The 229,249-nt window shown below is 71.3% G+C and carries 201 protein-coding genes, 2 tRNA genes and 2 pseudogenes; 110 read left to right on the top strand and 95 right to left on the bottom strand.

All coding sequences use genetic code 11. The features are described from left to right. The first annotated feature begins 57 nt into the window (after positions 1–57). From ACWEQG_RS16385 to rsmA, 4 genes are read left to right on the top strand one after another with little or no spacing between them, the layout of a single operon-like run. Positions 58–1,296, top strand: coding sequence for a glycosyltransferase family 2 protein (locus tag ACWEQG_RS16385; protein WP_363470033.1), 1,239 nt, complete (start codon positions 58–60; stop codon positions 1,294–1,296). 54 nt (positions 1,297–1,350) lie between these two features. Beyond that, the gene (gene metG, locus ACWEQG_RS16380) at positions 1,351–2,937 is read left to right on the top strand and encodes a methionine--tRNA ligase (protein WP_452285440.1); all 1,587 of its coding nucleotides are present in this window, start codon (positions 1,351–1,353) and stop codon (positions 2,935–2,937) included. A gap of 2 nt (positions 2,938–2,939) precedes the next feature. Beyond that, positions 2,940–3,797, top strand: coding sequence for a TatD family hydrolase (locus ACWEQG_RS16375; RefSeq protein WP_452285438.1), 858 nt, complete (start codon positions 2,940–2,942; stop codon positions 3,795–3,797). Positions 3,798–3,823: 26 nt separating this feature from the next. Further along, positions 3,824–4,678, top strand: a complete 855-nt coding sequence (gene rsmA, locus ACWEQG_RS16370) for a 16S rRNA (adenine(1518)-N(6)/adenine(1519)-N(6))-dimethyltransferase RsmA (protein ID WP_363470024.1) — start codon at positions 3,824–3,826, stop codon at positions 4,676–4,678. Positions 4,679–4,759: 81 nt separating this feature from the next. On the opposite strand, the gene ACWEQG_RS16365 is transcribed toward rsmA, so the two are convergent. Together ACWEQG_RS16365 and ACWEQG_RS16360 are read right to left on the bottom strand one after the other, a co-directional pair. Next, the gene (locus tag ACWEQG_RS16365; protein ID WP_452285436.1) at positions 4,760–5,452 is read right to left on the bottom strand and encodes a response regulator; all 693 of its coding nucleotides are present in this window, start codon (positions 5,450–5,452) and stop codon (positions 4,760–4,762) included. A 2-nt stretch (positions 5,453–5,454) separates the two neighbouring features. Then, positions 5,455–7,449: an ATP-binding protein gene (locus tag ACWEQG_RS16360; RefSeq protein ID WP_452285434.1), complete on the bottom strand. Its 1,995-nt coding sequence runs from the start codon at positions 7,447–7,449 to the stop codon at positions 5,455–5,457. A gap of 187 nt (positions 7,450–7,636) precedes the next feature. On the opposite strand from ACWEQG_RS16360, the gene ACWEQG_RS16355 reads away from it, so the two are divergent. Next, positions 7,637–8,341 carry a hypothetical protein gene (locus ACWEQG_RS16355; protein WP_452285432.1) on the top strand — a complete coding sequence of 235 codons (705 nt, stop codon included), beginning with the start codon at positions 7,637–7,639 and terminating at the stop codon, positions 8,339–8,341. Between the two features lie 61 nt (positions 8,342–8,402). Here the strand turns inward: ACWEQG_RS16355 and ACWEQG_RS16350 are convergent, their stop codons facing one another. Beyond that, on the bottom strand, positions 8,403–9,002 hold the full coding sequence (locus ACWEQG_RS16350; protein WP_452285429.1) for a TIGR03086 family metal-binding protein: 600 nt from the start codon (positions 9,000–9,002) through the stop codon (positions 8,403–8,405). A 98-nt stretch (positions 9,003–9,100) separates the two neighbouring features. Here ACWEQG_RS16350 and ACWEQG_RS16345 point away from each other — a divergent pair, with 98 nt between their 5' ends. From ACWEQG_RS16345 to ACWEQG_RS16330, 4 genes are all read left to right on the top strand, one after another. Beyond that, positions 9,101–9,748, top strand: a complete 648-nt coding sequence (locus ACWEQG_RS16345) for a TetR/AcrR family transcriptional regulator (protein ID WP_452285427.1) — start codon at positions 9,101–9,103, stop codon at positions 9,746–9,748. Between the two features lie 322 nt (positions 9,749–10,070). Then, positions 10,071–11,582 (top strand): trypsin-like serine peptidase, encoded by a 1,512-nt coding sequence (locus ACWEQG_RS16340; RefSeq protein WP_452285425.1) that lies wholly within the window; start codon positions 10,071–10,073, stop codon positions 11,580–11,582. Positions 11,583–11,832: 250 nt separating this feature from the next. After that, positions 11,833–12,771, top strand: a complete 939-nt coding sequence (locus tag ACWEQG_RS16335; protein ID WP_452285423.1) for a 4-(cytidine 5'-diphospho)-2-C-methyl-D-erythritol kinase — start codon at positions 11,833–11,835, stop codon at positions 12,769–12,771. A 12-nt stretch (positions 12,772–12,783) separates the two neighbouring features. Beyond that, the gene (locus tag ACWEQG_RS16330; RefSeq protein WP_452285421.1) at positions 12,784–14,592 is read left to right on the top strand and encodes an ABC-F family ATP-binding cassette domain-containing protein; all 1,809 of its coding nucleotides are present in this window, start codon (positions 12,784–12,786) and stop codon (positions 14,590–14,592) included. 76 nt (positions 14,593–14,668) lie between these two features. Here ACWEQG_RS16330 and ACWEQG_RS16325 read toward each other — a convergent pair whose 3' ends face one another. The 7 genes from ACWEQG_RS16325 to ACWEQG_RS16295 form a co-directional block, all read right to left on the bottom strand. Further along, on the bottom strand, positions 14,669–16,249 hold the full coding sequence (locus ACWEQG_RS16325; protein ID WP_452285419.1) for a trypsin-like serine peptidase: 1,581 nt from the start codon (positions 16,247–16,249) through the stop codon (positions 14,669–14,671). A 201-nt stretch (positions 16,250–16,450) separates the two neighbouring features. Further along, a complete protein-coding gene (locus ACWEQG_RS16320) occupies positions 16,451–18,022 on the bottom strand; it encodes a trypsin-like serine peptidase (RefSeq protein ID WP_452285417.1) in 1,572 nt (523 codons plus the stop codon). 598 nt (positions 18,023–18,620) lie between these two features. Further along, positions 18,621–20,168 carry a trypsin-like serine peptidase gene (locus tag ACWEQG_RS16315; protein ID WP_452285415.1) on the bottom strand — a complete coding sequence of 516 codons (1,548 nt, stop codon included), beginning with the start codon at positions 20,166–20,168 and terminating at the stop codon, positions 18,621–18,623. Between the two features lie 499 nt (positions 20,169–20,667). After that, a complete protein-coding gene (locus tag ACWEQG_RS16310) occupies positions 20,668–22,167 on the bottom strand; it encodes a trypsin-like serine peptidase (RefSeq protein WP_452285413.1) in 1,500 nt (499 codons plus the stop codon). A 390-nt stretch (positions 22,168–22,557) separates the two neighbouring features. Further along, complete coding sequence (locus ACWEQG_RS16305) at positions 22,558–24,060, bottom strand: trypsin-like serine peptidase (protein WP_452285411.1); 1,503 nt, start codon at positions 24,058–24,060, stop codon at positions 22,558–22,560. A gap of 968 nt (positions 24,061–25,028) precedes the next feature. Beyond that, positions 25,029–26,813, bottom strand: coding sequence for a trypsin-like serine peptidase (locus ACWEQG_RS16300; protein ID WP_452285409.1), 1,785 nt, complete (start codon positions 26,811–26,813; stop codon positions 25,029–25,031). A 427-nt stretch (positions 26,814–27,240) separates the two neighbouring features. Then, entirely contained in the window at positions 27,241–27,765 is a 525-nt protein-coding gene (locus tag ACWEQG_RS16295; protein ID WP_169983503.1) for a MarR family winged helix-turn-helix transcriptional regulator, read from the bottom strand. Between the two features lie 82 nt (positions 27,766–27,847). Here ACWEQG_RS16295 and ACWEQG_RS16290 point away from each other — a divergent pair, with 82 nt between their 5' ends. Next, positions 27,848–28,594 carry a trans-aconitate 2-methyltransferase gene (locus ACWEQG_RS16290; RefSeq protein WP_363472259.1) on the top strand — a complete coding sequence of 249 codons (747 nt, stop codon included), beginning with the start codon at positions 27,848–27,850 and terminating at the stop codon, positions 28,592–28,594. Positions 28,595–28,653: 59 nt separating this feature from the next. Further along, positions 28,654–30,111 carry a CYTH and CHAD domain-containing protein gene (locus tag ACWEQG_RS16285; protein ID WP_452285407.1) on the top strand — a complete coding sequence of 486 codons (1,458 nt, stop codon included), beginning with the start codon at positions 28,654–28,656 and terminating at the stop codon, positions 30,109–30,111. An 8-nt stretch (positions 30,112–30,119) separates the two neighbouring features. Here the strand turns inward: ACWEQG_RS16285 and ACWEQG_RS16280 are convergent, their stop codons facing one another. The 4 genes from ACWEQG_RS16280 to ACWEQG_RS16265 all read right to left on the bottom strand — a co-directional run bounded on the left by ACWEQG_RS16280 (position 30,120) and on the right by ACWEQG_RS16265 (position 35,802). After that, entirely contained in the window at positions 30,120–31,016 is an 897-nt protein-coding gene (locus tag ACWEQG_RS16280) for an NUDIX hydrolase (RefSeq protein ID WP_452285404.1), read from the bottom strand. Positions 31,017–31,027: 11 nt separating this feature from the next. After that, positions 31,028–33,124 (bottom strand): RNA degradosome polyphosphate kinase, encoded by a 2,097-nt coding sequence (locus ACWEQG_RS16275; RefSeq protein WP_452285402.1) that lies wholly within the window; start codon positions 33,122–33,124, stop codon positions 31,028–31,030. A gap of 430 nt (positions 33,125–33,554) precedes the next feature. Next, positions 33,555–34,532 (bottom strand): TetR family transcriptional regulator, encoded by a 978-nt coding sequence (locus ACWEQG_RS16270; protein WP_452285400.1) that lies wholly within the window; start codon positions 34,530–34,532, stop codon positions 33,555–33,557. Between the two features lie 331 nt (positions 34,533–34,863). Beyond that, entirely contained in the window at positions 34,864–35,802 is a 939-nt protein-coding gene (locus ACWEQG_RS16265; RefSeq protein WP_452285398.1) for an acyl-CoA desaturase, read from the bottom strand. 169 nt (positions 35,803–35,971) lie between these two features. Between ACWEQG_RS16265 and ACWEQG_RS16260 the strand changes: the two genes are divergently transcribed. From ACWEQG_RS16260 to ACWEQG_RS16240, 5 genes are all read left to right on the top strand, one after another. Beyond that, positions 35,972–36,376, top strand: coding sequence for an epoxide hydrolase N-terminal domain-containing protein (locus ACWEQG_RS16260; RefSeq protein WP_452285396.1), 405 nt, complete (start codon positions 35,972–35,974; stop codon positions 36,374–36,376). A 261-nt stretch (positions 36,377–36,637) separates the two neighbouring features. Continuing rightward, on the top strand, positions 36,638–36,925 hold the full coding sequence (locus ACWEQG_RS16255; protein ID WP_452285394.1) for a hypothetical protein: 288 nt from the start codon (positions 36,638–36,640) through the stop codon (positions 36,923–36,925). Between the two features lie 124 nt (positions 36,926–37,049). Beyond that, a tRNA-Gln gene (locus ACWEQG_RS16250) sits at positions 37,050–37,120 on the top strand. Between the two features lie 164 nt (positions 37,121–37,284). Further along, a complete protein-coding gene (gene glmU, locus ACWEQG_RS16245; RefSeq protein ID WP_452285392.1) occupies positions 37,285–38,754 on the top strand; it encodes a bifunctional UDP-N-acetylglucosamine diphosphorylase/glucosamine-1-phosphate N-acetyltransferase GlmU in 1,470 nt (489 codons plus the stop codon). Between the two features lie 259 nt (positions 38,755–39,013). Continuing rightward, positions 39,014–39,991: a ribose-phosphate diphosphokinase gene (locus ACWEQG_RS16240; RefSeq protein WP_363468621.1), complete on the top strand. Its 978-nt coding sequence runs from the start codon at positions 39,014–39,016 to the stop codon at positions 39,989–39,991. Between the two features lie 52 nt (positions 39,992–40,043). Here ACWEQG_RS16240 and trpS read toward each other — a convergent pair whose 3' ends face one another. After that, positions 40,044–41,135, bottom strand: a complete 1,092-nt coding sequence (gene trpS / locus ACWEQG_RS16235; protein WP_452285390.1) for a tryptophan--tRNA ligase — start codon at positions 41,133–41,135, stop codon at positions 40,044–40,046. 462 nt (positions 41,136–41,597) lie between these two features. On the opposite strand from trpS, the gene ACWEQG_RS16230 reads away from it, so the two are divergent. Then, entirely contained in the window at positions 41,598–42,194 is a 597-nt protein-coding gene (locus ACWEQG_RS16230) for a 50S ribosomal protein L25/general stress protein Ctc (protein ID WP_346226861.1), read from the top strand. A gap of 79 nt (positions 42,195–42,273) precedes the next feature. Beyond that, positions 42,274–42,885, top strand: a complete 612-nt coding sequence (gene pth / locus ACWEQG_RS16225; protein ID WP_363468615.1) for an aminoacyl-tRNA hydrolase — start codon at positions 42,274–42,276, stop codon at positions 42,883–42,885. On the opposite strand, the gene ACWEQG_RS16220 is transcribed toward pth, so the two are convergent. Continuing rightward, complete coding sequence (locus ACWEQG_RS16220) at positions 42,860–43,528, bottom strand: 3'-5' exonuclease (RefSeq protein WP_452285388.1); 669 nt, start codon at positions 43,526–43,528, stop codon at positions 42,860–42,862. The two genes, pth and ACWEQG_RS16220, sit on opposite strands and share 26 nt — an antisense overlap. A 141-nt stretch (positions 43,529–43,669) precedes the next feature. On the opposite strand from ACWEQG_RS16220, the gene ACWEQG_RS16215 reads away from it, so the two are divergent. From ACWEQG_RS16215 to cysN, 4 genes are read left to right on the top strand one after another with little or no spacing between them, the layout of a single operon-like run. After that, positions 43,670–45,067, top strand: coding sequence for a sugar transferase (locus ACWEQG_RS16215; RefSeq protein ID WP_452285779.1), 1,398 nt, complete (start codon positions 43,670–43,672; stop codon positions 45,065–45,067). Between the two features lie 3 nt (positions 45,068–45,070). Continuing rightward, the gene (locus ACWEQG_RS16210) at positions 45,071–45,844 is read left to right on the top strand and encodes a 3'(2'),5'-bisphosphate nucleotidase CysQ (protein WP_452285386.1); all 774 of its coding nucleotides are present in this window, start codon (positions 45,071–45,073) and stop codon (positions 45,842–45,844) included. Positions 45,845–45,855: 11 nt separating this feature from the next. Beyond that, positions 45,856–46,770: a sulfate adenylyltransferase subunit CysD gene (gene cysD, locus ACWEQG_RS16205; protein ID WP_363468609.1), complete on the top strand. Its 915-nt coding sequence runs from the start codon at positions 45,856–45,858 to the stop codon at positions 46,768–46,770. Then, positions 46,770–48,032, top strand: coding sequence for a sulfate adenylyltransferase subunit CysN (gene cysN, locus ACWEQG_RS16200; protein ID WP_363468607.1), 1,263 nt, complete (start codon positions 46,770–46,772; stop codon positions 48,030–48,032). The genes cysD and cysN overlap by 1 nt, the downstream gene beginning before the upstream one ends. Before the next feature lie 105 nt (positions 48,033–48,137). Here the strand turns inward: cysN and ACWEQG_RS16195 are convergent, their stop codons facing one another. Genes ACWEQG_RS16195 through ACWEQG_RS16180 form a run of 4 tightly spaced genes read right to left on the bottom strand, consistent with a single transcriptional unit; the run spans position 48,138 to position 50,972 of the window. Next, a complete protein-coding gene (locus ACWEQG_RS16195; RefSeq protein ID WP_452285384.1) occupies positions 48,138–49,355 on the bottom strand; it encodes an NAD(P)/FAD-dependent oxidoreductase in 1,218 nt (405 codons plus the stop codon). 17 nt (positions 49,356–49,372) lie between these two features. Beyond that, the gene (gene folE / locus ACWEQG_RS16190; protein ID WP_363468603.1) at positions 49,373–49,972 is read right to left on the bottom strand and encodes a GTP cyclohydrolase I FolE; all 600 of its coding nucleotides are present in this window, start codon (positions 49,970–49,972) and stop codon (positions 49,373–49,375) included. A gap of 1 nt (position 49,973) precedes the next feature. Then, positions 49,974–50,402, bottom strand: a complete 429-nt coding sequence (locus ACWEQG_RS16185) for a hypothetical protein (RefSeq protein WP_452285382.1) — start codon at positions 50,400–50,402, stop codon at positions 49,974–49,976. A gap of 33 nt (positions 50,403–50,435) precedes the next feature. Beyond that, positions 50,436–50,972 carry a DUF2231 domain-containing protein gene (locus ACWEQG_RS16180; protein WP_363468599.1) on the bottom strand — a complete coding sequence of 179 codons (537 nt, stop codon included), beginning with the start codon at positions 50,970–50,972 and terminating at the stop codon, positions 50,436–50,438. 127 nt (positions 50,973–51,099) lie between these two features. On the opposite strand from ACWEQG_RS16180, the gene ACWEQG_RS16175 reads away from it, so the two are divergent. The 4 genes from ACWEQG_RS16175 (at position 51,100) to ACWEQG_RS16160 (ending at position 54,679) form a co-directional block, all read left to right on the top strand. Continuing rightward, the gene (locus ACWEQG_RS16175; protein WP_363468598.1) at positions 51,100–51,789 is read left to right on the top strand and encodes a helix-turn-helix transcriptional regulator; all 690 of its coding nucleotides are present in this window, start codon (positions 51,100–51,102) and stop codon (positions 51,787–51,789) included. A 165-nt stretch (positions 51,790–51,954) separates the two neighbouring features. Further along, complete coding sequence (locus tag ACWEQG_RS16170) at positions 51,955–52,878, top strand: sulfotransferase family protein (RefSeq protein WP_452285380.1); 924 nt, start codon at positions 51,955–51,957, stop codon at positions 52,876–52,878. Continuing rightward, on the top strand, positions 52,875–53,831 hold the full coding sequence (locus ACWEQG_RS16165; RefSeq protein ID WP_452285378.1) for a glycosyltransferase family 2 protein: 957 nt from the start codon (positions 52,875–52,877) through the stop codon (positions 53,829–53,831). Before ACWEQG_RS16170 ends, ACWEQG_RS16165 begins: the two co-directional genes overlap by 4 nt. An 8-nt stretch (positions 53,832–53,839) precedes the next feature. Further along, positions 53,840–54,679 (top strand): WecB/TagA/CpsF family glycosyltransferase, encoded by an 840-nt coding sequence (locus ACWEQG_RS16160; RefSeq protein WP_452285376.1) that lies wholly within the window; start codon positions 53,840–53,842, stop codon positions 54,677–54,679. On the opposite strand, the pseudogene ACWEQG_RS16155 reads toward ACWEQG_RS16160, so the two are convergent. Then, a pseudogene (locus ACWEQG_RS16155) lies at positions 54,667–54,807 on the bottom strand (DoxX family protein); the annotation flags it as partial. The gene ACWEQG_RS16160 and the pseudogene ACWEQG_RS16155 overlap by 13 nt on opposite strands. Before the next feature lie 164 nt (positions 54,808–54,971). Between ACWEQG_RS16155 and ACWEQG_RS16150 the strand changes: the two are divergent. Genes ACWEQG_RS16150 through ACWEQG_RS16140 form a run of 3 tightly spaced genes read left to right on the top strand, consistent with a single transcriptional unit; the run spans position 54,972 to position 57,207 of the window. Then, positions 54,972–55,595: a dihydrofolate reductase family protein gene (locus ACWEQG_RS16150; RefSeq protein WP_452285374.1), complete on the top strand. Its 624-nt coding sequence runs from the start codon at positions 54,972–54,974 to the stop codon at positions 55,593–55,595. 50 nt (positions 55,596–55,645) lie between these two features. Continuing rightward, positions 55,646–55,969: a YciI family protein gene (locus ACWEQG_RS16145; RefSeq protein WP_363468586.1), complete on the top strand. Its 324-nt coding sequence runs from the start codon at positions 55,646–55,648 to the stop codon at positions 55,967–55,969. Further along, positions 55,966–57,207 carry an RNA polymerase sigma factor gene (locus tag ACWEQG_RS16140; RefSeq protein WP_452285372.1) on the top strand — a complete coding sequence of 414 codons (1,242 nt, stop codon included), beginning with the start codon at positions 55,966–55,968 and terminating at the stop codon, positions 57,205–57,207. Before ACWEQG_RS16145 ends, ACWEQG_RS16140 begins: the two co-directional genes overlap by 4 nt. 86 nt (positions 57,208–57,293) lie before the next feature. Here ACWEQG_RS16140 and ACWEQG_RS16135 read toward each other — a convergent pair whose 3' ends face one another. Beyond that, on the bottom strand, positions 57,294–58,538 hold the full coding sequence (locus ACWEQG_RS16135; protein WP_452285371.1) for an RNA polymerase sigma factor: 1,245 nt from the start codon (positions 58,536–58,538) through the stop codon (positions 57,294–57,296). Next, a complete protein-coding gene (locus tag ACWEQG_RS16130; RefSeq protein WP_452285369.1) occupies positions 58,535–58,849 on the bottom strand; it encodes a YciI family protein in 315 nt (104 codons plus the stop codon). The genes ACWEQG_RS16135 and ACWEQG_RS16130 overlap by 4 nt, the downstream gene beginning before the upstream one ends. Before the next feature lie 253 nt (positions 58,850–59,102). On the opposite strand from ACWEQG_RS16130, the gene ACWEQG_RS16125 reads away from it, so the two are divergent. Continuing rightward, on the top strand, positions 59,103–60,356 hold the full coding sequence (locus ACWEQG_RS16125) for an MFS transporter (RefSeq protein WP_452285367.1): 1,254 nt from the start codon (positions 59,103–59,105) through the stop codon (positions 60,354–60,356). A gap of 47 nt (positions 60,357–60,403) precedes the next feature. Here ACWEQG_RS16125 and ACWEQG_RS16120 read toward each other — a convergent pair whose 3' ends face one another. The 3 genes from ACWEQG_RS16120 to ACWEQG_RS16110 form a co-directional block, all read right to left on the bottom strand. Further along, positions 60,404–61,249, bottom strand: coding sequence for a bifunctional 5,10-methylenetetrahydrofolate dehydrogenase/5,10-methenyltetrahydrofolate cyclohydrolase (locus ACWEQG_RS16120; protein WP_452285364.1), 846 nt, complete (start codon positions 61,247–61,249; stop codon positions 60,404–60,406). Beyond that, positions 61,246–61,866, bottom strand: coding sequence for a cyclodeaminase/cyclohydrolase family protein (locus ACWEQG_RS16115; protein WP_363462330.1), 621 nt, complete (start codon positions 61,864–61,866; stop codon positions 61,246–61,248). Before ACWEQG_RS16115 ends, ACWEQG_RS16120 begins: the two co-directional genes overlap by 4 nt. A gap of 106 nt (positions 61,867–61,972) precedes the next feature. Continuing rightward, a complete protein-coding gene (locus tag ACWEQG_RS16110) occupies positions 61,973–62,917 on the bottom strand; it encodes an EamA family transporter (RefSeq protein ID WP_452285362.1) in 945 nt (314 codons plus the stop codon). Positions 62,918–63,014: 97 nt separating this feature from the next. Here ACWEQG_RS16110 and ACWEQG_RS16105 point away from each other — a divergent pair, with 97 nt between their 5' ends. Then, positions 63,015–63,515, top strand: coding sequence for a MarR family winged helix-turn-helix transcriptional regulator (locus tag ACWEQG_RS16105; RefSeq protein WP_452285361.1), 501 nt, complete (start codon positions 63,015–63,017; stop codon positions 63,513–63,515). A 331-nt stretch (positions 63,516–63,846) separates the two neighbouring features. Here the strand turns inward: ACWEQG_RS16105 and ACWEQG_RS16100 are convergent, their stop codons facing one another. Together ACWEQG_RS16100 and ACWEQG_RS16095 are read right to left on the bottom strand one after the other, a co-directional pair. Further along, on the bottom strand, positions 63,847–64,566 hold the full coding sequence (locus ACWEQG_RS16100; RefSeq protein ID WP_452285359.1) for a GntR family transcriptional regulator: 720 nt from the start codon (positions 64,564–64,566) through the stop codon (positions 63,847–63,849). Positions 64,567–64,584: 18 nt separating this feature from the next. Then, on the bottom strand, positions 64,585–65,124 hold the full coding sequence (locus ACWEQG_RS16095; protein WP_452285357.1) for a GntR family transcriptional regulator: 540 nt from the start codon (positions 65,122–65,124) through the stop codon (positions 64,585–64,587). 180 nt (positions 65,125–65,304) lie between these two features. On the opposite strand from ACWEQG_RS16095, the gene ACWEQG_RS16090 reads away from it, so the two are divergent. Both ACWEQG_RS16090 and ACWEQG_RS16085 read left to right on the top strand, forming a co-directional pair. Then, positions 65,305–65,715, top strand: a complete 411-nt coding sequence (locus tag ACWEQG_RS16090; protein WP_452285355.1) for a hypothetical protein — start codon at positions 65,305–65,307, stop codon at positions 65,713–65,715. Beyond that, on the top strand, positions 65,712–66,194 hold the full coding sequence (locus tag ACWEQG_RS16085; RefSeq protein ID WP_452285353.1) for a hypothetical protein: 483 nt from the start codon (positions 65,712–65,714) through the stop codon (positions 66,192–66,194). Before ACWEQG_RS16090 ends, ACWEQG_RS16085 begins: the two co-directional genes overlap by 4 nt. Here the strand turns inward: ACWEQG_RS16085 and ACWEQG_RS16080 are convergent. From ACWEQG_RS16080 to ACWEQG_RS16055, 6 genes are read right to left on the bottom strand one after another with little or no spacing between them, the layout of a single operon-like run. Next, the gene (locus ACWEQG_RS16080) at positions 66,172–67,152 is read right to left on the bottom strand and encodes a sulfotransferase (protein WP_452285351.1); all 981 of its coding nucleotides are present in this window, start codon (positions 67,150–67,152) and stop codon (positions 66,172–66,174) included. The two genes, ACWEQG_RS16085 and ACWEQG_RS16080, sit on opposite strands and share 23 nt — an antisense overlap. Next, positions 67,149–68,582 (bottom strand): lipopolysaccharide biosynthesis protein, encoded by a 1,434-nt coding sequence (locus ACWEQG_RS16075; protein WP_452285349.1) that lies wholly within the window; start codon positions 68,580–68,582, stop codon positions 67,149–67,151. The genes ACWEQG_RS16080 and ACWEQG_RS16075 overlap by 4 nt, the downstream gene beginning before the upstream one ends. Continuing rightward, positions 68,570–69,424: a sulfotransferase domain-containing protein gene (locus ACWEQG_RS16070; protein ID WP_452285347.1), complete on the bottom strand. Its 855-nt coding sequence runs from the start codon at positions 69,422–69,424 to the stop codon at positions 68,570–68,572. The genes ACWEQG_RS16075 and ACWEQG_RS16070 overlap by 13 nt, the downstream gene beginning before the upstream one ends. Continuing rightward, positions 69,421–70,386, bottom strand: coding sequence for a hypothetical protein (locus ACWEQG_RS16065; RefSeq protein ID WP_452285345.1), 966 nt, complete (start codon positions 70,384–70,386; stop codon positions 69,421–69,423). Before ACWEQG_RS16065 ends, ACWEQG_RS16070 begins: the two co-directional genes overlap by 4 nt. Next, a complete protein-coding gene (locus ACWEQG_RS16060) occupies positions 70,383–71,825 on the bottom strand; it encodes a hypothetical protein (protein ID WP_452285343.1) in 1,443 nt (480 codons plus the stop codon). The genes ACWEQG_RS16065 and ACWEQG_RS16060 overlap by 4 nt, the downstream gene beginning before the upstream one ends. After that, a complete protein-coding gene (locus ACWEQG_RS16055; protein WP_452285341.1) occupies positions 71,822–73,090 on the bottom strand; it encodes a YveK family protein in 1,269 nt (422 codons plus the stop codon). Before ACWEQG_RS16055 ends, ACWEQG_RS16060 begins: the two co-directional genes overlap by 4 nt. Positions 73,091–73,413: 323 nt before the next feature. Here ACWEQG_RS16055 and ACWEQG_RS16050 point away from each other — a divergent pair, with 323 nt between their 5' ends. Continuing rightward, positions 73,414–74,442 carry a glycoside hydrolase family 26 protein gene (locus ACWEQG_RS16050; RefSeq protein ID WP_452285339.1) on the top strand — a complete coding sequence of 343 codons (1,029 nt, stop codon included), beginning with the start codon at positions 73,414–73,416 and terminating at the stop codon, positions 74,440–74,442. A 15-nt stretch (positions 74,443–74,457) separates the two neighbouring features. On the opposite strand, the gene cysC is transcribed toward ACWEQG_RS16050, so the two are convergent. Further along, positions 74,458–75,747: an adenylyl-sulfate kinase gene (gene cysC, locus ACWEQG_RS16045; protein ID WP_452285337.1), complete on the bottom strand. Its 1,290-nt coding sequence runs from the start codon at positions 75,745–75,747 to the stop codon at positions 74,458–74,460. Between the two features lie 54 nt (positions 75,748–75,801). On the opposite strand from cysC, the gene ACWEQG_RS16040 reads away from it, so the two are divergent. Next, entirely contained in the window at positions 75,802–76,317 is a 516-nt protein-coding gene (locus ACWEQG_RS16040) for a SigE family RNA polymerase sigma factor (RefSeq protein ID WP_452285335.1), read from the top strand. Continuing rightward, a complete protein-coding gene (locus tag ACWEQG_RS16035) occupies positions 76,317–77,573 on the top strand; it encodes a hypothetical protein (protein WP_452285333.1) in 1,257 nt (418 codons plus the stop codon). Before ACWEQG_RS16040 ends, ACWEQG_RS16035 begins: the two co-directional genes overlap by 1 nt. A 4-nt stretch (positions 77,574–77,577) precedes the next feature. Here ACWEQG_RS16035 and ACWEQG_RS16030 read toward each other — a convergent pair whose 3' ends face one another. Continuing rightward, entirely contained in the window at positions 77,578–78,309 is a 732-nt protein-coding gene (locus ACWEQG_RS16030) for a methyltransferase domain-containing protein (RefSeq protein WP_452285331.1), read from the bottom strand. Positions 78,310–78,559: 250 nt separating this feature from the next. On the opposite strand from ACWEQG_RS16030, the gene mfd reads away from it, so the two are divergent. The 10 genes from mfd (at position 78,560) to ACWEQG_RS15980 (ending at position 90,771) form a co-directional block, all read left to right on the top strand. Continuing rightward, positions 78,560–82,057 carry a transcription-repair coupling factor gene (gene mfd / locus ACWEQG_RS16025; protein ID WP_363462313.1) on the top strand — a complete coding sequence of 1,166 codons (3,498 nt, stop codon included), beginning with the start codon at positions 78,560–78,562 and terminating at the stop codon, positions 82,055–82,057. 52 nt (positions 82,058–82,109) lie between these two features. Further along, positions 82,110–82,790: a SurA N-terminal domain-containing protein gene (locus tag ACWEQG_RS16020; protein ID WP_452285329.1), complete on the top strand. Its 681-nt coding sequence runs from the start codon at positions 82,110–82,112 to the stop codon at positions 82,788–82,790. A gap of 50 nt (positions 82,791–82,840) precedes the next feature. Further along, positions 82,841–83,830: a MazG family protein gene (locus ACWEQG_RS16015; protein WP_452285327.1), complete on the top strand. Its 990-nt coding sequence runs from the start codon at positions 82,841–82,843 to the stop codon at positions 83,828–83,830. 82 nt (positions 83,831–83,912) lie between these two features. Next, on the top strand, positions 83,913–85,193 hold the full coding sequence (gene eno, locus ACWEQG_RS16010; protein ID WP_346226900.1) for a phosphopyruvate hydratase: 1,281 nt from the start codon (positions 83,913–83,915) through the stop codon (positions 85,191–85,193). Positions 85,194–85,343: 150 nt separating this feature from the next. Next, entirely contained in the window at positions 85,344–85,796 is a 453-nt protein-coding gene (locus tag ACWEQG_RS16005) for an FtsB family cell division protein (RefSeq protein WP_452285325.1), read from the top strand. Between the two features lie 10 nt (positions 85,797–85,806). After that, positions 85,807–86,403, top strand: a complete 597-nt coding sequence (locus ACWEQG_RS16000) for a DUF501 domain-containing protein (protein ID WP_452285323.1) — start codon at positions 85,807–85,809, stop codon at positions 86,401–86,403. Next, entirely contained in the window at positions 86,400–87,341 is a 942-nt protein-coding gene (locus ACWEQG_RS15995) for a Ppx/GppA phosphatase family protein (RefSeq protein WP_452285321.1), read from the top strand. The genes ACWEQG_RS16000 and ACWEQG_RS15995 overlap by 4 nt, the downstream gene beginning before the upstream one ends. A gap of 336 nt (positions 87,342–87,677) precedes the next feature. Next, positions 87,678–89,093, top strand: a complete 1,416-nt coding sequence (locus ACWEQG_RS15990) for a xylulokinase (protein ID WP_452285319.1) — start codon at positions 87,678–87,680, stop codon at positions 89,091–89,093. 350 nt (positions 89,094–89,443) lie between these two features. After that, positions 89,444–89,773 carry a PadR family transcriptional regulator gene (locus ACWEQG_RS15985; RefSeq protein ID WP_452285317.1) on the top strand — a complete coding sequence of 110 codons (330 nt, stop codon included), beginning with the start codon at positions 89,444–89,446 and terminating at the stop codon, positions 89,771–89,773. Then, entirely contained in the window at positions 89,770–90,771 is a 1,002-nt protein-coding gene (locus tag ACWEQG_RS15980) for a DUF1700 domain-containing protein (RefSeq protein WP_452285315.1), read from the top strand. Before ACWEQG_RS15985 ends, ACWEQG_RS15980 begins: the two co-directional genes overlap by 4 nt. 61 nt (positions 90,772–90,832) lie before the next feature. Here ACWEQG_RS15980 and ACWEQG_RS15975 read toward each other — a convergent pair whose 3' ends face one another. Then, positions 90,833–92,038 carry a cytochrome P450 family protein gene (locus ACWEQG_RS15975; RefSeq protein WP_452285313.1) on the bottom strand — a complete coding sequence of 402 codons (1,206 nt, stop codon included), beginning with the start codon at positions 92,036–92,038 and terminating at the stop codon, positions 90,833–90,835. Between the two features lie 164 nt (positions 92,039–92,202). Here ACWEQG_RS15975 and ACWEQG_RS15970 point away from each other — a divergent pair, with 164 nt between their 5' ends. The 6 genes from ACWEQG_RS15970 to ACWEQG_RS15945 all read left to right on the top strand — a co-directional run bounded on the left by ACWEQG_RS15970 (position 92,203) and on the right by ACWEQG_RS15945 (position 97,628). After that, the gene (locus ACWEQG_RS15970; RefSeq protein ID WP_452285311.1) at positions 92,203–93,000 is read left to right on the top strand and encodes a uracil-DNA glycosylase; all 798 of its coding nucleotides are present in this window, start codon (positions 92,203–92,205) and stop codon (positions 92,998–93,000) included. 151 nt (positions 93,001–93,151) lie between these two features. After that, entirely contained in the window at positions 93,152–94,510 is a 1,359-nt protein-coding gene (locus ACWEQG_RS15965) for an NAD(P)/FAD-dependent oxidoreductase (RefSeq protein WP_363462291.1), read from the top strand. A gap of 241 nt (positions 94,511–94,751) precedes the next feature. Next, positions 94,752–94,827, top strand: a tRNA-Leu gene (locus ACWEQG_RS15960). A gap of 279 nt (positions 94,828–95,106) precedes the next feature. Continuing rightward, a complete protein-coding gene (locus ACWEQG_RS15955) occupies positions 95,107–95,775 on the top strand; it encodes a trypsin-like serine protease (RefSeq protein WP_452285309.1) in 669 nt (222 codons plus the stop codon). 54 nt (positions 95,776–95,829) lie between these two features. Next, complete coding sequence (locus tag ACWEQG_RS15950; RefSeq protein ID WP_452285307.1) at positions 95,830–96,660, top strand: Clp protease N-terminal domain-containing protein; 831 nt, start codon at positions 95,830–95,832, stop codon at positions 96,658–96,660. Continuing rightward, positions 96,657–97,628 (top strand): asparaginase, encoded by a 972-nt coding sequence (locus ACWEQG_RS15945; RefSeq protein WP_452285304.1) that lies wholly within the window; start codon positions 96,657–96,659, stop codon positions 97,626–97,628. Before ACWEQG_RS15950 ends, ACWEQG_RS15945 begins: the two co-directional genes overlap by 4 nt. Positions 97,629–97,634: 6 nt before the next feature. On the opposite strand, the gene ACWEQG_RS15940 is transcribed toward ACWEQG_RS15945, so the two are convergent. After that, a complete protein-coding gene (locus tag ACWEQG_RS15940) occupies positions 97,635–99,140 on the bottom strand; it encodes a sensor histidine kinase (protein ID WP_452285302.1) in 1,506 nt (501 codons plus the stop codon). Between the two features lie 407 nt (positions 99,141–99,547). On the opposite strand from ACWEQG_RS15940, the gene ACWEQG_RS15935 reads away from it, so the two are divergent. From ACWEQG_RS15935 to ACWEQG_RS15925, 3 genes are all read left to right on the top strand, one after another. Beyond that, positions 99,548–100,333: a Bax inhibitor-1/YccA family protein gene (locus ACWEQG_RS15935; protein ID WP_452285300.1), complete on the top strand. Its 786-nt coding sequence runs from the start codon at positions 99,548–99,550 to the stop codon at positions 100,331–100,333. A gap of 185 nt (positions 100,334–100,518) precedes the next feature. Next, complete coding sequence (locus ACWEQG_RS15930) at positions 100,519–100,737, top strand: DUF4287 domain-containing protein (RefSeq protein ID WP_169983440.1); 219 nt, start codon at positions 100,519–100,521, stop codon at positions 100,735–100,737. 158 nt (positions 100,738–100,895) lie between these two features. Beyond that, positions 100,896–101,306, top strand: coding sequence for a PPOX class F420-dependent oxidoreductase (locus ACWEQG_RS15925; RefSeq protein WP_452285297.1), 411 nt, complete (start codon positions 100,896–100,898; stop codon positions 101,304–101,306). Positions 101,307–101,354: 48 nt separating this feature from the next. Here ACWEQG_RS15925 and ACWEQG_RS15920 read toward each other — a convergent pair whose 3' ends face one another. The 3 genes from ACWEQG_RS15920 to ACWEQG_RS15910 all read right to left on the bottom strand — a co-directional run bounded on the left by ACWEQG_RS15920 (position 101,355) and on the right by ACWEQG_RS15910 (position 105,399). Beyond that, a complete protein-coding gene (locus ACWEQG_RS15920) occupies positions 101,355–102,572 on the bottom strand; it encodes an acetyl-CoA C-acetyltransferase (RefSeq protein ID WP_452285295.1) in 1,218 nt (405 codons plus the stop codon). A 440-nt stretch (positions 102,573–103,012) separates the two neighbouring features. Continuing rightward, entirely contained in the window at positions 103,013–104,377 is a 1,365-nt protein-coding gene (locus tag ACWEQG_RS15915; RefSeq protein WP_452285293.1) for an outer membrane protein assembly factor BamB family protein, read from the bottom strand. Between the two features lie 47 nt (positions 104,378–104,424). Then, positions 104,425–105,399: an SGNH/GDSL hydrolase family protein gene (locus tag ACWEQG_RS15910; protein ID WP_363462244.1), complete on the bottom strand. Its 975-nt coding sequence runs from the start codon at positions 105,397–105,399 to the stop codon at positions 104,425–104,427. A 120-nt stretch (positions 105,400–105,519) separates the two neighbouring features. Here ACWEQG_RS15910 and ACWEQG_RS15905 point away from each other — a divergent pair, with 120 nt between their 5' ends. Together ACWEQG_RS15905 and ACWEQG_RS15900 are read left to right on the top strand one after the other, a co-directional pair. Further along, positions 105,520–106,890, top strand: a complete 1,371-nt coding sequence (locus ACWEQG_RS15905; protein WP_363462242.1) for a cystathionine beta-synthase — start codon at positions 105,520–105,522, stop codon at positions 106,888–106,890. Between the two features lie 117 nt (positions 106,891–107,007). Continuing rightward, positions 107,008–108,147: a cystathionine gamma-synthase gene (locus ACWEQG_RS15900; RefSeq protein WP_452285291.1), complete on the top strand. Its 1,140-nt coding sequence runs from the start codon at positions 107,008–107,010 to the stop codon at positions 108,145–108,147. 73 nt (positions 108,148–108,220) lie between these two features. On the opposite strand, the gene ACWEQG_RS15895 is transcribed toward ACWEQG_RS15900, so the two are convergent. The 5 genes from ACWEQG_RS15895 to ACWEQG_RS15875 form a co-directional block, all read right to left on the bottom strand. Next, entirely contained in the window at positions 108,221–109,438 is a 1,218-nt protein-coding gene (locus tag ACWEQG_RS15895; RefSeq protein ID WP_363462238.1) for an MFS transporter, read from the bottom strand. 71 nt (positions 109,439–109,509) lie between these two features. Continuing rightward, positions 109,510–109,941 carry a hypothetical protein gene (locus ACWEQG_RS15890; RefSeq protein WP_363462236.1) on the bottom strand — a complete coding sequence of 144 codons (432 nt, stop codon included), beginning with the start codon at positions 109,939–109,941 and terminating at the stop codon, positions 109,510–109,512. 422 nt (positions 109,942–110,363) lie between these two features. Next, a complete protein-coding gene (locus tag ACWEQG_RS15885) occupies positions 110,364–110,768 on the bottom strand; it encodes an SdpI family protein (RefSeq protein WP_452285289.1) in 405 nt (134 codons plus the stop codon). 60 nt (positions 110,769–110,828) lie between these two features. Beyond that, complete coding sequence (locus ACWEQG_RS15880; RefSeq protein WP_363462232.1) at positions 110,829–112,772, bottom strand: vWA domain-containing protein; 1,944 nt, start codon at positions 112,770–112,772, stop codon at positions 110,829–110,831. Beyond that, on the bottom strand, positions 112,769–114,178 hold the full coding sequence (locus ACWEQG_RS15875; RefSeq protein WP_363462230.1) for a sigma 54-interacting transcriptional regulator: 1,410 nt from the start codon (positions 114,176–114,178) through the stop codon (positions 112,769–112,771). The genes ACWEQG_RS15880 and ACWEQG_RS15875 overlap by 4 nt, the downstream gene beginning before the upstream one ends. Before the next feature lie 197 nt (positions 114,179–114,375). On the opposite strand from ACWEQG_RS15875, the gene ACWEQG_RS15870 reads away from it, so the two are divergent. From ACWEQG_RS15870 to ilvA, 3 genes are read left to right on the top strand one after another with little or no spacing between them, the layout of a single operon-like run. Beyond that, positions 114,376–115,665: an FIST signal transduction protein gene (locus ACWEQG_RS15870; protein ID WP_452285287.1), complete on the top strand. Its 1,290-nt coding sequence runs from the start codon at positions 114,376–114,378 to the stop codon at positions 115,663–115,665. Next, complete coding sequence (locus ACWEQG_RS15865; RefSeq protein ID WP_452285285.1) at positions 115,662–116,630, top strand: ROK family protein; 969 nt, start codon at positions 115,662–115,664, stop codon at positions 116,628–116,630. The genes ACWEQG_RS15870 and ACWEQG_RS15865 overlap by 4 nt, the downstream gene beginning before the upstream one ends. 28 nt (positions 116,631–116,658) lie before the next feature. After that, positions 116,659–117,873, top strand: coding sequence for a threonine ammonia-lyase (ilvA, locus tag ACWEQG_RS15860; RefSeq protein ID WP_452285283.1), 1,215 nt, complete (start codon positions 116,659–116,661; stop codon positions 117,871–117,873). 18 nt (positions 117,874–117,891) lie between these two features. On the opposite strand, the gene ACWEQG_RS15855 is transcribed toward ilvA, so the two are convergent. The 3 genes from ACWEQG_RS15855 to hppD all read right to left on the bottom strand — a co-directional run bounded on the left by ACWEQG_RS15855 (position 117,892) and on the right by hppD (position 121,174). Beyond that, complete coding sequence (locus ACWEQG_RS15855) at positions 117,892–119,373, bottom strand: M1 family metallopeptidase (RefSeq protein ID WP_452285281.1); 1,482 nt, start codon at positions 119,371–119,373, stop codon at positions 117,892–117,894. A 123-nt stretch (positions 119,374–119,496) separates the two neighbouring features. After that, positions 119,497–120,003, bottom strand: coding sequence for an RDD family protein (locus ACWEQG_RS15850; RefSeq protein WP_452285279.1), 507 nt, complete (start codon positions 120,001–120,003; stop codon positions 119,497–119,499). 67 nt (positions 120,004–120,070) lie between these two features. Further along, positions 120,071–121,174, bottom strand: a complete 1,104-nt coding sequence (hppD, locus tag ACWEQG_RS15845; RefSeq protein ID WP_452285277.1) for a 4-hydroxyphenylpyruvate dioxygenase — start codon at positions 121,172–121,174, stop codon at positions 120,071–120,073. A 96-nt stretch (positions 121,175–121,270) separates the two neighbouring features. Between hppD and ACWEQG_RS15840 the strand changes: the two genes are divergently transcribed. Then, positions 121,271–121,738, top strand: coding sequence for an Lrp/AsnC family transcriptional regulator (locus ACWEQG_RS15840; RefSeq protein WP_363462216.1), 468 nt, complete (start codon positions 121,271–121,273; stop codon positions 121,736–121,738). Between the two features lie 163 nt (positions 121,739–121,901). Next, positions 121,902–124,352, top strand: a complete 2,451-nt coding sequence (locus ACWEQG_RS15835; RefSeq protein ID WP_452285275.1) for a transglycosylase domain-containing protein — start codon at positions 121,902–121,904, stop codon at positions 124,350–124,352. 17 nt (positions 124,353–124,369) lie between these two features. On the opposite strand, the gene ACWEQG_RS15830 is transcribed toward ACWEQG_RS15835, so the two are convergent. Beyond that, complete coding sequence (locus ACWEQG_RS15830) at positions 124,370–125,698, bottom strand: FAD-binding oxidoreductase (RefSeq protein ID WP_452285273.1); 1,329 nt, start codon at positions 125,696–125,698, stop codon at positions 124,370–124,372. A gap of 182 nt (positions 125,699–125,880) precedes the next feature. On the opposite strand from ACWEQG_RS15830, the gene ACWEQG_RS15825 reads away from it, so the two are divergent. Continuing rightward, a complete protein-coding gene (locus tag ACWEQG_RS15825; protein WP_452285271.1) occupies positions 125,881–126,807 on the top strand; it encodes a LysR family transcriptional regulator in 927 nt (308 codons plus the stop codon). A gap of 15 nt (positions 126,808–126,822) precedes the next feature. Here the strand turns inward: ACWEQG_RS15825 and ACWEQG_RS15820 are convergent, their stop codons facing one another. From ACWEQG_RS15820 to ACWEQG_RS15810, 3 genes and pseudogenes are all read right to left on the bottom strand, one after another. After that, a complete protein-coding gene (locus ACWEQG_RS15820; RefSeq protein ID WP_452285269.1) occupies positions 126,823–128,820 on the bottom strand; it encodes a thioredoxin domain-containing protein in 1,998 nt (665 codons plus the stop codon). A 22-nt stretch (positions 128,821–128,842) separates the two neighbouring features. Further along, positions 128,843–129,016 (bottom strand): hypothetical protein, encoded by a 174-nt coding sequence (locus tag ACWEQG_RS15815; protein WP_452285267.1) that lies wholly within the window; start codon positions 129,014–129,016, stop codon positions 128,843–128,845. A 283-nt stretch (positions 129,017–129,299) separates the two neighbouring features. After that, a pseudogene (locus tag ACWEQG_RS15810) lies at positions 129,300–129,407 on the bottom strand (DUF255 domain-containing protein); the annotation flags it as partial. A 176-nt stretch (positions 129,408–129,583) separates the two neighbouring features. Between ACWEQG_RS15810 and ACWEQG_RS15805 the strand changes: the two are divergent. Beyond that, positions 129,584–130,747 (top strand): hypothetical protein, encoded by a 1,164-nt coding sequence (locus ACWEQG_RS15805; protein WP_452285265.1) that lies wholly within the window; start codon positions 129,584–129,586, stop codon positions 130,745–130,747. 102 nt (positions 130,748–130,849) lie between these two features. Here ACWEQG_RS15805 and ACWEQG_RS15800 read toward each other — a convergent pair whose 3' ends face one another. Genes ACWEQG_RS15800 through mca form a run of 3 tightly spaced genes read right to left on the bottom strand, consistent with a single transcriptional unit; the run spans position 130,850 to position 132,222 of the window. Then, positions 130,850–131,167: a GNAT family N-acetyltransferase gene (locus tag ACWEQG_RS15800; protein WP_452285263.1), complete on the bottom strand. Its 318-nt coding sequence runs from the start codon at positions 131,165–131,167 to the stop codon at positions 130,850–130,852. Then, a complete protein-coding gene (locus ACWEQG_RS15795; protein ID WP_452285261.1) occupies positions 131,164–131,331 on the bottom strand; it encodes a hypothetical protein in 168 nt (55 codons plus the stop codon). The genes ACWEQG_RS15800 and ACWEQG_RS15795 overlap by 4 nt, the downstream gene beginning before the upstream one ends. A 9-nt stretch (positions 131,332–131,340) precedes the next feature. Then, positions 131,341–132,222, bottom strand: coding sequence for a mycothiol conjugate amidase Mca (gene mca / locus ACWEQG_RS15790; RefSeq protein WP_346226939.1), 882 nt, complete (start codon positions 132,220–132,222; stop codon positions 131,341–131,343). 148 nt (positions 132,223–132,370) lie between these two features. On the opposite strand from mca, the gene ACWEQG_RS15785 reads away from it, so the two are divergent. From ACWEQG_RS15785 to ACWEQG_RS15775, 3 genes are all read left to right on the top strand, one after another. Continuing rightward, a complete protein-coding gene (locus tag ACWEQG_RS15785) occupies positions 132,371–132,796 on the top strand; it encodes a DUF4307 domain-containing protein (protein WP_363467042.1) in 426 nt (141 codons plus the stop codon). 75 nt (positions 132,797–132,871) lie between these two features. Further along, positions 132,872–133,372, top strand: coding sequence for a transcription elongation factor GreA (gene greA / locus ACWEQG_RS15780; protein WP_139577342.1), 501 nt, complete (start codon positions 132,872–132,874; stop codon positions 133,370–133,372). A gap of 104 nt (positions 133,373–133,476) precedes the next feature. Beyond that, positions 133,477–134,790 carry a C40 family peptidase gene (locus tag ACWEQG_RS15775; protein WP_452285259.1) on the top strand — a complete coding sequence of 438 codons (1,314 nt, stop codon included), beginning with the start codon at positions 133,477–133,479 and terminating at the stop codon, positions 134,788–134,790. 20 nt (positions 134,791–134,810) lie between these two features. Here ACWEQG_RS15775 and ACWEQG_RS15770 read toward each other — a convergent pair whose 3' ends face one another. Together ACWEQG_RS15770 and ACWEQG_RS15765 are read right to left on the bottom strand one after the other, a co-directional pair. Next, positions 134,811–135,443: an acyl-CoA-like ligand-binding transcription factor gene (locus ACWEQG_RS15770; protein ID WP_452285257.1), complete on the bottom strand. Its 633-nt coding sequence runs from the start codon at positions 135,441–135,443 to the stop codon at positions 134,811–134,813. Then, on the bottom strand, positions 135,421–136,944 hold the full coding sequence (locus tag ACWEQG_RS15765) for an MFS transporter (RefSeq protein ID WP_452285255.1): 1,524 nt from the start codon (positions 136,942–136,944) through the stop codon (positions 135,421–135,423). Before ACWEQG_RS15765 ends, ACWEQG_RS15770 begins: the two co-directional genes overlap by 23 nt. Positions 136,945–137,020: 76 nt before the next feature. Here ACWEQG_RS15765 and ACWEQG_RS15760 point away from each other — a divergent pair, with 76 nt between their 5' ends. From ACWEQG_RS15760 to ACWEQG_RS15730, 7 genes are all read left to right on the top strand, one after another. Then, entirely contained in the window at positions 137,021–137,539 is a 519-nt protein-coding gene (locus ACWEQG_RS15760) for a hypothetical protein (protein ID WP_452285253.1), read from the top strand. Positions 137,540–137,820: 281 nt separating this feature from the next. Next, positions 137,821–139,689 (top strand): phosphoenolpyruvate carboxykinase (GTP), encoded by a 1,869-nt coding sequence (locus tag ACWEQG_RS15755; RefSeq protein ID WP_452285251.1) that lies wholly within the window; start codon positions 137,821–137,823, stop codon positions 139,687–139,689. 590 nt (positions 139,690–140,279) lie between these two features. Beyond that, the gene (locus ACWEQG_RS15750; protein ID WP_452285249.1) at positions 140,280–140,804 is read left to right on the top strand and encodes a hypothetical protein; all 525 of its coding nucleotides are present in this window, start codon (positions 140,280–140,282) and stop codon (positions 140,802–140,804) included. Further along, positions 140,797–141,717: a DUF692 domain-containing protein gene (locus ACWEQG_RS15745; RefSeq protein WP_452285247.1), complete on the top strand. Its 921-nt coding sequence runs from the start codon at positions 140,797–140,799 to the stop codon at positions 141,715–141,717. Before ACWEQG_RS15750 ends, ACWEQG_RS15745 begins: the two co-directional genes overlap by 8 nt. Continuing rightward, entirely contained in the window at positions 141,710–142,027 is a 318-nt protein-coding gene (locus tag ACWEQG_RS15740) for a hypothetical protein (RefSeq protein WP_452285245.1), read from the top strand. The genes ACWEQG_RS15745 and ACWEQG_RS15740 overlap by 8 nt, the downstream gene beginning before the upstream one ends. A gap of 120 nt (positions 142,028–142,147) precedes the next feature. Beyond that, a complete protein-coding gene (locus ACWEQG_RS15735; protein WP_346226948.1) occupies positions 142,148–142,909 on the top strand; it encodes an isoprenyl transferase in 762 nt (253 codons plus the stop codon). A 246-nt stretch (positions 142,910–143,155) separates the two neighbouring features. Further along, positions 143,156–144,466, top strand: a complete 1,311-nt coding sequence (locus ACWEQG_RS15730) for a PhoH family protein (RefSeq protein ID WP_363467021.1) — start codon at positions 143,156–143,158, stop codon at positions 144,464–144,466. A gap of 6 nt (positions 144,467–144,472) precedes the next feature. Here ACWEQG_RS15730 and ACWEQG_RS15725 read toward each other — a convergent pair whose 3' ends face one another. From ACWEQG_RS15725 to ACWEQG_RS15715, 3 genes are read right to left on the bottom strand one after another with little or no spacing between them, the layout of a single operon-like run. Beyond that, entirely contained in the window at positions 144,473–145,015 is a 543-nt protein-coding gene (locus ACWEQG_RS15725) for a hypothetical protein (protein ID WP_452285243.1), read from the bottom strand. After that, positions 145,012–146,457 (bottom strand): sensor histidine kinase, encoded by a 1,446-nt coding sequence (locus tag ACWEQG_RS15720; protein ID WP_452285241.1) that lies wholly within the window; start codon positions 146,455–146,457, stop codon positions 145,012–145,014. The genes ACWEQG_RS15725 and ACWEQG_RS15720 overlap by 4 nt, the downstream gene beginning before the upstream one ends. A 7-nt stretch (positions 146,458–146,464) precedes the next feature. Next, complete coding sequence (locus ACWEQG_RS15715; protein ID WP_363467013.1) at positions 146,465–147,139, bottom strand: response regulator transcription factor; 675 nt, start codon at positions 147,137–147,139, stop codon at positions 146,465–146,467. 269 nt (positions 147,140–147,408) lie between these two features. Between ACWEQG_RS15715 and ACWEQG_RS15710 the strand changes: the two genes are divergently transcribed. Both ACWEQG_RS15710 and ACWEQG_RS15705 read left to right on the top strand, forming a co-directional pair. After that, complete coding sequence (locus ACWEQG_RS15710) at positions 147,409–148,101, top strand: aggregation-promoting factor C-terminal-like domain-containing protein (protein ID WP_452285239.1); 693 nt, start codon at positions 147,409–147,411, stop codon at positions 148,099–148,101. Positions 148,102–148,193: 92 nt separating this feature from the next. Beyond that, positions 148,194–150,143, top strand: coding sequence for a glycosyltransferase family 2 protein (locus ACWEQG_RS15705; RefSeq protein WP_452285237.1), 1,950 nt, complete (start codon positions 148,194–148,196; stop codon positions 150,141–150,143). A 10-nt stretch (positions 150,144–150,153) separates the two neighbouring features. Here the strand turns inward: ACWEQG_RS15705 and ACWEQG_RS15700 are convergent, their stop codons facing one another. The 11 genes from ACWEQG_RS15700 to ACWEQG_RS15650 form a co-directional block, all read right to left on the bottom strand. Then, positions 150,154–151,173 carry an alpha/beta fold hydrolase gene (locus ACWEQG_RS15700; protein WP_452285235.1) on the bottom strand — a complete coding sequence of 340 codons (1,020 nt, stop codon included), beginning with the start codon at positions 151,171–151,173 and terminating at the stop codon, positions 150,154–150,156. After that, a complete protein-coding gene (locus tag ACWEQG_RS15695; protein ID WP_452285233.1) occupies positions 151,170–152,504 on the bottom strand; it encodes a 3-hydroxybutyrate oligomer hydrolase family protein in 1,335 nt (444 codons plus the stop codon). The genes ACWEQG_RS15700 and ACWEQG_RS15695 overlap by 4 nt, the downstream gene beginning before the upstream one ends. Further along, entirely contained in the window at positions 152,504–153,841 is a 1,338-nt protein-coding gene (locus ACWEQG_RS15690) for an MFS transporter (RefSeq protein ID WP_452285231.1), read from the bottom strand. The genes ACWEQG_RS15695 and ACWEQG_RS15690 overlap by 1 nt, the downstream gene beginning before the upstream one ends. A gap of 77 nt (positions 153,842–153,918) precedes the next feature. Then, positions 153,919–155,823, bottom strand: coding sequence for a helix-turn-helix domain-containing protein (locus ACWEQG_RS15685; RefSeq protein ID WP_363467000.1), 1,905 nt, complete (start codon positions 155,821–155,823; stop codon positions 153,919–153,921). Continuing rightward, complete coding sequence (locus ACWEQG_RS15680) at positions 155,808–156,581, bottom strand: 3-hydroxybutyrate dehydrogenase (RefSeq protein WP_363466997.1); 774 nt, start codon at positions 156,579–156,581, stop codon at positions 155,808–155,810. The genes ACWEQG_RS15685 and ACWEQG_RS15680 overlap by 16 nt, the downstream gene beginning before the upstream one ends. Before the next feature lie 67 nt (positions 156,582–156,648). Continuing rightward, positions 156,649–158,040 (bottom strand): class II fumarate hydratase, encoded by a 1,392-nt coding sequence (locus ACWEQG_RS15675; protein WP_452285229.1) that lies wholly within the window; start codon positions 158,038–158,040, stop codon positions 156,649–156,651. Between the two features lie 3 nt (positions 158,041–158,043). Further along, positions 158,044–160,968 (bottom strand): NACHT domain-containing protein, encoded by a 2,925-nt coding sequence (locus ACWEQG_RS15670; protein ID WP_452285227.1) that lies wholly within the window; start codon positions 160,966–160,968, stop codon positions 158,044–158,046. Between the two features lie 69 nt (positions 160,969–161,037). Further along, complete coding sequence (locus tag ACWEQG_RS15665) at positions 161,038–162,486, bottom strand: serine/threonine-protein kinase (protein ID WP_452285225.1); 1,449 nt, start codon at positions 162,484–162,486, stop codon at positions 161,038–161,040. A gap of 42 nt (positions 162,487–162,528) precedes the next feature. Then, positions 162,529–164,004 (bottom strand): serine/threonine-protein kinase, encoded by a 1,476-nt coding sequence (locus ACWEQG_RS15660; protein WP_452285223.1) that lies wholly within the window; start codon positions 164,002–164,004, stop codon positions 162,529–162,531. A gap of 99 nt (positions 164,005–164,103) precedes the next feature. Further along, positions 164,104–165,756: a fumarate hydratase gene (locus ACWEQG_RS15655; RefSeq protein WP_452285221.1), complete on the bottom strand. Its 1,653-nt coding sequence runs from the start codon at positions 165,754–165,756 to the stop codon at positions 164,104–164,106. A gap of 368 nt (positions 165,757–166,124) precedes the next feature. Then, a complete protein-coding gene (locus ACWEQG_RS15650; protein WP_452285219.1) occupies positions 166,125–167,018 on the bottom strand; it encodes a DMT family transporter in 894 nt (297 codons plus the stop codon). Between the two features lie 67 nt (positions 167,019–167,085). Here ACWEQG_RS15650 and pdxR point away from each other — a divergent pair, with 67 nt between their 5' ends. Further along, the gene (pdxR, locus tag ACWEQG_RS15645; RefSeq protein WP_452285217.1) at positions 167,086–168,447 is read left to right on the top strand and encodes a MocR-like pyridoxine biosynthesis transcription factor PdxR; all 1,362 of its coding nucleotides are present in this window, start codon (positions 167,086–167,088) and stop codon (positions 168,445–168,447) included. Here pdxR and ACWEQG_RS15640 read toward each other — a convergent pair. Beyond that, positions 168,437–169,672 carry an MFS transporter gene (locus ACWEQG_RS15640; RefSeq protein ID WP_452285215.1) on the bottom strand — a complete coding sequence of 412 codons (1,236 nt, stop codon included), beginning with the start codon at positions 169,670–169,672 and terminating at the stop codon, positions 168,437–168,439. The genes pdxR and ACWEQG_RS15640 overlap by 11 nt on opposite strands. An 82-nt stretch (positions 169,673–169,754) precedes the next feature. Beyond that, a complete protein-coding gene (locus ACWEQG_RS15635; protein WP_452285213.1) occupies positions 169,755–172,136 on the bottom strand; it encodes an ATP-binding protein in 2,382 nt (793 codons plus the stop codon). Between the two features lie 109 nt (positions 172,137–172,245). Between ACWEQG_RS15635 and ACWEQG_RS15630 the strand changes: the two genes are divergently transcribed. Next, a complete protein-coding gene (locus ACWEQG_RS15630; protein WP_363471580.1) occupies positions 172,246–172,893 on the top strand; it encodes a DUF1707 SHOCT-like domain-containing protein in 648 nt (215 codons plus the stop codon). Here ACWEQG_RS15630 and glpX read toward each other — a convergent pair. Continuing rightward, a complete protein-coding gene (gene glpX / locus ACWEQG_RS15625) occupies positions 172,890–173,918 on the bottom strand; it encodes a class II fructose-bisphosphatase (RefSeq protein ID WP_363471578.1) in 1,029 nt (342 codons plus the stop codon). The two genes, ACWEQG_RS15630 and glpX, sit on opposite strands and share 4 nt — an antisense overlap. A gap of 147 nt (positions 173,919–174,065) precedes the next feature. Between glpX and ACWEQG_RS15620 the strand changes: the two genes are divergently transcribed. Both ACWEQG_RS15620 and ACWEQG_RS15615 read left to right on the top strand, forming a co-directional pair. Next, positions 174,066–174,659 carry a TetR/AcrR family transcriptional regulator gene (locus ACWEQG_RS15620; protein WP_452285211.1) on the top strand — a complete coding sequence of 198 codons (594 nt, stop codon included), beginning with the start codon at positions 174,066–174,068 and terminating at the stop codon, positions 174,657–174,659. A 46-nt stretch (positions 174,660–174,705) separates the two neighbouring features. Beyond that, positions 174,706–175,254 (top strand): DUF4245 domain-containing protein, encoded by a 549-nt coding sequence (locus ACWEQG_RS15615; protein WP_452285209.1) that lies wholly within the window; start codon positions 174,706–174,708, stop codon positions 175,252–175,254. Here the strand turns inward: ACWEQG_RS15615 and ACWEQG_RS15610 are convergent. Beyond that, positions 175,243–176,148: a LysR family transcriptional regulator gene (locus ACWEQG_RS15610; protein WP_452285207.1), complete on the bottom strand. Its 906-nt coding sequence runs from the start codon at positions 176,146–176,148 to the stop codon at positions 175,243–175,245. The two genes, ACWEQG_RS15615 and ACWEQG_RS15610, sit on opposite strands and share 12 nt — an antisense overlap. A 74-nt stretch (positions 176,149–176,222) precedes the next feature. On the opposite strand from ACWEQG_RS15610, the gene ACWEQG_RS15605 reads away from it, so the two are divergent. Continuing rightward, the gene (locus ACWEQG_RS15605) at positions 176,223–176,612 is read left to right on the top strand and encodes a RidA family protein (RefSeq protein ID WP_363463467.1); all 390 of its coding nucleotides are present in this window, start codon (positions 176,223–176,225) and stop codon (positions 176,610–176,612) included. Between the two features lie 25 nt (positions 176,613–176,637). Here the strand turns inward: ACWEQG_RS15605 and ACWEQG_RS15600 are convergent, their stop codons facing one another. After that, on the bottom strand, positions 176,638–177,204 hold the full coding sequence (locus ACWEQG_RS15600; protein ID WP_452285205.1) for a TetR/AcrR family transcriptional regulator: 567 nt from the start codon (positions 177,202–177,204) through the stop codon (positions 176,638–176,640). A 59-nt stretch (positions 177,205–177,263) separates the two neighbouring features. Between ACWEQG_RS15600 and ACWEQG_RS15595 the strand changes: the two genes are divergently transcribed. Further along, the gene (locus ACWEQG_RS15595; protein ID WP_452285203.1) at positions 177,264–178,445 is read left to right on the top strand and encodes an FAD-dependent oxidoreductase; all 1,182 of its coding nucleotides are present in this window, start codon (positions 177,264–177,266) and stop codon (positions 178,443–178,445) included. 34 nt (positions 178,446–178,479) lie between these two features. Here ACWEQG_RS15595 and ACWEQG_RS15590 read toward each other — a convergent pair whose 3' ends face one another. Both ACWEQG_RS15590 and ACWEQG_RS15585 read right to left on the bottom strand, forming a co-directional pair. Then, entirely contained in the window at positions 178,480–178,980 is a 501-nt protein-coding gene (locus ACWEQG_RS15590; protein ID WP_452285201.1) for a GNAT family N-acetyltransferase, read from the bottom strand. A gap of 243 nt (positions 178,981–179,223) precedes the next feature. Further along, entirely contained in the window at positions 179,224–179,499 is a 276-nt protein-coding gene (locus ACWEQG_RS15585) for an exodeoxyribonuclease VII small subunit (protein WP_363463474.1), read from the bottom strand. Between the two features lie 135 nt (positions 179,500–179,634). On the opposite strand from ACWEQG_RS15585, the gene asnB reads away from it, so the two are divergent. After that, the gene (asnB, locus tag ACWEQG_RS15580) at positions 179,635–181,476 is read left to right on the top strand and encodes an asparagine synthase (glutamine-hydrolyzing) (protein WP_452285199.1); all 1,842 of its coding nucleotides are present in this window, start codon (positions 179,635–179,637) and stop codon (positions 181,474–181,476) included. Between the two features lie 24 nt (positions 181,477–181,500). Here asnB and xseA read toward each other — a convergent pair whose 3' ends face one another. Both xseA and ACWEQG_RS15570 read right to left on the bottom strand, forming a co-directional pair. Continuing rightward, on the bottom strand, positions 181,501–182,706 hold the full coding sequence (xseA, locus tag ACWEQG_RS15575; protein WP_452285197.1) for an exodeoxyribonuclease VII large subunit: 1,206 nt from the start codon (positions 182,704–182,706) through the stop codon (positions 181,501–181,503). 125 nt (positions 182,707–182,831) lie between these two features. After that, positions 182,832–183,920: a hypothetical protein gene (locus ACWEQG_RS15570; RefSeq protein ID WP_452285195.1), complete on the bottom strand. Its 1,089-nt coding sequence runs from the start codon at positions 183,918–183,920 to the stop codon at positions 182,832–182,834. 89 nt (positions 183,921–184,009) lie between these two features. Here ACWEQG_RS15570 and ACWEQG_RS15565 point away from each other — a divergent pair, with 89 nt between their 5' ends. Next, complete coding sequence (locus ACWEQG_RS15565) at positions 184,010–184,975, top strand: 4-hydroxy-3-methylbut-2-enyl diphosphate reductase (protein WP_452285193.1); 966 nt, start codon at positions 184,010–184,012, stop codon at positions 184,973–184,975. Between the two features lie 10 nt (positions 184,976–184,985). Here ACWEQG_RS15565 and ACWEQG_RS15560 read toward each other — a convergent pair whose 3' ends face one another. After that, positions 184,986–185,474, bottom strand: coding sequence for a DUF6542 domain-containing protein (locus tag ACWEQG_RS15560; RefSeq protein WP_452285191.1), 489 nt, complete (start codon positions 185,472–185,474; stop codon positions 184,986–184,988). 10 nt (positions 185,475–185,484) lie between these two features. After that, positions 185,485–186,807: a DNA recombination protein RmuC gene (locus tag ACWEQG_RS15555; protein WP_452285189.1), complete on the bottom strand. Its 1,323-nt coding sequence runs from the start codon at positions 186,805–186,807 to the stop codon at positions 185,485–185,487. Between the two features lie 100 nt (positions 186,808–186,907). Here ACWEQG_RS15555 and ychF point away from each other — a divergent pair, with 100 nt between their 5' ends. Next, positions 186,908–187,996: a redox-regulated ATPase YchF gene (gene ychF, locus ACWEQG_RS15550; RefSeq protein ID WP_363463486.1), complete on the top strand. Its 1,089-nt coding sequence runs from the start codon at positions 186,908–186,910 to the stop codon at positions 187,994–187,996. Between the two features lie 168 nt (positions 187,997–188,164). On the opposite strand, the gene ACWEQG_RS15545 is transcribed toward ychF, so the two are convergent. After that, the gene (locus ACWEQG_RS15545; protein WP_452285187.1) at positions 188,165–189,403 is read right to left on the bottom strand and encodes a hypothetical protein; all 1,239 of its coding nucleotides are present in this window, start codon (positions 189,401–189,403) and stop codon (positions 188,165–188,167) included. A gap of 198 nt (positions 189,404–189,601) precedes the next feature. Here ACWEQG_RS15545 and ACWEQG_RS15540 point away from each other — a divergent pair, with 198 nt between their 5' ends. From ACWEQG_RS15540 to ACWEQG_RS15480, 13 genes are all read left to right on the top strand, one after another. Further along, complete coding sequence (locus tag ACWEQG_RS15540) at positions 189,602–189,985, top strand: VOC family protein (protein WP_452285185.1); 384 nt, start codon at positions 189,602–189,604, stop codon at positions 189,983–189,985. A 94-nt stretch (positions 189,986–190,079) separates the two neighbouring features. Next, positions 190,080–190,577, top strand: a complete 498-nt coding sequence (locus ACWEQG_RS15535) for an RNA polymerase sigma factor (RefSeq protein ID WP_452285777.1) — start codon at positions 190,080–190,082, stop codon at positions 190,575–190,577. Beyond that, positions 190,570–191,493: a hypothetical protein gene (locus ACWEQG_RS15530; protein WP_452285182.1), complete on the top strand. Its 924-nt coding sequence runs from the start codon at positions 190,570–190,572 to the stop codon at positions 191,491–191,493. The genes ACWEQG_RS15535 and ACWEQG_RS15530 overlap by 8 nt, the downstream gene beginning before the upstream one ends. A 443-nt stretch (positions 191,494–191,936) precedes the next feature. Next, positions 191,937–192,767, top strand: coding sequence for a hypothetical protein (locus ACWEQG_RS15525; protein ID WP_452285180.1), 831 nt, complete (start codon positions 191,937–191,939; stop codon positions 192,765–192,767). 362 nt (positions 192,768–193,129) lie between these two features. After that, the gene (locus tag ACWEQG_RS15520; protein WP_452285178.1) at positions 193,130–194,140 is read left to right on the top strand and encodes a conjugal transfer protein; all 1,011 of its coding nucleotides are present in this window, start codon (positions 193,130–193,132) and stop codon (positions 194,138–194,140) included. A gap of 50 nt (positions 194,141–194,190) precedes the next feature. Next, positions 194,191–194,478 carry a hypothetical protein gene (locus ACWEQG_RS15515; RefSeq protein ID WP_346226989.1) on the top strand — a complete coding sequence of 96 codons (288 nt, stop codon included), beginning with the start codon at positions 194,191–194,193 and terminating at the stop codon, positions 194,476–194,478. Positions 194,479–194,500: 22 nt separating this feature from the next. Then, positions 194,501–197,062 carry a TcpE family conjugal transfer membrane protein gene (locus ACWEQG_RS15510; protein WP_452285175.1) on the top strand — a complete coding sequence of 854 codons (2,562 nt, stop codon included), beginning with the start codon at positions 194,501–194,503 and terminating at the stop codon, positions 197,060–197,062. Between the two features lie 30 nt (positions 197,063–197,092). Further along, complete coding sequence (locus tag ACWEQG_RS15505; protein WP_363463500.1) at positions 197,093–199,570, top strand: ATP-binding protein; 2,478 nt, start codon at positions 197,093–197,095, stop codon at positions 199,568–199,570. Next, positions 199,567–201,999: a type IV secretion system protein gene (locus ACWEQG_RS15500; protein ID WP_452285173.1), complete on the top strand. Its 2,433-nt coding sequence runs from the start codon at positions 199,567–199,569 to the stop codon at positions 201,997–201,999. Before ACWEQG_RS15505 ends, ACWEQG_RS15500 begins: the two co-directional genes overlap by 4 nt. Next, positions 201,999–202,649: a hypothetical protein gene (locus tag ACWEQG_RS15495; RefSeq protein ID WP_363463504.1), complete on the top strand. Its 651-nt coding sequence runs from the start codon at positions 201,999–202,001 to the stop codon at positions 202,647–202,649. The genes ACWEQG_RS15500 and ACWEQG_RS15495 overlap by 1 nt, the downstream gene beginning before the upstream one ends. After that, complete coding sequence (locus ACWEQG_RS15490; protein ID WP_452285171.1) at positions 202,646–203,767, top strand: C40 family peptidase; 1,122 nt, start codon at positions 202,646–202,648, stop codon at positions 203,765–203,767. The genes ACWEQG_RS15495 and ACWEQG_RS15490 overlap by 4 nt, the downstream gene beginning before the upstream one ends. Next, the gene (locus tag ACWEQG_RS15485) at positions 203,764–204,162 is read left to right on the top strand and encodes a (deoxy)nucleoside triphosphate pyrophosphohydrolase (RefSeq protein WP_452285169.1); all 399 of its coding nucleotides are present in this window, start codon (positions 203,764–203,766) and stop codon (positions 204,160–204,162) included. Before ACWEQG_RS15490 ends, ACWEQG_RS15485 begins: the two co-directional genes overlap by 4 nt. Before the next feature lie 94 nt (positions 204,163–204,256). After that, positions 204,257–205,249, top strand: a complete 993-nt coding sequence (locus tag ACWEQG_RS15480) for a hypothetical protein (RefSeq protein WP_452285167.1) — start codon at positions 204,257–204,259, stop codon at positions 205,247–205,249. Between the two features lie 49 nt (positions 205,250–205,298). On the opposite strand, the gene ACWEQG_RS15475 is transcribed toward ACWEQG_RS15480, so the two are convergent. The 7 genes from ACWEQG_RS15475 to ACWEQG_RS15445 form a co-directional block, all read right to left on the bottom strand. Continuing rightward, positions 205,299–206,051, bottom strand: a complete 753-nt coding sequence (locus ACWEQG_RS15475; RefSeq protein WP_346226997.1) for a succinate dehydrogenase/fumarate reductase iron-sulfur subunit — start codon at positions 206,049–206,051, stop codon at positions 205,299–205,301. Beyond that, on the bottom strand, positions 206,051–207,937 hold the full coding sequence (locus ACWEQG_RS15470; protein ID WP_452285164.1) for a fumarate reductase/succinate dehydrogenase flavoprotein subunit: 1,887 nt from the start codon (positions 207,935–207,937) through the stop codon (positions 206,051–206,053). The genes ACWEQG_RS15475 and ACWEQG_RS15470 overlap by 1 nt, the downstream gene beginning before the upstream one ends. A 9-nt stretch (positions 207,938–207,946) precedes the next feature. Further along, entirely contained in the window at positions 207,947–208,501 is a 555-nt protein-coding gene (locus ACWEQG_RS15465; protein ID WP_363463513.1) for a hypothetical protein, read from the bottom strand. A 378-nt stretch (positions 208,502–208,879) separates the two neighbouring features. Continuing rightward, positions 208,880–209,317 carry a response regulator gene (locus tag ACWEQG_RS15460; protein WP_452285162.1) on the bottom strand — a complete coding sequence of 146 codons (438 nt, stop codon included), beginning with the start codon at positions 209,315–209,317 and terminating at the stop codon, positions 208,880–208,882. Further along, positions 209,310–210,914, bottom strand: a complete 1,605-nt coding sequence (locus ACWEQG_RS15455) for a sensor histidine kinase (RefSeq protein ID WP_452285160.1) — start codon at positions 210,912–210,914, stop codon at positions 209,310–209,312. The genes ACWEQG_RS15460 and ACWEQG_RS15455 overlap by 8 nt, the downstream gene beginning before the upstream one ends. Further along, the gene (locus tag ACWEQG_RS15450; protein WP_452285157.1) at positions 210,911–212,086 is read right to left on the bottom strand and encodes a PP2C family protein-serine/threonine phosphatase; all 1,176 of its coding nucleotides are present in this window, start codon (positions 212,084–212,086) and stop codon (positions 210,911–210,913) included. The genes ACWEQG_RS15455 and ACWEQG_RS15450 overlap by 4 nt, the downstream gene beginning before the upstream one ends. A gap of 69 nt (positions 212,087–212,155) precedes the next feature. Further along, the gene (locus tag ACWEQG_RS15445) at positions 212,156–213,082 is read right to left on the bottom strand and encodes a LysR family transcriptional regulator (RefSeq protein WP_452285156.1); all 927 of its coding nucleotides are present in this window, start codon (positions 213,080–213,082) and stop codon (positions 212,156–212,158) included. Positions 213,083–213,279: 197 nt separating this feature from the next. On the opposite strand from ACWEQG_RS15445, the gene ACWEQG_RS15440 reads away from it, so the two are divergent. The 5 genes from ACWEQG_RS15440 (at position 213,280) to ACWEQG_RS15420 (ending at position 217,865) form a co-directional block, all read left to right on the top strand. Then, positions 213,280–214,083 (top strand): succinate dehydrogenase cytochrome b subunit, encoded by an 804-nt coding sequence (locus ACWEQG_RS15440; protein ID WP_452285154.1) that lies wholly within the window; start codon positions 213,280–213,282, stop codon positions 214,081–214,083. A gap of 53 nt (positions 214,084–214,136) precedes the next feature. Next, positions 214,137–216,059, top strand: a complete 1,923-nt coding sequence (locus ACWEQG_RS15435; RefSeq protein WP_452285775.1) for a fumarate reductase/succinate dehydrogenase flavoprotein subunit — start codon at positions 214,137–214,139, stop codon at positions 216,057–216,059. After that, positions 216,056–216,796: a succinate dehydrogenase/fumarate reductase iron-sulfur subunit gene (locus tag ACWEQG_RS15430; RefSeq protein WP_363463520.1), complete on the top strand. Its 741-nt coding sequence runs from the start codon at positions 216,056–216,058 to the stop codon at positions 216,794–216,796. The genes ACWEQG_RS15435 and ACWEQG_RS15430 overlap by 4 nt, the downstream gene beginning before the upstream one ends. A 135-nt stretch (positions 216,797–216,931) precedes the next feature. Continuing rightward, positions 216,932–217,378 carry an STAS domain-containing protein gene (locus tag ACWEQG_RS15425; protein WP_452285151.1) on the top strand — a complete coding sequence of 149 codons (447 nt, stop codon included), beginning with the start codon at positions 216,932–216,934 and terminating at the stop codon, positions 217,376–217,378. Positions 217,379–217,514: 136 nt separating this feature from the next. Then, entirely contained in the window at positions 217,515–217,865 is a 351-nt protein-coding gene (locus ACWEQG_RS15420; protein WP_452285149.1) for an STAS domain-containing protein, read from the top strand. Positions 217,866–217,871: 6 nt separating this feature from the next. Here the strand turns inward: ACWEQG_RS15420 and ACWEQG_RS15415 are convergent, their stop codons facing one another. After that, positions 217,872–218,429, bottom strand: a complete 558-nt coding sequence (locus ACWEQG_RS15415; protein ID WP_452285147.1) for a Clp protease N-terminal domain-containing protein — start codon at positions 218,427–218,429, stop codon at positions 217,872–217,874. Further along, entirely contained in the window at positions 218,430–218,663 is a 234-nt protein-coding gene (locus ACWEQG_RS15410; protein ID WP_079316659.1) for an RNA polymerase subunit sigma-70, read from the bottom strand. It abuts the gene before it with no gap. 110 nt (positions 218,664–218,773) lie between these two features. Here ACWEQG_RS15410 and ACWEQG_RS15405 point away from each other — a divergent pair, with 110 nt between their 5' ends. Next, positions 218,774–220,468, top strand: a complete 1,695-nt coding sequence (locus ACWEQG_RS15405) for an ABC transporter transmembrane domain-containing protein (RefSeq protein ID WP_452285145.1) — start codon at positions 218,774–218,776, stop codon at positions 220,466–220,468. Positions 220,469–220,470: 2 nt separating this feature from the next. Further along, positions 220,471–222,219, top strand: coding sequence for an ABC transporter ATP-binding protein (locus ACWEQG_RS15400; RefSeq protein ID WP_452285143.1), 1,749 nt, complete (start codon positions 220,471–220,473; stop codon positions 222,217–222,219). A 1-nt stretch (position 222,220) separates the two neighbouring features. Here the strand turns inward: ACWEQG_RS15400 and ACWEQG_RS15395 are convergent, their stop codons facing one another. After that, positions 222,221–224,269 carry a DPP IV N-terminal domain-containing protein gene (locus tag ACWEQG_RS15395; RefSeq protein ID WP_452285141.1) on the bottom strand — a complete coding sequence of 683 codons (2,049 nt, stop codon included), beginning with the start codon at positions 224,267–224,269 and terminating at the stop codon, positions 222,221–222,223. Positions 224,270–224,311: 42 nt separating this feature from the next. Here ACWEQG_RS15395 and mshB point away from each other — a divergent pair, with 42 nt between their 5' ends. The 5 genes from mshB (at position 224,312) to rraA (ending at position 227,841) form a co-directional block, all read left to right on the top strand. Then, positions 224,312–225,217, top strand: a complete 906-nt coding sequence (gene mshB / locus ACWEQG_RS15390) for an N-acetyl-1-D-myo-inositol-2-amino-2-deoxy-alpha-D-glucopyranoside deacetylase (RefSeq protein WP_452285139.1) — start codon at positions 224,312–224,314, stop codon at positions 225,215–225,217. Between the two features lie 46 nt (positions 225,218–225,263). Then, entirely contained in the window at positions 225,264–225,698 is a 435-nt protein-coding gene (locus ACWEQG_RS15385) for a DUF6113 family protein (RefSeq protein WP_452285137.1), read from the top strand. 37 nt (positions 225,699–225,735) lie between these two features. Next, on the top strand, positions 225,736–226,161 hold the full coding sequence (locus ACWEQG_RS15380) for a hypothetical protein (RefSeq protein ID WP_452285135.1): 426 nt from the start codon (positions 225,736–225,738) through the stop codon (positions 226,159–226,161). 200 nt (positions 226,162–226,361) lie between these two features. Continuing rightward, on the top strand, positions 226,362–227,297 hold the full coding sequence (locus tag ACWEQG_RS15375) for an MBL fold metallo-hydrolase (RefSeq protein ID WP_452285133.1): 936 nt from the start codon (positions 226,362–226,364) through the stop codon (positions 227,295–227,297). A 61-nt stretch (positions 227,298–227,358) separates the two neighbouring features. Next, positions 227,359–227,841 (top strand): ribonuclease E activity regulator RraA, encoded by a 483-nt coding sequence (gene rraA, locus ACWEQG_RS15370; protein WP_452285131.1) that lies wholly within the window; start codon positions 227,359–227,361, stop codon positions 227,839–227,841. A gap of 266 nt (positions 227,842–228,107) precedes the next feature. Here the strand turns inward: rraA and ACWEQG_RS15365 are convergent, their stop codons facing one another. After that, positions 228,108–228,539: a DUF222 domain-containing protein gene (locus tag ACWEQG_RS15365; RefSeq protein WP_452285129.1), complete on the bottom strand. Its 432-nt coding sequence runs from the start codon at positions 228,537–228,539 to the stop codon at positions 228,108–228,110. Between the last annotated feature and the right edge of the window lie 710 nt (positions 228,540–229,249).

Here is a 229,249-nt window from a genome sequence, read left to right as displayed (position 1 = left end):
CGCTACTGGGAAGCGGGCATCATTGGTGTCCTGCCGTCATATGCAAGGAGTTGCGACGTGGAACTTACCGTTGTCATGCCATGCCTCAATGAGGCCGAGACCGTGGAGATCTGTGTTCGCAAGGCCCTCACCTGCATGCGCGAGAACGGGATCGACGGCGAGGTGGTCATCGCCGACAACGGCAGCACCGACGGCTCGCAACAACTGGCCCGCGACGCGGGCGCCCGGGTTGTCCACATTGACGAGAAGGGCTACGGCAACGCCCTGATCGGCGGAATCCGCGCCGCGCGCGGCAAGTACGTCATCATGGGCGACGCGGACGACTCCTATGACTTCACGAGCCTGATGCCCTTCGTCGAGCAGCTCCGGGACGGCGCCGAGCTGGTCATGGGCAACCGGTTCCGCGGCGGCATCGCTCCGGGGGCCATGCCCCCGCTGCACCGCTACCTGGGCAACCCGGTCCTGTCGTTCATCGGCCGGCTGTTCTTCCCCAGCGAGATCGGCGACTTCCACTGCGGCCTGCGGGGCTTCCGCCGCGACTCGATCCTGCGGCTGGGGCTGCAGACCGGCGGCATGGAGTTCGCCTCCGAGATGGTCGTGAAGGCGACCCTGCAGGGGCTCGACGTCCGCGAGGTGCCGACCACCCTGTCGCCCGACGGCCGCTCCCGCCCGCCGCACCTGCGCTCCTGGCGGGACGGCTGGCGTCACCTGCGCTTCCTCATGCTGTACAGCCCGCGCTGGCTGTTCTTCATCCCGGGCCTGGTGCTCATGAGCCTCGGCCTCGTCGTCGGGGCCGCGCTGACGTTCGGCCCGGTCTACATCGGCAAGCTCGCCTTCGACGTCGACACGCTGGTCGGCGCGTCCGCGATGGTGATCAGCGGATTCCAGGCCGTGCTGTTCGCGCTGTTCACCAAGGTGTACGCGGCCGAGGAGGGCTTCCTCCCCGAGGACCGGCGCATCCGCAGGCTGGTGGACGTCGTCACGCTGGAGAAGGGCCTGCTCGCGGGTGGCGCCCTGGCCGTGGCCGGTCTGGTCGGCCTGGTGGCCTCGCTCGCCCACTGGGGCGGCCGCGGCTTCGGCGAGCTGATCCCGGCCGAGTCGCTGCGCCTCGTCGTGCCCTCGGCGACCGCGTTCGTCATGAGCTTCCAGACGATCTTCGCGTCGCTGTTCATCAGCATCCTCGGCATCCGCCGTACGCGGGAGAACCCGGTCGACATCGCGGCGTCCGCCGCCGAGGAGGCCGCCGAGGCCGTCAGCCGCGAGTCCGAGACCGCCGGCCGCGAGTCCGTCGCCTGACACACCGCGGTTTATCCCGGGGAGTCACCTCCCCGGGGCCGATAGGATTCGCACATGGCGGCTACAGGAACGACTGCATCCGGGGAGTCGGCGTTCTACGTGACGACGCCGATCTACTACGTCAACGACGCCCCGCACCTGGGCCACGCCTACACGACCGTCGCGGGCGACGTGCTCACCCGCTGGCACCGCCAGCGCGGCGAGAAGGTGTGGTACCTCACCGGCACGGACGAGCACGGTCAGAAGATCATGCGTACGGCCGAGGCGAACGGCGTGACGCCCCAGGAGTGGTGCGACAAGCTCGTCGAGGACTCCTGGAAGCCGCTCTGGGAGCACCTCCGCATCGCCAACGACGACTTCATCCGCACCACCGAGCCGCGCCACACCGACCGCGTCCAGGAGTTCGTGCAGGACCTGTACGACAAGGGCGAGATCTACAAGGGCGGGTACGAGGGCCCCTACTGCGTCGGGTGCGAGGAGTACAAGTCGCCCGGCGATCTGCTGGAGGGCGACCTGTGCCCGATCCACAAGCGCCCGGTCGAGTGGCTGAAGGAGGAGAACTACTTCTTCAGGCTCTCGGCGTACGGCGAGCGGCTGCTGGAGTTCTACGAGCGGAACCCGGGCTTCGTCCAGCCCGCCTCGGCCCGCAACGAGGTCGTCCAGTTCGTGAAGCAGGGCCTGCAGGACCTGTCGATCTCCCGCTCGACCTTCGACTGGGGCGTCCCGATCCCCTGGGACCCCAAGCACGTGATCTACGTGTGGATCGACGCGCTGCTCAACTACGCCACGGCCGTCGGGTACGGCTCCGACCAGGCGAAGTTCGATTCCACCTGGCCGGCGAACGTCCACCTGGTCGGCAAGGACATCCTCCGGTTCCACGCGGTGATCTGGCCGGCCATGCTCATGGCGAACGGCCTGCCGCTGCCGCGCAAGGTCTTCGCCAACGGCTGGCTCATGGTCGGCGGCGAGAAGATGAGCAAGTCCAACCTCACCGGCATCTCGCCGCGTGACCTGACGAGCCACTTCGGCGTGGACGCCTACCGCTACTACTTCCTGCGGGCGATCCCGTTCGGCCAGGACGGCTCGTTCTCCTGGGAGGACTTCTCCGCCCGCTACACCTCCGAGCTCGCCAACGACTTCGGCAACCTGGCGTCCCGGGTCGCCGCGATGATCGGCAAGTACTTCGACGGGACGTTGCCCGAGGCCAAGGACGCGGGTCCGGCCGAGCAGGCGGTCGCGGACGGCCTCGCCGCCGCGGCGGCCCAGGCGGACACCCTGATCGGCGACAACCTCGACTTCGCCGGCGGCATCGGCGCAATCTTCGACTTCGTGAAGCAGGTCAACGGCTACCTGAGCGACCAGGCGCCGTGGAAGGTGGCCAAGGACGACTCGCCGGAGGGGCAGGCGCGCCTCGCGACGATCCTCTACACCGCGGCCGAGTCGCTGCGCGCGATCGCGGTGCTGCTGCACCCGGTCATGCCCGCCACCAGCGAGAAGCTCTGGGCGTCCCTCGGTGCGGAGCCGCACCTCGGCGCGCTCGCGGACCAGCGGATCGCCGACGTCGCCACCTGGGGCAGGCTGCCCGCCGGCGCCCAGGTCGTCAAGGGCGAGATCCTCTTCCCGAGGCTGGAGACCGCCTGACCATGTCGCGCGAGCGTCCCGTGAAGCCCGAGGCGTTGCCGGGTGAGGTGTTCGACAGCCACTGCCACCTGGACATCATGGTCGGCAACCGGCAGGCGTCCTCGGGGGATCCGGTCGCGCTGGCGGCCCAGGCCGCCGGGGCGAGCGTCGAGTCGATCCTCGCCGAGGCGAAGTCGGTCGGCGTGACGCGACTGGTGACGGTCGGCTACGACCTGCCGTCCTCGCGGTGGAACGCCGCGGTGGCCGGTGAGCACCGGGACGTCTACGCGGCGGTGGCCATCCATCCGAACGAGGCGCACGCCGCCACGCCCGAGGTCCTCGCCGAGATCGAGGGCCTCGCGCGGCTGCCGCACGTGCGGGCGGTGGGGGAGACCGGTCTCGACTACTTCCGCGACTGGGCGTCGAAGGACGACCAGCACGCGAGCTTCCGCGCGCACATCGAGATCGCCAAGCGGACCGGCAGGGCGCTGGTGATCCACGACCGGGACGCGCACGACGACGTGCTCGCCGTGCTCGCCGACCAGGGCGCCCCCGACGTGGTGGTCTTCCACAGCTTCTCCGGCGACGCCGAGATGGCCAAGCGGTGCGTGGACGCCGGTTACTTCATGTCGTTCTCCGGCCCTGTCACCTACAAGAACGCCGGATACCTGCGCGAGGCGGCGGCGGTGGCCGCGCCCGAGCTGATCCTGGTGGAGACCGACGCGCCCTACCTGCCGCCGACGCCGCACCGGGGCAAGCCCAACGCGCCCTACCTGATCCCGCTCACGCTCCGCTGCCTCGCGGAGGTCAAGGGCATGGACGTCGCCGACCTCGCCGCCCGGATCTCGGCCAACGGCGAGACCGTCTTCGGCGCCTGGTAGTCGCGCCGATGCCCCACACTGGAGGCATGAGTCTGCTCGGGCCGGTCGAAGTGCGTGTGCTGGCGGAGAAGCTGAACCTCCGGCCGACGAAGAAGCTGGGGCAGAACTTCGTGATCGACGGCGGCACTGTCCGCCGGATCGTCCGGCTCGCCGAGGTCACCCCGGACGACGTGGCGATCGAGGTCGGGCCGGGGCTCGGCTCGCTCACTCTCGCCCTGCTCCCTGAGGTCGCCGAGGTCGTCGCCGTGGAGATCGACCCGGTGCTGGCGGAGCAGCTGCCGCTGACCGTCGAGCAGCGGGCCCCCGAGGAGGCCGGCCGGCTGAAGGTGGTGCACGCCGACGCGCTCAAGGTCGGGCCCGCCGACCTCGGGGCCGAGCCGACCGTGCTCGTGGCCAACCTGCCGTACAACGTGTCCGTGCCGGTCGTGCTGCACCTGCTCGAGGTGCTGCCGTCGCTGCGGCGCGGGCTGGTGATGGTGCAGTCGGAGGTCGCCGACCGGCTCGCCGCGTCGCCGGGGTCGCGCATCTACGGGGTTCCGTCGGTGAAGGCGGCCTGGTACGCCGACGTGCGCAGGGCCGGGCCGGTCGGGCGCAACGTCTTCTGGCCCGCGCCGAACGTCGACTCCGGACTCGTCTCGCTCGTACGGCGGGAGCCGCCGGCGACGACGGTGACCCGTCAGGAGGTCTTCGCCGCCGTCGACGCGGCCTTCGCGCAGCGCCGTAAGACGCTGCGCGCCGCGCTCGCCTCCTGGGCCGGCACACCGGCCGCAGCCGAGAAGGCACTGGTCGGAGCGGGGATCGACCCCTCGGCGCGCGGGGAGCAACTGCGGATCGAGGACTTCGCCCGCATCGCCGAGCAGCGGGCCGCCGCGATCGCCTAGGCAGTACGGATCTCCGAACGAGGCCGCCCGAGGCCGCCCGAGGCTCCCAAGCGTGCGGATCTTCCCAGGACGTGCGGGTCCTCAGAGCGCGCGGTGAGGGTCGTGAGCGGCCGTCCCCCGCGCGGCCTGTCCGAGACCGTGGGCCCGCGCGCGGGCGACGGCCTCTCCCCGGTCGGCGGCGTGCAGCTTGCCGAGGATGGTCGAAACGCTGTTGCGCACGGTCTTCGGGCTGATGGAGAGCCTGCGGGCGATGGCCTGGTTGCCGAGTCCGGTCGCCACGAGGTCGAGGATCTCCAGCTCACGCGAGGTCAGTTCGGGGAACGGCCGCGGGGAGGCGCCGCGCGGGCCCGCCGCGAACGACCGCAGCACCCGCTGGGCGATCTCCGGGCCGAAGACCGCCTCGCCCGCCGCGACCGCCAGTACGGCACGCACCACGTCGGCCCGGTCGGAGCCCTTGAGCAGATATCCGGAGGCGCCGGCCCGGATGGCGGCGTAGACGGAGTCGTCGTCGGCGTGCATGGTCAGCACGAGCACGGCCGGCCCGTCGTCCCGCGCCGTGATCCGGCGGGTGGCCTCGACGCCGCTCATGCCGGGCATCGTCAGGTCCATCAGCACCACGTCGGGCCGCGACCGCGCGACCGCCGTGAGCGCCGCGAGCCCGTCACCGGCACAGTCCACGACCTCGATCTCGGGCAGTCCGGTGAGTGCCGTCCGCAGGCCGTCGAGGAAGATCGGATGGTCGTCGACGAGCAGGACCCGTACCGGCGTGGTCATGGTCAGATCCTCCCAGAGCCATGCAAAGGGAGCAGAGCGGTCACGCGTGTTCCGCCGCCGGGGCCGGGCCCGATCGTGAGCGTGCCCCCGAGCTCGTCGGCGCGTTCGCGCATGGAGGCCAGGCCGACGCCGTCCCGGAGCGGCGACGTGACCCCGACCCCGTCGTCCGCCACCTCGACCCGCAGCCACGGGTCCTCCGGCACGAGAGTGACGGTGCAGCTCGCGGCCCCGGCGTGCCGTACGACGTTGGTCATGGCCTCCGTCACGATCCGGTAGGCCGCGACCTCCACGGCGGCGCTGGGCACGGCGAGGTCGTCGGGACAGTGCACCCGTACGCGCAGGCCCGCCGCACGCAGCGCCGCGGCGTGTTCCCGCACGACGCCCGCGAGACCCAGATCGTCGAGAGCGGGCGGGCGCAGCCCGTGCACGACCTGCCGTACGTCGGTCACGGACCGGCTGATCAACGCCTTGATCTTCGCGACCAGATGGGCCGTGTCGGCGTCCCCCACCCGGTCGGCGAGCACGTCGATCTGCAGGCTGGCCGCGGCCAGCAGCGGTCCCAGGCCGTCGTGCAGATCCCGGCGGACGCGCAGCCGCTCCTCCTCGCGTGCCCGGACGATCCTTTCCCGCGACTCGCGCAGGTCCTCCGACAGGCGCGCCGCACGGATCGCGACGGCGATCTGCCCGGCGAGGTCGGCGAGCAGCTCCTGCTCCCGGGCGTCGAACCTGCTCTGCCCGGAGCGGTGGCCGACCAGCAGCGTTCCCTCCTGACGGCCGTGGGCGACCAGGGGAAACGCGAGCATGCCGGGCGGGGCGGGGACGTCACGGCCTGTCACGACCCGCGCCTGCGGCAGGCGCAGCATGGTGGTGAGCGTCTCGGTGACCGTGCGCAGCAGCTCCTCCAGCACGTCGATCCGGGACAGCCGTTCCGCCAGCCCGGTGAGCACCTCGTACGGATGACCGCGGTCGCCGAACAGCAGCCGGTCGACCCCGCGCAGCAGCCGGTCCTTCACCGGACTCAGCGAGACCGCGACGACGGCCGTCGCCAGGAGCGCGGAGCCGCGGCTCGGATCGGGGGCGAGGATCGTGGACGTCACGGCGAGGCAGGCCAGGTAGGTCACGACCACGATCGCGGTGAGCGCCGCGTAGACGATGGCGCGGTCGAGCACGGCCGCGATGTCGAACAGATCGGTGCGCAGGATCGCGACCCCGGTCGCGACGGGCATCGCGGCCACCGTGAGGCTCTCCAGGATCGCGCCGAACCAGTCCGGCGTCCACGCGTCCGCGAGCGGCTGCGCCACGATGCCGGCGATGACCACGACGGCGGCCAGCGCCAGCCACGCCAGGCGTTCGCGGCCCGCGCCGTCGGCCCGGCTCCAGCGCACGATGATCGACGCCGTCGCGGTCAGGGTCAGCCCGAGAAGGACGACGAGCATGCCGGTCGTGACCGCGGGCGCGACCGGCCCCAGCAGCGGTACGCCGAGGGGGTTCACGGCGGGGTCGTCCTCGCTGATCCGTCCCGGGGTGACGGCGATCGAGGCGACGAGGACCACCAGCGCGGCCGTCGTGGCGTGCAACGCCCATCGCCACCGGGGCGTCGGCGGACGCCCGTCGGGATAGAGCAGCAGGGGATAGGTCGTGGCGGTCACCCAGGCCACGGCGAACAGCGCGTTCTGCACCAGCACCAGCAGCGGGCCCAGCACGGAGGCCGGGTCCGTCGCGACGGCGTGCTGGGCCAGCCCGTCCCCGACGGCCGCGCCGAACTGCAGCACTCCCACGGCCAGGAAGAACCAGCCGACGGGGTTGCCCGGACGGTGCCAGGCGATGAGCGCGCCGACCAGCGGGAAGGCGAGGAACCCGGCGAACCACACGATGTCGGAGGCGGCCGGAGCGGTCACCCCGGTGACGAAAGCCGCGCCCCACGCCGTCGCGGCGAACAGGACGACCGACGTGCCGAGCAGGCTTCCGGCGGTCAGGCGCGACAGACGGGTTACCACGTTCTTCTCCCAGCGTTCGCGACCGGGAAACCATAACGCCGCGCGTGTCCTGCCGTCCCGGGACGTCCGTCCCGTCCCCGTACGGGCGTGACCACGGGATCGGGGAGGACGTCCGCCGGTGGCCGCCGGGGCGGCGGGCGGCCGAGGGTCGGTGCGTCAGTGGGAGTCCACGTGATCTGGAGGAGAGATGTCCACCGTCAACGCAGGAACGGCCGAGACCGCGCCCACCGTCGTACGGCCCGCGCTCGGCACCGCGGCGGTCGCCGCGCTCGCCCTCTTCGTGGTGATGTTCGGCACCTGGGCGCCCGAGTCCCCGCAGGCCGGCAAGGCGGACGCGGCGGCCGTCCGCGCGTGGGCGGCCGAGTCGATGACGACCCTGCGGGTCAACGCCTTCGCGGGGGTGCTGGCCGTCGTCGCGCTGGTCGTGCTGACGGCCGCGCTGGCCCGGCTGGCCCGCGCGTCCGCCCCCGGCTCGCCGCTGGCCGGAGTGGTCCTGCTGAGCGGCGGCCTGCTCGCCGCCCTCAACGCCGTCGTTACGGGGGTCACGCTGCTCTGGGTGCTGCCGGACCTGCCCGCGACCGGTGACGCCACGCTGCTGACGTGGCACTCCTTGTCCTGGTTCGGCCAGATGCTCGGAGAGGTCGCCGTGGTCGTCCAGTCGCTGCTGATGGGGGCGTTCTCGGTCGCGGCACTGCGGGGCGGGATCGTCACGCGCTGGCTGTGCTGGCTCGGCGTCGTGCTCGCCGTGACGGGCCTGGTCAGTGTCGTCGGTGTGGTCGTGCCGTCGGCGGTGTTCGACACGGCGTGGCTCGCCGGTCTCTACGGGTGGATGCTCTGGCCACTGCTCGCCGCGATCGTCTTCGGCCTGCGCTGGGCTCGCCTGCGGCGATGAGGTCCACGCCCGGGCCCGCTGTCAGGGCCCGGGCATGCGCCGCCGAATCAGGACGCGCGGATCAGGACGCGCGGACCGGCCGGCGGCCGAGATAGGCGAGAAGCGCGACCACGTCATCGGCGTCGCCGCCCGCGTCGAGGGCCGCGGCGTACGCGCCGTAGGCGCGCAGCGGCTCGACGATCCGGGTGGCGACCTCCATCAGCGGCCGGGCCATCGCGGGCGTGAGGGGCGAGGGCTGCCCGGTGGCCGTCGCGATGTCCCAGGCGTGCACGGCGGCGTCGAGCGCGCATGCGCCGGCCGCGAGCCAGGCGGGCATGGGGCCCTGCGGGAGCGGCACCGGCACCTGCTCGGCCTGGTCGTCGACGGTCGCCCAGGCGCCGGCCGAGGCGTCCAGCGCCGCGGCGAGATACGTCGCGGGGTCACCGTCGACTTGGCCGGAGGGGGAGAACGGGTCCTCGGACGGCCACGGCCCACCCGTGATCGCCGCGGCGAACGCGATCTGGTCGCCGGCCGCGTGCTGCAGCACCTGGGTGACCGACCACTTCTCGCAGGGCGTCGCGGCGTCCCAGCTGCCGGGGGCGACGCCGGCGACCGCCCCGCGCAGCGCGTCGTGGGACTCGGCCAGCAGGGTCCGCCAGCTCGCCGTCATGGTCTCGCTCATCAGGGTGCCCTCTCGTCGAACAGGGAGCGGAATGTTCCGTTCCGTTACTGACAACTCTACCAGAACGGAATGTTCTGTTCCACTGCTACCGTGTGGGCATGCCACAGCGGACAGACGACAACGGCGCCGCCGGCCTCGCCGGGCGGCGGGGGCAGGCGGCACGCAACGACGCGGCCATCCTCGACGCCGCCAGGGAGGTCTTCCTCGCCGATCCCAAGGCCCCGGTCGCCGCCGTCGCCGAGCGGGCCGGGGTCGGAATGAGCGCGCTCTACCGGAGATATCCCGGCAAGGAGGACCTGCTGCGGCGGCTGTGCCACGACGGGCTGCGCCGCTGGATCGAGGAGGCGGAGGCCGCCGAGACCGAGCCGGACGCCTGGACGGCCCTCACCGTCTTCCTCGGCCGGATCGTCGACGCCGACGTGCACTCCCTCACCGTCCACCTCGCCGGAACCTTCACGCCGACCGAGGAGATGCGGCGTGACGCGCAGCGGGCCGGCGCGCTGATGGACCGGCTGGTGGAGCGGGCCCACGCGACCGGACGGCTGCGCCGCGACGTGGTCGCCGAGGACATGGGCCTGGTGCTCGAGAGCTGCGCCGCCGTGCGCGTGCCCGACCCCGGACGGACCGGCGAACTGCGGCGGCGCTGCCTGGCGATGCTGCTCGCCGGTCTGGCCGGAGACGACGTGGATCCACTGCCCGGGCCGCCGCCCGCGCCGGGCGAGCTGGAGTGGCGGTGGCGCGGGTGAGCCGCTCTGACGGAGCGAGTTTGACGTGATCAACTAGCCATCTCGTTCCATCAGATTAATGTGATTTGGGTCACATTGGTGCCTTGCGTGGATCAGTGACGCTCCGTAATGGCGTCGCGACGGCGGCCTCTGTGATCAGCGGAAACGTGACGGCGCGCTGAGCGATTCGAGCGGCGGCGACGGGCTCGATCTTGACCGGCTGATCAGACTGAAACCACTAGACGGGGTCACAACTGGCAAAACCTCGGATAGCTTCTTACCCGTCCTTTACTGACGGATGGGGCGCAAGCGGCGCCCGACGATCAGACCAGGGAGTAGTAAGTTGAAGCGCACCCTCACCCTCGGCGGCATCGCGGTCGGCATGCTGGCCGCCGCTGCTGTCGCCACCCCGGCTCAGGCCGACTCGGACGTCGCCCCGCCGGTCAACCTGGCCAACACGAACTTCGCCGCCAAGCAGGTCGCCGCGTTCTGGTACGGCCAGGCCAAGGCCAACCTCGTCAACGCGACGCCGTACAACGTCGAGACGACCGTGCCGTCCAAGCACGTGTCGACCGGCGGTGCCTCCGCTGACAGCAAGGCCGGCGTCGTCGGCTCCAGCGGTGACAAGAAGGCGTCCACCGGCACGTCGAAGAACGTCAACCTGCCGAAGACCACCGGCAAGGTGTTCTTCATCGGCGCCGACAAGAAGCCGCACTGGTGCTCCGCGACCGCGGTGCAGAGCCAGTACAAGAACCTGGTCGCGACCGCGGGCCACTGCGTCTACGACACGGTGAGCAACAAGGCCACCCTCGACAAGTGGGTGTTCATCCCGGGTTACTACCAGGGCAAGACCCCGTGGGGCATCTACGTGGGTAAGACCGCGTACACCCACTACGACTTCGACAACTACGAGGACGGCGACCGCAACTACGCGTTCGTCACCGTCTACAACGGTGTCCAGGTCACCGACGTCAAGACCGACAAGGTCAAGAACTGGGTCGACAACCGCAACTTCGAGACCAAGGCCGAGGCCGAGAAGGCGCGCAAGGAGCTGGAGCTCAAGAGCACCGGCTTCGCGGGCAAGATCGTCAGCCGGATCGACTGGGCCCACAAGGTGCCGCTGCGCACTCCTGACTCGAAGAAGGTCGAGGCCAGCGTCGCTCAGATCGCGGTCGACCCGAAGACCGTCGACTCGGCCAAGAAGACCCTGGCGGAGCAGGCCGAGAAGTACGGCACCTCCACCTACTCGGACAAGACGTGGGGCGTCGTCGTCAACCGGGTCTCCAAGCGGGAGTTCGGCAACGGCGGCTGGTCGTCCGACGGCAAGGCCTACTACTTCGCCAAGGACAACGCCTGGTACAAGGCCACCTTCTGGGGCAACTTCGACGTCGACTACAAGCTCCGCGGCAAGCTGGTCGACATCGCCCTGAAGGACGTCGGCACCCTCGGCGCCAACGTCGGTGGTCAGGGCCTGGCCTACAACCAGAAGATCGGCACGAACGTCTTCGTGTTCGGTTACCCGAGCGGGTCGCACCCGGACGGCAGCTACGCCTTCACCGGCAAGACCCTCAAGTGGAGCTACGGCAAGACCTTCAAGGCCGCTGCTCCGGCCATGAAGGCCGAGGAGCTCGTCGGCATCAAGTCCTCCTTCACCGGCCAGGGCTCGATCGGTTCCTCGTGGCTGTACCGCTACAGCAGCACCAAGCGTCTCGGTTACCTCAACGGTGTGACCATCGCGGTCTCCGACACCGACGGCAACAAGCGCATCGACACCAGCGTCTCCCCGTACTTCGACGGTGAGACCCTGGCGGTCTACAAGTACGCCGCGAAGTTCGCTTCCGGCAAGATCGTCTGAGGTTCTCCCGCGGCCATCGGGTGAACTGAGGGAAGGGCTCGGCGTCCAGCCGGGCCCTTTCCGCATGTACGGGCCCGGATGACCAATGGTTGACCAGCGGAAATCCGCGAGATGTCCCCGTGGGCGGGTGCCGCTAAGCTCGGGTCCCATGGTCAGGCACAGACGACGTGGCCTCGCCCGTCGCCCACTACCAGGACGACACGAACCGGGACGACACACGTGGGAACGACGCGAGCGGGGGGAACGGGCGATGAGCGCGATCACGGTGCGCGTGCCGGCGAAGGTCAACCTCCAGCTCGCGGTCGGCCCGCTGCGCGAGGACGGCTACCACGACCTGGTGAACGTCTTCCACGCGGTCTCGCTGTTCGACGAGGTCACCGCCGCCGAGCCGGCGGACGGGGACGCCACCGCGGCTCCGCTCAGGGTCAGGGTCGAGGGGGACCACACCGGTGGGGTTCCGGTGAGCGACGACAACCTCGCCGTCCGGGCCGCCATGGCGCTGGCCGGCCGGGCGGGCCGTACGTACCGGGCCGATCTGCTGATCCGCAAGTCGATCCCCGTGGCGGGCGGAATGGCCGGGGGGAGCGCCGACGCCGCCGCGGCCCTGGTCGCCTGCAACGAGCTGTGGGGCCTCGGGCTGCCGGTCGAGGACCTGATGGAGATCGGTGCCGACATCGGCAGCGACGTGCCGTTCGCGCTGCTCGGCGGCACGGCCGTGGGCACCGGACGCGGCGAGCGGCTCGCGCCGCTGGAGACCGCGGGGGTCTTCCACTGGGTGTTCGCGCTCGCCGACGGCGGCCTGTCGACCCCGAGGGTGTACGGCGAGTGCGACCGGCTGCGCGAGGAGGCGGGGGTGGCCGCACCGCGTCCCGCGGTGAGCGAGACGCTGCTCGACGCCCTGCGCCGGGGCGACGCGAAGGCGCTGGGGCAGGCGCTGACCAACGATCTCCAGCCCGCGGCGCTGGCGCTGCGTCCCTCGCTCGCGGACACGCTCGCCGCCGGGCGTGAGCACGGCGCGCTCGGCGCGCTCGTCTCCGGGTCCGGCCCCACCTGCGCGTTCCTGGCCGAGTCGGCCGAGCACGCGCACGAACTGGCCGGCCTGATCACGGACGTCGACGGCTGCCGGGCCGTCGTCACCGCGCACGGTCCCGTCCCCGGCGCGACCGTTGCCGGTGCGGGGGCCGGATAAGCTTTACAGGCCATGAATCTGGTCAATCTGGAGTCCGTCTCCCACGCCTTCGGGCCCAAGCCGCTGCTCGCCGACGTCTCGCTCGGGCTCGAGCAGGGCGACCGGATCGGCGTCGTCGGCCGCAACGGCGGTGGCAAGACCACGCTCATCTCGATCATCGCGGGGACGCTGAAGCCCGACAGCGGCCGCGTCACGCACACCCGCAATCTGCGCGTCGGCACGCTCTCGCAGCGTGACCAGTTCGACCCGGACACCGCCGTGAAGGACATCGTGCTGGCCGGACGGGCCGAGCACGAGTGGGCCGGCGACCCCGCGATCAGGGAGATCCTCGCCAACCTGCTCGGCGACATCGACCTCGCGGCTCCCGCGGGCGCGCTGTCCGGCGGTGAGCGCCGCCGTACGGCACTGGCGCGGCTGCTGGTCGAAGAGCACGACCTGCTGATCCTCGACGAGCCCACCAACCACCTCGACATCGAGGCCATCGCCTGGCTCGCCGGGCATCTCGTCCAGCGCAAGTCCGCGCTGCTGGTGGTAACGCACGACCGGTGGTTCCTCGACGCGGTCTCCACCCGCACGTGGGAGGTCGTCGACGGCTCGGTGGAGCGCTACGAGGGCGGCTACGCGGCGTACGTGCTGGCCAAGGCCGAGCGGGCGCGGATCGCGCAGGCCGCGGAGGACCGCCGGCAGAACCTCATGCGCAAGGAGATCGCGTGGCTGCGGCGCGGACCGCCGGCCCGGACCTCCAAGCCCAAGTTCCGGATCAACGCCGCCGAGGCGCTCATCGCCAACGAGCCGCCGGCGCGGGAGACGGTCGAGCTGCTCAACTTCGCCTCGGCGCGGCTCGGCAAGACCGTCGTGGACCTGGAGGACGTGACGCTCCACGCCGGCGGCCCGGGGTCGGGTCCGCTGGTGCTCGAACGGTGCACCTACCAGTTCGGGCCGGGGGACCGGATCGGCCTGATCGGGGTCAACGGCTCGGGCAAGTCGTCGGTGCTGCGCCTGCTGTCGGGCACGGTCGAGCACGACTCCGGCCGCGTCGTCCGCGGCAAGACCGTACGGCTCGCGCACCTGTCGCAGGAGCTCGCCGAGCTGGACCCCACGCGGCGGGTGCTGGAGACGGTCGAGGAGATCCGCAAGTACGTCCAGGTGGGCAAGAAGGAGTGGTCGGCCTCCCAGCTGCTGGAACGTCTCGGCTTCCGGGGCGAGGCGCAGTGGAAGGTCGTCGGCGACCTGTCCGGCGGCGAGCGCCGGCGGCTGCAGCTCCTGCGGCTGATCATGGACGAGCCGAACGTGCTGCTGCTCGACGAGCCGACCAACGACCTCGACATCGAGACGCTCACCGAGCTGGAGGACCTGCTCGACGCGTGGCCGGGCACGCTCGTGGTGGTCAGTCACGACCGGTACTTCCTGGAGCGGGTGGCCGACCGCTGCGTCGCGCTCCTCGGGGACGGCACGATGTCGATGCTGCCGGGCGGGGTGGACGAATACCTGGAACGCCGTGCGGCGGGCCAGGCCCTGTCGGCCCGCGCGGCCTCCGGTGCCGCCGGTTCTTCCGTGCAGGTGCGGCCGGACAGCCAGCCGGCGCAGGCCGTGGGGCCGTCCGCCAAGGAGTTGCGCGAGCTGCAGAAGGAGCTCAACCGGCTGGAGCGGCAGATCGACAAGTTCGGCGAGCGCGAGGCGAAGCTGCACGCCCAGATGGCGGAGGCGGCGAGCGACTTCGAGCGCCTGGGCAAGCTCGACGCCGAGCTGCGCGACATCGCCGCGCAGAAGGAGGCGGCCGAGCTGGAGTGGATGACGCTCGCCGAGCGGCTCGACCAGTAGGCGGGCAACTCGTCCTGAAGGCGGATAAAAGGAAAGGGCCCGGCAGGCTGCCGGGCCCTTCGCGCGCGATCGGCGACTAGACGATCTTGCCGGACGCGGTGGCCGCGGCGACCTTGTAGACGCCCAGGGTCTCGCCGTCGAAGTACGGCGAGATGCTGGTGTCGTACCGGTCGTTGCCGTCGGTGTCCGAGACGCCGATGGTGACGCCGTTCAGGTAGCCGAACCGCTTGCTGTTGTTGTACTTGAACAGCCAGCCGGAGCCGAGCGCGCCCTCACCGGTGAAGGACGACTTTATGCCCTGGAGCGCCTCGCCCTTGATGGACGGCGCCACGGCCGGGAAGGTCTTGCCGTAGCTGTACTTGAGGGTCTTGCCGGTGAAGGCGTAGTTGCCGTCCGGGTGCGACCCGCTCGGGTAGCCGAACACGAAGGTCGGCTGGCCGACCTTCTGGTTGTAGGCGAGACCCTGGCCGGGGACGTTGTCGCCGAGGCGGCCGACGTCCTTCAGCGTGATGTCCACGATCTTGCCGGTCAGCTTGTAGTCCAGGTCGTACTTGGCCCAGAAGTTGACCTTGTAGTAGCCGTGGTCGTAGATGAAGTAGACGCTCTTGCCGTCCTCCGAGACCCGGAACACGACGTCGTTGATCTTCACCTCGTCCTTGGCCGAGTTGTACTCGGTCAGCGAGACGCGGGTGACCTTGATCCCGGTGCCGGGCGCGGTCTTGAAGTCCGTCGTCTGACCGCGGCCCTTGTTCAGGATCTCCACGGCGTCCTTGGTCGCGGGGGCCTTGTTGTCGGCGGTGAGAGCCGGCGCCTGGAGGTTCTGCCAGTGGGCCCAGCTGCAGACGTCGATCCACGTCTGCTGATATTCCTTGTTCTTCTTGTCCCTGACGACCGTCTCGGGCTTCGACACGAACGGCACGATCTTGCCGGCCCAGCCGGTCTGCTTGATCTCGACGTCCTTCTGCGCCTTCTCGGCGTCGGCCAGGGTCTTGAAGACGCGCTTGTCGACCCAGTTCTTGACGCTGTCGGTCTTCACGTCGGTGACCTGGACACCGTTGTAGACGGCGACGAAGGCGTAGTCGAAGTCGCCGTCGCCGTAGACCTCGTAGTCGAAGTGGGTGAAGGCCGTCTTGCCGACGTAGATGCCCCACGGGGTCTTGCCCTGGTAGTAGCCGGGGATGAAGACCCACTTGTTCATCGTGGCCTTCTCTTTCGCCGTGCTGAAGACGCAGTGCCCGGCGGTCGCCACGAGGTTCTTGTGCCCGCTCTGGATGGCCGTGGCGGAGCACCAGTGCGGCTTGTTGTCGGCGCCGACGAAGAACACCTTGCCGGAGGACCGGGGCAGGTTGACGTTCTTCGAGGTGCCGGTGGGCTTCTGGTCACCGCTGGACCCGACGACACCCGCCTTGACGGACGCGGGCTCCTTCGGCAGGTGGGCGACGACCTTGGAGGAGACCTTGGTCTCCACGTTGTACGGCGTGGCGTTGATCAGGTTGGCCATCTTCTGGCCGTACCAGAACGCGGCCACCTGCTTGGCGGCGAAGTTCGTGTCGGCCAGGGGCTTGGCCGGCACCTTCTCCGCCTGTGCGGGGGAGGCGACGAGTGCGGAAGCCAGCAGGCCGGCCGCCACGCCGCCGATAGCGAGGGTGCGCTTCACTTGTTCTCCCAGGTCTGGCGTGGGGCGTGACATTTGCCCCATGCGTCAGTAAAGGATGAAAATAAAGTTATCGGAGAAGATCAGTGGGGCGTAAGGGCTGTTACTGGAGCGATGCGTGACAGCCGTCCCGGGATATAAGAAAAGGGCCCGGCTCAAGGCCGGGCCCTTTCCTTGGTCCAGTCAGAGCGTCAGAGGAAGGTCTCAGACGATCTTGCCGGAAGCGAACTTCGCGGCGTACTGGTAGACGGCCAGGGTCTCACCGTCGAAGTACGGGGAGACGCTGGTGTCGATGCGCTTGTTGCCGTCGGTGTCGGAGACCGCGATGGTCACACCGTTGAGGTAACCGAGACGCTTGGTGTTGCTGTAGCGGTACAGCCAGGACGAGCCGATCGAGCCCTCGCCGGTGAAGGAGGACTTGATGCCGACGAGCTCCTCGGCCTTGAGCGCGGGGGCAGCGGCCTTGAAGGTCTTGCCGTAGGCCCACTTGAGGGTCTTGCCGGTGAAGGCGTAGTTGCCGTCCGGGTGCGACCCGCTCGGGTAGCCGAAGACGAAGACCGCGGAACCGATCTTCTGGTTGTAGGCCAGGCCCTGACCACCGACGTTGCTGCCGAGGGTGCCGACGTCCTTGAGGGCGATGTCGACGATCTTCCCCTTGAGGATGTAGTCGATGTCGAAGTTGGCCCAGAAGGTGACCTTGTACCAGCCGTTGTTGTAGGCGAAGTACAGGGCCTTGTAGTCCGCGGAGACGCGGACGTCGCCCTCGCCGTACTTGGCGCCGTTGAACTCTTCCTTGCTGACGCGGGTCACGGTGACGCCGGTGCCCCGGGACACCTTGAACTCCGTGGTGCCGCCACGCTGCTGGTTGATCTTGGCAGCGATGTCGTCGATGTCCTGCGCGGACGGGCTGCTCAGGGTGGCGTAGTTGTCGCCCCAGCCCTGGGCGTACGCCCACCAGAGGATGTTGATGTACTCCTTCTGGGACTCGGCGTGCCGGTTGCGAACCACCGTGCGGTAGTCCACGACGGGCTTGATCTCGCCGGCCCAGCCGGTGGTCTTGAGCTCGAGGTCCTTGCGGGCCTTCTCCGCGTCCGCCTTGGTCTCGAACTTGCGGTTGTCCACCCAGTTCTTGACCTTGTCGACGGCCACGTCGGTGACCTGGACACCGTTGTAGACGGTGACGAACGCGTAGTTGCGGTCGCCGTCCTCGTAGTTGTCGAAGTCGTAGTGGGTGTAGGCCGTCTTACCGACGTAGATGCCCCACGGGGTCTTGCCCTGGTAGTAACCCGGGATGAAGACCCACTTGTCGAGGGTGGCCTTGTTGCTCACCGTGTCGTAGACGCAGTGACCGGCGGTCGCGACCAGGTTCTTGTACTGGCTCTGCACCGAGGTGGCGGAGCACCAGTGCGGCTTGTTGTCGGCGCCGATGAAGAAGACCTTGCCGGTGGTTTTCGGCAGGTTGATGTTCTTCAGGTTGCTCGTGGCGGCCTTCTGGTCGCCGCTGGAGCCCACGACGCCGGCCTTGCTGTCGGCGGAAGCGCCACCCGTGGAGACGTGCTTGGTCGGCAGCGTCGTCTCGACGTTGTAGGGGGTCGCGTTGATCAGGTTCGCCTTGCCCTGGCCGTACCAGAACGCGGCGACCTGCTTGGCGGCGAAGTTCGTGTTGGCGAGGTTGACCGGAGGGGCGACGTCCGAGTCGGCCTGAGCCGGCGCGGCGACGGCGGCAGCGGCCAGCAGGCCCGCCGCGATCCCGCCGAGAGCGAGGGTGCGCTTCATGGATTTCTCCCAGGTCTGTCGTGGGACGCCGCTTGCGCCCCATGCGTCAGTGAAGGATCGAGGAGAAAGCTATAGGAGAAAGCAGGGGTATGTAAGGCGATTCGTGAGGACTGTCGGTGAGGGGGAAATGGCGTATTGATGTCATCATCTGCCGCCCTTGACCATGTTTGCGCTGATCACGTGGGCCTTGTTCGATCTTTTCCACTCGCGGTCATGGAACGGTTCAGGAAATCCTGTGATGCAAATCACACATGAGAGATGAAACCAGGAGGAGTCCGGACTCCGTCAAAGTCGGTCCCGCTGCTGCGATGCGGCTTCCGCATGAGGCTCTACAGAGGGGGTTTGCGCGGGTGAGGCGGGTGTTCGGGCGTGGACCGTGCAGCCGTGTGGAGCTCGGCATGCCGGCGCCTGAGATGGGTTCCCGGGGGTTTCATGGCGGGCACGGGACGCGGCGGCGGTGGAGCGGCCGGGCTGTGTCTGATTTCTCCGTCGCACCATTCGTCGCGCCCATTGAGGGAAAGCAGGCGAGAAACAGGAAAAGGGCCCGGCTGGAAGCCGGGCCCTTTCCTTGGTCCAGTCAGAGCGTCAGAGGAAGGTCTCAGACGATCTTGCCGGAAGCGAACTTCGCGGCGTACTGGTAGACGGCCAGGGTCTCACCGTCGAAGTACGGGGAGACGCTGGTGTCGATGCGCTTGTTGCCGTCGGTGTCGGAGACGCCGATGGTCACACCGTTGAGGTAGCCAAGACGCTTGGTGTTGCTGTAGCGGTACAGCCAGGACGAGCCGATCGAGCCCTCGCCGGTGAAGCTGGTCTTGACACCCACCAGCTCCTCCGCCTTGACGGCCGGAGCGGCCGCCTTGAAGGTCTTGCCGTAGGCCCACTTGAGGGTCTTGCCGGTGAAGGCGTAGTTGCCGTCCGGGTGCGACCCGCTCGGGTAGCCGAAGACGAAGACCGCGGTGCCGATCTTCTGGTTGTAGGCCAGGCCCTGCCCGCCGACGTTGCTGCCGAGGGTGCCGACGTCCTTGAGGGCGATGTCGACGATCTTGCCGGTCAGCTTGAACTTCTTGGCGACGTTCGCCCAGAACTTCGCCTTGTACCAGCCGTTGTTGTAGGTGTAGTAGAGCACACCGTCAACGATCTTGGCGTCGTGGTCGTTGCCCACGGCCTTGATGTACTCGTCCTTCGAGATCCGGGAGATCTCGTAGCCGGCCTTGCCGCGGAAGGACGCGTCCTTGACCTCGCCACGCACCAGCGCGCCGAGCTTCTCGACCGTGTAGTCGATGCCGAACCACTGGCACCAACGGTCGAGCGGGATGTAGACCTTCTGCGACTCCTCGCCGTGCTTGGCGACGCGCCAGTCGAACTTCCACGGGAACTTCACGTCGTTCGGGCCGAAGGCCACGATCTCGCCGGCCCAGCCGGTGGTCTTGAGCTCGAGGTCCTTGCGGGCCTTCTCGGCGTCCGCGCGGTTGTCGAAGTAGCGGTCCTTGACCCAGTTCTTGACCTTGTCGACGGCCACGTCGGTGACCTGGACACCGTTGTAGACGGTGACGAACGCGTAGTTGCGGTCGCCGTCCTCGTAGTTGTCGAAGTCGTAGTGGGTGTACGCGGTCTTACCCACGTAGATGCCCCACGGGGTCTTGCCCTCGTAGTAACCGGGGATGAAGACCCACTTGTCCAGCGTGGCCTTGTTGCTCACCGTGTCGTAGACACAGTGACCAGCGGTCGCGACCAGGTTCTTCCACTGGCTCTGCACCGAGGTCGCCGAGCACCAGTGCGGCTTGTTGTCCGCACCGATGAAGAACACCTTGCCGGTGGTCTTCGGCAGGTTGATGTTCTTCAGGTTCGCCGTGGCGGGCTTCTGGTCGCCGCTCGAGCCGACAACGCCGGCCTTGCTGTCGGCGGAAGCGCCACCGGTCGAGACGTGCTTGGCGGGCAGCGTGGTCTCGACGTTGTACGGCGTCGCGTTGATCAGGTTCGCCTTGCCCTGGCCGTACCAGAACGCCGCCACCTGCTTGGCAGCGAAGTTCGTGTTGGCCAGGTTAACCGGGGGGGCGACGTCCGAGTCGGCCTGAGCCGGCGCGGCGACGGCGGCAGCGGCCAGCAGGCCCGCCACGACCCCGCCGAGGGCGAGAGTGCGCTTCATGGATTTCTCCCTGGTCTGTCGTGGGACGTCACTTGCGCCCCATGCGTCAGTGAAGGAACGAGGAGAAAGGTATAGGAGGAATAAGGGTGGTGTAAGTGGTTCCGTGGCCTTCGATCTCCGGTCGACGGGCCCGCGCCACCGCCGCGTGCAAGGGCCTGTGGAACGTTTTGGCTGATCATCTATGGCCCGTTCCAGACGTGATCACCTTGGGTGATGGAACGGTACGCGCGAGATGTGACACAAATCACAGTTTGCGATGAAACCGGGAAGGGTCCTAATGCCGTCAAAACGGTCACTCTTCCTAGGCCCTCGATCACCTCCGCTCGGGCCGATGCGTCACGGCCGGGAGCGGGAACCGCCGCTATCGCGCACAGCTTCACCGGCTCCGCTCGGACATCGCTGTCGGGACGCGGCTCGCGGAGACTGTCCGGACACGCGAAAAGGGCCCGGCCGGAGGCCGGGCCCTTTCCTTGGTCCAGTCAGAGCGTCAGAGCGAGTCTCAGACGATCTTGCCGGAAGCGAACTTCGCGGCGTACTGGTAGACGGCCAGGGTCTCACCGTCGAAGTACGGGGAGACGCTGGTGTCGATGCGCTTGTTGCCGTCGGTGTCGGAGACCGCGATGGTCACACCGTTGAGGTAACCGAGACGCTTGGTGCTGCTGTAGCGGTAGAGCCACGAGGAACCGATCGAGCCCTCGCCGGTGAAGGAGGACTTGATGCCGACGAGCTCCTCGGCCTTCATGGCCGGAGCGGCGGCCTTGAAGGTCTTGCCGTAGGCCCACTTGAGGGTCTTGCCGGTGAAGGCGTAGTTGCCGTCCGGGTGCGACCCGCTCGGGTAACCGAAGACGAACACCGAGGTGCCGATCTTCTGGTTGTAGGCCAGGCCCTGACCACCGACGTTGCTGCCGAGGGTGCCGACGTCCTTGAGGGCGATGTCGACGATCTTGCCCTTGAGGATGTAGTCGACGTCGAACAGGACCCAGAACTGGGCCTTGTAGTAGCCGTTGTCCTTGGTGTAGTAGAAGGACTTGCCGTCCGACGAGAAGCCGCCGTTGCCGTACTCCTGCTTGCTGACGCGGGTGATGGTGAAGCCGGCCCGCTTGCCCAGCTTGACGTCGGTGCTCTCGCCGCGCACGAGCGCGTCGGTGTTCTCCTTCGCCCAGCCGGTCAGCCTGCAGAAGTCGTCCCAGCTGACGTAACCCTTGACGGACTCCTCGCCCTTCTGGGCCAGGTGCCAGCGGTCCGCGACGGGCTTGATCTCGCCGGCCCAGCCGGTGGTCTTGAGCTCGAGGTCCTTGCGGGCCTTCTCCGCCTCGGCCTTGGTCTCGAACTTGCGGTCCTTGACCCAGTTCTTGACCTTGTCGGCCGCCACGTCGGTGACCTGGACACCGTTGTAGACGGTGACGAACGCGTAGTTGCGGTCGCCGTCCTCGTAGTTGTCGAAGTCGTAGTGGGTGTACGCGGTCTTACCCACGTAGATGCCCCACGGGGTCTTGCCCTCGTAGTAGCCGGGGATGAAGACCCACTTGTCCAGCGTGGCCTTGTTGCTCACCGTGTCGTAGACACAGTGACCGGCGGTCGCGACCAGGTTCTTGTACTGGCTCTGCACCGCGGTCGCGGAGCACCAGTGCGGCTTGTTGTCGGCGCCGATGAAGAACACCTTGCCGGTGGTCTTCGGCAGGTTGACGTTCTTCAGGTTCGCCGTGGTGGCCTTCTGGTCACCGCTGGAACCCACGACGCCGGCCTTGCTGTCGGCCGAGGCGCCACCGGTCGAGACGTGCTTGGTCGGCACGGTCGTCTCGACGTTGTACGGCGTCGCGTTGATCAGGTTGGCCTTGGCCTGGCCGTACCAGAACGCGGCGACCTGCTTGGCGGCGAAGTTCGTGTTGGCCAGGTTAACGGGCGGGGCGACGTCCGAGTCGGCCTGAGCCGGCGCGGCGACGGCGGCAGCGGCCAGCAGGCCCGCCGCGATCCCGCCCAGAGCGAGGGTGCGCTTCATGGATTTCTCCCAGGTCTGTCGTGGGACGCCGCTTGCGCCCCATCCGTCAGTGAAGGATCGAGAAGAAAGCTATAGGAGAGTTTGGTGAGGTGTAAGCGCTCTGCGGCTTGCGCTCCTCTGGCACCGCCCGCTGCGCCGCCCCTTCTCGCGGGGCGCCGGGCCATGTTTTGGCTGATCATTAAGGGTGAGTTTCGGTTGCGCCGGCATGGCTTTGCGCATCGGCAATGTGACCCAAATCACAGTTTCTGGTGAAACCAGATGGGGCTCTGTCCCGTCAAAGCGGGTCCTGCCGGACGCCCTGCCCGCCGGCTGTCGCTCCCGCGAAGGAGACGCCTCCGGACACGCGAAAAGGGCCCGGCCGGAGGCCGGGCCCTTTCCTTAGAGTGAGTCTCAGACGATCTTGCCGGAAGCGAACTTCGCGGCGTACTGGTAGACCGCCAGGGTCTCACCGTCGAAGTACGGGGAGACGCTGGTGTCGATGCGCTTGTTGCCGTCGGTGTCGGAGACCGCGATGGTCACACCGTTCAGGTAACCGAGACGCTTGGTGCTGCTGTAGCGGTACAGCCAGGACGAGCCGATCGAGCCCTCGCCGGTGAAGCTGGTCTTGATGCCGACGAGCTCCTCGGCCTTGAGCGCCGGGGCGGCCGCCTTGAAGGTCTTGCCGTAGGCCCACTTGAGGGTCTTGCCGGTGAAGGCGTAGTTGCCGTCCGGGTGCGACCCGCTCGGGTAACCGAACACGAAGATGCCGGTCCCGATCTTCTGGTTGTAGGCCAGGCCCTGACCACCGACGTTGGCGCCCAGGGTGCCGACGTCCTTCAGAGCGATGTCGACGAGGTGACCACGGAGCCTGTAGTCGACGTCGAAGTTGCCCCAGTAGGTCGCCTTGTACCAGCCGTTGTCCTTGGCGAAGTAGAAGGCCTTGCCGTCGGACGACCAGCCGCCGTTGCCGTACTCCCCGCGGGAGACCCGGGTGACCTCGGTGCCCCACGTCCTGTCCTGGTAGGTGGACGTGCCGTGCTCCTTGGCCTGGTTCTCCAGGGTGGCCTGGTTCGCCGGGACGTTGCCGCCGAGCAGGGCCTTGGTGGCGGGCGCCTTCTGCGAGTCCGGCGTGTGCAGGCGGACCCGCTTGGTGTAGTCCACCACGGGCACGATCTTGCCCGCGAAGCCGGTGCTCTTCAGCTCCAGCTCCTTCTGGGCCTTCTCCGCGTCCGCCTTGGTCTCGAACGTGCGGTTGTCCACCCAGTTCTTGACCTTGTCGACGGCCACGTCGGTGACCTGGACACCGTTGTAGACCGTCACGAACGCGTAGTCGCGGTCGCCGTCCTCGTAGTTGTCGAAGTCGTAGTGGGTGTACGCGGTCTTACCCACGTAGATGCCCCACGGCGTCTTGCCCTCGTAGTAACCGGGGATGAACACCCACTTGTCGAGGGTGGCCTTGTTGCTCACCGTGTCGTAGACACAGTGACCGGCGGTGGCCACGAGGTTCTTCCACTGGCTCTGAACCGCGGTCGCCGAGCACCAGTGCGGCTTGCCGTCGCCACCGATGAAGAACACCTTGCCGGTGGTCTTCGGCAGGTTGACGTTCTTCAGGTTGCTCGTGGCGGCCTTCTGGTCGCCGCTGGAGCCCACCACGCCGGCCTTGCTGTCGGCCGAGGCACCGCCGGTCGACACGTGCTTGGACGGCACGGTCGTCTCGACGTTGTACGGCGTGGCGTTGATCAGGTTCGCCTTGCCCTGGCCGTACCAGAACGCCGCGACCTGCTTGGCGGCGAAGTTCGTGTTGGCCAGGTTAACGGGCGGGGCGACGTCCGAGTCGGCCTGAGCCGGCGCGGCGACGGCGGCGGCAGCCAGCAGGCCCGCCACGACCCCGCCGAGGGCGAGAGTGCGCTTCATGGATTTCTCCCTGGTCTGTCGTGGGACGTCACCTGCGCCCCATCCGTCAGTAAGAGACGAGGGAAAAGGTATAGGAGAGTTATGTGGGGTGTAAGAGCATTCGCGGCCTCCGCCTGGGTGCTGGCGACACTCGCACCGCGCCATACAGGCGCGTTTTGCCTGATCATTTACGTCGTGCATCAATCTTCCTGACGGAGCCGTTCAGCTCCGAATGTGACCTAAATCACAGGTTTGGATGAAACCGGCAGTGCGGGGATCGCGTCAAAGTTCGCCTGTCGGCAGAGGTGGGCAACGGAGGCGAGAGGCGTTGCCGCGGTGCCGGGCATCGGGCTCTTCGGAGGGCTTTTTCCGCAGGTCAGGCCTCATTCGGCGGTATCGCGGAGTCGGCCCCGCAAGTCCGGCGCAGGGCGCTCCCGGCGTCCCCCCGCCTCCGCGCGTGCCGCTCGTCCACGGAATCTCCGGGAACGGCGGTCTCGCCGTTCTCCGCCGGCACGGAAACGTCGGCCACGGCGGAGAATTTGGACCGGTCCGAACAATCGACATCGGTTATTGCATCGGTCCAATGAGTATTCGGCCGCGCTCTGATTCATCGGGCCGTAGTTCGTGACCGCCTTGTCAAGGCTGGGAAGAGGGAGACGGGCCATTCTCGGCTGCGCGCACGGCGATTCAGGCGGCCGGATCCGGGCCCGGCAGAGCTCCCGAGGCCGGCCGTACGACCCTCAGAGCGGGCTCTGGCGGCCGTCCGGGCGGCCGTCCGGGCGGCCGGGGCGCGGCGAGGGGGCCGATGTACGCGTGCGGGGACCCGGATCATGCGGGCGACAGCGGTTCGCGGCGCACAGGAGACCGCACAGGAGACCGCGCAGGAGGACTGAGGGAGACATCGTGTCCGGGGAAGTCCGGGGAAAACGAAAGGGCCCGGATGGACAAGCCATCCGGGCCCTTCCTGACGCCGTCAGGAGTCAGAACACTCAGACGATGCGGCCGGAGTGGAACTTCGCGGCGTACTGGTAGACAGCCAGGGTCTCACCGTCGAAGTACGGCGAGATGCTGGTGTCGATGCGGTCGTTGCCGTCCACGTCGCCCAGGCCGATGGTCACACCGTTCAGGTAACCGAGGCGCTTGGCGCTGCTGTAGCGGTACAGCCAGGACGAACCGATCGAGCCCTCGCCCGTGAACGAGGTCTTGACCCCGACGAGCTCCTCGCCCTTGACGGCCGGGACGCTCACCCTGAAGGTCTTGCCGTACGCCCACTTGAGGGTCTGGCCGGTGAAGGCGTAGTTGCCGTCCGGGTGCGACCCGCTCGGGTAACCGAACACGAAGACGTTCGTGCCGACCTTCTGGTTGTAGGCCAGGCCCTGACCGCCGACGTTGTCGCCGAGACGCCCCACGTCCTTCAGGGTGATCTTCAGCGTGCCGTGCGGCTTGTGGTCGTTGCGGACCGACTTCGCCCAGAACGTCCGAGCGTAGTACTTGTACTTCGGCCGGTGGTTGTTGTCGTCGCAGTGGTCCTTGCCGCCGCGCCCGCGCTCGTTGTCGCCCGCGAAGTTGCTGCGGGGACGGTCGTCGTCGCACCAGTCCGGCTTGCCGGTCGGCTTGCCCGTCGGAGTGGCACTCGGCGACGGGGACGGGGAGGCCGACGGCGAGGGGCTCGGCGAAGGCGAGGCCGACGGCGAGGGGGACGGGGAGTGCTTGGGGCCGCCAGGGCCGCCGGGGCCGCCAGGACCCTTGAAGAGGACCACGTCGTCCGCGGCAGCCCTGGGGCCGTGACCCGGTCCGCCGTGGCCGTGGTCGTCGCGGTCCCAGACCTTCTTGCGGAAGTACAGGGTCTTGCCGTCGCTGCTCACGTACGAGTCGAAGCGGCTGTTGTACTGGCGCTCGCTGATCTCGCGGGTCTCGGCACCCGTGCCCTTGGCCCAGGGGCCGTTGCCGGTGAGGTCCCTGCCCCGGTTCAGGGCCTGGAACTCGCGCACGGACAGGCGCTTCACGTACGAGCGGTGGTCGTCGCGACCGCGGTGGTCGTCGCGGCCGTGGTGGTCGTCGCGGCCGTGGTGGTCGTCGCGGCCGTGGTGGTCGTCACGCCCGTGGTTGTGCCCACGGTGGTCGTCACGGCCGTACCTGTCGTACTTGACGTCGGTGACCTGGACACCGTTGTAGACGGTGACGAACGCGTAGTTGCGGTCGCCGTCCTCGTAGTTGTCGAAGTCGTAGTGGGTGTAGGCCGTCTTGCCGACGTAGATGCCCCACGGGGTCTTGCCCTGGTAGTAGCCGGGGATGAAGACCCACTTGTCGAGCGTGGCCTTGTTGCTCGCCGTGTCGTAGACACAGTGACCGGCGGTCGCCACCAGGTTCTTGTACCCGCTCTGAACCGAGGTGGCCGAGCACCAGTGCGGCCTGTGGTCGGCGCCGATGAAGAACACCTTGCCCACCGTGCGGGGGAGGTTCACGTTCTTCAGGTTGCCGGTGGAGGCCTTCTGGTCGCCGCTCGATCCGACGACGCCCGCCTTGCTGCTGGCGGAGGTCCCGCCGGTCGAGACGTGCTTGGTCGGGAGCTTGGTCTCGACGTTGTACGGCGTGGCCTTGATCAGGTTGGCCCGGGCCTCGCCGAACCAGAACGCGGCCACCTGCTGCGCGGCGAAGTTGGTCTTCGCGAGGTTGATGGCGGGGATCTGGTCGTCGGCTTGTGCCGGGGAGGCGACGATTGCGGAGGCCAGGAGGCCGGCCGCGACGCCGCCGAGAGCGAGAGTGCGCTTCAAGGTGGATCTCCCTGGTCTGTCGTGAGGCGTCACTTGCGCCCCATGCGTCAGTGAAGGAACTGATGGAAGTTATAACGAAGAAAGCCTCTGAAAACAGAAATTTCGGAATCTGCTATCAGTGCCCACAGGGTCTCCACGCGCCGTCCCGGCGGCTCCGCCGTACGTCTACGGGCATCGTCTCCGCTGATCACGTAGCCATCGAGAGTCCCTCATCCTCTGGCCGGACTGGACCGGTCCAGGAAAAAATGTGAGGAAAATCACACCCGTGGGGAGATGTGTCGCTTCCCTGAGTGAAGTCAACAAGTTGGTGACGAAGCGTCCGATTATGGAGTCGAAAGCGCCAAAAGCGACAAAGGGCAAAGAATGGCATTTCCTGGCTGCGAAGAGGGCGTTCGTCGGCTGTCGAGCCGGCGGAGGTGGAGCCCGCTCAGTGGCCTGTCCCGTTGGAGGTGTCGAAAGGGACCAGGAGCGTACGCAGCAGAGCGGCGAGGGCCTGCTGCTCGTGCTGTTCGAGACCGGCCAGCAACTCGCGTTCCCGGCGCAGCAGGTCGGCGAAGGCGGCGTCCACACGGTGCATTCCGGCCGGGGTCAGCCGCACGAGCACGCCGCGCCGGTCCTCGGGGTCGGGGCGCCGGGTGACCAGTCCGGCTGCGGCCAGCCTGTCGATGCGGTTCGTCATCGTGCCCGAGGTCACAAGAGTGGCGCGCAGCAGCGCCCCCGGGCTGAGTTCGTACGGCTCGCCCGCGCGGCGCAGGGCCGTCAGCACGTCGAACTCCCATGACTCCATGTCGTGGGAGGCGAAGGCCGCGCGGCGCTCACGCTCAAGATGCCGGCTCAACCGGGAGACGCGGCTCAGCACTTCGAGAGGCGTCACGTCCAGGTCCGGGCGCTCCTGCTTCCAGGCCGCTACCAGCCGGTCCACCTCGTCCTCGGCGGGCCTCGAGAAGGTCATGGGCCGAGTTTAGCTTCTCTTGACATCGAGATATCTCCCGCGATATCGAGTATCTCGACATCAAGATAATGGAGGTGTGCACATGTGGGATCCGGAGGTCTACGGGCGCTACGCGACGGAGCGCGGCCGCCCCTTCTACGAGCTCGTGGCCCGGGTGGGCGCCCGATCGCCCCGGTACGTCGTCGATCTCGGGTGCGGCACCGGAGAGCTCACGGCGACCTTGTGCGATCGCTGGCCCGGCGCCCGGGTGCACGGCGTCGACTCCTCGCCCGAGATGATCGCCAAGGCGCCGCCCGGGCCGACGTTCGAGACGGCCGACGTCCGCGACTGGGTCCCGCCGCAGCCGGTCGACGTGATCGTCTCGAACGCGCTCCTGCAGTGGATCCCGGAACACCCCGACCTGCTGCGCCGGTGGAGGGACCACCTGACCGAGGGCGGCTGGCTCGCCTTCCAGATCCCCGGCAACTTCCACGCGCCGAGCCATGCCGTCGTCCGTGAGCTGTGCCGTACGACCTGGCGAGAGGAGCTGGGCGACGTGCCGCGGGGGACGCCGGTCGGGGACCCGGCCGACTACGTGGACCTGCTCGCGGGGCTCGGCTTCGTCGTGGACGCGTGGGAGACCACCTACACGCACATCCTGCCGGGGGAGGACCCGGTGCTCGGCTGGATCAAGGGCACGGCACTGCGGCCCATGCTCGACCGGCTGCCGGCCGAGCGGCACGCCGCCTTCCTCGCCGACTGCGCGCGTGCCCTGCGCGCGGCCTACCCGCCCAGGGCGTACGGCACGCCGTTCCCGTTCCGGCGGATCTTCGTGGCCGCGCATCTTTGAATTCTGTTCACCTTCGCGTGGCAGGATGACCGCCGACCGGGACACCACAAGGGGGAACGGTGGCGCTTGAGATAGAGGACAAGTTCGACGTTCCGGAGGGCTTCGCCGTGCCCGGCCTCGGTGGCCTGCCGGGGTGCGAAGGGGTGGCCGAGCCGCTCTCCCACCGGCTGACCGCCGTCTACTTCGACACCCCCGACCTGCGGCTTGCGGCCCGGGGCGTCACCCTGCGACGGCGGCGCGGCGGGGACGACGAGGGCTGGCATCTCAAGCTGCCCAAGGCCAAGGGCGCCCGCCGGGAGATCACCAGGCCGCTCACCCGCAGCGCCAAGGTGGTGCCCGCCGAGCTGGCGAGCCTCGTCCTCGCGTACACGCGGGGCGCCCCGCTCGCGCCGGTGGCCCAGCTGGAGACCCGCCGTGGGGTCACCCGGCTGCTCGGGCCGGGCGGCACGGTGCTCGTGGAGATCGCCGACGACCGGGTCAAGGGCACGGTGCTCGGCGACGAGCCGGTGGTGCGGCGCTGGCGCGAGGTCGAGGCCGAGCTCAAGGAGGGCGATCGCGACCTCCTGAAGAAGGTGGCCAAGCGCCTGCGCAAGGCGGGCGCCGCTCCCGCCGAGAGCGCGAGCAAGCTCGCCCGCGTCCTGGGTGACCGCATACCCGCGCCGCGGCCGATGACCCGGCCCGAGCCCGGGTCCGCCGGGGAGGTCGTCGTCGCCTACCTCCGCGCTCACGTCGCCGCGCTGCTCGCGCGGGATCCGTACGTGCGGCTGGCCGAGGAGGACGCCGTCCACAAGGCCAGGGTCTCCTGCCGCCGTCTGCGCAGCGCGCTCAAGGCGTTCAAGCGGATCGTCGCCGGCACCGAGGAGCTCCGGGAGGAGCTCAAGTGGCTCGGTGAGGTGCTGGGCGAGGCGCGCGACCTGGAGGTCATCCGGGCCCGGTTCGCCGCCCGGCTCGACGGCCTCGATCCCCGCCTCGTCACCGAGGAGGCGCGCCGCAGGCTGGGTGGCGACCTGCGGGCCGGGGAGCGCGACGCGTACGAGCGCATCCGGGCGGCCCTCGGCGGGGAGCGGTACTTCGCGCTGCTCGACGCCCTCGACGCGCTGGCCGCCGACCCGCCGCTGACGGCCGCGGCGGCCAAGAACGCGGACAAGGCGCTGCCGAAGATCGTGGACAAGGCGTGGCGCCGGGTGACGGACGCCTATGAGGCGGCGCGGCGCGTGGAGGAGGGCGAGGAGCGGGAGACGGCCATGCACGAGGTGCGCAAGGCCGCCAAGCGCGCCCGCTACACGGCCGAGGCGGCCGGCATGTCCGGCCGGGCCGAGCGCGCCGAGCAGGTGCAGGAGGTGCTCGGACGGCACCAGGACGGCGTCGTCGCCCAGGGCGTGCTGCTGGAGGAGGCGGAACGGGCCAGGCAGGCGGGGGAGGACACCTTCACCTACGGCGTGCTGGCCGGCATCGAGAGCGCCGAGGCGGCCCGGGCCCACGAGGAGTTCCCCGCCCTCTGGTCCCGCCTCGCCTGACCTTTGTCTCAGGTCGCGTAACGCTCCAGGCTCACCACGTGCTCGCCCGCGTCGTCGCCGACAGCACTCGCGCGGTCCACGGCCCGGTGGAGTACGGCGAAGCCGCCCTTGGCGAGGTTACGGTCGCCCGTGCCGTACGGCGCCCGGTGGGCCATGTCGAGCAGCTCGGGCAGGACCTTGCCGTGGCTGCAGAGCACCGCGGGCTCGGGCTCGGCCAGCAGGTCGCGGACGATGCGTTCCGCCGCGCGCGGGTCGTAGCCGCTCTCCGACAGCGCCTCCTCCTCGCGCACCTCCAGCCCGTGCCGCTCGGCGTACGGCCGCAGCGTCTGCGTGCAGCGCCTGCTGTGCGAGCTGACCAGCGTGATCGGGCGATACGCCCCCAGCACCGTGGCCAGGATCTCGGCCTGGGCGTGTCCGTGCTCGTCCAGCGGGCGCAGGTCGTCGTCGCCCCTCCACTCCTGCCGGGAGCCCGCCAGCGCGTGCCGCAGCAGGATCAGCGGCAGGGTGACGAGGGGAGCGGCGCCGACGGCGCGCAGCAGGCTGCGGTCCCAGGCGTAGGTGAGGCGCCGCCGCGCCTCCTCGATCGGCAGCCAGGCGACCTCGTCGACCTCGTGCCCGTCGCCGCCGATCGCATGCTGGTACCCCGGGGCGTGGGCGAGCCAGTAGTCCACCCGCTTGAGCCGGCCGCCACGCATGTAGTGCACGGGCGGGAGCGCGCGGCCGAGCACGACCCGCAGGCCGGTCTCCTCCCACACCTCGCGCAGGGCCGCCGCGATCACGTGCTCGCCGTGCTTGAGCTTCCCCTTGGGCAGGCTCCAGTCGCGGTACGCCGGCCGGTGGACCAGGGCGACCTCCGGGTCGTCCGCGTTCCCCCGCCAGACGACCGCACCGGCGGCCCTGATCATGCCGCCGCCCATCACTCGGCCCCGTCGTCCACGGCCCGCCAGCGGCGGCTCGCGATCAGGTGGTGCTGGAGATCCACCTCACCTCGGTGGCGCAGCCACTTGCCGTCCGAGTACAGCGTCCAGGCCGTGGTGGTGTCCTCGAACGCCATGTCGAGCAGGTGGGACAGATATCTGCGATGCTCCGGGCTCGCGACCTTCACCAGCGCCTCGACGCGGCGGTCTAGGTTGCGGCGCATCAGGTCGGCGCTGCCGATCCACAGCTCGGTCCGCCGTCCGCCGCCGAACTCGTAGATCCGGGAGTGTTCCAGGAACCGGCCGAGGACGCTGCGTACGCGGATCGTCTCGGACAGGCCGGGCACGCCGGGACGGAGCGTGCAGATGCCGCGCACCCACAGGTCGACCGGCACCCCGGCCTGCGAGGCCCGGTACAACGCGTCGATGACGGGCTCGTCCACGAGCGAGTTCGTCTTGATCCGGATCCGCGCCGCACGGCCCGCCCTGCGATGGGCGATCTCCTGCTCGATCCGGGTGAGCAGGCCCTGCCGCAGCGAGTCGGGCGCGACCAGCAGCCTGCGGTAGTAGGACTGGTGGGAGTAGCCGGTCAGGTGGATGAACAGGTCCGTGACGTCCTCGCCCACCTGCGGGTCTGCGGTGAGCAGGCCGAAGTCCTCGTACTGCCGGGCCGTCTTCGGGTTGTAGTTGCCGGTGCCGATGTGGCAGTAGCGCCGCAGCTCGCCGCCCGCCTCCTGACGGACCACCATGGACAGCTTGCAGTGGGTCTTGAGACCGAGCACGCCGTACACGACGTGGCACCCGGCCGTCTCCAGCTTGCGCGCCCAGGAGATGTTCGCGTGCTCGTCGAACCTCGCCTTGATCTCCACTACGACCACGACCTGCTTGCCCGCCTCGGCCGCGTCGATCAGCGCGTCCACGATCGGCGAGTCCCCGCTGGTCCGGTAGAGGGTCTGCTTGATCGCCAGCACGTCCGGGTCGGCCGCCGCCTCCTCCACGAACCGCTGCACGCTCGTCGCGAACGAGTCGTACGGGTGGTGGATGAGGATGTCGCGCTCGCGCAGGATGGCGAACAGGTCGTCCTCGGCGCTGATCGCCTCCGCGGGGACGAACGGCCGGTAGTGGAGCTCGGGACGGTCGAGGTCGGCGATGGCGTGCAGCCCGGTCAGGTCGAGCGGCCCGGGCAGGCGGTAGATCTCGTTGCCGGCCACGCCCAGCTCGTCGACGAGCAGTTCCAGGACCTCGGGGGTGATGGTGTCCTCGACCTCCAGCCGCACCGGCGGCCCGAACCGGCGGCGCAGCAGCTCCCGCTCCAGCGCCTTCATCAGGTTCTCCGTGACGTCCTCGTCGATCTCCAGGTCCTCGTTCCTGGTCACCCGGAAGACGTGGTGCTGCACGATCTGCATGCCCTTGAACAGCTCGCCCAGGTGCGCCGCGATCACGTCCTCCAGCGGGACGAACCTGCTCGGCGAGGCGGTCACGAACCGGGGGAGCTGCGAGGGGACCTTCACCCGCGCGAACACCGTGTGGCCGTTCGCCGGGTTCCGCACCATCACGGCGAGGTTCAGGGAAAGGCCCGAGATGTACGGAAACGGGTGGGCGGGATCGACGGCCAGCGGCGTCAGCACCGGCCGGATCCGCTCACGGAAGAGCTTGCGCAGCGCCGTCCGCTCGTCCCTGGCGAGGTCGTCCCACCGGACGATCGCGATGCCCTCCTCGGCGAGCTCCGGGCAGATGCGGTCGTGGAAGACCGCCGCGTGCCTGCGCGCCAGGTCGTCGGCGACCGTCGCGATCCGCGTCAGCGCCTCGCTCGGCTTCAGCCCGCCCGGCGTCCGCAGCAGCAGCCCGGTCGCCATCCGCCGCCTGAGCCCGGCCACCCGTACGCGGAAGAACTCGTCCAGGTTGCTCGCGAAGATGGCGAGGAACCGGACGCGTTCGAGCAGTGGCAGCGAGGGGTCCTCCGCCAGTTCCAGGACACGCTCGTTGAACTGGAGCCAGCTCTCCTCCCGGTTGAGGAACCTGTCATTGGGCAGCGGGGCGTGCGCGGGGAGGTCGGCCTCCTCCGGTTCAGAGGCGGGGGAGCTTTGGGCGGACATATAACGAAATATGCCCTAAGTCGTTGAACGGAACGTTAACTTCGTCGCAACGAAAGCGTCAGGCTGTCGCGCCAGGCGCTGTTTTCCCTGCTGGTCGCGCCTCCGCCGAGGCCGCCGCGCTCTCACCGTGCCGCCGCGCACTGCGCCTGCCACCCTGCGGCCGCCGCGCCATCATGCGGCCGCCGTGCCACCCTGCGGCCGCCGCGCCATCATGCGGCCGCCGTGCCACCCTGCGGCCGCGTGCCGCCGTGGATCGGCATGCCGCCGTGCCACCGCAGTGCTTGCTTACGCCGTGCCGCCGTGGGCTGGCGTGCGACCCTGCCACCGGGCCGCCGCAGTGCTTGATTGCGCCGTGCCGTCGTGAGCCGGCATGCCGGCGCGGTGAATCCGCGGCGCCTGCCGTACGGAGGTCGTCCCGTGCGGCGGGCGGTCAGACCTCTCCGTGCTGCTGCCGGTCGAGTCCCTTGGCCCGCTCGCGCTGCAGGCGTTCCAGCTCCCTGGCCCGCTCGCGCTGGCGACGTTCGAGTTCCTTCGCGCGTTCCCGCTGCTCGCGCTCCTGCGCCTTCTCCTGCTCGCGGCGGAGCTTGTCCTGCTCCTTCATCTGCCGCTCGAGCTCCTTGGCGCGTTCGCGCTGCTCGCGCTCCTTGGCCTTCTCCAGCTCGCGCTGCTGGCGTTCGAGCTGCTTGGCGCGTTCCCGCTGCTCGCGCTCGCGCGCCTTCTCCTGCTCGCGGCGGAGCTTGTCCTGCTCCTTCGAGTCGCGATCGGCGGGCCTCGCCGTACGGGTGTCCACCGTGGGGGACAGGATCAGGCCACGCGTCGCGCCGGTGAGCACCGGATTGGCGTCCAGGCCCGTGAGGCCGTTCCACGACAGGTTCACCAGATGGGCCGCGACCTCCTCGCGGCGCGGTTTGCGCACGTCGAGCCACCACTGGCCGGTGAGAGCGGTCATCCCGACGAGCATCTGGGCGTACATCGGCGCGAGTTTGGGGTCGTAGCCCCGCTCCTTGAACTCGTCCGCCAGCACGTCCTCCACCTGGCTGGCGATGTCGCTGATCAGGCTGGCGAAGGTGCCCGTCCCCGACGCGGCGTGGGAGTCGCGGACCAGGATGCGGAAGCCCTCGCTGCTCTCCTCGATGTACTGGAGAAGAGCGAGCGCGGCCCGCTCAAGCTTGATGCGGGCGTGCGAGGCCGACAGGGCCTGGGTGACCAGGCTGAGCAGGCGCTGCATCTCCCGGTCGATGACGACGGCGTAGATGCCTTCCTTGCCGCCGAAATGCTCGTACACCACGGGCTTGGACACCTTGGCGCTGGCCGCGATCTCCTCGACCGAGGTGCCGTCGAAGCCCTTGTCCGCGAACAGGGCACGGCCGACCTGGATCAGCTGCTCGCGCCGTTCCGCGCCGGTCATGCGTCTTCGGGATCGAGAGGACTCGCTCACGGGTTCCATCATGGCGGGTCGGGCGGCCCGGACCCGTCTCGGGACGGTCGCGGTCTCAGGCGTCCCCGCGGGAATCGTCCCGGCGGGAGTGTCCCCGGCAGAAGTGGCCGGAAGCGCCGGTACGGCCACCGCGGAGACGGAGGCCGTACGAGTGAGGGGGCCGGCCGGGGCCGGGGGTGCGGAGGGCGCCGCCGGCAAAGGAGGCGCCGATGTGGGGGACGTCGGTGAGGGGGACGTCGGTGCGAGGGTCAGGGCCGCCGTGTTCCGGAGAGCGGCCCTGCCGTCAGCACTGACGGAGTCGTCAGGCAATGCGCTTCGCCGCCAGCCGCTCGGGCGTCGGCCAGCGCACGTCGTGGGCCCATCCGGCCTTCTCGAACCAGCGGATGAGACCCGCGCTGAGGTCGATCTGGCCCTTGAGCGCACCGTGCCGGGCGCAGGTGGGGTCGGAGTGGTGGAGGTTGTGCCACGACTCGCCGAACGACGGGATGGCCAGCCACCAGACGTTGCGGGACTTGTCGCGCGACTCGAACACCTCCTCGCCGAACACGTGGCAGATGGAGTTGATCGACCAGGTGACGTGGTGCAGCAGCCCGATCCGCATCAGCGTGCCCCAGAAGAACGCGGTCAGCGCGCCCTGCCAGGACCAGGTGATCAGACCGCCGAGGGCCGGCGGGAGCAGCAGGGAGGTGATCGCCAGCGTGGGGAACCACCGGTGCAGCTTCATGATGTCCGGGTCCTTCAGCAGGTCCGGGGCGTACTTGGCGCGGTTGACGCGCTCGACCTCGAACAGCCAGCCCACGTGCGCGTAGAGCAGGCCCTTGCACATCGACTTGAAGCCGGGCCCGAACCGCCACGGCGAGTGCGGGTCGCCCTCCTTGTCGGAGAACTTGTGGTGCTTGCGGTGGGCGGCGACCCAGTCCAGCACCGACATCTCCAGGGAGAGGCTGCCGGCGATCCCGAGCGCGATCTTCAGGGGCCGGTTGGCCTTGAACGAGCCGTGCGTGAAGTAGCGGTGGAACCCGACCGTGACCCCCAAGCCGGACACGATGTAGAAGACGCCGGCGATCGCGACGTCCGTCCAGCCGAGGCCCCATCCCCAGGCGAACGGCACCGCGACGATGACCGCGAGGATCGGAAGGCCGACAACGAGTGCGAAGACGACCAGATCGGCTTTGCTCTTGCCTTCGGGTTCGAAGTCCGGCTTCGGCTGTGGGGAGGGGCGGTCGGTCAGGACGGTCATGGGCTACCTCACGAGATGGGAAAGAATGTCTGGCTACGCAACCGTAACCTACGCCATCGTAAGTTAGGAATCCCTAAGAGCGAATGTGTGGAAGGTGACGCTCCGGGCCACATCTGGTGGCGAATCCACGCCTTGCACCAACGGTCGGCCATCTGGTAATGCCTCGTGCTTGCTTCCGGCCGCGCCGTCGATGCCGCGGCGTCCACCGCGACCTGCCCGCAATGCCGTCTCGATAACATCCGGAATCGCCGTATTTCGAGGCACGCGAGTTCCCCCGTTCCGGATCGACGTCCCGCACGCGGAGCTGGACGATCTACACCGCCGGCTGCCGGCGACGCGCTGGCCGGACGAGCTGCCCGGAGTGGGGTGGTCCTACGGGGTTCCGGCCGGCTACGCGAAGAAGCCGGCCGAATACTGGCGGACCGGTTTCGACTGGCGGGCCGCCGAAGCGCGGCTGAACGCGCATCCGCAGTTCACGACCCGGATCGACGGGCAGAACATCCACTTCCTGCGCGTCCGCTCGCCCGAACCCGGCGCGCTGCCGCTGATTGTCACGCATGGCTGGCCGGGTTAGGTCGCCGAGTTCCCGCGGGTCATCGGCCCGCTCGGGTTCCCGACCGGCGACCCGGCGGAGTTCGAAGGGCTCACCCATGCCGAGCTCGCCCGCCTCGGCCAGTACCAGGACCAGGACGGGGCGGGCTACGCGATCATCCAGGCGACCCGGCCGCAGACCCTCGCGTTCGGGCTGCACGACTCGCCCGGGGCGCAACTGGCGTGGATCGCGGAGAAGTTCAAGGAATGGACAGACCCGGCCCACGATCTGCCCGAGCACGCGGTGGACCTCGACCAGATGCTCACCGACGTGAGCATCTACTGGTTCACCCGGACCGCCGCCTCGGCCGCGCGTCTCTACAAGGAGGAGCAGAAGAGCTGGGGAGCGGCGGCCGAGTATTCCGCGCTGCCGCACGGCGTCGCCGTCTTCCCCGGCGATGCGGGGGTGCGGCGGATCGCCGAGCGCGAACACCACGTCGTGCACTGGTCCGAGTTCGACCGCGGCGGCCACTTCGCCGCGCACCCCCCCGCTCCGGCTCGCGGGGCCGGGCGGTGCGGGCATGTGAGGTGATTGGGCGCGCCCGGGCGGGAGCGAATCACTGGGAAAGACTGATGCTCAGTGAACGGTCGGCTCTGTATCCTGAGTGCGGATTCGGGCAGCCGCCGGAATCCGGCAAAGCGGGACGTTGTGCCCTTCCCGGGTCGTCTAGGGGCAAGACTACAGATTTTGGTTCTGTCAACGGAGGTTCGAATCCTCCCCCGGGAGCCTGTTCATTCGTCCGTCCGCGCCCCAGGGGGGCTGGTTCCCTCTCGGGGCACGGCAGGTAAGCTCACCTTGTCGAGCGGGTGACCGTGCGGTTCCTGGGTAGTGGACGCGTGGAAGCCGCAGCCGATCCCGTGTAAGCCGCGACGCCGAGGGAGCCTCAGTCCGTGAGTGTGCCGCGCCCGGCAGCCGTGATCGTCCTCGCCGCCGGCGAGGGCACCAGGATGAAATCGAAGACCCCCAAGGTCCTCCACGAGGTCTGTGGTCGGTCACTCGTGGACCACATGCTCGCCGCCGCGCGCGGCCTCGCCCCCGAGCGGCTGATCGTGGTCATCGGCCACGCTCGCGAGCGGGTCGGCGCCCATCTGGGGGCGAGCGCGCCGGACGCCCGTACGGTCGTCCAGGACAAGCAGAACGGCACGGGCCACGCCGTGCGCACCGCCCTCGAAGCCGAGGGCCCGATCGACGGCACCGTCCTGGTGACGTACGGCGACACCCCGCTGCTGCGCACCGAGACCCTGGCGGCCCTGCTCGAACGGCACGCCGCCGACGGCAACGCCGTCACGGTGCTGACCGCCGTCGTCCCCGACCCGACCGGTTACGGCCGGATCGTGCGCGACGAGGACGGCGCGGTGCTGGAGATCGTCGAGGAGAAGGACGCCACTCCCGAGCAGCGGGCGATCGCCGAGATGAACTCGGGCGTGTACGCCTTCGACGGCGCGCTGCTGGCCGACGGCCTCAAGCGGATCGGCGCCGCCAACGCCCAGGGCGAGGAGTACCTGACCGACGTGCTGGCCATCCTCCGCGAGGACGGCCACCGGGTGGGCGCGCACGTGGCCGCCGACCACGCCGAGGTCGAGGGCGTCAACGACCGCGTCCAGCTCGCCTTCGTCCGGCGCGTGCTCAACGACCGCATCCTTGAGGCGCACATGCGCGCCGGGGTGACCGTCGTCGACCCGGCCGGCACGTGGATCGACGCCGGGGTCACGATCGAGCCCGACGCCGTGATCCATCCCGGCACCCAACTGAAGGGCGCCACCCGGATCGGCGCGGGGGCGCAGGTCGGGCCGGGCACCACGCTCACCGACACGGTCGTCGGCGAGGACGCCGTCGTGCGCAACACCGTATCCGACGGCGCGGAGATCGGCCCCGGCGCGGCCGTCGGTCCCTTCGCCTACCTGCGCCCCGGCACCGTGCTGGGCCCCACGGGCAAGATCGGCGCGTTCGTCGAGACCAAGAACGCGCGGATCGGCGAGGGCTCCAAGGTCCCGCATCTGACGTACGTCGGCGACGCGACGATCGGGGTCGGCTCCAACATCGGCGCCGCCTGCGTCTTCGTGAACTACGACGGCGTCGCCAAGCACCACACGGTCGTGGGCGACCACGTGCGCGTGGGCAGCGACAACATGCTCGTCGCCCCGGTCACGATCGGGGACGGCGCCTACACGGCCGCCGGATCGGTGATCACGTCCGACGTGCCGCCCGGGGCGATGGCGGTCGCCCGTGGCAAACAGCGCAACATCGAGGGCTGGGTGACGCGCCGCCGCGCCGGCACCCGGTCCGCGGAGGCGGCCCTGCGGGCGACCGAAGCCCGCGACGCGGCCGCGGCGAACGGCGGAGACCCCGCCGATGACTAGTGCCGGTGATCAAGGCCGGCGATGAGGACCACCTGCGGCCCGCCTCCCCGCGGGCCGTACGGGGACAGGAAACACACGTACGAGGCGCGGTCCGACCGCGTAGCGCCGAAGGGCCAGGCCAGGAGGACACCGTGACCGACCACATCGACCGGGCGAAGGAGTTCGGGAGCCCCGGGCGAAGCGAAGGAACGGCGCCACGGCCGGCCCGGCCTCACCACGCCCGGTACGGCGAACAGGCTCGACACGCGAGGAGCGCGGCATGAGCGGCAAGAAGACGACCGGCGAGCGGAACCTGATGTTCTTCTCCGGCCGGTCCCACCCCGAGCTGGCCGAGGAGGTCGCGAGAGCCCTCGGCGTCGAGATAACGCCGACCGCGCTGCGTGACTTCGCGAACGGCGAGATCTACGTGCGGTATCTGGAGTCGGTGCGCGGCTGCGACGCCTTCGTGATGCAGAGCCACACCGCGCCGATCAACGAGTGGATCATGGAGCAGCTGATCATGGTGGACGCCCTCAAGCGGGCCTCCGCCAAGCGGGTCACCGTGATCATGCCGTTCTACGGCTACAGCCGCCAGGACAAGAAGGGCCGCGGCCGCGAGCCGATCACCGCCAGGCTGATGGCCGACCTGTTCAAGCAGGCGGGCGCCGACCGGCTGATGTCCATCGACCTGCACACCTCGCAGATCCAGGGCTTCTTCGACGGCCCGGTGGACCACCTGTTCGCCATGCCCGTGCTGATCAACTACCTGCGCGCCAAGCTCGACCCCGCGACGACCACGATCGTCTCTCCCGACACCGGCCGCGTACGGCTGGCCGAGCGCTGGTCCGACTCGCTCGGCACGCCCGTGGCGTTCATCCACAAGCGGCGCGACCTCGACGTGGCCAACCAGGTGAAGGTGCACGAGGTGGTCGGCAAGGTGCGCGGCAGGACCTGCGTGCTGATCGACGACATGATCGACACCGGCGGGTCGATCTGCAAGGCGGCCGACGCGTTGTACGAGCACGGCGCGACCGACGTGATCGTCGCCGCCACCCACGCCATCTTCTCCGACCCGGCGGTGGACCGGCTCAAGAACTCCCGCATCTCCGAGGTGGTCGTGACCAACACGCTGCCGATCCCGGAGGAGAAGAGGTTCGACAGCCTCACGGTCATGTCGGTCGCCCCGCTGCTCGCCCGGGCCATCACCGAGGTCTTCACCGACGGCTCCGTCACCAGCCTCTTCGAAGGCGACAGCTGAGCCACACCCCGGGCCCCGGTCGTGTCGGCCGGGGGCCCGGTGGTGCCGGCGGTCAGTAGTAGAGGGCGTTCATCGCCGTGCGCACTTCCACGAGGGTGGCGTCGGCGATGGCGGCGGCGCGTTCGTTGCCGTCGCGTAGCACGCCGCGGATGTGGGCGCGGTCCCGCGCCAGCTCGGCGCGACGCGCCCGGATGGGCGCGAAATAGCCGTTGACCGCGTCGGTGACGGTGGCCTTCAACGCGGCGGCTCCCCTGCCCCCGATCTCCGCGGCCACCTCGTGCGGGTCCCGGCCGAGGCACAGCGCGGCCAGCAGGACCAGGCTGGAGACCTCGGGCCGGGCGACGGGGTCGTACGCGATGTGGCGGTCCGCGTCGGTCTTCGCGCCGCGGATCAGCCTGGCGGTCTCGTCGGCGGTCGCGGCCAGGGCGATGGCGTTGCCCCGGCTCTTGCTCATCTTGCCGCCGTCGGTGCCGAGCAGCAGCGGGGCGTCGGACAGCAGCGCCTCGGGCTCGGGGAACACGAGGCCGCCCGGGGTGCCGTAGCGGTTGTTGAAACGGCGCGCGACGGTGCGGGCCACCTCCAGGTGGGGCAGCTGGTCCTGCCCGACCGGGACGAGCCCGGCCTTGCAGAACAGGATGTCGGCCGCCTGGTGCACCGGATAGGTGAACATCAGCCCGCTGACCGCCGACTGGCGCGAGTGCGCGATCTCGTCCTTGACCGTGGGGTTGCGGCCCAGCTCCGCGACCGAGACCAGGCTGAGGAACGGCAGGAGCAGCTGGTTGAGCGCGGGTATCGCGCTGTGCGTGAAGATCGTCGCTCGGGCCGGGTCGACGCCCACGGCCAGATAGTCGAGCACCAGGTCCTCCACGTGCTCGGCGAGCCGGTCGGCGACGTCGCGATCGGTCAGGACCTGGTAGTCCGCGACGAGCACCATCATGTCCACCCCCAGGTTCTGCAGGCGGACGCGATTGTGCAGGCTGCCGAAGTAGTGCCCCAGGTGCAGCCTTCCGGTGGGGCGGTCGCCGGTCAGCGCCCGGAACCGGCCGGGCCGCTCGCGGATCGATCTCTCCAGTTCGGCGCTGCGGCGTCGCGCGGCAGGCACGCCGAGGTCGTCGGACGCGGTGATGTCGAGGGTCGTGCTCATGTGGTCTCTCCCTTGGCGGCTGGTCCGCCGTCCCGACGGCAACCCCTCGTCCAGGGAGCACGAAAAAGGGCCGTCCATCCGAACGGCCCGGTCGTACGCGTGTGAGATGGCCGCTCCTATTCGGAGCGCCACCAGCCCAGACACGACATACGAATCACGCGGCCAGTGTAACCGCCGCCAAGGGACCGCGGCAGACTCCGAGCCAAGCCGGGCGACGCGGGAGACCCGAGCGAGCCGGAGGGGCGCCGACTGAGGAGCGCGCGGAGCGAGGAACGAGCGAGCACGTACCGAGGGCTGTGCCCCTGGCGCGCCTCCGGCACGACCCCACCGGGTAAGAGCGTCCCGCCGAGCGACGCGGGAGACACGGTAGGCTGTGAGGGTTGCGCTCGTAACGCCTTCCGCTAGGGCGGGTGAGGGGGAGCGCGCCAATCCGTCGGTCGAATCATCCCTAGGAGATGTGCCGTGTCCGAAGTACTCATCGCCGCCGAGCTTCGCAACGAGTTCGGCAAGGGCGCCGCCCGCAAGATCCGCCGGGCGAACAAGGTCCCCGCTGTCCTGTACGGCCACGGCACCGAGCCCAAGCACCTGACCCTGCCCGGCCACGACCTGCTGCTCGCGCTGCGCACGCCGAACGTGCTCATCCGCCTGCGCGGCGAGGGCGTGGACGAGATCGCGCTGCCCAAGGGCGTCCAGCGCGACCCGATCAAGGGGTTCCTGGAGCACGTCGACCTGCTGCTGGTCAAGCGCGGCGAGACGGTCACCGTCGAGATCCCGGTCACCGTCACCGGTGACCCGATCGGCAGCGCCATCGTCGAGCAGCAGCTCGTCACGATCTCGGTCGAGACCGAGGCGACCCACATCCCGACCGGCGTCGAGGTGGACGTGGACGGCAAGGACGCCGGCTTCGCGGTGCACGCGAGCGACCTGAAGCTGCCGGAGGGCACCACGCTGGCCGGCGACCCCGAGGCCCTGGTGCTGCAGGTGATCGGCGCCCCGGTCGCCGAGCTGCCCGAGGAGGGCGAGGCCGCCGAGGGCGAGAGCGCCGAGGCCGCCGAGTAGGACCCGTTCGTGAGAGAGTCCTCCACAGGGTGTCCTGTGGAGGGCTCTTCCATGTGAGGAGACAGCGGAGGAGACAGCGATGTCCGACGCGTCCGCGCAGCGGTGGCTGGTGGCGGGCCTGGGCAACCCCGGGCCGGAGTACGCCGGGAACCGGCACAACGCGGGCTTCATGGTGCTCGACGAGCTGGCGGCCCGGGTGGGCGGGCGGTTCAAGGCGCACAGGTCGCGGGCCGAGGTGGTCGAGGGCCGCCTGGCCGCGCTCCCGGTCGTGCTGGCCAAGCCGCTGTCGTTCATGAACCTGTCCGGCGGCCCGGTGAAGGCGCTGGCCGACTTCTACAAGGTCACCCCCGAGCGGGTGATCGTGGTCCACGACGAGCTGGACATCCCGTACGGCGCGCTGCGCGCGAAGGTCGGCGGCGGCGACAACGGGCACAACGGCCTGAAGTCGATCACGAAGGCGCTCGGCACGCGCGACTACCCGCGGATCCGGTTCGGCATCGGCCGTCCGCCGGGCCGGATGGACCCGGCGACCTTCGTGCTGCGCGACTTCGCCACGGCCGAGCGCAAGGACCTGCCGTTCCTCGTCGACCGGGCGGCCGACATGGTGGAGTCGCTCATGACCGCCGGTCTGGAGACCACGCAGAACCGCTTCCACGCCGCCGACCTCAATCCGGCGAAGCCTCCCCGCTGAGTTCCGGCGAGGCCGCCCCGCTGAGATCCGGCGAGGCCGTCCCGCCGACGTCGCCGGTCTCGCGGTGTGCCGAGCCCGGCCATTCCATGAGGTTCTGCAGCAGTTCCGCCTGCTCGATGGCGTCGTCGAGCGCGTTGTGGGTGTGCGGGCGCTTCGTGCGCACCTCGCGGGGCATCTGGCGCTTGGTCGCCCAGGCCACCGGCACCACGGCCTTGGCGGCGTACAACGTCTTGATGTCGATGCACCGGGAGTGGCCGAAGGGCGACTCCCCGGTGAAACGGAGGAAGTACCAGTACATCCACATCCAGTCGTATGACAGCGGGAAGGCCGCGAGAACCGGCAGGTCACCGCCGCACACCTCGCGCACCCAGGCCGACGCCGCCGTCATCGCCTCGGCCGGGTCGCGTCCCTCGCGCAGCAGCGCCGCCCGGTCGAGGCCGCTCACCGCCAGCGCCTCCGCCACGTAGTCGTCGCTGATCGGCCGTAACTCCGCGTAGAACGTCAGGGACTCCGGGTCGGTCCGCTCGAAGCGCCGCCCGGTCATCCGGCCGGCCACGGTCATGCCGAAGCTGACCATCGAGTACGGCCCCGGAATCGGGCCGTCCGCCTCGACATCAACCGATATGTACGTTTCGGCTTTCACTGAAATCTCCCTGGGACGCCGGGGCGGGCGGCTAGCATTCCATCACGATCGGTGGCCGAATCATCACGGGGGGCGATGGTGCTGGACGGCGACACGTCCTCGCTCGCCGTCGGCACGTCGCGCGATTCTCCCGCCCATCCGATGCCCCGGCCGCCCGCGTGGGCCGTCCGATATCGGCTCACCGCCGCCGTCTGCGACATCCTGGGCGCCCTTCTCGCGGGGGTCACCGCCGTGGTGATCCGGTTCGGCGAGGTTACTCCGTACGTGACGCCGTACGTCATGGCGAGCGCCGCGCTGCCCGCCGTCTGGGCGGCGATCCTGGTCCTCAACCGGGCGTACGAGCCGCGCCTGATCGGTGTGGGGGCGGAGGAGTTCCGCCGGGTCGCGCGGGCGGGCTTCACCATGGTCGCGGGCGTCGCGATCATCGCGTACGCGTCGAAGATCGACATCGCCCGCGGCTACGTGCTGATCGCGCTGCCGCTCGCCACCGCGCTCACCCTCGGCACCCGGTACGGCCTGCGGCGGCGGCTGCACCGCAGGCGGGCGAGGGGCCAGGGCGGCATGCGCAGGGTGGTGGCCGTGGGTCACCGGACGGCGATCGCCGAACTGGTCGGCACCTTCCGCAGGGAGCGCTACCACGGCATGGAGGTGGTGGCCGCGTGCGTGCCCGCCCACGCCACCGGCGGGGTCGGCGACGTGCCGGTGCTGGGCGACTTCACCGACGTGCCGCTGGTGGTGGAGCAGGTCCGGGCGGACACGGTCGCGGTGCTCGCCTGCCCCGAGCTGGACGGCACGGCGCTGCGCAGGCTGGCCTGGCGGCTGGAGCGCACGCGCACCGACCTCGTGGTGGCGCCCGCGCTGATGGAGGTCGCCGGCCCGCGGACCGCGATCCGGCCCGTCGCCGGGCTCCCGCTGCTGCACGTGGAGCATCCCGAGCTGGCGGGCGGGCGCCGGCTGGTCAAGGACGTGTTCGACCGGCTGGTCGCCGCGGCGGCGCTGGTCGTGCTGGCCCCGCTGCTGGCCGTCGTCGCCGTGGCCGTACGGACGACCAGCCCGGGCCCCGCCCTGTTCCGCCAGCGGCGGGTCGGCAGGGACGGCGCCGAGTTCACGATCCTGAAGTTCCGCACCATGCGGCGGGACGCGGAGGCCCGCAAGGTCGAGCTGGTCAGCGACGCCGAAGGCGTGCTGTTCAAAGTGCGCAGGGACCCGCGGGTCACCCCGCTCGGCGCCGCGCTGCGGCGTTACTCGATCGACGAGCTGCCACAGCTCATCAACGTGCTGCGAGGCGACATGTCGCTCGTCGGGCCGCGTCCGCCGCTGCCCGAGGAGGTCGCGCGGTACGGCGACGACGTACGCAGGAGGCTGGTGGTGCGTCCGGGAATGACCGGGCTCTGGCAGGTCAACGGCCGGTCTGACCTCTCATGGGAGGAATCGGTACGGTTGGACCTACGTTATGTCGAGAACTGGTCTCTCATGCTGGATCTGCAGATCTTATGGAAGACGTGGTCTGCGGTGGCGCGCGGAGCGGGAGCGTACTGAGGAATGACGATACGGGACGACCATTCCCTCGCCGGGGAGCTGGCGACGGAGGCGGGGGAACGGCTTGTGGAGCTGCGCGCCCGTCTCGGGTTCGCGGACGCCCGGGCGCTGAAGGACGCGGGTGACCAGGCCTCGCACCGATTCCTCATGGAGGCGCTGGCGCGGCTGCGGCCGGACGACGCCGTGCTGTCGGAGGAGGCGACCCGCGAGGAGCGGATGGATCCCCGGCGGCTGTCGGCCGAGCGTGTGTGGATCGTCGACCCCCTCGACGGCACCCGCGAGTTCTCCGAGCAGGGCCGCGCCGACTGGGCCGTCCACGTGGCGCTGTGGGAACGCGGCGCCCTCACCGCCGGAGCGGTCGCCCTGCCGGCCCAGGGGCGCACGCTCACGACGGCGGCCCCGCCCGAGCTGCCGGAGAAGGTGCGCGAGCCGTTCCGCATCGCGGTCAGCCGCACCCGTCCGCCCGAGTTCGTCCGTGAGCTGGCCGCCCGCCACGGCGGGGAACTCGTCCCCATCGGCTCGGCCGGTGCCAAGATCGCCGCGGTCCTCACCGGAGAGGTCGAGGCGTACGTGCACGCCGGGGGGCAGTACGAGTGGGACTCGGCCGCGCCGGTCGCGGTGGCGGTCGCGGCGGGGGCCCACGCGAGCAGGATCGACGGCTCACCCCTGACCTACAACCAGGGGGACCCCTGGTTGCCGGATATCCTGGTCTCCCTACCGGATCTGGCGCCAACGTTGCTCGCCGGAATCCGTGACCTGCATCGCCAGACTCCGTAAAGGAAGTCCCCATGCTTCAGCGTGACTACACCACGTCGCAGCTCGACGTGCTCGAGGCCGAGGCGATCCACATCATGCGCGAGGTCGCGGCCGAGTTCGAGCGCCCGTGTCTGCTCTTCTCCGGCGGCAAGGACTCGATCGTCATGCTGAGGGTCGCCGAGAAGGCCTTCTGGCCGGCGCCGATCCCCTTCCCCCTGATGCACGTGGACACCGGCCACAACTTCCCCGAGGTCATCGAGTTCCGCGACCGGCGGGTCGCCGAGCTCGGCGCGCGCCTGGTGGTCGCCTCGGTCCAGGCGTCGATCGACGCCGGGCGGGTGACCGAGCAGACCGGGCGGCGTGCCTCCCGCAACCGGCTGCAGACCACGACGCTGCTGGACGCCATCGAGGAGCACGAGTTCGACGCGGTGTTCGGCGGGGCCCGGCGCGACGAGGAGAAGGCCCGGGCCAAGGAGCGGGTGTTCTCCTTCCGGGACGAGTTCGGCCAGTGGGACCCGAAGAACCAGCGCCCCGAGCTGTGGAACCTCTACAACACCAAGATCAGCAGGGGTGAGCACATCCGCGTGTTCCCGCTGTCGAACTGGACCGAGCTGGACGTGTGGCACTACATCCGGCGGGAGGGCATCGAGATCCCGTCGATCTACTTCGCCCACTCGCGCCGGGTCTTCGAGCGCGACGGCATGCTGCTGGCCGACGCCGAGGTGGTCCAGCGGGGCGACGACGAGCCGCCGTTCGACGCGGTCGTCCGCTACCGCACGGTCGGCGACATGACCTGCACCGGCGCCGTCGCCTCCACCGCCACGACGGTGGAGCAGATCATCGAGGAGATCGCCGTGACCCGGATCACCGAGCGCGGCGCCACCCGCGCCGACGACCGGGCCTCCGAGGCCGCCATGGAAGATCGCAAGAAGGAAGGCTACTTCTGATGGACATCCTTCGTTTCGCGACGGCGGGCAGCGTCGACGACGGCAAGTCGACGCTGATCGGGCGGCTGCTGTTCGACTCCAAGGCGATCTTCGAAGACCAGCTCGAGGCGGTCGAGCGCACCTCCCGCGACCGGGGCACGGAGTACACCGACCTGTCGCTGCTGACCGACGGCCTGCGGGCCGAGCGCGAGCAGGGCATCACGATCGACGTGGCCTACCGCTACTTCGCCACGCCCAAGCGGAAGTTCATCATCGCCGACACCCCCGGGCACATCCAGTACACCCGGAACATGGTCACCGGCGCCTCCACCGCCGACCTGGCGATCATCCTGATCGACGCGCGCAAGGGCGTGCTGGAGCAGTCGCGGCGGCACGCCTTCCTGACCACGCTGCTGCGGGTGCCGCACCTCGTGCTCGCGGTCAACAAGATGGACCTCGTCGACTACTCCGAGGCACGGTTCGAGGAGATCCGCGAGGAGTTCACCTCGTTCGCGAGCAAGCTCAACGCCTCGGACCTGACGTTCATCCCCATCTCGGCCCTGCACGGCGACAACGTCGTGTCCCGGTCGGAGAACATGCCGTGGTACGAGGGCTCGTCGCTGCTGCACCACCTGGAGAACGTGCACATCGCCTCCGACCGCAACCTGGTCGACGTGCGCTTCCCCGTGCAGTACGTCATCCGCCCGCACAACGCGACCAACCAGGAGCTGCACGACTACCGGGGCTACGCCGGGCAGGTCGCGGGCGGCGTGCTCAAGCCCGGCGACGAGGTGCTGCACCTGCCCTCCGGCCTGACCACGACGATCACCGCGATCGACACGTTCGACGGGCCGGTGGAGGAGGCGTTCGCGCCGATGTCGGTCACGCTGCGCCTGGGTGACGACATCGACATCTCCCGGGGCGACATGATCTGCCGGCCGAACAACCAGCCGCAGGCCGCCCAGGAGATCGACGCCATGGTCTGCTGGATGGCCGACGGCCTGAAGCTCCAGCCCCGCTCCAAGCTGATCATCAAGCACACCACCCGTACGGCCCGGGCCCTCGTGCGCGACCTGCACTACCGGCTCGACGTCAACACCCTGCACCGGGACGAGTCGGTCAACAGCCTCGGCCTGAACGAGATCGGGCGGGTGTCGCTGCGGACGACCCAGCCGCTGTTCGTGGACGACTACGCCCGCAACCGCATGACCGGCGGCTTCATCCTGATCGACGAGGCCACCAACGGCACCGTCGGCGCCGGGATGATCGTCGACGCGCGCTGACCGGCGCTCGCCGAGAGCCCTGGGGGCCCGCGGGGGCGAGGACCACGCCGGTGATCCGGCGCCTCGCCTCCGCGGGCCCGCGCGGCACTCGCGGGCCATGCCGCGCTACGAAGCTGCGAGGGTCTCCAGTGGCCGGTCGGGGTCGGCCAGCGCCTGGGGCGTGACGGGTGTGCCTGTGCGTATCAGCGTCTTGATCGGCTCGACGACGTCCCAGACGTTGACGTTCATGCCGGCCAGGACGCGACCGCCGTTCAGCCAGAACGCGATGAACTTCCGGGCGGCGACGTCGCCCCGGAAGACCACCTGGTCGTAGCCGCCCGGCTCGACGTGGCCGACGTACTCCATGCCGAGGTCGTACTGGTCGGTGTAGAAGTAGGGCAGATCCTCGTAGACCGCGTCCCGGCCCAGCATGGCGGCGGCGGCGACGGCCGGCTGTTTGAGCGCGTTGGCCCAGTGTTCGACCCGTACGTGCCTGCCCAGCAGCGGGTGGTAGGCATTGGCGACGTCCCCGGCGGCGACGATGTCCGGGTCACCGGTCCGCAGGGCCGCGTCCACCACGACGCCGTCGTCCACGTGCAGCCCGGCGTCCAGGGCGAGCCGCACCTCGGGTTCGGCGCCGACGCCGACGAGGACGGCGTCGGCGGCGATCTCGTCGCCGTCGCCCAGACGTACGCCCGAGGGCGTGATCTCGCTGACGGTGACCCCCAGCCGGAGGTCGACACCGTGGTCGCGGTGCAGCCCGGCGAAGACCTGGGCGGCCTCGGGCCCGAGCACGCGCAGCAGCGGCAGCCGCGCCGCCTCCAGCACCGTGACCGCGACGCCGGCCTGCCGGGCGGCCGCGGTGACCTCCAGCCCGATCCAGCCGGCCCCGATCACCGCCAGCCGGGACACGCTCCCGAGGACGTCCCTGAGTGACTCGCAGTCCTCGATCCGGCGCAGGTAGCGCACGTGCGGCGCCTGCGCGCCGGGGATCGGCGGCCTTCGCGGCCGGGCCCCGGTGGCCAGCAGCAGTTTGTCGTATTCGATCGCGCCGCCGTCGGCCAGCCCGACGCGGTGAGCACCGCGGTCGAGGCCGGTCGCGGCCACACCGAGCAGCAACTCGACGTCGTGGTCGGCGTACCAGCCGTCCTGGTGGACGAAGACGCCGGCCCGGTCGGTCGTGCCCGTCAGGTAGCCCTTGGACAGCGGGGGCCGCTCATAGGGGTGGTGCGGCTCGGCGCCGATCAGTGTGATCCGCCCGTCGAACCCCTGCTCGCGCAGGGCCTCGGCGGCCTTGGCTCCGGCGAGGCCGGCTCCGACGATCACGAACCTCTGCTGTGTCACGGCGATGGTCTCCTTGCTCAGGTGCGGGTGCCGGTGAGGGCGAAGAACTCCTGACGGGATCGGGCGTCCTCCCGCAGGATGCCCAGCAGCGTCGAGGTGACGGTGGTCGAGCCGACGGCCCGTACTCCCCGCAGGGTCATGCAGGTGTGCTCGGCCTCGATCACGACGCCGACCCCCGCGGGGCGCAACCGGTCGGCGAGCCAGTCGGCCACCTGTTTCGTGAGCCGTTCCTGCACCTGCGGCCGGCGGGCGAAGTGCTCGACGACGCGGGCCAGCTTGGACAGCCCGAGGATGCGGTCGCCGGGGAGATACCCGACATGGGCGACTCCGGCGAAGGGCAGCAGGTGATGTTCGCAGACCGAGCGGATCGGAATCGCCCGGGCCAGCACGAGTTCGTCGTAGCCCTCCTCGTTGGGGAAGGTGGTGAGGTCGAACGGGCGTGGCGTGAACAGCTCGGCATACGCCTTGGCCATCCGCGCCGGAGTCTCCCGCAGGCTCTCGGAGTCCGTCGAGATGCCCAGCGCCTCCAGGAACTGGCCGGCCGCGCGCTCGGCGGCGGCCAGGTCCACACCGTCGCGCGGCTCGGCGATCACCCTCAGGGCACTGCCGGTGCGCATCTCAGCCGCCGCTCACGCCGAGCGCGGTCAGCAGCACCAGCACCACGGTGGCCACCGCCAGCAGACCGTGCCCGGCCACGATCACGACCGGGAAATGCCGCTCGGGCGGTCCCGCCGTGCCGGTGGCGCCGGGCCCGCCGGCCACCGCCGTACGGGCGCGGTAGGCGGGGATCCACCGGGCGAACATCGCGAATCCCAGCAGCGCGACCGGGACCAGCAGGACCAGCGCGACCCACGCCAGGGCGGCGCTGCCGGCGACCAGGTACACGATCCACACCACCAGCCCGGCGGCGGCCAGCGCGAAGTGGCCGAAGATCAGCCCTGGTGAGAAGCGGCTGGTGCGCCGGCCGCCTCTGGCGATCCAGGTGCCCAGCATCACGAAGCCGCCCACCGCGGTGAGCAACCACGTGACCAGTGCAGCGATACCCATGACGAGTTCTCCTCCTGTCGAATGGAATGAGGGTCAGCGCCGGAAACCGTCGGCCTGGGTGACCTCGTCGGCCACCCGTACGCCGTAGCGGTAGGCGAGCTTGCCGCCCAGATAGCCGGAGACCACGAGCAGCGCCAGGCTGCCCGCCGAGAGCAGCAGCGGGCCGAGCGCGACCGGGCCGCCCGCCGCCGTGCCGGCCGCCGTGCCCGCCGGTGGGCCGGCCTGACGCCACAGGAAGCCGGCGGCGTACGCGGCGGTGATCACGAGGTTCAGCCCCATGTGGAGCAGACCCGTGCGGAACGCCGGGGTGCCCGCAGGGATGGCGAACAGGTCGAGGAACCCGGCCATCGCCGCGGCCAGCGCGCCGAGCACGCCGAGGGCGATCAGCCACTTCGAGCCCTCGGCCAGGAACCCCGGATCGGGAGCGAACCGGGACACCAGGTCGAAGACCATGCTCGCCACCCATGCGCCGATGGGCACGGCGACCAGCATCGGGTGGAACGGATGGCCGTACGGCCCGGCCAGCACCGCGCTCACCGGTCGTTTCGCCTCGTGCAGCCCACCGGTCATCGGGACCTCCGTGTGTGACGTATTACGCCAATGAATGTTGGTCTTATTCGAGCGTATGGTCAAGGTGTTCGCGTACATCGAGGGGGCTATGGTTTTCGACCGTGGAGGCAGGCGTTATCGTGGCAGGGTGACGACGGATCCCGCGATCAGTGCGGTGGCCGCGCTGGACGACGCGCTGCGGCAGGGCATGTACGCCTACATCCGCGGGGCGCGCCGCCCGGTGACCCGGGACGAGGCCGCCGCCTCGGTCGGGATCTCCCGCAAGCTGGCCGCCTTCCATCTGGACAAACTGGTCGACGCCGGTCTGCTGCGCGCCCGCTACGAGGCCGTCGGCGGCATCCGCAAGGTCGGCCGCACCCCGAAGGTCTACGAACCCACCGAGACCGACATCCGCGTCACGATCCCCGAGCGCCGGCACGAGGTGCTGGCCGACATCCTCATGGACGCCGTCCTCGCGGAGAGCGAAGGGGAGAGCGCCCGCCAGGCGGCGGTCCGGGTCGCCGGCCGACGCGGCGAAGAGATCGGCGCCGCGGAACGCGCCCGGGCCAAGCCCGGCCGCCTCGGCGCGGAGCGCGCCCTCACCCTGCTCGAAGGCATGCTCGCGCGGCACGGCTTCGAGCCCGGCCGCGAGTCCCCCACCTGTGTGCGGCTGCGCAACTGCCCGTTCCATCCACTGGCGGCGCGAGCTCCCGAACTGGTCTGCGGGGTCAACCACGCCTTCCTCGACGGCATGCTCGCCGGGCTGGAGGCCTCCAGGGTGCGGGCCGTCCTGGTGCCGCGGCCGGGAGAGTGCTGCGTCGAACTGCGCTCCTCCTGAGGCGGCTCTCCCGCTTCCCCGCGGGAACACCTACGGCTCGCGCGGCGGCATCGTCGGCTGCGCCCGTCGCCGACGGCGGGCTCGTAGATCCTTTGGTGATTGCCGACCGTCTGATCACCCTCCGCGCTAGGGTCGTCACGTTTCGCATCCATCCATGGAGGACACGTGGCCGACACACAGCCAGTGATCTTCGTGGGCGGCCTGGGACGCAGCGGCAGCACCCTGCTCGAACGTCTCCTCGGCGAGGTGCCCGGCGTGGCGCCGCTCGGCGAGGTCGTCCACCTGTGGGACCGCGGCGTACGCGCCGACGAGCCCTGCGGCTGCGGGCAGCGGTTCTCCCAGTGCCCGTTCTGGACGAAGGTGGGCACCCGCGCGTTCGGGCAGTGGCGGCAGAGCCAGGCGGGCTGGCTGCCCGGCCTGCGCGCCCGCGTCGACCGGACCCGCCGCCTGCCCGTCCTCGCCCTCGGACTCGCGAGCCGTGAGGCCGAGCTGGCCGAATACGTCCGGTCGTACTACCGCATCTACACGGCGGCGGCCGAGATCGCCGACGCCCGGGTCGTCGTCGACTCCAGCAAGCACGCCTCCCTGGCGTACTGCCTGGCGGCGATCATGGAGCTGCGGGTCGTGCAGGTGGTGCGCGACCCCCGCGCGGTGGCCGCGTCGTGGCGGCGCAGGGTGCGCAGGCCCGAGGACGGGCGGCCGATGACCCGCTGGACGCCCGCGCGCACCGCCGTCCACTGGCTGGCCCAGAATCTCGCCTTCGAAGTGCTGCGCCGCAAGGGCGTGCAGGTCGTCCGGGTGCGTCACGAGGACCTGGTGCGCGACCCCCGAGCGACCCTGGCACGCCTGGCCGCGCGGCTCGGCCTGCCCGACGACGGCCTCGCCTTCCTGGACGACCGCGAGGCGCTGCTCGGCGTCGCGCACACCGTCTCCGGCAACCCGATGCGCTTCTCCGTGGGCCCGGTCGAGATACGGAACCGCCCGGCGCCCCTGCCGCGCCCCCAGCGGTGGCTCGTCACCGCGCTCACCCTCCCGCTTCTCCTCATCTACGGGTACGGTCTCGCCTACCGCCGGGGAGTGAGGCGTTGAGGCCGTCGGTCGGCGTCGTCATCCCCACCCGCGGCGACCGGCCCGGCCCGCTCCTGGCCGCGCTGACGGGGGTGCTCGCCCAGGACTACGCCGGCCGGGTCGAGGTGGTGGTCGTGGCCGACGGCGTCCCCGCCTTCCTCGTCGCCCAGCAGGTGTCCGCGCCCGACTCCGCGGCCGACTCCGCGTCCGACTCGGGGGCCGATCCAGGAGACGCCGGAGCCGTCCGGAGCGTCCGCGTGCTGGGCAACCGGAGCACTCGCGGCCTGCCGGGCGCGCGCAACACCGGGATCTCCGTGCTCGGCACGGATCTCGTCGCCTTCTGCGACGACGACGACCTCTGGCTGCCCGGCAAGCTGGCCGCCCAGGTCGCGGCCCTGACGGAGGAGCCCGCCGCGGGCTTCGCGAGCTGCGCCGTCGAGGTCGAGTACGGCGACCGCCGGGTGCCGCGGCTGGCCGGCACGGGCAGGATCACCCACCGGCACCTCACCCGCTCGCGCATGATGATGGTGCACTCCTCGACGTTCCTGTTCCGCCGGGGCTGGGCCTGGGTGGACGAGAGCGCCCCGGGTGGTCAGAACGAGGACTGGGATCTCGCGCTGCGGGCCGCCTGGCGGCATCCGATCGTCCACGTCGACCGGCCGCTCGTGCGGGTGCGCTGGGGCTCCTCGCACTACGCGGGGCGGTGGGCCGACCGGATCGCGGGCCTGGAGTGGATGCTCGCGCGGCATCCCGGGCTGGCCGCCGAGCCGCGGGGCGCCGCGCGCGTCTACGGGCAGCTCGCCTTCTGCCACGCCGCCCTCGGCCGGCGTCGCGAGGCCGCCCGCTGGTCGCTGCGCGCCCTCTCCGCGCGGCCGGGCGAGCCGCGCGCGGCCGTGGCGCTGGCGGTCGCCGGAGGGCTGGTCAGCCCGCGCGCCGTGCTGCACGCCCTCCATCGCCGCGGCCACGGCATCTGATGGCCGACGTGCCGGCTCCCATGGCGGCCGTGGACGCGGTAGTGGCCGGGGCCCGCAGGGTCCGCGTGGGGGCGGTGCGGCTCGATCCACTCACCGAGGCGCAGGTGGTCGCCCATGTCATGGACGCGCTGGAGCGCGGTGTGGGCGGCCACGTCGTCACGCCGAACGTCGACATCTGCCGTGCCGCCGCCCGCGACGCCTCGCTGCGCGCGCTGATCGACGCGGCCGAACTCGCCGTGGCCGACGGCATGCCGCTGGTCTGGGCGTCGCGGCTGCTCGGTCGCCCGCTGCCGGAACGGGTGACCGGAGCCGACCTGATCTGGTCGCTGACCGGGGCCGCCGCGGCCCGCGGCCTGCCCGTCTACCTCATCGGGGGTCCGCCCGGCGTCGCCGGGGCGGCGCGCGACGCGCTGTGCGAGCGGCACCCGGGCCTGGTCGTGGCGGGCGTCCACGCCCCGCCGTACGGGTTCGAGACCAGTGCCGCGGCGATGGCGGAGCTGCGGGGGCGGCTCGTCGCCGCGCGGCCCTCCCTGGTCTTCGCCGGGCTCGGGTTCCCCAGGCAGGACCGGCTCGTCGCGGCGCTCCGGGCCGACCTGCCGGACGCCTGGTTCGTGGGGTGCGGCGCGGCCATCGCGTTCGCCGCCGGGTCGGTGCGCCGCGCGCCCGAATGGATGGGCGACCACGGCCTGGAATGGCTGTTCCGCCTGCTCGGCGAGCCCCGGCGGCTCGCCCGCCGCTATCTCGTCGACGACCTCCCCTTCGCCCTCCGCCTCCTGTCGGGCGCCCTGCTGAGCAGGGCCTTCCGGTCGCGGAGCAGGGGGCCGGGAAGCAGAGGTCAGGGGACGTAAGGGCCGAAGCGGCCCCAGGCGACCACGGCGGCCAGCACCAGGAGCACCACGTTGACGACGATGACGTGGGACTCCGCGCGGCGGGCGTGGACGACGACCGCTCCGGCCATGAGCAGGGTGACGCCGAGCGCGGCGAGCGGTGGCCGTCGCCGCGGATCGCTGTCACGCCCCGGCGTCCCGGAAGAAGTTCCTCGAAGAAATTCGGGAGGCGGTGTCGGATCGGGTCGGTGATGTTCGTAGCAGGGGTGAGGCTGCCCACGAGGGGCGGCGCCAAGGTGAAGGAACCGCGACCATGAAGCTGACGACCATGACTCAGGTCACCGTCGACGGGGTGATGCAGGGAAACGGCGGCGCGTCGGACGAGGATCGCAGGAACGGATTCGAGCGCGGCGGATGGGCCCTGGGCAAAGGCGACAACGAGACCCACACGTTCATCGACCAGACCTACCGGCGCGCCGAGGCGTTCCTGTTCGGCCGGCGGACCTACGAGCTGTTCGCCGGCTATTGGGGGACCATGACGGTCCAGGATGCCCCTGGCTGGGAGGGCGTCGTGGAAGCGTTGAACAGACGGCCCAAGTACGTGGCGTCGACCACGCTCACGGATCCGGCCTGGTCGGACACGACCGTCCTGTCCGGAGACGTCGCGGCCGCCGTCCGGGAACTGAAAGCCAAGCCGGGCGGCGAACTGCAGGTGCACGGCAGTGGCATCCTGACCCGGTGGCTGCTGGAGAACGATCTGGTCGACGAGATGACTCTGATCACCATCCCGGTGGTCGTCGGCCAGGGCGCGCGGCTGTTCCCCGACGCCGGCCCGGATCTCGCGCTCGACCTGGTCGAGTCGCGCGTCGACTCCAAGGGCGTGACTATCCAGGTCTACCGGCCGGCCGGGCGCCCGCGGTATGCGCCGACGGCGTGACGTCCCCGACCACCGAACCACGTCTTGACACCACAGGAGGCGATCTTCAGATGCGGTACCTGGTTTCCGTGATCGATGACAAGAGCAATCCCGGCAGCACGGACAGACAGCCTGCGATCAGCGCGTTCAACGAACGACTCATCGCCGGGGGCTACTGGGTTTTCGCGGGCGGACTCGCCGACACCGACGCGGCCACGGTCGTCGACAACCGGGGCGAGGAGGCGGTGTTCAGCGACGGGCCATTCGTGGAGTCGAAGGAGTATCTCGCCGGCGTCTGGGTGTGGGAGGCCCCCGATCTGGATGTGGCGCTCAAGCTCGCCACCGAGGCGTCGAAGATCTGCGATCGGAAGATCGAGGTGCGGCCGTTCCTGTGAACGAGGTCGACGTCCGCGAGGCCGTCACTCGGGCCCACCACGAGGAGTGGGCCCGGGTGGTCGCCTCCCTGACCAGGCGCTTCGGTGACCTCGACGTCGCCGAGGAAGCGGCCGCCGAGGCGTTCGCGACCGCCGTTCAGCGGTGGCCGGCCGACGGTGTGCCCCCCAACCCGGGCGCCTGGCTGACCACCACCGCCAACCGCCAGGCCATCGACCGGATCCGGCGCGAGAACAAACGCGACGACAAGCACAGGAAGGCTCAGATGTCATACGACGATGACCCGCCCGAGCCTGTCGGCGCCATCGACGACGACCGGCTCCGGCTGATCTTCACCTGCTGTCATCCGGCATTGGCGATGGAGACCCGCGTGGCGCTGACGCTGCGCATGGTCGCCGGCCTGACCATGCCCGAGATCGCCCGCGCCTTCCTGGTGGCCGAGAGTGCCATGGGGCAGCGGATCACCCGTGCGAAGGCCAAGATCAAGGCGGCGCGCATCCCCTATCGGGTGCCGTCGGCGGAGGATCTCCCGGCGCGCGTCTCCGGCGTCCTCGCCGTCCTCTACCTCGTCTTCAACGAGGGCTACCTGGCCACCGGCCCCGGCACCGATCCCGTACGGCGGGAGCTGACCGCCGAGGCGATCCGGCTCACTCGCCTGATCCGCGCGCTCCTGCCCCAAAACGGTGAGGTGGCCGGGCTGCTGGCGCTGATGCTCCTGACCGAGGCCCGCCGCCCCGCCCGGGTCTCGGCCGGCGGCGAACTGGTCGCTCTCGACGAGCAGGACCGTGGGGCCTGGGACGCGGCGCTGATCGCCGAGGGGCACCGGCTGGTGCGCGAGCGCCTGGCCGCTGCCGCCGCCGGGGTGGCTCCGGGGCGCTACCAGCTCCTCGCGGCGATCAACGCCGTGCACACCTCCGCCCGCGACATGCGCGACACCGACTGGTCGCAGGTCCTCGCCCTCTACGACCAGCTCGTCCGCCTCGACCCCTCGCCGATCATCGCGCTCAACCGGGCCATCGCCGTGGCCGAGCTCGACGGCCCGGAGGTGGCGCTGGCGGCCGTCGACCGTCTCGAGCCCAGGCTGGCCGGCTATCACGCCTACCACGCCACCCGCGCCGACCTGCTGCGCCGGCTGGGCCGCGGCCGGGAGTCGCGCGCGGCCTACGACAGAGCCATCGACCTGGCCGGCAACACCGCCGAGACCGCCTACCTGATCCGCCGCCGCGACCAACTGCGATAGCGCCCACGGCCGCGTCTCGCACGGGAGGCCCGGTGGTGTCCCGCGGGTCCGCCCGTGACATGGCCGCCGCATGGCCGCGCAGCCCGTCAGGTCCCACCGGTCTCGGCGAGCCTGCGGGCGAGGTAGCGGCGCTCCGCGTCCGTCGGCGCGAGCGCCAGGGCCTCCCCGTAGGCCCGCGCCGCGTCGTCCGTACGGCCCAGCCGGCGCAGCAGGTCCGCACGGGTGGCGGCGAGCAGGTGATGCCCGGCCAGCCGACCGCCGGCCCGCAGCTCGTCGACCAGCCGCAGACCGGCGAGGGGGCCGTCGGCCATCGCCACGGCCACCGCCCGGTTCAACTCGACCACCGGAGACGGCGTCAGCCGTACCAACTCCCCGTACAGTCCGGCGATCTGCGGCCAGTCGGTGTCGTCCGGGTCGAGGGCGGTGGCGTGACAGGCGGCGATGGCCGCCTGCACCTGGTACGGCCCGGGGCGGCGGCGCGCCAGCGCGTCGTCCAGGAGCCGCAGCCCCTCCTCGATCTCGTCGTGGTCCCACCTCGCGCGGTCCTGGAATTCCAGCGTGACGATGTCGCCCGCCTCGTCGAACCGGGCGGCGCGCCGTGAGTCCTGCAGCAGCATGAGCGCGAGCAGCCCCTGCGCCTCGGGTTCGCCCGGCATGAGCCCGGCGAGCACCCGGGCCAGCCGGACGGCCTCGGCCGTCAGTTCCGGCCGGGCGGGGCTCGGCCCGCCGCTGGCCGAGTAGCCCTCGGTGAACAGGACGTACAGCACGCCGAGCACACCCGCCGTCCGCTCGGCCAGCAGATGCGCGGGCGGCACCCGGTAGGGGATGCCCGCGTTGCGTATCTTGCGCTTGGCCCTGACCAGCCGCTGCGCCATGGTCGCCTCCGGCACCATGAACGCCGCGGCGATCTCGGTCGTGGTCAGCCCCGCGAGCGTGTGGAGCGTGAGGGCGACCTGCGCCTCCAGCGGCAGGGCCGGGTGACAGCAGGTGAACATCAGGCGCAACCGGTCGTCGGGCACGTGATCCTCCTCCGCGGGCACCGGATCGGGGCCGGCCGGCACCGACGCCAGCGCGCGCAGCCGCGCCGCCTCGGCGGTGCCGCGGCGGAACCGGTCCAGCGCCCGGTTGCGGGCCGCGGTGGTGAGCCACGCCCCGGGACGGCGCGGCACGCCGTCCCGGGGCCAGCGGGCGAGCGCCTGGGCGAACGCGTCCTGGGCGCACTCCTCGGCCAGGTCCCAGTCGCCGGTCAGCCGGATGAGCGTGGCGACGACGCGGCCCCACTCCTCGCGGAACGCCTCCTCGACGACCCGGGTGACGTCGGCGCCGCTCATTCCGGCCAGAACGGCCTCACCTCGATCGCGCCGAACGACGCCACGGGATGCTTCGAGGCGATCTCGATGGCCTCGTCGAGGTCCGCGCACTCGATGATGTCGAATCCGGCGATCTGCTCCTTGGTCTCGGCGAAAGGCCCCTGGGTCACCAGCCCGGCGCGCACCGTCGTGGCGTCGCCGGCGGGACACAGGCGATGCCCGTCGAGGCGCACTCCCCGGCGCTCGGTCTCCTCGATCCACGGCTCGGGGTCGGCCTGCTCGGGGCTGACCTCGACCGACTCCTCGGCACAGATCAAAAGTAGGTACTTCATCGGTTCCCTCCTCCGGGACACGGTGGCCGCCCCAGGCGGCCACTCTCCCCTACGACGCGGTTGGGTCGCGAAATCGACAGCCGGTCCCGCCCGAATGTCGAAAATCCGCCCGGGCGCCGTCGTCCTTCCGGGAGGCGCCCGTCGGAAGGCGCCGTACGGGAAGGCGGGACGCATGTCCGAGATGGCCCAGGGGGCTGCCGGTCGAGACGGACGACGAGAGGGCCGGGATCGGAGAGCCGCGACACGGGCACGCGTGGCGGTGACGGCGGTGTTCGCCGTGAACGGCGCCCTGATCGCCGCGTTCGCGGTCCGTACGCCCTCTTTGAAGATTGATCATGATCTGACCGAGGGACTGCTCGGCCTCCTGAACGCCCTGTTCGCCGTGGCGGCGCTCGCCGCCACGCGGGTCGCCGGGCGACTCGCGGCGCGGATCGGCAGCGCCTGGGTCGTGCGGATCGCCGCGGTCGCCCTTCCCCTCGCCCTGGCCGGGGTGGGCCTCGCCGGCGGGCACGTCCACCTGGCCGCGGCCATGCTCCTCGTCGGCGCCGCGAACGGGCTGCTCGACACGGGAATGAACGCGCAGGCGGTGATGGTCGAACGGGCGGCGCACCGTCCCATCATGAACGGCTGCCACGCGGCATGGAGCATCGGCTCCGTGGCGGGTTCGCTCACCGGCGGGGCCGCGGCGCAGGCGGGCATGTCCCTCACCACGCACTACCTGATCCTGGGGTCGGTCGTGACGGCCGTCGCCCTGGTGGCGGGCAGATGGCTGCCGGCCGAGAGACCCACCGAGAGACCCACCGAGAGACCCACCGAGAGACCCACCGAGGAACCCTGCCCGGAGCACCAGTCCGCGCGTACGGACGACGCGGCCGGACGGCGAGGACGGCGGGCGGGCTGGACGCGCCGCGTCCTGCTCCTCGGCGCGATGGGCGCGGCGGTGCTGGCCTGTGAGGGAGCCGTCATCACCTGGAGCGGGGTCCTCCTGCACGACGATCGGGGCGCCTCACTCGGCGTGGCCTCGCTGGGTCTCGTCGCCTTCACCGCCTGCCAGACTGCGGGACGGCTCGTGGGCGACCGGCTGTCCGCGAGATATCCGGCACGCGTCCTGGTCCGGGGCGGGACCGCGCTGGCGGCCATCGGTCTGACGGCGGCGGTCGTGGCCCCCACGCCGGTCCTCGCGGTCGCCGGGTTCGCCCTCACCGGTCTCGGGCTGGCCTCGCCGCTGCCGCTGATCTTCAGCGCGGCCGGGCACGCGGGCGCGGAGGAGGGCGCCACGGGAGCGACGGCGGCGGTCGCCCGGCTCACCACGATGACGTACTCCGCCATGCTGCTCGCTCCGGCGCTGGTCGGCCGTGTCGCACAGGCGATCGGACTGACCTGGACGCTGGCACTGCTGGTGCCGCTGCTGGTGACCGCGGCCTGGAAGGCTCCGGCGGCGATGCGCATCCCGCCCCGGCCCGATGCCCCGGCCGTTCCCGCCGGCGCTCCGGGCGCGTCCGGCTGACGGCGCGTCCGGCCGACGCGGGCGGCAGGGGGCGGCAGGGGGCGTGGTCAGCCGCGATCGGCGGCTTGGACGGTGTGGCGCAGCAGCAGGGCCGTCGTCACCGGGCCCACCCCGCCGGGCACGGGCGTGAGCGCCCCTGCCTTGTCCGCGACCGCGACGGCGTCGACGTCGCCGACCAGGCCGCCGTCCTCGGTGGGGTTGGTGCCGACGTCCACGACGATCGCCCCGGCCCGCACGTGCTCGGCCGTGATCAGCCCGGCGCGGCCGGCCGCGGCCACGACCACGTCGGCGACGGCGGTGACCGCGGCCAGGTCGCGCGTGCGGGAGTGGCAGACCGTCACGGTGGCGTTCCGGTCCAGCAGGAGGTGGGCGGCGGGCTTGCCGACCACCGTGGACCGGCCGACCACGGCGACGTGCAGGCCGGCCAGGTCGACGCCGTGGTGGTCGAGGATCGCCACGACCGCCTCGGCGGTCGCCGGAGCGAACGCGGGCAGGCCCGAGGCCAGGCGGCCCAGCGACAGCGGGTTGGCGCCGTCGACGTCCTTCTCGACCGCGATCGCGCCGGCCAGGTCCTCCAGCTTCGCTCCTCGTGGCAGCGGAGTCTGGAGGATGACGCCGTGCACGGTGTCGTCGGCGCTCAGCTCCGCCAGCCGGTCGCGGATCCGGCCGGGGTCGGCCTCCGCGCCGAGGTCGACGATGTCGCAGGCGATGCCGGCCTTCTCGGCGGCACGCGCGATCGAGCGGACGTACCAGGCGCTGGACTCGTCCGCGGTCGCCACGACGACCGCGAGCTTCGGCGGCCTGCCGGCCGCGGCGAGCGCGGCGGCCCGCTCGGCGGCCTCGGTCCGGACGGACGCGGCGAGCTCCTTGCCGGAGAGCACCCGGGCGCTCATCCGGCGATCTCCGCACGGACGGCGGCGGTGACCCGTTCGGCCCGCGCGGCCACGTCGTCCACACCGGCCGCCACGGCGGTCAGTTCGGCGCGGGCCCGCTCGTCCTTGATCCCGCCGAGGTTGATCTCGATGTTCACCCGGGCGGTGGTCGCCGCGGCCCGCGCGGCCTCGGTGGCGGCGGCGATGTCGGAGACGACGTTCCGGTTGCCGACGGGCAGCAGTTCCTCGGCGATGCCGACGGCCCTGCCCGCGACGCCGACGACCTCGGCCGGGACCCTGCCCGCCCCCACCAGCGCGTCGGCGATGGCGGCCGACCGGGCGGCCTTCGCCTCCTCGGTGTCCTTGGGCAGCTTGTACGCCTCGGTGACCGCCGTGAACGCCGTCTCGTCGTCCTCGGCGAGGCGCAGCGCGCTCGACCGCAGTTCGTCGGTCTCGCCGATGATCCGTTCGATCAGGGACGCGTGCCCGGCGTACTTCTCACCGGTGCTGTATCGCGCGACCATGCCCAGCAGCGCGGCGGCCTGGGCGGCCTGCAGGGCCGCGACGGCGCCTCCGCCCGGGGCGGGCACCCGGTCGGCGAGCCGGGAGAGGAAGTCAATGATCTTCTCGTCGCGCATCGCGCCCGTCCTCCGGTGGTGACTGCACGGCCGTGAAAATCCTCCCACGTCCCGCCCGTCGCGCCTGCGCCGCCTTCCCCGTGTCCTTCGCCTCGTGTCTTCTTTGTCAGCGGGACGGGCGGGCCGGCTCGGCCGGAGGCCGTACGGGCTTGGGCGGGACCTCGGCGCGCCGGGCGGGCCCCGCCGGGGCCTGGCCGAGCAGGGTGCCGCCGAGGGCGAGGACCATGCCGAGCAACTGCACCGGGCTGAGAGCCTGACCGAGCGCGGCCCAGCCGATGACGGCGGCGGAGACCGGACTCAGCAGCGCGAGGAAGGCGACGGAGGTCGCGGGCAGCCGGGAGATCCCGCGGAACCAGATCCAGTAGCCGAGGGCGGTGCCGACGATGCCCAGATAGGCGTAGCCGAGCAGGTTCTCGCCGCTGAGCGCGGGCGGCGCGCCCTCGACGAGCAGGGCGACCGGGACGAGCAGCAGCCCGCCGGCGGTGAGCTGCCATCCGGTGAGGGCGAGCGCGCCGACGCCCTCGGGACGGCCCCAGCGCTTGGTCAGCACGGTCCCGGCCGACATGGACGCCGCCCCCACGAGCCCGGCGAGCACGCCGACCATGTCCAGTCGCGCCTCGGCACGCAGGACGACCAGTCCGACCCCGAGCAGCCCGACGAGCCCGGCGAGCACCTTGCGCGCGGTCGGACGCTCGGCGAGCAGCAGGGCGGCGAAGGCGAGCGCGAACAACGGGCCGACGGCGCCCAGCACGGCCGCGACACCGCCCGGCAGCCGGTACGCCGCCAGGAACAGCAACGGGAAGAACGCCCCGATGTTCAGCGCGCCGAGCACCGCCGCCCGCCAGACCCACACTCCTCTCGGCAGCACGCGGGTGACGGCGAGCAGCGCGAGCCCGGCCGGCAACGCCCTGGTCAGGGCGGTGAAAAGGGGGCGGTCGGGCGGGAGGAACTCGGTCGTCACGGCGTAGGTCGAACCCCAGACCAGTGGGGTGAGCGCGGTGAGGGCGAGCGTGCCCACGGCCGGCAGGGAACCATGGTTGGCGATTCTCACGGTTGCTCCTCGTTGATAATCTCAGCATTGAGATAACAGCACGCCGAACAGTTAAACGTCAAATAAACGAACGCTGAGAGACGTCGAGGGAGCCTGCATGGGCGACGCCGTGGACATGCTGCTGGACCAGTGGCGGCGGGAACGGCCGGACGTGGACCCCTGGCCGATGGGCGTGGTCGGGCGCGTCTCCAGGCTGGCGCGGCTGCTGGACCGGGAGCTGAAGGAGTTCTTCTCGTCGTACGGCCTGGAGACGTGGGAGTTCGACGTGCTCGCGACGCTGCGCCGGGCGGGCCCGCCGTACGAGCTGACGGCGGGAGCCCTGAACAGGGCGGCGATGGTGACCTCCGGCGCGATCACGAACCGCATCGACCGCATGGCCGCCCGAGGGCTGGTCGAACGGATCCCGGACGCCGGCGACCGGCGGTCCGTCCGCGTACGGCTCACCCCCAGCGGCCTCGCACTTGTGGACGAGGTGCTGGAGCCGCACGTCGCGAACGAGGCGCGCCTGCTGGCGCCGCTGGACCCCCGGGAGCGGGATCACCTGGCCGGTGCCCTGCGCACCCTCCTCGCCTCCCTCGGCGACACCACCCTCGGCTAGCTTCGTGTCGCTTGTTCATTGTCGGTGGTTGCCGGAGGATGGAGAGGGTACGATCGCGGACCACAGATAGGGCCAGCCGTTCCCAGCAGCCGGGATCTCCGCACCGGCTCGCGACCAGTGCGCCTGCCACCACGTCGCCAGCCACAGCAAGGGCTCCGCCGGACCGGCAAGGTGATCTACTCTGGGCCTCACTGTGATCCTGCGGCTCTCCCGCTCCTCGTATCGTTCGAGAAATCACCTACCTCCGCCGCCGGTGGAGTGCGGGTATTTGCCGAACGCCGGCGCTGACACCCAGCATGGCGTCGTTCACGCGGCCACCCTTCAGACGCCGTCACGAGTCCTCAACGGGGATGAGCTGTTGATACTTCAACTCGTAGAGATGGCCGCCCTTGATGAGGATGGATGCCTCGACCGGACGCGCTTCGTGGGAGTAGACGACGCGGAACTGCCGGATCACCGGGATGCCCTCGGGAAGTTGCAGAAGTTCCGCCTCTTCTGTGGTGGGCGGCCGTACGGAGACGCTGTCAGTGAACTCGCGCTCCGGGTAGCCGAGTTCGGCGAGCACGGCCGGTGCGCCCCCTCGGATGCGACCGCGACGACTGAGTGCGGTCCCGGCGACCAGGCTGTGCGGGTAGTACGACCAGGACACCTCGACGGGTTCCTCGTCGCGCAGCATCAATCGGTGTCGCAGTACGGCCCGCTCTTCGCCCAGTTCGGCCGCCACGGGCTTGGGGACGTCGACCTCTGCGACGTCGAGCAGCCGGTAGGTGACACCGCGCTCGGTCGGATCGAAGTAGGCGGCGGTTCGGACGACGAACGGGCGCCGGTCGCGGACGAACACGCCTTTGCCGGCCTGACCGTAAGCGAACCCCTCGGCTTGCAGGAGCTTGGTCGCGTTGTGCGCGGTGGCCGCAGCGGTGCCGTACGTCTCTGCCAGTTCCGCCGTAGAGGGGAGTTTCTGGCCCGGCTCAAGTGCTCCCGACATGATCTTCGCCCGAAGATCGGCGGCAATCTTCAGTTGCGGGGGTCGCTCGTCCGGCTTTCGCGCCACGGCCCGGTTCCTCTCTGATCACAAGGTTGTCTCATACCGCAGGTAGCGGCCCTGCGGGTTCATCTTCATGACGCTGACCTCGATCGGCTTGCCGTTGTCCGCTCGGAGTGTGCGGGTCAGCACCAGGACCCAGCCGTGCTCGTCGAGGCCGAGGGCCTGCCGCTCGTCCGCTGACGCCGGCCGGGCACGGACGTCCTCCTGTGCGTACCGAGGCTCGTAGCCGAGCGCGGCAAGGAGCGCGACGGCACCGCCGACGATCTTGCGTGGCTCGGCGAGCCGGGTTCCCCGGGCAATCGCCGCTGGGTAATAGGAATCCGCGAGCTCTACGGGCTGATCGTCCAGGAGCACGATCCGGCGCCGAACGACCACCTGCTCGCCAGGCGTGAGCTGAAACCGCTCCGCGACATCCGGCGGTGCCGACAGTTCTCCCACCTCTCCGAGCCGATGCGTCCCCGTGTGGCCATGCTCTGCTGCCTCCGTCGCCCATGCGTCCGCCTGCCCCGCCCTATGCGGCTGGATGTACGGAGTGGAGACGCTCGTCCACTTCTGCTCCGTCACGCTGACCTCCTACGGTCCGGCGGATCACCCACTTTTCCACCTTACGCATGGGGCAGTAAGGCGTTCGACGGAAGGTCTTCTACGCGAAGAGTACGCCAATGCTTTCTGCCTTCCATGTATGGCAGTAAGGTTGGCTGCAGTGGACGCCGAGAGACAAAGGCCACCGATAGGAGCTTCGCCATGGAGACTCACCACACGCGGTTCGTTCAGGCCGGGCTCAACACGCACACGTTTCCGGCCCTAACGGTTCCCGAAGAAGCTCCGGTCATGGACCGTCTCGTCGCGGAGGCGCGCCGGGAGTTCCCGGACTGGTGTTTCGCCCGTAGGGGTGATGGGTGGGTGGCGAGGTCCTCCCGTGTTGAGCTGTCGGCAGCGACTCTGGCCGAGCTTCGCCACAACGTGCAGGTGGTGAGCCGTTGGCGCGTGTGGCGTTCGGACGTCGGGCGATGGTGGGCAACGCGCGAGCGGCCGTTCGGCATCGCAGCTGAGAAGGCCGGCGCTTACCGGACCGTGGACGCGGACGACCTGGACGAGCTCTGCCGCGTGATCGCCGAGCAGGAGAGCATGGCCGACCTGGCCGCCCGGTCGTGAGCACTGCGATTTCCGGGACCACGCTCGAACAGCGGCGGGACGAGGCGGTGCGCCAGGTCCTGCGACTGCGGCCCCTGACGGAGATACGGCAGGCGCTCCGGTTGGGTAACGCCGACCTGGAGGCGGTCGCCCTACGGGTGCGGGTGGTCTACCCCTGGATCGCGGCCATCGTGTTCGGTCTCGAGGAGGACGACGACGTGGGGCTGTGCCCCGGGGTCGCGCCGCATCCCGCCGTTCCCCGGCCGGACCATGCCAAGCTGCTCTGGTGTGCCGACTCGCCGGGCCGTGGGCGGGTCCTGACGCACACATGCGCCTGCCGTATGACTTGGTTCGAGCTGCTGTTGTACGGCGGGACCTACCGCATTCGCCGTAATACCGTGCCGCGACCCGACGTGCCCGCCGTCTCGTATGCGGGCGGGTGGCGACGGGCCGAAGCCGACGACTGGTGGCGTCGGCTCATCGCGGGTCACACCGGTTGAGCGAGGCCGGGTCGGTGGTCAGGGCGCGTACGCGGGCGGCGTCCTCGTGGGGGAGCGAGGCCGCGGTGAGCGCCCGGCGGGAGTCCATCGGGCGGTAGGCCGTACGGGACAGGCCCGTCCAGGTGAACGGGGAACCCGCCGGCCTCCGGGAGGACGTGCAGGCGGCGGTGATGCGGCGGGCGGCGCGATCGGTCCAGGGCAGGCCGCACCAGTCGTAGAGGTCGCGGAACCCGTCGAGGGGCGCGGCGCACAGGTCCTCGTAACGCACGACCCTGACGCCGGCCGCCCGCCGGGCCACCGTGTCGGTGATCCGCCACGCGACCCGCCACAACACGGCCGCCGCGGTGATCACGTCCCGCTCTCCGGCGAAGGGCCGGAGATCGGCCACGTACGGGTGGTCACGCACCAAAAGGGGCTGGCCGAGCAGTTCGCGCACGTCCACCCGCCAGCCGAGCCGCTGCCAGCTCCCGGCGAACGACACGGGGTCACGGACCACGACGACCACGCGGCAGCCGAGACGGCCGGCGAACCACTCGGCCGACAGGAGCGCGAAGGGGTCGTCCAGCAGCGCCCTCCTGGCCAGCAGGCGGCCGAGGGTGAAGGCCGTGCCGTACCTGGCCATCCGCGCGAGGTCGCCGGGGCCGTGGTTGCGGCGGACCTCGGCCGCCCAGTCGTAGCGCAGCGCGACCGTACGGGAGAAGGCCGCCAGCCAGGGCGTCTCGTCGTCCGGGCAGATGTACTGGAAGCGGTGCGTCACGGACGCGTCGAGCACGCCGGGGGAGCGGCCGGGCGGGCGCTGCGGGTTCAGCGGCTCGTTGACGTAGACCAGCCGCCCGCTCGCCGTGAGCATCCGGCCGACCCAGCTCGTGCCGCTGCGCGGCAGACCCGTGACCAGCACGGGCGGCCCGGCGGCCGTCACCCGGTCCCGCTCGGGCCACCGGCCGGGTGCCGGTGTCACGACGCCGCCCTCATCCGGGCGGCCGCCGCCGGGGCGGGGCGGCGCAGGCCCAAGGGGAGCAGGCCGTACCGGCGGTGGACCTGGACGGCGGGCAGCAGGTTCTTCACGAGCACGCCGCCCGACCAGCCCAGCGCCGCGCCCAGCGCGCCGTACGCGGGGACGAGCAGCACGTCGAGGGCGATCGTCACCGCGACGGCCGCGGTCACATTGGCCAGGCTGGCGGCCGTACGCCCGCCCGCGACGAGCACGACGTCGACCATGCCGCAGGCGGTCGCGACCATCATCGTGGCCGACAGGACGAGGGCGATCGCGCCGCCTCCGGCGTAGGCGGGCCCGAACAGCGGCAGCAGCCACGGCGCGAGCGCCGCGTATCCCAGCCAGAGCGGCCAGGTCAGCACGACCAGCCACCTGGTGGTGGTGCGATACAGCGCGCGGGCGCCGTCCAGGTCGCCCTCGGCGAGGGCCCTCACCAGCCGCGCCTGCGCGGCCTGGGCGAGCCCTTGACCGGCGAGCTGTCCGAGCACCTTGAACCGGGTCGCCGCGGTGTAGACGGCCGCCGCGGCGGGCCCCGCGAGCAGCGCGACGATCACCACGTCGAGCCGCTGGAACACCGACTGCAGGGCCGCGGCGGCGGACCGCGGCGCGGTGTGCCGCCAGAAGGCCCCGACCTCTCCCACCTCGTACGGCCCGAGCCCCCGCAGACGTACGGCGGCCAGCACCGCGCCCACCAGGCAGGGAAGCGCCCAGGCCGCGGCCAGCACCGGCGGCGGCGTCGCGCAGAGCACGGCGGCGGTGACGAGCGCGAGCTGCCCGAGCGGCTGGAGGGCGCCGGAGAGCAGCAGCGTCGGCCGCATGGTGCCGAGGCCGCGGGTGGCGCAGATCAGCACGTCCGACAGGGCGACGAACGGCAGGGCCGCGGCCAGCACCACCCAGACGCCGCCGGGCACGCCGGTCAGCCCGGCGAGCGGCCCGGCCGCCACGGCGACCCCGGCCCCGGTCACGGACGCGAGCGCGGCCACCGGCGCGAGGACCCCGCGGACTAGCCGCCGGTCCGCGTCCGGGTCGCGGACGGGCCCGATGGGCCGGATGGGCCGGATGGGCCGGTTGCGGGCCAGGGCGTGGACCAGGCCGTTGCCGGCGTCGAGGCGCACGACGCCCGCCAGCATCAGGCACACCGATGTGGCCGTGAAGAACGCCCCGGCGGCCTGCGGGGACAGCGACCGCGTCACCACGAGCACGAGCGCGATCTGCCCGCCCGCGGCGGCGGCCGCCGAGACCAGACCGGCGACTCCATGCCGCAGCAGGCCCCTCCGCTCACGAGGGCCACCGTGCGGATCCTCGTGCCCGTCCGGATCCTCGTGCCCGTCCGGATCCTCGTGGTCGGGACGATTCCGCCCGGAGCCCGCGGACGGTCCGGTCAGCGCCGCCACGAGGGCACCGCCCCCAGCCACGGCACGAGCAGCGCGTCCCACGGCTCGAAGTGCTCGCGGAGCCGGCGGTGGACCGACGCGGGCATGGTCTGACGCGGCCTGGCGTTGTGCCGCTCGAACTCCACGTCCCCCAGCCGGGGCAGCCCGAGGAAGCCCAGCACCCGGTTGTACGCGGCGGCGGGGTCGCGGAACAGCAGTCCGCTGTCGAGCACGAGGATCCGGTCGCGCCCCACGAGCGGCTCCAGCCGGGCCAGTTGCTCGGCGTACCGTCCCCGGGAGAGGTACGCCTGATGCCGGTGCGCGTGACTGGCGTAGCCGGGGACGCTCCGGAGCCGTTCGACCTCACCGGCGAGGCGCTCCGGCTCCAGCGCGAGGGCGCGCTCGAAGCTCGGCTCGGTCTCGAACCCCCGCGCCAGCTCGTGCGCGTGCGCGGAGCAGGCCCGCTCGACCGGGTCCCGGACCAAGGCGATCAGCTTGACGCCGGGCAGGTCGGCCGCGATGCGGGCCCCCGCCAGGGGATGGAACAGGTAGTAGGGGGCCGACTCGAACGCCTGAGGAGCATGGCCGTGCCGGAATCCGAGCATCCGGGCCCCGGACGTCAGCGGGAAGTGGGCGCGATACCAGGGCAGGCCCCGCTCGTAGGCCATGTCGAAGTAGTGGACGCCCTTGCGCAGCACCGGCTTCATCACCAGCGGATGCCGGGACAGGGCGCGGTAGAGCGAGGTCGTTCCGCACCGCTGGGCCCCGACGATCAGGAACGACGGCAGCACCCTGCCGCCGCTGGTCAGTCGTCCGGCGGCGTACGAGACGGCGTGCGCCGAGTGCTTCAGCGGCGCCTTCACAGCAGGCACTCCTCATGATCGACGAGAGGGTTCAGCCAGTCGGCGGGCGGCCCGATCGGCTCGTGGCCGTCGCGGCGGTGCCGTTCGGCCAGGGCGACCAGGTAGTGGACCGCCGTACGGCGGGCCAGGGCCACCTCCACGCCGAACGGCTCCAGGAGCCCGCCCGCCTGGGCGAGACACGACCGGGCGGCGACCGCGGGCGGCATCCGGCGCAGCGCCCGGTGGAAGAAGTGGTGGAGGGCGTCGAAGCCGAGCGGCACGCCGACCGCGAAGCGTTCCCAGTCCCACACGAGCAGCCGCCCGTCCGCCCCCGCGGCGACGTTCCAGGGGGTGAAGTCCCCGTGCCAGGCCGCCTCCCCGTGCCGACTCCCGTGCCGATCCCCGGCCCACTCCTCGCCGTACGGACGGATCGCGGCGATCTCCTGTACGGCCGAGCCGAGCAGGCGGGCGGGCACGCGGCGGGAACCCACGCGGCGGGAGGGCACGGGCAGCGGCGACAGCATCAGCACCTCCAGGCCCCGCCACTCGCCGTGATACAGCACGTCGGGTGGCATGACGACCTTCAACGGCCGCCCGGCGAGCATGCGCAGCACCTCGCTCTCGTACCGCACCAGCCGTCTGGCCCGCGGCGAGTCGCCGATCTTCACGAACCCCGCGAGTCCCGACTCGTCGTACGCCTCCAGGATGGGCTTGCGGTTGGCGCGGCGGGCGGGCCTGACGTGGACGACCACGCGCACACGGCGGCCGAGGACGTCGCTCAGGTGCGTCTCGATCGTGTCGGTCCCGGCGTGGACGGGCAGGCCGCGCCCCAGCGCGGCGTGCCACCACGTGCGCGGGACGACCCGCCGGGGGACGAGGCGGTGCGGCAGCACGCTGCGGGCGCCCGGACAGGAGTCGTGTCCGGGAAACAGCAGGTCCACGACCTGGTCCAGGTAGCGGAGACGGTCGGCGGCGTCCCTCATCGGGCCTCCCCGAGGTCCGTTGTGACGGCGGCGTTGCGCCAGAGCAGTGCGAAGGAGATCAGGAAGAGGGTCAGGGCGCTGATCAGCCCGTCGTAGACGACCATGTAGAGCAGCACGAGGATCATCACGAGCGTCCCGGCCTTGCCGATCGGCGACCGGTCCGCCCAGTAGCGCCGCACCGCGCCGGCGAAGAAGGCGGCGTACAGCAGGGCCCCCGCGAAGCCCTGGCTGATCAGCAGCAGCCACAGCTGCCCGTCGCTGCCGAGCGGCGGATGGCCGCACTCCACGCACCACGCGCTGCGGCCCGTCGTCACGGTCCGGTGACTGCCGTACGCGGTGCGCGTGTTGCCGTATCCGATCACCGGGGACGAGGTCGCGACCCGGACCGTGGTCGCGACCGTGAACGCGCGGATGCCGTTGCTGTGCGGGTTGTCCAGCCGCTGGGCGACGATGCCGCTCAACGGCGACAGCAGGAACGCCGCCGCGGCGACGGCCGCGGCCGCGCCCGCCCCGAGGGGGCGTCCGCCCCGGATCACGAGGTAGGCCGCCGAGACCCCGAGCCCGATCCACAGGCCCCGGTTGAGCGAGTAGACGACCGGGACGGCGGCGACGGCGAGCGCGAGCACGGCCGCCACGCGCCGGTACGGCCCGCCGTAGGCCCACCAGCCCACCACGAACCAGATCACCAGCACCGAGACGTCGCTGCCCCAGGCGTTGGCCCACTCGAACGGCGCCTCCGGACGCGGCGCGGCGTGCCCGAGCACGTGCTGCATCTGGGCGGCCGTCGGGTGGATCAGGTTGGCGACGAAGGGGTGGCCGCCGATCGACGACGGCAGCACCATCTCCATGGGCGAGGTGAACGCGAAGCCGGGCGCGAGCACGCCCAGCAGCCCGCCCGCGACGGCCGTCAGGAACAGCACGCCGAGCCACCTGACGAGGGTGCGCTGCGGCAGCTCGTCATGGGTGAGGTTGCCCAGGTAGAGCACCATGATCAGAAGTGAGACGTAGACGGCCAGCCGCATCAGGTAACCGATGACCCGGCCGGCGGCGAGCTCGCCGTACGTGCCGTCCGGCGTCTCGGCGAGCGCGAGCGCGCTGACGAGGTAGCCCGTGAGCAGCAGCGCCCACAGGCCGAAGCCCTTCGGCGCGCGGATCGGCCGCCTGCGCCACAGCACCACGGCCATGGGCGCGGCCAGCACCACCACCGACAGCCCGCCCAGGCCGAGCGCCCACCAGACCGGATAGCCGAGCAGGAGCGCGGCGATCGGCCACGCCGTCCGTGCGGGACGGCGACGGCGCCGCCGCCGGCGGGCGGGGAAGGGCTGGTCCGCGCCGGGCGGCCGGTCCTGCCACCCCGTCACGTACGCCGGAATCGGCGGACGCGGGTCGGCGACCATCGGCGCGGGACCGCTCGCGGTGCGGGGGCCGGGGGTTCTCACGCGCCCCACTCCGCGGTCTCGGGGACGGGCGCGACGAACCCCGGCGGTACGGCGACGGCGCCGAGCACGCGGGCTCCCTGCCGGGACAGTTGCCGTACGGCCCGGGCGACCTCGGGGGAGGTCGTCCGCCGCAGGCCGATCAGCAGCAGGGCGGCGTCGGGATGGGCGGAGCGGCCGGTCACGACCGTCACCGGCACGAGATGCGCCAGCGCCGAGCCGAGGCCCTTGGCGAGCGGCCTGGCGGTGCTCGTGACCCCGACGCCTTCGAGGAGCAGCCGATGCGGCCCGCCGCCCAGCGACGTGGCGACGGCGGCGGCCATCTCGTCGAGGATCCCGGAGTCCGGCCTGGCCGGAAGCTCGGCGAGCAGCGGCAGGCCGCACAACCTCTCGATGTCCGCACACGTGCGGACGCGGGTGTCCAGGCGGTCGCGGCCGAACGCGGCGCCCGCCCCGGCGAGGATGCCGAGGAACAGGCCGCTGCCGAGGTAGAGCGGGGGGCTGGGGTGAGCCGGTCGCGCGGGCGGCCTGGCGGGGCTGATGACCGTGCCCGGCGTCACCGCGACGGTCTTGAGCGCGTCGTAGCGCAGCGTGAGGTCCGACAGCTGCCGGGCGAGCATGGCCTGCCGCCGCGTCGTCCCCAGCCCGGCCGCGCCCCCTGCCGTCGTGGTCTGGGCCGTCGTGGTCTGGGCCGTGGCGGTCTGGGCGGCCGCGGTCCGGGCCGCGGCGGCCTCGTCGAGATCGTCCTCGACCTCGCGCAGCCGCGCGGCGACCAGCTTGAGCTGGGCGCCGATCGCGTCCTCGGCGGCGCGGGCGCGGTTGCGCAGGTACGCCTCCGCGTACGCCTGAGCCCCCGCCGCCGCGGCCTGGGGATCGGACGCGGAAAACGAAATGGAAAGAATGGCGGAATTGGGAGGAACGTCCACTGTGACGTGCTCCCGCAATTCCTCCGGATCCGGATTTTTCAGCGTTTCGGCGGCCCGGGCGGAGACGACCGCCGACCGGGCGACCTGTGATTCGGTGTCGAGATTGAGCGCCTCTCGCTGCCGCGCGTTCGGCACGTTGAGCTGTTCCTGCGCGCCGGTCGGCAGCACCTGCACCTGGGCGACCGCGGTGTAACGCTCGGGGGTCAGCGCGAGCGCCGCGGCTCCGCCGCCCACTCCCGTGAGCAGGCAGACGGCGGCGACCAGACGCCTGCGCCCGAGCACCGAACCGTACTCCGCCAGGCCGTGATCCACCCGGTGACGGCTGTGCGGCGGCAGGCTCATCGAACTCCCCGTGCCCTCGTTCGTCACGCGGCCGCGGCCTCGGTGCGGGGAGCTGTGGCCCCCGGGATGAGGGAGAAGCCGCCGGGCGCGTTCGTGGTCCCGGCGGCGGTCCGGCGGGATCCGGTCTCGAACTATAGGCGGCCGCGGAGTTTCGTCCCCGGCTATTGACGAATTCGCCTCAGGCGATGGCCGCTCAATTAGTCGATGAAAGTGGATATTTCCGTACTTGTGAGATGGGGAAACGGCTTCCGGAGCCACGGGAATTGATGGGATGGTGTTTGCCCATCCGTTCATTGCGAGGTCTGCCGAAAAAAGGGGGCGCGATGAGACTCATCGCCGGCGTGGCCGTACTGGTGGCGGGGGCGTGCGCGACGGCCTGCGCGGGCACCGCCACGAGCGGGCGGGTGCCGGGCGGCGCCGTGACGACGCCGGTCGCCTGCGCGGTCACCGACAAGCTCATACCGACGTGCGGGGCGTGGTGGGGGATCGCGCCCGACGTCTTCTCCGGACGCGGCCCGATGCGTGCGGTGGACATGGCCGAACGGCGCATGGGCCGCCGGGCCGACATCGTGCACGTCTACCACCGGGGCGGCGAGCTCTTCCCCACCGCCGAGGAGCGGGAGATCGCCAAGGGGCCCCGGCTGCTGCTGGTGAACTGGAAGCCGGCGCTCGACCACACCTGGGCCGAGGTCGCGCGCGGCGAGGTGGACGGGCGCGTCGACCGGCTCGCCGACCACATCCGGCGCAGCTTCCCCGGCCGGTTCTTCCTCACGATCCACCACGAACCGGAGAACGACGTACGCGAGGGCGGGGGATACACGGCCGCCGACTACGTCGCGATGTACCGCCACGTGGTGACGCGCCTGCGGCAGCGGGGCGTGCGCAACGCGGTGACCGTGATGACCTACATGGGCGCGCCCAACTGGGCCGTCAAGCCGTGGTTCGGCCGGCTCTACCCGGGTGACGACGTGGTCGACTGGGTGGCCTTCGACCCGTACGCCGACGACCGGGTGCGCGACTTCGCCGGGCTGGTCGACAAGACCCGGCCCGACGCGCCGGGCTGGCCCGGGTTCTACCGGTGGATGCAGGCCAGGTTTCCGGCGAAACCGATCATGGTCGCCGAGTGGGGCGTCTTCGAGCGGCGCGGAGCGCCGGGATTCAAGCGCGACTTCTTCGAGTCCGTCCAGCGCCAGATCGGGGACTACCCGCAGATCAAGGCGCTGGTCTACTTCGACTCGCCGCTCGCTCCCCGGGGCGACACCAGATTCGACACCACGCCGGGCGCGACCCGGGCGTTCGCACAGCTAGGCCGGTTGCCCCGCTTCACGTCGACGCCGGTGCCGCCCTCCTGAGGCCGGGAGGAGGCCTCAGCGCACCCAGCCGCCCGCGGTGACGAGGTTCAGCACGGCGCCGACCGCGCGCTCGACCGTCATGTCCGTCGTGTCGAGGACGAGGTCGGCGTCCTCCGGCTCCTCGTAGGGGTCGGAGATCCCGGTGAACTCCGGGATCAGCCCGGCGCGCGCCTTGGCGTACAGGCCCTTGCGGTCGCGGCGCTCGCACTCCTCCAGCGGCGTGGCCACGTGGACGAGCAGGAAGTCGCCGCCGACCTCCTCGACCATCGCGCGCACCTCGTCCCTGGTCGCGGCGTACGGCGCGATGGGCGCGCAGATCGCCAGGCCGCCGTGGCGGGCGACCTCGGCGGCCACGAAGCCGATCCTGCGGATGTTGAGGTCGCGGTCCTCCCGCGAGAAGGTGAGCCCCGCCGACAGCAGCCGCCGCACGACGTCGCCGTCCAGGTAGGTGATCGTGCGGCCGCCCCGCTCCAGCAGCGCGTCGCGCAGCCCCCGGGCGATCGTCGACTTGCCCGACCCGGACAGTCCGGTGAAGAACACCACGAGACCCCGCTTGTGCGGCGGCCCGGGGATCGTGACCGGCGCGGGGCCGGCGAGGTGCTCGGTGGCGCCGTAATTTCGCGCCACGTGCTCGCGGAGCTCGAGGTCGATCTCGGTGTCCTCGCGCGGCGCGAGCGGCACCGCGACCACCGTCGCCCCGGGGAGCCGCTCGGCCGCCTTGAGCGCGGCGCGCACCACGGCCGGGCCGCCCTCGCCGAAGACGAGGGGCATGAGGAGCACGGCCGCGTCCAGCTCCTCGGCGGTCGCCGCGACCTCGTCGAGCGCGGCGGAGTCGAGCGGTCCGCGCATCGTCACCGCGAGGACCTCGCCGTCGGGCAGGCCCTTGCGCACCTCCTCCGGCGTACGGCGCAGCCGGGCGAACGGGCCGTACACGGGGGCGTCGAGCGCCTCGACCGGTCCCGCGGCATGGTGGCCGTCCCGCTCCACGACGGTCAGCACCGCGACCGCCGCGCCCTCGGGGTCCTTGAGCGTCACCCGGTCGCCGGGCCCGAACTCGTCGGGAAGCGCGATGGTGATCGGGTCGGGCCAGGGCGCTCCGCCGGGCAGCCGCCCGCGGTCGACCACGCTCTCCACCTCGGCAGAGGTGAGGAAGCCGGTCAGCGGCGCGTACGCCCCGGACAGCAGCAGCTCCAGGTCGGCCAGCTCACGCGCGTCGGGCGTCCACTCGGTCATGGCATCCGTTTCCGCTCGATCGATCGGACCTCGATGGGATCGGATACGCACCCTACTGGCACCGGCAGGCATAGCGTGCCCGTGCCCGGGGCGTCTACAGGCAGACGTTGATCCGAGGAGGTGCTCGTGGACGCCGCAGAAGAGCGACGATTCCGCGAATTCGTGTCGGCCCGCGCGCCCGCGCTCATGCGGCTGGCCTATCTGCTGAACGGAGGGGACCAGCACTCCGCCGAGGACCTGCTGCAGACCGCCCTGGCCAAGGTCGTCACGCGATGGGGGCGGCTCGACGAGCCCGAGGCGTACGTGCGCCAGGTCATGTACCGCCAGCAGGTCAGCTGGTGGCGGCTGGCGCGGCGGCGACGGGAGACCAGCGTGGCCGACGTGCCGGAGCACCCGGCCGGCCGTGGAGACGCCGACGAGGCCGAGCTGAGGATCGTCCTGCGCCGCGCGCTCGCCCGGCTGACGCCCCGGCAGCGCGCCGTGCTCGTGCTGCGCTATTTGGAGGACCTGCCCGAGAACGAGGTGGCCCGCATCCTCGGCTGCTCCGTCGGGACCGTGCGCAGCACCGCGCACCGGTCCCTCGCCCGGCTGCGGGCGACCGCGCCGGAACTCACCGACCTGCGCCTGAGTGAGGTGATCTGATGACGCCCCGGATGCTGAAGCAGACGCTGGAGGAGTGGTCGCGGGAGGTCCACGTGCCCGCCGACCTCGCCGACCACGCGCTGCGCCGCCGGTCGCGGCTGCGCCTGACGAGATTCGCGGGGGCGGTCTCGTGCGCGGCGCTCGTGGCGGCCGTGGCCCTGCTGGTGCCGCTGGTCGTGGTTCCCCGGTTCGCACCGCCGGTGGACACCGGAGGCGCACCGGTGGTGGTGCCCGTCCAGCCGTACCGGGCGTCGTCCCCGGCGCGTGACGTGCTCGCCGACACGGGCGACTCGCCGCCGAAGAAGATGATCGCCGCGGGGCGGGTGGCCGTCTCCGCCTACTTCACGAGGCGGTGGCGCACTGATGCCGAGGGCAGGGTGTCCGACCGGACCTGGTACCTCCTCGACCCCGTGACGAGCCGGTACGAGAAGACGGAATGGGCCTACGTCGACGTCGCGCCCGGCCTGCGCTGGGCGGCGGTCCTGGAGAAGGACCTTCCCGCCGGCAGGATCGGGATCTTCGACATGGAGACGCGCCAGGTGCGGGCATGGGTGTCCGTGGATCATCCGGTGGGCGGCGTGTCCTGGTCGCCCGACGGCACCCGGCTCGTGGCCACCGCCTATGACGACCACCCCGACCTCGACCGCGACTCGACCCACTACGGGCGGCGGTGCCCGGCACGGGTCGCGGCGACGCCGGAGGATCCCCGGCAGTCGCGGTTCCAGACGGTCTCCACCAGCCGCACCGGGTTCTACGTCGTCGACGTGGCGACCGCGACGGCGGGGGACTTCCACGCCGTCGATCCCTGCTGGACCGACAACAGCAACGTCAGGCGCGACTTCGCGTGGAGCGGCGACGGCACGCTGATCCGCGAGCGCAGCCTCTCGGGGTGGCATGACGCCTTCCTTAACCTGGAGGGCAGGCCGCGCGACGCGCCCGACGGCTACGTGCCGAGCGAGTCGAAGGCGGGCGTGTCGCCCGACGGCACGCTGCTCGCGGGCCGGGACGGCATGCCGACCAAGGTCACGGAGTTGTCGACGGGCAAGATCGTGGGGCGTCAGCAGGTGCTCCAGCTGCTCGCCTGGGCGGACGACCGCCGCCTGGTCGCCCTGGGCTGCGCCGGCAGGTGCGGCAACGAGTTCGACAACGGCCTGGTGCTGGTGGACGTGAACGGCGGGAACGTCGTACCGCTGACGGCGAACCGGAAGAACAGCCGGCAGCCCGGGTCGTGGGAACCGGTCCTGACCCTGCGGTAGGGGCTCAGATGAGGCGGGCGAAGTGGTTCTGCGGACGGCGGATCACCATGGTGATCTCGTCCTCGGTGCCGTTGAGCCCGCCTCGCGAGAGCGCGGACACGGCCCGGCAGACCACCGAGACCAAGCCGCTGTGCGGTCCCCGCCGGGCCGGGCCGCTCACCGCCGAGTAGTCCTCGGCGATCATGAGCCCGCGCATGAGGCAGTACGCCTGGATGCCCTCCCGGGAGGCCAGCGGTTCGTAGACCGCCGGGAGCGGCCCCACGGACCCGGCCGGGGCGAGCGTGCGCCACAGCGTCCGCCGCAGCCAGCGGGGGGTCACCCGGTCGCAGAAGCCGTACGCCGACTTCCGGTCGCGCATCTTCAGCAGCAGCAGCCCGCCGGGGCGCAGCCCCGCGACGAGCCGGTCGAGCACGAGCTCGGCGTGGCGGATGCGTTCGAGGAGGAACGCCACGTAGACGACGTCGAAGGAGCGCGGCGGGATCGGCACCAGGCGCAGGTCGCCCAGGTAGGACGCCTCCAGGTCGCCGCGGTTGGCGGTGTGCGCCCGCAGGGGCGGCAGATCCTCGTCCACCCCCGTCATCCTCGGCTCGTACCGTCCCACGTCGAGGACGCCGCCCCGGCCGCACCCGGCGATGAGGATGTCGAGCCGCCGTCCGAGCTGGTCGGTCCACTGCTCGCGAATCCGCTGGCTGAACACGTCGTCCTGGTCCGCGGACGACAACCGAACCTCTGTCATACGACTGAGAGTAATCATTCGAGGACGGTGAGTTGCGTATTTGCCGCCACCCATCTCGTCCGGACCGAGCGGCCGAGCGGGACCAGCCGAGCGGCCGAGCGGAGCGAGGCGGGCGGACAGGGCGTAGCCTGGATAGCCGCGGCCCGGTTGGGAGCATCTCGTGGATCTTCGCTAAGGCGGGGATCGGCCGGATGACGGGGGCCGCGTCCGCACGCCGGCTGTCTTAGTCACGGGGCTTTTGAAGGCATCGATGTCTCTTTCCGGACTGCTCGACCTCGTTTCCGCCGAACCCAGGCTGGCCGCCGCGCTCGACGCGGCCGGGCAGTCCGCCGACCCCGGCGCCGAGTTGGTGGCGACGCCCGCGTTGCGGCCGTTCGCCGTGGCCGCGCTGTCCCGCGTACGGCCGGTGCTCGCCGTCACGGCGACCGGGCGCGAGGCGGAGGATCTGGCCGCCGCGCTCACCAGCCTGGTCGACGAGAACTCCGTGGCCGTCTTCCCCGCCTGGGAGACGCTGCCGCACGAGCGGCTGTCGCCGCGCAGCGACACGGTCGGCCAGCGGCTGGCCGTGCTGCGGCGGCTGGCGCACCCGATCGAGGGCGACCAGACCGCCGGTCCGCTGCGGATCGTGGTGGCCCCGGTCCGCTCGCTGCTGCAGCCGATCGTGGCCGGGCTCGGCGACCTCGCGCCCGTACGGCTGCACGCCGGCGACGAGGCCGAGCTCGACGACATCGTGGCCCGGCTGGTCGAGAACGGTTACCACCGGGTGGACATGGTGGAGAAGCGCGGCGAGGTGGCCGTGCGCGGCGGCCTGCTCGACGTGTTCCCGCCCACCGAGGAGCATCCGCTGCGGCTGGAGTTCTGGGGCGACACGATCGAGGAGATCCGCTGGTTCAAGGTGGCCGACCAGCGCTCGCTGGAGGTCGCCCAGGACGGCCTGTTCGCCGCGCCCTGCCGGGAGCTGCTGCTCACCGACGACGTACGGCGGCGCGCCCGCGAGCTGGGGGAGGAGCACCCGGCGCTGAAGGACGTGCTCGACCAGCTCGCCGAGGGGGTGCCGGTGGAGGGCATGGAGGCGTTCGCGCCCGTGCTCGCCGGGGCCATGGACCTGCTGCTCGATCACCTGCCGGTGCGGTCGGCCGTGTTCGTCTGCGACCCCGAGCGCATCCGCGGCCGGGCCGTCGAGCTGGTCCGTACGAGCCAGGAGTTCATGGAGGCGTCCTGGATCGCCGCCGCGGCGGGCGGCGAGGCGCCGATCGACCTGGAGGCGGCGGCCTTCCGCACGCTGGAGGAGGTGCGCGACCACGCCCGCGAGCTGGGCCAGCCGTGGTGGAGCATCGCGCCGTTCGGCGAGGGCGTGGAGCTGGACGCGCAGGACGTCGAGGCCTACCGGGGCGACACCCAGCGGGCGCTCGCCGACATCAAGGGCTGGCTGGGCGCGGGCAAGGCCGTCGTGCTGCTGAGCGAGGGGCACGGCCCGGCCGAGCGCATGGTCGAGCTGCTCAAGGGCGTGGACGTGGCGGCGCGGCTGGTGCCGTCCCTCGACGGCCCGCCGCCGAAGGACGTCGTGCAGGTCACGACGGGCCGCATCGACCACGGCTTCGTCACGCCGGACGTCGCCGTGGTGACCCACCTCGACCTGGTCGGGCAGAAGGCGTCCACCAAGGACATGCGCCGGCTGCCGTCGCGCCGCCGCAACATGGTCGACCCGCTCCAGCTCAAGGTCGGCGACCACGTCGTGCACGAGCAGCACGGCGTGGGCCGTTACGTCGAGATGGTCCAGCGCACGATCCAGGGCGCGACCCGTGAATACCTGGTGATCGAGTACGCCAAGGGCGACCGGCTCTACGTGCCGACCGACCAGCTCGACGAGGTCACGCGCTACGTCGGCGGCGAGGCGCCCACGCTCAACCGGATGGGCGGGGCCGACTGGGCCAAGGCCAAGACCCGGGCGAAGAAGGCGGTCAGGGAGATCGCGGGCGAGCTGATCCGGCTCTACTCGGCCCGGATGGCCTCTCCCGGCCACGCGTTCGGCGCCGACAGCCCCTGGCAGCGGGAGATGGAGGACGCCTTCCCGTACGCCGAGACGGGCGACCAGCTCGAAGCGATCGACGAGGTCAAGCGCGACATGGAGCGGCCCGTCCCGATGGACCGCCTGATCTGCGGCGACGTCGGGTACGGCAAGACCGAGATCGCGGTGCGGGCGGCGTTCAAGGCGGTGCAGGACGGCAAGCAGGTCGCCGTGCTCGTGCCGACGACGCTGCTGGTGCAGCAGCACCTGTCGACGTTCGGTGAGCGGTTCGCCGCCTTCCCGGTGACGGTGAAGCCGGTCTCCCGGTTCCAGACCGACAGCGAGGTCAAGGCGACCCTCGACGGCCTGCGTACGGGCGAGGTCGACGTGGTGATCGGCACGCACCGGCTGCTGTCGCCCGAGGTGAAGTTCAAGGACCTCGGCCTGATCATCGTGGACGAGGAGCAGCGGTTCGGCGTCGAGCACAAGGAGGCCATGAAGCACATGCGCACGCAGGTCGACGTGCTCGCCATGTCGGCCACGCCGATCCCGAGGACGCTGGAGATGGGCCTGACCGGCATCCGCGAGATGTCGACCATCCTCACCCCGCCGGAGGAGCGGCACCCGATCCTCACCTTCGTCGGGCCGTACGACGACAAGCAGATCGCGGCGGCGGTCCGGCGCGAGCTGATGCGCGACGGCCAGGTGTTCTTCGTCCACAACCGGGTCCGCACGATCGACAAGGTGGCCGCGCGGCTGCGCGAGCTGGTGCCGGAGGCGCGGATCGCGGTCGCCCACGGGCAGATGAACGAGACACAGCTCGAGAAGATCATGGTGGACTTCTGGGAGCGCAGCTTCGACGTGCTGGTCTCCACCACGATCGTCGAGTCCGGCCTGGACGTGCCCAACGCCAACACGCTCATCGTGGACCGCGCCGACAACTACGGCCTGTCGCAGCTCCACCAGTTGCGCGGCCGGGTCGGCCGGGGCCGCGAGCGCGGCTACGCCTACTTCCTCTACCCGCCAGAGTCGCCGCTGACCGAGACCGCGCACGAGCGGCTCGCCACGATCGCCCAGCACACCGAGATGGGCGCCGGCATGTACGTCGCGATGAAGGACCTGGAGATCCGCGGCGCCGGCAACATCCTCGGGGCCGAGCAGTCCGGCCACATCGCCGGCGTCGGCTTCGACCTGTACGTCCGGATGATGGCCGAGGCCGTGCAGGAGCAGAAGTCCAAGCTCGCGGGCGAGAGCAAGGTGGAGGAGCGGCCCGAGGTCAAGGTCGAGCTGCCGATCAACGCCCACGTGCCGCACGACTACGTCACCTCCGAGCGCCTGCGGCTGGAGGCGTACAAGCGGATCGCGGCGATCGGCTCGGAGGACGACATCGCGGCCGTCCGCGACGAGCTCACCGACCGGTACGGCAGGCCGCCCCAGGAGGTGGACAACCTGCTGGAGGTGGCGCGCTTCCGCATCAAGGCGCGGCGGGCCGGGCTGACGGACGTGACGCTGCAGGGCCAGCAGATCAGGTTCGCGCCCGTGGAGCTGAAGGACTCCCAGCAGGTGCGGCTGCAGCGGCTCTACCCGCGGTCGATCTGGAAGCAGGCGACGGGCATCCTGCTCGTGCCGGTGCCCAAGACGAAACCGATCGGCGGTCAGCCGCTTCGCGACCTCGACCTGCTGAAATGGTGCGGGGACCTGGTCGAGGCCCTGTTCCTGGAGCCGATGCGGGTACAGTGACCCGCGAAATTGTCAACATATGCGTGGCCGGTGTCGTTCGGGAGGATCGTCCGTGAAGTCGTATCGAGTGCGCGTCGCCGTGGCGCTGGCGGCGGCCGGTATCGCCGTGACCGCTTGCGGCGGCCCCGTGCAGGCGGGTTCCGCGGCCATCGTGGGCAATGAGCGCATCACCTCCAGCCAGCTGAACGACGAGGTCCGCGAGCTGCGCGCCGCCCTGGCCGCGAACAAGATCCCCGAAAACCAGCTCCAGCTGTCCTTCTCGCTGCCGCAGACGGTCCTGCTCAACATGACCACGAGCAGGCAGTTCCAGGAGCTCGGCCGGCGCAAGGGCGTCACGGTCACCGACCGTGAGGTGGACGACGTCGCCGTCGCCCAGGGCGGCTGGGACCAGTTCAACAAGGTGCTGCTGGCCAACGGCATCCCGCTGGACGAGAGCCGCGACTTCATCCGCGCCGTCATCGTCCGCAACAAGCTGGCGCAGCAGTCCGGGGCGGGTCAGGACCAGGCGAGCCAGCAGGCCGCCCTCCAGAAGGTCGTCGAGGAGGCCGACTCGACCGTGCCGGTGAAGTACAGCCCGCGCTACGGCAAGTTCGACCCCCAGCAGGGCTTCGTCGCCGACGACCGCTTCGGCGCGACCACGGGCGCGCCCGGTGCGGGCGCGGCGGGTGCGGAAGGCGCGGGTGCGGAAGGCGCGGGCGCGGCAGGTGCGGAAGGCGCCCCCCAAGCCGGCTGACCGCCCCAGGACGGCCGTGATACGCCATGAGGGGTGATTAGGGTGGGAACATGGCGTTGATCGTGGTGACCACCTCGCCCAGGGTCGCTCCGGGGCTGCTCGCGCCCGCGGCGTGGAAGGCCCTCACCGCGGGACGAGTGCTCACCGGCACTCCCGAGCACCCCTGTCTGCCCTATCTCGACGAGGTCGGCGTCCGGGTCGAGGTGGTGACCCCGGACCCCGGCGCGATCGCCCGCGAGAGCCGTACGGGGACGGTGGTGTGGCTGGCCGCGCAGGACGGCGACGAGGACTTCATGCGCGCGGTCGGCCACGCCGCGATCTCCCTGGACGAGCCGCCGGAGATCGAGGTCGTCCCCGGTTCCTACGACCTGCCGGGGGCCCGGCTGCTCGATCTCGTCCAGGTCATGGACCGCCTGCGCCGCGAATGCCCGTGGGACCGCAAGCAGACCCATGAGTCGCTCGTGCCGTACCTGGTCGAAGAGGCCTACGAGGTGCTGGAGACCATCCACGAGGGCGACTACGGCGCGCCGCTGCGCGAGGAGCTCGGCGACCTGCTGCTCCAGGTGGTGTTCCACGCTCGCCTCGCTCAGGAGCGCGCGGGGACGGACGGGGACGGCTTCGACATCGACGACGTCGCGGCCGGGATCGTGGAGAAGCTGGTCCGCCGCCACCCGCACGTCTTCGCGGACGTCGAGGTCGCCGGCGCCGGTGATGTCGCGGACAACTGGGAGACGATCAAGGCGGCGGAGCGGGCCGCCAAGGGGGAGACCGCGTCGGTGCTCAGCGGCGTGCCCATGGGCCAGCCGGCGATCTCCCTGGCCGCCCAGCTCCTGCGCCGGGCCGGCCGCGCCGGGGCGCCCGGGGTGCTCGCCGAGGACCTCGCCACGCCCGTCGGCGCCCGCCTGTTCGCGCTCCTACGAGAGATCCAGGACGCGGGGCTCGACCCCGAGGCCGAGCTGAGGGCGGCGGCCAGGGAGTACCGGCGGCGCGTGGAGGAGTGGGAAGGCGATCGCCGGGTGACGCCGCCGGACACGCCGTGAACGGGTGGCCCTCCGCCGTACCGAGTAGTAGGGACCGATAGGCTCGGGAGGCAAACCGCCCGCCATTTTGCTAGGAGCGTTCGTGGCTGCCATCGAGGCCATCACCGCCCGCGAGATTCTCGATTCCCGTGGGAACCCCACGGTCGAGGTCGAGGTACTGCTGGACGACTACAGCACCGGCCGCGCCGCCGTTCCGAGTGGCGCCTCCACCGGCCAGTTCGAGGCCGTCGAGCTGCGCGACGGCGACAAGAAGCGCTATCTCGGCAAGGGTGTCGAGAAGGCCGTCCTCGGCGTGACCGACGAGATCGCCGACGAGCTGATCGGCTTCGACGCCGAGGAGCAGCGTCTCATCGACCAGACGATGATCGATCTTGACGGCACGCCCAACAAGGCCCGCCTCGGGGCCAACGCGCTCCTCGGCATCTCGCTGGCCGTCGCCAAGGCCGCCGCCGACAGCGCCGACCTGCCCCTGTTCCGCTACGTCGGCGGGCCGAACGCGCACATCCTGCCCGTGCCGATGATGAACATCCTGAACGGCGGCGCGCACGCCGACACCAACGTGGACATCCAGGAGTTCATGATCGCGCCGATCGGCGCCGAGACGTTCTCCGAGGCGCTGCGCATGGGCGCGGAGACCTACCACACGCTCAAGAGCGTGCTGAAGGAGAAGGGCTACGCCACCGGCCTCGGCGACGAGGGCGGCTTCGCGCCGAACCTGCCGTCGAACCGCGACGCGCTCGACCTGATCCTGGTCGCCATCGAGAAGGCCGGCTACACGCCGGGCCAGGACATCGCGCTCGCGCTCGACGTCGCGGCCAGCGAGTTCCACAACGACGGCGTCTACACGATCGACGGCAAGGGCGTGTCGTCCGCCGAGCTGATCGCCTTCTACGAGGACCTGGTCCGCTCCTACCCGCTGGTGTCCATCGAGGACCCGCTGAACGAGGAGGACTGGGAGGGCTGGAAGGCCATCACCACCTCCCTCGGCGCCAAGGTCCAGCTGGTGGGCGACGACCTGTTCGTCACCAACCCCGAGCGGCTCGGCCGCGGCATCGCCGAGGGCGCCGCCAACGCGCTGCTGGTGAAGGTGAACCAGATCGGCACGCTGTCGGAGACCCTCGACGCGGTCGACCTGGCCCACCGCAGCGGCTACCGCTGCATGATGAGCCACCGCTCCGGCGAGACCGAGGACACCACGATCGCCGACCTCGCCGTGGCCACCAACTGCGGCCAGATCAAGACCGGCGCCCCGGCCCGCTCGGACCGGGTGGCCAAGTACAACCAGCTCCTGCGCATCGAGGAGCTGCTCGACGACTCGGCGCGGTACGCCGGTCGCGCCGCCTTCCCGCGCTTCCAGGGATAGCGGCGGCACACGCGGGTAGCCCGGCTGGACACGCCCCCGCACACGCGGTGCGGCGAGCGCCTACGCGATGTGGGGCGTGGACGGCCGGGACGGGCGGTTAGGGTGGCCGTCGATCGGGCCATGCGCTGACCGGCCGGGAGGGGTGGTTTCGTGGCGGCGAAGCGGCCGCAGCTCACCGGGCGCGCGGCGATCCTCGCGGTCGTCGTGTGCGCCATCGCCATGAGCCTGGCCTACCCCGTGCGAGAGTACGTCGCCCAGCGCCGGCAGATCGCCCAGCTGGAGCAGCAGCAGGCGAACGCGCTGCGCAAGCTCCAGAACCTGGAGGAGCGGCGCCGGCGGCTGGAGGACCCGGAATACATCAAGCGCCTGGCCAAGGAGCGGCTGTTCTACTGCGAGCCGGGCGCGGACTGCTACCAGGTGCTCGACGAGGAGCAGGCCGGCGCCGCCGCCGCCAAGGCCGGGACGAAGCCGCCGGAGCGGCCCGCCTGGTACGTCACGCTCTGGCGGTCGTTCGAGGCGGCCGACAAGGGGCGGCCCGCCGTACCCGGGCAGGGGCAGCGGAGCCCGGCGCCGACGGCGACTCCGTCCCCGGCGGCGGGCTGAGGACGGCGGGATGAGGACCGCGGCGGGCATCGTGAAGGGCGAGGAGATCGACGTGGCGGACGACCAGGTGGGCGCCGTGGACCAGGCGGACCTGGAGGCGGCGCGGGCGCAGCTCGGGCGGCAGCCGCGCGGGGTGCGGGCGGTCGCCCACCGGTGCCCCTGCGGGCTGCCCGACGTGCTGGAGACCGCGCCCCGGCTGCCCGACGGCGCGCCGTTCCCGACCTTGTTCTACCTGACCTGTCCCAAAGCGGCCTCGGCGATCGGCACGCTGGAATCGTCCGGGCTGATGCGGCGGATGCAGGCACGGCTCGCCGAGGACCCCGAGCTGGCCGAGGCGTACCGGGCGGCCCACGAGGACTACGTCGCCCGCCGCGACCGCGCGGCCGGCGAGGAGGGCCTGGAGCCGCTGCCGCGCGACATGCAGAGCGCCGGCGGCATGCCGGACCGGGTCAAGTGCCTGCACGCGCTGGTCGCCCACGAGCTGGCCGCGCCGGGGGTCAACCCGTTCGGCCGGGAGGCCCTGGACGCGCTGCCCGACTGGTGGGCCGACGGCCCCTGCGTCGACCTGGAGAAGCCGGAAGAGGCGATCGGGGGCCGGGAGGGATGAGCGTGGAGACGAAGCGGGTCGCGGCCATCGACTGCGGGACCAACTCGGTCCGGCTGCTCATCGCGGACATCTCGGGGGACGACCTCACCGACGTCGAGCGGCGGATGGAGATCGTCCGGCTCGGCCAGGACGTCGACCGTACGGGACGGCTCGCGCCGGAGGCCCTGGAGCGGACCTTCAGTGCCATGCGCGGGTACGCCAAGCTGATCAGGGAGCACTCCCCGGACGGCCCCGTGCCGGTCCGTGTGGTCGCCACGTCGGCGACGCGCGACGCCGCCAACCGGGCCGACTTCGTCTCCGGCGTACGGGACATCTTCGGCGTGGAGCCGGAGGTGGTGACCGGCGACGAGGAGGCGCGGCTGTCCTTCACCGGCGCCACCCGGGGCCTCGCCGGAGCCGCCGCCGAGACGCCCTTTCTGGTGGTGGACATCGGGGGCGGTTCCACGGAGTTCGTCGTCGGCTCCCGGTCCGTCGAGGGCGCGCTGTCGGTGGACATCGGCTGCGTACGGCTGACCGAGCGCCACCTGCACGACGACCCGCCGGCCACCGGGGACGTGGAGGCCGCTGTCGCCGACATCGAGGCCGCGATGGACCGGGTCGAGGAGAGCGTCCCCGTGCGCACGGCGCGCACGCTGGTCGGCCTGGCGGGCTCGGTCACCACGGTCGCCGGGATCGCGCTCGGCCTGCCCGCCTACGATCCGGCGCGCATCCACCACTCGCGCATCCCCGCCGAGCGGGTCCACGAGGTGTCCGCGCGGCTGCTGGAGATGACGCACGACGAGCGGGCGGCCATTCCGGTGATGCACCCGGGCCGGGTGGACGTCATCGGCGCGGGCGCGCTCATCCTCGACCGCATCGTCCGCCGCTACGGCTTCTCCGAGGTCGTGGTGAGCGAGCACGACATCCTCGACGGCATCGCCTGGTCCCTCACTGCCTGACGCGTCCGCCGGGCCCTGCTCCTCCGGGCGGCCCTCCGCTCCCGAAGATGTCCCCAGCCGCCAGGTAGCGGATTGAGCCCTGTCGGGAAACCGGCTAATTCCGATTGGTAACCCGCGATGGGCCGATCATGGTCTTGACAACACATCCAGTGCAGCCGAAATAATTTACCCATCCAACCAAATCGCCCCAGCGTTCTAGACCTTCGACCCCAGACACAGTCGGCGCCGGGGGCTTCGGGTTCATCCGCTCAACAGCTCGCGGCGACCACCTGGTCCGCGCCCTCCGCTGTCCAACCGCGCCACCTGACCCCCCATCCGACAAGCCCTGGAGGACCGGTGCCCCTCGTCGCCGGAGTTGACTCGTCGACCCAGTCGTGCAAAGTCGTCATCCGCGACGCCGAGACCGGGAAGCTGGTGCGCGAAGGTCGCGCACCACACCCCGTCGGCACCGCCGTGCCGCCGGCCGCGTGGGAGGCCGCACTGTCCGACGCGGTCGCACAGGCCGGCGGACTGGACGACGTGGCGGCCGCCTCGATCGCCGGGCAGATGCAGGGCATGGTGTGCCTGGACGCCGGCGGCGCGGTGATCCGGGACGCCGTGCTGTGGAACGACACCCGCTCGGCCGGCGCCGCCGCCGACCTGATCTCGGATCTCGGCGGCGGCGAGGCGGGACAGCGAGCATGGGCGGAGGCGGTCGGCCTGGTGCCGGTGGCCAGCTTCACGGTCACCAAGCTGCGCTGGCTGGCCTCGGCGGAGCCGGACAACGCCGCCCGTACGGCCGCGGTTTGTCTGCCGCACGACTGGTTGACCTGGCGACTGTCCGGCGCACCGGGGCTCGATGCGCTGCGCACCGACCGCAGCGAGGCCAGCGGGACCGGATACTGGTCGGCCGCGACCGATGAGTACCGCCTGGACCTGCTCCGGTTGGCCTTCGGTCGCGACGATGTGCTGCTGCCGCAGGTGCTCGGGCCGACCGGTCAGGCCGGGCACCTGCGCACCGGCGCGCCGCTGGGCCCCGGCGCCGGCGACTGCGCCGCAGCGGCGCTGGGTGTCGGTGCCGAGCCGGGCGACGTGATCGTGTCGATCGGCACCTCTGGCATAGTGTCCACCGTTTCCGACGTGCCGGCCGCGGACCCGAGCGGGATCGTGGCCGGGTTCGCCGACACGACCGGCCGGTTCCTGCCGGTGGTGTGCACGCTCAACGCCGCCCGGGTGCTGGACGCGGCCGCGACCATGCTGCGGGTGGACCACGCAGAGCTGTCGGCGCTGGCGCTGTCCGCCCCGCCGGGCGCCGACGGGCTGGTCCTGGTGCCCTACCTGGAGGGCGAGCGCACACCGAACCTCCCGCACGCCACCGGAGCCGTGCACGGCCTGGCCCTGCGGACCTCGACTCCCGCGCACCTGGCCCGCGCGGCAGTGGAGGGCATGCTGTGCGCACTCGCCGACGGGCTGGACGCAATGATCGCGCAGGGCGCGACGGTCAACCGGGTCATCCTGGTCGGCGGCGGCGCCCGCTCGGAGGCGGTACGCCGAATCGCGCCTACAGTCTTCGGCCGCCCCGTACTCGTCCCACCACTGGGGGAGTACGTCGCCGACGGCGCCGCCCGCCAGGCGGCCTGGGTGTTGTCAGGCGGGCAGCGGCCGCCGTCATGGACGGTCGGGCAGGTCGAGACGCACGAGGCGGACGCCGTGCCGGCGATCCGCGAACGGTACGCCGTGGCCCGCGCGAACGTCCTCGACCGCGCTGACTGACGGCGGCAGAGCCGGTCAGCGGGCCGGCGCTACGAGCCACGACCACGCCGAGGCATTCACGTGCGCGCCTGCATCGGCCACGCGACCGCACCGTCATGGCGGCGTCCGCCTCCGCCCGCAGGTCCATGGCTAACCACATGAGAGCTGACCTTTGGCCTGAGGATCACCGGCGGACGCGGCGCGGCGTTGTCGTTCGGACACCGCTCGGACCGCTCGGACCGGCCGCGCGGCCCGCGGGAACACCCGATGGGCGGTCCGGGCGATCGACGTCACCGCACGACATCTTCGGGAACGTGCGGCCCAGGAGGAGATCTTGCCGGTACTGCGCAATGCGTAGTACTGTGCTGTGCGTGGACGGTAGTCAGCTCCTCAAAGGGGTCCTCGACCTGGCGGTCCTCGCGGTGCTCGCCGAGCGCGACAGCTACGGATACGACGTCGTGCGCCGGCTGCGTGAGGCCGGACTGGAGGACGTCGGCGACGCCTCGGTGTACGGGACGCTGCGCCGGCTCTATAAGGCCGGAGCGCTCACCTCCTACGTGGTCGCCTCCGAAGAGGGGCCGCACCGCAAGTACTACGGCCTGAACGACGTGGGCCGCTCGCTCATGCAGACCTCGGCGAAGACGTGGACGTCCTTCGCCGCCACCATGAACGACCTGCTCAAGGAGGTCGACCCAGGATGAACCCCCCGATGACGCCCCAGGACTACGCCGCCGCCGTACGCGAGGCGCTCGCCGATCTCCCCGCCCGCGACAGGGAGACGTTGCTGGAGGACCTGGACGAGCATCTCGCCGAGGTCGCCGCCGAGCCGGGCATGTCGCTGGAGGAACGCCTCGGCAGCCCCGAGGCGTACGCCGCCGAGCTGCGGGCCGCCTACGGCGGGAGGCCGCAGGGCGGAAACGACTCCTCGCTGGCCGGGCGGCTGCGCGAGCGGGTGACCGGAGCCGTCCGGCGCGCGCACACGCGGCTGCTCGTGCTGCCGCCCTACCGCCAGGCGGCCGTCTTCGCGCCCGAGCTGCGTCCCGCGTGGTGGGTGCTGCGGGGCTACGCCATCGCGCTGGCCGTGCTCGCGCCCATCAGCGCCCCGGGGCTGGTCCCCGGCGACATCCCCGCGTGGGTGTTCACGCTGGCGGTCGTCTGGGGGTCGGTGTGGCTGGGCCGGCGCGGCCGTACGGGGGCGTCGCGCTGGGGCCGGGTGCTGCTGCTCGGGGCCAACCTGCTGGCCGTGGCCCTCGTGCTGGGGGCGATGGCCGACGTCCCCAGCACGTCGTCGCGGAGCGTCGCGTTCGACTACGGCCCACGGCCGGCGATGCACGCGCTGGGCGTACGGGTGGAAAGCGTGTCCTCGCTGGGCGGGAACGTCTCCAACATCTTCCCGTACGCCGAGGACGGCACGCCGCTGCACGACGTCCGGCTCTACGACCAGGACGGCAACCCGATCATGCTGGAGCAGGGCTTCGACCAGGAGATCGTCATCCCCTGCGACGGGGAGCCGCCGATCCGCAACGCCTACCCGCTGCCGCTGAAGCCCGTGGAGCGCCGCGCCGATCCCACCGAACCGGAGGCGGCGTGCGCGCCCGCCACGCTGACGCCTTCGCCCACGCCCTTGTCCTCACCGTCGTCCACGCCCTCCGCCGAGCCGTCCGGCTCCCCGTCGGCCTCCGCCACGCCGACGCGCTGACGCCGGCGGCGGAGCGTGCACACTCCGGCTCCGCGCTGTGGACGGAGCCGGAGGCGGGACGTCAGCCGTGCAGGCGGACGGGCAGCGAGAACAGGCCGCGCATGATCGCGCTCGGCCACCACGTCAGCGTGGCCGGGTCGACGGCCAGGGCCAGGCCGGGGAACCGTTCGAGCACCCGGCCGATCGCGGCCTCGCCCTCCACCTTGGCCAGCGCGGCGCCGATGCAGTAGTGCGGGCCCCGGCCGAAGGCGAGGTGCGGCTCGCCGATCCGGCCGGGGGTGAACGCGTCCGGGTCGGCGAACGCCGCCGGGTCCCGGTTGGCGGCCAGCAGCGAGACGAGGATGGGCTCCCCGGGCAGCATCTCCTGGCCGCCGATGACCACGGGCTCGGTGGGAAAGCGCCAGGTCGCGTTCCGTACGGGACCGTCGTAGCGCAGCATCTCGTCGATGAAGTCCGGCAGCCGCTTTGGGTCGGCGCGCAGGGCCGCCGCCTGGCCGGGATGCCGCAGCAGCGCGAGCAGGCCGTTGCCGATCAGCGCCACGGTCGTCTCGTGACCCGCGACGAGCAGCAGGAACGCGGTCGAGGTCAGCTCGTTCTCGTCGATCTCGCCCTGGTTGGACCGCCGTACGAGGTCGGTGAGCATGTCGTTGCCCGGCCGGGAGCGCTTGAGTTCGACCAGGTCGGCCAGGAAGCTCTCCAGGGCGTCCGTGGCGCGTTTGATCTCCTCCACCTCCGACGCCGCCGCCGAGTCGATCACGGAGGCGTGGCGGTGGAAGGTGTCCCGGTCCTCCTCCGGCACGCCGAGCAGGTCGCAGATGATCGTGATCGGCAGGGGATAGGCGAGGGCGGAGACCAGGTCCGCCTCCGGACCGTCGAGGCGGTCGAGCAGCGCGTCGGTCACCTCCAGCGCCCGCGCGCGCAGCCCCGCCATCCGCCGGGGCGTGAAGGCCGCGCTCACGAGCCGCCGCAGGCGCGCATGGTCGGCGCCGTCGGCGTTGATCATGTGGCGGGCGAGCCCCGGCCGGTGGTCCAGGGGCAGGCCCAGATTGGCGGCCCGCCACTCGGGCGAGCCCGCCGCCGGGTCCTTGGCGAGCGCGGGATGAGTTAGCGCGGTCACGGCGTCCTCGTACCGCGTGACCAGCCACGCCTCGCAGCCGGGCAGCGGCACGCGGGTCACCGGCGCGTTGCGGCGCAGCCAGTCGTAGGCGGGGTAGGGGTCGGCGTCGAACGCCGGGCCGAACAGCGGGGGGCATGAGTCGATGGACACGGGCCGTACGTACCCACCTTCCGTACGGCGGAAAAGATTGGAATCTTCCTCGGTGTGACCTCTCATGACACCCGGATGCCCGCACATCCGCTGCGGGAGTGCCATGGCGGGGGAGATCCCGTTTCCGGCCGACGCATCCCCTTTGACCTGGCACGATCGGTGTCATGAGCTTCGTTCCTCCCGGTTCCGGCTGGCCGGGCGACCCCGCGGCCCCGGACACCCCCGTCGCCCAGAACGCCCGTGAGGTCGCCAAACTCGCGGCCGAGAGCCGTACGCCGGCCGAACTGACGGCCCGGCAGTCGGTGTGCCGCGCCTGCCCGCGTCTGGTGGAGTGGCGGGAGGAGGTCGCCGACGTCAAGCGGCGGGCGTTCGCGGACGAGACCTACTGGGGCCGGCCGATCGCGGGCTGGGGCGACGAGGAGCCGCACACGCTCATCGTGGGCCTGGCCCCCGCCGCGCACGGCGGCAACCGGACCGGCCGGATCTTCACCGGCGACCGCAGCGGCGACTGGCTGTTCGCGTCGCTGTACCGCACCGGGCTCGCCGCACAGGAGACCAGCGTGCGCGCGGACGACGGACAGCGGCTGATCGGCGCGCGCATGATGGCGGCGGTGCGGTGCGCGCCACCCGCCAACAAGCCGACGCCGGAGGAGCGCGACACGTGTTTCCCCTGGCTCGCCAGGGAGCTCGCGCTGGTGGCGGGCACGACCCGGGTGATCGTCGCGCTGGGCGGCTTCGCCTGGCAGGCCGTGTGGCCCGCGCTGCGCGCGGCCGGGTTCACGCTGCCGTCCCGCAGGCCGCCCTTCGGGCACGGCGTGGAGGTGCCCATCTCGTGCGGCGCCGCCTCGGTCACGCTCATCGGCTGTTACCACCCCAGTCAGCAGAACACCTTCACCGGCCGGGTCACCGCGGACATGCTCGACGCGGTCTTCGCCCGTGCCGCGGCCCTGGGGACCTTGTGAACGATTTCACGAGTGTGAAGTCGGTCACTGAGGGAAGATTGCAGGAATTTTCCCGAGAAATGTCATCGCAAGATGACTAAGTGGGGAAAATCACTGGACCTTCGGCCCTAGTCGATTGGTGCGGTTGCCATCTCGTGACGTAGGCTTGTGAATGCTTTCACAAGCTTGGGAGGGCATCGTGGCAGACCGCAACTGGAAGCACGTCGTCATCGTCGGCGGTGGGTACGTGGGCCTTTACACGGCTCTTCGTCTTCAGCGCACGCTCCGCCGTGAGCTGCGCGACGGCAGCGTGCGGATCACGCTCATCGACCCGCAGTCGTACATGACCTACCAGCCGTTCCTCCCCGAGGCGGCGGCCGGCAACATCTCGCCGCGCCACGTCGTGGCCCCGCTGCGCCGGGTGCTGCCGAAGGTGCGCATCCTCAACGGCAAGGTCTCCAAGGTGCACCACGAGGCGCGCACTCTGACCTTCGAGCCCGGCGCAGGCCAGTCCCGCGAGATGGAGTACGACGTCGTCGTCATGGCGGCCGGTTCGATCTCGCGTACGCTGCCGATTCCCGGCCTGGAGGACGCGGCCATCGGCTTCAAGACCGTCGGTGAGGCCATCGCGCTGCGCAACCGGGTGATCGCCCTCCTCGACCGGGCCGAGTCGAGCGACGACGAGGACGTGCGCCGCCGGGCGCTGACCTTCGTCGTGGTCGGCGGCGGTTTCGCGGGCATCGAGGCCCTCGCCGAGCTCGAGGACATGACCGAGGACGCGATCAGGTACTACCCGAGCATCGAGAAGAAGGACCTGCGCTGGGTGCTCATCGAGGCGTCCAACCGGATCCTGCCCGAGGTCGGCCCCGAGATGGGCGAGTGGACCGCCGAGCAGCTGCGCGAGCGCGGCATCGAGCTCAAGATGGAGACGTTCCTGCAGTCGTGCGAGGGCGGCCTGGTCAAGACCTCGGACGGCGACGAGTTCGAGTCGGCCACGATCGTCTGGACCGCCGGCGTCAAGCCGAGCCCGATCGTCAACTCCACCGACCTGCCGCTCGACGAGCGGGGCCGGATCAAGACCACGACGCGACTGACGGTCGCGGGCGTCAAGGGCGCCTTCGCCGCCGGCGACATCGCGGGCGTCCCCGACGTGACCAACCCCGGCCAGTACTGCGCGCCCAACGCCCAGCACGCCGTACGGCAGTCGAAGGTCCTCGGCGACAACGTCGCCGCGTACCTGCGCGGGGAGAAGCTGAAGGACTACCGGCACAAGTACGCCGGCTCGGTCGCCGGGCTCGGCCTGTACCGGGGCGTCGCCAACGTCTACGGCGTGAAGCTGCGCGGTCTCCCCGCCTGGTTCATGCACCGCACCTACCACCTGTCGCGGGTCCCCACCGTCAACCGGAAGGTCCGCGTGGTGATGGACTGGACGCTGTCGCTGTTCTTCAAGCGCGAGACGATCTCTCTCGGCGAGATCGAGCACCCGCGTGACGAGTTCAGGGCGGCCGCTGAGAGCGGCCGCAGGCGCTGACCCCTCGCAGCGGCAGGACCCCAGAACACCGGACGACCCGTCGGCACCGCCGCCGGGTCGTTCCGTCTTCCCGCGGCTCTGCCATGCTGGTGTGGTGGACGGGGGAGAAGGTACGGACGGTCTCCCCGAACCTTGACCGGGTGGCGGCCACCCGCGCCGTTCGCCCGCAGTGGAAAGGGGGACAAGCCGCGTAAGACGTAACTTGCTTACAGAGGAGTGATCCGTGACATATGATCGCGGCGCCCCCGTAGCCCAATGGCAGAGGCAAGCCCCTTAAAAGGGCTGTGGTGTGGGTTCGAGTCCCACCGGGGGCACCATCCCCTTCCAGCACGAAAAGCCGGCGGCCAGCACGAGTCCGGCCACCGGCTCTGATCTACCCGGTCCGGCCGGAGAGAAGCGTCCAACTTCAGGGCCCGGGCCCTGACGAGCATGCGTAGATCTTCTTCTGACATTTGCCATGCGGAACCCATGCTCGGATACATTTGTGCATGCGTTTTGTCCCTTTTGTTATGGTTCTTGCTGGTTTGGTGGCGGGTACCGCCTCGCCGGCATCGGCCATCACCCACGGCTCGGTCGATCACGCGGATCATCCGGAAGTGGGCGCCCTCATCGGCGACGAGCCGGAACGCGACGGCACCTGGGCGTACTGCACCGGCACTCTCATCTCGCCGACCGTCTTCCTCACGGCCGCCCACTGCGGACATGAGGGACAGAAGACGGCGCGGGTCTCCTTCGCCGCCCGCTACCGGGCCGGGGACACGCTTTACACCGGGCGCTTCGTGCCCGACTCCCGCTACAGCCGCAAGAGCGGGCTCTACGACATGGCGGTCGTCGTCTTCTCCGACCCCGTTCCCGGTATCACGCCGGCCACGCTGCCTTCCCTGGGCCTGCTCGACCGGCTCAAGGCCGACGGCAGTCTGGATGCCGCCCGGTTCACCCCCGTCGGGTACGGCTCGGTGGACCCCACGAAGAAGGCGCACGGGTGGCGGTTCCACTACACCGACACGCGCAGCCAGACGACCATCTCCTTCAAGCGCCTTCGCGGCAGGTGGCTCGAACTGGCGCCGGACCCCTGGGGCAAGGAGGGCGGGACCTGTTACGGCGACTCGGGCGGCCCCAACTACCTCGGAGGCTCCGACTCCAAGCTGCTCGTGGCCACGACGATCAGCGGGGTGGACGACGCCTGCCGGTTCACCAACCTCGACTACCGCCTGGACACGGCATCGGCCCGGAAGTTCCTCGGCGAGTACGTCGCGCTCCCCTGAAGCCGCCGTAGTGGGGTTATAGACATATGCCCCCACTGGGGGTACGAATAGGGCATGCCTAAGATCAACGTCTACCTGCCGGACGATCTCGCGGAGGCGGTCAAGGAGGCGGCGCTGCCGGTGTCCGCGATCTGCCAGCGCGCACTGGAGCAGGCGGTCCGCCGGGTGGCCGCCATCCGCGAGAGCGTCCTCGGGGAATTCGAGCTCGACGACCCCCGCCTGTCGCACTTCACGCACAGGACCCGCGCGGTCCTCCGGCTCGCGCTGGAGCGGGCCAGGGCCGAGGGCGCCTCCGGCATCGGCACCGAGCATCTGCTCGCCGCGATGCTGGCCGAGGGCCAGAACCTCGCCCTCCACGTCCTGCGCGCCATCGAGATCGAGCCCACCCTGCTCGAACGCGACCTCGCGAGCCGCCGGTCGTCCGCACCAGCCGGGGCGGCGGGCCCCGAGCAGACGCCCGGGGATGGGGGAACGCGGGAGGACGGTCCGAGCCGTTTCGACGCGGCGGCGGCCAACGCCCTCGAACTGGCGGTCACCGAGGCCCACGCGCTGGGGCACAACTACATCGGGTGCGAGCACCTGCTGCTCGGCCTTGTCGCGGAGCCCGACGGGGTGGCCGGGGAGGTGCTGCGGGCCAGAGGCGCCGAGCCCCGCCTCGCGCGGCGCGCGGTCAGCGCCGCGCTCGCCGGCTACGTCCACCTCCGGGCCCAGGGGCAGGGCGCCGCTCCGGACGCCTCTCAGAGCGCCACCCAGAACATGCCGCAGAACGCCGCGCAGATCGTGGCGGCGCTCGTCCGGCAGGAGATCGCTCCCTTGTTGCGGCGCATCGAGCGGCTCGAGCAGCACGCGGGGGTCACCGCACCCGCCGAGGACGGCGCCTCGTGAGCGGACGCGTGCTGCTGGTCGCCACGGGCGACGTCATGGCGTACGCCCGCCGGACGAGCCGCCCCGGGCTCGCGACGGCCGCCGACCTGCTCGCGGCCGTACCGGGCGACCTCGGCGTGGAGGTGGTGACCGAGGACGTCCAGGCCGAGCCGAGCTGGGACACCTCGCCCTCCACGATGCTGCGGCTGGCCCGGCGGGCCCGCGCCGCCCTGCTCGACGAGGGGTTCGACGGCGTGGTCGTCACCCACGGCCTGGACACGATCGAGGAGACCGCCTTTCTCACGGACCTGCTCGCCGGGCCCGCCGCACCGCGCGGCGGCATCGTGCTGACCGGGGCCGTCCGCGGGCTCGACGAGCTGTCGAGCGACGGCCCGCGCAACCTGGCGTCGTCACTGGTCGCCGCAGCCGATCCCGCTCTCCGCGGTGCCGGTGCGGTGGTCTGCGTCAACGACGAACTGCACGCGGCCCGCTGGGTCACGATGACCGACGCTACGGGCGTGGCGGCCATGTCCTCCGCGCCCGCGCCGATCCTCGGGCGGGTGGTGGACGGGCGAGCCGAGCTGACGGCCACGCCGCCGCCACGGCCCCCGGCCGCACGGGGGGAGCCCGAGACGCACATCGCACTGATCAAGACGTACCCGGAGATGGACCCCGTGCTCCTCACGTCCGTCGTGGACGCCGGCGCCAGGGGTGTCGTCCTGGAGGGCACCGGCGCCGGGAACGTCCCGGTCACCCTGTTCGCGACCATCGGCGAACTGGCGGAGTGGGACATCCCCGTGGTGGTCGCCTCGCGGTGCCGGACCCGGCCGGTCGCGCTGGAGGACCTGCCGCTGGGGCTGGGGCTGGCCGCGAAGGTCGGCGCCATCGGGGCACGCGGGCTGGCCGCAGTGAAGGCCCGGTCCGCCCTGATGGTGGCGCTCGGCGGAGGCGGGCGGCAGGCCGTGCGGGACTGGTTCGCCCGCCTCTGACCGCTGTCAGGCGTGCCCTTCGTTCGCCGGTCCCGGCGCCAGCTCCAGCTGCGCGGTCTCCGCGTACGGGCTGGGGGCGAGGCGGCTCCCGGCGTGCGCGGCCGTGGTGTCGGTGTTCGGCGGGCAGCCGGAGACCGGCAGGCACAGCACGAACATGGCGCCGCCGTACGGCGACTCGGCGGCCACGAGCGTGCCGCAGTGGGCGCGGGCGATGTCGCGGGCGATGGCCAGGCCGAGTCCGGTGCCCCCATGACCCCGGCTGCGCGCCGTGTCCGACCTGGCGAACCGCTCGAAGATCCTCTCTCGTTCGCTCGCCGGGACGCCCGGGCCGTCGTCGCCGACCCACAACTCGACGTAGCCCTCGTCACGCCGGAGCCCGACCTCGACCACGCTCCGGGCGTGCCGCTGCGCGTTGTCGAGCAGGTTGGTCAGCAGACGGGCGAGGTGGCGCGGCGCGGCGTGCATCCTGACCCCGTCCGCCAGCTGGAGGCGCACGGGGATGCGGTCCGTCCGGCGGGCGACCTCGTCCCTGACCAGCGCCGAGACGTCCACGGGTTTGCGGTCCGGGGCGGTCGCCCCCACCTTCGCCAGCAGGAGCAGGTCGTCGATGATCCCTTCCAGCCGCTCCACGTCGGAAAGCGCGTCCCGGAGCAGCGACCGCAGATCGGTCTCGTCGGGATGCAGCTGCGCCTCCTCGAGTTGGGTGCGCAGGCCGGCGAGCGGAGTGCGCAGTTCGTGCGAGGCGTCCGCGGCGAACTCGCGCTGCCGCCGCAACGCCCGCTCCGTGGTCAGCTTCGCCTGTTCGATCCGGGCGAGCGTGCTGTTCACGGTGCGGGCGAGCCGCGCGATCTCGTCGTCCCCGGTCGGTACGGGCACTCGGGTGTCCAGGTCGTGCACGTTTACGGCGGCCAGGTCGCTGCGGATGGCCTCCACGGGCCGCAGGGTGCGTCCGGCGACCACCCAGGTGGCCCATGCGGTGAGCAGGACGAGCACGGCCACCTCCACGGTGAAGAGCAGGTCGAACATCGCGACGGGGGTGAAGCCGTCGATCGGGCGTCCCGCGTAGACGACGGGGGAGTCGGGCCCGGGCGTCACCCGGAGCGCCGACAGGCGCAGGCAGCCGATCCCGTCGTGCACACAGGCCTGCAGGTCCTGCATCGGATCCTGCTGGGACGGCCAGAAGGAGCTGATCGGGGCTATCCCCCGGGCGGCGGGCGAGGCGGCGAGCACCCGCCGGTTCGGCGCCACCACCTGGACCAGACTGATCCCGGCCACCTGCGGGGTGATGATGTCCCGCAGATGACCGCTGCGCCACGCGGCGGCCGTGAGCGCGGCCTCCTGCCGTGCGTCGAGCCAGACCGCGGTGGCGAACGCCTGCCGGGCCAGCACGCTGCCCAGGATCCCGGTGGGGATCAGCAGCAGGGTGGCGAGAGCCGTGACGAGGACGGTGATCCGCCCTCGGATGGAATGAGGCCGGAACCTCCGCAGTAACGATGGGCCGCTGGCGTTCATCGCCGTCCTCCTTGCGATGACTGCGGCACTCGCGGCGGGCGGTCGCCTCCGTGTGATCGACGTGGCCGTCCCGACGGCGTGCTGTGCCTGTCTGTTTCGAAATGAGAGGCTCGCAACGGCAGGCGGAGTGGTCACTAGGGTTCTGCCTGGTCAGGCCGCTACTTCTCGGCTCCGCACCACGGTAGCACTAGACTTGAAGACATCAAGTAAAGGAATTGTTCAAGTTCGTACTCTGCTTGGCGGGGACGGGCGAATTTCCATGGGCATCGGCGGGAACTCGCGCGAAACCCTGATCGTTCCCACTGTGGTGGAGTGGCGCTCCCACTTGTAGGGGCACCGCTCCTCGGGCACCATCCCCACTAGGCCGCGCAGCGGCTGATCAGTGAGTCGCGTCCTGGAGGAAGCGAATGGAGAGTAAGAACCCCATATTCAGTCGGCGCGGGGCGGCTGGTCAGCAGGCGTGGGCCGGTCCGACGCCCAGCGTGCAGCAGCTGAACCAGATGTACGCCACGCCCTCGTACGCTCCCCCGGGAGCGCGGACCATGACGATCGACGACGTCGTGGTGCGCGGCTTCATGACCCTCGGCACGCTCATCGTGTCGGCGGCCCTGGCCTGGTACCTCGACCTCGGCTGGGGGCTCGCGGCGCCGGCGATGATCGTGGGCCTGATCCTCGGGCTCATCGTGTCGTTCAAGCAGAGCACGAATCCGGCGCTGATCCTCGGCTACTCGGTGTGCTACGGCATCGCCATCGGCGTGCTGAGCCACATGTACAACGAGGCCACCGACGGCATCGTCCTGCAGGCCGTGCTCGGCACGATGGTCGCCTTCGGCGGCACGCTCGCGGTGTACACGCTGAAGATCTTCCGGCCGACGCCGAAGTTCGCCAAGTTCGTGATCGCCGCCGGGTTCGCCGCGGTCGGTCTCATGCTGCTCAACTGGATCGGGAGCCTCTTCCTCACGGGAGGGTTCGGCCTGCGCACCGACAGCCCCATCGGCTGGATCTTCAGCGTCGCGATGATCCTGCTGGGCTGCTTCTTCCTGCTGCTCGACTTCAGTGAGATCGAGCAGGGAGTGCGGGCCGGCGTGCCGGAGCGCTACTCGTGGCTGATGGCGTTCGGCCTGACCCTGAGCCTCGTCTGGCTCTACCTGGAGATCCTCCGCTTCATCAGCTACTTCACAAGCAACGACTAGCCGTACGGGCGAAAGGGGCGCCGTTCCTTCGGGAGCGGCGCCTTTGTCGTGCTATAGCAGGATCCGGTGATCCGCACCGTAACTTTCGATCAACATCTTGTAACAAATCTATGCCGCTGAGGGCTTGTCAATCGCGGACCGGTGATGCACTGTGACACAAAGCCGCCTTTTCCGTGGAGGTGCCCATGTCGTTGAACCACTCACCGGAGACCCAGAACAAGCTGATCGCCCGTGTCCCGTCCATAACCGGGCGAGAACTCCCAGAGTGGTTCGAAGCCATCGACAACGGCCCGTCGTTCCTGCGCTGTGACGAGCGGGCCAACTGGCTCGCCGACGAGCACGGGCTGAGCCACGGCTACGCCGCCGCGATCGTCCTCGAGCACGAGCGGCGTCGCCGCTTCTAGCGAACACCGGAGCGCGGGAGGGGGCAGTGCCGTCTCGCGCACACAGCACCAGCAGCGACCCGCCGGGCAACAGAGCTCGGCTCTCAACCTCGAGCAGCACGCGACCTCAAGAAACACTGAGCGCCCGCACCGGTCCGGTGCGGGCGCATCATTGTTCTATGGATCTCGACAAGGCGCGTGAGTTCGTCAGGAAGAACCACCGAGCGGTCATGCTGACCCGGTATCCGGACGGACGGCCGCAGACTTCCCCGGTGACCGTCGGCTGCGACAAGGACGGCCACATCGTGATCAGCAGTCGCGAGACGGCCATCAAAACCCGCAACCTGCGGGAGAACCCCCAGGTCGTGCTCACCGTGATGACCGACGCCTTCTACGGCGAGTGGATGCAGATCGAGGGCACCGCTCGGATCATCTCGCTGCCGGACGCGATGGAGCATTTGGTGCAGTACTACCGCGACATCAGCGGCGAGCACCCGGACTGGGACGACTACCGCGCCGTGATGATCCGGGACAAGCGGATGATCATCCAGGTCGAGCCCACCCGCGCCGGCCCCGACTATCACGGCTGACGTGACGCCGGTCCCGGCGCTGGCCGGGACCGGCGTCGACGCCGTCGCTCAGGACAGCCGCTCCAGCACCATCGCCATGCCCTGGCCGCCGCCGACGCACATGGTCTCCAGCCCGATCGACTTGTCGTGGAACCGGAGGCTGTTGACCAGCGTGGAGGTGATGCGGGCGCCGGTCATGCCGAACGGGTGGCCCACCGCGATCGCCCCTCCGTTGACGTTGAGCCGCTCGATGTCGATGCCCAGCTCCTGGTAGGAGGGGATCACCTGGGCGGCGAACGCCTCGTTGATCTCGACCAGGTCCACGTCGCCGATCGACATGCCCCCGCGGGCGAGGGCCTGCCGCGACGCCTCGATCGGGCCCAGCCCCATGATCTCGGGGGACAGGCCGGTGACACCGGTCGACACGATCCGGGCGAGCGGCGTGATGCCCAGCTCGGCGGCCTTGGTGTCGCTCATGACGATCACCGCGGCGGCGCCGTCGTTCAGCGGGCAGCAGTTGCCCGCCGTCACCGTGCCGTCCGGCCGGAAGACCGGCTTGAGCTGCGAGACCGCCTCGTACGTCGTGCCGGCCCTGGGGCCGTCGTCCTTGCTCACCACAGTGCCGTCGGGGAGCGTCACCGGGGTGATGTCGCTCTCCCAGAAACCGTTCGCGATGGCCTTCTCCGCGAGGTTCTGCGAGCGCACGCCGAACTCGTCCTGCTCGCGCCGCGAGACGCCCCTCAGCGCCGCGACGTTCTCGGCCGTCTGGCCCATGGCGATGTAGACGTCCGGCAGCACGCCGTCCTCACGCGGGTCGTGCCACACGGGGGCCCCGCCCTTCGCGGTCTCCTCCGTCCGCGCCTTCGCCTCGTCGAACAGCGGGTTCTGCGCCTGCGGCATGTCGGAGCTGCCGTGCACGAAGCGGGAGACGGTCTCCACGCCGGCCGAGATGAAGACGTCGCCCTCGCCCGCCTTGATGGCGTGGAACGCCATCCGGGTCGTCTGCAGGGAGGAGGAACAGTAACGGGTCACGGTGGTGCCCGGCACGTTGTCGAGCCCGAGCAGTACGGACACCACGCGCCCCAGGTTGTGGCCCTGCTCGCCGCCGGGAAGCCCACAGCCCAGCATGAGGTCGTCAACGTCGTTCGGGTCGAGCTGCGGCACCTTCGCCAGCGCGGCGCGGATCATCTGCGCGGTCAGGTCGTCCGGGCGGATGTCCTTGAGTGACCCCTTGAAGGCGCGGCCGATCGGTGACCGCGCGGTCGCCACGATGACTGCCTCGGGCATGTGACTCTCCTGCCTGATCTCGGGCCCCTCCACCCAGGGTTCGGGGGGCCTCCTCCCCGGAGGTTACCCCTCGGTACGCCGCCCGCCACGCTCTGGGCCCCACTCACCAGAACTTTGTACTAATGCACAGTGTTTCCCGCTTCCCCGTCGGGGCGCTCACTCCCGCCGTCTTCCCTCGTCACGTGCTCGCTCGTTCCTCGCTGCGCGCGTTCCTCAGTCCAGACCGCCGGCGCGCCCCTCCGGCTCGCTCGGTGTTTCCCGCTCCGCCGTCGGGGCGCTAACTCCCGCCAAGGTCGTGCCGGAGGCGCGCAAGGAACACAGCCCTCGTCGTTCGGGAGTTCGTTCCTCGCTGCGCGCGTTCCTCAGTCCAGACCGCCGGCGCGCCCCTCCGGCTCGCTCGGTGTTTCCCGCTCCGCCGTCGGGGGGCTCGTGTTTCCCGCTCAGCCGTACATGCCGGGGGTGGTGGCGGTGCCGTCGTTGACGGCGTGGAGGGCGCCCTTCTCGTCGCGCCACAGGCGCCAGCCGTTCTGGCCGCCGGTGAACCAGGAGGGCGGCGCGGAGGAGGAGTCCTTGCGCTTGCCCGTGGCCAGGTCGAACTCGCACAGCGCCGCGATCGAGTAGAACCCCGGGGTCATGCCGCGCAGCGGCAGCGGCTTCGGGTCGGTCACGCAGAACGACCACCCGGTCGCGCCGCTCACCGGGGTCGGCTCGCCGGTGCTGAGGTCGAAGACCGAGCCGGGCGCGTCGCGCTTGAGGAAGCCGAGCTTGTTCATCTCGGGCGGAAAGGCCAGCCACCAGCCGGTGCCGGGGACCTGCGTGGGCGTGATCTGTCCCAGGACCCGTCCGGTCTCGGCGTCGAGCCGGGCGAACCCGCCGTACTGGCCCTGCTCGTCGACCGGCCGGACGACCGGCGCGTACGCCGGGTTGCCGCTGGGGTAGACGCGGACGACGGACGGCCGCATCCAGTCGACGGCGCCGTCGGTGAGACGCGCGGAGAACAGGCCGAACGTCGAGGTCTCCTTGGTCTGGGGGTTGGTGTACGGCGCGACGTATCCGATGATCTTGTCGTCCGTCGCGCCGAAGGCCCAGCCTCCGCTCAGGTCGACGCCCGGGCCGAGGGCCTGCTCGATCGGCAGCTGCCAGACGGTCTTGCCGTCCTTGATCGTGCGGGCCTCCAGCACCGGGTGGGACGCGAGTCTCAGCAGGACGACCTTGGTCGGGTCGGACCACTCGACCTCGGCGATGCCGGGCAGGCGCCACTTCACGGCCCCGTCACGGGGGTCGAGGACCACGACGCGGGCGGACGAGAGCGCGGTGTCCTCCGAGACGCAGACGTACGGCCCGCAGCGCTGCGGCCCGAAGGTGGACCGCACGGGCCTGACCCACTTCTGCTGCCCGGTGCGGGCGTCCCTGGCCACCAGCGTGGCGCCCTTGCGGTCGGCGGCGGGGTCGAGCGCGACCACCGCGGCCTGCCCGCCGCCGGTCTCCACGGTCGCGGGAGCCTGCACCCCCATGCCGGGAAGGCGGCCCACCATCGTCGCGGGGTGCGCCCACAGACGGCGGCCGGTGGCGAGGTCGAGCGCGACGGTCTCCAGGGAGCCGTCGGGCCGCATCGAGGTGGTCGCCGCGACGCCGCCGCCCGTGGTGGCCCGGCTGACCGCGTTCACCTGCGTGTTGTGCCAGGCCGGGTAGTCCTTGGCGGCCTCGTCGCCGCCGGAGCAGCCGGTGAGGGCGCCGCCGGTCAGCAGGGCGGTCGCGGCGAGGGCCAGAGCGGGTTTCACGTGGTTCACCTGGGGCCGGATCATTTCGCTCCTACAGGGGGTGATGGCCCGGCCGCGGAAGGTGACCGGCTCTAGGCGTTCGGAAGCGGCCCGGGTCTCCGGCGGAGCAGCGCCGCCCACCGTCCGTGGGGGCCGACAGCCCGGCCGGCGACACGGGTCGCGGTGACCTCGGTGCCGGGTTCCTCCACGGCCATTGCGGCCAAGAGGTATTGCGATCCTTCGACGCGCACGGGTTCCGGCTCGGGCCACAACCCCAACGCGGCGCATACAGACGGTAGCACTGCGTACGCGGCTTGTAGGTAACCTCGGGCAGATGGATGAAAACGATCAGGTCCGAACATCTCGGCCGGGTTCGCGTCGAATTCCGGCCCGAGCAGGTCGGCGAACGCCACGGTCCGCCCGCCCGCCTCGATGACGGCGACCGTCTGGGCCGCGGCGAGCTGCCGCGACCAGCGCCGGGTGACCCACCGGAGCGGCTGGGCGATCGGGCGGACGGTGCCCAGGTCGGGACAGGTCCCCACGACCACCTCCGCGCCGGCCTCGCGCAGTCGGCGCACCGCCTTCTGCAGGTGCCGTACGGCCCGGGCCGGCAGGGTGGCGGTGGTCACGTCGTTGGCCCCCACGAAGACGACCGCGATCTCCGGCCGATCCTCCAGCACGCGGTCCACCTGGACGCCGAGGTCCACCGACGCCGCGCCGGACTGGCCGGCCACGGTGAGGCTGACCGGGCGCTCGGCCACGGCCGCGAGGCCGTACGCGATCCGGACGGCCGGGGTGTCCTCGGGGCGGGTCATGCCGAGGCCGACCGAGGTGGAGTCGCCGAGCACGGCCATCCGGATGGGCTCGCCGGGGAAGGCGCCGTACACGCCGTCGGCCCGAGGGCCGTCGAGACCGTGCGGCTGTCCCACGATCCGCCGGGCCAGGACGGCCTCGGCCATCAGCAGGCCGTACGTCACGGCTCCCAGGGCCGTGAGCCCGCCTCCGCCCACGGCGGCGGCGGTGGCGATGCGGCGGGCGGCACGCACCGCGCCGGACGTCCGGACCACCCGTCCTCCCCATGCTCACGGTACGGTTTGAGGGAGAAATTAGCCGAGTTCCGGCCACCCCTACCGGAACCCCGGCTGACGGCAGGCTGACAAGCTTCGGCAAACAAGGTGGTCATCGCGGTGCGCGTACACGACTCGCTGGTGGAGCTGATGGGCAACACCCCGCTCGTCCGGCTGCGCAAGGTCACGGCGGGCGCGCCCGCCCAGGTCTTCGCGAAGGTGGAGTACTTCAACCCCGGCGGTTCGGTGAAGGACCGCATCGCGGTGCGGATGATCGAGGCGGCCGAACGGAGCGGCGAGCTCAAGCCCGGCGGCACGATCGTCGAGCCGACCTCCGGCAACACCGGCGTGGGCCTGGCCATCGTGGCGCAGGAGAAGGGCTACCGCTGCCTGTTCGTCTGCCCGGACAAGGTCGCCCAGGACAAGATCAACGTGCTCCGCGCGTACGGCGCGGAGGTCGTGGTCTGCCCGACCGCCGTCTCGCCCGACCACCCCGACTCGTACTACTCGGTGTCGGACCGGCTGGCCCGTGAGATCCCGAACGCCTGGAAGCCCGACCAGTACTCCAACCCCGAGAACCCGGCGAGCCACTACCACTCGACCGGCCCGGAGATCTGGGAGCAGACCGAGGGCAGGATCACCCACTTCGTCGCCGGAATCGGGACCGGCGGCACGATCAGCGGGACCGGGAAGTACCTCAAGGAGGTCTCCGGCGGCCGGGTGAAGGTCATCGGCGCCGACCCGGTCGGCTCGGTCTACTCCGGCGGCACCGGCCGTCCGTACCTCGTCGAGGGCGTGGGCGAGGACATCTGGCCCGCCACGTACGACACCGGGATCTGCGACGAGATCATCGCGGTCTCCGACAAGGACTCGTTCGGCATGACGCGCAGGCTCGCCCGCGAGGAGGCGCTGCTCGTCGGCGGCTCGTGCGGCATGGCCGTGGTGGCGGCCGTACGGGTGGCCCAGGCGGCCGGGCCCGACGACGTCGTGGTCGTGCTGCTGCCCGACGGCGGCCGCGGTTACCTGTCGAAGATCTTCAACGACGAGTGGATGGCCGACTACGGCTTCCTCACCACCTCGAGCGAGGAAGGCCTGGTCGGCGACGTGCTGGGACGCAAGACGCCGGGGCTGCCCGAGTTCGTCCACGTCCACCCGCACGAGTCGGTCGGCACCGCCATCTCGATCATGCGGGAGTACAACGTCTCCCAGCTGCCGGTCATGAAGGAGGAGCCGCCGGTCATGGCGGCCGAGGTCATCGGCTCGATCGTGGAGCGCGACCTGCTGGAGGGCCTCTACCGCGGCCGGGTGCGGTCCGAGGACGAGATCGGTGCCCACATGTCCGCGCCGCTGCCCATGATCGGGTCCGGTGAGCCGGTGGCCCGGGCGGTCGAGGCGCTGGAGAAGGCCGACGCCGCCGTGGTGCTGGACGACGGCAAGCCGGTGGGCATGGTCACCCGCCAGGACCTGCTGGCCTTCCTCGCCAACCACTGAGCCGATCACTCAGCCGATCACTCAGCCGATCACCGAGCCGATCACTGGGCCTGCCATTGGCCGCGGCTCACGCGCCGCCACCAGGACCAGGCCGGCCGGGCGGCTACGCTCGACGCCATGAACCATGGTTTCGAGACGCTGGCCATCCACGCGGGCCAGGAGGCGGACCCGCACACGGGCGCCGTCGTTCCTCCCATATACGCCGTGTCCACCTACAAGCAGGACGGCGTGGGCGGCCTGCGGGCGGGATACGAGTACAGCCGGTCGGCCAACCCGACCAGAACCGCACTCGAGGAGGCGCTGGCCGCCGTCGAGGGCGGTGCGCGCGGGCTGGCCTTCGCGTCGGGCCTCGCCGCCGAGGACACGCTGCTGCGCACCGTCTGCAAGCCCGGCGACCACGTGGTGATCCCCGACGACGCGTACGGCGGCACCTACCGGCTGTTCTCCCGGGTGCTCCAGGAATGGGGGGTCACCTTCGACCCGGTGCCGCTCGGCGATTTGGACGCGGTGCGCGCCGCGGTACGGCCGGAGACGAAGGCGATCTGGGTGGAGACGCCCACGAATCCCCTGCTGAACGTCGCGGACATCGCCGCGCTGGCGAACGTCGCGCACGACGGGAGCGCGGTGCTCGTGGTGGACAACACCTTCGCCTCGCCGTATCTGCAGCAGCCGCTCAGCCTGGGCGCGGACGTCGTCGTCCACTCGACGACCAAGTACGTCGGCGGCCACTCCGACGTGGTCGGCGGCGCGCTGGTGACCCGGTCCGCCGACCTCGGCGAGCGGCTGGCTTACCACCAGAACGCGATGGGCGCGGTGGCCGGGCCGTTCGACGCCTGGCTCACGCTGCGCGGCCTCAAGACGCTGGGCGTGCGGATGGACCGGCACTGCGACAACGCCGAGCGCGTGGTCGACCTGCTGCTGTCGCACCCGAAGGTCGTCCAGGTGCTCTACCCGGGCCTGCCCGAGCACCCCGGTCACGAGGTCGCGGCCAAGCAGATGCGGCGTTTCGGCGGGATGGTGTCGTTCCGCGTCGAGGGCGGCGAGGAGGCCGCCGTCGAGATCTGCAACCGCGCCAAGCTGTTCACGCTCGGGGAGTCCCTCGGGGGCGTCGAGTCGCTGATCGAGCACCCCGGCCGGATGACCCACGCGTCGGCCGCCGGGTCGCCGCTGGAGGTCCCCGCCGACCTGGTCCGTCTGTCGGTCGGCATCGAGACCGTCGACGACCTCCTGGCCGACCTCTCCGAGGCCCTCGGCTGAGATCTCCGCGCCCGCTCCGCGCTCTGTCCGACGCGCGCTCCGGGCTCTGTCTAAGGGGCGCTCCGCGCTCTGTCTAAGGGGCGCTCCGCGCCGGGGCCGCGGGCTCCGGCGCGGAGCGGCGGGCGGGAGCGACCCACCGTTCGCACAGCAGGGCGGCGAGCGCCGTGGCCGTCAGCAGGGCGCCGGCCACGGTCACACTGCGGACGCCGGAGTGGTCGATGAGCGCGCCGCCGAGCAGCGAACCGCCCGCGATACCGATGTTGAAGGCCGAGCCGCTGCCGGCCGAGGCGATGTCGGTGCTGCCCGGGGCCACCTGCAGTGCGCGGCTCGCGATGGCCGCGGCCAGCGCGCTGAACGACATGCCCGTCAGGCAGAGGGCCACCACCGCCACCGCGTGCACGGCGCCGAAGGCGTACAGGCCCAGCAGCGCGCACGTGATGAGGGCCAGCGGCCCGACGAGGGCGGTCCTCGGCCGGCTGTCGAGCAGCCGGCCGACCACGATCGTCCCCGTGACCCCGGCGATCCCGGACGCGAGGAGCAGCGGGCTGAGCGCGGCCGGGGCGAACCCGCCGAACTCCAGCAGGAACGGCGTGATGTAGGTGTACGCGGTCAGGTAGCCGCCCACCCCGATCACGGTGGCGACGATCAGAAGCGCGTAGCGGCGGGCGTCCGGGGTCGCGCCGCGGCCCGGCTCGTGGCCGTCGGAGCCGCCGCCCGCCTGCCGGCGGCCGGGCATCAGCGCCGCCACTGTGATGCACGTGACCAGGCCGACGGCGGCGGCCAGGGCGAACGCGGCCCGCCAGCCGACCTGCTGGCCGAGCCAGGTGCCGGCCGGGACGCCCAGGACGGGCCCGAGGGAGCTGCCGATCGACATCCGGGCGATCGCGCGTCCCCGGATCTCCGGGGGGAACATCGCCGCCGCGGCCGGGGTCGCGACCGACCAGAACAGCGCCTGGGTGGCCGCGACCAGCAGCCGGGCGGCCAGGAGCGTCGGATAGTTCGGCGCCACGGCGGTCAGCAGCATTCCCGCGACGAACACGGCCAGCGTGGCGGTGAGCAGCCTGCGCCGCGGCACCCGCTGGGTCAGCCGGGTGAGCGGCAGCGAGGCCAGCACCACGACGGCGGCGTATCCGGTGACGAGCAGGCCGGTCTCGGACGGCGACCGGTCCAGGTCGGCCGCCATCACCGTGAGCAGCCCGATGGGCAAAACCTCGGCGGTGACGTAGGTGAAGGCGCCGACGGCGAGGGCGACCAGCGCCCACGCCGCACGGCGTTGCGTCGTAAGGTGCACCCGCTCCTCTTTCCCCCGTTTCCGGCCAAAGACGTTCTACCGGACATTCGGGGAAAAGCGGGAATCTTTGTTCAGGGGTTGAAGAAGACCATCAGGAAGAGGACGACGAGCCAGATCAGGGCGCTGATACCGGCCAGCGCCGCGATCCGCCCGGTCTGCACCTTCGCGTCGTCCTCCGGCGACTCGCTGGACAGCGCCGCGATCGCCGTACGCTGGTCACGCTCGACGATCACCAGCAGGACGGCCGCCACGACGAACAACGTCATCGACACCGACAGGTACGGCGCGCCGAGGGCGCTGCGGCCCAGCAACAGGCCGAACAGGAAGACCCCGATCGTGAGCAGGCCGAAGAGCCGGGTCGCGCGGTGCAGATATCGCAGCACGCCCAGATCGCGCGCCCGTATGTAGCGCGGGGTGACGCTCGTGACCGCCGTGAGCGGACCGAGCGCGAAGATCGCGAACCCTATGTGCAGCCACAGCAGCAGATGGTCGAGAGGCGACATGGGCAGAGGCTATCGCCTGACTGATCGGCCCCGCAGTCGCCCGGACGCGCTCGTCGCGCCGCGCGTCGGACGCCTGGGGCGTGCGGGAGTCACTTCCGGCGACGGGGGCGGTTGTGGACCGCCATCTCGAACAGCACCGTGGTGAGGACCATGAGGACGACGAGGCCGACCGCTGCGAACATGGGAGCGCTCCTTCCACTGGCATGTGGAACGACCAGCGCGAACAGGGGATGTCTGTCTATCGTCCGCCGATTGCAGCCCGGTCGGCAATCGATTATCGAATCCCCGGGCCGCGGCGTCCGTCTCCCCGCTCACGCCCGCCGCCCGGGCCTTCCGGTCCCCGCCGGTCCTGCGGCTTCGGAACGCGCCCCCGATCCGCGCCGATGTGCTTAGCCATGCCCGCATGGCAGACGACGAACCGTCTACCGGTCCGCCTCCGGCTCGGCGGCGGGAACCCGGCGCAGCGCGTGGACGGTCCCCACGCTCAGGATGACGATGCTGGTTCCGACGGACGCGAGCATGGCGAGAGGGGAGAAGGGCCCCTCCAGCAGCAGGACCGGGATGATCCCGATGAGCGCGACGAGACCGGCGGCGAGCGACCACGGCGCCGCGAGGGCGTGCACGTCGTACCAGACCCGTTCGCTGGCCATCGTCCGCCTGGTGCGGATGCCTAAAAGGGCGTTGGGAGCCAGGGTCCGGCGCGCTCCCATCCGGCCCATCGCCACGAGCACGGCGCCGAGGACGACGAGGCACACGGCCGGATAGACCCGTTCGAGGAAAGGGGTCTGCGCTTCCACGGCGGCGGTGACCAGGGCGGATGCTGTCACGTGTGCTCCCTCCGGTCGTGCGGGTGACTCAGGTGGACCGCCGGCCCCCGGCTCGGCCGCTCAGCGGGTGCGGCGGGCGCGCAGGAAGTCGCTGACAACGTACTCGCCGAGGCGGTCGGCGCTGGCGGAGAAGACGCGGCCGCCGTTGCGCCGGGCGACCTCGTCCACGAACTCCCGCAGCCGGTCGTCGGCGGCCAGCATGAAGACGTTGATCGTCGCGCGCCGTCTGGACATCTTGTCGACCTCGGCGAGCGTCAGCGTCAGCGTCTCCTGCGACGGAGGCCACTCGAAGCGGGGCACGCCGTTGCGCATCAGGTGCGCCGTCGGCTCGCCGTCGGTGACCACCAGGACGACCGGCTCGAAGTCCGGGTGCCGGTCGAGGTGACGGCCCGCGATCAGCAACGCGTGGTGCAGGTTCGTGCCCTGGACCATGTCCCATTCGAGCCCGGCCAGCTCGTCGGGCCGCAGCACGCGGGCGTAGTTCGAGAACCCGATGATCTGCACCGCGTCCTGGGGGAACTTCGAGGCGACCAGCGCCTGCAGGGCGAGCGCGGTCTGCTTGGCCGCGGCCCAGGTGCCGCGCAGGGCCATCGAGTAGGACAGGTCGACCAGCAGGCAGACGGCCGCCGCGGAGCGCCGCTCGGTCTCCACGACCTCGAAGTCGTCCACCGACAGGGTCACGGGCGCGCCCCCGCCCCGCCGTACGCCGTTGACGACCGTACGGACGACGTCGATGGGCTGCTCGTCCCCGAAGCGCCATGGGCGGGTCGAGCCGGTCGGCTCCCCGGCCGTGCCCGCGTCGCGCTGGTCGTGGTCGCCGCGGCGGCCCGAGTCGAGCGAGGCGAAGACGCGGCGCAGGGCGGTCTCCCCGAGGCGGCGTACGGCCTTGGGCGTGAGCTCCAGCTTGCCGCGGTTGCGCCGCAGGTAGCCCTGGGCCTCCAGCTCGCGCTCGACCTGTCGCAGCGCCTCCAGGTCGTCCACGGCCGAGCGGCCGAGCGCCCGCCGGATCGCGGCCTCGTCGATGTCGTCGAGCCGGGCGCCGGGGTAGTCCTGGCGCAGCGCGGTCTCCAGGTCGCCGAGGTCGGCCAGCTCCTGCAGCGCCGTCACGGCGTCGCCCATGCCCATCGGCTGCTCGCCGGACACGCGTTCGGGGGCGCCCCAGGCGAGGTCGGGACGGCGGGCGTGGAGGGAGTCGCCGAGGCGCCGCATCTGCTCGGCCAGGCCCGCCTGCTCCAGCGTCTGGTCGATCAGTCCGGCCAGTTCCGCGCGCTGCTCCGGAGTGAGCGAGGCGAGCAGCCGCTGCGCGGCGGCGGCGCGGCGGGCGAGCTGGTCGACCAGCTCGTCCAGGTTCCGCGGGTTCTCGGGGAACATGTCCCCGTATTTCTGCATGAACCGGTCGAAGTCGTCCTGGGTGTGCTCGCCCCGGGCGTCACGGTCCAGCATGTCGTTGAGGTCCGACATCATCTGCCGGACCCGTTCCATGGCGGCCGGGTCGGGGTTGGCCAGCGCGTCGCGCATGCCGCGGAACTGGCTGTCGAGGACTTCCCTGCGCAGCAGGTCGCGCAGCTCCTCGAACGTCTGCCGCGCGGCGGCCGAGCGCCAGTCGTACTCGGCGAGCTCCTGGACGGCCCGTGAGGTGTCCGAGGGCAGCGCGTCGAGCGCCGACTCGCGGAAGCGGGCGTCGTCGGAGGGATCGGGGAACAGTTCGGCCCGCTCCTGGCCGATCGCCTTGTCGAGCAGGGCGCGCACGCGCTCCAGCGTGCCGTCGAGCCGGGTGTTGTCCCGCAGCTCGCGGCGGCGCCGCCGCACCTGGCGGAGCAGGTCGTCCAATCCGCGGCGGTCGGGCGCTCCCGGCAACCCGCGCCGCAGCAGGTCGCGCAGCGCGTCGAGCGGCGTCGAGCCGGACAGGACGGCGTCGCCCATCTCGTCCAGCGCCGATCGCACGTCGTACGGCGGAGCCAGCGGATCCGGCCCGTCGTGGTACTCCCGGTAGAAGTAACTCACGTCCGGTACACCGCGGCGCCGTCGGTCTCGTCCTTGGACAGCCTGCGCATCAGGTAGAGCCCCTCCAGCGTGAACTCCAGCGCCGCGGCGGCGTGGCCGGGCGACTCGTCGCCCTCGCCCATGCCGAGCCGTGCCATGATCTTCGACAGGCCCTCGACGCGGCCGATCCTGCGCAGCAGTTCGTGGGCCGGAACCAGCTCGCCCGACTCCACCTGCGCGCCCTCGCCGAACCTGTCCAGCAGCGGCGCGAGGTCGGCGCCGCCGAGCGAGGCGCGGAACGTCTCGGCCGTCGCGCGGCGCAGCAGGTGGGCGAGCACCTCGATCTCCCGCCCCTCCTCGCTGACCTCGAACTCCACCTTGCCGCGCAGCGTGTGGACCACGCCGGGCAGGTCGCACACGCGGGTGACGGGCCGCTCCTCCCCGGTCAGCGCGGCCCGCCGTACGGCGGAGGCGGCGGCGGTCTCGGCGGCCGCGATCGAGAAGCGGGCCGACACGCCCGAGCGGGAGTCGACCGCGGTCGACTCGCGGACCAGGCGGGTGAACCGGGCGATCACCTCCACCAGGTGGTCGGGGAGGTCCGCGCCCAGGGCGCCGAGCTCGGCCTCCTGACGGATCAGGACCAGCTCGTCCTCGACCGTACGGGGGTAGTGGGTGCGGATCTCCGCGCCGAACCGGTCCTTCAGCGGGGTGATGATCCGGCCGCGGTTGGTGTAGTCCTCGGGGTTGGCGCTGGCGATCAGCAGGATGTCGAGGGGGAGCCGCAGGTTGTAGCCGCGGACCTGGATGTCGCGCTCCTCCAGCACGTTGAGCAGCGCCACCTGGATGCGCTCGGCCAGGTCGGGCAGCTCGTTGACGGAGAAGACGCCCCGGTTCGTCCGGGGAACCAGGCCGTAGTGGACGGTTTCGGGGTCACCGAGCGTGCGGCCCTCGGCGATCTTGATGGGGTCGACGTCGCCGATGAGGTCGCCGACCGAGGTGTCCGGGGTGGCCAGCTTCTCGCCGTACCGGTCCTCGCGGTGCTTCCACGCGACCGGCAGGTCGTCGCCGTGCGCGGCGGCCAGCCGGCGGCACCGGACGCAGACCGGCGCGTACGGGTGGTCGTTGATCTCACAGCCCTCGACCACGGGCGACCACTCGTCGAGCAGGCCCGTGATGGTGCGGATCAGGCGGGTCTTGCCCTGGCCGCGCTCGCCGAGGAGCACGAGGTCGTGGCCCGCGATCAGCGCCCTCTCCAGGTGGGGCAGGACCGTGTCGTCGAAGCCGACGATGCCGGGGAACCGGGCCTCGCCGGCCCGCAGCCGGGCCAGGAGGTTCTCCCTGATCTCGGCCTTGACCGTTCGGTATCGGTGTCCACTCTCGCGCAGTTCACGCAGAGTGCTGGGGGCAGGCGTGGGCGATTTGTGCACGGAGTCGAGCCTACGTCCCCATCGGGTGATCCGGCAGCCGAGTTTGCGGAGACACGGTTGAGAGACGGGGCTCAGGGGAAACGGCTCGGGGACGCGACCCAATTGGCCGTGCGGCCCGTGCGTCGACCTCCGTTCAGTGGGGAGAATCGGCCCAAGGAAACAGTCGCGGAGGAAGAGAGGGCGAGACTATGGCGGTAATGACGAGCCGCTTCGCCGACGGTCTCGCCGTGGGCCCGAACCTGGTGGAAGCGGCCGAGACGGCCGTACGCCAGGCGTTGGCCGGCCTGTCGGGTCCGCCAGATCTTGTGTGCTTCTTCATCTGCGGGGACGACCCCGACGATGTGGCCAGAGCCGGCCGGCGAGCGATGTCCGTCGCGTCCGGGGCCGACGTGATCGGCTGCAGCGCGACCGGCGTGATCGGGCACGGCCAGGGCGTGGAGCTGACCCCCGCCGTGAGCGCGTGGGCGGCGTCCCTCGGCGGGGCCAGGATCGACACCTTCGCCCTGGAGACGCTCCGCACGGAGGACAGGTTCGTGGTCGTGGGGCTGCCGGAGCGCGTCCCCGACGACCGGGCGGCGATCCTGCTCGCCGACCCCTACAGCTTCCCCACGGACGCGTTCATCGAGCACTCGCACGAGGTGCTGGGCAGCCTGCCGATCGTCGGCGGCCTGGCCAACGGGCTCCAGGGCCGCGGCTCGGTGCGGCTGTTCGCCAACGGGGAGGTCCACGACTCCGGCGCGATCGGCGTGGTCATCGGCGGCCAGGTGAACGTCGGCACCGTCGTGAGCCAGGGCTGCCGGCCGATCGGGCCGTCCATGGTCGTCACCCGCGCCGAGGACAACGTGCTGCTGGAACTCGCGGGCCAGCCCGCCCTGGCGCGCCTGGAGGACATCGTCAGCGCCCTCGACGAGGAGGACCGCGACCTGGTCGCCGCCGGCTTACAGATCGGCATCGCGATGGACGAGTACGCCGAGCGCCACGAGCGCGGCGACTTCCTGATCCGGGGGGTCATCGGCATCGACCCCGAGCGCGAGGCGGTGGCCGTCGGCGACGTGATCGAGATCGGCAGGACGGTGCGGTTCCAGGTCAGGGACGCCGAGGCCGCCGACGAGGACCTCTACGAGCTGCTCGACGACCACCTGCGGGAGCACTCCGGCCGGATCGAGGGAGCGCTGCTGTTCTCCTGCAACGGCCGGGGCTCGGGCATGTTCGACTCGGCCGACCACGACGCGCTCGCCGTACGCGAGACGCTGGGGCCGATCGGGGTGGCGGGGTTCTTCGCCGCGGGCGAGGTGGGGCCTGTCGGCGGGCACAACCATGTCCACGGCTTCACCGCGTCGCTGCTCGTCTTCTCCAGCGGCACGGACCTGTCGAGCGGCACGGGATTGTCCGGCGATGCGGGCTTCTCCGGCGGCACCGGCTTCGGCGGCGGCACGGGGTTCCCCGGAGGTACGGGCTTCCCGGGGGACTCGGGAGCGGGCGCGTGAGCGACCTCATCCTGGCCGTCGACATCGGCGGCACGAAGTTCGCGGCCGGCCTGGTGGATCCGGACGGGCGGGTCGTGGCCGCCGAGCGAATCGCCACCCCGCAGGGCGGCGACGCCGAGACGCTGTGGGAGACGCTGACCGCGCTGCTCGACCGGCTGGACCTGCCCACCGCGCTCGCCGGCGTGGGCGTCGGCTGCGGCGGGCCGATGACCTGGCCCGAGGGGGAGGTCTCGCCCCTCAACATGGGCGGCTGGCGCGGCTTCCCGCTGCGCGGGAGGCTGGCCGGGCGGTTTCCCGGCGTCCCGGTCCGCGTCCACAACGACGCGATCTGCCTGGCCGTCGCCGAGCACTGGCGCGGCGCCGGGCAGGGGAGCGCGGCCATGCTCGGGATGGTGGTGTCGACCGGCGTCGGCGGCGGGCTGATCCTCGGCGGCAGGCTCATCGACGGCGGGACGGGCAACGCGGGTCACATCGGTCACGTGGTGGTCGACCCCGGGGGCCCGCCGTGCGGCTGCGGCGGCAACGGCTGCCTGGAGGCGATCGCCCGCGGGCCCGGCCTCGCCGCCTGGGCGCTCGCGCGGGGCTGGTCGCCGGACGCCGCGGTGACCCAGGGGGAGCTCTACCAGGAGGAGGGGACGGCCACCGCGCGCCGCCTCGCCGCCGACGCCGCGGCCGGCGACCCGATCGCGCTGGCCGCGATGGCCCGCGCCGGGCGTGCCCTGGGCGTCGCGATCGCCTCCGCCGTCAACCTGTGCGACCTCGACCTCGTGACCGTCGGCGGCGGGCTCAGCCAGGCGGGCGACCTGCTGTTCGCGCCACTGGAGGAGGCGCTGCGGGAGCACACCCGCATGGGGTTCGCCGGACGGGTGCGCGTCGTGCCCGCCGCGCTCGGCCAGGACGCCGGACTCGTCGGCGCCGCCGCGCTCGTGGCGGCCGGCGACAGGTACTGGTCGCCGGAGCGCTGAGAGCGCCGGAACCTGTGATGATGGGCACATGGCTGTCCCACAGGTGACGTACGAGGACGTCGTCGCCGCACGCGAGTCGCTGTCGGACGTGGCGGCGCTGACGCCCGTCCTGCATTCCCGGGTGCTGTCCGAGATCGTCGGCGGCTCGGTGCATCTGAAGTGCGAGAACCTCCAGCGGGCCGGGTCGTTCAAAATCCGCGGGGCGTACGTGCGGATCGCGCGCCTGAGCGAGGAGGAGCGGGCCCGGGGCGTGGTCGCGGCCAGCGCGGGCAACCACGCGCAGGGCGTCGCACTGGGATCGTCGCTGGTCGGGGCCAAGTCGACCGTCTACATGCCCGAGGGCGCGCCGTTGCCGAAGGTGGAGGCCACCCGGGCGTACGGCGCGGACGTGGTCTTCGCGGGGCACACGGTCGACGAGGCGCTGCGGGCGGCCAGGGAGCACGCGGACCGGACCGGCGCGGTGTTCATCCACCCGTTCGACCACCCCGACGTGGTCGCCGGGCAGGGCACGGTCGGCCTGGAGATCCTGGAGCAGCTTCCCGGCACGGCCACGATCGTGCTGCCCATCGGCGGCGGGGGTCTCGCGGCCGGGGTCGCGCTCGCGGTGAAGTCCCAGCGCCCGGGGATCAAGGTGGTGGGCGTGCAGGCCGAGCGGGCCGCCGCCTACCCCGACTCGCTGGCCGCGGGCCGTCCGGTCATGGTCGAGCCCACGTCCACGATGGCCGACGGGATCGCGGTCGGGCGGCCGGGCGACCTGCCGTTCGAGCTGATCCACTACCTGGTCGACAGCGTCGTCACGGTGTCGGAGGAGTCGCTGTCGCGGGCCCTGCTGCTGTGCCTCGAACGCGCGAAGCTGCTGGTGGAGCCGGCGGGGGTGGCGGGGGTCGCGGCGCTGCTCGACCAGCCGCACGCGTTCGAGCCGCCGGTCGTCGTCGTGCTGTCGGGCGGCAACATCGATCCGCTGCTGCTGGCCAGGGTGCTGCGGCACGGTCTCGCGGCGGCGGGCCGCTATCTCGCCTTCCGCATCCGGCTGACCGACCGTCCGGGGGCGCTGGCCGCTCTGCTGGCCCGGCTCGCCGACCTCGGGGCCAACGTGCTCGACGTGGTGCACGAGCGGTTCGGCTCCCGGCTGCACCTGGAGGAGGCCGAGGTCCTGCTGCAGCTGGAGACCCGCGGCCCCGCACACTGCGACGAGGTGCTGAGCGCGCTGCGGCGAGACGGCTACAAGCTGCTGTTCTCCTGATCGACCGGCCTCGGCCGATCAGGTGGCCGGGGCGGGACGCTTCGGCTGGAACAGCCAGGCGTCGAACAGTCCCTTGAGGTCCTTGCCCGAGACACGCTCGGCCAGCGCGATGAACTCCTGGGTGGTGACGTTGCCGTGCCTGTGGGCGTCGGTCCACGCCCTGATCAGCGGGAAGAACTTCTGGTCGCCGATCTCGCGGCGCAGCGCGTGCAGCGTCATGGCGCCGCGGTTGTAGACGGCGGCGCTGAACAGGTCGTCGGCGCGGGCCGCGCCCGGGGGATAGGCCCACATCGGGTCCGCCGCGTTCTCGTAGTAGCGCCGGAAGGCCGAATCGGCCGTGTACTGGCCGGTGTGCTCCGCCCACAGCCATTCGGCGTACGTCGCGAAGCCCTCGTTCAGCCACAGGTCCCGCCAGCGGCCGATGCTCAGGCTGTCGCCGAACCACTGGTGGGCGAGCTCGTGCGCGATGATCGCGGGCTCGGGCGAGAAGCCGCCGTAGATGGGCTTGGTCTGGTTCTCCAGCGCGTACCCCGCCGCGTAGTCGTCGATCACGCCGCCGGTGGAGGAGAAGGGGTACGGCCCGAAGACACTCGACCAGTAGTCGGTGATCTTCCCGGTCTGCGTGAAGAGGGTGTCGAGCGAGCCGCGGAAGGAGTCGGCGACGGCCGCGTAGATCGGCAGGCCCTTCTCGCTCGTGCCGGTGCGGACCTGGAACTTGCCGGTCGTCATCGTGGCGAGGTAGCTCGCCATCGGGTGCTTCTCCCGCCAGACGAAGGTCGTCCTGCCCGCCGCGGTCTGCGGCGTCCCGGCCATCTCGCCGTTGGCGATCGCGGTCAGCCCCTCGGGCACGGTGATCCGGAAGTCGTAGGTCGCCTTGTCGGCGGGGTGGTCGTTCGACGGGAACCAGGTCTTCGCGCCGTTCGGCTCGCACGTGACGAACGCGCCGTCCGGGGTGGCGATGAAGCCGTAACGGCCGAGGTTGGCGGAGTCGTGCATCGGTTCCGGCACGCCGGAGTAGTCGACCGTGACCGCGAACCCGTCGCCGTTCCGGATCCGCCGGGCCGGCTCGATCACGAGCTCGTCCTCGCTGCGGCTGAACGAGGCCGCCGCGCCGTCCACCGTCACGCGGCTCACGGTGAGCCCGTGCAGGTCCAGGTCGAACGACGTGAGGTCCTGCGCGGCCTTCGCCTCGATCGTGGCGCTGCCCGCGAGCTTCCTGGACGACGGGTCGTACGACAGGCGGAGGTCGTAGTGCCGGACGTCGTAGCCGCCGTTGCCGTCGCTGGGGAAGTCGGGGTCGCCGATGCCCGGGGCGCCCATGGTGCCCGTCGACGTGCCTGCCCCCGCTGACGCGGGGGCGGCGGCCGCGGCCGGGGACGGCGCGACCGCGCCCTGGGACGGCGCGCAGGCCGTGGCGGTTCCGACGGCCACCGCACAGATCAGGGCGGTGATCGGCGTCCTGGTCGGCACTGAGAACGGAGGAAGACGATGCGTGGCCATATGTCTGGCAACTCTATGCGAGGAGGCGAGGTGGTCCGGGTACTGACGCCGCGTGTTTTGCCTGCTCGCAGGGGTTGCGTCTGGGGGGACGGCCGTCTCAGGTCGCGCCTGGGAGCGGCCGTCTCAGGCGTCCACGACGACCGTCTGGGCGGCTTTGTCGTGCAGGGCCTGCTTCCTGCGGTCGAACAGGATCCAGGCGAGGTTCACCAGCCCGAGGCAGAACAACCAGCCCAGCACGATCTCCACCGCCTGCCGCACGGCGATCGGCCCGGGACCGGCGGGCTCCCCGGTCTCCCGCACCACGCGCATGCCGAACAGTCTCTTGCCCACCGTCTGGCCGTTCCAGAACGACTGGAGCAGCCAGTAGTAGAGGAACCCGATCAGCCCGACCAGGAGACCGTTGCCGACCGGAATCCGGGCCACCGCCTCCGTCGTGCCTTCGGACACGACCCGCCAGTTGTCCCAGGTGAGCGGCGAGGTGACGACGCCGATGAGCACGGCGTCCAGGATCCCGGCGAACAGACGGCGCCAGCGGCCGGCGAGCCGCGGCGCCGTCAGCCCGAAGGGCGGGGGCGTCCAGGGAATCCTCGGTTCCTCGTACGGGCTTCCCGATGGCGGCGGTGTTCCCATGGCTGAATGGTCACCCCGCCGCCCTTCGGGCAAAGCCGGGCAGGCGCAAAGGGTGCGTCAGCGGGTGTCAGAGGGTGCCGCGGCGTGCCTGCTCGCGCTCGATGGCCTCGAAGAGCGCCTTGAAGTTGCCCTTGCCGAAGCCGAGGGACCCGTGCCGCTCGATGAGCTCGAAGAAGACGGTCGGGCGGTCCACCACCGGCTTGGTGAAGATCTGCAGAAGGTAGCCGTCCTCGTCGCGGTCCACGAGAACCCGGCGCTTCTTCAGCTCCTCGACCGGCACGCGGACCTCACCGATGCGGGCGCGCAGCTCCGGGTCGTCGTAGTAGGAGTCCGGCGTGTCGAGGAACTCGACCCCCGCCGCGCGCATGGCGTCCACGGTCGTGAGGATGTCGTTGGTGGCGAGCGCGATGTGCTGCACGCCCGGGCCGCCGTAGAACTCCAGGAACTCCTCGATCTGGGACTTCTTCTTGCCCTCGGCGGGCTCGTTCAGCGGGAACTTGACCTTGCGGGTGCCGTCCGCGACGACCTTGGACATCAGCGCCGAGTACTCGGTGGCGATGTCGTCGCCGATGAACTCGGCCATCTTGGTGAAGCCCATGACCTTCTCGTAGAACTCCACCCACTCCTCCATGCGCTCGACGTTGCCGACGCAGTGGTCGATCGCCTGGAAGAGCCGGCCGTTCTTCACCGCGGGCGGCGCGACGATGGGCTCGGCCGCGACGTATCCCGGCAGGTAGGAGCCGGCGTAGTTGGCGCGGTCGATCAGCGTGTGCCGGGTCTCGCCGTAGGTCGCGATGGCCGCGACGACGACCTTGCCGTGCTCGTCCTCGACCACGTGGGGCTCCTCCAGCCCCCGGGCCCCGCTCTCCAGCGCGTGCCGGTAGGCCGTCTCCACGTCCGGCACGTCCAGCGCGAGGTCGATGACGCCGTCGCCGTGCTCGGCCACGTGCCGCGCGAGCGGCGTGCCCGCCCGTACGGCTCCGCGTAGCTCGAACCGGGCCGAGCCCGACGCGAGGACGTACGCCACCTCGTCGCGGCTGCCCGTCTCCGGCCCCCGGTAAGCCACCAGGCGCATCCCGAAGGCGGTCGAGTAGTAGTGGGCGGCCTGCTTCGCGTTGCCGACGGCGAAGACCACCGCGTCCATGCCGTGAACCGGAAAGACATCGTTCATGTGACAAGCGTCCGTTCGCATGGCCAATTTGTGCAACAGTGACTCAAACAGGTGGACAATGTGCTCAGTCTCCGCTTCGTACAAGGGGAAATCGTTATGACGATTGACCACCTCGACGCACGTCTTGTCGCCCTGCTGGCCGCCGAGCCCAGGATCGGCGTGCTCGAGTGCTCCCGCAGGCTGAACGTCGCCAGGGGCACGGTGCAGGCCCGGCTCGACCGGATGGCCGCGAAGGGGGTCATCACCGGCTACGGCCCGGACATCGATCCGGCCGCGCTGGGCTTCGACGTGACGGCGTTCGTGACGTTGCACATCAGGCAGGTCGCGGGGCACGTGCCGGTGGCCGACCAGCTCGCGCTCATCCCCGAGGTCCTGGAGGTCCACACGATCACCGGTGGCGGGGACATGTTCTGCCGCGTGGTCGCCCGCAGCAACGCCGACCTCCAGCGCGTCATCGACCGCATCGTGGACGTGCAGGGGGTCGTACGGACCGAATCGGTGATCGCGCTCGACACGCCGGTGCCGTACCGGACCCTTCCGCTCGTCCGCGCGGCCGGGGGCTGACCGGGCGGGTTTTCCACAACGTCCTGCCGTGGGCCAGGCTTTTCCACAGACGTCGCGGGAAGTGCCGGACCATCGATGGCCATCGTTTACCGTGGTCCTATCCGCCCAGCTCAGGGGCACAAACGGGCGTAGCGGGGGTATCGGACTTATCGGGGGTCACAGCGTGGACAGCGCCGAGGAGGGCCCGATCGAGGAGGGCGCCGTGGAGCCGCAGGCGTCACTCGGCGGCCCGAACGGGGGAGGCGGCGAGGGCGGCCGGGCGCCGGAGCCTCGCCGGCGAAGACGGCTGCCGCGCGTCCTGCTCGTGAGCCTGGCCACCGCGATCGCCGGGCTCGTCGTGTTCCTCGCCGTGGTGTGGGCGCTGACCCCCATCCCGGACAGCACCCAGGAACTGGCGACGGCCCAGGGCTCGGTGATCTACTACCGGGACGGCAGGACCGTGCTCGCCAACGAGGGCGTCAACCGCAAGAACGTGCCGCTCGCGCAGGTCCCGCAGGTCGTCAGAAGCGCGGTGATCGCGGCGGAGAACCGGACGTTCTACCAGGACCAGGGCGTCTCCGTGTCCGGTACGGCGCGCGCCGTCTGGTCGACGATCACCGGCCGCCAGCTCCAGGGCGGCTCGACCATCACCCAGCAGATGGTCCGCAACTACTACAGCGGCCTCGGTCAGGAACGCTCCATCGCGCGCAAGCTCAAAGAGGTCATGATCGCGCTGAAGGTGGATCGTTCCAAGCCGAAAGACTGGGTGCTGGAGCGCTACCTCAACACCATCTACTTCGGCCGGGGCGCGTACGGCGTCCAGGCCGCCGCGCGGGCCTACTTCGACAAAGACGTGCAGAACCTGACGGCGGCAGAAGGCGCCTACCTCGCCGCCGTGATCCAGCAGCCCACCCGTTTCGCCAATCCGGCCGGGGCCGCGCTCGACGCGGTGAAGGCCAGATGGGCGTCGGTGGTCCGGGGCATGCGCGAGATCGGCGCGATCAGCCGCGAGGAGGCCGGCGCGCTGGTGTTCCCCACGCTCGCCAAGCAGCGCGCCCCGCTGTCCCTCGGCGGCCAGAACGGCTACATGCTGGCGCAGGTGCGCGCCGAGCTGAACCGGCTCGGCTTCACCGACGAGGACATCAACCACGGCGGTCTGAAGGTCACCACGACGTTCGACAAGAAGCTGATGGCGCAGGCCCAGCAGGCGGTCAAGTCGGTCCTGCCGGACGACACCCCCAAGAAGGTCCGCACCGGCCTGGCGGCCGTCGATCCCGCGACCGGCGAGGTCGTCGCCTTCTACGGCGGGCGGTACGAGACCAACCAGTACGACAACGCCTTCTCCGCCAAGGTCCAGGCGGGCTCGACCTTCAAGCCCTACACGCTGGCCGCCGCGCTCGAAGCCGGCTACGGGCTCGACGCGCTCGTCTACGGCAACTCGCCCATCCGCGTCGGCTCCACCGACATCCCCAACTCCGGCGGCAAGTCGTACGGCTCGGCGATCACCCTGCTCGAGGCGACGCAGTACTCGGTCAACACCGCCTTCGTGGACCTGGGCCAGCGGATCGGCATCGACAAGGTCGTCGCGGCGGCGCGGGCCGCCGGGATCCCCGCGGCGCAACTCGCCCCGCACCAGGGCGCCGCCACGCTGCCCCTCGGCGTGGCGTCGGTGAGCGCCGTGCAGCAGGCCTCCGGGTTCGCCACGTTCGCCGCCGGGGGCATCCATCACGAGCCGCACGTGATCCGGGCGGTCACCGACGGCACCGGACTCACCCGCAGGTTCGCCCCGCCCGGCACCCGGGCCTTCAGCGAGAACACCGCCGCCGACACGACGTACGCGCTCGAGCAGGTGGTGCGCAGCGGCACCGGCGGCGCCGCGGGGCTGTGGGACCGCCCGGTGGCGGGCAAGACCGGCACCACCGACGAGTCCGCCGCCGTCTGGTTCTCCGGCTACGTCCCCCAGCTGGCCGTCGCGGTCGACATGTTCCGCGACGACAACAAACCGGTGACCGTTCCCGGCTACGGCGAGCTGTACGGCGGCACACTGCCCGCCGAGATCTGGAAGACCTTCATGAGCACCGCCATGGAGGGCAAGCCGGTCCGGGAGTTCCCCGACCCGGTCACATGGAATCCCTACAACTGGGACACCTACGGCATGGCCATGCCCCAGCCGAGCGGCGTCCCCACCGCCTACCCGTCCGGTGGTCCCTACCCTTCAGGTCCGCCCGGCGCCCCCGGCCCGCACGGGCCGTACGGGCCGGGGGGCGCGGGGGTGCCGGGCCAGGACGTGCCCGGCGCGACCACCGACGCGGAGGAGGAGCAGCAGGGCACGACCGGCCAGGACCGCGAGACCGGCCCGCGAGGCGGCGCGAACGGAGTCGACGGGGTGACAGGCCCGGCCGGCGCGGCCCGTGCCCGCGACACGGGTGCCGCGGACGCCGCCTCCAGGGCGGGGAACGACAGGTCCGACGCGGGCGCCACGGGCACGGGCGTCAGAAGGGCCCCGGGCGCCGCCACGGGGCCCGATGCCAGGCGGACCGGCCAGACCGGCCAGGACGGTCATGGTGACCAGCCAGGCCCGCTCACGCAGATCCCCGGACCCCAGCTCCCGGTCGCCCAGGTTCCCGCCCGCTGACGGCTTCAGCCCGGCACTCAGGTGGCGGGTGACTGTGACCCGTCGGCGAGGACGGGGAAGTTGCCGCGGAAGACGTCATGGGGGTCGTGGCGGCGCTTGATGTCACGCAGGCGCTCCAGCACGGCGGGGGTGAAGGCGTCGGCCACGCTCTCGCGGGGATTGAGGAAGGTCAAGGGCTTGCGCCCGCTGACCGGGAGGGCTTCGGCGAGGGCACGCTGCCTGGCCGTGATCGCCTCGGCCGTCGCCGGGTCGGCCGGGACGCCGAACAGGTAGAGCGCGTAGGGCTCGGCCAGCGGTCCGTGCGGGCTGTCGGACGGGCGGGCGAACGCGCCGCCCAGATGGCGGATCTGCACGCTCATCAGCGGAGCGACGGGATCGGCGAGCAGCGTCTTGACCGTCGTGTCGTCCAGCGCGGTCAGCAGTTCACCGCGGGAGGAGCCGGCGCCGGGGTCGGTGGGCTCGGCGGTGATGGACCCGAGTTCGGAGACCGGCATGGTCCGCCGGGTGTCCGACAGCGGCAGGGGAAGGCGGTCCAGGGGAGCCAGTAGATCGCGGGCCTCGGCCGCCTCACCCAGGTATGCCGCGTCCACGGCCACCATGGGCGCGGAGCCGGGGAAGTGCAGCAGGTCCAGCCAGACGGTCAGCTCGTCCGGCGCGGTGGCGGTGATCCGCCGGTAGGCGTCCAGGACGTCCGGCGCGTGTTCGGCCGGCCACAGCACCCGCCCTCCGTGAAGTCGTGGTGCGGGGTGGAGGGACAGTTCCAGGGCGGTGACGACCGCGAAGTCGCCGCCTCCGCCGCGCAGGGCCCAGTACAGGTCGGGATCGGTGCCGGCGGTCACGCGCCGCTGTCGTCCTTCGGCGTCGACGATGTCGAAGGCGGTGACGCTGTCGGCGACCCAGCCGTGCGCGCGGCCGAACCAGCTGAGCCCGCCGCCGAGGGCGACGCCGGTGACGCTGACGACCGGAGAGCTGCCCGGCAGGCCGGTCAGGCCGTACGGCGCGGCGGCGGCCTGCAGACGACCCGAGGACACACCGGCCCCGACGCGGGCGCGCCGGGCGGCAGGGTCGATCTCCACGGAGTCCAGCGGCCGGGTGCGCAGCAGGACGACGCCGTCGGTACGGCCGGTCGCGCCGTGCCCGTTCGGCTGAGCGGCGACGGTCAGCCCGGCGGCACGGGCGTGCCGGACCAGTGCGGCGACGTCGTCGGCGTCGGCCGCCTCCACCACGGCCGCAACCGGCTGTTCGACGGCCAGGTTCCACGGACGGCGGGAGGCGTCGAAGCCGGGGTCGCCGGTCAACCAGACCCGTCCGCGGACGGCGGAGCGCAGGGCGTTCAGAGCGTTCACGATCAACTTCTTTCCAGGCTGGCAGGTCAGACGGCTTCGGCGGGCCGAAGAAGGCCGTGGGATCGCCCGTGAGCGCACCGCGCGAATTCCCGGCTACTCCCGTCGCAGGTCAGAGGGTTTCTGGACGTGTCCCACTCTCGGGCCGAGCGGAGAGCCGATCAACGCGTTCCTGTGCAATGCTCGTGAAGCCTGAGTTAACGATGGGGGGCGGCATGCTGGAGCGGCACGAGCTGGAGGCGTTCCTCACCCTCGCGGAGGAGCTGCACTTCGGCCGCACCGCCGAGCACCTGCGGGTGTCCACCGCCCGGATCAGCCAGACCATCGCCAAGCTCGAACGCCGCGTCGGCGTCCCGCTGTTCCACCGCACCAGCCGCCGGGTGGAGCTGACCCCGCTGGGACGCGGGTTGTACGAGCAGGTGCGACCCGCCTGGCGCCAGATCACTTCCGCGTTCGAACAGGCCGTCGCCGAAGGCCGCGGCGTCACCGGCACCCTGCGCGTCGCTTTCGTCGGCGCCGCGGGCGGGCAACTGCTCGTCGGGGCGGCCGAACTCCTGCGGCGGAGCGAGCCCGGGTGCGACGTCCAGCTCCGGGAAGCGCAGATGGTCGATCTCATGCCCTGGCTGCGCTCCGGCGAGGTCGACGTCGCGCTGGGCACCTTCCCCGTCGAGGAGCCCGGCATCGCCACCGGGCCGGTCCTGGTGTCGGAGGCGCGCATGCTCGCGGTGCCGTCCGGGCATCCGTTCGCCCGACGGGAGTCGGTCTCCCTGGAGGACCTGGCCAGGGCTCCCCTGCTCCAGCTCCCCGGCACGCTGCCGGATTCCCTGCGCGAGGATCGCACCCCGCGCACCACGCCCTCCGGACGGGTGATCGAACGTGGCCCCTCCGCGGCCACGTTCAACGAGATACTCACCCTCATCGGGGCAGGTCACGGAGTCTTTCCGGTCGGCGCGCAGGCCGGGCGCTACTACGCCAGGCCCGACGTCGCCTACATCCCGTTCAGCGACGCCCCACCGCTGCTGTGGGGCCTGCTGTGGAGAGCCGACAACTCCACCGCACGCGTCCGCGCCTTCGTCCGGGCGGCGGGCGACCTGCTCGCCGGCCACGCCTGAGGGCGTCCGCCGCCTCTACCGGGCCAGCTCGGCCCGCAGTTCCGCGGGCGTGGTGACCGGCGCACGGCAGGTGAATCGACGGCACACGTAGGCCGCGGGCGAGCCGTCGACCATGCCCCGGCCCTCCAGCAGCGGCACGTCCACGGGCACGGCGCCGGGCTGTCCGGTGCCCAGCGCGACGACCAGGCCCGGCGTGCCGGACATGAGGGCCGCCCGGTGCAGCGCGCGCGTGCGGGAGTCGTCGGCCGGGCCGATGATCGCCACCTCGGCGGGGCCGCCCAGTGCCGCCTCCGCCACCGCGAGACCCCATCCGGCGAACCGGGCGTGCCGCTCCGCGAGCGCGGAGACCGTGCCCAGCGCCGCCTCGGCCGCCTCCCGGTGCCGGGCCGAGCCGGTGAGCGCGGCGTACGACAGCAGCGCGCCCGCCGCCGCGAACTGGCCCGACGGCGTCGCGTTGTCGGTCGGGTCCTGGGGCCGCTGGAACAGCCGCTCGCCGTCGTCGGGGGCGTCGTAGAACCCCCCGGAACCGTCGGGGAACCGCGTCAGCACGGTCTCCAGCAGGTCTGCGGCGCGGTGGAACCACCGGCTCTCGCCGGTGACGCCGTAGAGGGCGAGGAAGCCCTCGGCCGTGTTGGCGTAGTCCTCCAGCATGCCGGTGTTGGCCCCCGCCCGGCCGTCGCGGGAGGTGCGCAGCAGCCGGGCCGGGTCGCGGCTCACCGTGTGCAGGCCGTCGAGCAGCACGGCCGCCTCACGCGCGGCGTCGACCAGGTCGGGCCGGTCGAATAGCGCGCCCGCCTCGGCGAGGGCGGCGATCGCCAGCCCGTTCCAGGAGGCCACGATCTTGTCGTCCCGTCCGGGCCGCGGCCGGCGCTCCCGCGCGGCGCGCAGGGCCGTACGGACGCGGTCGAACCGGGCCGGGTCGTCGGGGTCGGCGAGAAGCTGGAGCACCGACGTGCCGTGCTCGAACGTGCCGGTCACCTCGAACACCGAGGCCGCCCACGCTCCGTCGTCCTCGCCGAGGACCTCGCGCAGCTGCTCGGGGGTCCAGACGTAGAACAAACCCTCTCCGTGCGTGCCGTCCGGTCCCTCGCTGTCGGCGTCGAGAGCGGAGGCGAACCCGCCCTCCGGCGTGCGCATCTCCCGCAGCAGCCATTCGGCGGTCTCCAGGACCACCCGCCTGGCCAGGACCGATCCGGTCGCGCGCCACCAGTGGGCGTAGACCCGCAGCAGCAGCGCGTTGTCGTAGAGCATCTTCTCGAAGTGCGGCACGACCCAGCCCGCGTCGACGGAGTAGCGGGCGAAGCCCCCGCCCAGCTGGTCGTACATGCCGCCCCTGGCCATCGCCTCCATGGTCGCCTCCGCCATGGCGACGGCGTCCCGGGTGCCGTGCCGCAGCAGGAACTCCAGGACCATGGACGGCGGGAACTTGGGCGCCCCGCCGAATCCGCCCCGCCGCTCGTCGAAGCCGTCCGCGAGGTTGCGTACGGCGAGGTCGAGGGTCTCGGCGGTGGGCACCGGGCCCGACGGAGCCCCGGTCTGCCCGGCGAGCGCCTCCACCACCTTCTCCCCCTGGGTCAGGACGCCCTCCCGGTCCTGCCGCCAGGCCTGCGAGACGGCGTGCAGCAGCCGCTGAAAGTGCGGACGGGGGAAGTAGGTGCCGGCGTAGAACGGATTCCCGTCAGGGGTGGCGAAGACCGTCATCGGCCAGCCGCCCTGGCCGGTCATCGCCTGGACCGCGCCCATGTAGACGGCGTCCACGTCGGGCCGCTCCTCGCGGTCCACCTTGACGTTGACGAACATCTCGTTCATCAGCTTCGCGGTGGCCTCGTCCTCGAACGACTCGTGAGCCATGACATGACACCAGTGGCAAGCCGAGTACCCCACGCTGATCAGCAGGGGGACGTCGCGCCCGCGGGCCTCCGCGAAGGCGTCCTCGCCCCAGGGGAGCCAGTCCACCGGGTTGTCCGCGTGTTGCAGGAGGTAGGGAGAGGTCTCGCCACCCAGCCGGTTCATGTGACGAGCCTCTCACAAATCGTCAGAAGAGGACGATGCGGGTAAGGATGACGTGGTGGTCCTTTCGGCTGACGCGGTACTCGGCGATGCCGTACCCCTTGGGGATCAGGATCTCCCGCCAGTCCGGATCCGTGCCGACCTGGTCGCTGCCCGGCAGCCAGGGGTCCTTACAGATCGCAACGGTCAGCGCGGCCACTGTGGAGAAGAGTCAGCGGACACGGCGGGATCCGCGAGAGTGCCGGCGACGATCTCCGAGGGAAGGACAGGCCATAGATCCTCGTCGTCAGCGCTCACGAGGTAATGCGCTCCTGCCTGCGGCGGGCGATGTCGTCCATCGTGGCGATGGGCAGCGTGCCCGCCTCCGCGGCCGCGCGGACGCGGTCACGATGGGGATCGGTGTCGAGCATCGCCCGCCCCCACCAGGCCGTGAGCACGCCGTCGAGTTCCGGCCCCTGCTGAGCTTCCGGCAACTCCGCGAAGCGCCCGCGGGCCTCCGCGAAGGCGTCCTCGCCCCAGGGGAGCCAGTCCACCGGGTTGTCCGCGTGTTGCAGGAGGTAGGGAGAGGTCTCGCCACCCAGCCGGTTCATAGGCCAGCCTCTCACACCGACGGCAAGGGCGATCCGGGTGCGGATCGGCTCCGGGGGCCGATCGCCGTGATGCGGAGTGGTCTGTTCTCCCGGGTGGAGCTGTTTGTCATGTCGGGGGAACGCGCGGGAGACCGCGGGGATGTGTTCCGGCGCGTCCCGGCGTAGGCTCACAGGACGTGGGCTTGGATCTGGACTTCGCTGTCAGGCACTCGGGACGCCCCGCGGCCTTCATGACGCGGCGCGACGTCGCGCGGGTGCTGCTGGCCGTTCCGTCCGGGCAGGCCCTGGTCGCCCTTCCCGACCTGCGGCGACAGCTGCTCGCGGCGGGCAATCCGCTGTCGACGGTGTTCTGGGATTCGGCCAAGGCCGTGCTGACGAGTATCGAGTCCGGCGTCGCGACGGTCGGCGACGTGCAGCGCTGGCTGGAGTCCAGCGGCACCGAACCGATCATGCTCACCCGCAGCTACTTCCTGTGGCCCGAGGAGAGCGAGCGCGGGCCGGTGGCCACGGAGATGTACGAGCGGCTGGTCGAGTTCCTGGAGGAGCGGCTGGCGGCCGGGGAGATCGACGCGGACGCGCTGGCCGCCGGCGACTCCGCCGCCCGGCACGCCTACGAGGAGCTCCAGGAGCGCTGGCTCGGCACTGCGCTGCCCGACGGCCGGGTGCCGGGCGTCGTGGTCAACGACGAGCAGGACCGGGAGCTGTACGCCGCCTGGGACGAGGAGGAGGCGTTCGCGCTGAGCGAGCTGCGGCGGGTGCTCGACGACCTGCCGGAGCCGCCCTTCCCCGCGGACGACCTCCGCTCGGCCGCCCGGCGGCTGCGCGTGACGCTGACCCGCCCCGGCTACCCGGGCAACGTGCTGCGCGCCTGCGCCGGTCTGGAGGACGGCGACCTGCCCGAAGGGGACGAGGACCTGTGGCTCACCGTCGCGGCCGGAATCGCCGCGCCCATCTCGGACCTGCCGGACGAGGAGGACGCCGCCCGGTTCTTCGACATGGAGGGCGAGCTCAGCCACGAGGACTCCATACTGGCCTCGCTGTGCGCCATCCACCACGCCGACTGGCTCGCGTCGGTGATCACCCTGGTCCGGTACGGCCCGGGGGTGCTCGCCTCGCCCGAGCGGATCGCCCGGTTCATCGCCGACTCCGAGGACGTCGACGTGGACCCGGACGAGCCGGAGGACCTCGAGGCGACGGAGATGCTGTTCACGGCGGTGACGCCGCTGTGGGCGCATCTCGGGATCGTGGACCGGTCGGAGGTGCTGACCCCGCTGGGCTGGTGGGGCCTGCCCAAGGCGCTGGAACGCGCCTGGTCCTCAGGCCCCGCGCTGCCCGACTGACGGTCCCGCGCACCCGACCGGCTGACTGCCCCGCGCACCCGACCGTCTGACGGTCCCGCGCACCCGACCGTCTGACTGCCCCGCCCGGCCGACGGTCCCGGCCTATTCCGGCGTGTCGACTAGGCCGCGGTAGTCGTCGTCCACCAGCTCGCGGTATTCCGGATGCTTCTCGATGTACCAGGCCACGAACGAGCAGAGCGGCACGACCCGCAGGCCGGCCGCCCGTGCTTCGTCCAGGGCCGCGCCGACCAGCATGCCGCCCAGCCCTCGGCCCCCGAACTCGCCGCGCACCTCGGTGTGCGTGAAGACCATCGAGCCGTCCCGCAGCCGGTACTGCGCGAACCCGGCGAGCGTGTCGTCGAGCAGGATCTCGTAGCGCGACGCGGCGTCGTTGTGGGCCACCCGCGCGTCCGTGCTCACGCCTCGGGCCCGTTCCCGCGCTGTTCGTCCTCGTGGCCGTCGTGCGGCACCTGGATCTTCTTCATCTGCTTGTTCATGTTCTTCAGCAGGAAGAACAGGGCCACACCGATCCCGGCGACGACGAGGAAACCCAGGAGACCCGGCCCGTAGCTGGTTGCATCCACGTCCCCAGCTTACGAGCAGGCAGGGGTGACCTCCGCGTGGATCCCCGCGAACAGGTCGTCCTCCGGCAGCGTGGTGTCCACGAGCGACCGAGCGAGGTGGTAGTCCTCGGTCGGCCAGATCTCCTGCTGGAGCTCGCGGGGGCAGACGAACCAGAACCCGTCCGGGTCCACCTGGGTGGCGTGCGCGAGCAGGGCGAGGTCGCGGATCTCGAAGTACTCCGCGCACGGGACCTTGGTGGTGACCTCCCACTTCTGCGGCCGGTCCTCCCACCGTGCGATCCAGTCGGCGTACGGCGAGCCCATGTCGCGCTCGGTCATCGCGTTGTGCAGCGCCTCGAACCGCTCCCGCGTGAAGCCCATGTGGTAGTAGAGCTTCAGCGGCTGCCACGGCTCGCCCGTGCCCGGGTAGCGGTCGGGGTCGCCCGCCGCCTCGAACGCCTCGATCGACACCCGGTTGGTCATGATGTGGTCGGGATGCGGGTAGCCGCCGTTGTCGTCGTACGTGAGGATCACGTGCGGCCGGAACTCCCGGACGGCGGCGACGAGCGGCGCGGAGGCCACTTCGAGCGGCTGCAGCGCGAAGCACCCCTCGGGCAGCGGCTCGTTCTCGTCCTCCGGCAGCCCGGAGTCGACGAAGCCGAGGAAACGCTGCTGCACGCCGAGGATCTCGCGCGCCTTCTCCATCTCCTGGCGGCGCACCTCGCCCATGTTCTCGAGGATGTCGGGCCGGTCCATCTTGGGGTTGAGGATCGAGCCGCGCTCACCGCCCGTACACGTGACGACGAGGACCTCCACGCCCTCCGCTACGTAGCGGGCCATCGTGGCGGCGCCCTTGCTCGACTCGTCGTCTGGGTGCGCGTGCACGGCCATCAGTCTCAACGGTGCACTCACGGCTCTCCTCATGGTGTCCTCTGGCTACGGAAAGAGGTTAGCTTCTATGTGACCGTGTGTTCCGGACCCGGCTGGCCCGCGTCACGGCACGGTCGACTTGTGGACGATCGTCTCGCACAACACCGACAATCCTCAGGGAGATTCCGCGATGCCCACGGATGAGGCCGGCGGCCAGGGGACACGCCCGGTGCTCGGCACCCCGGACGATTTCCCGCCCCGCCCGGCGCGGCCGGCCCGGCTGGTGCCGTACGTCGTGATCGCGCTGATCGTGGCGGTGATCGCGGGCGGATGGGGCTTCGTCATGCTCCGCGCCAACGGGAATCCGTCCGTGAGCGCGGACGTCATCACCTTCGACGCGAGCGCTCCGGACTCCGCCGTGATCACCTTCACCGTGCACAAGCCGGCCGACCGGGCGGCGACGTGCCGGATCCAGGCGCTCGACACCAAGCACCTCGAGGTCGGCAGCCGTGAGGTCGGCATTCCCAAGGGCCGGTCGGACCTCGAGTTCACCGAGCGGCTGAGGACGAGCGCGCAGGCCACAGCGGTACATGTCGACTACTGCGATCTCGTATAGTGGAATCTTTGGGGAAGCGTTCGAAGGCGTTATCTTGACAGCCTTTCGAGTCACTTACGGAAACAAGGAGAGCCCGTGGCCGTCTCCCAGAACGACAACGTCACCTGGCTGACGCAAGAGGCGTACGACCGCCTCAAGGAGGAGTACGAGTACCTTTCGGGCCCGGGTCGCACGGACATCGCCAAGAAGATCGAAGCCGCCCGGGAAGAGGGTGACCTCAGGGAGAACGGCGGCTACCACGCCGCCAAGGACGAGCAGGGCAAGATGGAGGCCCGCATCTTCCACCTCCGGCAGATCCTGGACAGCGCCAGGGTCGGCGAGGCTCCCCGCGCCGAGGGCATCGTGGGTCCCGGCATGACCGTGACGGTCCGCTTCGACGGCGACGACGAGGAGGTCACCTTCCTGCTGGCCTCCCGTGAGGAGAGCGGCGCGCCCATCGACGTCTACTCGCCGAACTCTCCCCTCGGATCCGCGATCAACGGCAAGAAGATCGGGGAGAAGGCGACGTACACGCTGCCGAACGGCAGGCAGAACACCGTCGAGATCCTCGAAGCCGTTCCGTACATCGGCAACTAGTCCGTTTCCGCCCCGGCCGGGAATTCCGCAGTCGTTTGCGGTATTCCCGGCTGTGCGGCAGTCTCGTCCTGGACCGGACCATTCGCCACGGGAGGGGTGAGATCGTGCTCGAACGCCGAGCGCGCCCATCCACCCGGTTAGGCAGGAAGCTCACGAGAGCCGTTTCCGAGGCTCGCCAGGATCTCGCCTACCGCCCACGGCTGCCCCGCCCGGGGCGCCTGCGCAGGACGGTTCCCCTCATCGCCGTCTCGCTCGCCACCGTGCTGACGGTCGACGTGCTCGTGCTCGGCGAACTCACGTCCGGCTCCCCGGATTCGGGCGTGGTCGCGTCCCTGTCCGAGCGGCGCGCCGGCAATCGCTACGTGGCGGCGGCACGGCAGGCCCGCGACGGAGTGTCCCCGACGCCGGCGCGGCAGGCTCCGGCCGCCCAGACGGTGACGCGGCAGCCGGTGGCTCCGCTGGGGCGGCTGGTCCGCCCGCACCTGTTCGTGGTGGCCAACCGGCCGCTGCCCCCCGAGGTTGTGGAGAAGGTGCGCCGGGTCAAGGGCGTGACGGCGGCCGAGGTGACCGGCGCGGCCGATGTGGCCGTGGACGGCAAGCGGGTGCCGACGATGGGCGTCGACCCGTCCACCTTCCGCTCGTACACGCCGAGGGTGACGGCATCCTCCGACGAGCTGTGGCGCAACATCGCCGCCGGCGACATGGCGGTCTCCTTCGAGCTGGGCAACGACGGCGGCGTGCAGCTCGGCTCGCAGGTCCAAAGCGGCGGCAGGCGCCTGCGCATCGGCGCGTACGCCACGGTGGGCATGGGCGCGATCGCGGCGATCGTCTCGAAGGGGACGGCCACCGCGCTCGGCATCCCGGACGGCAACGCCCTGGTGGTGAGCGCGCCGAAGGTCGACTCCCGCAAGCTCCGCCTCAGGCTGCTGAAGATCCTGCCCAAGGGCAGCCAGGTCGCCACGATCAACCCGGTGGTGGTGACGCCCAAGGGCCGGACGGTGTGGCCGCAGACGGCGTTCATGTCGGCGGAGCAGCTCAAGGTCGCGCTCACGGCGGCGGTGAGCAAGCTCGGCCGGCCGTACGTGTGGGGCGCCGAGGGGCCCGACACCTTCGACTGTTCGGGGCTCGTGCAGTGGGCGTACGCGCAGGCGGGCGTGCGCATGCCCCGCGTGACGTACCAGCAGTGGGTCACCGGGCCGCAGGTGCCGCTGTCGCAGGCGCAGCCGGGTGACCTGCTGTTCTGGCGCAACGATCCGACCAACCCGGGATACATCTCGCACGTCGCCATCTACTGGGGCAACGGGAAGATGTTGCACGCCCCGCGCACCGGTGACGTCGTGAAGATCGCCGACGTCTACACCAAGAACCTCGCCGGGGTCGTCAGGGTCAGCCCGCAGATCTCCGCCCGTGTCCACTGACCCCGACGCGGGGAGGCCGGTCAGATCGGCAGCCCGGCCTCCAGGTAGCCGAGGGCCTCGTCGAGCAGCGCGGGCAGGGGTGTCCGGCCGTCCTGTTCCACCCACGTGAATATCGCCGGGAGCATGACTCCCATGACCGCGCCGACGAGCGTCCGTACGGCGGGGCTGTGGGGGTCGCGGCCCGCCCGCTCGGCCACCGCGCCCGCGAGCATGTCGATGGTGGCGAACAGCCCTTCGACCGTGCGGGCGCGCAGGGCGGGCACGGAGGCGGACAGCTTGGTCCGGGCGAGCACCTGGTCGAGCTCCTCGGCCCCCATCGACTCGAACGCGGTGCGGAACGCGCCGCGCAGGGCGGTCAGCGGGGGCAGGCCGGCCGGCTGTGCCTTGAGCGCCTCCATCAGGATCGGGTCGTAGTCGTCCTGGGTGACCACGTCCTCCTTCGTGGGGAAGTAGCGGAAGAACGTGCTGGGGGAGACCTCCGCCGCCTCCGCGATCTGCTCGACCGTCGTCGCGTCGTACCCCTGCTCGGCGAACAGCCGCAGGGCCTGCTCCTGGATGGTCCTGCGGGTCTTGGCCTTCTTGCGCTCGCGCAGGCTCGTGACAGCGCGGTCGGAGGGGGACGAGGTCCGATCAGCGCGCCGGGGTGAGCTCATGCCCCGATTCTGCCGTCTTTCCGCGCCCTGCCGTACTCCCCGGTAGGAACACGGCCACCAGGACGGCGGCCAGCACCGACGTGGCCCCGCACACCAGCAGGACCAGGTCCATGCCGTGCACGAACGCCTCCCTGGCGGCGCTCAGCAGCGCGGCGTCCTCCGCGCGCGCGGCCAGGACCGCCGCGGCCGTGATCGAGTCGGCCGCCGCCTCCGGGACCCCGTCCGGCAGATCCGAGGCGTACGCCGCCGAGAGCATGCTGCCGAGACCGGCCACGCCCAGCGCGCCGCCGACCTGACGCACGGTTTGCAGGGTCGCCGAGCCGGAGCCCGACCGCTCCTCGGGCAGCGTCGCGAGCACGCCGTCCATGGCGGGGACCATGGCGAGGCCGACGCCCGCGCCGAGGACGGCCAGCCAGGCCGCGACGTAGCCGTACGCCGAGGACGCCCCGCCCGACACCGTGGTCCCGGCGCCCAGGAGGAACCCGGCGGCGAGCACGACCAGGCCCGCCGGCATCACCACGCGCAGCCCGAGCCGGGTCGTGAGCCGCTCTCCGGCCAGGCCGCCGGCCATCAGCCCGGCCACCATGGGGATCACCCGTACGCCGGTGCCGAGAGCGTCGTGCCCGAGCACGGCCTGCAGGTGCTGGGGGACGACGAACAGCACGCCCGACATGCCGAGGCTCACGAACGTCGCGCCCGCCGCGCCCCACACGAAGACCCGGCTGCGGAACAGGCCGAGGTCCATCATCGGCTGCCGGGCGCGGGCCTCGACGCGGACGAACACCGCCAGCAGCACCGCCCCGGCGCCGAGACCGCCCAGCACGGAGGGGTGGCCCCAGCCGCGCGCCGGGGCCTCGATGACGCCGTACACCAGCGCGGCCAGGCCCGTCACCGACAGCAGCGCGCCGGGCACGTCGGTCTTCGGCGCGGCGGGGTCACGCGACTCGGGGATGAACGCGGCCACCGCCACCGCCGCGACGACGATCATCGGGATGTTCACGAGGAAGACCGAGCCCCACCAGAAGTGGTCGAGCAGGTAGCCGCCCACGACCGGGCCGAGGGGCAGGCCGAGCGCCATGGCGGCCGTCCACACGGCGATCGCGCGCCCACGCTCGGCCGGTGGGAAGACCACCGGCAGGATCGAGGTCGACAGCGGCATGATCACCGCGCCGCCTGCGCCCATCAGCGCGCGGGCCGCGATCAGGGCGCCCGTGCCGCCCGCGTACGTCGCGACCACCGACGCGACCCCGAAGGCCGCGAGCCCGGCCAGCAGCAGGCGCCTGCGGCCGAAGCGGTCGCCGAGCGCGCCCGCCGGGAGCATGAGCGCGGCGAACGGAATGAGGTACGCGTCGACGATCCACTGCAGGTCGCCGGTCGAGGCGTGCAGGTCGGCCGCGAGCGTGGGCAGCGCCACGTTGAGCACCGTCGCGTCCATGCCGATGACGAGGGCGCTCAGTACGAGGGCGCCGAGCGCCCACCATCGAGAAGTGAGAGAAGCCATGATTTGAAAGTAACTCTCAAAAAGTAGCTCCGGTCAATATCGGACTCCGGTGGGGCGGCGATGTAATGTTGATTACATGAATGCAGACGAAGAACTGAGCGCCTGGTTCGCCGGCCGGCTGCCCGAGGGCTGGTTCACTGGGGCCCCCAACGTCGTCGTCGACCGCGAGGAGATCGGCGTGCTCGGCACGCTCCCGCCGCTGTCGGTGGCCGAAGGGCTTCCCGACCTGGAACGCGCGGCGGCCGTCGAGGGGTACGTCGAGAGGTTCCGCGAGGAGACCCGCGAGCGCAGGATCGACATCGCGAGGGAGGCCGAGCACCGCTTCCGCCGCAAGGTCTCCTGGGGCGTCGTCGTGGGCGGCGAGACGGTGATGTTCACCACTCTCAGCGTCCCGGTCATGACCCGGCTGCGGCAGCCCGAACGGCAGGTCCTCGACACACTGGTCGCCGCGGGTGTCGCGCGCAGCCGCAGCGACGCGCTGGCCTGGTGTGTCCGGCTCGTCGGCAAGCACACCGACAGCTGGCTCGCTGACCTGCGCGATGCCCTCCAGCACGTGGACCGGATCAGGGCGGAAGGACCCGGCGGATTGGACTGAACCAATTCGCGCAGAGGTCTGGACCAATCGAATTGGCCTATACCAATGTGTAACGCCGGCGAGGCGGGTAAGGGGGAGAAGGACGTTTTTTCCAACAGGGCCAGTGTGGGTAAGGTCCCACCACATCACGGCCGCTGCCTGCGGTGACGCTGTCAGTGGTCGTGAAGCCGAGAATGGCGCCGATTTAACGGAGTGGAAACGCGGTGGTCTACTCCAATTGGATCCGGAGGCCATTCATCGCTCATGATGCTCTGGCCCTGAGAGATTAAGGAGCCGCCCCCGTGTCCATTTCAGTAGAGGTACCGACGCCCACCACGCACAGCGATCTGGCGGCCTGGGTGAGCCGGATCGCGGAGCTGACCCAGCCGGACCGGATCGAATGGTGCGACGGCTCCGAGGCCGAATGGACGCGCCTGACCAACCTGCTGGTGGAGCAGGGCACCTTCAAGCGGCTGGTCAAGCGTCCCAACAGCTTCTACGCCGCCTCGGACCCGAGCGACGTCGCCCGGGTGGAGGACCGGACGTTCATCTGCTCCGAGCGCGAACAGGACGCCGGCCCCACCAACAACTGGATCGCGCCCGACGAGATGCGCCGGACGTTCGCCACGCTGTTCAAGGGCTGCATGCGGGGCCGGACCATGTACGTCGTGCCGTTCTGCATGGGTCCCCTGGGCGGGAACATCTCGCAGCTCGGGGTCGAGATCACCGACTCGCCGTACGTCGTCGTGTCGATGCGGATCATGACCCGCATGGGTGATGAGGCGTTGCGCCTCATCGAGGAACGCGGAGCGGCGCGAAAGGCCCGAGACAGCGAGGCACGAGCCGACGAGGGCCGCAGCGAGCGCGGCCATGAGCACAGCGATTTCGTCAAGGCCGTCCACTCGGTGGGCGCCCCGCTGGAGCCCGGCCAGGCCGACGTGCCGTGGCCGTGCAGCACGACCAAGTACATCAGCCACTTCCCCGAGACCCGGGAGATCTGGTCGTACGGCTCGGGCTACGGCGGCAACGCGCTGCTGGGCAAGAAGTGCTACGCGCTGCGCATCGCCAGCGTGATGGCCCGCGACGAGGGCTGGCTGGCCGAGCACATGCTGATCCTCAAGCTCACGCCGCCGCAGGGCGAGGCGCGGTACGTCGCGGCGGCCTTCCCGTCGGCCTGCGGCAAGACGAACCTCGCCATGCTCCAGCCCACGATCCCGGGCTGGAAGGTCGAGACGATCGGCGACGACATCGCCTGGATGCGCTTCGGCCCCGACGGCAGGCTCTACGCGATCAACCCGGAGGCCGGTTTCTTCGGTGTCGCCCCCGGCACGGGCGCGTCGACGAACGGCAACGCGATCGAGACGCTGTGGGGCAACAGCATCTTCACCAACGTCGCGCTGACCGACGACGGCGACGTCTGGTGGGAGGGCCTCACCGACGAGCCGCCGGCGCACCTCGTCGACTGGAAGGGCCGCGACTGGACGCCGGACTCCCCGGAGCCCGCCGCCCACCCGAACGCCCGGTTCACCACTCCGGCCGAGCAGTGCCCGACGATCGCCCCCGAATGGCAGGACCCGGCCGGGGTGCCGATCTCCGCCATCCTGTTCGGCGGCCGCAGGGCGACCGCCGTTCCGCTGGTGACCGAGTCGCTGAGCTGGCAGCACGGCGTCTTCCTGGGCGCCAACGTGGCCTCGGAGAAGACGGCCGCCGCCGAGGGAAAGGTCGGCGAACTGCGCCGCGACCCGTTCGCGATGCTGCCGTTCTGCGGCTACAACATGGGTGACTACTTCGCGCACTGGGTCGAGGTCGGCACGATGACCGACCCGGAGAAACTGCCGAAGATCTACTACGTGAACTGGTTCCGCAAGGACGCGAACGGCCGCTTCGTGTGGCCGGGTTTCGGCGAGAACAGCAGGGTGCTCAAGTGGATCGTCGACCGGCTGAACGGCGTGGCCGACGCCGTGCCCACGCCGATCGGCAACCTGCCGGCCTCGCTCGACACCGAGGGCCTCGACATCGCGCCCGAGGACATGGAGCTTCTGCTCAGCGTCGACCCCGAGGTGTGGCGCGAGGAGGCGGCGCTGATCCCGCCCCACTTCGAGACCTTCGGCGATCACATGCCGGAGGAGCTGTGGGACGAATACCGCGCCCTGGTCCAGCGGCTCGGCTGAGTCCCCGCCCGCAGTCCGCGCCCCGTCGTCCCGGCACGGAACTCTCCCCGTGGGAGGTTCGTCCAGCGGATAGACGGGGCGCGGGCCGTCCGGCCCGGTTCGGGGTCCCCCTCTTCTCCCCGGAGGAGGGCGCACGTGGAACTGGTGCTCGTCGTCGCCGCGGCGATTCTCGCGGCACTCATCGTCACGACCGCTCTCGCCGTCGGCCGGGAGTGACGCGAAGCCAGGTCCGGGCCCGCGGTGCCCGGGTCCGGCCTCGACGCCTATGAACTGGCCTATCTCGCGGGCGGGCCGCCTCAGGTGGTCAACACGGCGCTCGCCGCGCTGTCCGTCCGCGAGCAGGTGCGGGTCGCGCGCGGCGGCAGGGTCACCGCCCCCCGCCACCTCCGCCGATCCCGTCGAGCAGGCCGTCCTCGACCTGGCCACGCGGGCCGGCGGGGCGAGCGCGGCCGAGGTCAGGCGTCGCGCGGGCGACGGCTCCGCGATGGCGGCGCTGAAGGAACGCCTGCTCGCGGGGGGGGGGCCACCTGCTGCCCGAGGGCTCTCTGGAGGGCGCGCGCCGCCTCAACGCACGCCTGCGCGCCCTCGCGGTGCTCGCCCTCGCCGCCGCGGTCGTCACGCTTGTGCTGATCCTCTTCATCGGGACCGTCGCCGCCTCCGCGGAGAACTGGGCCGCGGTCGCGATCGCCGCGGTCTGCGGCGGATCCGCACTGATCGCCTCCCTCACCTACGCCGCGTCCCTGCGAAGTCCGCTGAGCTCCGCGGGCGAGGAGGCGCTGCGGCAGGCGCGCGAAAGGCACCCGCGGGGTGCCTTCGCGCAGGGCACCGCCGGTGCGCTCGGCGTGGGCGGCGCGGCGGGTCTCGCCGTGGTGACGCCCATCGCGCTGTACGGCCTGGGCGAGCTCGGCGACCCGCACCTCGCGGCCCAGATCGCGACCGACGAGGTCCTCGTGCGCCGTCACGTCGACGGCGGGGCCTCGGGCGGTGACGGCGGCGGGTCCGTGGGCTGCGCGTCGAGCGGATGCGGCTCCGGCGGCTCGCATGCCTGCGGCGGCGGCGGAGGTGGCGGCTGCGGGGGCGGCTGCGGGTGCGGCGGCGGGTGCGGCGGTGGCTGAGCGCCGGTTCGGGAGGTGGCTGCCGTCCGGCAGGCGTCCCCGAAAGCACGCCGCCGGCCAGGGGGCCGGTCCCGGTGCCGCCCTCAGCGCCGGTCGCAGTGCCAGGCAAGGTGCGGGTCTCGGTGTCGGCATCGGCTGGCGGCCGGAGATCGACCTCACGGTGGAGCGGCTGCCCGGTGTCGCGTTCGTCGAAGTGATCGCCGAGAACGTCGATCCGGCCCGGCTTCCCGAGTCCCTGACCATGCTGCGCGCCGCCGGGGTGTCCGTCGTGCCTCATGGTGTGGGCCTGGGCGTCGGCAGGGCGCACCGTCCCGATCCGGCCCGGCTGGCGCGCCTCGCGGCGTGTGCGCAGGCGTTGGACGCGCCTCTCGTGAGCGAGCACGTGGCCTTCGTGCGGGCCGGGGGCGTGGAGGCCGGTCATCTGCTGCCGGTCCCGCGCACCCGGGAGGCCCTGTCGGTGATCGTGGAGAACGTGCGGGAGGCGCAGGACGCGCTTCCCGTCCCCCTCGCGCTCGAGAACGTGGCGGCCCTGTTCGGCTGGCCGGACGACGAACTGACCGAGGCGCGGTTTCTCGGCGAGCTGGTCGGGCGTACGGGCGTGCGGCTGCTGGTCGACGTGGCCAACCTCTACACGAACCAGGTCAACCTCGGTCTGGACGCGCGGCGGGCGCTCGACGCGCTGCCGCTGGAGGCCGTCGCGTACGTGCACGTGGCGGGCGGGCACGCCCACGACGGCCTCTGGCACGACACGCACACCGCCTCCCCTCCCGCCGAGGTGCTCGACCTGCTGACCGAGTTGTGCGGCCGGGTGACGCCGCCCGGCGTGCTGCTGGAGTGGGACGACGCCTATCCCGGCGACGGCGCCCTCGCGGGCGAGCTGGGCCGGATTCGGGAGGCGATGTCCCGTGCCTGAGCCGGCGGATTCCCGGAACGCGCGGGCCGCGCTGGCCGCCGCCCAGGCGGAGCTGGTGGCGGCCCTGGTCGCGGGCGGACCCGTGCCGGACGGCTTCGATCCCGGCAGGCTGGCCGTCCAGGCCCGCGGGCTGCTGGCCAAGCGGCGCGGCTCGGTCGCCCGCGCAGCCCCCGACCTCGCCGAGGCCCTCGGCGCCGAGTTCGCCGGTCTGTTCGCCGTGTACGCCGCCGGACACGTGAAGCCCGAGGGCGGGCCGAGGGCGGACGCGCGGGACTTCGCCGCCTGGCTGCGGGCACGCGAACGCCCCTGACCGTGCGACCCGGGTTACTCCGGCCGCGCCCTGGAAAGCCTCTGAGGAGAGGGCAGGGCATGCCGGTTCGCCCGCGATAATTGGTGATCGAGCCCCACCGGTCGCGAGGAAGAGGGTTGCATGAGCGTGCGCGATCTCGTGTACAAGCTGTACGAGCGCAGGCTCGAGCGGAAGCTGTCCTCCGATCAGATCCCCCGTCATGTCGGCGTCATCGTGGACGGCAACCGCCGGTGGGCGCGGGCGATGGGGCTGCGGGACGTCAGCCGGGGCCACCAGAAGGGCGCCGACAAGATCTCGGAACTGGTGGCGTGGTGCCGCGAGGCCGGCGTCGAGTACGTGACGCTGTGGCTGCTCTCCACCGACAACCTCGCCAGGGACAAGGCAGAGCTGGAGCCGCTGCTCCAGGTGATCGAGAACCTCGTCCAGGATCTCGTGGACCAGGGATGGCACCTCAACCCCATGGGCTCGCTCGACCTTCTGCCCGATCACACGGCTCGTGTCCTCAAACACGCAAAAGAAACCACATCGCATCGTCCAGGCCTGATTGTGAACGTTGCCGTTGGGTATGGAGGAAGGCGTGAGATCGCTGATGCGGTGCGCTCCCTCCTCCAGGAGCATGCCAGCAAGGGCGCGAGCATCGAGGACCTCGTCGAGGTCCTCGACGTCGAGCACATCGCGGAGCATCTCTACACGCGCGGCCTGCCCGACCCGGATCTCGTCATCCGGACCTCGGGAGAGCAGCGACTCTCCGGATTCCTGCTCTGGCAGAGCGCCCACTCCGAGTTCTACTTCTGCGAGGCCTACTGGCCCGACTTCCGCAGAGTCGACTTCCTGCGGGCGCTCCGCTCGTACGCCGCACGGCACCGTCGGTACGGCTCCTGAGACGGTACGTGACGAGCTTCTTCCAACCAGCGCAAACCTATTGGGCTGGGGAGATTCGTTACGTACCGTGGTAGCTGAGCGGTCGTCGAGGAGATCGGCGGCCATCACCTCGGGAGAGGGCCCGTCCTTGCGCGACCACCATGCGAGGAGGGCCGGAGCCCCGGTCTGCCCTCGCAGGTCACGGGCCCGGTCCGTTCACCACCAGTCAAGGCAGGGTGCCCACCTCAGGCGCCCGGGGGAGAACGCGTGGCAGTGTCCTCGAGCAACCCGTCCACATCCCGCACCTACGTTCTGGACACGTCCGTCCTGCTCGCCGACCCGGCGGCGATGAGCCGCTTCGCCGAGCACGAGGTCGTCGTCCCGATCGTCGTCATCACGGAACTGGAGGCCAAGCGCCACCACCCCGAGCTGGGCTACTTCGCCAGGGAGGCGCTGCGCTTCCTCGATGACCTCAGAGTGCGGTACGGACGGCTGGATGAGCCCATGCCGATCGGCGAAGGGACCATCCGCGTCGAGCTGAACCATAGTGATCCGTCCTGCCTCCCGGCGGGCTTCCGGATGGGAGACAACGACACCCGCATCCTCACCGTCGCGCAGAACCTGGCGGTGGAGGGCAAGGACGTGGTGCTGGTGTCGAAGGACCTGCCGATGCGGGTCAAGGCCGCGTCCATCGGCCTCAGCGCGGAGGAGTACCGCGCGGGCATGGTGGTCGAGTCCGGCTGGACCGGTATGGCGGAGCTCCAGGTGACCACGGAGGAGATGGACGCCCTCTTCGAGGCCGGCTCCGCCGACATCGACGAGGCGCGCGACCTGCCGTGCCACACCGGCCTGCGGCTGCTGTCGAGCCGTGGATCGGCGCTCGGGCGCGTCCTGCCGGACAAGTCGGTACGGCTGGTCCGAGGCGACCGGGAGGTCTTCGGGCTGCACGGTCGGTCCGCCGAGCAGCGCATCGCGCTCGACCTGCTGATGGACCCCGACGTCGGCATCGTCTCGATGGGCGGCCGCGCGGGCACCGGCAAGTCCGCGCTCGCGCTGTGCGCGGGCCTGGAGGCGGTGCTGGAGCGCCGCCAGCACCGCAAGATCATCGTGTTCCGGCCCCTGTACGCCGTGGGCGGCCAGGAGCTGGGCTACCTGCCCGGCACGGAGAACGACAAGATGGGCCCGTGGGCCCAGGCGGTCTACGACACGCTGGGCGCGGTGACGTCCCCCGAGGTCATCGAGGAGGTCATCGACCGGGGCATGCTGGAGGTCCTCCCGCTGACCCACATTCGCGGCCGCTCCCTCCACGACGCGTTCGTGATCGTGGACGAGGCGCAGTCGCTGGAGCGCGGCGTGCTGCTGACCGTCCTGTCGCGTATCGGGGCCAACTCGCGGGTCGTGCTCACCCACGACATCGCCCAGCGCGACAACCTGCGGGTGGGCCGGCACGACGGCGTCGTCGCGGTGGTGGAGAAGCTCAAGGGCCACCCGCTGTTCGCCCACATCACGCTGACCAGGTCCGAGCGGTCGCCGATCGCCGCCTTGGTGACCGAGATGCTGGAGGACATCACGCTCTGAACCCCGTCACGGGGGGAGATGGCCGTCCTTGGGGGCCAGATCCCAGAACTCCTGACAGGTGTGGGTCTTGAGGGGCCCGTTCCTGTCAGGAGTCGCGTGAGCGATCTCCACGGCCCAGATCTCCGGGCGCAGCCGCGCCGTGCAGGTGATCTGGGCCATGGCGGTCCTGGTGATCTTGAAGCCGGCCACGAACAGCCGCACCCGCAGGCTGAGCGTGTTGTCGGGGTCGTTGCGGGCGTATCTCACGAGCTGCACCTGGGTCAGCGTGAGCCCGGTCAGCGCCGTGGACAGCCGGTTCGACGACCGTCCACTGGCTTTGAACAGGGCGTCGAGCACGTCGTTGACGTGCGGCGACCGGGCCGCGACCCGCGTCGGCCGCAGGCGGCCGTTCCGCAGCAGGTAGATCGTGACGAGGGTGGGGGTGCCGCTGATCACCGGCGCGGGGCCGGCGTCGGTCACCCCGGTCGGCGCGACCCCGCAGGCCGCCGGCGCCAGGAGGAGCCCCGCGAGCAGGGCCGCCAGCGCCGTTCTGAGCCTCAGCGCGCTCATGGCTTGGGAATCCGCAGCAGGAAGAGGGTGCCGGGCTCGCACCGCTCGGCCGTGATCGAGCCGCCGTGCAGCTCCGCGTTGGCCTTGGCGATGGCCAGGCCGAGGCCGCTGCCCGCGCTCCTGGCCCGGTCGGTGCCCGCCTTGTAGAAGCGGTCGAAGACGTGGGGGAGGACCTGCTCGGGGATGCCGCTCCCGTGGTCGCGCACGGTCACCTCCAGCCACCCGTGGGCCTCGCCGCCGACCGCGACCCGCGCGCTCACCACGACGGGCGGCGCGCCGTGGTTCAGCGCGTTGCCGACGAGGTTGGCCACCATCACGTCGAACCTCCGGGCGTCCAGGGAGAAGGTGAGCCCGACGGGCACGGTGAGCTTCACCCGGTCGGCCCAGCCCCGCACCTCCAGGCAGTCGGCCAGCGTGTCGCCCACGTCGACGGTCTCCCGGCGGAGCGTGGCGGCGCCCGCGTCGAACCTGCTGATCTCGATGAGGTGCTCGACCAGCACGCGGAGCCTGTCGATCTCGCGGACGACGATCCGCACGGCCTCCCCGGCGTCGTCCGGCAGGTCCTCGGCGTCCTCCGACAGCATGTCCGTCACCGCGGTCATCGCCGTCAGCGGCGTGCGCAGCTCGTGGGAGACGTCGGCGACGAACCGCCGGGACGTCGACTCCAGCGTCCGCAGCTCGGAGACCGTGTCCTCGAGCGCCGCCGCCGTCTCGTTGAACGTCGCGGTCAGCTCGGCCAGCTCGTCCCTGCCCCGTACGGGGAGGCGGACGTGCAGTTCTCCCGCGCCGAGCGCGCGGGCGGCCGCGCCCAGCCGCCGTACGGGCAGCAGCACCCGCCGGGCCGACAGCAGGGCCAGGGTCAGCGCCAGCACGAGCGTGATGCCTCCGGCCTGCGCGAGCGCGTTCCTGAGGCGGGTCAGCACGGCCTCCTCGTCCGAGAGAGGCACGAAGACGTAGGCCGTCAGGCCCGTCGGGCGCAGCACCCCGTCGCGGTTGGCCCGCTGGATCTGCGTGGCGACGATCAGCCAGGCCTGGTCCCTGAACAGCACCCTCTGGTGGACCAGCCGCCGCGCCGCCTGCCAGCGGAGCTGGTCGGGCACGTCGGTCATGGTGAACTGGGCCCCGGTGTTGGCGCGCCGGTGGCCCCCGTAGGTCACGATGACGGTCCGCTCGGGGGCCTCCAGCGCCCGCACCACCCCGTCGAGGTCCTCGTCGGTGACGGTCGTGTCGCTCGGCCAGACCACGTCGCTCGCGCCGATCGGCAGCGTGATCCTGGAGAGCGTCTCGCGCACGTCGGCGACCGCGCCCCGCTCCGCGCGCTCCAGGAGTCCCCGGCGGACGATCTGGTATCCCAGCCCCGCGACCATGGCGGACGCGGTGATCGCCACCAGGAGAAAGGTGATCACCAGCCGGGCCCGCAACCCGGTGGGCACCCAGGTCATGGCGGGGTCATGGCGGGCTGAAGCGGTACCCGAAGCCGCGCACGGTGTGGATGTAGACGGGGTCGGCGGGCACCGGCTCGATCTTGGCGCGGATGCGCTGCACGCACGCGTCGACCAGCCGGGAGTCCGCCACGTGCGTGTGGTCCCAGACGGCGCGCAGGAGGTAGCGGCGGTTGAGGACCTGGCCGGGGTGGCGGACCAGTTCGAGCAGCAGGCGCAGCTCGGTGGGGGTGAGGTGGATCTCCTTGCCCCCGAGGCTCACCTTGAGGGCCCCGCGGTCGATCACGAGGTCGCCGAAGGTGAGGCGGTCGGGCGAGGCCGACTCCAGGCGGCGCAGCACGGCGCGGATGCGGGCGTCCAGCACCCGCGGCTCGACGGGCTTGACCACGTAGTCGTCCGCGCCGGCCTCCAGCCCCACCACCACGTCGAGGTCGTCGCCCCTGGCGGTCAGCAGGATGACGGGCAGCGGGTCGAGCCTGCGGATGCGGCGGCACACCTCGACCCCGTCGATGCCGGGCAGCATGACGTCGAGGATCGCGATCTCGGGACGCCGGGAGCGTACGTGTTCGAGGGCCTCCTCGCCCGTGGCGTACGCGGTCACCGAGTGGCCCTGCCGGGTGAGCGCGAGTTCCAGTCCGGCCCGGACCGAGGGGTCGTCTTCGACCAGGAGGATGCCTGCCACTCGGTCATTATGGGGCGGACCGCACCAATTCCCTATTTGTCATGGTGCTGTGAACTGGTTCGCACCTCATCGTCAAGAAGCCGGAGCACGCTGGTGCCGGGAGGCCGTGCCGCTTGACTCCGCGTAAAGTGTGACCAAAGTCACATGCCATGGGAAAGTCCATGTGATCGGTGGTCGGGTCAAGGCGTCACCAAACAGGTACCACGAATCGGTTGCGGACCACCCCCCAACACAGGGCAAGCTCATAAGCCGTGAGCTCTGGTCAGCAGTTGAAGGATCGCCCCCGCGCCTCCCGATCGCGGCGGGGAGGAGACAACGGTTCCGGCCCCGGCTGGCTGACCATCAAGCGCGTCGCCATCCTCGGAGTCACCGTGGCCGCGCTCGCGGGCGGGACGACCTGGGTGGTCCGCACCTCGGTCGAGAACAACAGCGCGCCCAAGAAGGTGCTGGAGCCGGACAGCTTCCTCGCCCTCGACCCGAACGCGCCCGATCCCGAGGCCGACATCCTCAAGGAGAACGCGGTCCAGGCGCTGCGCAAGGACAGGCTGGAGCGGACCCGCGACCGGAAGGGCGGCCTCGACCCCGTCGACATCGTCGAGAAGGCCCCCGGCGGTGGCGGTTTCAACCCGGCCAACTTCCCGCCCGGCTCCACGCCCGACCCGGGCAGCAACAAGGCCGTCGGCAAGGAGATGGCCGCGGCCCGCGGCTGGTCCGGCGCCGAGTGGGGCTGCCTGGAGCGCCTGTGGGACAAGGAGAGCCACTGGAATGAGCGGGCCATGAACCGCTACAGCGGCGCCTACGGGATTCCGCAGTCGCTGCCTGGCAGCAAGATGGCGAGCGCGGGCTCCGACTGGCAGACCAACCCCGCCACGCAGATCAAGTGGGGCCTCGGCTACATCGCCGGCCGCTACAAGACTCCCTGCGGCGCCTGGGCGCACTCCCAGTCCACCGGCTGGTACTAGCCGGCGCCTGATCGCGAAACTCTGGTCAGGGTTGTTCGACCTTTCGACAAGCCCGCGCGTCCGGCGGGGGGTCGCACTGCACCCTTGGCCTCATGGGTGTGAAGGTCAGCGTGGTTATGCCCGTGTCCAACCCCGGGCTGTCGAACGACGCCTTCGGCGCGTGTGTGCGTTCGGTGCTGGAGCAGTCGCTGCCGCCGGAAGAGTACGAGGTCATCTTCGCGGACGACGGGTCGACGGACGGGACCCGCAGGCGGCTCGACGCGATCGCCGGGCAGCGCGACAACGTGCGGGTCCTGCACCTCGACCACAGCGGCTCGCCCGCACGCGGCCGTAACGTCGGCCTGTCGGTGGCGCGCGGCGAGTACGTCTACCTGCTCGGCCAGTACGACAGGCTGGAGCCGCGGGCCCTGGAGCTGATGTACGACAGGGCGGTGGAGACCGACGCCGACGTGCTGATCGGCAGGCTCGCCGGCCAGGGGCCGCCGGCGGCCGCCTTCGCCCGGGACCGGGACCGGGCCGACGTCCTGCGCGACCACCTTCTCGCGCTGCCGACGGCGCACAAGCTGTTCAGCCGCGACTTCCTGGAGACCTGCCAGCTCCGCTTCGCCGACCGGCCGCTGTCCGAGCAGGCCTTCGTGACCAGGGCGTACCTCGCCGCGAAGGTGATCGCCGTGCTGGCAGGGGAGATCTGCTGCCACCTGTCCCCGCACGAGGAGGAGGGGCCGGACGGCGAGGCGCTCTTCGACGGTCTCAACGCCGTCTTCGACGTGGTGGACGCCTACACCGAGCCGGGCTCGCAGCGCGAGCGCATCCACGCCCACTGGTATCGGACGCTCGGGCTGCGCCGGCTGGGGGGCGTGCGCTTCCTCGCGGCCGGGCCGGACGAGCGGATGGTCCTGTTCTCCTTCCTGCGCCGTTTCACCCTCGACCGCTTCCCCGCCGCGCTCGACGTCCACCTGCCCGCGCACCTGCGCGCCCGTACGGCGCTGCTGCGCCAGGACCGTCTCGACGCCCTGGTCGCCCTCGCCGAGGCGTCCCGGGGCACCAGGCTCAGCGCGGAGCTGCGGGAGCTGCGCTGGGACCAGGGCGTGCTGCTGCTCGACCTGAGCGTGGAGGTCCTGCGGGCCGGTGGCGCACCGTTGTGGCTGCGGCAGCGGGACGACCGGCTGCTGTGGGCCCCGCCCCCCGCGGTCGAGGGTCTGCTCGACGGCCTGCTCGACGACGAGGGCGCCGACATGACCGACGCGGTGCGCAGGGCCCGCATCGAGGTCTGCGTCCGCCACGTGGAGACAGGGGTGGTCCACTCCCTGCCGGTCACCTGCTCGGTGGGCCGCGCCGCCCTGGGCGACCGGGCGCGGGGCGGCCAGGTGCGCGTCTGGGTCAGCGGCCAGGCCCGCCTCGACGCCGGAGCGGCGGCCCTCGGACGGCCGCTGCCGGCCGGGCTGTGGGAGGTCCACGTGCGCATGCGGGGCGTGCAGGCGGGCCGCACCCGGGTGGCGCGCCCCGCCCTGCCGATGAGCTGCGCGGGCGCGCTCGCCGGGGAGCCCAGGCGCCTCGTGGTGCCCTGCTGGTCGGAGCGCGGCGAGCTGGGCGTGTGCGTGGAGCCGAAGTCGTTCCCCGAGTCGATCGCGCTGGTCTCGTCCCGGGCCACAGTGGCCCGGCAGGAGGGGCACGTCTTCGTCGTCGTGCCCGTGCCGTACGTGCCGCCCAGCGGCGGGCCGCCGGCCGAGCTGGTGCTGCGCGAGCAGGACGGGCGCGGGCGCAGCATGGTCGTGCCCGCGCTGGTCGAACCGGGGATACCGGGCAGGGTGGCCGGACAGCTCGTCGCCCGGGTGCCGGTGAGCCGGATCGGCGGGGACGACTGCCTCGGCCCGGGGTCCTGGCGGCCCGCGCTGCGGGTCGACCAGAGGGACGTGGACCTGCTGTTCGGGCTGGCGGTGCGCCGCGGCGGGCAGGTGTCCGTCCTGCCCGCCGGGGCTTCGCCGCAGGCCCCCTCACTGCTGCGGCGCATCGCCGTACGCGTCCTGCGCGATCGCCGGTAGCTACCGCCGGCTATCGGCGCAGGTGCGCGAGCAGGGCCGCGCGGAACTCCTCGGGCTTGTCGAGCTGCGGCCCGTGGCCGGCGCCCTCGATGACCACTTCGCGGTAGACGCCGTAGCGGTCCAGGGCGGCCCGCGTCTGGGTCACCATGGGCTGGGCGGGCGTGCCGTCCCAGCCGGGCACCGCGCCGATCGCGCCCAGGTGGGCGAGGTCGAACAGCGACGTGTCCGAGACGATCACGTCCTGGTCGCCCCTGATCCACAGGATGGGCGGCTTCGGGTCGATCTCGTGCAGGTCGTCGATCCGGAAGTTGGGCGGCGCGATCGTGTTGAGCACGCCGCGCTTGCCGGGGGCGATGTTCGGCCAGGCGTCGGAGGGCAAAGAGTCGCCCGGGTAGTGGTCGTCGCCGATCCGGGTGGACAGCATCGACTCGACGTACGCGTCCTCGTCCTCGCCCAGGTCCGTGCCGGGGGCGACGTACGTGGCGCGCAGCACGTTCCGGGGGGAGACGGGGGAGTCGGCCGACCGGTCGCCCGCCCGCAGCGCCGCCACGAAGTCGGGGTTGGCCGCGCCGCCGCCGGCGCCGACGCCGTCGGAGCCGGTGAGCACGCCGTCCGGGCCGACGGTGCCGCCGAAGCCGTACGGCGAGACGGGGTTGACCAGCGTCACGCTGCGGGCCGCGGCGGGCCGGTCGCGCAGGGCCTGCATGACCACCCCGCCGCCGAGGCTCCAGCCCACCAGGTGCGCCGGTCCGATCTGGTCGAGCAGCGCCAGCACGTCGTCGGAGTAGTCGCGCACGCCCCGGCTCGCGTCCACCGGCTCGGGGTCGGAGTCGCCGAAGCCGCGCAGGTCGACGGCGTACGGACGGAAGCCCTCCGCCGCGATCGCGGTCATCGTCGAGCGCCAGAACGCGCTGGAGGAGACGTTGCCGTGCACGAACAGCACCGGGTCGCCCGACGCGCCGGGGACGGACAGGACGTTCAACGTCAGCCGGGGCGTGCCGACACGCTCGGCGGATATGGCCAGGGTCATGGTGTTGCTCCCAGTGTGCAGGTGTTCTCGAGGTCGCCCGTGGCAGGGCGGGGCAGGGTGGCGCTCGGGGGCGGCGGCGTGCCGGTGCCGATCCACGCCTCCAGCGCGGTGAACGCGCTGCGGAAGCAGGGCAGCAGAGGCCGCAGGCGGTCGGGGAAGGCCGGGTAGAGGCTGTCGACGTGGGTGCCGTCCTCGACGCGGTAGTAGCGCAGCAGCCGGTCGCGGTGCCGGTCGGCGATCATCTTGGCGTATACGTCCGAATCCTCGTGGATCGGCAGCAGCGCGTCCAGGGTGCCGTGGACGACGATCAGCGGCCGCTTGATCTTCCCGGTGACGCTCACCCGCGCCATCGCCTGCTTCACCGACGCGGGCCTGGAGGCGTAGTCGTAGTCCGTGTCGCAGGCGGGCGTGCCGGAGGCGCAGAACGGCGTGCCCGCCTCGGCGTCGCCGTCGTAGGCCGGGTCGAACTCCTCACGGAAGACGCGCTGCGTGAAGTCCCAGTAGTACTGGTAGTGGAACGGCCACAGGAAGTCGGACTCGGGGGCGAAGCCCGCCGCCGCGACCCCGGCCGTGTCGCCCTTCGCGTACGCGCGGAGCGCGGGCGGCAGGAACGTCAGCAGGTTGGGCCCGTCGGCGGTGAAGAGCGTGCCCTCCCAGTCGACGCCGCCGTCGAACAAGTCGGGACGGTTCTCGATCTGCCAGCGGACCAGGTAACCGCCGTTCGACTGGCCGGCCGCGATCGTCGTGCGGGCCGGCCTGCCGTACCGCTGCCGTACGACGGCCTTGGCGGCGACCGCCAGCTCGCTGACCCGGTGGTTCCACTCGGCCACCGCGTCGCCGGGCCGCGCGCCGTCCTTGTAGAACGTCACGCCGGTGTTGCCCTTGTCGGTCGCGGCGTACGCGTAGCCCTTGGCCAGCGCCCAGTCGGAGATCGTGAAGTCGTTGGCGTAGGTCTCCCGGTTGCCGGGCGACCCGGCGACGACCAGGCCGCCGTTCCACTGCTTGGGCAGCCGGATGACGAACTGGGCGTCGTGGTTCCAGCCGTGGTTGGTGTTCCCCGTGGAGGTGTCGGGGAAGTAGCCGTCGATCTGCGTGCCGGGGACGCCGGTGGGGTTGACGGCGCCCGCCGAGTTGAGCCCCGACCAGTCCGACTGGTCGGTGTGGCCGGAGGCCAGCGTGCCCTTGGTCGTGAGGTCGTCGAGGCAGGCCGTGACCTGCCTCTCCGCCCCCGGGACCCGCACTTGCGGGCAGCCCGCGGCCTGGGCGGGGACCGTCGCCGCCAGGGGGAGGGCCACCGCCAGTGCGGCCAGCGCCCCGATTCGCCTGATCATCAGGCCTCCTTCGCGATCGCGGCGGCCTGGGCGGCGCCGGAGGTGGGTTCGATGGCGGACAGGTCGCGGTCGCGGGTCTCCCTGGAGGCGAGCACCGCGATCATCGTGAGGATCGCCGCCGCCAGCACGTAGACGGAGATCGGCACGCTCGACCCGTACGCGTCGAGCAGGGCGACCGCGATCAGCGGGGCGACGCCGCCGGCCGCGATGGAGGCGAGCTGGTAGCCGATCGACACGCCGGAGTAGCGCATCCGGGTGGCGAACAGCTCGGAGAAGAACGCCGCCTGCGGGCCGTACATCGCGCCGTGCAGCACCAGACCGACGGTCACCGCCACGGTGACCAGGGCGAAGTTCTTGGTGTCGATCAGCGGGAAGAACGCGAAGGCCCACAGCCCGACGGCGGCGGCGCCGAGGAGGTAGACCGGCCGCCGGCCGATCCGGTCGGACAGCGCGCCCCACAGCGGGATCGTGACGAAGTGGATCGCCGAGCCGATCAGCACGGCGTTCAGCACGGTGCCCTTGGGCAGGTCCGCCGCGGTGGTGCCGTACACGAGGACGAACGCGGTGATCACGTAGTAGGACACGTTCTCTGCCATCCGGGCGCCCATCGCCACCAGCACGTCGCGCCAGTGGTGGCGCAGCACGCCGAGGATGGGGGCCTTCGGCGCGGGCTCCTGCCGGGCCAGCGCCTCCTGGAACACCGGCGACTCGTCGACCGTGAGCCTGATCCACAGGCCGATCAGCACGAGCACGCCGGACAGCAGGAACGCGATCCGCCAGCCCCAGGCGAGGAAGGCCTCCTCGGACTGCACCGCGGCCAGCAGCGCCAGCACGCCGGTGGCGATCAGGTTGCCACCGGGAGCGCCGGCCTGCGGCCAGGACGCCCAGAAGCCCCGGTTGCGGGGGTCGCCGTGCTCGGAGACCAGCAGCACCGCCCCGCCCCACTCGCCGCCGAGGGCGAAGCCCTGGACCAGGCGGAGCAAGGTCAGCAGCAGCGGCGCGCCGGCGCCGAGCGCGGCGTACGTCGGCAGGCAGCCGATCAGGAACGTCGACCCGCCCATCAGCAGCAGGCTGATGACGAGCAGCCGCTTGCGGCCGAGCCGGTCGCCGTAGTGACCGAAGACCAGCCCGCCGAGGGGCCGGGCGACGAAGCCCACGGCGTAGGTGAGGAACGCCAGCAGGGTGCCGGTCAGCTCGTCCTCGGTGGGGAAGAACAGCTTGTTGAAGACAAGGGCGGCGGCCGAGCCGTAAAGGAAGAAGTCGTACCACTCGATGGTGGTGCCGATCAGGCTGGCCCCGACGACCTTTCCGATCCGGGCAGGTGGGGTGTTTGCCATGGGAACTCCTCCGATGGGGGGTTCCGCACACGCTATGCAGTGACCGAGGTCACTCCTATGGGGCGCCGCCACACACCTCAGGCATCCGGCATGTGGGTACGCAGCCGGTGCAGCCGCAGGGCGAGCTGGATCTCCAGGGCGCGCTCGGGCTCCTGCCAGTCCGCGCCGAGCAGCTGCCCCACCCGGTCGAGCCGCTGGGTCACCGTGTTCACGTGGATGTGCAGGGCCTCGGCCGTACGCGACAGCGAGCCGCCCGTGCCGAAATAGGCGTTCAACGTCTTGACCAGTGCGGTTCCCCGGCGCGCGTCGTAGTCGAGCACGGGCCCGAGCGCGCCGGACAGGAAGCCGGACACCTCGCGCCGCTCGCCCACCAGCAGGCCGACGAAGCCCAGCTCGTCCGCGCTCGCGCCGTCACCCGTACGGCCCAGCGCGACCAGCGCCCCGGCGCAGCGCCGGGCCTCCGCGTAGGCGGCGGTGACCGCCGTCACCGGCCCGGAGGCCGGCGCGGCCCCCGCCGTCGCCGGGCGGCCGAGCGAGGCGCTCAGCTCTGCGGCGACCCGCCTGGCCAGCGCACCCGGCCGGTCGCCGGGCAGCAGCAGCACGACCTCGTCGCCCCGCGCGGTGGCCAGGCCGTGCGCCAGCGTCGCCTGCGACGACGCCCAGAAGGCGGCGCGCTCCCGCTGCCCGTCGTGCCGCGCCACGACCAGCACGTGCGGCGTGTCGAGGTCGACGCCGAGCCGCCGTGCCCGATCGTCCAGCCCGCGCAGCTCCGGACGGGAGACCAGGTCGTCGAGCAGTTCGCCGCGCACCCGTCCCTCCGCCTCGGCCACGCTGCGGCGGAACAGCAGCAGCAGCGCGGTGACGATCGCGGCGCGCTCCAGGATCCGCTGGTCGGTGTCGGACACCGGGTGGTCGGTCCGCAGGACCAGCGTGCACAGCGGCGCCGCGCCGACGTCCACCGAGGCGACGTACGCGTCGCCCCGCTTCACCGTGCGGCCGAGGGCCCGCGACGACTGGGCGGCGTCGAACACGCCCGCCTCCAGGTCGCCGGACTCGCCCACGAGGGGGCGGCCCTCCTCGTCCAGCACGGTCAGGCGGCCGCCCAGCACTCCGGTGACGACCGCGGCGACGTCCTCGACCCCGCCGCCGCGCAGCACGAGGCCGGTCATCCGGTCGTGCGCGTCGGCGGCCCGTTCGATCGACTCGCTGTGCGCCCTGATCAGCGTGTTCGCCTCGCTCAGCTCGGCCAGCGCGGCTCGGGTCTCCTGCAGCAGCCGGGCGGTGTCGATGGCGACCGCGGCGTGCGCCGCCAGCGAGCACAGCAGCGCCACCTCCTCCTGCGCGAACGGCCTGGCGCTGCGGTTGGCCGCGAACAGCACGCCGATGACCTGCGTGCCGAGCCGCAGCGGCACCCCGAGGATCGCCACCAGGCCCTCCTCGTGGACGGCCACGTCGATCGTGTTCGTGTGCCGGAACCTCGGGTCGGCGAAGTAGTCCGCCGTGTTGTACGGCGTGCCGCTCTGCGCCACCAGCCCGCCCAGCCCGGCGCCCATCGGCAGCCGCAGCCGCCGGAAGCTGGCCGAGATCGACCCGTCGGTCACCCGCATGTAGGTGTCGCCGCGCTCGGGATCGTTCAGCGTCATGTACGCGATGTCGGTGGCGAGCAGCTGCCTGGCCCGATGCACGATGGCCTCCAGCACCGCGTCGAGGTCACGCAGCCCGGCCAGGTCGCTCGCGGTGTCGAACAGCGCCGACAGCTCCGCCTCGCGCTTGGCCCGCCGGCGCAGCGCGGCCCGCACCTGCAGCGCGGCGACCTTGGCCCGCTCCAGCTCCTCCAGCGTGGCGGAGTCGGCCCCGGCCGCCCTGGCCTGCAGGATCGGCCCCTCGAACTCGACCGCGGACGCCTCCCGGGCGAGCAGGTCGAGGTAGGCGTAGGCGCCGTCCGTCTTTTTCGGGGCCTTCGGAGTCAGCGCGCGCTCCATCCTCCGTCGATGGGGATCGAGACGCCGGTGACGAACGACCCCCGCGGCCCGCACAGGTAGGCGACCACCTCGGCCACCTCGTCCGGCTCGATCAGCCGCTTGATCGCCGCCGGGGCGAGCATGATCTGCTCCACCACCTCGTCCTCGCTGATCCCGTGGGTGCGCGCCTGGTCGGCGATCTGGTTCTCCACCAGCGGCGTGCGCACGTAGGCGGGGTTGACGCAGTTGGAGGTCACGCCGTGCGGCGCCCCTTCGAGCGCGATCACCTTCGACAGGCCCTCCAGCGCGTGCTTGGCCGTCACGTAGGCCGACTTGTACGGCGAGGCGCGCAGGCCGTGCACCGAGGAGATGTTGACGATCCGTCCCCAGCCGCGCTCGTACATGCCGGGCAGCACGGCCCGCACGAGCAGGAAAGGCGCCTCGACCATCACCCGCATGATCTTGCTGAAGATCTCGGGCGGGAAGTCCTCGATCGGGGCGACGTGCTGGAACCCCGCGTTGTTCACCACGATGTCGGCGTGCAGGCGGGTGTCCGGCGAGGGCGGGAGCTGACCTCGCCAGGCGACCAGGAACTCCGGGTCGGACAGGTCGACGGCCACCGGTGTGCCGCCGATCTCGGCCGCCACCTTGCCCGCGGCCTCGGCGTTCATGTCGGCGACGACGACGTGTGCGCCCTCGGCGGCCAGGCGCCGGGCACACGCCCGTCCGATGCCGCTCCCCGCGCCGGTGACGAGGGCCGTACGCCCTTCAAGGCTCATGACGCCTCACGATAGGAACCGCATCGCTGCCGGCACATGGCGGTGGGCGACATAGATGCCTGCCCCCCTATGTGGGGCGGGTCATGGACAGCACGTCCAGTGCCCGGTCGAGCTGCTCCTCGGTCAGCGTGCCGTTCGCCACGTGGCCGCGCTCGATGACGACCTCCCGGATCGTCTTGCGCTCCTTCAGCGCCTGCTTGGCGATCTTGGCCGCCTCCTCGTATCCCACGTACCGGTTCAGCGGGGTGACGATCGACGGCGACGACTCGGCGTACTCGCGCAGGCGGTCCACGTTGGCGGTGATCCCGCTGACGCATCTGTCGGCGAGCAGCCGCGACACGCCGGCCAGCAGCCGGATCGACTCCAGCACGTTGCGGGCCATCACCGGCAGCATCACGTTGAGCTCGAACGAACCCGAGGCGCCGCCCATCGTGACCGCGGCGTCGTTGCCCACGACCTGCGCGGCCACCATCGTGACGGCCTCCGGGATCACGGGGTTGACCTTTCCCGGCATGATCGACGAGCCGGGCTGGAGGTCGGGGAGGTTGATCTCGCCCAGCCCGGCGCGCGGGCCCGACCCCATCCACCGCAGGTCGTTGGCGATCTTGTTGAGCGAGACGGCGATCACCTTGAGCATGCCCGACAGCTCGACCAGCCCGTCACGCGCGCCCTGCGCCTCGAAGTGGTCCCTCGCCTCGGTGAACGGCAGGCCGGTCGTCCGGCTCAGCTCGGCGATCACGGCCTGCGCCCAGCCGGGACCGGGCACGTTCACCCCGGTGCCCACGGCCGTGCCGCCCAGCGGCAGCTCGGCCAGGCGCGGCAGCGCGGCCTGGAGCCGTTCGATGCCCAGCTCGATCTGCGTGGAGTAGCCGCCGAACTCCTGGCCGAGCGTGACCGGCGTGGCGTCCATGAGGTGGGTGCGGCCCGACTTCACCACGTCGGCGAACTCGATGGACTTCTCCTCCAGCGCGGTCGCCAGGTGCTCCAGCGCGGGCGTCAGCTCGTGCACCACGGCGTACGTCGCCGCGACGTGGATCGAGGACGGGAAGACGTCGTTGGACGACTGGGCGGCGTTGACGTGGTCGTTGGGATGGACGGGCTGCCCGAGCCGCTCCTGCGCGAGCGTGGCGACGACCTCGTTCATGTTCATGTTGGACGAGGTGCCCGAGCCGGTCTGGAACACGTCCACGGGGAACTGGTCGTCCCAGTCGCCCTCGGCGACCTCGGTCGCGGCCTCCTGGATCGCCTGCGCCATGTCCTTGTCGAGCACGCCGTACTCGGCGTTGACCTTCGCGCAGGCCGCCTTGATCCGGGCGAGCGCGGCGATGTGCGCGGGCTCCAGCCCCCGGCCGGACACCGGGAAGTTCTCCACCGCCCGCTGCGTCTGGGCCCGCCACTTGGCGCGGGCGGGCACCCGGACCTCGCCCATGGAATCGTGCTCGATACGGAATTCGTCCATGCCTCAGTCCTTCAGCCCGTCTTCAATCGCATCGTTCTTGCCCGGATCCGCGCCATCTGAACGGTCAGCCTTCAGCACCTCGTCCGGCAGCTCCGTCCCCGTCACCTCCCGGAAGACCGCCGCGACTCCCTCCGGATTGATCGCGTACGCCTCACGCAGGCCGTCGTCGATCTCCTCGGCCGTCCTCCGATCCTCTCGGGCGAGTATCCATGCCTCGCTCAATGAGCGGACGGCTCCTTCGCTCCGGCGGTCGTCGAGCGAGACCCCTCCCAACCTCAGGAGGTCCCGGATTTTTATTAGCCGCTCGGCGACGACGGCCAAGCCGTCGAGTCGTGGGCTGCAGAGGAAGTGCGCGATGTTGAGTATCGGCTGGGCGAGTTGGTGCAATCCGAGCAGGGCCAGCGGCATATCGAATCCCCCGACCCGCTCGTAACTGCTCGGTACGCTGATGTACCGGACAATGAGGTGCCGTTCAGAGTCGTCACGTCTCCGCTCAACCTGTAGATGTGCACTGAGGCTCACGAAGGCTTCAGTGCTCAGCTGAGAGTCCCATAGGGATGCGAGACGCCGCCAGGCGTTCCCGGGATCCTCGTCATCGGGGAACAACGTGTTGCCCGTTATGCCGTCGGCGGTGATGGCGGCGGCGAGGATCACCAGGTTGGCGGTGTAGTAGGCGTACCGAGTGATGAACGTGGACGGCTTGGGCAGGTAGCGGGCGTACTTCTGGTCGGTGCGGGTCTCGGCGGCGTTCAGTAGGCGGACGAGCAGGTCGATGGTCGGCTCGCGGTCGAGGGCGGGCAGCAGGTCGCGGAGGAACTCCACGATCGGCCCCCGCTCGGTCAGCACGGAGAACGACAGCAGCGCGTAGAGCAGCCCGTCGTCCGGTTGCGGGCGGCCGAGGAACGGGTCGGCCGCCGCCGCGGTCTCGCGGGCGACCATGCTGCGCAGCACGTCCCGCACCATCCGGGCGACCAGGTACTCGCCGAAGGTGGCGTGCAGGAACTCGTACGTCCGCAGCGAGGCACTGTTCTGAATGGCGGACGCCTGGTGCACGAAGAAGAACTTCCCGATCACCTTGTCCGCCTGGGACAGGGGCGTCTGGAAGCTCGTGGTCTGACTCGAGGGCACCGGGAGCAGCGCGGCCAGGTCGCCGTTGAGGTCGTCGGTCGTGACCCACTGCCTGCCCCGGTTGAACATCGCGAACGCCGCGACGGACAGGGTGCGCAGCTCGATCTCCACGGCCTGCGCGGCCCGCGCGTCGGGCAGTCCCGGCTGGTGCTTGTCGACTTCGCGGCGGGCGAAGCGGGTCAGCAGCCGCTCGTACAGCTCCGCCTGGCTGAGCCCGCTCTCGCCGCGCTGGAGGGGATTCCCGTCGGCGTCGTACAGCGCGAGCATCAGCAGCAGCAGCGGCTGCGACGCCAGGTCGCCGTGTGCCAACGCGGTCTCGGGCGGCAGCGGCTTCACCCCCTGAGCGGTGAAGTAATCCTGGTTCGCGGCGTTCCACACCGCCAGCCAGCGGTGGACCTGCTCCTCCTTGAAGGGTTCCAGCCGGACCGTCAGGCATCCGGGCGGGAAGCGCATCCGGTCGGCGACGGCGGTACGCGTGGTGACGAGCACGACCGCCGGGCGGCCCAGCTCCGCCTCCCGGAGCTGGAACTCGACCACCTTGGTCAGATAGTCGGACCGGTGGATGCCCGTGGCCTGTAACAACTCGTCGAGCCCGTCGAGCATGACGACCGGCAGCGCGCCGTCCGCCGACCTCGTCAACTGCGGCCAGGTGACGTGCTCGCCGGTCGCGTCCCGGACCGCGGCCTCGATCTGCTCCTGGATCGTGCCGTCGGCCGGCACCTCGCGCAGGGGCACCCGCACCGGCAGAAAATCCCCGTCCGGGAGACGACCGGCCAAGATCTTGGTGAGCACCGACTTGCCGGCGCCGGGCTGGCCGAGCACCACCAGCGGCATCCTGGTGGCCTCGGGCGAGGTGAAGTAGCGGGCCAGGAATCCTGCGACGTCGTCGCTCGGCTCCGCCTTGGTCCACCACCATTCCGAGCTGGGATCGGCCTGCTCGCCGTACTCGGCCAGCCGGAAGTCCGGGTTCACGTACGCCTCGACGAGCGTGGGCATGCGCATGCCTGTCGGGACCTCGCCGGACTGCGCGATCGGGCGGTTCAACAGGGCCCGGTGGGCGCGCGACAGCGTGTGCCTGTGCTCCGGGGTTCTTGTCTGTGCGGCGACTTGGGTGAGCAGCGACTCCAGCTCGCCGAGGCCGGTGTCGACCTGCCGGCGGTTGATCAGGTCCTGCCACAGCGCGAACTCGGGGACGTCCAGGGCCAGTCGCCGGTGTTGCTCCTCGTACTTCCGGCGGGCGGCCTCGGGCAGTTCCTCCTCGATCGCCGCCCTGGCGCGCGCCCACTCGGTCGCGTCGAGCCGATCGCGGACCGCCAGTCCGGCGACGAACCTGATCAGCGCCGCCGCCAGCTCGCCGTAGTAATCCTCGATCGACCGCAGCATGCCGGCGTACGACTGATCGGCCCGGAAACCCGCGGGCCCGATCGCCTTCAGACTGTCGACGAACGATCCCTGGACCGCGCCGGATCCTGCCAACGTCACCTGCTCGGTTCCGGTGATGCGCAGTTCCCTGGCATCGAACGGCAGGGGCAGCTCGCCGAGGGCCTCGAAGAACGCCGCGACGACGAGGACGGTCTGGGCCGCCTCCAGCCGGGCCGTGCGGTCGTACCGGTTCAGGCCCGTCAACCGATCGCGGAGCCTGCCGCTCGCCTCGCCCGCGAGCCGTACGGCCTCGTCCTTGACGTCGAGCAGGGACAGCACCGGCACGGCACCGACGAGGGTGCCGGTGAGGACCTTCGCCAGCGTGCTCTCCTGGCCGAGCAGGCGTACGGCGTCGGCGTAGCCGATCCCTTTGCGCACCGGTCACTCCAGGGGGAAACCGAACGTGTTCGTGACCTTGCTAGCAGTGCCCGGGTGTGCGGCGCAACATCACCTCGAAAAGAAGAAGAACACGCCCAGGAGGATCAGCACGAGGACGACGACGAGCACGATGCCCATCGTCACGAGCACCCGGACCCGCGTCCCGGTGTCCGGCCCGTCGGGGCCGCGCATGGTGAACAGGTCCGTGCCCAGGCTGGGGGGCCGCCCGGAGGCGCCGCCCCCGGGCGGGAAGGGGCCGGGCGGGAAGGGGCCGGGCGGGAAGGGGGCGGGGTGCGGCGGGTGCGGCTGGTGCGGGCCGGCGGGCTGTCCCGGCATGACGGGCGCGGGACGGTTCCCGGCGACGGGGCCGGGCGCCGGGGGCGTCGCGGGTCCCCGGCCGGGGAGCCTCCCGGGGACCGTGGTGCTGTGCCTGTCGGCGGCTTCCGCGCCGTTGCCGGACGGCGCCCGGGCGGCGTCGTCCTGTCCGTGCTGCCGCGGCGCGCCGGGCGGCGGGATGCGCAGCCCGCCCTGAGGACGGACGACGACCATCGTCCGGTTGGCGTCGTCCTCGTCGGCTCCGGCCGGGCCGGCCTGCGCTGCGGACGCGGCGGGCGCGACCGGCGCCACCGGCGCGGCGGGTGTGGGGCGGGGGGACGGCGCGGGGGGTGCCGGAGGCACCGCGGGAATGGAACCCGTGGGGGTGTCGGCGATCACCCGCAGTATCGCGGCGGCGCGCTCGGGCGTGAGGCGCGCGGTGTGGTCCTTCTCCAGCAGCCCGTCCAGGACCTGCCGCAGCGGCCCGGCCTGCCTGGGCGGGTCGGCCTTCTCCGTCATCAGCGCGGCCAGCGTCTCGCCCACGGTCGCCCGTTCGTACGCCGGCCGCCCCTCGACGGCGAAGTACAGCGTCGCGCCGAGCGACCACAGGTCGGACTCGGGGCCGGTGTACTCGCCCCGGGCCCGCTCGGGGGCGGTGTAACCCGGAGAGCCGATGACCATGCCGGTCTGGGTGAGCGCGTTGTCACCCAGGGCCTTGGCGATGCCGAAGTCGGTCAGCACCACCCTGCCCGTCTCGGTGAGCAGCACGTTCGCCGGCTTGACGTCACGGTGCAGGATGTTCTGCGCGTGCGCGGCGCGCAGCGCGCCGAGCAGGTCGTAGCCGATCTCCGCCACCAGGCGCGGCGGCAACGGTCCCTCCTCGTCGATCACCTGTTCCAGTGAGCGTCCTTCGACGAGCTCCATGATGATCCACGGGATGCCGTCGGACACGATCACGTCGTGGATCGTGGCGACGGAGGGATGGCTGACGCGTGCGGCCATGCGACCCTCGCGCATCATGCGTTCGCGCAGCTCCTGACGTTGCCGCGGGCTGAGCGAGGGGTCCTGGCGGATCTCCTTGACCGCGATCTCCCGGCCCAGCGACCGGTCGTACGCACGCCAGACGGTGCCCATGGTGCCCCGGCCGATTCGGGTGCGCAGCTCGTAGCGGTCGGCGAGCAGCGGCGAATGCTGTTCCGGCATAGTTAGAAAGATAGCGATTCCGTCTTGAAAATCGCTTTCCGGTTACTTGATGAAGATTCTGGGCCAATACCGGCGGGGCAGCAGGATCTTGATCATCTTCGCCACGTGCCGCATCATCGGGATGCGCACGACGTGGTGGAGAGCGGGCTCCGACGGCTTGCGGTGCAGGCCCTCGCTCGGCCGCCGGCGCGGGGACGGCACGGCCGGCATCTCCCGGTGGCGGTGGCCGGACTGCCCGTACTGCGGATGCGGGCCGCTGAACGCGCCACTGTGGGAGCCGCTGTGGGAGCCGCTGTGGGACCCGGTGGAGGAGCCGCTGTGCCGGTGGAGCTGGCCACTCTGGCCGAACTGCCCGTACGGCCCCGACTGCCCGCGTGAGCCGTACAGGTCGTACGGTCCCGACTGCCCACGGGAGCCGTACAGGTCGTAGCGCCCCGAGGCGTACGAGTCGTACGGGTGGGGCTGGCCGTACTCCGCCGGCCGGTACGGCTGGCCGTACGGGCCCGGCTGCCGGTGGGGTCCCGAGTCGCGGTCGCGCGGGGTCACCTTGGGCGTGGGCCGCGACTCGGCGCGGTGCTGCCCCCGCTGGCTGCGCTGCGGCGGCTTGCGGGTCTCGGGCGCCGTGGGCTGCGGGGCGGTCGGCGGCGGCGTCGGCCGGCCGGCCCGGAGCGGGGAGGCGTAGGGGTCCTCGGCCGAGCCTCCGGCGGCGATCCTGGACAGCGCGTGGGCCGCGCGGACGCCGTCGAGCCTGGCCGCGGGGTCGATCTGGAGCAGGCCGCGCAGGACCGGGGCGAGCGGGCCTGCCTTCTCCATGGGGATGGGAGCGCCGCTGGTCAGGGCCGCGAGCGCGGCCGCCGCCGTCCGGCGGCCGTGGAGGCCGCGGCCCTCGACGGCGGTGTAGAGGGTCGCGCCCAGCGACCACAGGTCGGCCGCGGGGCTCGCCTTGTCGCCGAGGACGCGCTCCGGGGCGATGTACCCGGCGGAGCCGAGGACGATCCCGGCCTGGGTGATGGAGGCGTCGCCCTCGAGGGCGGCCAGCCCGAAGTCGGTCAGCACCGCCCGGTCGTCGTCGGTCACCAGCACGTTGCTGGGCTTCACGTCGCGGTGCAGGATGCCCTTGGCGTGGACGGCGCGCAGCGCGCCGAGCACCTGCCTGCCGATGTCGGCCACCCGGCGTGGCGGCAGCGGGCCCTCCTGGCGGATGAGCTCCTCCAGCGAGCGCGCCCTGAGCAGCTCCATCACGATCCAGGGACGGTCGTCCTCGGTGATGACGTCGAAGACCGTGATGACCGAGGGGTGGGCGACCATGGCGGTCGCCCGGCCCTCGCGTTCGGTGCGCGCGCACAGCTCCGCCCGCAGGTCCTCGTCCAGGACCAGCGGGAGGCGCACCTCCTTGACAGCCACCTCGCGGTCGAGCAGCTCGTCTCGCGCGCGCCACACAGTGCCCATCCCGCCGCGCCCGACCGGCTCGATCAGCCGATAGCGCGCGGCTAACAGGTATCCGGACGGCGCACGCATGAGTGGCAGCTTACCGATTTGTGTAGTGCGACCTGTAGAGACCATGCCGGGAAATTGTTGAGATCTTCTGTCAAAGATCCTGACAACCTCCCCGCAGGATCAGCGTCGTCCGATGGTAAGGACGGGGCCGGTCGTATCGGTGAAAAAGTCGTCGCCCTTGTCGTCCACGACGATGAATGCGGGAAAGTCCACGACCTCGATCTTCCAGACCGCCTCCATGCCGAGCTCCGGATATTCCAGGACCTCGACCTTCTTGATGCAGTCCTGGGCCAGCCGGGCGGCCGGGCCGCCGATGGAGCCGAGATAGAAGCCGCCGTACTTCTGGCACGCGTCCGTCACCTGCTTGGACCGGTTGCCCTTGGCCAGCATCACCATCGAGCCGCCGGCCGCCTGGAAGCGCTCGACGTACGAGTCCATCCGCCCGGCCGTGGTGGGGCCGAAGGAGCCGGACGCGTAGCCCTCGGGGGTCTTGGCCGGACCGGCGTAGTAGACGGCGTGGTCCTTCATGTACTGCGGCATGTCCTCGCCGGCGTCGAGCCGTTCGGCGATCTTGGCGTGGGCGATGTCGCGGGCCACGACGAGGGGGCCGGTGAGCGACAGCCGGGTCTTGACCGGATACCTGCTCAGCTCGGCGAGGATCTCCGGCATCGGGCGGTTGAGGTCGACGCTCACCACGTCGCCGCCGAGGTGCTCGTCCGTCGTGTCCGGGAGGAACCGGGCGGGGTCGGTCTCCAGCTGTTCGAGGAAGACCCCCTCCGGTGTGATCTTCGCCAGGGCCTGCCGGTCCGCGCTGCAGCTCACCGCGATGGCGACCGGGCAGGACGCGCCGTGCCTGGGCAGCCGGATGACCCGCACGTCGTGGCAGAAGTACTTGCCGCCGAACTGCGCGCCGATGCCCAGCTTCTGGGTCAGCTCGAAGACCTTCTTCTCCATCTCCAGGTCGCGGAAGCCGTGCCCGCTGGGCGAACCCTCGGTGGGGATGGAGTCGAGGTAGCGGGCCGAGGCGTACTTCGCCGTCTTCAGGGCGTACTCCGCGCTGGTGCCGCCCACGACGATCGCCAGGTGGTACGGCGGGCAGGCGGCGGTGCCGAGCGAGCGGATCTTCTCCTCCAGGAAGGCGAGCATGCGCTTCTCGTTGAGCACCGCCTTGGTCTCCTGGTAGAGGAACGACTTGTTGGCCGAGCCGCCGCCCTTGGCCATGAACAGGAACTTGTACTCGTCCGGGTGGCCGTTCGGGTCCTCGGCGTACAGCTCGATCTGGGCCGGCAGGTTGGAGCCGGTGTTCTTCTCGTCCCACATCGTCAGCGGGGCCATCTGCGAGTAGCGCAGGTTGAGCCGGGTGTAGGCGTCGTACACGCCGCGGCTGAGGTGCTCGGGGTCGCGCCCGTCGGTGAGCACGTGGCGGCCGCGCTTGCCCATGACGATCGCGGTGCCGGTGTCCTGGCACATCGGCAGCACGCCGCCGGCCGAGATGCTCGCGTTCTTGAGCAGGTCGAGGGCGACGAAGCGGTCGTTGCCGCTCGACTCCGGGTCGTCGACGATCTTGCGGAGCTGCGCGAGGTGGGACGCCCGCAGGTAGTGCGAGATGTCGTGGATCGCGGTCTCGGTGAGCAGCCGCAGGGCCTCGGGCTCGACCTCGAGGAACCTGCGCCCGGCCGCCTCGGTGACCCGCACCCCCTCGGTGGTGATCAGGCGGTATTCCGTCTCGTCCGGTCCAAGCGGGAGCAGGTCGGTGTAGTCGAACTCCGGCATCGTCCTCGGTTCCTCGTGGTCTGCCTGGTCGGGCGCGCCCGCCCCGCGGGCCGCCCATGGTCTTCGGACAGCGTACGGCGCGCGGGCCGTGGTCATCATGTCCGGGCTATGAGTAGCTTTTGAATAAGTTCATACTGACCATACGAGCACAAAGGGGGATAATTGAGACATAGAGAGGGGAGGGGTCATGGACGGCGGAGTATGGGTCATGGTCATATTCGCGATCGGCATCCTCGTGGCCCTGGCGGTGTCGCTGCTCACGCTCGTGCTGCGGCAGGTCAAGGACGGCGACATCCTCTGGTGGACCCCTCCCGGCGCGGGGCGGCCCTCCGGTGAGTGGCCGCCGCCGAGCGAGGCCGCGGACCAGGTCAGGGCATCTCGCGAGCCGCGACCCGAAGCGGCGGACGAGGCGAGGGCGAACGGAGCCCGAGGGCGATCCCGCTGATCACGAGGGCCGCTCCGGCCAGGTCGGCAGCGGAGGGGACGGCGACGCCCAGGAGGGCCGCCGTGGCGATCGCGCCCACGGGGATCATCCCGGCGAACAGCCCGGCCCGGTCCGCGCCCAGCCGGGGCAGCGAGCGATACCACAGGAAGAACGCCACGGTCGTCACCACCAGGGCGAGGTAGGCCAGACCGGCCGCCTCCGCGGCGGTCGGCACGCGCAGCACCTGACGGCCGTCCAAAGCGACGCCGGCGACCAGCAGGAACGGCACCGCGAGCGCGGCCGACCAGGCCGACACCCTGACGGGCCCGATAAGCGGCAGCAGCGGCAGAGCCAGCAGCGAGAAGCAGAGCTCGCAGGCCAGGGCGCCCAGGGACCACAACAGCCCGGCGGTGTTCCCGCTGCCGGCGCCGGTCGCCAGGACCGCGCCGGCGGCCACGACCAGGCCCGCCGCCACGACGCGCGGAGACGGACGGCCGCCCGTCGCGGCCGGCCCCACGAGGGCGAGCGCCAGCGGCACCGCGCCGAGGACGATGCCGGGCAGCGCGGGCCCGGCCGCCCGGGTCGCCTCGATCACGCAGACGTTGAACACCACGAGCCCGGTCAGCGACAGCGCGCCGAGCAGCCCCCACTGGCGTGGCCGCAGCCGTACCGGGCCGAGGCCGCGCGCCCGGGCGGCGGCGAGCAGGATCACGGCGGCCAGGGCGTAGCGGAGCGCCTGGCCGCCGTAGACGGGATAGTCGGCGATGACGTCCGAGACGGCCGCGAGCGTCCCCACGAGGAACATCGCTCCGGCGGCGCCGGCGACATGAGTGTTCATGTCTGGCGATGCTAGGAAGGCCTTGGTCCTCGCGACCGGTCCAATCATGGCGCGTTATCGTGGACCAATGGCCGATCTTCACCTTGTGGTCGACAGGGCCGCGGGCGGGCTCGCCGCGCAGATCGCCCGTGAGGTGCGGGAGGCGGTCCGGTCCGGCCGGCTCGCCCCCGGCGTCCGCCTGCCCGCCACCCGCGATCTCGCCCGTGATCTCGGCCTGTCGCGCGGCGTGGTGGTCGAGGCGTACGAGCAACTGGTGGCCGAGGGCGTCCTCGAGTCCAGGACGGGCGCCGGCACCCGGGTCGCGGCGGGGGCGGGGCGGCAGGCCGCCGAACGGACTCCGGAAGATCGGGAGGGGTGGCCCCACTACGGTCATCGGCCCACCTCGCCCGACCTCGGCACCTTCCCCCGGCAGGCCTGGCTCGCCGCCGTCCGCCACGTCCTGGCCACGCTGCCGAACGACGCGCTCGACTACGGCGACCCGGGCGGGGTGCCCACCCTGCGCCGCGAACTGGCCGCGTACCTCGGCCGGGTGCGCGCGGCGGACGCGCCCCCGGACCACGTCGTGATCGTGACCGGGGTGGCCCAGGGGCTCAGCCTCGCCGTGCAGGCGCTGGTGCGGGAGCTGGGCCGCGGGATCGTCCTGGCCGTCGAGGACCCGACGAGCACGCGTCAGCTTCCGCTGCTGCGGCGGGCCGGAGCGGACATCGTGCCCGTGCCCGTCGACCGGGAGGGGATCGTCGTCGGGGCCCTGCCCGGCGACGCCGACGCCGTGCTGGTGACCCCGGCGCACCAGTACCCGACCGGCGTCGTCCTGTCCCCGGCCCGCCGCGCCGCGCTGATCGACTGGGCGGGCCGCACGGGCGCCCTCGTGCTCGAGGACGACTACGACGCCGAGTTGCGCTTCGACCGCGACCCGGTCGGGTGCCTGCAGGGCCTCGCGCCCGACCGGGTCGTGCTCTCGGGCAGCGTGAGCAAGGCCCTCGCGCCGGGGCTGCGGCTCGGCTGGGTCGCGGCGCCCCCGCGTGTCGCCCATGCCGTACGGCTCGCGCGCGGGGAGTTCGACCTCGGCTCGCCGGTCATCGACCAGTACGCGTTCGCCCACCTCATCGCCGTCGGCGCGTACGACCGGCACCTGCGCCGAATGCGCCGCGAGTACCGGCGGCGCAGGGACGCCCTGGTCCGCGCCCTGGCCGAGCACCTTCCCCGGGTCACGGTGCACGGCATCTCGGCGGGGCTGCACCTGTACGCCGAGCCGGACGGCGACCCCTCCGGCCTAGTGGCGGCCGCCCGCGCCGCCGGCCTGTCCGCCGAGGTCGTGACGCCGGCCCACGGGCCGCCGGGGTTGGTGATCGGCTTCGCCCGCCTGCCCGCCCACCGGGTGACCGAGGCCGTCCGCGCCCTCGCCGCCACGCTCCCGGCTAGGACGTGAGGGGGGCCGCCGTGGGCGCCGGGCGGGCCGTACGGGGCTGGAAGCCGCGCGCGAGCAGGATGATCGCGGCGGCGAGCACGAGCGGAGCGGCGAAGGCGACGCGGAAGCCGGCGGCGTCCGCGACGCCTCCGACGAGCGCTGCCCCCACGATGAAGCCCACGTAGTTGAACATGTTGACCCGGGCGATCGCCACGCCGGTGCCCGCCGGGTCGAGGCGGCCGGCCGCGGAGAACGACTGCGGGGCGACGACCGACAGGCCGATCCCGGTGAGGGCGAAGCCCGCGATCGCCAGCGGCACGGACGGCGCGGCCACGATCGCGACGAAGCCCAGCGTCGCGACGGCGCCCCCGGCGCGCACGATCGCCGCCGGGCCCCACCTGCGCACCGCGAGGTCGCCGCCGACGCGCACCAGGAACGTCGTGAGCTGGTAGGCCCCCAGAGCCAGCGGGATCACGGTCGCCGAGGCGTGCAGGACCTTGTCCATGAAGACGGTCCCGAAGTTCGAGACCGACGAGTCGCCCACGTAGAGGAACGCCATCGCGAGGCAGAGGGGGATGATCGGGCGCCACGCGACCCCGGCCGGCTTGCCGGCGTCCGCTTGCTCGTCGCGGACGGCGGGCGCGCGGTGTTCCTCCTGCGGCCGGTAGAGCCAGAGGGAGGACACGACGGCGAGCGCGGCGGCCGGGACGAGGGCGATCGTGAACGTGACGGGCAGGCCGAGGCCGAGCGTGGCCGCCGCCGAGGCCCACAGCGACCCGATGACCGCCGCGACGCTCCACAGCGCGTGGAACCCGGTGAGCACCGCCCGGCCGTACTCCCGCTCGACCGCGACGCCCTGCATGTTCATACCGGCGTCCACCCCGCCCAGGCCGAGGCCGAACAGGACGTTGGCCGCGACCAGCATGGGGATGTTCGTGGCGAGACCCGCGAGCACGACGGCGGCGCAGGCGAGCGGCTGCACCAGACGCAGGATCAGCCGGCTGCCCCACCGCGACGCGGCGGCGCCGGCGAGCGCGCTCCCGGCCCCCGCGATGACCGGGACGACCAGGAGCAGGACGGTCAGCTCGCCGTCCGTCAGGCCGTGCTTCTTCTGCAACGCCGCCACCTGGGTGAGCAGCGTGGCGAAGGTGAGGCCCTGGACGAAGAACACCGCGAACGTGGCGAGCCGGGCCTGCCTGTCGCGAGGAGTGGGCCGAGGAGTGGACACCGTGCCCTCTGCTGACACCGCGGGCCTCCAAAACATGAGGGGGGTTCAAGTTTTCGCCAGCGTAGGAGCAGCCACCCGCCCGGTCAATGGGGTACGCCGGTCAGGGCCTGCCGCCTGCTTCGCGTGCCGCCACCCAGGCGGCGACCTGGGCCCGCGAGGCGAAGCCGAGCTTGTCCAGGATGTGCTCGACGTGGCCCTCCACCGTGCGTTGCGAGATGACGAGGGCCGAGGCGATCTCCTTGTTGCTGCGTCCCTGGGCGACCAGATCGGCGATCTCCCGTTCCCGCCGGGTGAGCGGGGACGGCTCGGCCGAGGGGACCACCGTCACGGGCCGCGCGGGTCCGGCCCCTGCGGCCGTCTCGTCCGGGGACGCGGGCCCGCCCTCGGCCCGGTCGCCGAGCGCCTCCTCGATCACCTCGTCCGGCGTCAGCCGCTGCCCCTTGCGGGTCTCGCGGCTCAGGCCCCGGTCGCCCAGATTCGTACGGAGTTCGTCCAGGCACCGCTCGTGGAACTCGGCGAACCGCTTGTCGCGGCTGGGCACCAGCCCGACCCTGCGGCCGATCTCCTCCGAGGCCGCGAGCAGCCGGGCGGCATGGGCGTGGCGGCCTCTGCCGGCCTGCACCCAGGCGAGGATCCCCAGGTTCGTCGCGATGTTCATCCGGTCGCCGAGGTCGCGGCCGAGCAGGAGGGCTTCGCGCGCCATCGCCAGCGCGCGGTCGTCGTCCCCGCCCTGCCATAGATGGACGGCGAAGATCGTGAAGACCCAGGCCCGGCCGGAGCATTCACCGTGGGCCTCGGTCAGCGCGAGCGCGCGCTGGAACAGCTCCGTGGCGCGGGCCCGGTCGCCGAGGTAGCCGACGCCGGCCGCCAGCGTGATCAGTGCGATCAGCCGGCCGCTCAGGTCGCCGACGGCCTCTTCCTCCTCGACGGCCTGTTCCAGCAGTTCGGCCGCCCTCGCGTAGTCGCCGGCGTAGTGCTCCGCCAGCCCGGCGACGAGGGACGTCTGGGCGAGTGCCTCCGGGTCGCCCAGCCTCTCGGCGAGCGCGCGGCTCTCGGCCAGCAGGAGCCGGCCCCTGGCGGTGTCGCCCTGCGTGAGCACCAGTTCCGCGTCGGCGCACAGCGCCCGCGCCCGCAGGACGGTGGGCGCGGGCGCCGCCCACAGCGTGCGGTCCAGCCAGTGGCGGCCCTCGTTGTAGTACGCGTTGGCCAGCCAGCAGGGGTAGGTCAGGTAAAGCGCCATGCGCAGCCCGCTCTCCGCCTCGCCGGGCTCCTGCAGGCAGAAGTCCATCGCGGCGCGCAGGTTCGGCTGCTCCAGGTCGAGCCGCCTCAACCAGGAGACCTGGTCGGGGCCGAACCACTCGTCGGCCGCCCGCCGCGCCAGCAGGAGATACAGGTCCCGGTGCCGCCGCTGGAGCGACCGGCGCTCCGCGGGCCCGCCGAGACGCTTGCGGCCGAACTCCCGCAGGGTGTCCAGCATGCGGTAGCGGACCGAGCCCGCGTGCTCCTCACGCAGCAGCAGCGACTTGTCCAGCAGCGCGTCGAGCAGGTCGAGCACGTCGTCGCGTTCGATGCCGTCGCCGGTGCACACCGCCTCGACGGCGTCCAGGTCGAAGTGCGAGGGGAAGATCGACAACCGGGTCCACAGCGTCCGCTCGGCGGCGGGCAGCAGCTGGAAGCTCCAGTCCACCAGCGCGTGCAGGGTCTGCTGCCGCGGCACCGCCGTACTGCTGCCTCCGGTGAGCAGGCGGTAACGGTCGCGCAGGCGCTCGACCAGCGCTTTCACCGACAGGGCCCGCAGCCGCACCGCGGCCAGCTCGATGGCCAGGGGGATGCCGTCGAGCTGGCGGCACAACTCGGCGACGGCCGCCTGGTTGTCCTCGGTGACGGTGAAACCGGGCAGGACCGCGGCCGCCCGTTCCGTCAGCAGGCTGACCCCGTCGTACAACTCCAGCGACCTGCGGTCGAGCGGCCGGTCCGGCTCCGGGACGGGCAGCGGCGAGATCTTCATCCGGTGCTCGCCGGTGATGCCGAGCGACTGCCGGCTCGTCGCGAGGATACGCAGTTCGGGAGCCGCCCGCAGGAGCCGGTCGGCGAGCACGGCGCAAGCGTCACGCAGATGCTCGCAGTTGTCCAGCACGAGCAGGGTTCGCTGGGAGGCCAGCACCCGCTCCAGTGCGTTCAGCGGGCAGTTCGCGGCCTCGTCCCGCACGCCCATGGTCGCCGCCACCGTCTCCGCCACGAGCCCGGGGTCGCCGACGGTGCTCAGGTCCACCAGCCAGACGCCGTCGAACGCGCGGCGCTGCTCGGCGGCCGCCCGCAGGGCCAGCCGGGTCTTGCCGACACCGCCCACTCCCGTGAGGGTCACCAGGCGCGACGCCGAAAGCAGCCGTCTGATCTCGGCCAGCTCGCGTCTGCGGCCGACGAAGCTCGTCAGGTCGGCCGGAAGGTTGCCGACCTGCCGTGTCACCACCCCCGCGACCACCTCCTCACGCTAAGCGGCCACGAAGTCCCCGGTCAACGTCGCCCCTGGTGGGCACCCGACGCCGCGTCGCGTGGTGACCGCCGCGCGAAGACCGCTTACTCTCGATGGTGTGAGCAGCAGCGAGTCCTCAGCCGTGAAGTGGATCTCCGCCTTCCTCTCGCCGCGCACCGCCGACACACCGGACCCTTCCCTGCTACGGGCGTCCGACGCCGATCGGGAGCGGATCGTCGCGGTGCTCGCGGACGCCGTCACCGACGGGCGGCTCACCCTCGTGGAGCACGAGGAACGGATCGAGCGCGTGTGGGCCGCGCGGACTCTCGGCGAGCTGGCCGAGCTGACCGTCGACCTGCTGCCGCCGGAGAGCCAGCCGTTCCGCATGGACAGCCGTCCCGTCACCGCCTTCTTCCGCACCGAGACCCGCGGCGGCCGGTGGGTCGTGCCCTCCCAGGTGCCGGTGACATCCCTGGGCGGCACGGTGTCGATGGACCTGTGCGAGGCGCTGCTCCAGTCACGGCACGTGGTGGTCCAGCTCGCCGTCATGGCCGGCACGGTCAACCTGACGGTCCCCGAGGGCGTGCGGATCGTGACCGCCCCGGACGCCCGCGTCCGGTCGTTCAGGAACGAGGTACGGCTCCCGCCGGGCGCGACCGACTTCGCGCCGGACGCGCCCGTGATCGAACTCGCCGGGTTCGTCTTCGGCGGCAAGGTCGTCGCCCGCTCGCCGAAGCGTCCCCGTCGCCGCCTGTTCGGCCGTTAGACGGCCGTGTCGAAGTTGATGGCGCTGTAGGCGCCGAGCTTCCAGAGCTGGTGCTCGCTCTCGATCTTCCGGATCGTGCCCGACCGCCCCCGCATCACGAGGGAGTGCGTCACCGCCGCGCCGCCCTGGAACCGCACGCCGTGTCCCAGCTCGCCGTCCGTGATGCCCGTGGCGGCGAAGAACACGTCGTCGGAGCGTACGAGGTCGTCGGTGGTGAGCACCTGGTCGAGGTCGAGGCCGGCGTCGAGGGCCTTGCGGCGCTCCTCCTCGTCGCGCGGCCACAGCTTGCCCTGGATGACGCCGCCCATGCACTTGAGGGCGCAGGCGGCGACGATGCCCTCGGGCGTGCCGCCGATGCCGAGCATCAGGTCGACGCCGGTGCCGCTGCGCGCCGCCATGATCGCACCGGCCACGTCGCCGTCGGTGATGAAACGGATCCGCGCGCCGGTCTCCCGGATCTCCTTGACGATCCGCTCGTGCCGCGGCCGGTCCAGGATCACCACGGTGACGTCGGACGGCTTGGCGCCCTTGGCCCGCGCCACGGCGCGGATATTGTCGCCCACCGGGGCGTTGATGTCCACATGCTCGGCCGCCTGCGGGCCCGTGACCAGCTTCTCCATGTAGAAGACCGCGGACGGGTCGTACATCGAGCCGCGCTCGCCGACCGCGATCACGGAGATCGCGTTGTTCATGCCGAGCGCGCACAGCCGGGTGCCGTCGATCGGGTCCACGGCGACGTCGCACTCGGGGCCGGTCCCGTCGCCGACCTCCTCGCCGTTGAACAGCATCGGGGCGTTGTCCTTCTCGCCCTCGCCGATCACCACGACGCCCTTCATCGAGACCGTGTTGATCAGTTGGCGCATGGCGTTCACGGCGGCGCCGTCCGCCCCGTTCTTGTCTCCCCGTCCCACCCAGCGCGCGGCCGCCATCGCCGCCGCCTCGGTCACCCTGACCAGTTCCAGAGCCAGATTGCGGTCGGGTGCGTGTTCCCCCGTCGCCAGAGCGGCCGGTACGTGATCAGCCATTGATCCCCTTTTAGGTAGGTGCCATTCCAGCGATCGTAGTTCGCGAAAGCCGTTCTTGTCCGATTGGTCTGGACCTGTTGGGCCAGGTAGGAGGCCATTTGCGGGCGCGGACCCCCGGCACGGACGGCTCGGGGATATCGTCGCCGCATGAGCAGCGACACCGAACGACCAGTGACGATGCGCACGTCGGAGCGGGGCGCGGCGACCAGGGGAGCCCTCCTGGAGGCCGCGAAGGAGACGTTCATCACGAGCGGCTTCGCCGAGGCGGGCGTCACCGATGTGGTGGCCCGGGCCGGCGCCAGCGTCGGCAGCCTCTACCACCACTTCTCCGGCAAGGCCGATCTCTACCTGACGCTGTTCGAGGAGTTCCAGAAGCGGCAGGCCCAGCGCACCCGGCAGGCCGTGCAGGAGGCCCGGGCGGCCGGGGAGACCGACCCGATGCCCCAGTTCCTCGCCGCGGCGCGGGCCTACCTGGAGGGCTGCCTCGCCGAGCGCGACCTCGCCGCGCTCTTCCTGCGCGGCGACGCCCCGCCCGGGTTCGAGGTCATCATGCGCGACCGGCTCCGGCAGTGGGCCAGGCGCACCGCGGCGCTGTTCGAGCACGAGGACGCGCTGGTCGTCGTCGTCACCGGCGCCCTGGCGGCCGTCGTACAGGAGGTGACGCTGTCCGACGATCCGGAGGCGGCCCGCAGGATGGCCGAGGACGCTCTTCGCATCATCGGCCTTATTCGGCATCCGTGACGGCCGGTACGGCCACCGCCCGCTCCACCGGCTAGGCTCGCGTCACGTGGGACGATTCACCCAAGGACTGTACGGTTACGCGTTCGCGCTCTTCGTCTGCCTCGCCGGCGTCGGCGTGTTCCTGCTCATCACGCCGCAGAGCCGAACCGAGCACATCCCGCGGGTGGACTTCTCGATCGACCAGCTCAACGCGGCGCGCACCGCGCCGTACGAGGTCGTCGCCCCGAACCGGGTCCCGGACAACTGGGTGCCCAACAGCTCCTCGCTGACCCAGAAGAACGGCGTCGTGACGTGGCGGCTGGGGTTCGCGACCGCCAAGCGGCAGCACGCCATGCTCGCGCAGAGCGACGAGCGGCCGTCCGCGGACTTCGTCAACCGCATGGCCAACACCGACAAGCCCGGCGGAAGCCGTCAGATCGACGGCGTGACCTGGGAGGAGCGGTTCCGCCAGGACAAGAACCAGCGGACGCTGGTCCGCGTCTTCCCCGACCACGCGGTGGTCGTCACCGGATCGGCCGACTGGGACGAGCTGACCGCCCTCGTCCGGACCCTCGCCCCCCAGGCCAAACCCTCTCCGGCGCCGTCAGCGGGCTGATCCGGGAGCCGGGCTGACGGCCGCCAGTAGATTCGCGACCAGCGGGCTCCGGGCGTCCTCGTGCCAGCCGACGGCGACCCGGGTACGCGCCCCCGACTCGACCGCGCGGAAGGCCACCCCCTTGAGGCGGATGCGCCGGATGCCCGCCGGGGCCAGGCTGACGCCAAGGCCGGCCTCCACGAGGGCGCACACGGTCTGCCATTCCACCGCGCGCTGCGCGACCCGCGGTGTGAAGCCCGCCGCCGCGCACAGGCCGACGATCTGGTCGTGCAGTCCCGGCCCCGCCGCGCGGGGCAGAAGCACGAAGGGCGAGCCCGCCAGCTGCGCGAGCCTCACGGACCGCTGGGCGGCCAGCGGGTGCGCGGACGGCAGCACGGCCACGAAGGGCTCGGTGAGCACCGTCCGGAAGTTCAGGCCGGGCTCGTCCGCGGGGGGCTCGCGCAGCAGGCCGACATCGATGGTCTTGTCGCGCAGTGCGGTGATCTGCGGCGCGGTGGTCATCTCGTGGATGTCCAGGCGGACGTCGGGGTAACGCCGCCGGAACGCGCGCAGCAGTCCGGGCAGGACGGTCAGGGCGGTGGAGGCGGCGAAGCCGATCCGCAGGCGGCCGGTCCGGCCGCTGCCGGCGGCCCTGGCGGCGGACAGCCCGTCGGTGAGATCGGCGAGAGCGCGCCGGGCGGCGGGCAGCAGCTCGCGGCCCGCCGCGGTCAGGGCGACACGTCCCGGTTCCCTGGTGAACAGCGCGTGGCCGACCTTGTCCTCCAGGCGGCGGATCTGCTGGCTGAGCGGTGGCTGGGCGATGCCCAGGCGGGCGGCCGCGTGGCCGAAGTGCAGTTCCTCGGCGAGCACGACGAAGGCGTGCACCTGCGCCAGCGGGAGTTCGGGGCGCTCCATACGCCCAGTGATATCAGGCGATGTCCGAGGACGTATTAGACGTATCGGCACGCCTCGGCCTAGCGTTCTGGCGCATGACAGAGCGACGCGCGATCCTCGGCGGTTCGACGTTCGAGGAGCAGATCGGCTACGCCCGGGCCGTGGTGGACGGCGACCGGGTGCACGTGTCCGGAACGACCGGTTTCGACTACGCCACGATGACGATCTCCGATGACGTGGTGGAGCAGGCCGAGCAGTGCCTGCGGAACATCGAGGCGGCGCTGTCCGAGGCGGGATGCACCTTCGCCGACGTCGTGCGGGTGCGTTACCTGCTGCCCGACCGGGCCGACTTCGAGCCGTGCTGGCCGGTCCTGCGCCGCCGGTTCGGCGAGGTACGGCCGGCCGCCACGATGATGCAGTGCGGCCTGGCCGACCCCCGCATGAAGATCGAGATCGAGGTGGACGCGCGGCGGCGCGGCGTCTGACGACCCCTGCCGTCACGCCGGACGCTCACGTCCGCGGCATACAGCCGTGCACGATGACCTCGACCATGCTCCGCACGACGTCCCTGCTGACGTGCTCCGGTGGTGCGCCGACCAAGGTGAACAGCGCACCGCCGTAGAGCGCGATCAAGGCGGGGATCCTCTCGCGTGGAATGTCGAGGCCGAGTTCGTCGTGGTGCCCCGCACTGATCAGCGACGCCGTTTCCTGCAGGCCCGCGAGCGCCGAGGCGAGCACCGGCCGGCGCGCGGCCTCCAGTCGCAGTTCGAAGATCGCCAGGTAGCGGCCGCGGAGTGTGGTCGCCGCTGTGAACAACGATTCCGTCAGCAGGTCGACCAGCGTCGCCGGCTGCTTGACGGCCTGACCGGTGTCCTCGTGATGCAGTTCCGCGATGCGCTCCGCGGCGGCCACCAGCAGCGCTTCCCGGCTGCGGAAGTAGTTCGACGCCGTTCCCGGCGGGACGTCCGCCGCTTTCTCCACCGCCCTATGGGTCAGGCCGTGCACGCCCGCTGACGCCAGCAACTCGATGGCGGCATCGGTCAGGGCCCGGCGCCGGGCCGCGTTGGTGGGCGGCATGGGGCCATGCTACCAATATCCGTACTAGTACGAGCGTAGTGAACCTATCGGGAGGTCTCGTGCGGATCGTGGTGGTGGGCGCCGGGCTCGGCGGAGTGGCGGCGGCGGTGGGGCTGCATCGCCTGGGTCATGAGGTGACACTCTTCGAACGGGGCGCCGAGCTGAGGGAAGCGGGCACCGGAATCGTGGTCATGCCCAACGGGCTTCGCGCCCTGGAAGCACTGGGGCTGGCCGAAGACGTCCGCGGGCACGTGATGCGGGTGACCCACGGGGGATTGCGGGACTGGCGCGGACGGCCGCTGCTGGTCACCGACATGGCCCGGGCGCGGCAGGAGATCGGGGCGCCCGTCATGATCGAGCGAGCGGAACTGCACCGATCGCTCCGCGCCCCGCTGCCGCCGGAGCTGGTGCGGACCGCGACTCCGGTCGAACGACTGGAGCCCGGCCCCGCCGGAGTGACGGTGATCGGCGAGGGAGAGCCCGCCGCGAGGGCGGACGCCGTGATCGTGGCCGACGGCATCGGAAGCGCGCTGCGCGCACAGCTGTTCCCCGCCCACCCCGGGCTGCGGCGGACCGGCCGCATGGACCTGCGCGGCATGCTGCCCCGTCCGCCCGGCCTCAACGAGGAACTGCTCGCAAGCCAGCTGGTCGACCGCCGGAATGGGGCGATGTTCGGCCTGTTCCCCGTCGGCGAGGACCGCCTGTACTGGTTCACCGACTCCGTCCTGCACGGCACGCCGCCCAAAGCGGACGAGGCGCGCCGGCGGATGCTGTCCCTGATGGCAGACTGGCACCCCCTCGTCACGACGCTGATCGAGGCCACCCCGCCCACCGCCATCTACGTCGATCCGATCGCCCGCCTGGCCGAACCCCTGCCTTCGTTCGCGGTCGGCAGGATCGCGCTCCTCGGCGACGCCGCGCACGCCATGCCGCCCGACCTCGGGCAGGGCGCCAGCCAGGCATTCGAGGACGCGGCGGCACTGTGTCGTCACCTGGGTCGTCACCTGGGTCGCCACTTGGGTCGCCACCTGAGCGGCGCTGAGCCGGTGGACGTCGCCGAGCGGCTCCTGCGCTACGACGCCGAGCGCAGGCCCAGAGCCAATCGCATGATGCTGGCGGCGTGCCGGCAGTCGCGGCTGACCTCCCGGACCGGCGTCGCCGCGTGGCTGCGTGACACGTCGCTGCGCGCCGTGCCGTCCCGGCTGGCCACCCGGCAGCTCGCCGCCCTCTGGAACGCCTAAGAGAGCAAGCTGCCTTCCGAGTCACAGAGGCGGATCAGGCGTCGCCGTCCGCTGTTCCCCTGGCCATGGCGTACTTGCGCAGGCCCGGGTCACGCGGATGGAGTTCGTATTCGCCCGTGTCGCGGAATCCGAGCCGCCGGTACACGCGTTCGGCTGGATTGTTGCCGGAGATGACCCATAGCTCCACCCGGGGGCGTCCTGTTTCCCGCGCCCAGGCCAGCACTTCCAGTGCGAGGCGCTCGGCGATCCGCCCGCCTCTGACGTCGGGACGCACCCACATGCCGAAGAGCTCCACGACCATGGCTCGGTCTGCCGGGACACGCCCAGCGGCTACACCGACCGGCACGTCCGCGTCGAACGCGGCCACCTTGACACCGTCCTCGGTCCACTCGAGCCACCGCGCTTCGTCGTAAGCGCGTTCCTCTTCCAGGTCCCCGTGGAAGATGTCGGGCGCGTCGGCGAGTGCCGCGAGTCGGAGATGGCACCAGGTACGCCAGTCCGCGCCGCTGAGCCGGCGTATGACAACCGAGTTCATGCGTACGATCCTTGCTTTTGGTGATCCTCCTGCCATGGTCGAGATCCGGGCCGGCCTGGACAACGGGTCCGGGCGTGATCTGTGGTCAGCTCTCCGCGACGGTTGTCGGTGACCGCCGCGCCCTGGTCAAGGCTCGCGTCCGCTTGCCGGCCATGCTCAACGCGCACGCAGGCCAAGCTCGGCCTTGCCGATGTCGAGCGCGGCGATCCTAGGTTCGTCGGCGGCGGGTGGCCACACCTGGGGTCAGAAGGGCGCTTCCTCCGGGCCGTTGGGCTGGGGCTCCTGGCGCTGGGCCATCGCGGCGGCCAGCTTCGCGCGGGCGCCCTGGAGCCACTCCTCGCAGATCGCGGCCAGCCGCTCTCCCCGCTCCCACAGCTCTATCGACTGCTCCAGCGTGAGCCCACCGGTCTCCAGCCGGCGCACCACCTCGGTCAGCTCTTCGCGGGCCTTCTCGTACGACGGCGTCTGCTCGTCCGACGGGGCCTGCTTGTCCGACGGGGTCTGCTTGTCCTCAGCCACGTCCCCCACCTTAGAGGCCGGGACCGACACTCCGGGGCCCCTTAGAGCTGTCCGCTTTGGGCATAAAACTGATGATTAGTCCGTTATTTAGATGTACTAACCATCTTCGGGGGCGATGATCGGGGGGTCATCCTTATGTGTGGAATCAGCGGCTGGGTGGACTACGGACGCGACCTTCGTCGCGAACGGGAGACCGTGCAGGCCATGACGGACACGATGGCGTGCCGGGGGCCCGACGCCGAGGGGTCCTGGCTCGCTTCGCACGTCGCGTTCGGTCACCGGCGGCTGGCCATCATCGACATCGAGGGCGGGCGCCAGCCCATGACCGCCGGAGCCGAGGGCGAGGTCGTGGCCGCGCTCACCTACAGCGGCGAGGTCTACAACTTCAGGGAGCTGCGCGCCGAGCTCGAACAGCGCGGGCACCGGTTCCGGACGCAGAGCGACACCGAGGTCGTCCTGGAGGCGTACCTCGAATGGGGCGAGGACTTCGTCTCCCGCCTCAACGGCATGTACGCCTTCGCCATCTGGGACGCCCGCCGCGAGGAACTGCTGCTCGTGCGCGACCGTATGGGGATCAAGCCCCTGTACTACTACTCCACCCCGAACGGGGTGCTGTTCGGCTCCGAGCCCAAGGCCATCCTGGCCAACCCGCTCGCCGAGCGGGTGATCGACGCCGACGGCCTGCGCGAGATCCTGGCCTTCGTCAAGACGCCCGAGTCAGCCGTCTTCCGCGGCATGCGCGAGGTGCGGCCCGGCCAGGTGGTGAAGCTGCGGCGCGAGGGCCTGAGCAAGCGGCGCTACTGGCGGCTGGAGTCCCGCGAGCACACCGACGACCTGCAGACCACCATCCGGACCGTGCGGGAGCTGCTCGACGACATCGTCGAGCGGCAGCTCATCTCCGACGTGCCGCTGTGCACGCTGCTGTCCGGCGGTCTCGACTCCAGCGCGGTCACCGCGCTCGCGGCCCGCGCGCTGGCCGGCAAGGGCGGGGTGCGGTCGTTCTCCGTCGACTTCGCCGGCTACAGCGAGAACTTCCAGGCCGACGACATGCGCGACACCCCCGACACGCCGTACGTCAGGGACGTCGTACGGCACGTCGGCTCCGACCACTCGGACATCGTGCTGAACTCGGCCGACCTCATGGATCCCGCCGTCCGCGCGGCCGTCCTGCGGGCGAGGGACCTCCCGCTCGGCATCGGCGACATGGACACCTCGCTCTACCTGCTCTTCAAGGCGATCAGAGGGCACTCGACGGTGGCCCTGTCGGGAGAGTCCGCCGACGAGGTCTTCGGCGGTTACCGGTGGTTCCACGATCCCCAGGCGGTCAACTCGGGCACCTTCCCGTGGCTCGCCATCCAGGGCCAGACGGGCCTGTCCACGCGGGGCGAGTTCCTGAACGAGGAACTGCTGCGCAAGCTCGACATCCCCGCCTACCGCGCCGACAGCTACCAGCGGGCGCTGGCCGAGGTGCCGCGGGTGCCGGGGGAGACCGGGCTGCAGAAGCGGATGCGGGAGATCAGCTACCTGCACCTGACCCGGTTCGTGCAGATCCTGCTCGACCGCAAGGACCGCATGAGCATGGCCGTGGGTCTGGAGGTCCGGGTGCCGTTCTGCGACCACCGCCTGGTCGAGTACGTCTTCAACGCCCCCTGGGCGATGAAGACCTTCGACGGGCACGAGAAGAGCCTGCTGCGCGCGGCGACGGCCGACGTGCTGCCCCGCTCGGTGGTGGAGCGCCGCAAGGTGCCCTACCCCTCGACCCAGGACCCGGCCTACGAGCGCGCGCTGCGTGCCGAGGTCACCCGCGTGCTGGACGGGGACTCCGCCATCGGCTGCCTGGTCGACGCGGACAGGGTGCGGAAGATGCTCGACCAGCCCTTGGGCGCGGTCAGCCTGCAGGGCGCCCGGACCTCGCTGGAGGGCATCCTGCAGATGAACGCCTGGCTCGGGGCCTACGACGTCCGCCTCGAGATCTGACCCGCCGGGACCGTCCCCGCACGGTCACGCGTCCTGGGCGGTCACCGTCACGCGGTCGTCGGAGAAGCGGATCGTGAGCTCGTCGCCCGGCTTGACGTCCCCGGCCAGGCGGACGACCTCACCGGAGGGGCGCTGCGCGATGGCGTAACCGCGCTCCAGAGTGGCGGCGGGGGAGAGGGCCACGAGCCTGGCCCTGAGATGTTCCAGCGAGTCGGCCGAGCGGTCCAGGGACGCCGACAGGCAGCGCCTGGACCGCTCGCGCAACGCGTCGACCTGCTCGGCCCGCCGGTCGAGCTCCCGGACGGGATCGGCGAGCGACGGCCGGGAACGGACGGACTCGAGCCACGACATCTCGCGGTCGACCCAGCCGCGCAGCACCCGGCGGCCCCGGTCCCTCAGCTGGTGGATCAGCGTGAGCTGCTCGCCCACGTCGGGAACCACCTTCTTGGCCGCGTCCGTAGGGGTCGACGCGCGCACGTCGGCCACGAGATCGAGCAGCGGGCTGTCCTGTTCGTGGCCGATCGCGCTCACCACGGGCGTGCGGCAGGCCGCGACGGCCCGCACCAGCGACTCGTCGGAGAACGGCAGCAGGTCTTCCAGCGAGCCACCGCCCCTGGCGATGACGATCACGTCGACCTCGGGGTCGGCGTCGAGCTTCCGCAGCGCCTCGGTCACCTCGCCCACGGCGTACGGCCCCTGGACGGCGACCTGCTCCACCTTGAAGCGGACGGCGGGCCAGCGGCGGCGGGAGTTCTCCAGCACGTCGTGCTCGGCCGCCGAGTCCCGCCCGCAGACGAGGCCGACGGTGCCCGGCAGGAACGGCAGCCGTCTCTTCCTGTCGACGTTGAACAGGCCCTCGCCCGCCAGCACCTGACGGAGCCGTTCGAGCCGGGCCAGCAGCTCGCCGATGCCGACCGGGCGGATCTCCAGGGCCGTGAACGCGAACGAGCCCCTGTTGACCCAGAAGTCCGGCTTGACGTGCATCACGACGCGCGCGCCGTCCACGGGACGCGGCACGCTCGCCTCGTAGACCGCCCGCGCACAGGTGATCCGCGCCGAGACGTTGGCCACGGGGTCGCGCAGCGTCAGGAAGACGGTGCCGCCCCGGGCCGTCAGCTCGGTGATCTGCCCTTCGACCCAGACGGTGCCCAGCTTGCCGATCCACTGGGCGACCATCTGCAGCACCGACCTGATCGGCAGGGGCGCCTCCGGGGACGTCTTCGCGCTCAAGTGCCCTCCTCGCCTGACCCGGCCGCGTCACCCGCCGTACGCTCGCCGTTCGCACCTGCAGGCTAGCCGTACCCGCCGACAATCCACCGGCGGCCGGACGGGCACAGGGCGGGGCGGCTCGGGGATCAGGACTCGGACTGGAGCTTGGACAGCCGGTTCTGGAACATCCGGACCACCTCGGGGCGGTTCAGGTGCGCCTGCTCGTAGTCCAGCAGCGCGTGAACCTGCTCGGCCGACTTGCCGCGCATCCGCGCCCGCAGCGACGCCACGGAGAGGTTCGCGTAGCCCGGCATCGGCTCGGCGGCATCGGCCGGCTCGGTGGGCTGGGCGGGCTCGGTGGGCTGGGCGGGCTCGGCGGCGGGGGCGGGCTGTTCCGCGGTCGCCTCGGCGGGGCTCTCCGGCGCCTGGGAGGCGGCGGCCTTGCGGCGGGTCCTGGTGGCCTTCGGCGCGGCGGTGGCCGCGGCCCCGGGGGTCGCTTCGGGGGTCTGAGACGCGGCTTCGGGCGTCTCGGCGGTGGCCTTGCGGCGGGTGCGCGGCTTCTTGGGCGCCTCGGCGGGGGCGGCCTCGCCGGTCTCGGCGGTCTCAGTGGTCGCGGGGGTCTCAGTGGTGGGGGTCTCAGTGGTCGCGGGGGTCTCAGTGGGTTCGGCGCTTTCCGCGGCTTCGGCCGTCCTCGCGGGCTTGGCGGCGGCCTTGCGGGTGCGCGGCTTCTTGGGCGCCTCGGCGGGGGCGACCTCGGCGGTGACGGGGGGCTCGGCCTCGGCGGGCGCCGTCTCGGCCGGGGCGGGCTCCGCCGCCGGTGCCTCCACCGCTGCCTCCACCGCTGCCTCCGCCGGTGTCTCGGCCGGGGCAGGCTTCGGCGTTGCCGTCTCGGCCGCCGCGGGCGTCTCGGCGGTCACCGTGTCGGCCTGCTCGCTCTGCTCGGCCTGCTTGGCCTGCTCGGTCTTGCTCGGACGGGGGGCGTAGATGACGGGCTTGCGGGGCTCGGTCCGTTCCTCGGTGGCCTCTGCGGTGGACCGGGCGGTGGACTGGGGGGTTGCCTGTTCGGTCCCGGTCCCGGTCGCGTCGGCGGTCTCGGGACGCTCGCCGTCCTGCGCCTCACCGCCGGCGAAGCGCTGCTTGATCGTGGTCTTGATCTTGTCACCGGCCACCAGTGCCTGCCCGACCCCGTTCAGAGCGGTCTGAAGCGCTGTTGTTATTGCTCTAAGGACGGACATTTCGGCTCCCGGGGAGATGTGTATCTGGTACACCCAGTCTTGCAAGACCAGGGTCAAGAAGCGGCTCGCGTTCCACATAGCATAGGAACATGGACGTGCAGACCTCAGCGACCCGCCGTGTCCTGGTCGCCAAGCCCCGCGGCTACTGCGCGGGAGTCGACCGCGCGGTGCAGGCGGTGGAACGGGCGCTGGAGCAGTATGGCGCGCCCATCTACGTACGGAAGCAGATCGTGCACAACACCCACGTCGTGAAGACGCTGGAGGAGCGCGGCGCCGTCTTCGTGGAGGAGACCGAGGAGGTCCCCGAGGGAGCCATCGTCGTCTTCTCCGCCCACGGTGTCGCGCCGGCCGTGCACGAGGAGGCCGCGAGCCGCCGTCTGCGCACCATCGACGCGACGTGCCCGCTGGTGACCAAGGTGCACAACGAGGCCAAGAGGTTCGCGGCCAAGGACTACGACATCCTGCTCATCGGACACGAGGGGCACGAGGAGGTCGAGGGCACCTCGGGCGAGGCGCCGGAGCACATCCAGCTCGTGGACGGCCTCGACGGCGTCGACGGAGTGTCCGTACGCGACCCGGAGAAGGTGGTCTGGCTCTCCCAGACGACCCTGTCGGTGGACGAGACCACAGAGACGGTCGCACGGCTGCGGACGCGCTTCCCGAACCTCATCGACCCGCCGAGCGACGACATCTGCTACGCCACCTCCAACCGGCAGACGGCCGTCAAGCGGATCGCCGCCGAGTCCGACCTGGTCATCGTCGTCGGCTCGGGCAACTCCTCCAACTCCAAGCGGCTGGTCGAGGTCGCCAAGGACTACGGCGCCGCCGCCTCCTACCTCGTCGACGACGCCTCGTTCGTACGGGACGAGTGGCTGGAGGGCGTGCGCACGGTCGGTCTGACGAGCGGCGCCTCCGTCCCGGAGGAACTGGTGGAGGGCGTGCTCGCCAAGCTGGCCGGCCACGGGTTCACCGACGTCGAGGAGGTCGAGTCGGTGCACGAGAGCATGCGTTTCGCCCTGCCGCACGAGCTCCGCAAGGACCTCCGCGCGGTCTGACCCGCCGGGGTCACTCGTCGGCGGCCCTGCCGTACACGCGGGGTTCGAAGTAGCCCTCGGGCTCGGGGTCGAACGCGCGGCCACGGCGGGAACGGGAGGCCGGCGCCGCGGCGGGCGCCGGCGCGCCGCGCAGCTCCCTGAAGTTGGCGGGCAGCCCGCGGAACCACGCGACCCCCAGGGCCAGCGCGGACCCGAGGAACAGCCACGGCGCGCCGGACGACAGCGCGGTGAACATGCCGAGCCCGAACGCCTTGAGCATCGAACCGGACCCGAGCGCCCGTACGAGCTCCACCAGCAGGGCCGCGGCGAAGAAGACCAGCGGAGGCGTCACCACCAGCGGCAGCAGGTCCCGGGGGCGGACCAGCAGGGCCGCCGCGAGGCAGCCGGCCACGAACACGGGCCCGGGCAGGAACGGCATGCCCGCCAAAGTGATCACGAAGAGCATGACGATCGCCCCCCGAGCGGTCAGCCGCAGCCCCGCTCGACCGGTGCCTGTCATCGGGCCCCCCTTACGACAAGTCTCGCGTCAATTTACCGTTCTGAGGATGCGGGGGTGGGGGGCTTACCCGCTCTTCACCTTCGAGTTCCGGGATGGCGACCGGCCGGGGGACCTCCTCCACCGCCGCGGGGGCGTCGAGCGAGTAGTCCACCAGGCCGAGATCGTTCATCCTCCGCGCGCTGACCAGGACCCGGCTCTCCAGCGAGCCGACCGTCTGGTTGTACGCGGTGACCGCTCGGGTGAGCGCCTTGCCCAGGCTGTCCACATGCCGCCCGAGGCCGCCGAGCCGGTCGTACAGTTCCTTGCCGAGGTCGAAGACGGCCTTGGCGTTCTCGCTGACCGCGGTCTGCTGCCAGGCGTACTGCGCGGTGCGGAGCATCGTCACGAGCGTCGTCGGAGTGGCGATGTGGACGCGCCTGCGCATGGCGTACTCCAGCAGCCCCGGATCGCGCTCCAGGGCGGGCGCGAGGAACGCCTCGCCGGGGATGAACAGGACCACGAACTCGGGCGACGGGCTGAACGCCTGCCAGTAGGACTTGGCGGCTAACCGGTCCACGTGCTCGCGCAGGTGCCGCGCATGGGCGTCCAGCCGCGCCGAGGCGAAGTCGGGGTCGGCGGCCTCGGCCGCGTCCAGGTAGGCCGCGAGCGACACCTTCGCGTCCACGATCACGTTCTTGCCGCCGCTGAGCCGTACGACCATGTCGGGCCGGACCACGCCGTCGCGGGTGACGGCGCTCACCTGCTCGTCGAAGTCGCAGAAGCGGGCCATCCCCGCGATCTCCGCCACCCGGCGCAGTTGCAGCTCTCCCCAGCGCCCCCGCGCCTCCGGCCGCTGCAGCGCCCGCACCAGCGCGTCCGTCTGCGCCTTGAGCCGCTCGGAGCTCTGCCGTACGAACTCCATCTGCTTGCTCAGCTCGGCGCGGGCGGCGCGGGCGCCCGACTCGCTCTCCCTGAGCTGGCTCTCCACCTTGGCGAGGGTCTCCCGCAGCGGCGCGACCAGGTTCTCGACCGCCTGCCTGCGCTGGTCGAGGTCGCCCGCGGCCTCGGCCCTCGTGGTGTTGAGCCGGTTTTCGGCGAGTTCGAGGAAGCGCAGGTTGGCCACGTCGAGGGCATGCGCGGAGATGGCCTGGAACCGCTCGGTGAGCTGGTTCTCCATGTAGGCCACCTTGTCCTCGGCCGCCCGCGTCCTCGCCTCGGCCTCGGCCACCCTGGCGGCCTCCTGGGCGGTACGGCCCGCGGTCCGCGCCGAGGCCAGCGCGAGGCCGATCACCAGCCCCACGGCGAGTCCCAGTACGAGTGCCACGACATCCACGGTCTGGATGATTTCAGGCATTGGCGTGCCAAACAGGGAGGCGCGCCTGGGAGCGGGCCGAGTCGAAGCACGGGGCCGTCGATGTCCGGCGCACCCACCGAGACCCCTAAACTCGGGGTACGTGAGCCTGAGCATCGGCATCGTCGGCCTGCCCAACGTCGGCAAGTCCACGCTTTTCAACGCCCTGACCAAGAGCGCGAACGCCCTGGCGGCCAACTATCCGTTCGCCACGATCGAGCCGAACGTGGGCATCGTCGGCGTGCCGGACTCGCGTCTGGACAAGCTGGCGGAGATCTACGGTTCCGCGCGCATCCTCCCGGCCAAGGTCGAGTTCGTCGACATCGCGGGCCTGGTGAAGGGCGCCTCGGAGGGACAGGGCAGGGGCAACCAGTTCCTCGCCAACATCCGCGAGACCGACGCGATCTGCCAGGTCATCCGGGTCTTCTCCGACCCCGACGTCACCCACGTGGACGGTGAGGTGGCGCCGGAGCGCGACATCGAGACGATCAACACCGAGCTGATCCTCGCCGACCTGCAGACGATCGAGAAGGCGCTGCCCCGCCTGCAGAAGGAGGCGCGCACCAACAAGGACCGCAAGGTCCTCCTGGAGGCCGCCGAGGCCGCGGCGAAGCTGCTCGACACCGGCACCACCCTGTACGCCGGGGGCAAGGCGGCCGGGATCGACCTCGCCGACCTGCGCGAACTTCACCTCCTCACAGCCAAGCCGTTCCTGTACGTCTTCAACCTCGACGCCGACGAGCTGACGGACACCGACCTGCGGGCCAAGCTCTCCGCGATCGTGGCGCCGGCGGAGGCCGTGTTCCTCGACGCCAAGATCGAGTCCGAGCTGGTGGAGCTGCCCGACGACGAGGCGCTGGAACTGCTGCAGTCGGTCGGCCAGGAGGAGTCCGGCCTCGCCCAGCTCGCCCGGGTCGGCTTCGAGACGCTGGGCCTGCAGACGTACCTGACCGCCGGGCCCAAGGAGGCCCGGGCCTGGACGATCCGCAAGGGCGCCACCGCTCCCGAGGCCGCCGGGGTCATCCACACCGACTTCCAGCGCGGCTTCATCAAGGCCGAGGTCATCTCGTTCGACGACCTGGTGGAGGCGGGCTCCATGACCGCCGCCCGGGCCGCGGGCAAGGCCAGGATCGAGGGCAAGGACTACGTGATGCGCGACGGCGACGTCGTCGAGTTCCGCTTCAACGTCTGAGTCCTCACGCCCTGCTCCTGCCTTCGGGGCTAGCGGACCACCAACGCACGCTCTGTTGGTGGTCCGCCGGGCACATCGTCAGACCCGGTTCACCGACTGTTCGCGTGTACCACGCGAACACGGGATCCGTCGGTTTCCTTCCCCCTCAGTCCTGCGATGGCGGCTTCTCTAAGGAAGCCGCTCCATGATCCAGGTGCAGAGCTCTTCGGTGATCGCGGTGTGCCCCTCGTTCTGGGACGCGAGCTTGAATTCGTCCAGTTCGCTCGCGTCCGGAGGGAGGCTGTGGATGTTGACGTACAGATCGTCGTTGGTGGCGATGTCACGGATGGCGACGGCGCTGACCGCCGGGACGAAGCAGTGCGAGCGGATCGGGTTGCCCACGCCCAGGCCGAGGCCGGTGAACTTGTTGAGTGCGTCGGCGAGGATGCCGAAGCCCTCCAGCATGCCACCGGGGGCGCTGTCGATGTCCGGCATGTCCATGGTGCGGATCTCCGGCCGCTGCGAAGTCACGACCCGAAGGGTGGCGACCAGCGAGTCGTCGCCCGTCGACTGACTGCGCAGATCGGTGCCGCTGATGGCCGCGCCCGTACCGCGCAGGGCGGTCTGGCCGGGGGCGATGCCGTTGCCCTGGCCTGACCCGACGCCGTTGGCGACGCCAATCAGACGGGGCGTTTGCGGCCAGTTGCCGACCCGCTCCAGTGCGGCGACGAACTCCTTGCGCTCCTCGTCGGTGTCGGGCTCGTCCTGCCAGCCCGCGATGTGCTGCCACAGCAACTGACGCGCGGCCCGGCTGTTCATCTGGTCGGAGAAGCGGCTGTCGAGCTTGCGGATGTAGTGGGCGAACGCCAGCAGGGCGATGGGCACCCAGGCGCCGCGGTGCGGGCTGTCGTAGGAGAAGTACAGCGCCGTCTGGTGGGAGTCCCCCGCCCTCGCTCGGCTTTCCATCTTGGCCAGGGCGTACCGGGTGACCAGGCCGCCCATGCTGAAGCCGCCGACCGTGAGCGGATGGCTGCCCTGTCGCCGCACGATCGCTTCCCGGATGGCGGCGATGGCGGCTTCGGCGTTGTCCAGGATCGATGCGCTGCGCTCGGTGAAACCGAGTAGGACGACGTCCTTGCCGCGCCTGCGTAGTTCGCTGATGAGCGGGTAGCCACCGAACTCCAGGGCGTTCCAGGAAAACTCGGGCGTGCTGGGCCCGGTGTTGAAGCCGTCAGCCATGATCACTGGGGCGGTCAGAGCCCGGTTGCGCTCCCCGTAGTACACCCAGGCGGTGCCACCGGGGAGAGCCCAGACATCGTCGGGCACCGGTGGGAGCTGGGTGGGAGGCTCCTTGGGGCCAGGAGCCAGGATGATGGGCGGCGCGGCCCGGAGCGCCTCCGCGATCTGCTGCTCGTTCTGTCCGCTCATGCTGAGCCTCTCTGTCGTCAGTGACAGAGAGTATTTCCATAACTACTACGAGCAATCAGCGCAAGCCGGGCTTGTGCCGCTGCTGCGGCCGGCGCGGCAAATCCTCCGGCCGACGTCGCCAGGATGGCGATCAGAGTCCGCTTCGACGTCTGGGCCGGCGTAGATCGACTACGAGGTCGTCTACGTACACTGTCGGGCATGGCATGCCGCATCAGTGAGCTGGTCATCGACGCCGCCGACCCCGAGCTGCTCGCCGAGTTCTGGAGCAAGGTCCTCGGCTACGTCGAACTCGGCCGGGAGGACGACGGGAGCATCGAGATCGGGCCGCCCGACGCCGGCTTCGGCGGCCCGCAGCCCACCCTCATCCTCAGCCCCAGCGACGCCCCGCGGACCGGCAAGCTCCGGCTGCACATCGACGTCAACGCCACCGACCGCGACCAGGACGCCGAGCTGGAGCGGCTGCTCGCGCTCGGCGCCAGGCTCGCCGACGTCGGCCAGACCGGCACCGAGAGCTGGCACGTCCTGGCCGACCCTGAAGGCAACGAGTTCTGCCTCCTGCACGCCCGGCTCCGGCCCCTCTGAGGACCCCGGGCGACCGTTCCGGCGGCCCTCGGTCCCTGAAGGACCGCTCACCCGCTGCGAAGAAGCGGTGTGACCATTCCCGCCCCGATCGCGTCTGGTCTGTTGTGACAGACACAAGAACGCGGGGGGCATCATCATCGAGGAGCTGTACCGCGAGCACTGGGCGCTCGTGTGCGGGTTCCTTCTCCGCCGCACCCGCGATCCCCACCTCGCCGAGGACCTGGCCCAGGAGACGTTCGTCAAGGCGACCAGGGCGTTGCTCGGCTGGCGCGGCGAGAACCCGGCGGCATGGCTGCTCACCATCGCCCGCAACGTCCTGGTCGACCATGTCCGGCGCCACCGTCGCGAACTGGACCTGCCCCATCCCGACGAGCTGGGCGTGCCCGCGCTGCACATCGATGCGCTGGCGGTGCGCGATGTCCTGGAGCGGCTGCCCGAGGATCAGCGCAGGCTGCTCACCTTGGTCTACTTCGACGGCTTCTCCCTGGTCGAGGTGGCCGCGATGACCGGCAGGAAGCACACCACTGTCAAGACGGCCGTGTGGCGGGCCAGAGCGGCCTTCGCCGATCTCTACGGAGGTCCTCATGACTGACGACGACTTGCTGCCGCGCATGCCGGACTTCGACTACAAGGCGACCCGCCGAGCCGTCCGGCGGGGTGTCGCCCGCACCGCGATCACGGTGCTGGCGGCACTGCTCGTCCTGGTGCTGGCGGCCACGATGGGCTCGGGCCTGATCCAGCGGCGCGGCGACCGGGAGGTGCGCATGACCGACGTGCTGGGCACCGCCTTCAAGATCTACAACCCCGGTTACGACATCGAGGTCCGGAGCTCGGGTGCCACCACACCGCTGTCGATGTCGTTCACCGTGGCCGCCAGGCCCGTGCGGGCCATCGGGGGTTTCGTCGAGGGCTACGGCGGCGTCGAGCATGTCGTCACCCAGGACTTCTTCGGCCACGTGGGCAGGCTGCCGCTCGGCACCTACGCCGGCACCACGTTGAGCAGGGCGCTGATGAACGTGGGGACGTCCCTCCAGCCCAAGGAGGACAGCCGCGGGGTGCTGGCCAGGATCCCGGAGGAGCTCAACGCGCTGGCGGTGGTCGAGTTCGCCAAGCCGCTCACCACCGATGAGCTGGCCGCCTTCGTCGTCAGAAACAAGTCGTACGCCGAGAAGATGGTGCTTGAGCGGCGTCCCGGTTCGATCCCCATCACGTGGGGTGGGATGACGACGTGGGACAGGGAGCCGACGCCGGGAGCCGACGATGAGCCGATCAAGTCGGACTTCGGGAACTTCCGCCGCTGGGTCGGCATCCTCGAGGACTACGACGACGACAACCTGCACGACTTCGATCTGAGCCTGGCCCGGCTGCGCAAAGCGGCGGACGACGGCCTCGTCTACGCCTACGTGGACTCGTTGTCGACGATCGGGCAGCTACGGAAGGTCATCGAGGATCCCCTGGTCCGGACGGTCCGCGTAGCGGACGTCACGCACGACCTCGAACGACCGTAGACGGTCGGCGTGACGGGAGATCACGCAAAGCGGCGGTCACGGTGACGGGGACCCGCCATCGGGCGTGAGCGGCGGGCTCGCCGTTCTCCGGGTGCCGGAACCCGGCGACGATCAGGGCCGGACAATCTCAGACTGCTCTCGCGTATAAGAAGCCGCAAACCGCCCCGGGGCATCACCTGCCGCAGCCCTCCCACCGGTCAGATCCTCCATGGCCTGCGGAAACGCTTGGGCCAACTGCCCTAGACGCATTCGGGAGGCTCGTTGAAGCATCGGAATGAGGCCGTTTGGGTGCGAAGTCGCCCGTGAATTCTCCCTTTTCGTGACACATTCCATCGGTGCCGTAATCCGGCGCGGGCGGAAGGGAGGCGGCCGAATTCGGGCACCGGGAAAAAGCCCAGGTGGCCCGACCTGCCGAGGCCCCGATCGGGCCCAAGGAGGGGACCATGCATCGGAAATCCAGACAGCTCGCTCTCGCGGCGATCGTCGCCTCGACCTTCACGGCCGGCGGAATCGCGCTGCTCGGCGGCACCGCCTCCGCGGCCACCGGCGCATCCCAGGCGGGCGAGCCCGGCGGCTCCGTGCGGTCGACGTCGTACACCATCAGCGAGCCGATGCTGGCGACGGAGTCCGCATCCCGGGCCATGACGATCTCGGCTCCGCTGATCAGCGCGCCGCTGATCACGGAGAGCGCGTCGGCCTTCGCCCCCGAGTCGCTCCCGGCGACCGGCCTGATGTCCCAGGCGCCGCAGCTCACCGTCTCCATGCCGCAGATGTCCGTCGCGGCGCTGCCGCGGACCGTCTCGGTCACGGTACGCGAGCAGTTCCCGGCGCAGTGGTCCGCACGGCGGTACAGCGGTTCCAGCCTCCACAGCTCGTCGTGGCGCAGCGAGTCGGCGGCCGGCGCGAGCCTGCGCAGCGAGGCTTTCCCGTCCGCGTCGATGGAGCAGATGGCGGAGGAGGCCCGGCAGAGCATCAGGGACGAGGCGAGCAGCGCCAGGCAGCAGATCATGCAGGAGGCGACGGACGCGCAGCAGCGCATCGAGCAGATGTCCCTGCACGCACAGCAGCAGCTGTCGGAGACGCAGTCGCAGTCGTCGGCGAGCCAGTCGCAGAGCTCCTCCTCGCTGCCGCAGAGCGCTCCGGAAAGCGCTCTGGGAAGCGCCCCGGAGAGTCTTCCGCCCGCGATCTCGGGTCCGGAGAGCGCGCCGCCGGCGGGCATCCCGGAGACCTCGATCGAGTCGTCCTCCTCGTCCTCCTCGGAGGCGTGCCAGTAGGACGCAGGCACCGATCACGACACGACGGCCCCGCTCGGCGCGGGGCCGTCGGCTGTCCGGGGGCGGGGGTGCGATCGGTTTCGATATGCCTGCGAGCTGCGAAGACAGCAATAGGTGGCGGTTAGGTAATCGATGCCCCGGCTGGCCAGGCGTAACGTGCTTTTCCGCGGAGTGGATAGGCGTGGGGCGTCTCGACGGGATGTGGACCCGGTTTGCTCGGTCGCGGCGATGCTTGCAACATGGGCGTGGCTTACCTGGAAGAATTGGCGAGACCGCTAGGGTGAATACTTCAATGCGGTTAACCGGATCGAGAGCAAGAGGAAACCGCGCCAGCCGGAGGGATCGGCGCGAGCGGAGGCGTGATGGCTCGCAGGTCAGACGTCCAGCAGGATCCGCGGATCGCTGGCGACCCTGACCCGTACCCACTGGAGGGCTTCGATTCCGCGAGCGCCGCGCGCGCCGCGGCCCCTCGCCGCAGAGGCTGGAGCGGCGGTGGAGGACGCTGGCTCGTCTGGACCGGGCGGGTCATCCTCTGGGCGCTGATCGTCGTCATCGTGGTCAACGGCGTCCGCGCGGTGTTCGAACGCTCCACGCAGGACGACGGCGCGCCCTCGACGCCGGCCGGGACGGCCACCTCCGGATTCCCGGCGACGCAGGCGGCGGCCTTCGCCAACCAGTTCGCGGCGGTCTACCTCAACTACGACGCGGCCAGCCCTCAGCAGCGCGCGGAACGGCTGAAGTCGTTCCTGCCGGAGGGCGCGGACGACCAGTTCGGCTGGAACGGCTACGGGCGCATGTCGGCGGGGGCCTTCCAGTTCGCCGGGATCGAGGTGGTCGACGACCACAACGCCAAGGTGACCGTGACGTACCAGTCCGGAGGCAGCCGCGGGTTGCTGTCCGTGCCGGTCTACTACGACAACGGCAGGTTCGTGGTCGCGGCCCAGCCTGCCCTGCTGCCCGCGCCGGGGCCGGCCGGCCTGCCGCAGCTCCCGGACCCCGACCGTGACTCCGCCACCGAGGCCGAACTGCGTCCCCAGCTCGAAGGCTTCTTCAAGGCGTACGCCGCGGGCAACCAGGTCGACCTGCAGCGGTACGTCGCGAGCGGCGTGACCGTCAACGGGTTCGACGGCGAGTTCACGCTCGCCGAGCTGAAGGACGTCGTGGTCCCGCCGGGCGGCACCGACAGCAGGAAGGTCACGGCGGTGGTCGTGTGGGCGGTGGCGTCCGGTGAGCAGGCGGCACTGGCGAGCCCGTCGCAGGACCCGGCGGCGCAGCCCGCCGGTCTCGAGCAGGCCTATGAATTGACGATCGAAAAGCAGGGCGGCAAGTGGTTCGTCAGGGACATCCAGGGTGCGAACCGGTCCGTGGGGTAGCGCATGCCCGGCAAAGACATCGCTGATCCACACCCCCGGGAGGGCGAGAGTTGATACTGAAGACCATCGCGGACCACGTCCTTGATCTGGCCGCGCCGTCGCCGGCGCCGACGACGGGCATCAACACCGAAGGTCTCGCCGACTTCCTCCGGAAGTTCTTCGCCCCGCTCTTCCTCGCCGTCGTCTCCGTCGTGGCGCTCTTCTTCCTCTTCACCCGTGAGATCACCAGGTTCGTCCAGTTCATCATCCTGGCGATCGCGATCGGCGTGATCTTCTACGTTCCCAACATCATCGAGGTGACGGCGAAGGCGATCGCGGGCGCACTTGGCATCAAGTGACCGGGCGGAGAGGAGGTTCGGGGTGGATCTGCCCACATATACAAATATTTGGCGCATCGAGAAGCGGCTGTACAAGCTGTACGACCTACGGCTGCCGATGCCGCTTCCGGTCGTCTGGATCGGTGTGTTCGTGGGTGTCTCCGTGCCGTGGTGGGTCTTCCTCTACCTGATCGGCCTGCCCTTCGCGGCGCCGTGGCACGTCATCTACCTGGTTCCCCCCGGCGTGCTCACCTGGCTGTCCACCCGTCCCGTCATCGAGAGCAAGCGTCTCACCGAGCTGCTCCAGTCGCAGCTCCGCTACATGAGCGAGCCCCGGACCTGGTGCCGGATGGCCCCGTTCGACGAGCCGGACGAGATCGCCCTCACGGCGCGCGTCTGGCGGACCACGCCGCCGGCCATGGTGGCGAACGACAGGGCGGCGAAGGGCAGGATGGCGAACGGCAGAGTGGCGAACGACAGGGCGGCCCGCAAGGCGCGCCGTGCCCTCTCGGTCAAGGTGCCGGTCGCGGAGGTCCCCGGAACCGGCGCACGGCCGGCCTCGGGCGCCGCCGCGCGAGCGGGCGCGCGTGAGGTGGACCCCTCGCGTGTCGTACGCCCGGCGGTGGCGGCCGCCGCGGCCGCCGCCGCACCGGTCGTCGCCGACACCCCGGCCCCGATCCCGGCCACCACCGCCCGCGGCGGTGCCGGCGCCGGCGGTGAGCGCGTCTTCTACCTCCCGGAGCCGACCGCATCTCCCGTACGTGAGGAGGCGCGGGGCAGAAACGCCATCGGCCCGGATCGTGAGCGCGAGCAGCAGCACGAGAGCCGCAACGACCACGAGGACCACGAGGACCACGAGCCGCGCCCCGCCCTTCCGGCCTCGCCCGCCGCTCCCGTCGAGGCTCCGGACGCGCCCGCCGTCCCGCCCATCGGCACGGAGACGCTGCGCCGCCTGCGCAGGCTCGCCGCTTCGGCCGAACCGCGCGCCGTAGGCAACTCCGGTGTGACCCCCTTCGCCGAGGCGCCCCTGCGGCCCGTCGAGCAGGAGCCGGAGAAGGCACCGGCGGCGGAGACAGCGGCTGAGGAGGCACGGGCGGAGGAGGCACCGGCGGTGGAGACGCCGTCCGCGCCCCAGGAGCCCGCAGGTGGCGAGCGGGACGCCGAGGCGCTCGAGCAGCATCGCAAGGGCCGGCCGCCGCGGCTCGTGCGGCCCCGGGTGCCGGGGGACGCCTGGGGCGAGCCGCCCCGGACCGCCTCGCCGGAGCCGGAGCAGCCGTCTCAGGCGGCGGACGAGGTGCCCGCAGAAGAGGTGCCCGCGGACGAGGCGCCCGCGGACACGGGAGACGCGACCACGGAAGACGCGGAGAGGCACGAGCCCGTGACGGCCGCTACCGCCGCGACGGACGCTCCTGCGGAGCCCACGACGCCGGACGCCGGTTCCGCCGCGGACGCCGCGCGGGAGGGGACGCACGCACCGGGGTCCCGGCCGTACGGGAACGCCGGGGGCGCGTCCCGTGGTGCCGCTGCCCGCGCCCCGGGCGCGGGGGAGGTGACGCCTCCCGCGGCCCCCGCGGGAGTGTCGATCCGGGCCGTGCCCGCGGGCCCTCGGGCGGCAGGCCCGGCCGGGCCCGCCCGGCCGTCGCTGCCCGCCCCGGGCAGGACCACCCCCGGCAGGCCGGCGCACGAGGAGCCGCCACGGCTGCGCCGGGTCGAGGCCGTCGTCGGCCGTGACACCTCGGGCGGCTGGCGGCGCCTGGCACAGGTCGTCGTGGGCGGCAGCCGTACGGACGGCATGGAGGTCGACGAGGCCCGGGCCCGCGTCCCGCTCACCAGCAGCAGCCGGATCATGGTGCTCGGCTGCACGGGCGGCGCCGGGCAGACGACCACGGCGTTAATGCTGGGCCACACGCTGGCCCGTTACCGGGAGGACCGCGTGCTCGCGCTCGACGCGAACACCGGAGAGGACACGCTCACGACGAGGATCGCCGCCGAATCCCCCGAGACGCTGAGCTCGCTCATCGAGAGCTCGGAAGAGGTGACCGGCTACCTCGGCATGCGGGCGTACACGACGCGCTGTGAATCGGGACTGGAGGTCGTCGGGGCGGACACCGACGACCGGGTGACGCAGCGCCTGGCGGATCGCGCGTTCCTGTCCGACTGGCGCAGGACGCTCGCCGCGCTCGACCGGCACTACCGGCTTACCGTGATCGACCCCGCGGCCGCGCTGGCGGCCCGGCTCCTGCCGTACGCCGACCAGCTCGTGCTGGTCGCCCCCGCGAGCGAGGACGCCTCCGAGGCGGTGGCGATGACCTACGAGTGGCTCGACGGGCACGGCTGCTCCGACCTGAGGCGCCGCGCCGTGATGGTGATCAACGGCGTGAGCCGCCGCAGCCTCCCCGACGTGGAGCAGGCCGAGGCGGTGGCCAGCGGCCGCTGCCGGGCCATCGTCCGGGTGCCGTGGGAGGACGAGCTGGCTCCCGGGCGGCCGGGACCGGTCGACGTCAATCACCTCCGAATGGGCGGCCGCAGGGCGTACGTTGCGCTTGCGGGTGTGATCGTGAGCGGCCTGGCGACTGTCCAGGCCAAGCAGGAGGTGGCCAGATGAGGGGCGAGCGAGGAAGCTGGTGAGAGGTCGATGAGCAGGGCGCGCAGTCGCCTCGCGGTCCGTTACTTCGACGATCGCGTTCTCCTCACCGACTCGGCGGCCTGGGCCTACTTCCGGCTGCCGACGGTGAGTTACGAGTTCCTCACCCCCGAGGAGCGCGAGGCGCTGGCCACCAACATCACGATCGCGCTGGCCGCGATCAGAATGCAGGACGCCGAGGTGCACCTGCGGATCGCGCACCGGGCCTATCCGGCCGCAGAGTGGGCGATGGCGCTGAACTCGACCTCGGACGAGGGCCCGGGGTGGCGTGAGTACCTGGAGGAGATGTACCGCCACGTCTGGGCGAAGGACTTCTGGAGCAAGGAGATCTATCTCGGCGTACGGCTCGGGCCGCGCGGCGCGCAGCTCGGCACCGGAGTGCTGGCCCAGCTGTTCGGCTTCTACCAGCGCAGCGAGAAGACGCTCGGCATCGAGGACGACCACGTGCCGGACAAGGAGATCGCCCGGTGGACCGAGGCGGCGGAACGGCTCGGCCGGGCTCTCGCCTCCAGCGCGTTGTACGCCCGCCACGCCACCTCCACGGAGATCGCCTGGCTGTACCAGCACGCGGCGGCGGGCGGCCTCGGTGAGCCGCTGCCCTCGGCCACGCCGCGCCGCAGGTGGGGCAAGGGCGAGATCGAGTCGCTGGTCGAGGGGCAGATCCACAACGGCAGGTCGCTGCTGCGCATCGAGCAGCCGGCCGGAGACTCCTGGACCGCGCACCTGTCGTTCGCCCGGTTCCCCGACCTGATGCCGTTCCCCGACGGGGAGCCGTGGCTGCACTTCGCCGACCAGTTGCCGTTCCCGGTGGAGATCTCCAGCCGGATGCGGCTGATCCCCCCGGTGAGGGCGAGCAAGGACGTGGCGCGCAAGCTGGCCCACGCCCGCGACATGGACATCCACATCCGTGAGGCGGGGGCCGAGGCGCCGCTCGCGCTGGCCGAGCAGATCGACGCCGCCCGCATGCTGGAGCACGGCATCACCAAGGAGCGCCTGCCGTTCGTGTACGGCTGGCACCGGCTCAGCGTAAGCGCGCCGACCGAGGAGATGTGCGTGCAGCGCGTCGAGGCCGTCGTGGAGCACTACCGCGACATCGGCATCGACGTCGTCAACTCCACCGGCGACCAGTTCTCGCTGTTCTGTGAGGCTCTTCCGGGCGAGCGGCTGCGGGTCAACGCGTACGCCCAGCGGCAGCCGCTGCGCACGATCGCGGGCGGCATGGCCACCGCGACCGTCGAGCTCGGCGATCGGGTGGACGAGTCGAACGCCGGATGGATCGGGCCGTACGTCGGGGAGACGCTGGGACGGGCCCGCAGCATCGTGCACTTCGACCCGCTCGTCGCGGCGGCGCGCAACCGCCCGACCGCCATCGCGATCACCGGTGAGCCGGGCGGCGGCAAGACCACGCTCGCGTTGCTGCTGATCTACCAGATGGCTCTGCGCGGCGTCACGATCGCGGTCATCGACCCCAAGGGCGACGCCGAGTCGCTCGTACGGCTGCTGCAACGGCGGGGCCGCAAGGCGCGGGTCATCCCGCTGGGGTCGGCCGCGCCGGGCCTGCTCGACCCGTTCTCGTTCGGCGACGACATCGCGACGAAGAAGACGATGGCGACCGAGACCCTGCGGCTGCTGCTGCCGAGGATGTCCGAGGAGCGCGAGTCCGCCATGATCCAGGCGGTCGCCGCGGTCTCCAACGAACCCGACCCCTCACTGGGCAAGGTGGTCGGCCACCTGGAGCAGTCGACCGACCCGGCGTCCAAGAACCTCGGGGCCGTGCTCCGGTCGATGTCGGAGATGCACCTGGCCCGGCTGTGCTTCGACGCCTCGGGCGGCGAACAGATCGACACCGAGGGCTGGACGACCGTGTTCACGCTCGGCGGCCTCACGCTGCCCGACGTGATGACGGTCAGGGACGACTACTCCTACGAGCAGCGGCTGTCGGTCGCGCTGCTCTACCTGGTGTCGCAGTTCGCGCGCCGCCTGATGAACGGGCTCGACCGGCGCACGCCGAAGGCGATCTTCCTCGACGAGGCGTGGGCGATCACGTCCACGCCCGAGGGCGCCAAGCTCGTGCCCGAGGTCTCCCGGATGGGCCGCTCGCGCAACACCGCGCTCGTCCTGGTCTCGCAGAACGCCGGTGACCTGCTCAACGAGCAGGTGACCAACTGTCTGTCGTCGGTCTTCGCGTTCCGGTCGACCGAACGCGTGGAGGTCGAGCACGTGATGGAGCTCCTCGGCGTGGACCCGTCGGAGGAGCACAAGGCGGTGCTGCGCTCCCTGGGCAACGGGGAGTGCGTCTTCCGGGATCTGGACGGCCGGGCAGGCCGTATCGGGGTGGACCTTATCTCGGAGGAACTGCTGCGCTGGCTCGACACCAATCCGACACACGACAAACCCAGCGAGAACGTGCATGATCTTCTTGACGGGGGCTCCGGTCGGTCGGGGGTCGCGCAGGAGGTGCGATCGTGAGCGTGCGCAGGAACGATCCCAGGGGTCGCACCAAAGAGGGCGGCAGACGCGGCAGGCGAATTCGCCGGACCCTGGCTCTGCTGTTCGTCGCCTTCGCGGCGTTCGTGACGCTTCCGCTGGTCTTCCCGGCGGACACGGCGAGCGCCGTCGGGCCCTGCGACCTGTCGCCGGCCCTCGCCCCGGAGATGGTGGGCGGCGGTGTCGACGGGCTGGTCCAGCCGCCGGCCGGGGACGTGACCGCGGCCGCCGGTCAGAACACCGAACAGGCGCCGAAGGCACCGGCGACCAACTACGAGCGGTACGGCATGGCCGGCCAGTTCTGGCACACCTACGACCTGGGGTGTTCCGACGTCACGGCCGTGCTCGGCAACGCCTGGGCCAACACCGTCTTCTCGTGGGCCAAGGCCGTCGACCGGCTGACGATCAGCACCTACCAGGCGGCGGCCACCGAGGGCCCGCTGCAGCCCATCAAGGAAGTCGCCGACAAGATCGTCACCAACCTCGCCGACGCGATGTACTGGCCGTACCTGCGGCCGATCGTCATCCTCGGCGCGATCTGGCTGGCGTGGTACGGCCTGATCCGCAAGCGCGCGACGACGACCACCGAGGGCGTCATCTGGATGGTCCTCGCCGTCACGGTCGCCATCTGGTTCTTCAGCCGCCCGGGTGACTTCACCAACCTCGGCAAGACCGTGACCGACAAGACCGGCGAGATCGTCAACTCGGCGTTCTCGGGGCTGCCCGGGGCGGGCGGCGCGTCCTGCCTGCCGATGAACGAGACCGCGCCCGGCGAGGTGCCGAGCGAGCCCACCGCGGGCGGCTACGGCCGCCAGGGCACGCCCGGCGTGGCGCAGAACGCGGACGCGCTGTGGTCGGTCCTGGTCTGCAAGCCGTGGCTGATGGGCGAGTTCGGCACGGCCGATCCCGACGCCGGTCTCGTCAAGGGCCTGGGCCCGAAGGTCCTGAACCTCCAGGCGATCGACGCGAAGGAACAGGCGGCCGGCCAGGTCCCGGCCACCGACGAGCACCAGAAGCGGTTCGAGGAGGAAGTCGCCAAGCCGATGCAGAGCACCCCGGCGTACTTCCTCTTCCAGGGCAAGGACTGGACGAGTCGCCTGGGCATCGCGATCGGCGCGTTCATCGCGGCGATGGTCGCCGGGCTGCTCATCTTCCTCGTCGCGGTGTCGCTGCTCGTCCTGAAGGTCGGCTTCCTGCTGCTGCTGATGCTCGGACCGATCTTCCTGTTGATCGGCGTGCACCCGGGGTCGGGCCGCATCATCGCCATGCGCTGGGTGGAGATGCTGATCGGCACCCTGCTGCGCCAGGCCGTGCTGGCCTTGGTGCTCGGGGTCCTCGTGTACGGCTACGCGCTGATCATCTCGACCACCCTGCCCTGGGGCATGCAGATCCTGTTCATGGCGCTGATGACGATCGCGGTCTTCTTCTACAGACGGCCGTTCCAGCATCTGTTCGCCTCGATGGACGGGCACACGATCACCACCCGGATGCTCGGCGAGGCCACCACCGCGCCGACGCTGTCGCGGGCGGCCAACGCGCTGCCGCCGGTCGCGGCGGCCCGGGCGGGCCGGTGGGGCCTGCGCAAGGCCGAGCCCGTCATCGGCGCGGCCATGATGGCGACCGGCGCGGCCACGGCCGCCGCCGCGGCGGGCGTGGCACAGGGCCGCGTGCGCGGCGAGGAGAGCGCGGGCAACGCCGCCGCCCAGGCCGGAGCACGTGCGGGCGCGCAACCCGCGCCGCTCGACGCCGACGCGCAGGGGGCCGGCCGCCGCAAGGCCGCAGGCGCCGCCGCACGTCCGGGAACGGCCCCGCCGCTCAACCTCTCGGGCGTCCGCCCCGCCTCCCCGTCCCGGTCCGCCGCACAGGCCTCCGCACCGTCGTCGGCGTCGTCGGCGCCGTCGGGGGGGAGCCCGGCCGCCCCGCCGCAGCGGGTCACCGGCGCCTCCGCCGCGCCCGCGGCGCCGTCCCGCGCCGGTTCGGGCGGCGGAACCAGCGGTGGCCCGGGCGGCGGTTCGAGCGGTGGCTCGGGTGGTGGCTGGTTCAGCGGCAGGTCGGGTGGCTGGGCCTCCCGGCCGTCGTCCCCGCGTCCGTCCGGTGGCGGCTCGGGCGGGTTCTTCGGCGGCTCGCGCGGCTCGTCCGGCGGATCGAGCAGGTCGGGTGGGTCGAGCAGGTCGGGCGGCTCGGGGAGTTCGGGGGGTTCGGGCGGCCTGTTCGGCGGTTCGTCCCGGCGCGGTGACGGCGGCCGTTCCCGGCCGGCGCCGCCGCGCGACTCCGGCTCGTCCTCCAGCCGTTCCCGTTCGGCCGAGCCGCCCCCGCTGTGGCTGCCGAGCAGGGGAGCGGGCACGCGCCGTGACAGCGACGCGCCGACTCCGTTCTGGGCCATGCCCGCCGACCGCGACTCCGGCGACTGATGAGAAGCCGGACCAGCGACCGGGGCAAGGGCCTGGCCTTCGCGGCGGCCGTCGTGGTGCTCGCCGCCGTCGGCGTCTACCTCACGATGGCCCCGCCGTCGAGCTCCTCCTCCGGAGGCGACGAGCAGCCGCGGGAGCAGTCCGTCGTGGCCACCGCTCCGGCGACGAGGGCCGTCCGGCAGCCCAGCCCGGTGGCCACGACCCCCGGCGCCTTCGACGTCTACGCGTACCTGCCGTTGTCGAGGGAGGAGATCGGCGCGGCGGCCGACCTGGCGCGCCGTTTCACCGAGGCGTACGGCACCTTCTCGGCCGGTGAGGAGCCTGCGGCGCGCGCCGACCGGCTGACGCGGTTCGCGACCGACGAGTTCGGCGGGCAGCTCACCAGGACCGTCACCGACCCCGCGGTGGTGGACCAGAACGAGGCCGGCCAGGTGACCTCGAAGGGGTCGGCGAAGGTGGCGACGATCCGCGACATGACGGCCAACCAGGTGGTGTTCGTCGTCGACTCGGTTCGCCACGTGACGGACAAGGACGGTCAGAAGGACGTGCCCGAGCGGTTCGCCGTGACCGTGGTCAAGGCGGGGACCGACTGGCGGGTGTACGACCTGCAACTGGCCGACGCCGGTCAGGACGGGGACACCTCGCCGTGACCGCCTCGACGCGCGTCGTGCGCAGGCTCGCGTCGGCGGGGCGGGACTGGCGGACGATCGCCGTGGCCCTGGTCGTGATCGTCCCGGTCACGCTGTTCGGCTCGATCATCCTGATGACCCCCAGCCCGTCGATCCTCCTCGGCGGCGGCGCGGCCGAGAACTGCGCCGAGGCGGCCACAGGAGACACGGCGGACGTCTCGCAGACGGCCCAGGGCGACATCCCGTCGGACTATCTGGAGCTCTACAAGAAGTTCGGCAAGCAGATCGGCGTGCAGTGGAACGTCCTGGCGGCCATCGGCAAGCGGGAGACGAATCACGGGCGCTCGACACTGCCGGGCGTGAGCAGCGGCACCAACTACGCGGGGGCCGCCGGGCCGATGCAGTTCCTCATCAGCACCTGGGGCGGCCAGGCCAAGATGAAGATCGAGCCGGGCATCAACGGCTACGCCTCCGACGGCGACGGGGACGGCTACGGCGACGTCTACAACCCCGCGGACGCCATCCTCGGCGCCGCCAAGATGCTCAAGCGCAACGGCGCCCCCGACGACCTCAGAAAGGCGATCTTCGTCTACAACCGGGCCACCTGGTACGTCGACCAGGTGCTGGAGATCGCCAAACGCTACGCGGCGACCGGGGACATCGGGGTGCCGCCCGAGGCCGACCCGGCCTGCGACTCCGGGTACGTCGACAGCGCCACCGACGACGTCGTGCGCGACATCCTCGAGTACGCTCTGGCGCAACGGGGCAAGCCGTACCGGTGGGGCGGCACGGGCCCGGACGCCTTCGACTGCTCGGGGATCATCTACATGGCCTATCGGAACGCGGGTCTGAGCATTCCCCGGACGACCTTCGGCCAGTGGCCCTTCGGCGTGAAGATCGAGGAGGGTGAGGAGCGCCCCGGAGACCTCGTCTTCTTCAACGCCGGTCCGGGCACGTCCGCGGACAATCCCGGGCATGTCGGCATGGTCGTGTCGCCCGGGAAGATGATCGAGGCACGGTGCACGCTGTGCGGGCCGATCAAGGTCACAACTTACCGCGACCGGCCGAACATCGTCGGCTTCACCCGCCCGCTGGAGAACGAGACCGTCGTCGCGCAGCTCAAGCGGGCCGTGACATGACGCGCCTCGTCGTCGGCGCCGCGATCGTCGGGGACGGCCGGCTTCTGGCCGCCCAGCGTGCCACGCCCCCCGAGCTGCGCGGCGGCTGGGAGTTCCCCGGCGGGAAGGTCGACCCGGGGGAGGACGAGCGCGCGGCGCTGGTACGCGAGTGCGCGGAGGAACTCGGCGTCCAGGTCGTCCTCGGACGCCGCGTCGGAGGCGATTGGCCCCTGCCCGGCGGGCACCTGATGCACGTGTGGCTCGCCACCGTCGTCACAGGTGTGCCCCGTCCGCTGGAGCACCTCGCGCTGCGGTGGCTGGAGCCGCACGAGTTGTACGACGTCGCCTGGCTTCCGGCGGACCTGCCGGTCGTCACCGCGATCGAGAAGCTGCTGCCGGGTTCCGCGGCCACATAGTCGCCGAATCGTTCGCAATATCCGGCTTGGCTCCTCCTTTTACCGAACTACAATCGGTCTTGACCTCGAAGCCGGGCCGAACGGGAGGCGAGCGGTGATCGGACGCGCGTACATGAGAGCCGCCTCCTCGGCGGCCGCGTCCGTGGCCCTCGCCACGGTGGCGATCCTGGCCATGGGCCCGGTGATCGGCGCGAACGCCGAGCCGGTGGAGCCGTGCGACCCCGCGGACCCCCAGTGCGCCGTCGTCACGGTCACCGTCACCGCGACGCCGTCGCCCACTGGCTCGGCGGCGGCGAGCCCCACGGCCGAGCCGGTGGTGACCAAGACCGTCACCGTCACGCCGACGCCGAAGCAGACCAAGCCGAAGACGCCGAAGCCGGCCGCGACGACCACCGCTCCCCCCGCGTCCACCACGGAGCAGGACCTCCCGCCGCAGACCACGCAGACGCTCCCCGCGCTGACCGACGCCCCCACCCCGAGTCCCAGCCCGTCCCCGGAGGACGACGGACAGGTGCTGCTGCCCCAGGCGTCCGCGTCGCCGGACGTGGCGCAGCAGACCCCCACCGCGGGCGCGTCGTTCGAGCAGCCCGATCCCGAGACGGTGCCGATCGAGATCCGCAACGCGTCTCCGGAGTACGACAAGCCGACGCTGGCCCACCGGCTCGCCATCCCCGCCGGGGTGCTCGTGGGCATCGCGCTGATCGCCTGGCTGATCTTCGAGGGCCGGCTGCGGAGGATGGCGCACGCCGCCGCCGTACGGCGGGGAGGCCCGGCCGCGGCGCGGACGGCCACTCCCGAGCCGGCGGCGTACCCGGCGGCCACTCCCGGCTACGCCCCGATGGTCGGCTTCGTGCCCGTCCAGTCCTACGCCATGGGATATCCGCAGCAGCAGCAGCCCTACGGCTACCCGGTGCCGTACGGCTACGCCCAGCCGTACGGCTATCCGCCGGTGGACCCCGCCCAGATGCAGGCGCAGATGCAGGCACAGCAGGCCCAGATGCAGGCACAGGGCCAGCAGTATCCGGCCCCGGCCGACCCCTGGGCCGAGGCCACCGGCCCCGGCGAGGACCCGGGCACCCGCCGCTGAAACCGAGAAGCGCCGATCGGACCGGCCGATCGGCGCTTCCTCCCCGGGCTCAGCGCTGACGCTTGAAGATCTTCGAGCCCAGCCAGACCAGCGGGTCGTACTTCCGGTCGACGACGCGTTCCTTCATCGGGATCAACGCGTTGTCGGTGATCTTGATGTGCTCGGGGCAGACCTCGGTGCAACACTTGGTGATGTTGCAGTAGCCGAGGCCGTGCTCCTCCTGCGCCGACTCCTTGCGATCCGCCACGTCGTACGGGTGCATGTCGAGCTCGGCGATCCGCATGAGGTAGCGCGGGCCGGCGAAGTTCGGCTTGTTGTCCTCATGATCGCGGATCACGTGACAGACGTTCTGGCACATGAAGCACTCGATGCACTTGCGGAACTCCTGCGACCGCTCCACGTCGACCTGCTGCATGCGGTACTCGCCCGGCTTGACGTCGGCCGGCGGCGTGAACGACGGGATCTCGCGGGCCTTCTGGTAGTTGAACGACACGTCCGTCACCAGGTCCTTGATGACCGGGAACGTCCGCAGCGGCGTGACCGTGATGGTCTCGCTCTCCTCGAAGGTGGACATCCGGGTCATGCAGCCCAGCCGGGGCTTGCCGTTGATCTCCATCGAGCACGACCCGCACTTGCCGGCCTTGCAGTTCCAGCGGACCGCGAGGTCGGGCGCCTGTGTGGCCTGGAGCCGGTGGATGACGTCGAGGACGACCTCGCCCTCGTTCACCTCGACGGTGAAGTCCTCCAGACGGCCCTCGCCGCCCTCACCGCGCCAGATGCGGAACTTCGCCTTGTATCCCATCACGACTCCTTGACCGCGGCGTCGTATTCCGCCAGCTCTTCCTCAGTGAGGTACTTCTCCAGCTCGGAGCGCTCGAACAGGCTGATGAGGTCGCCCCGCATGGACGGCTGGATCTTCTCCTCGACCGTGGCGGACGTGCCGTCCGGAGAGGCGGAGCAGACCAGCAGCCTTCGCCGCCACTCGGCCGACATGCCCGGGTAGTCGTCGCGGGTGTGACCGCCGCGGCTCTCCTCACGCAGCAGCGCGGCCTTCGCCACGCACTCGCTCACCAGGAGCATGTTCCGCAGGTCGAGCGCCAGGTGCCAGCCGGGGTTGTAGATCCGGCTGCCCGAGGAGGCGCAGTTCTTGGCCCGCTCCTTGAGCTTCTCGATGACCTGGAGGGCCTCGCTGATCTCCTCGGACTTGCGGATGATGCCGACCAGGTCGTTCATCGTGCGCTGCAGCTCGTGGTGGACCTCGTACGGGTTCTCCCCGCCGCTGCGCTCCAGCGGGGCCAGGGCCTCGGCCTTGGCCTCCTCCACGCCGGTCACGACCGGCCGCTTGACCAGCCCGTCCACGTACGCCGCGGCTCCCGCGCCGGCCCGGCGGCCGAACACCAGCAGGTCGGACAGCGAGTTGCCGCCGAGGCGGTTGGAGCCGTGCATGCCGCCGGAGACCTCGCCGGCCGCGAACAGCCCGGGAACCGACGCCGCGCCGGTGTCGGCGTCCACCTCGACGCCGCCCATGATGTAGTGACAGGTCGGGCCGACCTGCATGGGTTCCTTGGTGATGTCGACGTCCGCCAGCTCCTTGAACTGGTGGTGCATCGACGGCAGCCGCCTGGTGATCTCGGCGGCCGGCAGGCGGGTGGACACGTCGAGGAACACGCCGCCCTGCGGTGACCCGCGTCCGGCCTTCACCTCGGCGTTGATGGCCCTGGCCACCTCGTCACGGGGCAGCAGCTCCGGCGGACGCCGGTTGTTGGCCTGGTCGTCGTACCAGCGGTCCGCCTCCTCCTCGGTCGTGGCGTACTTGTCCTTGAACACGTCCGGGATGTAGTCGAACATGAAGCGGCGGCCCTCGGAGTTGCGCAGGACGCCGCCGTCGCCGCGCACCGACTCCGTCACCAGGATGCCGCGCACCGACGGGGGCCAGACCATGCCAGTCGGGTGGAACTGGATGAACTCCATGTTGATGAGCTTCGCGCCGGCGAGCAGGGCCAGCGCGTGACCGTCACCGGTGTACTCCCAGGAGTTCGACGTGACGACGAACGACTTGCCGATGCCGCCGGTGGCCAGGACCACGGCGGGGGCGTCGAAGACGATGAACTCGCCCGTCTCGCGCCAGTAGCCGAAGGCGCCGGAGATGGCGTCCCCGTCCTTCAGCAGCCGGGTGATCGTGCACTCGGCGAAGACCTTGATGTACGCCTCGGGGTCGCCGTGCAGCTTCTCGTCCTCCTGCTGCAGGGCGACGACGCGCTGCTGCAGGGTGCGGATCATCTCCAGGCCGGTACGGTCGCCCACGTGGGCGAGCCGCGGGTACTCGTGACCGCCGAAGTTGCGCTGGCTGATCTTGCCGTCCTTGGTGCGGTCGAACAGCGCGCCCCAGGCCTCCAGCTCCCAGACCCGGTCCGGGGCCTCCTTGGCGTGCAGCTCCGCCATCCGCCAGTTGTTGAGGAACTTGCCGCCGCGCATGGTGTCGCGGAAGTGCACCATCCAGTTGTCGCTGCTGTTGACGTTGCCCATCGCGGCGGCGGCGCCGCCCTCGGCCATGACCGTGTGGGCCTTGCCGAACAGCGACTTGCAGACGATGGCCGTCCGCTTGCCCTGCTGCCGCGCCTCGATCGCCGCGCGGAGCCCCGCTCCACCGGCTCCGATGACGACGACGTCGTATTCGTGACGCTCCACTTGAAATCCTTATGCGAACGGGAAGTTGATGACGCCCTTGGCGACGAGCCGCACGTACAGGTCGGCGATCATGACCGAGAACAGCGAGGCCCAGGCGAACTTCTGGTGCTTCGCGTTGAGCTTCGAGACCAGGGTCCACGCCTTGTAGCGCAGCGGGTGCTTGGAGAAGTGGTTCAGGCGCCCGGCGGTGATGTGACGGCACGAGTGGCAGCCGAACGTGTAGCCGAGGATCAGCGCCGCGTTCGCCAGCAGGATCCAGCTGCCCAGCCCGGCGGGCCTGTGCACCAGTGCGAGCACCGCGTCGTACGTCAGGATCAGGCCGATGACGATGGCGAAGTAGAAGAAGTAGCGGTGGATGTTCTGCAGGATCAGCGGCAGACGCGTCTCGCCGGTGTACTTCCCGTGCGGCTCGGCCACGGCGCACGCCGGCGGCGACAGCCAGAACGACCGGTAGTAGGCCTTGCGGTAGTAGTAGCAGGTGAGCCGGAACCCACCGGGCAGTCCGAGGATCAGAATCCCGGGCGGCAGCGCGTACCAGTCACCGAACGGGGCGAACCCGAACAACCGGGCCCCTTCGGGACATGACGTCGCCAGGCACGGCGACGAGAAAGGCGCAATGTACGGGTCGGTGAAGTAGCTCCCGTCAAAGGTCGCCCACACACCGTAAATCAAGAACAACAGGAGCCCGGCGAACGTGAACGCCGGGGCAAGCCACCATCGGTCGGTGCGAAGAGTGCGCACCCTGATCTGCGCGCGTTGTTTCCTTGCCGCGCTCTCGGCCGTTGTCTGGGTCATCGGAGACCTTCCACCCTCACTGACTCCGCGCACGCCGGAGCGACCGCGCCGTACTGCTCAGGCCGTGCGCGTTATTGGTGGGGCACACATTACGACGAGCACATCACGAAGTGTGAGGAGGGTCACTCCTCCTCCATGTGATCTCGGTCACTTCCCCGGCAGCTTGACCACGGTCACGAAGAATTCGTCGACCTGCCGTACTACCCGCGTGAACTGGTCGAAATCCACGGGTTTGGTGATGTACGCGTTGGCGTGCAGGTTATATCCACGAAGGATATCCTGCTCGGCCTCCGATGTGGTCAGGATCACAACGGGGATGCTCCGCAGGGAGGGGTCCTTCTTGACCTCCTCCAGCACCTCGAAGCCGTTCACCCGGGGCAGGTTGAGGTCGAGCAGCACCAGGTCGGGCCGGGGCGCCGAAATGTACGGCTCCTCGCCGCGCAGGAAGGCCAGCGCCTGCTCGCCGTCGTTGACCACGTGGAGGTTGTTGCCGACCTTGTTGTCGGAGAACGCCTCCTGGCAGAGCAGGACGTCGCCCGGGTCGTCCTCGACCAGGAGGACCTCGATCGGGCGGAGTTCAGTCATCGGGATCTCCCAGGGCCGGCAGCGTCCAGCGGAACGTGGCTCCGGCGCTCTCGTTCGTGTCGAGCCAGATCCGGCCGCCATGATATTCGACGATTTTGCGGCATAGGGCCAGTCCGATTCCCGTTCCCGGGTAGACGTCCCTCGCGTGCAGGCGCTGGAAGATCAGGAAGATCCGGTCGGCGTACTTCGGATCGACGCCGATCCCGTTGTCCGCGCAGCTGAACTCCCACGTGTCGCCGTCCCGCCGTACGCCGATGTGGACGCGGGGAGGATCCTCGGAACGGAACTTGAGCGCGTTGCTGACCAGGTTCTGGAAGAGCTGGGTCAGCAGCGTGCGGTTGCCGAGGATCTTGGGCATGTCGTCGTTCGTGACCGTCGCGCCGGTCTCCGACAGCCGGGAGTCGAGGTTGCGCAGAGCGGCGGCCAGCGCGTCGCCCGTGTCCATCTCCTCCCGTTCGCCGCCGACCCGGCCCACCCGCGAGAAGTCGAGCAGGTCGTTGATGAGCAACTGCATGCGGCGGGCGCCGTCGACCGCGAAGCCGATGTACTGCCGCGCGCGGTCGTCGAGGCGGTCGGCGTAGCGCTGCTCCAGCATCTGGGTGAAGCTCGCCACCTTGCGCAGCGGCTCCTGCAGGTCGTGGCTGGCCACGTAGGCGAACTGCTCCAGCTCCCGGTTGGAGCGCTTGAGCTCCTCGGTCTGCTCGGCGAGCTGCTGGCGGGCCTCGACCGACGACTGCCACTCGGTCATGATGCGGCGGCGCATCCCGTCGATGTGGCCGGACAGCTCCCACAGCTCGGCCGGCCGCTCGACCCCGAGCTCGTGGTCGAAGTCGCCGGCGGCCACGGCCCGGACCTGCCGGGTGAGCTGCGCGATCGGGCCGGCGACGGCGCGGCGCACGATCAGCGCGCAGAACACGATCGCCAGCACCATCGCGCCGGCCAGTGCCGCGATCGCCCAGTAGATGGTGTTCCACCCGGAGTAGAGCCGGTCCCTGGCGACGTCGTGCAGCCGCCCCAGCAGGGCCTGCTGCTGGTCCAGGGCGGTCCTGACCGCCGAGAAGCGCTGCAGGTTGTGCCTGGCCAGGTCGGTGATCGGGCCCGGGCCGCTCTCGAGCGTCCGCGCGACCACGGGCTCGGCGTAGTCGCGCCGCCACGCGACCGTGGCGTCGGTGAGCTCGCGGATCTGACGGCGCACCCCGTAACCCTGGGGCAGATCGGGGACGAGCTTGGCGATGGCGTCCTTGGCCGACTGCTCCTCCGCGACGCCCTGGCGATAGCTGTCGAGGTACTGCTGCTCGCCGGTCAGCCCGTAGCCGCGGATCGCGCCCTCCTGCGTCTGCACCGCCCGGGCTACCCGAAGCGTCTGCAGAGCGGCGGGGTCGACCGCGTCGACGAGGGTCCGCCGGGCGTCGTACGTCGTGGAGAGCGCGAGCAGGATCGCGGCGAGCGCGATCAGGAAGATGACCAGGACGCCCGCTCCGGCGAGCAGGAACCATCGGCCGACCGGCAGGCGGGAGCCCCGCTCGGACGGGGCGAGCGGGGGCAGCGGAGGCGGGGTCGTGACGTCCGGCCCCTGAACGGAGTCGGACACGGTCATGCTCCGGCCTCCCGGACACGCTGCTCGGGGTGGCCGCGGGCCACGAGCACGGCGGCGACGTCGTCGTGCATTGCGCCGTCGAGGCTGGCGATGATGCGGTCGAGGTCGATGCCGTCCTGGGCGCGGATCAGGTTCGCGAGCCCCTCGGTGCCGAGCAGGTCGCGGTTCTCGCCCACCGTGGCCTCGATCAGGCCGTCGGTGTAGAGCAGCAGCGACCACCTGTCGCCCAGCGTGATGTCGATGGGCGACCACTGGATGTCCGGGAAGATCCCCAGCGGCGGGCCGGACGGCGTCTCGGTGACCACGCCGAGCACGCCGTCGCGCAGCAGCAGCGGCGGCGGGTGGCCGATCACGTGCAGACGGGCGGTGGTCAGGTCGGGGGCGATGGTCGCGCTGCACATCGTGGTGAAGATCTCCGGTGACTTGCGCTCGTGCCGCAGCAGCGTGTCGAGCGTGCGCAGCACGTCGTTGCCGGTCTGCCCGGCCAGCACCAGCGTGCGCCAGGCGATGCGCAGGGCCGTGCCGAGCGCGGCCTCGTCGGGCCCGTGCCCGCACACGTCGCCGATCAGCACGTGGACCGCGCCGTCGGGCGTCTGCACGGTGTCCCAGAAGTCGCCCGCGAGCAGCCCGCCCGTACGTCCGGGAAGGTAGCGGGCCTGGTGGTGCAGGAGCATGGGGTCGAGCAGGGGGACGGGCAGCAGGCCGCGTTCGAGCCGGGAGTTCTCCTTGCTGACGATGCGTTCCTGCAGGAGCTCGCGCATGGCGAGGTCGGCGCGCTTGCGCTCGATCGCGTACCGGATGGCGCGGATCAGCAGCCGGGCGTCGACGTCCTGCTTGACCAGGAAGTCCTGCGCCCCGGCCGCGACCGCCTCGATGCCGACGTGCGAGTCCCCGAGTCCGGTGAGGACGAGCACCGCCGTGTCCGTGGCCATGGCGAGGATCTGCTGAAGCGCCTCCAGTCCCGACGCGTCGGGAAGGGAGAGGTCGACGAGCACGCACTGCACGTCGTCGGTGAGCCGCGCCCGCCCCTCGGCGAGCGTCCGCGCCCAGGTGATCTTCGGCGGCCTCTCGGCGCCCGCCAGCAACTCCTCGACGAGAAACGCGTCGCCGGCGTCGTCCTCGATCAGCAGGAGGGTGAGCGGATCGGGCAGATCAGGTGAGACGGGGGTCACGAACGCCTCTCGTCAGCGTCGGGATCATCGTGGGCACAAACCTATCGTCTGGGGGCGGCCCGATAGGGCTCACACATCAACGAGCGCCTCTATTCCCTGAGGAAGCGTGCCGTCACGCGCCGCCTCGCCGAGGAACGACAACAGCGTCCCACGGAAGGCCTGCGCCGCCCGGGTCGGCTCCACGTCCTTGCGGTGGGCGAGGGCGACCGTACGGCGCAGCCCGGGCAGCAGCGGCGTGCCCGTCAGCCTCGGCCGGTTCTCCAGCACCATAGAGGGCACGACCGCGATTCCCAGCCCCGCCTCGACGAACCGCAGCACCGCGTCCATCTCCCCGCCCTCCACCGCGAAGCGCGGCTCGAAGCCCGCCTGCCGGCAGGCCGCCAGCGTCGCCTCCCGCACGTCGTAGCCGCGGCGGAACATGACCATGGGCCGTCCGCGCAGGTCCTCGATCCGCATGTACGACCTGCGCCCCCGGGCCGACGTGGAGGCCACGACGAGGTTCTCGCTCAGGATCTCCTGGGTCACCAGGGACGGGTCGCTGCTCTGCAGCGGAAGGATGATCAGCGCCAGGTCGAGCTGACCCCGGGCGAGATCGCGGACGAGGTCGCGGGACCCGCCCTCCTCCACCCGCAGCTCCACCCCCGGGTAGTCGTGGTGGAAGCGGGCCAGCGCGTCGGCCAGCAGCCCGGCGCACAGCGACGGGGTCGCCCCGAGGCGCACCCGCCCCCGCCGCAGCCCCGCCAGCTCGGCGATCTCGCGCCTGGCGGTCTCGGCGTCGGCGAGCATGCGACGGGCGAGCGGGAGCAGCGCCTCACCCGCGGGGGTCAGCGTGACGTTGCCCCGCGCCCGGCTGAACAGGGGCGCTCCCAACTCGGTCTCCAGACTCTTGATCTGCTTGCTCAGCGACGGCTGCGCGACCCGCATCCGCTCCGCGGCCTGCGTGAAGTGCCGCGTCTCGGCCACGGCCATGAAGTAGGCCAGTTGCTGGAGCTGCACAGCTCAATAGCCTAGGGCTATCGCCGGAACCGGCTCGATGCGGGTCCCGTGCGGGGAACGGGTGTGAATTTCGTCGCACACCTTGTGACTTTCGACTCTGGGAAACCGTGCGGGACAGAGCGCATAGCCGGCGGCTATCGAAACCAGACCTGTCATGACTTGGACGCTTGAAAAGCGCGAACCTAGCGTCTATTCACGTGACTGCGACTGTTGACCACTCCGTGGACCCTGCTTCTGTGGACAGGGGTTCGGCGACCGCGCCGGTTCCCGCGCACGACGCACCTCGCAAGCCCGCCGGGGCCGCGCCGCGTACGCCTGACCGTCGCGGCCTGCTCGGCACCTCGGCCGGCAGGAAGGCCGTCATGGCCGTCACGGGGGCCGTTCTCGTGCTCTTCCTGATCGCCCACATGCTGGGCAATCTCAAGATCTTCCTGGGTGCGGACTCCTTCAACCACTATGCCGAATGGTTGCGCACCGTGGGCGCGCCCGCGTTGCCGAACCGGACGATTTTGACGATCACCGAGATCGTGCTCGCGCTCTGCGTCGTGCTGCACATGTGGGCGGCCGTGTCGCTCGCCCGCCGGGCGGCCAAGGCGCGGCCCGTCAAGTACGCGGCCAAGCGGAAGTCGCAGGCCAAGGGGTACGCCACGCAAACCATGCGGTACGGCGGCGTGATCATCCTGCTGTTCGTGATCTGGCACCTGCTCGACATGACCTTCGGCACGGTCAACCCCAAGGGCGGCGACGCCACGCCGTTCGACCGGATGATCGCCGGCTTCCAGCCCGAGCGCTGGTGGGTGACGGTGTTCTACCTGGTCGCCATGGTGATGATCGGTCTCCACCTGCGCCACGGCCTGTGGAGCGCGTTCCAGTCGCTCGGCCTGACCCGCCGCCCCCGCTCTCGCGGCGCGCTGCAGACGGGCGCCGCCGCGGTCTCCGCGGTGCTGGTGCTCGGATTCGTCGCCGCGCCCATCTGCATCATGATCGGAGTGGTCAAGTGAAGTTCCGCCGCCGCCCCCAGCAGCAGCAGGAGGAGCGCGTGAGCCTCCCCGGGATGTACCGGGTGGGCGAGCCCATCCGGGACACCAAGGCGCCGGAGGGTCCCATCGAGGACCGCTGGGACAAGCGTCGTTTCCTGGCCAAGCTGGTCAACCCGGTCAACAAGCGCAAGCTGACCGTCATCGTCGTCGGCACCGGTCTGGCCGGCGGCTCCGCCGCGGCCACGCTCGGCGAGCTCGGCTACAAGGTCAAGTCGTTCTGCTACCAGGACTCGCCCCGCCGGGCCCACTCGATCGCCGCGCAGGGCGGCATCAACGCCGCCAAGAACTACCGCGGCGACGGCGACAGCGTCTACCGGCTGTTCTACGACACCGTGAAGGGCGGCGACTACCGCGCCCGCGAGTCGAACGTGTACCGCCTCGCCCAGGTCAGCGTGAACATCATCGACCAGGCGGTGGCGCAGGGCGTGCCGTTCGCCCGCGAGTACGGCGGCCTGCTCGACACCCGCTCCTTCGGCGGCACCCAGGTGTCGCGGACCTTCTACGCCCGCGGCCAGACGGGCCAGCAGCTCCTGCTCGGCGCGTACCAGGCTCTGGAGCGGCAGGTCGCGGCGGGGAACGTGGAGGTCCACACCCGCCACGAGATGCTCGAACTCATCGTCAGCGGCGGCCGGGCCCGGGGCATCGTGGTCCGCGACATGGTCACCGGGGAGATCGAGACCCACCTCGCGGACGCCGTCGTGCTCGCCAGCGGCGGCTACGGCAACGTGTTCTTCCTGTCGACGAACGCCAAGGGCTGCAACACCACGGCCATCTGGCGGGCGCACAAGAAGGGCGCCTACTTCGGCAACCCCTGCTACACGCAGATCCACCCGACCTGCATCCCGCAGAGCGGCGACCACCAGTCGAAGCTGACGCTGATGTCGGAGTCGCTGCGCAACGACGGCCGAGTCTGGGTGCCGAAGCGCAAGGGCGACGACCGCGCGCCCGGCGCCATTCCCGAGGACGAGCGCGACTACTACCTGGAGCGCATCTACCCGGCGTTCGGCAACCTCGTCCCGCGTGACATCGCCAGCCGCGCCGCCAAGAACGTCTGCGACGAGGGCCGCGGCGTCGGCCCCGGCGGCCTCGGCGTCTACCTCGACTTCGCCGACGCCATCCGCCGGCTGGGCCGCGACGCGGTCGAGAAGAAGTACGGCAACCTCTTCGAGATGTACGAGCGCATCACCGGCGAGAACCCGTACGAGGTGCCGATGCGCATCTACCCGGCCGTCCACTACACGATGGGCGGCCTGTGGGTGGACTACGACCTGCAGTCGACGATCCCCGGGCTGTTCGTGATCGGCGAGGCCAACTTCTCCGACCACGGCGCCAACCGCCTGGGCGCCTCGGCGCTCATGCAGGGCCTGGCGGACGGCTACTTCGTGCTGCCGACGACGATCGGCGACTACCTCGCCGGAGCCGGCTCGTTCGGGCCGGTCGAGGAGGGCGACGTCGCGGAGGCCAGGAAGGCGGTGCAGGACAAGATCGACAAGCTCCTGTCCGTGAACGGCGACCGCACCGCGGACTCCTACCACCGCGAGCTCGGCCGGATCATGTGGGACTACTGCGGCATGGAGCGCACCGAGGAGTCGCTGCGCAAGGCGCTGGAGCGCATCCCCGAGCTGCGCGAGGAGTTCTGGAACAACGTCAAGGTGCCGGGCGACGCCGAGGGACTCAACCAGGCGCTCGAACGCGCCGGCCGGGTGGCCGACTTCTTCGAGCTCGCCGAGCTGATGTGCATCGACGCGCTGCACCGTACGGAGTCGTGCGGCGGTCACTTCAGGGCCGAGTCGCAGGACGCGGACGGCGAGGCGCTGCGCGACGACGAGAACTTCGCCTACGTCGCGGCGTGGGAGTGGACCCCGGACGGCCCGGTCCTGCACAAGGAAGAGCTCGACTACGAGTACGTCAAGATGACCCAGCGGAGCTACAAGTGAACCTGACCCTCAAGATCTGGCGGCAGAACGGCGCGTCGGACAAGGGACGGATGGTGACCTACCGGGTCGAAGACGTCTCGCCGGACATGTCGTTCCTGGAAATGCTCGACGTGCTGAACGAGCGGCTGATCCTGGAGGGCGACGACCCGGTCGCCTTCGACCACGACTGCCGCGAGGGCATCTGCGGCATGTGCGGCATGGTCATCAACGGTGTCGCGCACGGCGAGCAGAAGCTCACCACGACCTGCCAGCTGCACATGCGGCACTTCAAGGACGGCGACGTCGTCACCATCGAGCCGTGGCGGTCCGCGGCGTTTCCGGTGATCAAGGACCTCGTGGTGAACAGGTCGGCGTTCGACCGGATCATCCAGGCGGGCGGCTTCATCTCCGTCCCCGCGGGGTCCGCCCCCGAGGCGCACTCCGTCCCGGTGCCGAAGGCCGACGCCGACGCCGCCTTCGACGCCGCGACCTGCATCGGCTGCGGCGCATGCGTCGCGGCCTGCCCCAACGGCTCGGCCTCGCTGTTCACCGCGGCGAAGATCACCCACCTGGGCCTGCTGCCGCAGGGCCAGCCGGAGCGCGAGTCCCGCGCCCGGGCGATGGTCGAGCAGATGGACGCCGAGGGCTTCGGCGGCTGCACCAACACCGGCGAGTGCACGGCGGTGTGCCCCAAGGGCATCCCGTTCGACACGATCGCCCAGATGAACGCCGACTACCTCAAGGCCGCCTCCAAGTAGTGCAACCGTGTACAGCGAAGGCGTGAGCCGCACGGCTCACGCCTTCCCTGCGACTAATCCCCCCGCCTCCCGGGTAACGTGTCCTTTGTGTTGGCGTAACACGCCTGCCGTGACCCCGCAGGCGAGGGAGTGAGCATGTCTGTGTCCGGTCCACGTTCCACTTTGAAGGTCGCGTCCGCGGTCCACGGCGCGGCCGTCGTCGTGCGTGTGGAAGGGGATCTCGACGCCGGCACCGTCCACCTCCTCCGCGACGAGTTGCGCCGGGTCTGGGAGTCGCCCGAGACGTCCGTCCTCGTGCTCGACGTCGCCGAGGTCATGTTCTGCGACTCGCGTGGGCTGAGCGAGCTGATCTCCGCGTTGCAGCGCGGTCAGGCGCTGAACGTCCGGTTGATCCTGGCCGGAGTGCAGGGCGTGCTGCGCCGGGTGCTGACGATCACCGGGCTGCGCAACGTGTTCGAGCAGCATGAGACCGTCGCGGAGGCGCTCAGCCAGGCCGCGGACGCCGGTCCGCGCCGCCCTCGGGACGAGGGCGACTCGGGCGCCGGCTCGGGCGGAGTGTACGAAACCGCCGGCGACCGCTGAGCCGCGCCGGATCGCACCGTCTGTCCTCCGCGAAGGTGAAGCCCGATTGCTTGCCTCCCCCTGCCTGCCGGGGTAATTAGAGGTGTAACTTCTCTGTAGATCTTCCGGGTGAAGATCTTCGGACCGAGGACAGGTAATGACGACGAGACTTGGCGTCACGGTGAGCCATGAGGCGACGCACGTTCTCGTCACAGTGACCGGCGAACTGGACGTGATCTCCAGCGAGCGGCTGCGCACCGTGTTCGGCAAGCTGTCGGACGAGGGCAACACCCGGCTGGTCGTGGACACGTCCGAGCTGACCTTCTGCGACTCCATGGGCCTGCGGCTGCTGCTGGAGGCGCACGATCGCGCGGTCGAGGCGGGCGGCTTCATGAAGCTCGCCGGCGTCCGGGGCGTCTTCCGGAGAATCCTCACGGTGACCGGGCTGCACGCCGCGTTCCCCATCTACGAGACTCTCCCGGACGCCCTGGCGGCGCTGGACGACTGACGCCGGTCACAGGGCGCTCCTGACCTCCGTACGGAGCGCGGGCAGGTCGACCCCGGCGTCCGTCAGGATGCGGACGCCCAGGCCCTCGCCCTCCCGGATGATGCCGAGGAGGATGTGCCCGTCGCGGATCTCCTTGCTCTTCAGCGCGATGGCCTCGCGCAGCGCGAGTTCGAGCGTCTTCTTGGCCCGCGGGCCGAACGGGGCCCGGCGCCCGCTGAGGAGCGCGCCCCGGCGGTCGCGACGCGGCTCCCGGTCGAGGGCCCCGACGCCGAAGACCTCCTCGACTCTCTCCCGGACGGCCGACAGGTCGATGCCGATCGACTCCAGGGCCTCGGCGTCGATGTCCCCGCCCGTGGCCTCGCCGAGGATCCGGACCACCTCGGCCCGCACCCGATCACGGGTGATCCCGCGGGCCGTGAGGAGCCGGGCGGACAACGTCTCCGGGCGGCTCAGCAGGCCGAGCAGCAGGTGCTCGGTGCCCACCTGCCTGTGCCGGAGCTCTCTGGCCTGCTCGTTGGCGTTTATGACGACCTGCCGCGCGTCGTCGGTGAATCTCTCCAGCATCTACTTCTCCCGTCTCAGCAGTCCTCGCCCGCCCGCGTACTTCTTGTGCACCGCCTGCCGGGAGACCCCGAGCAGGAGCGCGATGTCCTGCCAGGACCACCCCGCGGTGCGGGCGTTCTCCACCTGCAGCGCTTCGAGCCGTTCCACCAGGAGCCGCAAGGCCCGTACGGCCCGCAGACCGACGGCCGGATCGCGGCTGCCGGCGTCGCTCGCCAGCTGTGCCGTATCGCTCATGTCGTCAACATAGGTTGACACGCGAGCTATGTCAACCTTGGTTGACGCATTGATCCTGCAGGGAAAACGATTTGCCCCTCGACCTGCGTGTTTGCGAGCCTGGAACGACCATGCGCTCTCTTCCTGTGGCCGATCCCGGCACTCCCGACGCCCGCGGGCCGCTCCGCTACCTGTGGTGGGTGGCGCGGGCCCAGGCCGCCACGCTGCTGGCCGGAGTCGGCCTGGCGGTGCTGTGGTGGCTGGGACAGGCACTCGTGCCGGCGGCCCTGGGCAAGGCGATCGACGCGATGGCCCAGCGGGACGCGGGCACGCTGGTGAAGTGGTCGGCGGTGGTGCTCGGCCTCGGCGTGGTCCAGGCGGTCTCCGGCGTCCTGCGCCACCGTTTCGCCGTCATCACCTGGCTGTCGGCGGCCTACCGCACGGTGCAGGTCACCGTACGGCAGGCGGCCAGGCTCGGGGCGACCCTGCCGAAGCGACTGTCGACGGGCGAGGTCGTCAGCGTGGGCAACTCGGACATCGCGCACATCGGCAACGCGATGGACATCCTCCTGCGGGGCGCCGGCGCGGTCGTCGCGGTCGTCGCGGTGACCGTGATCCTCATCACCACCTCGGTCCCGCTCGGTCTTGTCGTGCTGATCGGAGTGCCGCTGATGGCGGCCGCGGTGGGGCCCCTGCTGGGGCCCCTGCACCGGCGCCAGCACGAGCAACGCGACCTGCAGGGCGACCTGGCCACCCGGGCGGCCGACATCGTGGCCGGCCTGCGGGTGCTGCGGGGCGTCGGCGGCGAGCAGGTCTTCGCCGCCCGTTACCGCGAGGAGTCGCAGCGCGTACGGCGGGCGGGCGTGCGGGTGGCCTCGGTGGAGTCCCTGCTGGAGGGCGCCCAGGTCCTGCTGCCCGGCGTGCTGATCGCGTGCGTGACCTGGCTCGGCGCGCACTTCGCGCTGGAGGGCCGCATCACTCCCGGTCAGCTCGTCGCGTTCTACGGTTACGCGGTCTTCCTGATCGCGCCGTTGCGCACGCTGACCGAGGCCGCCGACAAGCTGACCAAGGGGCACGTGGCGGCGCGCCGCGTCTGCCGGATCCTGTCCCTGGAGCCCGAGATCGCGGGCGGCGACGGCCGCTTCTTCACCGGTGCGGGCACGCTCCGCGACGGCGGGTCGGGCGCCGAGGTCCGGCCCGGCCGGCTCACCGCGCTCGCGGCGGCCGCGCCGGAGGACGCCATCGCCGTCGCCGACCGCCTGGGCGGGTTCGCCCCCGGCGACGTCACGCTCGGCGGCGGCCCGCTCGCGGAGCTGCCGCTCGCCGAGGTCAGGCGGCACGTCCTGGTGGCCGACAACGGCGCGCGGCTGTTCAGCGGACGGCTGCGCGACGAACTGGACGTACGGGGCACCGCCGGCGACGAGGAGGTCCGCCAGGCGCTGTACGCCGCCTGCGCCGAGGACATCGTGGCGGCGCTGCCCGAGGGCCTGGACGCGCACGTGGCCGAGTCGGGCCGGGAGTTCTCCGGCGGCCAGCAGCAACGGCTGCGGCTGGCCCGGGCACTGCTCGCCGACCCGGAGATCCTCATCCTGGTCGAGCCCACCAGTGCCGTGGACGCGCACACGGAGGCGCGCGTCGCCGAACGGCTGGGCAAGGCGCGGGCGGGCCGCACGACCCTGGTCTGCACGACCAGCCCGCTCGTGCTCGACCGCGCCGACCACGTGCTGTACGTCGAGGGCGGCGTGGTGCGGGCCGAAGGCACCCACCGGGCGCTGCTCGACGGCGAGCCGGGCTATCGCGTGACCGTCACCAGAGGGGAAGACTGAGCATGGCCCGCGAGATCCTGCCGGTCGCCGACCGGGCGCAGGTGCGCGCCTACGCGCGGCGGCTGACGCTGAAGTATCCGCGCGAGCTCGCCCTGGCTCTGACCCTGCACGCCCTCGCGGCGGTCGCCGGCCTGTTCGCGCCCCGCATGCTCGGCGAGCTGGTGCAGGGCCTGGCCGAGGGCCGGGCCGACCTGCGCGTGGACGCCGTCGCCCTGGCCATCGCCGGCTTCGTGGTCGCGCAGGGGGTGCTGGTCAGGTTCGCGGTGTACGCGTCGTCGCGCCTGGGCGAGAAGGTGCTGGCCGAGCTGCGCGAGGAGTTCGTCGACCGGGTGCTCGCGCTGCCGCTCTCGACGGTCGAGCGGGCCGGTTCCGGCGACCTCATCACCCGCACCTCCAGGGACGTGGACGCGCTGTCCCGCAGCGTGCGCCACGCCGTGCCGGAGACGCTGATCGCGGTCGTGACCGGCGCCTTCGTCGTGGGCGCCGTCATCCTCGTCGGCCCGGTCATGGCGGTCCCGTCGCTCGTCGCCGTGCCGCTGCTGTGGGGCGCCACCCGCTGGTACCTCAACCGGGCCAGGGACGGCTACCTGCGCGAGAACGCCGCGTACGCCGACATGACCGAAGGGCTGGCGGAGACCGTCGAGGGCGCGCGCACGATCGAGGCGCTGGGCCTGGAAAGCCGCCGCCGGGCCCGTACGGACCGGGACATCGCCCGGTCGTTCGCGGCCGAGCGGTACACCCTGGGCCTGCGCATGGTGTGGTTCCCGGCGGTCGAGTTCGGCTACGTGATCCCGGTCGTGGCGACCCTGTTCCTCGGCGGGCTGTTCTCCATCGAGGGCTGGGTGACGGTGGCCCAGGTGACGACGGCCACGCTCTACGTCCAGCAGCTCATCGACCCGCTCGACCGGCTGCTGTCATGGGTGGACGAGCTCCAGGTCGGCGGGGCCTCGATGGCCCGCCTACTGGGCGTGGCCAACGTCCCCGACGACCGGAACGCGGGCGACGCCCGGCCGGTGGGGGAGGAGCTGAAGGTCAGCGGCGTGCGCTACGCCTACCGCGCGGGCCACGACGTGCTGCACGGCATCGACCTCGACGTACGCCCGGGAGAACGGCTGGCCATGGTCGGGCCGTCAGGGGCGGGCAAGTCGACGCTGGGCCGCCTCATCGCCGGGGTGCACGCGCCGGGGAGCGGGTCGGTCACGGTCGGCGGGGTGCCGCTGGTCGAGCTGCCGCTCGACGAGCTGCGCGGGCACGTCGCCCTGGTCACCCAGGAGCACCACGTCTTCCGCGGCACGCTGCGCGACAACCTCCTCATCGCACGGCCGGACGCCTCCGACGCGCAGGTGCGCCGGTCGCTGGAGGCCGTGGACGCCTGGGACTGGGTGGCCGCCCTCGACGGCGCCCTGGACACCGTCGTCGGCTCCGGCGGCACGGCGATTTCCCCGGCCCAGGCGCAGCAGCTCGCGCTCGCCCGGCTGGTGCTGGCCGACCCGCACACGCTCGTGCTGGACGAGGCCACGTCCCTGATCGACCCGCGGGCCGCCCGCAACCTGGAGCGGTCGCTCGCGGCCGTGCTGGAGGGCCGTACCGTGATCGCCATCGCGCACCGGCTGTACACGGCGCACGACGCCGACCGGGTGGCCGTGGTGGAGGACGGCCGGATCAGCGAGCTGGGCTCGCACGACGAGCTGGTGGCGGCGGGCGGCGCCTATGCCGCGCTGTGGGACAGCTGGCACGGCACCGCCCGGTAGTTCACCCCGTGATGTTCAGCGACTTCTTGAGGAAGTCGAGCTGCAGGAGTAGCAGGTTCTCGGCGACGACCTCCTGCGGCGTCATGTGGGTGACGCCCGAAAGGGGGAGCACGGTGTGCGGGCGGCCGGCCGCGAGCAGGGCCGACGACAGCCGCAGCGTGTGCGCGGCGACCACGTTGTCGTCCGCCAGGCCATGGATCAGCAGCAGCGGGCGCTCCAGCTTCTCGGCATCACCGAGGAGGGACGACCTCTCGTAGTGCCCCTCGTCCGGGTGGCCGAGGTAGCGCTCGGTGTAGCAGGTGTCGTACAGCCGCCAGTCGGTGACCGGCGCCCCCGCGACGGCGGCGTGGAACACGTCGGGGCGGCGCAGCACCGCGAGCGCGGCCAGATAACCGCCGAACGACCAGCCGCGGATCGCCACCCGCGACAGGTCGAGGTCGCCGGGGTGCAGGGCCGCCACGCCCTGGAGGGCGTCCACCTGGTCCTGCAGCGAGATCGTGAAGTCGTGCAGCATCTCGCGCTCGAAGGCCGGGCCGCGCCCGGGGGTGCCGCGCCCGTCGGCCACCACGACCGCGAAGCCCTGCTCGGCCCACCACTGGGACTCCAGGAACACCCGCCGGGCCGACAGCACCCGCTGACCGTGCGGCCCGCCGTACGGGTCCATCAGAACGGGCAGCGGGCCGGAGCCGGGCACGTGCCACGAGGGCAGCAGGACCGCCGTGGACAGCTCGCGCGAGCCCGCGCGGACGAGTGACACGCGCGGCTCCAGCCCGGGGCGCTCGGCGAGGGACTTGACGGACACCGAACCGATGGTCACCGTCGTGCCCTCGGTGTCGAGGCTCTGCCGGGCCACGAGCGTCACACCGCCCGCGCGGCGGCCGGAGTGGACGCCCGGCTCGGTGGTCACCGGGCTGATGGTGCCCGCCGAGTACGTCCAAAGGTGGACCTCGCTGGGGTCGCCGTTCGCGGAGAAGAGCACGGTGTCGCCGTCGACGTCGAGCACCGCCCGGACCTGCAGCGACGGCGGGGTGACCGGCTTGTCGCCGACGACGAGGCGGTGACCGCCGTCGGAGTCGGCGACCCAGACGAGGGTGCCGTCCGACAGGCGGGCCGGGACACCGGTGACGATGTCCACCCAGGCGGGGTCGGTGTCCTCGCGCAGGAGCGCCGTCTCGCCCGTGCCGGGATCGACGGACAGCAGGCGCATGGTCCGCTGGTCGCGTGAGAGCGTCACGATCGCGAGACCGTGGGCGTCCCAGGCCGCCGTCACCAGGTACTCCTGCTCGAACGGCACCGCCGTACGCGCGCCGTCCAGCCCGATGACGTGCAGCGTGACCTCGGCGTTGGCCGTGCCGGCGGCGGGATAGCGCTGCGGGACGGGCTGACGGCCGGGGTTGGCCGGGTCGGCGATGTGCCACAGGGCCACCGGCGACTCGTCCACGCGGGACGCCAGCAGCCGGTCCCCGGACGGCGACCACCAGTAGCCGCGCATCCGATCCATCTCCTCGGCCGCGACGAACTCCGCGAGGCCGTAGGTGACCAGGTCGCCTTCCGGCTCGGCGAGCGCGGTGTCGGCTCCGGTGGCGATGTCCAGCACGTGCAGGGCGCCGCCCGTGACGTACGCGACCCGCGCGCCGGTGGGGTCGAGCCGGGGGTCGATGACCGGCCCGGCCGCCGGGAGCCGCCGCGACTCGCCGGAGGCGAGGTCGGTCAGGTAGAGGTCGCCCGACAGCGCGAAGACGGCCTGCCGGACCTCCCGGTCCGTGGCGTACGCCACCACGCCGCCCGCCGACTCACGCGACCGCTCGCGGCGGGCGCGCTCCTCCGGCGGCAGGTCCTCGTCCGCGGCGCCGAGGGCGAGGGGGTCGACGACGAGCCGCTCGGCTCCGGACGCGACGTCCAGCTCCCACAGGCAGGTGACCGGATCGGTGCCCGACCTCGTCCTGAGGAAGATCACCCGACCGCCGTCAGGGGAGATCGTGAAGTTGCGCGGCACCCCGAGGGTGAAGCGCCGGGTCCTGGCATGCAACCGTGGGAAGCTCTCCGTCATAGCTCCTCATACTGCCAGCACAAGGGCACTACCCTCGGAGGCATGACTGACCGTCGCTTGCTGCTCGTGCACGCCCACCCCGACGACGAGACGATCGGCACCGGGGCGACCATGGCCAAGTACGTCGCCGAGGGCGCGCACGTGACGCTCGTGACCTGCACCCTGGGGGAGGAGGGCGAGGTCATCCCCGCGGAGCTCGCCCACCACGCGGCCGACAGGGACGACACCCTCGGCCAGTACCGCATCGGCGAGCTGGCCTCCGCGTGCAAGGCGCTCGGCGTCACCGACCACCGGTTCCTGGGCGGGGCCGGCCGCTGGCGCGACTCGGGCATGATGGGCGCGGCGACCAACGACCGTCCCGGCTGCTTCTGGCAGGCCGACCTCGACGAGGCGGCCGGCGAGCTGGTGACGGTGATCCGCGAGGTCAGACCCCAGGTCCTCGTCACCTACGACGAGAACGGCTTCTACGGCCATCCCGACCACATCCAGGCGCACCGCGTCGCCTGGCGGGCCTTCGAGCTGGCCGCGGACCCCGCGTTCCCCGGTGGGGAGCCGTGGCGGATCGCCAAGTTCTACCTCACCGCCATGCCGAAGTCGGTGCTGCTGCGGACCATGGAGACCATGCGCGAGGCCGCCGTCGACTTCTGGGTGCCGGAGTCCGCCGACGACATGCCGGGATGCGCCGACGAGGACGTCACGACGGAGATCGACGCCCGGCCGTACGTGGAGGCCAAGCTCGACGCGATGCGGGCGCACGCGACGCAGATCGCCGTGGACGCGCCGTGGTTCGCGCTGTCCAACAACGTCGGTCAGCAGGCCCTCGGGGTCGAGCACTTCATCCTGCGCGCGGGGGTTCCCGGCCGGCCCGGCATCGGCGCTCCGCCCGAGGTCGGCGGCCTCGGCGAGCCGTACAACCGGGAGACCGACCTGTTCGCCGGCATCGGCTGAATCGCCGCCTGAGATGTCGCCTGAGTTGTCGGCTAAGTTGGGCGGTATGACCCAGGAGGCGCAGTTCGGCGCCGAACCCACCGAGGACGCCCCCGGCCTGCTGGCCGGGGTCGTGACCGGCGCGGCGTACGGCGTGCTCTTCCTGCTGGGCGTGGTGCTCGGCGTCGTCGGCGGCTTCCAGCACGCGTGGTACGTCGGGCAGGTGCCGGTCGCCGCGATCGCCTGGCTGGCGGTGCTGTTCGCCGTGCCGTACGCCATGGGCAGGCTGATGGGCGGCAAACTGGCCGCACTCGTCCCCGCCGTCGGCTGGCTCCTCGTGTCGTTCGTGCTGGCCACGCCGCAGCCGGCGGGAGACCTCGCCGTCGCGGGCAACTCGGCCGGCTACTGGTACCTGTACGGCGGGGCCGTCGCGGTCGCGGCGGCCGTTGTCGTCACCCGCTCCACCGGTTCGTGGCTGCTCAAGTCGTACGGCCGCGCGTGAGCTTGTTCAGGTGGGGCCGGTCGCCGATGCTGGGGGCATGCGACGGTCGCACCGGGTCCGGCAGGTCATCAACTACGTCAACCTCTCCACGCCTCTCGGGCTGCTGATCGCGCGGATCGGCGGAGCCCGCACCCGCAGAGGGGAGCACGGCCTCGTCTACGCCCACGGCTACCGCGTCCCCTTTCCCGTCGCGGGGGCGTTCACCGTGGGCAACGTGATCCTCACCAAGCACGCGGAGGGTTATCTCACCGGCTGCCTGCTCGACCACGAGTCCCGTCACGCCACCCAGTACGCGTTCTGCATCGGCCTGCCCATGCTCGTGCTGTACGTGCTCGCCTCGGCCGTCTCGTACGCCGTCTGCGGCCATCCGGCCTCGTGGAACCTCTTCGAGCGGATGGCCGGTCTCGACGACGGCGGTTATCCCCGGGTGCATCCATGGTGGAGGAGATCGCGTTCCGTCTGAGGGCGGAGGCGACGTGCGCGGAATCGGCCGGTCGTAGGAGGAATATTTCCGGTCCTGTGGGGATCATGGAGAGCGGAAGGGAGTTCCCCATGTCGCAAACGATCCAGCCGGAAAGCCCTGAGGTCCCCGTTTCTTCGGTTTCTCCCGTTTCTCCCGTTCCCTCCGTTCCGGTAGCGCCGCCGGCGCCGACCGTGCCGACCGTGCCGACGGGACCCCGCCGGTGGCCGTCCAGCTTCGCCGACAGGCTGACCGCCCCTCTCCCGGACTTCCGCGAGGTCACGAGCGTCATGTGGCACGGGCAACTGCGGCCCGACATCGGCGACAGCGACCAGATTCCCGTCCACCGCGTCGGCCTGCCCCGCGCCGCCGCGACCGAGACCGTGGTGACCTGGGTCGGCCACGCGACGTTCGTCCTCCAGATCGGCGGGCTGACCGTGCTGACCGACCCGGTGTGGTCCCGCAAGATCCCCGGCGTGCGCCAGCGGCTGACCCCTCCCGGCGTCGCCTGGTCCGACCTGCCCAAGGTCGACGCGATCGTGATCAGTCACAACCACTACGACCACCTGGACGCGCCGACGATCCGCCGCCTGCCGAGGGACACGGCGGTCTTCGTACCGGCCAGGCTCGCGGGGTGGTTCCGGCGGCGCGGCTTCCGCGACGTGACCGAACTGGACTGGTGGGAGTCGGCCCGTCTCGGCGACGTGACGTTCGACTTCGTCCCGGCCCACCACTGGAGCCGCCGTACGCTGTGGGACACCTGCCGCACCCTGTGGGGCGGATGGGTGCTCACCTCCCGCGATCAGCGGATCTACTTCGCCGGCGACACGGCCTACGGGGAGCGGTTCGCCCAAATCGGCGAGCGTTACCCGGGCATCGACCTCGCCCTCATGCCGGTCGGCGCCTACGAGCCGCGCTGGTTCATGAAGGTCTCGCACGTCGATCCCGCCCAGGCCGTGCAGGGGTGCCTCGACGTGGGCGCGCGGCGGATGGCCACCATGCACTGGGGCACGTTCGTGCTGTCGGGCGAGCCGCTGCTGGAACCCGTGCGCGAGGCCCGCGCCGTGTGGGAGTCCCGCGGCCTCGACCCCGCCGACCTGTGGGACCTCGCCGTCGGAGAGAGCCGTACGCTCCCCTGACGGGCTGGCGCTCCGGGCGGGGCGGCGGGGCCATGCCGGGCGGCCCTGACAGAATGCCGGCATGAGCTTCGCGACCGCCGATCTCTACGACGCCCACGGTGACGCGCTGCGCAGTTGCGTCACCCAGTTCCGCTCGTACGGCGCCCGCACGCGGTTCTTCGGACAGATCTCGACGGTCCGATGCCTGGAGGACAACGCGCTCGTCAAGCAGGTGCTCGCGACGCCGGGCGGAGGGCGCGTGCTGGTGGTCGACGGCGGGGCGTCGCTACGTACCGCGCTGCTCGGCGACATGATCGCGGCCTCGGCCGTGAAGAACGGCTGGGCCGGCGTAGTGATCAACGGTGCCGTCCGGGACACGGCCGCCCTTGCCGGGCTCGACCTCGGCCTCAAGGCGCTCGGCTCCAACCCCCGCAAGAGCGCCAAGACCGGCCTCGGAGAGGTCGACGTCCCGGTGACCTTCGGGGACGTGACCTTCGCTCCGGGGGAGTGGCTCTACAGCGACGAGGACGGCATCCTCGTCAGCGACCACCGCCTCGACACCTGATCGTGGGCTGTCCGCGCGTCTCCGCGCCGAGTCGGTGACTACCAGGAGCCTCTGAGCGGGGGCGTCACCGTCACGGTGCTTGACCGGGTTCAGGCAGTGCCATGATGCTCGGCCGCGGTAGTCACTGCCGTGGTGCTTGGCCAAGTCGGTCACTGCGCCGGAAGGAACCTCCGGTCCTCGCGAAGTCCGCTTCGCTGGGCCTTCGCTGCGGTCCTCGCTCCTTTCCGCTCCGCTCCCTCCAGCCCGGTCAACAGGTGTGCACAGCACTAGACCCGCAGCGGCCGCGCTCCCGCCAGGTGGTGGTAGGTGAAGGCCCAGCGGTCTTCGCCCATCTTGCGGCGGGTGTAGCGGTCGGGGTGCTGGTAGCGGTCGCGGTTGTGGAACTGGCAGGCCGGGCCGAGGAGTTTGAGGTCGGTCAGCCCGCCGGTGCTCCAGTTGTCGGCGTGGTCGATCTGGCATCTGGTGGCGGGCAGGGGACAGCCGTCGATCCAGCAGGTGGCGTAGCGGGCGAAGACCGCCCGCCGCTGGGCCGGGGTCGCCAGGCGGACCTTGCGGCCCATGTCGAGCACCTGCCCCTCGGCGTCCATCACCAGGCGCACGAGGGTGGAGGTGCGGGCCAGCCGGTGCACGCCGGAGACGGGCAGCACCTGCCCGGTCGCCAGCAACAACCCCGGCGCCGTCCCCAGCAGTGGACCCAACAGTGGACCCAACAGTGGACCCAACAGTGGACCCAACACCGTGCCCAGCCGCGCCCCCGACAGCCCTCCGGCCGACGCTCCCGGTCCTGGTCCCGGCGGCGTCCCCGGCTCTGCTCCCGGTGACGCCTCCGGCTCTGATCCCGTCGGCCTCTCCGGCTCTGGTCCGGACAGGCCGGACCGCGTCTCCGTGCCTCCCGGCCCATGCCGGACCTCCCCCGCAGGCAGAGGCCCGGCGTGGGCGGGAGAGGCAGAGGTGTCCCCAGGAGGATCAGGCGATCGCCATTCGCTCCACCGCGAACCCCACGAATGCGACTCCTGCCGCTGCGACGTGCTTCCCTGTGACTCCCTCTGCCGTGGCGCGCTCTGCTGAGACTCCCGCCGCTTCGACGAGCTGCTCTGCTGTGACTCGCCCTGCTGTGACTCGCCCTGCTGTGGCGCGCTGTGCTGTGGCTCTTGCTGCGACTCGCTCCGCTGGCTGCTCTTCGCCTGCGCGCGTCTGGTCACGTCATCGCCGGACCGCACGTCACGGAGCCCGGTCTCTTCAGAGGTCTCAGAGGTCTCGGGGTGGTCGGCGCTCGCGGGGTGGCCGGCACTTCCAGCGTGCTCGGGGGCGGGGTCGGTGTCGGGGGTGGGGTCGGTGGGGAGGGATTCGGCGTTGACCAGGACCAGGAGCTCGGCGGCGATCTTCTCCTCCAGCAACGCCATGAACG

The sequence above is a fragment of the Microbispora sp. NPDC004025 genome, from assembly GCF_053604425.1.
Note: the sequence above shows the minus strand (reverse complement) of the source record. Positions and strands in the feature narration are given on the sequence as shown.

Coding starts and splice junctions, on each gene's coding strand:
- ACWEQG_RS15995 (WP_452285321.1), top strand. CDS start 86,400: ATGAGCGTGGAGACGAAGCGGGTCGCGGCCATCGACTGCGGGACCAAC.
- ACWEQG_RS15405 (WP_452285145.1), top strand. CDS start 218,774: ATGCGCTCTCTTCCTGTGGCCGATCCCGGCACTCCCGACGCCCGCGGG.
- ACWEQG_RS15915 (WP_452285293.1), bottom strand. CDS start 104,377: ATGATCCGGCCCCAGGTGAACCACGTGAAACCCGCTCTGGCCCTCGCC.
- ACWEQG_RS15505 (WP_363463500.1), top strand. CDS start 197,093: ATGAGCAGGGCGCGCAGTCGCCTCGCGGTCCGTTACTTCGACGATCGC.
- ACWEQG_RS16000 (WP_452285323.1), top strand. CDS start 85,807: ATGAGGACCGCGGCGGGCATCGTGAAGGGCGAGGAGATCGACGTGGCG.
- ACWEQG_RS15940 (WP_452285302.1), bottom strand. CDS start 99,140: ATGAACGCCAGCGGCCCATCGTTACTGCGGAGGTTCCGGCCTCATTCC.
- ACWEQG_RS15560 (WP_452285191.1), bottom strand. CDS start 185,474: ATGACAGGCACCGGTCGAGCGGGGCTGCGGCTGACCGCTCGGGGGGCG.
- ACWEQG_RS15570 (WP_452285195.1), bottom strand. CDS start 183,920: ATGTCCGTCCTTAGAGCAATAACAACAGCGCTTCAGACCGCTCTGAAC.
- ACWEQG_RS15650 (WP_452285219.1), bottom strand. CDS start 167,018: ATGAACACTCATGTCGCCGGCGCCGCCGGAGCGATGTTCCTCGTGGGG.
- ACWEQG_RS16105 (WP_452285361.1), top strand. CDS start 63,015: ATGGGCGACGCCGTGGACATGCTGCTGGACCAGTGGCGGCGGGAACGG.
- cysD (WP_363468609.1), top strand. CDS start 45,856: ATGCTTCAGCGTGACTACACCACGTCGCAGCTCGACGTGCTCGAGGCC.
- ACWEQG_RS15705 (WP_452285237.1), top strand. CDS start 148,194: ATGGGTGTGAAGGTCAGCGTGGTTATGCCCGTGTCCAACCCCGGGCTG.
- ACWEQG_RS15540 (WP_452285185.1), top strand. CDS start 189,602: ATGGCATGCCGCATCAGTGAGCTGGTCATCGACGCCGCCGACCCCGAG.
- ACWEQG_RS15965 (WP_363462291.1), top strand. CDS start 93,152: ATGCTTTCACAAGCTTGGGAGGGCATCGTGGCAGACCGCAACTGGAAG.
- ACWEQG_RS16320 (WP_452285417.1), bottom strand. CDS start 18,022: ATGAAGCGCACCCTCGCTCTCGGCGGGATCGCGGCGGGCCTGCTGGCC.
- ACWEQG_RS15785 (WP_363467042.1), top strand. CDS start 132,371: ATGCCCACGGATGAGGCCGGCGGCCAGGGGACACGCCCGGTGCTCGGC.
- hppD (WP_452285277.1), bottom strand. CDS start 121,174: ATGAACGATGTCTTTCCGGTTCACGGCATGGACGCGGTGGTCTTCGCC.
- trpS (WP_452285390.1), bottom strand. CDS start 41,135: ATGAGCACGACCCTCGACATCACCGCGTCCGACGACCTCGGCGTGCCT.
- ACWEQG_RS16375 (WP_452285438.1), top strand. CDS start 2,940: ATGTCGCGCGAGCGTCCCGTGAAGCCCGAGGCGTTGCCGGGTGAGGTG.
- ACWEQG_RS16305 (WP_452285411.1), bottom strand. CDS start 24,060: ATGAAGCGCACTCTCGCCCTCGGCGGGGTCGTGGCGGGCCTGCTGGCT.
- ACWEQG_RS16210 (WP_452285386.1), top strand. CDS start 45,071: ATGACGATACGGGACGACCATTCCCTCGCCGGGGAGCTGGCGACGGAG.
- ACWEQG_RS16315 (WP_452285415.1), bottom strand. CDS start 20,168: ATGAAGCGCACTCTCGCCCTCGGCGGGGTCGTGGCGGGCCTGCTGGCC.
- metG (WP_452285440.1), top strand. CDS start 1,351: ATGGCGGCTACAGGAACGACTGCATCCGGGGAGTCGGCGTTCTACGTG.
- ACWEQG_RS15400 (WP_452285143.1), top strand. CDS start 220,471: ATGGCCCGCGAGATCCTGCCGGTCGCCGACCGGGCGCAGGTGCGCGCC.
- ACWEQG_RS15890 (WP_363462236.1), bottom strand. CDS start 109,941: ATGTCGCCTCTCGACCATCTGCTGCTGTGGCTGCACATAGGGTTCGCG.
- pdxR (WP_452285217.1), top strand. CDS start 167,086: ATGGCCGATCTTCACCTTGTGGTCGACAGGGCCGCGGGCGGGCTCGCC.
- ACWEQG_RS15765 (WP_452285255.1), bottom strand. CDS start 136,944: ATGGCTTCTCTCACTTCTCGATGGTGGGCGCTCGGCGCCCTCGTACTG.
- ACWEQG_RS15665 (WP_452285225.1), bottom strand. CDS start 162,486: ATGCCGGAACAGCATTCGCCGCTGCTCGCCGACCGCTACGAGCTGCGC.
- ACWEQG_RS15520 (WP_452285178.1), top strand. CDS start 193,130: ATGGCTCGCAGGTCAGACGTCCAGCAGGATCCGCGGATCGCTGGCGAC.
- ACWEQG_RS16355 (WP_452285432.1), top strand. CDS start 7,637: ATGTCCACCGTCAACGCAGGAACGGCCGAGACCGCGCCCACCGTCGTA.
- ACWEQG_RS15660 (WP_452285223.1), bottom strand. CDS start 164,004: ATGCGTGCGCCGTCCGGATACCTGTTAGCCGCGCGCTATCGGCTGATC.
- ACWEQG_RS16180 (WP_363468599.1), bottom strand. CDS start 50,972: ATGACCGGTGGGCTGCACGAGGCGAAACGACCGGTGAGCGCGGTGCTG.
- ACWEQG_RS15565 (WP_452285193.1), top strand. CDS start 184,010: ATGGACGTGCAGACCTCAGCGACCCGCCGTGTCCTGGTCGCCAAGCCC.
- mshB (WP_452285139.1), top strand. CDS start 224,312: ATGACTGACCGTCGCTTGCTGCTCGTGCACGCCCACCCCGACGACGAG.
- ACWEQG_RS15495 (WP_363463504.1), top strand. CDS start 201,999: ATGAGAAGCCGGACCAGCGACCGGGGCAAGGGCCTGGCCTTCGCGGCG.
- ACWEQG_RS16090 (WP_452285355.1), top strand. CDS start 65,305: ATGGAGACTCACCACACGCGGTTCGTTCAGGCCGGGCTCAACACGCAC.
- ACWEQG_RS15455 (WP_452285160.1), bottom strand. CDS start 210,914: ATGACCGTGTCCGACTCCGTTCAGGGGCCGGACGTCACGACCCCGCCT.
- ACWEQG_RS15760 (WP_452285253.1), top strand. CDS start 137,021: ATGAATGCAGACGAAGAACTGAGCGCCTGGTTCGCCGGCCGGCTGCCC.
- ACWEQG_RS15620 (WP_452285211.1), top strand. CDS start 174,066: ATGAGCAGCGACACCGAACGACCAGTGACGATGCGCACGTCGGAGCGG.
- ACWEQG_RS16280 (WP_452285404.1), bottom strand. CDS start 31,016: ATGATCAGGGCCGCCGGTGCGGTCGTCTGGCGGGGGAACGCGGACGAC.
- ACWEQG_RS16015 (WP_452285327.1), top strand. CDS start 82,841: ATGGCGTTGATCGTGGTGACCACCTCGCCCAGGGTCGCTCCGGGGCTG.
- ACWEQG_RS15395 (WP_452285141.1), bottom strand. CDS start 224,269: ATGACGGAGAGCTTCCCACGGTTGCATGCCAGGACCCGGCGCTTCACC.
- ACWEQG_RS15475 (WP_346226997.1), bottom strand. CDS start 206,051: ATGGGATACAAGGCGAAGTTCCGCATCTGGCGCGGTGAGGGCGGCGAG.
- ACWEQG_RS15980 (WP_452285315.1), top strand. CDS start 89,770: ATGAACCCCCCGATGACGCCCCAGGACTACGCCGCCGCCGTACGCGAG.
- ACWEQG_RS15970 (WP_452285311.1), top strand. CDS start 92,203: ATGAGCTTCGTTCCTCCCGGTTCCGGCTGGCCGGGCGACCCCGCGGCC.
- ACWEQG_RS16345 (WP_452285427.1), top strand. CDS start 9,101: ATGCCACAGCGGACAGACGACAACGGCGCCGCCGGCCTCGCCGGGCGG.
- ACWEQG_RS16295 (WP_169983503.1), bottom strand. CDS start 27,765: ATGACCTTCTCGAGGCCCGCCGAGGACGAGGTGGACCGGCTGGTAGCG.
- ACWEQG_RS15385 (WP_452285137.1), top strand. CDS start 225,264: ATGACCCAGGAGGCGCAGTTCGGCGCCGAACCCACCGAGGACGCCCCC.
- ACWEQG_RS15935 (WP_452285300.1), top strand. CDS start 99,548: ATGGAGAGTAAGAACCCCATATTCAGTCGGCGCGGGGCGGCTGGTCAG.
- ACWEQG_RS15410 (WP_079316659.1), bottom strand. CDS start 218,663: ATGAGCGATACGGCACAGCTGGCGAGCGACGCCGGCAGCCGCGATCCG.
- ACWEQG_RS15415 (WP_452285147.1), bottom strand. CDS start 218,429: ATGCTGGAGAGATTCACCGACGACGCGCGGCAGGTCGTCATAAACGCC.
- ACWEQG_RS15840 (WP_363462216.1), top strand. CDS start 121,271: ATGACGATTGACCACCTCGACGCACGTCTTGTCGCCCTGCTGGCCGCC.
- ACWEQG_RS15675 (WP_452285229.1), bottom strand. CDS start 158,040: ATGGACGAATTCCGTATCGAGCACGATTCCATGGGCGAGGTCCGGGTG.
- ilvA (WP_452285283.1), top strand. CDS start 116,659: ATGGCTGTCCCACAGGTGACGTACGAGGACGTCGTCGCCGCACGCGAG.
- ACWEQG_RS15610 (WP_452285207.1), bottom strand. CDS start 176,148: ATGGAGCGCCCCGAACTCCCGCTGGCGCAGGTGCACGCCTTCGTCGTG.
- ACWEQG_RS15685 (WP_363467000.1), bottom strand. CDS start 155,823: ATGGAGCGCGCGCTGACTCCGAAGGCCCCGAAAAAGACGGACGGCGCC.
- ACWEQG_RS15735 (WP_346226948.1), top strand. CDS start 142,148: ATGAGCGTGCGCGATCTCGTGTACAAGCTGTACGAGCGCAGGCTCGAG.
- ACWEQG_RS16365 (WP_452285436.1), bottom strand. CDS start 5,452: ATGACCACGCCGGTACGGGTCCTGCTCGTCGACGACCATCCGATCTTC.
- ACWEQG_RS16120 (WP_452285364.1), bottom strand. CDS start 61,249: ATGAGCGCCCGGGTGCTCTCCGGCAAGGAGCTCGCCGCGTCCGTCCGG.
- ACWEQG_RS15720 (WP_452285241.1), bottom strand. CDS start 146,457: ATGACCTGGGTGCCCACCGGGTTGCGGGCCCGGCTGGTGATCACCTTT.
- glpX (WP_363471578.1), bottom strand. CDS start 173,918: ATGGCTGATCACGTACCGGCCGCTCTGGCGACGGGGGAACACGCACCC.
- ACWEQG_RS16185 (WP_452285382.1), bottom strand. CDS start 50,402: ATGGGTATCGCTGCACTGGTCACGTGGTTGCTCACCGCGGTGGGCGGC.
- ACWEQG_RS15920 (WP_452285295.1), bottom strand. CDS start 102,572: ATGCCCGAGGCAGTCATCGTGGCGACCGCGCGGTCACCGATCGGCCGC.
- ACWEQG_RS15855 (WP_452285281.1), bottom strand. CDS start 119,373: ATGGCCACGCATCGTCTTCCTCCGTTCTCAGTGCCGACCAGGACGCCG.
- ACWEQG_RS16150 (WP_452285374.1), top strand. CDS start 54,972: ATGAAGCTGACGACCATGACTCAGGTCACCGTCGACGGGGTGATGCAG.
- pth (WP_363468615.1), top strand. CDS start 42,274: ATGTCCGACGCGTCCGCGCAGCGGTGGCTGGTGGCGGGCCTGGGCAAC.
- rraA (WP_452285131.1), top strand. CDS start 227,359: ATGAGCTTCGCGACCGCCGATCTCTACGACGCCCACGGTGACGCGCTG.
- ACWEQG_RS16135 (WP_452285371.1), bottom strand. CDS start 58,538: ATGAGCGGCGCCGACGTCACCCGGGTCGTCGAGGAGGCGTTCCGCGAG.
- ACWEQG_RS16130 (WP_452285369.1), bottom strand. CDS start 58,849: ATGAAGTACCTACTTTTGATCTGTGCCGAGGAGTCGGTCGAGGTCAGC.
- ACWEQG_RS15590 (WP_452285201.1), bottom strand. CDS start 178,980: ATGAACTCGGTTGTCATACGCCGGCTCAGCGGCGCGGACTGGCGTACC.
- ACWEQG_RS16145 (WP_363468586.1), top strand. CDS start 55,646: ATGCGGTACCTGGTTTCCGTGATCGATGACAAGAGCAATCCCGGCAGC.
- ACWEQG_RS15545 (WP_452285187.1), bottom strand. CDS start 189,403: ATGAGCGGACAGAACGAGCAGCAGATCGCGGAGGCGCTCCGGGCCGCG.
- ACWEQG_RS15435 (WP_452285775.1), top strand. CDS start 214,137: ATGTACCGGGTGGGCGAGCCCATCCGGGACACCAAGGCGCCGGAGGGT.
- ACWEQG_RS15485 (WP_452285169.1), top strand. CDS start 203,764: ATGACGCGCCTCGTCGTCGGCGCCGCGATCGTCGGGGACGGCCGGCTT.
- ACWEQG_RS16055 (WP_452285341.1), bottom strand. CDS start 73,090: ATGAGCCTGCCGCCGCACAGCCGTCACCGGGTGGATCACGGCCTGGCG.
- ACWEQG_RS16330 (WP_452285421.1), top strand. CDS start 12,784: ATGAATCTGGTCAATCTGGAGTCCGTCTCCCACGCCTTCGGGCCCAAG.
- rsmA (WP_363470024.1), top strand. CDS start 3,824: ATGAGTCTGCTCGGGCCGGTCGAAGTGCGTGTGCTGGCGGAGAAGCTG.
- ACWEQG_RS15380 (WP_452285135.1), top strand. CDS start 225,736: ATGCGACGGTCGCACCGGGTCCGGCAGGTCATCAACTACGTCAACCTC.
- ACWEQG_RS15600 (WP_452285205.1), bottom strand. CDS start 177,204: ATGCCGCCCACCAACGCGGCCCGGCGCCGGGCCCTGACCGATGCCGCC.
- ACWEQG_RS16030 (WP_452285331.1), bottom strand. CDS start 78,309: ATGACAGAGGTTCGGTTGTCGTCCGCGGACCAGGACGACGTGTTCAGC.
- ACWEQG_RS15725 (WP_452285243.1), bottom strand. CDS start 145,015: ATGAGCGCGCTGAGGCTCAGAACGGCGCTGGCGGCCCTGCTCGCGGGG.
- ACWEQG_RS15820 (WP_452285269.1), bottom strand. CDS start 128,820: ATGAACCGGCTGGGTGGCGAGACCTCTCCCTACCTCCTGCAACACGCG.
- cysN (WP_363468607.1), top strand. CDS start 46,770: ATGGACATCCTTCGTTTCGCGACGGCGGGCAGCGTCGACGACGGCAAG.
- ACWEQG_RS15850 (WP_452285279.1), bottom strand. CDS start 120,003: ATGGGAACACCGCCGCCATCGGGAAGCCCGTACGAGGAACCGAGGATT.
- asnB (WP_452285199.1), top strand. CDS start 179,635: ATGTGTGGAATCAGCGGCTGGGTGGACTACGGACGCGACCTTCGTCGC.
- ACWEQG_RS15555 (WP_452285189.1), bottom strand. CDS start 186,807: ATGCCTGAAATCATCCAGACCGTGGATGTCGTGGCACTCGTACTGGGA.
- folE (WP_363468603.1), bottom strand. CDS start 49,972: ATGCGCACCGGCAGTGCCCTGAGGGTGATCGCCGAGCCGCGCGACGGT.
- ACWEQG_RS16035 (WP_452285333.1), top strand. CDS start 76,317: ATGACGCCCCGGATGCTGAAGCAGACGCTGGAGGAGTGGTCGCGGGAG.
- ACWEQG_RS15680 (WP_363466997.1), bottom strand. CDS start 156,581: ATGAGCCTTGAAGGGCGTACGGCCCTCGTCACCGGCGCGGGGAGCGGC.
- ACWEQG_RS15900 (WP_452285291.1), top strand. CDS start 107,008: ATGAACCATGGTTTCGAGACGCTGGCCATCCACGCGGGCCAGGAGGCG.
- ACWEQG_RS16265 (WP_452285398.1), bottom strand. CDS start 35,802: ATGACCGTCCTGACCGACCGCCCCTCCCCACAGCCGAAGCCGGACTTC.
- ACWEQG_RS16215 (WP_452285779.1), top strand. CDS start 43,670: ATGCCCCGGCCGCCCGCGTGGGCCGTCCGATATCGGCTCACCGCCGCC.
- mfd (WP_363462313.1), top strand. CDS start 78,560: ATGTCTCTTTCCGGACTGCTCGACCTCGTTTCCGCCGAACCCAGGCTG.
- ACWEQG_RS15460 (WP_452285162.1), bottom strand. CDS start 209,317: ATGACTGAACTCCGCCCGATCGAGGTCCTCCTGGTCGAGGACGACCCG.
- ACWEQG_RS16335 (WP_452285423.1), top strand. CDS start 11,833: ATGAGCGCGATCACGGTGCGCGTGCCGGCGAAGGTCAACCTCCAGCTC.
- ACWEQG_RS16350 (WP_452285429.1), bottom strand. CDS start 9,002: ATGAGCGAGACCATGACGGCGAGCTGGCGGACCCTGCTGGCCGAGTCC.
- ACWEQG_RS15420 (WP_452285149.1), top strand. CDS start 217,515: ATGACGACGAGACTTGGCGTCACGGTGAGCCATGAGGCGACGCACGTT.
- ACWEQG_RS15925 (WP_452285297.1), top strand. CDS start 100,896: ATGGATCTCGACAAGGCGCGTGAGTTCGTCAGGAAGAACCACCGAGCG.
- ACWEQG_RS15930 (WP_169983440.1), top strand. CDS start 100,519: ATGTCGTTGAACCACTCACCGGAGACCCAGAACAAGCTGATCGCCCGT.
- ACWEQG_RS16115 (WP_363462330.1), bottom strand. CDS start 61,866: ATGCGCGACGAGAAGATCATTGACTTCCTCTCCCGGCTCGCCGACCGG.
- ACWEQG_RS15690 (WP_452285231.1), bottom strand. CDS start 153,841: ATGGCAAACACCCCACCTGCCCGGATCGGAAAGGTCGTCGGGGCCAGC.
- ACWEQG_RS15605 (WP_363463467.1), top strand. CDS start 176,223: ATGACAGAGCGACGCGCGATCCTCGGCGGTTCGACGTTCGAGGAGCAG.
- ACWEQG_RS16310 (WP_452285413.1), bottom strand. CDS start 22,167: ATGAAGCGCACCCTCGCTCTGGGCGGGATCGCGGCGGGCCTGCTGGCC.
- ACWEQG_RS16275 (WP_452285402.1), bottom strand. CDS start 33,124: ATGTCCGCCCAAAGCTCCCCCGCCTCTGAACCGGAGGAGGCCGACCTC.
- ACWEQG_RS15950 (WP_452285307.1), top strand. CDS start 95,830: ATGCCTAAGATCAACGTCTACCTGCCGGACGATCTCGCGGAGGCGGTC.
- ACWEQG_RS15525 (WP_452285180.1), top strand. CDS start 191,937: ATGCATCGGAAATCCAGACAGCTCGCTCTCGCGGCGATCGTCGCCTCG.
- ACWEQG_RS15695 (WP_452285233.1), bottom strand. CDS start 152,504: ATGATCAGGCGAATCGGGGCGCTGGCCGCACTGGCGGTGGCCCTCCCC.
- ACWEQG_RS16065 (WP_452285345.1), bottom strand. CDS start 70,386: ATGAGGGACGCCGCCGACCGTCTCCGCTACCTGGACCAGGTCGTGGAC.
- ACWEQG_RS15530 (WP_452285182.1), top strand. CDS start 190,570: ATGACTGACGACGACTTGCTGCCGCGCATGCCGGACTTCGACTACAAG.
- ACWEQG_RS15770 (WP_452285257.1), bottom strand. CDS start 135,443: ATGAGCTCACCCCGGCGCGCTGATCGGACCTCGTCCCCCTCCGACCGC.
- ACWEQG_RS15655 (WP_452285221.1), bottom strand. CDS start 165,756: ATGCCGGAGTTCGACTACACCGACCTGCTCCCGCTTGGACCGGACGAG.
- ACWEQG_RS15870 (WP_452285287.1), top strand. CDS start 114,376: ATGACGAGCCGCTTCGCCGACGGTCTCGCCGTGGGCCCGAACCTGGTG.
- cysC (WP_452285337.1), bottom strand. CDS start 75,747: ATGCCTGCCGGTGCCAGTAGGGTGCGTATCCGATCCCATCGAGGTCCG.
- ACWEQG_RS15700 (WP_452285235.1), bottom strand. CDS start 151,173: ATGACCCTGGCCATATCCGCCGAGCGTGTCGGCACGCCCCGGCTGACG.
- ACWEQG_RS16050 (WP_452285339.1), top strand. CDS start 73,414: ATGAGACTCATCGCCGGCGTGGCCGTACTGGTGGCGGGGGCGTGCGCG.
- ACWEQG_RS15425 (WP_452285151.1), top strand. CDS start 216,932: ATGTCTGTGTCCGGTCCACGTTCCACTTTGAAGGTCGCGTCCGCGGTC.
- ACWEQG_RS16270 (WP_452285400.1), bottom strand. CDS start 34,532: ATGACCGGCGCGGAACGGCGCGAGCAGCTGATCCAGGTCGGCCGTGCC.
- ACWEQG_RS16290 (WP_363472259.1), top strand. CDS start 27,848: ATGTGGGATCCGGAGGTCTACGGGCGCTACGCGACGGAGCGCGGCCGC.
- ACWEQG_RS16240 (WP_363468621.1), top strand. CDS start 39,014: ATGAGCGGCAAGAAGACGACCGGCGAGCGGAACCTGATGTTCTTCTCC.